Here is a 211,775-nt window from a genome sequence, read left to right as displayed (position 1 = left end):
AATCAAACGCACAAAGCGCAAAATCAAGAGAACAACAAGAGCAAACAAATCCGCCGCCAGCGGACAACCGCCCTCGTTGGTGTGCAGCTTATAAGGCCTATAATCAAAATCAGTCAACAGCGAAAATTCAAAATATGTCATTTTTTTTGCACCACCCGACACGCCCGTCGGGTCCGCCCGCTGCGGAATCGCAATCGCCGCCCGGACGGGCTTTTGGCAGTGCCCGCTCACCAACCGTGAAAATGGCGAAATATTTCTGAAATTACGGCACTTTGCCCTAATTCGGGCACAGTTGCGATGTCAACAATGGAGACCATGTCGTGCAAGGGGACAGCGGCATACCGCCTGACAGTAACGATTTTGCGCGAAATGTGCCCGTTTGCGGCCCGTGGTGATTGACTCACCGTGTGCGGCAGGGCAGATGAATAGCCGGGGAAGCGGCAAAGACGGAAAACAGAGGTGGGGCAATAAGATAAGCAATGCCGTCGCATACTGATCTCAGCAGGCAGATGGGTGAGGAAGAACCGCTTTTGGCCGACGGCCGGAAGGCGCCCGATCGCCGCGAGGTCTCCATTCGATGGCTGTCCGGCACATTCCTCACAGGCATTACCTCCAGCGCTCTGATGGGCATCGCGCTTTTCGCCGCGCTCGACGGCCGCGAGCAGCTTGCCATTCCGGGCGAGGCCTATGCCGCCACCGATATCGAGACACCGCTTGAAGGCGCCGAAAAGGGCAGCCGTCTCGTCAGCACCACCATCGCCGCGAAACCGTCGGACAAGACGATCGTCGAAATATCCACGATGATCAACGAGGGCGAGCGTAGCGTCATCCGCAGCCGGCCCTTCGCCCACGTCAAGATGGCGCTTGCGGCCAACCACGCCGCCAAGGGTGAATATCCGAAATTCGATCCGCTGAAGATCTTCTCGTCGGGCAAGGCCGAGACGGAGTCGACGACCGGCGTGATCTACGGTGCGGAGGTAGAATCGGAAATCCGCCTGAAGACGGTCGATTTCCCGGTCAGCCGCGCTCCTTATGATTATGCCGCATCGATGGGCGCGGACGAGGCCGAGGAGGACGTCAGGACCAACGGTTCGATCCTGACCGACGAGACCTTCCAGGTCGCTATGCTGCATTACGTCAATCCGCAGCGGTTTTCCGGCGCCAATTCGCCGTTTGATTTCAGCACCAATCTCAACGCCCGCATCGTCGCGGAGAACGTCTCCGTGGCCGCCGCGCTGACACCGGAGGACGGCGCCGTCGAGTTTATCGACGATGTCATCGCCATCCGCGAAGAAAAGACGATGGTCGAGGCGCTCACCGAAGCGGGCTATGCCAAGGGTGAGGCGAAATATGTGGCCGAAGTCCTCGCCAGCGAGGCCGGCTCCGCCGATCTTTCGGAAGGTGATGTGTTCCGCATCGGCCTGGAACAGCGCGGTCGCGATACCCGCATCGTGCGCGCCAGCATCTACGACGGCAACGACCATGTGGCGTCGGTCGCCGTCAACGATTTCGAGATCCTGGTCGCCGCAGCCGAGCCGCCGCAGTCGCCGGCCGTTCTGTCGGCCTTCGATGAGACGCCGGTCGCCGTTCTGGCGGGCCGCGATCTTCCGCGCGCCTATGACGGCATCTACAAGGCGGCGCTGTCCTACGGCATGAGCGGCGAGATGACGGAGAAGGTCATCCGGCTGCTGGCCAGCAATGTCGACTACCAGGCGCGGCTCAAGCCGAGCGATACGATGGAAGCCGTCTTTTCCGTCAACGAGGAGACCAACGAGGCCTCGGAAGAATCCGAGCTGCTCTATCTGGCGGCCACCTTCGGCAACAATTCCGTGTCGCTCTACCGGTTCCGCAATCCCGAGGACGGCTCGATCGACTACTACGATTCCGAGGGCCGCAGCGCCCGCCAGTTCCTCATCCGCAATCCGCTGCCCAACGGCCGCTTCCGGTCCGGTTTCGGCATGCGGCGCCACCCGATCCTCGGCTATCGGCGCATGCATACCGGTGTTGACTGGAGTGCGCCGCGCGGAACACCGATCATCGCCGCCGGCAACGGCGTCGTCGAAAAGGCCGGCTGGAACAAGGGCGGCTACGGCAAGCAGACGCTGATCCGTCACCCCAATGGGTATGTCAGCTCCTATTCGCACCAGACGAAGATCGCCAAGGGCATCGTTCCGGGCGCCCGGGTCAAGCAGGGTCAGGTCATCGGCTATGTCGGCTCGACCGGGCTTTCCACCGGTCCGCACCTTCACTACGAACTGATCGTTAACGGCCGCAAGGTCGACCCGATGCGCGTGCGCCTGCCGGACGGCAAATCGCTAAACGGCGACACGCTGACGGCGTTCCACGTCGAACGCGAGCGCATCGACCGGCTGGTTAACCGCGGCGAAGACCCGAAACGCCTGGCGGCGCTCAACTAGAGCAATTCCGAGTTGGAAAAAAAGCCCGGCAGAGCCGGGCTTTTCTATTATGCGGCTTCTGCTTTCTTGCCGCTTTTGCCTTTGTTCGATCCGGTAATCAGCAACCGGTCCGAGGCCGCCGCGATCGAGACGGTCTGGCCGTCCGTGATGTCGCCGGCCAGTATCTTCTCCGCCAGCGGATCCTGGACGAATTTCTGGATCACGCGCTTGAGCGGACGCGCGCCATAGGCCGGGTCGTAACCCTTGTCGGCCAGCCAGTCCCGGGCGTCCTCGCCGAGTTCGATGGTGATCTTGCGCTCGGCAACCAGATCCGACAGCCGGGCCATCTGGATATCGACGATCGCACCCATATCCTCACGCCGCAGCCTGTGAAACAGGATCGTCTCGTCCACCCGGTTGAGGAACTCGGGCCGGAAGGAGGCCTTGACCACGTCCATGACCTGGTCGCGCACCGCATCGACATCCTGGCCCTCGGCAAGGTTTGTCAGATACTCGGCGCCCAGGTTCGACGTCATGATCACCAGTGTGTTGCGGAAGTCGACCGTGCGGCCCTGCCCGTCGGTCAACCGGCCGTCATCGAGCACCTGCAGGAGCACGTTGAAGACATCCGGATGCGCCTTCTCGATCTCGTCGAAAAGGATGACCTGGTAGGGCCGGCGGCGCACCGCCTCGGTCAGCGCTCCGCCCTCGTCATAGCCGACATAGCCGGGCGGCGCGCCGATCAGGCGGGCGACGGAGTGTTTCTCCATGAACTCCGACATGTCCATGCGGACCATGGCGGTCTCGTCGTCGAAGAGGAAATTCGCCAGCGCCTTGGTCAGCTCCGTCTTGCCGACACCGGTCGGCCCGAGGAAGATGAACGAGCCGATGGGCCGGTTCGGATCCTGCAGACCGGCGCGCGCCCTGCGCACGGCCTTGGACACGGCCTGAACGGCCTCGCCCTGCCCGACGACACGCTTCGACAGCTCGTCCTCCATGCGCAGAAGTTTTTCCTTCTCGCCTTCCAGCATCTTGTCGACCGGAATGCCTGTCCAGCGCGAAACCACATGGGCAATGTGGTCGGGTGTGACCGTCTCCTCGACCATGGCCGAACCGTCGCCGCCGCTGCTCTCGGCTTCCTCGAGCTTGCGTTCAAGGTCGGGGATTTCGCCGTAGGCAAGTTCCCCGGCACGCTGGAATTCACCGTTGCGCTGGGCGATCGCCAGCGCATTGCGGGCATCGTCCAGCTGTTTCTTCAGCTCGGCCGCCAGACCGAGTTTCTGCTTCTCCGACTGCCACATTGCCGTCAGCGAATCGGCCTTTTCCTCGAGCGCGGCCAGATCGATCTCGAGCTTTTCGAGCCGGTCCTTGGAAGCCGTATCCGTTTCCTTCAGCAGCGCCTCGCGCTCGATCTTCAACTGGATGATCCGCCGGTCGAGCTCATCGAGCTCCTCGGGTTTCGAATCCACCTGCATGCGCAGCCGCGACGCCGATTCGTCGACGAGGTCGATGGCCTTGTCCGGCAGGAACCGGTCGGTGATGTAGCGGTTGGACAGCGTCGATGCCGACACCAGCGCCGAATCGGAGATCCGGACCTTGTGGTGCTGCTCGTATTTCTCCTTGATGCCGCGCAGGATGGAGATCGTGTCCTCCACCGTCGGCTCCTCGATGAATACCGGCTGGAACCGGCGCGCCAGAGCTGCGTCCTTTTCCACGTGCTTGCGGTATTCGTCGAGCGTGGTCGCGCCGACGCAGTGAAGCTCGCCGCGGGCCAGCGCCGGCTTCAGAAGGTTGGAGGCGTCCATCGCCCCGTCGGCCTTTCCGGCGCCCACCAGCGTGTGCATCTCGTCGATAAAGAGGATGATGTTGCCGGCCGCCGCCTGCACTTCGGAAAGCACCGACTTCAGGCGCTCCTCGAACTCGCCGCGGTATTTCGCGCCGGCGATCAGCGCGCCCATGTCGAGGGCGAGCAATTGCTTGTCCTTGAGCGATTCGGGAATGTCGCCATTGACGATGCGAAGCGCCAGGCCTTCGGCGATGGCCGTCTTGCCCACGCCCGGCTCGCCGATCAGCACCGGGTTGTTCTTGGTGCGCCGCGACAGGACCTGGATGGTGCGGCGGATCTCGTCGTCACGGCCGATCACCGGGTCGAGCTTGCCCTCGCGCGCCTCCTCGGTCAGGTCGCGCGCATATTTCTTGAGCGCGTCGTAGCCTTCCTCGGCACTTGCCGAATCGGCCGTCCGGCCTTTGCGGATCTCGTTGATCGCCTGGTTGAGTCCCTGGGCGGTGACCCCGGCCTTTTCCAGGATCTTGGCGGCCTCGGATGATTTCTCGATGACCAGCGCCAGCAGCAGCCGCTCGACGGTGACGAAACTGTCGCCGGCTTTCTTGGCAGCCTCTTCGGCCGTGGAAAAGACCTTGGCAAGCGGCTGAGCGAGATAAATCTGGCCGTTTCCGCCGCTGACCTTGGGCATTTTGGCAAGCGCCGCGTCAACCGCGATGCGCGCGTCGTCCGGACGCCCGCCGGCGCGTTCGATCAGCGATGCGGCCATGCCTTCCGGGTCGTCCAGAAGGACTTTCAGGACATGTTCCGGCGTGAATTGCTGGTGCCCTTCGCCCAGCGCATATGTCTGCGCGGACTGCAGGAATCCACGCACCCTCTCACTGTATTTTTCCATATTCATATGGCGTATCTCCTTGTCATGCTCCGCCCGTTTTCGGCACGGAGCGATGGATCCGGATTGGCCCCCTGAACGGCAGGCCATGGTCCAGTTTAATATGGGAATTGGGGCGGGGGGCGTTCAACCCCGGATTCTTTTTTTGATTCAGGCGCCAGGCGGCCATCTTGTCGCAGCCGCACGCGCAAAAGCAAACGCCCGGCAAGCCGGGCGCTGGATTTCATCAAAGTGAACGGGGCCTTTAGGCGTCGCGCGCTGCCGCGGCGACTTCCGGCGGATTTTCCTGGCTTTCGCTGGAGGCCGGTGCGGCCTCCGAGGCCTGCGGCGTTTCGTTCTCTGCGCCGCTGCCGTTGACCGCTTGCTCTTCACTCTGCCGCGGAGCCTCGTCCGCCTGGCGGTTCCGGCGCGGCCGGCCCGGTGCGCGCCGCCGCAGCGGAGAACGCCGCGTCGGCTGCTGCTGTGCATCTTCGCCTATGGCGACCTCAGCGGGCGTTCCGGAAATGACCGGCTGCGGCCCGGTGCCGTCGACGGCTACCTCGGCCGTATCCTTTTCCGCTGTCTCCGGTGCGGATTCCGTGCTTTCGCCCTGCGGCTGTTCGCGTTCCTGGCTGTCGCGCTCATCGCGCTGGTAGCGTTCCTGCATCTGCGCCTGGGCGGCTGCTATGATGCGATTGTAGTGCTCGGCGTGCTGCAGGTAATTCTCAGCCATCACCGTGTCGCCGGCGCCAAGCGCGTCACGCGCCATGGCGGCGTATTTGTCGGCAACATGTTGTGCGGTACCGCGGATCTTTACGTCAGGACCGGTGCTGTCGTAGGTGCGCGAGAGCGGATTGCCGTTTTTTCTTCCGTTATTGTTATTGCGACCGCGACCGCGTTTGTTCTGCTGTCCTGACCTCATACGTCACTCACCTGAAATTTTCCCATTATGGATTGCTCGTTCTGCACCGGCTGTTGAAATCACTATTCGGCTGTCATGCTGCAGGCCGCATAAAGATGTGCGCTTGCGCTCTTTCCGCTTCACATTCATACAAGGGCAGATTCAGTTGCCGATGGTCAATCAAATCACCGAAGCGAAACACGAACCAATCCTGATGGATCGAATCTTTGGTGATGACCATATGTTCAGCAATGACCGGAAATTAGCGTGCTTTGCTTACGATTCCAAGCCTTTTCTTTATCTAATGCAATTTGGCCGATCTGCAAGTGCGCACCGCTGTAAAAGCGCGGCCGCCTGATGACCGGCAAGTGACAACGCGGCGGCCCGTCGGCACTGCGCGGCCGGTCGGACGGATCGCTCCGCACAACCCATTACGACGGCAGTTTTCATCCCGGTTTCGCAAATATCAGCACCCTGTCGTTCCCCGCCAGGTCCTTGACCCCGTCGATACATGGGAAGCGATTTGCTTCGAAAATACCGGTGACGGCGGCGTGCTGGCTGAAGCCGGTTTCGACCGCCACACGTCCGCCCGGGGCCAGATGCACATCCGCGCCGACGGCAATCGCCCTGTACGCGTCCAGCCCGTCCGCGCCGCCGTCGAGCGCGATGACCGGATCGAAATCGCGCACTTCCGGCTCGAGGCCCGCTATGTCCCCCGAAGGAATATAGGGCGGGTTGGAAACGATGAGGTCGAACACGCCCTCGACCCCGGCGAACCACGCGGCCTCGCAAGTATCGAACCGTTCCGACAGACCGGCCCTGCGGGCATTGTCCCGCGCCGTGCCGAGGGCTTCGCGGGAGATATCCGTTCCGGTTCCCGTCGCCGATCCGACTTCCGCAAGCAGGGCAAGGCAGACCGCGCCGCTGCCCGTGCCGATGTCGAGCACCCGGCAGCGGCCCCTTTCGACGGCCAGCGCGCGCACGAAGGGCAGGACCGCGCTGACGAGCGTCTCGGTATCGGGGCGTGGCTCCAGCGTTTCCGGTGACAGTTCCAGATCGAGGCCGAAGAACGATCTGCTGCCGAGGATCCGGTGAACCGGTTCGCGCCTCAACCGTCGCGCCGCGGCGGATCGCACGCGCTCCGTCTGGGCCGGATTCAACGGCTCTCCGCGATCGAGCACAAGGTCGGTGAGGCTGATATTCAGCAGGCCGCACACAAGGGTGCGGGCGTCGTCATTCGGCTGCGGCAACCCGGCGGCCTCGAATTGGCACGACAGCTCTGCGACAAGCGCCTTCTTCGTTGCCGCCGTCGCTGCGGCGGCGTCAGGCATCAGGCGCCGCTCCGAGGGACGCCAGGAGATCGGCCTGGTGATCGGCGATCAGCGCATCCACCACCTCGTCGATCTCGCCCATCATCATGCGGTCGAGCTTATAGAGGGTCAGATTGATGCGGTGATCGGTGATCCGTCCTTGCGGGAAATTGTAGGTGCGGATGCGTTCGGACCGGTCGCCTGAGCCAACCTGGCTCTTGCGCTCCGCCGAGCGCTCGCTTTCGGCCTTCTGCCGCTCGAGATCAAAGAGCCGCGCCCGCAGGATCTGCATGGCGCGCGCCCGGTTCTGATGCTGAGACTTTTCCGCCTGCGTGACGACGATACCGGATGGGATGTGGGTTATGCGCACCGCCGAATCGGTCGTGTTCACGTGCTGCCCGCCCGCGCCGGAGGCGCGCATCGTGTCGATGCGGATATCCTCGTTGCGTATTTCGATATCGATGTCCTCGGCTTCCGGCAGAACGGCGACGGTGGCCGCGGATGTATGGATCCGCCCGCCCGACTCCGTCTCGGGAACACGCTGGACCCGGTGCACGCCCGATTCGAACTTGAGCCGCGCGAAGACACCGCGCCCGGTGATCGCCGCGACGATCTCCTTGTAACCGCCCACTTCGCCCTCGCTGGCGCTCATCACCTCGACCTTCCAGCCGCGCGATGCGGCATAGCGCTCATACATGCGGAAGAGATCGCCGGCGAACAACGCCGCCTCCGACCCCCCGGTTCCGGCACGGATCTCCAGGATGGCGCTTTTGTCATCGGCCGCGTCCTTCGGCAGCAGCATGACCTGCATGTCCTGCTCGAGTTTTTCGCGCTGCTCTTCGAGTTTGGGAAGTTCGAGTTCGGCCAGCGCCCGCATCTCGGGATCGGTCTCGTCATCCTCCAGAAGAGAATTCAGGTCGGCAATCTCGCTGACGGCCTTGCTGTGACTGCGGATCGTCGCAACGACAGGCTCCAGTTCGGCATATTCCGATGCGAGTTTCACATAGACATCAGCCTCGGGGCCCTGGGCCATGCGGGCCTCGATCTCGCCGAAGCGGTTTTCAAGCTCGCGCATTTTTTCAAGCGGTAGTTTTGCCATCAGCAGTCCCCGGCGCGATCAGAGCGGAATGCCGTTGGTATCGGCAAAGTCGGAAAGCAGTTCGCGTACCGTGTTTTCCGGATCAACCTCGTCAAGGGCGGGCAGCAGAACCTCCTCCAGCTTTCCGACGTCGAGCGACAGAAGCATGGATTTGACGGGGCCGACTGCCGCCGGTGCCATTGAGATGGACCGAAAGCCGAGGCCGATCAGCGCCATTGCGGTCAGTGTCCGCCCGGCCATCTCGCCGCACAGTGTCAGCGGGGTTCCGCGGGCGTCGGCGGCGACGACGATCTGCCGCAGCATGCGCAAAAAAGTGCGTCCCAGCGGGTCGAACCGGTTGCTCACGCGCGCGTTGCCCCGGTCCGAGGCCATGGTGAACTGGAAAAGGTCGTTCGAGCCGACCGATACGAAATCGGCCTCCCGCATCAGCTCATCGAGCTGCCACATGAGGCTCGGCACCTCCAGCATGGCGCCGAGCTCGACCTTGCGCGGAAGATCATAGCCGAAGCGGGAAAGGTGCCCGACTTCCTTGTTGACAAGCTCGCGGGCTGTCCGGAATTCGTTTATTTCGGTGACCATCGGGAACATCAGCTTGAGTTCGTGCCCCGCCGTTGCCCGCAACAGAGCCCGCAGCTGCAGGCGCAGGATGCCCGGGCGGTCAAGCGCCAGGCGCATGGCGCGCCACCCGAGGGCCGGGTTTTCCTCATGGGCGTTGCGGAAATAGGGTATGACCTTGTCGCCGCCGATATCCAGCGCACGGAACGTGACCGGCCTGCCGTCCGCCTGCCTGATGGCATTTCTGTAAAACTGTTCCTGTTCCTCGACCTTCGGCATTGTCGAGGCGATCATGAACTGCAGCTCGGTCCGGAACAGGCCGACGCCGCTGGCACCCGACTCTTCAAGCTGCGGAAGGTCCACGAGCAGGCCGGCATTCATGTGCAGCGTGATCGCGACGCCGTCGCTGGTGACCGGTTCGACCGCGCGCAGCGCCCTGAACTGCTCCTGGCGGCGGGCGCTGAAACGGACCTTTTCCGCATAGGCGCTTTCAAGATCCGCCATCGGCCGCAGATGTACCTTGCCGTCATCGCCGTCGATGATGATCGGATCCCCGTTCTCGGTCATAGAGACGATGCCTGAGGCCTGTCCGACAACCGGTATGCCCATGGCCCTTGCGACGATCACCACGTGGCTTGTCACCGATCCCTCTTCCAGGACCAGTCCCCTGATCTTCGATCGCTCGTAATCCAGCAGTTCCGCTGCGCCCATCGCCCGGGCGACGATGACCGCCGAATCGGGAAACTCGTCCTGGTGCGCCTTGACGTTGAAGCCGGTCAGCTGGCGCAGCAGCCGGTTGGCCAGATCGTCGAAGTCATGCAGCCGCTCCCGCAGGTACGGATCGGTCATGTGGATCATGCGGGCCCGCATGTCGCTCTGCACCTTCTCGACGGCCGCTTCCGCCGTCAGGCCGTTGCGGATCGCTTCCTCCAGCTTGCGGACCCAGCCGCGGTCATGGGCGAACATGCGATAGGCCTCAAGGACTGCGCGGTGTTCGCCTTCCATCGGAACGTCCCGGCGCGACAGCATGTCGTCAATGGAAATGCGCAGCGATCCGAGGGCGTCCTCGAGCCGTGCGAGCTCGCTGTCGATGTCCTCGTTGAGCAGTTCCGTTACCACGATGCGCGGTTCGTGCAGCACCGCATGGCCGAGGCCGATGCCGTCCGAATAGGCATCGCCTTCGATCGTCACCGGACGGCTGAGATCAAGCTCGAGCCCGGGCCGGGTGACCTTCTTCAGATCCCCCGTCGCAATCATTTCCGCGAGCACCATCGCCGTGGTCTCGAGCGCCTCCAGCTCGTCCTCGCTGTAATTGCGCATGGCCTTGTTCTGGATGACGAGAACCCCGAGCGTGCGCCCGGCGCGCAAAATCGGAACACCGAGGAAGGAATGATAGATTTCTTCGCCCGTCTCCGGCAGGTAGGTAAAGGCCGGATGGGCCTGTGCGTCGGACAGGTTCAAGGGGCGCGCCCCGGCGGCGATCGTGCCGACGAGACCCTGGCCCATCTTCAACTGCGCCAGGTGAACCGCACCGGGATTGAGGCCCTCGGTGGCGTAGAGCTCGAGCACGCCGTCGGCGCGCAGGACGTAGAACGAGCAGACCTCGGCGACCATGTTCTGCGCGATCTGGCGCACGATCCGGTCCAGGCGGTCCTGCGGCTCCAGCGGCTCCGCCATCAGTTCGCGTAAACGCTTCAGCATGACGCGTGGACCTGCCGAAGGGTCTCTCATCGCGCTTCGCTCCCAGTTTATTCCCTTCCGGACGGTGCCGGAATCACGGGTTGTATAATTTACGTTTTATCGAGGCCGTAGACCGAATGCAAAGTCCGCACGGCCAGTTCCCCATAGGGTCCGTCTATCAGGATCGAAATCTTGATTTCCGATGTGGTTATCGCCTTGATATTGATGCCTTTTTCAGCCAAAGCCTTGAACGCCGTCGCAGCCACGCCGGCGTGGCTGCGCATGCCGATGCCGATCACCGAGACCTTGACGAGGCCGGGCTCGCTCTGCACCGCGTCGAAGCCGATTTTTTCACGCGATTTCTCCAGCACGGCCAGTGACTTTTCCATGTCGCCGGACGGGATCGTAAAAGTCATGTCCGTCGAACTTCCGTCTTCTGAAATGTTCTGGACAATCATGTCGACATTGATATGTGCCTCAGCCAGCGGGCCGAATATCGCGGCCGATACACCCGGCCGGTCGGCCACGCGGCGAAGTGAGATCTGGGCCTCATCCTTGGTATAGGCAATGCCGGTTACGACTTCCTGTTCCACGATTTCATCCTCATCACAAATCAATGTACCCGGAGGGTTGTCAAAATCGCCCATGCCGGGAGCATCGGGCTCCGAGAAACTCGAGCGCACGAAGGTGCGGACCTTGTGGACCATGGCGAGTTCGACCGAGCGCACCTGCAGCACTTTCGCGCCGAGCGAGGCCATTTCCAGCATTTCCTCGAAGGCGATCTTCTTCAACCGGTGCGCCGCCGGTTCGATCCGCGGATCGGTCGTGTAGACGCCGTCGACATCGGTATAGATGTCGCATCGGTCGGCCTTCACGGCGGCCGCGATCGCCACCGCGCTGGTATCGGAACCGCCGCGGCCGAGCGTTGCGATCCTGTTGTCAGGGCCAATGCCCTGGAAACCGGATACGACAGCCACCTGTCCCTCGCCGAACCGGCGGATCAGGTCGCTCCCGTCGATCTCAAGTATGCGCGCCGCGCCATGGGCATTGTCGGTCTTGATGGGAATCTGCCAACCCTGCCAGGAGCGCGCATTCACGCCCATCGCCTGGAGCGTGATGGCCAACAGACCGGACGTGACCTGCTCGCCGGAAGCGACGACGGCATCGTATTCGCGCGCATCATGAAGGGCCGACGCAGCCCGTGTCCATTCGACGAGCTCGTTGGTCTTCCCGGCCATCGCCGAAACCACCACCGCAACCTCGTGCCCGGACTCGACCTCCCGTTTCACGTGACGCGCAACATTGCGGATGCGATCCAGGTCGGCCACGGAGGTGCCGCCGAATTTCATGACTATGCGGGCCATCGGTCAGACCGGTACTCCCAGAAAAGCAGTTAGTGCAAGATGCGCATAAATCAAACCGCCCGACGGAGCGAGCGGCAGCGTCGCTCTCATACCCAAAAAGCCCTGCGGCTGCAAGGAGCCAGCATCGCGCGGTGCGTCCAATCACCGCCCTTGACATTGCCGCCCGATCGTCCGACTTCATTCGGTATATACGCCGGGAGACTGCAATGAGTGACGCCGCGCAATCAACGATAGACCAGGCGGAAGTCGACCGATTTTCGGCGATGGCCTCCGAGTGGTGGGATCCGACGGGGAAATTCCGCCCGCTGCACAAGTTCAATCCGGTGCGCCTGGCCTATATCCGCGACCGGGTTTGCGCCCACTACAGCCGCGATCCGAAATCCGCCCGCCCGCTGGATGGGCTCCGGGTCCTCGATATCGGCTGCGGCGGCGGCCTTTTGTCAGAGCCGCTCGCCCGGCTGGGCGCGAGCGTGGTCGGCGCCGACGCGTCAGAGACCAATATCGAGATTGCCCGCATCCATGCGGCGCAAAGCGGCCTTGAGATCGATTACAGGGCGGTGACGGCCGAAGAACTCGCCGCTGATGGCGAGATGTTCGACATCGTCCTCAACATGGAAGTCGTCGAACATGTCGCCGATGTCGACTTTTTCCTGGCGTCGTGCGCCGGAATGGTCAAGCCGGGCGGACTGATGTTCGTCGCGACGATCAACCGGACGCTGAAGGCGCTGGCGCTGGCGATCGTCGGCGCCGAATACGTGCTTCGCTGGCTGCCGCGCGGCACGCACCAATATGAAAAGCTCGTGCGGCCCGAGGAAATCGAAAATCCGCTTGGCTCGTCCGGCATGAACGTCATCGACCGCACTGGCGTCTTCTACAGTCCCCTGTCGGACAGCTGGAATCTTTCGCGCGACATGGACGTCAACTACATGCTGCTGGCCGCGCGGCCGCGCGGCGACTGAAAACCCACGATCAGTTCTTTTCTTCCGGAAGGTCCGGAAGCGGCGCGACATTGACGCCTTCGTCGACGAGCGATTTGACCTCGTCCGGACTTGCCTGACCGATAATGCCACGCTCCTCGCTCTCCCCGTAGTGGATTTTCCGCGCCTCCTCCGGAAACCGCTCGCCCACATCCTCGGAATTTTCGCGAATGGCCTTCACGGCCTTGCGCAACTGGTCCATGGCCGCCTTCTGGCCGGTGTTCATTGCGAGCTGCATCGAGGCTTCCTTCTTGCGCGCTGTCGAAACCGAGGGCGCCATCAGGGCCTTGTCGACCTCTGCCGAGCCGCAATGGGGGCACGAGACCAGCCCGGCATCCCGCTGCGAATCGAAATCCGCGTTGCTGGCGAACCAGGCTTCGAACGTGTGCTGCTCGTCGCATATCAGGTCGAACTTAATCATGCGGTTGCTCGGGCGGTCTCCGGGACCTCTATTGTCTCAAGATCGAATGTCCGGTCGTTCTTGAGATTCGGGATTTTCGCGCGCGCTGCGACACTGGCGGCCGGGTCGATATCGGCGACAATGACGGCCGGTTCGTTGTGGTCCGCCTCTGCAATGATGCGGCCCCAGGGGTCAACAATCAGTGAATGGCCGTAGGTTTCCCGTCCGTCCTCATGTGTCCCGCCCTGTGCGGCGGAGATGAGGAACGCGCCATTCTCGATGGCCCGGGCCCGCTGCAGCACGTGCCAATGCGCCTCGCCGGTCTGGCGGGTAAATGCGGCCGGCGCCGTCAGCATATTGGCGCCCGCACGGGCCAGTTTCTGGAACAGATCGGGAAAGCGCACGTCGTAGCAAATGCCAAGGCCCGTCGTGATGAAGGGAAATGCGACCACGGTCGCATGCTTGCCGGGCTCATAGGTCGCGCTTTCGCGCCAGCTCTCGCCGTTGTCGAGATCGACGTCGAACATGTGGATCTTGTCGTACCGGGCGACGATTTTTCCATGGGGATCGAAAACAAGGGCACGGTTCGCGACCTTGTCACCGGCCACTGCGACGGCGGTGGAGCCGATATGCAGGTAGATGCGGTGCTTTTGGGCAAGTCCGGAGGCCGCGTGGACAACCGGGTCGTCGGCCTCGCTGCGCAGTATGGCCATGAGCGATTTGCGATCGCCGATCAGCGCGCCGGTCATTTCCGGCGTCTGGACATATTCGGCTCCCGACGATGCGGCTTCGGCCACGCGCTCGGCAAGGTCGGAAATGTTGCGCTGCGGATCCACACCTGAACGCATCTGTACCGCGGCTGCCCGAAATGTCCGTGTCGCCATTGCCGTTTCCTCAGGCCGCCGAATGCAGCAGGGCATCCAGCTTTCCACCCCGTTCCAGGGCATGCAGTTCGTCGCAGCCGCCGACATGCCGCGCGCCGATGAAGATCTGCGGGAAAGTCGCCCGGCCGCCGGCGCGCTGGATCATCTCCGCCCGCAAGTCGCTGGAGAATGTTGCATCGTGCTCCGCATAGGCGACGCCCTTGTTATCGAGAAGGCGTTTCGCCGCGGTGCAGAACCCGCAGAACTTGCGTGTGTAGATGGTCACATCGGCCATGAAGGTCTCCAGATTGTCCGTTCGGCTTACCAGTTGTCCCATATAGGGTTTACAGCGGGCCCGGGGCAACCCTGGCAAAGGTCAGCACATACACCGCGCCCGCTCCCGCCTGCAACAATGCGCGCGTTGCCGATTTGACCGTCGCGCCCGTGGTGTAGACGTCGTCCACCAGAAGCAGCGATTGTCCGGCAACCTGGGAGCGCCTCGCTTCCGGAACGGTGAAAGCGCCGCGCACATTGCCGGCGCGCGCCTTTGTCCCGAGACCCACCTGCTGGCGTGTGGCCCGTGTGCGAAGCAGTGCAGCGGGCAGATAGGTCAGGCCGGTGCGCCGCGAAAGTGCGCGGGCAAGCTCGGCCGACTGGTTGTAGCGCCGCCTCAGCAGGCGCCGGCGGTGAAGCGGCACGGGCAGGATGGCGTCGGCAGCACCGATCGCATCGCCGCCGGCCCGCGCCATCCACCGGGCCATCACGGCGGCAAGGTCGGATCGGTCGCTGTATTTCAGCCGGTGCACGATTGAACGCGCGACGTCATCGTAGATCACCGCCGATCGGGCCTTGGCAAAGGGCGGCGGGTCGGCGATGGCGTCGGCGCAAAGCACGCCCTCGCCCGCATCGTACGGGAAGGGCGTTCCGAGGACATCGCAAACCGGTTTCTCGATGGCCTTGAGCCGGGACCAGCAATCGCCGCAGAGCCCGCCGTGGGTTCCCGTTATTTCGCCGCAGCCCAGGCATACGGGCGGATAGACGATATCGCTGATCGTTCCCATCGCCTGCCGTATAGAGGCGGCGATTGACATCCGGGTGGATTTGAACGAACTGGAAGCCATATGAGTGACAATACTATGGATTCAGGCACGCACAATGGATGCTGAGGGGCTGTTCGACACCGCACTGGTTCGGCGCAACCGGCTCCGCGCCCTGACCGGTGCGCCCGACGGCAGCGATTTTCTCCTGAAACTGGTTAATCAGGAGTTGTCCGATCGCCTGGCCACAGTCGAACGCCGCTTCGAAACGGCCGTCGCTCTGCATGCCCATGACCCGCAGCTGGCGGCGCTTGTCGCTGCAACCGGCAAGGCCGACCGGGTGATACGGATCGAGCAGCACCGCGACATGCTGGGCGATGATGCGGCCGGCGGCATTGCCTGTGAACTCGAACTGTTTCCGATGGGCGAGGAAACAACGGGCCTCGTTGTCTCGCCCCTTTCGATGCACCTCGTGAACGATTTGCCCGGACTACTCGTGCAGATCCGTCAGGCGCTTCTACCGGACGGGCTCCTGCTCGCCGCCCTGCCGGGAACTGGCACGCTTGCCGAGCTGCGCGATTGCCTGCTTACCGCGGAGACCGAGCTGTCGGGCGGTGCCAGCCCGCGTGTCATCCCTTTCGCGGATGTCCGCGACTGCGGCGCATTGCTGCAAAGGGCGGGTTTTGCGCTGCCGGTCGCCGATGTGGAGACCTACACGGCCCGCTACGACACGATGTTCGCGCTGATGCGCGACCTGCGGCACATGGGCATGGCCAATCCGCTGCGCGCGCGCAGCCGAAAGCCGGCGACGCGCAGCCTGTTTTTGCGGGCGGCGCAGATTTATGCCGACCGCTACAGCGATCCCGACGGGCGCATCAGGGCCAGTTTCTGTGTGCTTTATCTTTCGGGCTGGAAGCCGCATGAAAGCCAGCAAAAGCCACTCTCACCCGGTTCCGCAAAGATACCGCTTGCAGCGGCACTGGGAACGCGCGAACGCAAGCTCTAGGTCGCGGTCGGCGCTCAGAGGTCGAAGCCGTCGGCGACGTTGTTGAACGAGTTTCCGACACCGTTTCCGATCGCCGTCGCGCCAAAAATGATCGACAGCGAAATAAGCGCCGCGATAAAAGCGTATTCAATGGCGGTGACGCCGCTCTCGCAGTCAAGGAACCGCTTTGCAAGTCCAGGCATATCGTGCTCCATCGAACTCGAATTTCTTTCCGAAATACTAATTCGGCATCCCTTGCAATTAACCTAACAAAGGCGGTTACCGCCGCTTGAAGGATTTCAGCGGCATTTTAAGCTGTTCGGTTAAGATCGCGGTTTGTTTGGTCAGGACCGGTGGAATTTGTTTACGATGTTCGCAGGAACAAACGTCTCAATCAGCAATCGCCGGATCTGCGGCCATCGGAATTGATGATGCAAACCGCGCCGGGCCGGGACTGCAGAACACTGCGGTGGACCGTGTATTCACGCTTCCTGCGGATGGTCGCGGTTGTCGTGTAATCAATGCCTTGGCCGTTGCCGATCAGCCGCCAATCGCCGTGCGGAACGTCAATCATGGGCGGAATGATGAGGGCAAGCGCCATGGCGGCCGAGCCGAACAGCAAAGCCAGGCGCAGGACGCTGAACCGTCCGGAGCGTTTCGTATCCGTTGTTCCCGAATAGACGGAAGACCAAAATTCATCACTGCTCATCATTGAGCCCCCACACGCATACCGTCCGTGCAAGTATCTGGTATTATATTGAATAATTGATTAACGGGTGCCGCAGCCCGCCACTTTTCCGGAGGCAGGGCGGGGCGGTGCTAGATCAGATCGATCAAAAACGGCACGAGGGGCTCGTCGGCGGGCGGCATCGGATAGTCGCGCAGTTTGCCCGGTCGGACCCATTTGAGCGCCTGCCCTTCCTGCGCCTGCGGAATGCCCCAGTAACGGCGGCAGACGAACAGCGGCATCAGCAGATGGAAATCCTCATAGCTGTGGCTGGCAAATGTCAGCGGCGCGAGGCAGGCAAGCTTGGTGGTGATCCCGAGCTCTTCCTGCAGCTCCCTGATCACGGTCTCCTCCGGCGTCTCCCCGTTCTCGACCTTGCCGCCGGGAAATTCCCAAAGACCTGCCATGGACTTGCCTTCCGGTCGGCGGGCGATAAGAACCCGGCCGTCGGCATCGACGAGCGCGCAGGCCGCGACCACGATGGTCTTGCCGTTATTCATGCGCCGCAAGCTCCGGTGCCTGCCGGTAGTCGTAGCGGTAGATGTCCTCGAAGCCGAAGCCCTCGTAGAGACTGACCGCCGCCTTGTTGTCCGCCTCGACCTGCAACCACGCATTTTCCGCGCCGCGCATCCGGGCCCAGCGCAGCGCGGTCGCGACGACCTCGCGGGCATGCCCGAGGCGCTGCCGGTCGGTCCGGGTGGCCAGTTCGAAAATCCCGGCCATGTCGTTGTCGTGGACGCAAAGCGCCGTCGCCACCGGGCCGGTGCCCGGTTCCTCGAGGACGAAGAATCCGGCTTCCGGCCGTATCGAACTGAGCACTTCGGTCAAGCCGGGCTTGAGGACCGGATCGCGCCCGTGCACCTGAATGGAGGCATCGACGTAGCGGCCAATCTCGCGGATCGGCAGGTGATCGAGCACGTCTTCGAGATCGAGCCGGTCGATCGCGGTCATCATCACCCTCGTCTCGTCGAAGCGGCGCCAGCCATGGGCATCGAAATAGGCGTCGAGTTGCGGCGGCGCCAGCGGCGACTGTCGAAACACCAGCGGCCGGCCGTAGGCGCGAAACCGCTGCGCCGCCCGTTCGACCCGCTTCTCGATATCCCGGTGATCGGACGGATCGAGCGGGTTGACGGAATTCAGCCGCTTCGAGGGGTGTCCGGCCGTCAGCCTGATTTGCCAACTGCCGTCATACTGGATCGATGCGGCCGGCCAGGCCCGGAAGCCGACGGCTTCCAATCTACGAACACTGGCTAGATGCTGCATCGAGATCGTCGCTCTCTGTTTCCTGCCCGACATCGCACAGGGTCAGCTGCGGTAGTCGCCATTGATGGCGACATAGTCCTTTGTCAGGTCGCAGGTCCAGACCGTCGCCTGGCCGTCGCCGACACCGACATCGACGGATATGTCGATCTTGTCCCGCTTCATGACCGCCGCAGCCGCCTCCTCGCTGTAGCCAGGATCGCGCTCGCCATCGACGGCAACCCGGATGTCGCCGAACCAGATCTTGAGCCGGTCCCGGTGCGCCTCCTGTCCCGCCTTGCCGACAGCCATGACGACGCGGCCCCAGTTGGCGTCCTCGCCGGCCACCGCGGTCTTGACCAGCGGCGAATTCGCGATCGACAGCGCAATTGTCTTGGCGGCGCCGTCGCTGGCGGCGCCCCTGACGGTGATTTCGACCATTTTGCGCGCGCCCTCGCCGTCGCGCACGATTTGCTGGGCAAGGTCTATTAGCAGTTCGAACAGCGCCGATCTGAATTCCGCGAGGCGCGGATCGCCGGGGTCGGAGACATGCGGCGCGCCTCGCGCGGCGGCATTGCCGGTAGCGAAGAGCATAAGCGTATCGGAAGTGGACGTATCGCTGTCGACGGTGATGGAATTGAAGGAGCCCGCGACGCCCTCGTCGAGGAGCGCCTGCAGCGCGCCGCTCGCGATATCAGCATCCGTGACGACGAAGGACAGCATCGTCGCCATATCGGGCGCGATCATCCCGGCGCCCTTGGCAATGCCGTTGATGCGCACCTCGACCCCGCCTATGGAGGCGGTTCGTGTCGCGAGCTTCGGATATGTGTCCGTCGTCATGATGGCACGCGCCGCGTCCGTCCAGCTGTCCGGATCGGCCGTACCGGCAAGCGCCGCGAGCTTGTCGGCAAACGCGCCGGCATCCATCGGCTCACCGATGACACCCGTGGAGGCGAGGAACACCTCGCCGGTGGCGCAGCCGACCGCGTCGGATGCCGTTTCGGCGGTGATGCGCGCCGCATCGACGCCCTTCTGACCGGTAAAGGCGTTGGCATTGCCGGAATTGACCACCAGTGCCCGCGCCGCGCCCCCGGGCAGGTTGGCGCGGCAGAAATCCACCGGCGCCGAGGCGCACAGTGACTGGGTGAAGACCCCGGCTACTGCCGCCGGCTTGTCGAAAACCATCAGCATCAGGTCCGTGCGGCCAGCGTATTTGATGCCCGCCGCGGCTGTTGCGATGCGCACGCCCTCCAGCGCCGGCAACTCGGCGATCTGTTCCGGGGCCAGTGGGGATACCTTTTCAGTCATGTCGCGTCAGATCCGGGCGATCTCAAACTCAGTTGTTTCCCTGCGGATTGACCGCATTGAGTAGATCCTGCAGGTCCTTGTCGGTGACCTCCACCTTCACGGCGTCGCGCGCCTCCTGCAGAAGCGCCAGATACTCTTCCTGCAACAGAACACGCCGGATCTGGTCGGCAACCTGCTCGAAACTCGGCGGCGGCGTGTCGCGCTTGTCCTCGACCTTGATGATGTGCCAGCCGAACTGCGTCTTGACGGGTTCCTTCGTATAGGCCCCGGTCTCGAGGGCAAAGGCTGCCTCCTCGAATTCCGGAACCATACGGCCCCGCGTGAAATAGCCGAGATCGCCGCCTTGCGGCCCGCTCGGACCGGTCGACTTCTCTTTGGCCAACTCGATGAAATCCTTGCCGCCGTCCAGCTCGACAATGACCGCCTTGGCCTGTTCCTCGCTGTCGACGAGAATATGGCGGGCTTTAACCTCCTGCTCCGGCGGCGTGGCCGCGACCTCCTTGTCGTAACGCTCCCGGACCGCTTCGTCCGTCAAGCCGTCGACGACCCGGGTCTTGAAAAACTCGTTGTGAAGGGCCCGGTCCCTGAGGAAGTCGAGACGCCTCTGGAAGGCCTCGTCCTTGCCGAGACCGGAATTTTCGGCCTGCTGGGCCATCAGCTTGATGTCGAGAAGCGCCGAAAGCGCCGCCGCGGTCCGTTGTTCAGCCGGAAGGCGCGAGAACTGCGGATCAAGGTCGGTTTCCGCGAAGGTCAGCTCCGACTGATACACCGGCTTGCCGCCGACGGTCGCGATCACCTTGTCTTCACCTTCCTGGGCCGCGGCGCCGGCGCTCAGGCAGACGGCAAGCGCCACCAAACCGGCACGCCATGGCTGTGTTCTTTGCATGATCAACAAACCTTTTCTGGTTATGCGGCCCGAGACCACAATATTCCTTCAATAGCCGATTTCCGACGCGTCACAAGCGGGAATCGGGCCGCCCACCTCAATCTGCCAAATCCGGCGCCCCCACAGCGGCGTTGACATCGATCACCCCCCCTCTTATCTGTCACGCAATCTCGCGTCCAGTTCAGTTTCGGGCGGATCAGCTTCAAAACCGCGTCATCGGGCCGCGCCTTGCCGGTTCGTCACGATTTGATGTCCGCCCGTACAGCAAGAAAGGACCATGTGAATGGTCAACTTCGGCGGCATCGCCAAAAAGCTGTTTGGTTCTTCGAATGAGCGCCTTATCCGCTCATACCGGCCGCGCGTCGATGCCATCAATGCCCTGGAGGCGGAGATGCAGGCGCTCAGCGACGAGGAACTGGCGGCCCGCACCGAGATCTTCCGCAAGGAACTGGCCGACGGAAAGTCGCTCGAGGACATCCTGGTGCCGGCCTTTGCCACCGTCCGGGAAGCGGCCCGGCGGGTGATCGGGCTGCGGCCGTTCGACGTGCAGCTCATCGGCGGCATGATCCTCCACGAGAACTCCATCGCCGAGATGAAAACCGGTGAGGGAAAGACGCTTGTCGCCACCCTGCCGGTATACCTGAACGCGCTGACCGGCAAGGGCGTCCACGTGGTGACGGTCAACGACTACCTGGCCACGCGCGACGCCGAGTGGATGGGCAAGGTCTACAGCTTCCTCGGCATGACGACGGCGACGATCGTCCACGGCATGGATGACGAGCAGCGCCGCGCCGCCTATGCCTGCGACGTGACCTACGCGACCAACAACGAGCTGGGTTTCGATTACCTGCGCGACAACATGAAATACGAGCGCGGCCAGATGGTCCAGCGCGGCCACAACTACGCCATTGTCGACGAGGTTGACTCCATCCTGATCGACGAGGCCCGCACGCCGCTGATCATATCCGGGCCGCTGGACGACCGCTCCGACCTCTACAACACCATTGACGCGTTTATACCGCTGCTCGAGGAACGCGATTTCGAGATCGACGAAAAGCAGCGCTCCGCGACTTTCACCGAGGAAGGCACCGAAAAGCTCGAAGGCATGCTCAAGGAGGCGGAGCTGCTCAAGGGCGAGTCGCTCTATGACGTGGAAAACGTGGCCATCGTCCACCACGTCAACAACGCCCTGAAGGCGCACAAGCTCTTTACCCGCGACAAGGACTACATCGTCCGCAACGGCGAGATCGTCATCATCGACGAGTTCACCGGCCGCATGATGCCCGGCCGCCGCTACTCGGAAGGCCAGCACCAGGCACTCGAGGCGAAGGAAAAGGTTGCGATCCAGCCGGAGAACCAGACGCTGGCCTCGATCACCTTCCAGAACTATTTCCGCATGTACGGCAAGCTTGCCGGCATGACCGGCACGGCATCGACCGAGGCCGAGGAGTTCGGCAACATCTACGGGCTGACCGTCGTCGAGGTGCCGACCAACCTGCCGATCAAGCGCGCCGACGAGGACGACGAGGTCTACCGGACGGCCGAGGAGAAATACACGGCAATCGTCGAGGAAATCCGCCAGGCGAGCGATCGCGGCCAGCCGGTTCTCGTCGGCACCACGTCGATCGAGAAGTCCGAATTCCTTGCCGACCTGCTGAAGAAAGCGGGCATCAAGGAGTTCCAGGTCCTCAACGCGCGCTATCACGAGCAGGAGGCGTTCATCATCGCCCAGGCCGGCGTTCCGGGCGCCATCACCATCGCCACGAACATGGCCGGACGCGGAACCGACATCCAGCTCGGCGGCAATGTCGACATGCGCATTTCCCAGGAACTCGCCGACGTCGAGGACGAGGCGCAACGCAGCTCGAAGGAAGAAAAGATCCGCCAGGAGGTCCAGGCGCTGAAGGACAAAGCGCTGGCCGCCGGCGGTCTTTATGTCCTGGCAACAGAACGGCACGAAAGCCGTCGCATCGACAACCAGTTGCGCGGCCGGTCGGGCCGGCAGGGCGATCCCGGCCGCTCCAAGTTCTACCTGTCGCTGCAGGACGACCTGATGCGCATCTTCGGCTCCGACCGCATGGACGGCATGCTGAAGAAGCTCGGGCTGCAGGAGGGCGAGGCGATCGTCCACCCCTGGATCAACAAGGCACTCGAGCGCGCTCAGAAGAAGGTCGAGGCACGCAACTTCGACATCCGCAAGAACCTGCTGAAGTTCGACGACGTGATGAACGACCAGCGCAAGGTCATTTTCGAACAGCGTCTCGAGTTGATGGATGCGGAGGACATCGGCGAGACGACCGCGGACATGCGTCACGAGGTCGTCGACGACCTTGTTGCCCGCAACATTCCCGAAAGGGCCTATGCCGAGCAGTGGAACCTGCAGGGCCTGAAAGAGGAAACACAGAAATTCCTCAATCTCGAGGTGCCCATCGACGAGTGGGCCTCTGAAGAGGGCATCGCCGAGGACGACATCCGCGAACGCCTCACGACCGAGGTCGAAAAGGCGGCCGCCGACCGGGCCGAGCGCTTCGGACCGGAGGTCATGACCTATGTCGAAAAATCCATCGTTCTGCAGACGCTCGACCACCTGTGGCGCGAACACCTGGTTAATCTGGATCATCTGCGTTCGGTGATCGGCTTCCGCGGCCTTGCCCAACGCGATCCCTTGCAGGAGTACAAGGCCGAGGCCTTCGAGCTGTTCCAGAGCCTGCTCGGCAATCTGCGCGAGACGGTAACGGCGCAGCTGATGCGCGTCGAACTGGTTCGCGAGGCGGCCGACGCGCCGGAGCTTGAGCCGCCGCAGGAGATGGAAGGCCATCACCTTGACCCGACCACCGGTGAGGACGAGTTCGTCGAACCGGAAGACGAACCGGGCGGCCTCGCCCTTGCGCCGGTCCAGCATCGCACGGTGCCGGCGGAGGAGCGCGATCCGAACGATCCGTCGACCTGGGGCAAGGTCGGCCGCAACGAAGCCTGCCCCTGCGGATCGGGCAAGAAATACAAGCACTGCCACGGCGCCTTCAGCTGATCGGACCAGGGCCGGTCCGCCGTCGCGTTCAGACAAATTTGAACGCGCGCAAAGCCGCGCCTGAGGCTGTCCTGCCGGCGTGATTCACGCGCTGACAGGCAAAATCCCAAAAAAATACCGAATCCAACCGTTTTTTAACGGCCCTTGCGCATAGTGGGCCGAGTTTCGAGTTTGGTTTGGTCAATTCCGTGCGTATTACGGCCGAAAACGCTGCCAATGACACGCTCGCGCCGCAATCCGGCGCGCGGCGCAGGGCCACGGGCTTCCTGCACCGGCTGCTCGGCCTGAAAGGCGGGCAGGACGGGCATGGCGAAACCCGTCGCATGTCGCTGATTGCCTTCGTCATCCGCGTGATCAGCGCCGGAATCGCCTTCCTGGCGCAGATCTTTCTGGCGCGCCTCATGGGTCAGTTCGAGTACGGCATCTTCGTTTTCGTCTGGGTGATGGCGATCATCGTCGGCAATTTCGCCTGTTTCGGCTTTCACACCGCCCTTATACGCTTCGTGCCGCAATACCGCGCGCACGGCGAAATCGCCAAGATCCGCGGCATAACGCTCACCGCAAGGCTGTTTGCGCTCACCAGCGCCAGCCTCGTGGCGCTGCTGGGGATTGCCGCGGTCTACGGGTTCGGCGACGCGCTTCCGCCCTACTATCTCACCCCGCTCGTGCTCGGCGCATTCATGCTGCCGATGATCGCTCTCGGCGACATCATGGACGGCACCGCCCGCGCCAACAGCTGGATCGTGCAGGCTCTCACGCCGACCTATCTGGCCCGTCCGGCCCTGATTCCGGTCGCGATGCTCGTCGCTGTCCTGCTGGGCTACGAGGCGAGCGCCAAAACGGCGCTGATCGCCGCGCTGATCGCCACATACGTTACCACGCTCGGTCAGTTGACGATCCTCGGATGGCGCCTGCGCAGGCGGTTCGAGGCCGGGCCGAAGGAAATCGAGTTCGGCTACTGGATCAAGATCGCGATGCCCATTTTCCTTGTTGAGGGGTTCTACTACCTCCTCACAAATGCGGACGTGGTCATGGTCGGCTTTTTCCTGCCTCCCGACCAGGTGGCGACCTATTACGCAGCCGCCAAGACCATGGCGCTGGTCCATTTCGTGTTTTTCGCGGTGAAGGCCGGCATGGCGCCGCGTTTTTCGGCGCTGGTCGCGGAAAAGAGCAGCGGCGAACTGGCGCGTGTCGCCGCCACGGCCGCCTACTGGACATTCTGGCCAACCATTGCGGTGGGCGGCATGGTGCTGGCGCTCGGGTCCTTCCTTCTGTCGCTGTTCGGGCCGGATTTCCAGGCCGGCTATCCGGTCATGTTCATTCTTTTTGCCGGTGTCGCGGCAAAGGCACTGATCGGCCCCGGAGAAGCGCTGCTCACCATGGCCGGTCAGCAGAAAATCTGCGCGCTGATCTATTTCGCCGTTCTGCTCGTCAACATTGCCGGCAACATCGTCTTGATTCCGGTCTTCGGCATCAACGGCGCGGCCGCCGCCACCATGGTGGCCATGTTCGCCGAAACGGCGCTCCTGTTCGCGGTTATCCGCAGCCGTCTCGACATCAATATGTCCGTTTTCAGCAGGCCCGCCGCCGCGGCCGAAAGGGAGACGCGCTGACATGTCCTCCAATCCATTCCTGCAGGGTGAACCCGGCGGCGCCGGCGGAACGGCGGTCACGAAGATCGCCGGACTCGAGATCGAGCGCCCGGCCGCCGAGACCTCGGTGGAAACGGGTCGCCCGTCGCGGCATCTTTGCGTTTATCCGGCACGGGCCGGATACGACCTTCGACGCGAACTGGATTACCTGACGCACCGGGCGCTCGAGCCGAATGTGTTCTTCTCGGCGCGGTTCATGGCGCCGGCCATGCCGCGGCTCGAGGACAAGCAGATCAGGCTGATGATCATGCGCGACGAGGACGAGCACCGCAGCCGCCTGCGTTTCCTGATGCCGTTCTCCGTCGAGCGCCCGGGCTTCTCGATCGGCGCTCCCATCATCCGTTCCTGGGCCAATGACTACGGACCGCTCGGCACACCCCTGCTCGACCAGGAAGCGGCGGCCGAGACGCTGGACGACCTGCTGGAGACACTGGCCGGCGGCGCGCTCGACCTGCCCGGCGTGCTGGTAATCCCGAACGCCCGTCTGGAAGGGCCTTTCGTGCAGCTTCTGCGGGCCGTCGCCGTCAGCCGCGGCCTGCCGATCGCCGAAACCGAGGTCTTTGAACGGGCCATGCTGCAGAGCAACCTTGACGGTCCAGCCTATCTCAAGCAGTCGCTCTCGACGAAACACCTGCGCGAGCGCCGCCGCCAGCGCCGGCTGCTTTGCGAGCGCGGCGAACTGACCTATGACGTGGCGCGCCAGCCGCGGCAGGTCCGCGAGCGGATGGAGGAGTTCCTTGCCCTCGAGGCCGGCGGCTGGAAGGGCCGCCGAAGGACGGCGATGGTGGTCGACCGCTACCGGGCAGCCTTCGCACGCGAGGCGATCACCGATCTGGCCGAGACGGACAATGTCCGCATTCACACCCTCAATATCGACGGCGAGGCAATCGCCTCGATGATTGTCTTTGTGATGAGCGGCACGGCCTATACCTGGAAGACCGCCTACAACGAGGAATTCAGCGCCTTCTCGCCGGGGCAGTTGCTCATGGACAATCTGACGGCGATCCACCTTGAGGATCCGAACATTGCGGTTACCGATTCCTGCGCTGCGCCGGACCACCCGGTCATGAACCGGCTTTGGCGGGAACGCTGCAGGATGGGCACGCTGATTGTCGGCCTCGAACCGTCGCGGGACCGGGACGTGCGGCAGGTGGAGACCCAGCTGCATCTCTACAGCGAGACGCGCAACATCGCCCGCAAGGTCCGCGACCGCATAAGGGGCATGGCAAAGGGCCGCTAGGGTGCTCAGCCGTAGCCGCGCGCTTCACGCACGGCCCTGTCGCGCAGCTCCCTGCGGATGACCTTCCCGGTCGTCGTCAGGGGCATTGAGTCCACGAACTCCACCTCACGCGGATATTCGTGCGCCGAAAGCCGCACCTTGACCCAGTCCTGGATTTCCCCGGCCAGCGCGTGGCTGGGGTCATGGTCCTGCTTGAGGACGATATAGGCCTTGACGATTTCGGTGCGCAGGGGATCGGGCTTGCCGACGGCCGCCGCCAGCGCCACCGCCGGATGGGCAGTCAGGCAGTCCTCGATCTCGCCTGGGCCGATGCGATAGCCGGCGGATGTGATGACGTCGTCGTCGCGGCCGAAGAACTCGATATAGCCGTCGGCATGTCGGATGCCCTGGTCGCCGGTCACCATCCAGTCGCCGATGAATTTCGCGCGTGTCGCCGCCTCGTTGTTCCAGTAGCGAAGGAACATCACCGGGTCCGGCCGGCGCACCGCGATCTGCCCCGGCGTACCGGGTGCGACCTCCGCACCGTTGCCGTCGATGACCGCCACCGTGTGGCCGGGCACCGCAAGGCCGATGGCGCCGGCCCGGGTAACGCCGATACGGCTGCACGAGGAGATCACCAGATTGCACTCGGTCTGCCCGTAGAATTCGTTGATGGTGATCCCGAGTTCCCGTTTCGCCCATTCATAGGTTTCCTTGCCGAGCGACTCGCCGCCTGATCCGATGGTGCGCAGCTTGAGGGCGTACCGCTCCGACGGCCGGTCGACGGTGCGCAGCATCTTGAGCGCGGTCGGCGGGATGAACGCGTTGCGCACCCCGGTCCCCTCCATGATGCGAAAGGCGGTTTCCGGATCGAATTTCTGCGCCGCCGACGAGACCACGGGCACACCGAAATAGAGCGCCGGCAGAAGGACGTTGAGAAGCCCGCCGGCCCAGGCCCAGTCCGCCGGCGTCCAGAAAAGGTCGTCCGGCTGCGGCAGGAATTCGTGCGGGAACTGGATGCCCGGCAGATGCCCGAGCAGCACCCGGTGGGCATGCAATGCGCCCTTGGGCGGACCGGTTGTGCCGGAGGTGAAGATCATCAGCGCCGGATCATCGACGCCCGTGTCGGCGGTGTCGTGCCGGCCGGCAAAGTCGCCGAGGAGTTTGCTGAAGTCCTCGCATCCCGGTGTCCCGTCGACGCTGACCACGCAGGACAGCTGATCGAGCTTGTCGGCGATCTCGGCCACCTTGGCGGCACCGGACGCGTTGCTGATCATGCATTTCGCGCCGGACGATCGCAGTCGGTAGTCAAGCGCGTCGACGCCGAAAAGCAGGGCAAGCGGCACGGCAATCGCGCCGAGCTTGTAGATGGCGATATGGGAAATCGCCGCCTCGAACCCTTGCGGCAGCAGGAGAGCGACCCGGTCCCCCGGCGCAATGCCGAGCGAAGAGAGCCCATTGGCCAGAGCATCCGCTTTCTGCCGCAGGGCGTCGTAGGTCAGTTCGTCCGGATCGCGGTCGGGCCGGTAATGCATCAGGCAGACACGATCCGGTTCCCGTTCCGCCCAGTCGTCGCAGACGGCTTTCGCGATGTTGAAGCGATCGGGAAGTTGCCATTCAAAATCCCGTATCAGGTCTTCATAGGTATCGCGCACCGGAAGCATGCCTGTCTCCTTGAACCGGCGCGCATGCGAAATGCCGCCGCCGCATCTGCTGCAATGCGGTGGTTTATAGGCTTTGCCGGATTCGATTGGAAGATGGCCGGCCGCGCCTTGCGGCTGGATTGGTGAGACTTGCTGTTGGTTGCTCCGCCCGAAAGTCATCCGTTACGCGATGCTTTGATGTTCCGGGCAGGATGCGTAAAATCATCCGAAGATGCTCATGGCCGAAAAGCCGGTCCTCTAACCTGCCGAATGGCGGAGCAACGATAAAATTATAGGGCCCCGGCACCTGCGAATCAATTGTTGCCGAGGTGTCACACAGCGTCCGCGGCCAGGATATCGACCATTTCCCGTAGCAGCGCCGGAACCGGACGGTCTGCGGCCCAGGACAGCCAATAGCCCGCATCCATCGTCACCGACGGTTCGGAAAGCAATGCGAGACGCCCCTCGCCAATCGCGGCTTGCGAAAGCGGAATGGATGCCAATATCGCCCCATGGCCCTCTATGGCGGCGGTCAGGGCGAGGTCGTAGGAGTCGAAACGCATGCCGGTGCGATAGGGCGGGGGCGAGCCTGTGGCCGCCGCCCAGGCCTGCCAGCCCGAACGGGGACCGCTCAGCGCAAGGGCCGGAAGCGCGCGCCAATCGCCGCCCTGCTTGAGGTGCTGCGGCGCAACAGCCGGCGCCAGCCGCTCCCGGTGCAAAAGTTGCGCCCGCCTTCCCGGCCAGGTGCCGTTTCCATAGCGCAGGTGAAAGTCCGCCGCGATATTATCGAAGTCATGCTGCCTGAATGCGGAGACGAAGGTCACGCGCAACTGCGGGCGATCCGCCAGCAGAGCCTTCAGACGCGGCAGGATCAGCAATTCGATATGCGACGGCATGGCACAGATCGTGATCTCGCTGATATCGGGCGAAAAGAGATCCGCGGTGCTGCGCGACAGCGCGGAAAGCGCCGCCTGAACATGCGGCAGGTAGGCCTCGCCGTCGAGCGTCAGCGCGACACCCCGCGGCTTGCGGACAAACAGTTCCTTTCCCAGCCGGTGTTCGAGATTGCGGATCCTCTGACTGATCGCCGCCTGCGTCAGGCCGAGTTCCCCGGCCGCGGCGGTGAAACTGCCGCAACGGCCGGCGGCCTCGAAAACGCGCAACCATTCCAGCGGCGGAAGGGTCCTTTCGGTGTGTGCATCTGCCAAAATGAAATCGATGCCTTGATCTAAATATCCATTTCTTGTGCTTATATCACGGGCAGCGATATGGTCCAGCAAGCGACCCGTTGCACACAGTCGGCACAGACCGGCCGGGAACGGGATCAAAAAATATTGGAGGGTGCAATGACTTCGATTGAGTCGGTGTCGGTATTGGACGGCGGCGCCGCTATTCAGCTTTCCCTCGCGGATGGCTCGAGCACGCGCTTTCACGCATTATGGCTGCGCGACAATGCACTGGACGGCGAAACCCGCTCCGCCGGAAACGGCCAGCGCCTTATCACGCTGACCGACATTCCGGAGGAAACCAGTATCGGGAGCGCGCGGTCCGATGGCCGGGTCCTGTCGGTCACCTTCCTGCCTGAGGAAAAGACCGTTGAATTCCCGGCCGAATGGCTTCGTGCCAATGCTTACGATCGACAATCGGACGAGCCGGCGGGTTGGCTGTCTCAGGCGATCGAGACCTGGGATCGCGAATCCCTTGCCACGATCCCGACAGGAGATTTCGCGGCAAATGCAACCGACGGATCGGCTCTTCGTGACTGGCTTTATGCAATCCGCAAATTCGGCTTCGCGCACCTGACCAACGGTCCGGTGGAAAGCGGTGCGCTGATTGAGGTCGTGCGGCCGTTCGGATTTGTGCGTGAAACCAATTACGGGCGCTGGTTCGAAGTCCGCACCGAGGTCAATCCGACAAACCTGGCCTATACCGGCCTCGGCCTCCAGGCCCATACGGACAATCCGTACCGCGACCCGGTTCCCACGCTCCAGGTTCTTTATTGCCTGGAGAATTCAGCCGAGGGCGGCGATTCCATTGTCGTTGACGGCTTCCGTGCAGCCCAGCGGCTGCGGGACGAGAACCCGGACGGTTTCTCGCTTCTGGCCAGGCATTGCGCGCGTTTCGAATATGCCGGCTCGGACGGCATCTGCCTGCGCTCGCGCCGACCGATGATAGAACTTGCGCCCGACGGAGAGCTCATCGCCATACGGTTCAACAACCGCTCGGCCGCGCCGATCACGGACGTGCCGTTCGAGAAGATGGCGGCCTATTATCATGCTTACAGGCACTTCGCCGCAATCATGGACGACCCGGCCATGGGGGTCTCCTTCAAGCTCGAGCCCGGTGAAAGCTTCATCGTCGACAACACGCGTGTGCTGCACGCCCGCACCGGCTATTCAGGGGCCGGCTCCCGTTGGCTTCAAGGCTGCTACGCCGACAAGGACGGGCTGCTTTCCACCCTTGCGGCGCTGGAGAACACTTTGATGGAGGCAGCACAATGAGCCGTCCCGACCCGACCAGTCTGTATTCCGGCAACATTGTCGAATTCATCGGCGAGATATTCGAGCGGCGCGGTGCCGATTCCTACCTGGGCGAACAGGTTACGATGTCGGAGCATATGCTCCAGGGCGCCAAGCTCGCGGAGGATGCGGGTGCTGATGATCACATGATCGCGGCGGCGCTTCTGCACGATATCGGACACTATACCAACGAGTTTCCCGAAGATGCCCTGGAGAAGGGAATCAACAACCATCACGATGAGGCGGGCGCCGCTGTCCTGGCGCCGTTCTTTCCGCAAGTCGTGACCGATTGCGTCAAGCACCATGTCGCCGCCAAGCGCTACCTTTGCGCCACCGATCCCTCCTATTTCGACCGCCTTTCACCGGCTTCGGTCCACACGCTCAATCTGCAGGGCGGTCCGATGAGCGCGGAAGAAGCGAGAGCCTTTGCGGACAATCCCAATCTCGACGCCATCATCCAGGTCCGGATCTGGGACGAGGAAGGAAAAGTGCCGGGAATGCAAACGCCGTCGTTTTCCCATTATGCGCCGGTTTTGCAGCGGGTGGTTGACGCGCATGTAAGGGCCACCGGCTGAGACCGATGTCTGTCGCGACCGGGTGCGGACATCCATGAGCCGCAAAACTGCACTCATCATACTCGATGGAGTCGGCTACGAGACCGCGGTGACTCAGTGCGGCTATCTGCAGGCATGCCATGAGGCAGGCCGTGCCAAACGCTGGAAGATGCGATCCTGCATTCCCACCATATCGCTGGTCATGTACGAGACGATCCACACGGGCCTTGCGCCCGTGGAGCACGGCATATTGTCAAACAACGCGCTGGGGCCGTCGCAAAAGCCCAACATATTCTCCGCCCTTCGATCGGCCGGGAAATCCGCAGCGGTTGTCGGGCATGCATATTTTCACACCCTCTATGGCGGCAGCGCGTTCGATCCCTTCCGGCACTGCGAGATCGACGATCCGGAGGCGCCGATAGCCCACGCGCGTTACTACTCCATGGAAGGATACGGAAAGCGCAACGCCTGCGCGCCGGCGGAGATCGACCTGTGCGCACAGGCTACGATGCTGTTGCGAAAGCACAATCCCGATTACCTGCTGCTCCACACCAGCAGCGCCGACACCATCGGCCACACATTCGGCGGCGCATCGCCCGAATACCGGCGGCAGGTCGCGGTGATCGACGACGCGCTTTCAAGGACCGTTCCGCAATGGCTTGAGGCCGGCTATGACGTATTTGTCGCGGCGGACCACGGCATGAACCCGGACGGCGCCCACGGCGGTGACGAGCCGTCCATGCGCGACACCGCATTCTACTATTTCGGAGAGGCGGAAGGTCCGGCGGCCGAAACCGTCCTTGACCAGCGTGCCATTGCACCAACGATACTGTCACGAATCGGCGTGGATATTCCCGGCTCCATGACGCAACTGCCAATTGTCAGCTGAATTCCGATTCCAATTGTTCGAGTGCCGGCAATCGGGCGTTGCAAATCGGCCACAGGTGCACAAATTCCCGGCCCATGCGCGCCGCCGGGCGGCGGCAGTATCGCGGCCGGCCAATTGCTGTGAACGCAAGGACAAGCCGCCCGTTCGCCGGACTTCACCTTCGACAAGACTTCCGGTCAACTTGATCGCCGCACCACTCTTCGAAGTAGAAGTTAACGTCGGTTTCCATCCTCGGTAATATTTGCCGGCATATCGTGAGTTGACAGCGTCCCGGCACTGCGGATGTATAGCGCTGAACAAGTATTAGCATGCTGAATTTCGGCGAAATATGAGGATTTTTCATATAGATGCTCCAATGCGTCCGGCTGCCTGACGCGACTGGCCGCACAACTGTTGCAACGAGGAGGTCCTCCCCAGGACTCGGGCCAATCTCCGCGTCCTGACCCGCCCCGGGCACGCCCGTGCCTGGGGCGTTTCTCTTCCCTCGCCGGACGGACGCCAATGATGCCTCATTTCAACCGAAAACGAGACGAGGATCCGGCACGCCGGACAGCGAGCCGGTATGCGCGAACCAGGGTTCGGACGGCCTGCATCCGCGTATTCGCGCTCATCGATAGGAAAAGATCAGGTGGTGCGGGTGGTCGGACTCGAACCGACACGTCCAAAGGACACCAGATTTTGAGTCTGGCGCGTCTACCAATTCCGCCACACCCGCACGAAAGGCCCTGCGCGGCGGCGCAGGGCAGCAGCCGGAATATACGGTGCGCAAGCAGTGCGTCAACCGGCATTTTGCGCACCTTCCGGCTTATTGCCGCTCTCCCGGTCGGCCGTTCCGCCGGCAACGGGTGCGACGGCCCGGCCATCATCCGGCGCGCGGCGTAGGCCGGGCGTTCGCGCTTAGTCGACGCCGGTAACGCCTGGTCAACAAGCTTCTGCTAGCGTTCACGCCCAGTTGTACAAAATCCGGTTTACGCCAATGTCGATTCTGCCTAAAAGCGAGCGCGCCAACAGGGACATCTTCATGCTCAGACGCCTCTACGACTGGACCATGTCGCTCGCCGCGACGCGCCATGCCAGGGCCGGTCTTGCCGGCGTCTCGTTTGTCGAAAGTTCGTTCTTTCCGATACCACCCGATGTGCTGCTGATCCCGATGGTGCTCGCCGACCGGGCCAACTGGTGGAAGAACGCCTTGATCTGCACCATCGCGTCCGTCGCCGGCGCCCTGCTCGGCTACGCGATCGGCGCGTTCCTGTTCGACGCCGTCGGCCGTCCGATCCTTGAGTTTTACGGCAAGGAAGCGTCCTTCTCCCGCATCAGCGAATGGTACAACACCTATGGCGGCTGGGGCGTCCTCTTTGCGGCGATAACGCCCTTTCCCTACAAGGTGCTGACGATCTTCTCCGGCGCCACCGGCCTCAACCTGGTCACCTTCGTCGTCGTCAGCATTATCGGCAGAAGCTTCCGCTTCTTCCTGGTCGCCTATCTGCTGTATCTTTTCGGCGAGCCGATCCGCACCTTCATCGAGAAGTACCTGGGTATTCTTTTCGCCATATTCATGGTGCTATTGATCGGCGGATTCTATGCGCTGAGATTCGTGTTCTAACGGGGTCATGATGACGACACAGGCTGTAAATCCGGGCACCGGCAAAGCGCTGCAGGCGCTGGTCCTCGCCGTCGCCATGGCTGCCGTCGTCGGGGCCGCGCTGGGATTTGAACATATCGGCGGCTATATCCCATGCGCGCTCTGCCTGGAGCAGCGCACGCCCTACTATATCGGCGTGCCCGTCATGGTCGCGGCGGCCGTCTCGGCGGCGCTGAAGGCACCGTCCCTCATCACCCGGACGCTGTTTGCAGCCGGCGGCGGCCTGATGCTCTACGGCGCCGGCCTCGGCGTCTATCATTCCGGCGTCGAATGGGGCTGGTGGCCGGGGCCGGCCGACTGCGCCGGGGCTGCCGGCCTGACGACGGACGCCGGCAACCTGCTGGCCGATCTCAACGCGATCAAGCCGCCGGCCTGCAACGAGACGGCATTGCGGGTGCTCGGCCTGTCCTTCGCGGGCTGGAACGTTATCGCAAGCGTCATCCTCGCGGCGGCCTGCCTGCGCGTCGCATTTGCCGGTCGGGCACGGTGATCAGACGGCCTTACGGCTCCAGTTCGACATCCCAGTAGAGATAGTCCATCCAGCTTTCGTGCAGGTAGTTCGGCGGGAACATGCGGCCGTTATTGTGCAGGTCGTGCACCGTCGGATGATACGGCTTTTGGGACGGATACATGCGCGCTTCCTTCGGCATCTTGCCGCCCTTCTTCAGGTTGCAGGACGAGCAGGCCGCGACGATGTTCTCCCATGTCGTCTCGCCGCCATAGCGCCGCGGAATGACGTGGTCGAAGGTCAGGTCCTTGTCGACGCCGCAATACTGGCACTTGAACCGGTCGCGCAGGAAGACGTTGAACCGCGTGAAGGCGGGGTGGCGGCTCGGCTTGACGTAGGTCTTGAGGCAGACAACGCTGGGCAGCGCCATCGACATGCTCGGAGACGATACGCGATGTTCGTATTCGGCGAGGATATTGACGCGATCGAGGAACACCGCCTTTATCGCGTCCTGCCAGGACCAGAGCGACAAAGGATAGTAGCTGAGCGGCCGGTAATCGGCATTCAGCACCAGCGCCGGAAGCGCGTCGGGTGAAACAGCTATCGTCAACTCACTCTCCTGAGTGATTCGCCAGATACAATGATATATTAGGCCGGTTGTTACAGGATTGTGAAGTAATCTCAGGAAATTGACGGGGTCAGGGAAAGCGCCGGTGGCCGATGCGCAACACCGGCTCAGCCCGTCGGCGTCACATCCCCGCGGCGCATTTCCGTTGCATAATAGGCCCATAACAGACGCGCCGCGACGCCGCGCCAGGGCTGCCAGCGCGCGGCGATATCACGCAGCTTTTTCTGGTCCGGACGGGTATCGATTCCAAGTGCGTGGGCGGCGGCCGCCTGCAGCGCCACGTCGCCGGCGGGAAAGATGTCTCCGTGGCCGGCACAGAACAAAAGATAGACCTCGGCGGTCCATGCGCCGATGCCTTTCAGGGCGGTCATCGCCGCAATCGATTCGTCCGCCGGCATCGCGCACAGCGCGCGCGGGTTGATCCGGCCGCTCATGACAGCCTCAGCCGCGCCTCTCAGCGTCTGCTCCTTGGCCCGCGACAATCCGATGCGGCGGCACTGCGCATCGCTGAGCGCCGCGATCTGATGCGGCGCGCATCCGCCGGCCTCGGCGGCAAGCCTGCTCCAGATCGCCGCCGCGGACGCCTTGGAGACCATCTGCGCCACGATGATCTCGGCAAGGCCCTGAAAACCCGGCGCCTGTCGGCGCAGCGGCACCGCGCCGGCCTTCCGCACCACCGGCACGAGCCGCGGATCAATCTGCACCAGGGCTTCGAGCCCGTCCGCGATGTCGTCCAGAGTGTCGATCGTTCTCACGCGCATTGTTCCTCGCCGCCGGCCCGTCCGCGCATTGCCTGCGATGCGCTTTCCTTCACGCCGGGATCGATCTATTACCACCAAACGGACGGTTTCGGGAGGCACGAGGGCCGGGATTCCGGGAGAGTGACAGGACACGGACAATGACGCAGAAGAACCGGGTCTTCCGATTTGCCCCGAGCCCCAACGGCCTGCTGCACCTCGGCCATGCCTATTCCGCCCTTCGCAACAGGGAAAGGGCACTGGAGTGCGGCGGTGAGATGCTGTTGCGCATGGAAGACATCGACACTGCCCGCTGCACGCCGCAATTCGAGCGGCAGATCGTCGAGGACCTCAATTGGCTTGGCATCAAGTGGCAGGGTCCCGTGCGCCGGCAGAGCGAGCATTTCGGGGACTATGGCGAGGCACTCGGCAAGCTGCGCGAGATGGCGCTCGTCTATCCGGCCTTTTTGACCCGCGCCCAGATCCGCGACCGTGTCGCCGAAGCCGAACGGCACGGCCCCGCCTGGCCGCGCGATCCGGACGGCGCCCCCCTCTACCCGGGAGGCGAGCGTGCCTTGTCCGGCAAAGAAGCCGCGGCGGGGATGGATTCGGGCAGGCCGTTTGCATGGCGCCTCGACATCGACAAGGCCTGCGCGCTGGCGGGGCCGGATATCACCTGGGCGGAAACGGGGCACGACCCGTCCGGGCAAACCGGAACGATCGCCGCCGATCCGCGCGCCTGGGGAGACGTCATCCTGGCGCGCAAGGACACGCCGACCAGCTACCACCTTTCGGTGGTCGTCGACGACGCGCTGCAGGGCATAACGGACATTGTCCGCGGCCATGACCTGTTTCATGCGACATCCGTCCACCGGCTTCTGCAGAACCTGCTCGCATTGCCGGAGCCCCGCTACCATCACCACGCGCTGCTGGTGGACGGCGACGGACGCAAGCTGTCGAAAAGCGATGGCGATACCGCGGTCGCGGCGCTGCGGCGCAGCGGCGCTACCGCAAAAGAGGTCATCCAGATGTGCGAAACCGGCGCCAGGATCTGACGCCGGTTACACCTGCACTCACGTATGTGACCTGTCCTAAGTCCTCAGGAACAGGTGCTTGAACAATGCCAGGATCAACAAGGATCCAAACGCGCCGACCAATGAGGCGCCGACGATGACTTCCATCCTGTTCAGCGGCATTCCTGCCAGTTCGGAAACGAACAGTCCGAGAGCCATACCGGTTCCCAGGATGATCATGTTGCCGAACACGCCGAAGCCGACGGGGCCCATTACGCCGTCCATGGCATGGCCCACAAAGAAGCAGATTACCACGCAGGCAATCAGCAGGCCGTATGTCATTTCCGGCGACAGGTATACAAACATGTCCTTGCTCCGTCATTTGCAGACGCAGAGTCCCCGAGCCGCCCTTCGTCGAAGGATTTGCTCCGCGTGACAATTCATTTGTCCGGCCAAGATCATACCCCAAAATCCACTGGTTTTGGCCGAATCCGAAAATCGCGGTTAATGCTCAGTAGACGAATTTTAGTGCATTTAAGACTATTTTTTGGTTAACGCCCCCGGGCGCCCGCTGCCGGCTATTCCCGCTCGGCAAGTATGGAGGCGTTCAGCTCCGCGCCCAGAATAAAGATCGCCGCGACAATGTAGAGAAAAATCAATGCGATCATGATCGACGCCAGCCCTGCATAAGTCGCCACATAGGTGGAAAAGCTCTGCAGGTAGGCGGAAAAAAGAAGCGCGCCGGCCATCCAGAAGATCATGGTAACCATAACGCCAGGTACGATGGAGCGGAACGTGCGATACCCGGCCGGCAGCCAGCGATGACACACCATCAGCCCGACAAACAGCACGACCACGGCCACGATGACCCGCCAGTTGTCGAGATGCGAAATCAGCTCATCCGACCATGGAAGCCACTTGCGCATGAACGCGGTCAGCAGCGGCGCCAGCACCAGGAGAAAGCTGATGGCCAGAAGGATCAGCGCGGCGATGATCACGAAACCGAGGCTTTGCGCCCGGTTAAAGAGAATCGAGCGCTTTTCGCTGACCCGGTAGGCGCGGTTGAGCGACACCCTTAGTGCCTCGACCCCGTTCGACGCGAAAAACGCCGCGGCGATGACGGAAACCGTCAGCACGCCGCCGCGATTGACCGTCAGCACTTCAAGGACCTGCTGCGAGATGGGTTCCGCGATGGATTTCGGCCACGTATCGAAGATGATGTGGACAGCCGTGTCGGCGAAGGCGTCGGCCCCCACATAGCTCGCAAGCGCCGTGGCGAAGATCAGGAAGGGAAACACGGCAAGCAGTGTCGACAGGGCCACATGGCTCGCCATCGCCCAGCCATCGTCCTGGTTGAAGTGAACGATGGCGCCGGAAACCACTTTCCAAAGCTGCCGTCCTGTCATCAATCGCCTCCGCTCGTCGCGACCGGTCCCCGCCCGTTATCCGCAACCCACGCACCATTAGCAAACGTGCCCTTGGTTAAGAACCGGTTTTCGACGCCCTTGACCAGCCCCCGCTTGTCAAACCGGATTGGTTAGGGATAGAGCGGTGCGACGCGACAGCAGTTTCCGGTCCCTGAACGGGGCACCGGCACCGGAGTGGTTCATGAAACAGCACAAGACGATCATTGTCACCGGTTGCTCCTCGGGCATCGGTGCCCACTGCGCACGCGCTCTTGAGCGCGACGGGTGGCGCGTATTCGCCACAGCCCGCAAGCCGCACGATCTTGAAGCGCTCGAGAAGGACGGGCTCGAGGCCCTGTACCTGGATTATCGCGAACCGGAGAGTATCGCGGCGCTGGCCGACACGGTCCTCGAGCGGACCGGCGGCACGCTCGACGCGCTCTTCAACAACGGCGCATACAGCCAGGCCGGCGCCGTCGAGGACCTCGGCACCGAAGCGCTGCGCGAACAGTTCGAGGCGAATTTCTTCGGCTGGCACGAACTGACGCGGCGCATCATTCCCGTCATGCGCGCGCAAGCTCACGGGCGCATCGTTCAGTGCTCGTCGATCCTCGGCCTCGTTCCCATGCGCTGGCGCGGCGCCTACAATGCGTCGAAATTCGCGCTTGAGGGCCTGTCCGTGACCATGCGCATGGAGCTTGCGGGCACCGGCATCCATGTCAGTCTGATCGAGCCCGGCCCGATCGAATCGAAAATCGCCGTCAATGCCCTGCACTACATTGAAAAGAACATCGACATCGAGGGCTCGGTGCACCGCGCTGACTATGAACGCGAACTGCAGCGCATGCGTCAGGGCGGCGTGAAATCGAAGCACAAGCTCGGCCCCGACGCGGTCTATGATGTGCTCAGGCACGCGCTTGAAAACGCGAAGCCGAAGCCGCATTACGTACTGACGCGCCCGGCGAAGATCGGCACGGCGCTCAAGCGGCTGCTTCCTGCCGACATGCTTTACCGGATACTGGAAAAGAGATAGGCCAAGATGTCGCATGGCCGGAAGGTGGCAGCGGCGGCCCCGTTGCAATAAACGCGGCCACAAACAACGAGCGGGCAGGGATATCGATGGCCCCTTTCCTCTACTATCTCATCATGGTGGTGATGGCCGCCGTGGTCTTCGTCCTGATCCGCGGGCTCTTCAACATGATGCGCGGCGGCTCCGGCAACCTGTCCAACAAGCTCATGCAGCTGCGTATCGCCCTGCAGCTCATTGCGGTTGTCCTGATTGTGGTTGTATTGTGGATCACGGGCGGCGGACGCTGACGCGAGGCAGGCTTTGGTCAGACTGAACAAGATCTATACGCGCACGGGAGACGACGGCACGACGGCGCTCGGTTCGGGCGAACGCCGCGCCAAGCATGACCTGCGCGTCGAGGCCTACGGGACCGTGGACGAGGCCAATGCAGCGATCGGCATGGCCCGCCTGCATACGGCCGGACACGCCGGCCTTGATGCCATCCTGGCGCGCATGCAGAACGACTTCTTCGACCTCGGCGCCGATCTGGCAACGCCCGACACCGGCAAGAAGGCCGAGCACCCGCCGCTGCGCGTGACCGAGAGCCAGGTCGAGCGTATCGAGGCCGAGATCGACAGCCTCAACGCGGACCTTGAGCCGTTGCGCTCCTTTGTCCTGCCCGGCGGGACTGCCGCCGCGGCCAATCTTCATCTGGCGCGAACCGTCGCGCGAAGGGCCGAACGTCTGATGGTCGCGCTGGCCGACACCGGCGAGGCGGTCAACCCGGCCGCGATGCGCTACATCAACCGGGTGTCGGACCTTCTGTTCGTGGCCGCGCGCTGCGCCAACGGGAACGGCTCGAAAGACGTCCTCTGGAAACCCGGTGAACACCGTTAGAGCAAGATGGGGCCGGCCCGTTGTTCATCCCGCTGCATGACCGAAACGATCTCGATCATATCGACCGTCAATATGTGACGCTGGCCATCATCGGCATCAACGTTCTGGTGTGGCTGGCGACGGCGATGAGCGGCGAGGGCGGAGCCCTGACGGAAGCCGCCGTGCTCGGGCTCGGGTTCATTCCGGCGGTCGCCTACGGAAGCGCCGAGCTCGCACCACACCTTTCGATCGTTCCGGAACCCGCGACTTACGTCACCTACGCATTCCTGCATGCCAATTTCATGCACCTGGCCACCAACATGCTGTTCCTGTGGGTCTTCGGCGACAATATCGAGGACGCGCTCGGTCACTTCCGCTTCCTGGTCTTCTATCTCGTCTGCGCCGCGGCCGGCGCGCTCTTGCACGGCCTGCTCGATCCCGGCTCGCAGGCGCCGCTGATCGGGGCGTCCGGCGCGGTGGCGGGCGTGGTGGCCGCCTATCTCGTGTTGCATCCGCGGGTGCGGGTCTGGGTCCTGGCGCTCGGCCGTATCCCGCTTCCCCTGCCCGCCTGGATCCCGCTGACCCTATGGGTGGTTTACCAGTTCGTCATGATCGTCATCGACGAGGAGGGCGGCGTGTCCTGGGCGGCCCATATCGGCGGCATCATTGCCGGTGCCGTCCTCGTCGTGGTGATGAAGCGGCGCGAGGTGCCGCTCTTCGACCGCCGTATCGTCTCGCCGCGCGCCGTGGTTCACAAGGGAACCTCCGTCCCCAACGTTCCCCGTCGCTGGGGGCGCTGAAGACCGCCATTGCGGGCGCGCCTGGGTCGAAATGACGCAACGGACTCACAATCACGATTGACGTAAACGGTGCCTTGCAGATATGTGACTGCCCGAGGCTCGAAATATCAAATGGTCCGGACAATTGTTGGCCAGAATTGAACATGCAGATGTCGCCTTCCAGCCATCATTCAGCACTCCGGATGTGCACATTCGTGCGCACGATTTGAGAAAGGTAAGCGAATGAAAATTCTGGTCCCCGTAAAAAGGGTCGTTGATTACAACGTCAAGATCCGCGTCAGACCGGACGGCTCGGGTGTTGAGCTGGCGAACGTCAAGATGTCCATGAACCCGTTTGACGAAATCTCGGTCGAGGAAGCGATCCGCCTGAAGGAGGCCGGCAAGGCCGAGGAGATCGTCGCCGTTTCCATCGGGCCGGCAAAGGCCGAGGAAACCATCCGCACGGCCCTGGCCATGGGCGCCGACCGCGGCATCCTGGTCCAGACGGACGATCTGGTCGAACCGCTCGCTGTCGCCAAGATCCTCAAGGCCGTGGTCGAGGAAGAAAACCCCGGACTTGTCATCGTCGGCAAGCAGGCGATCGACGACGACGCCAACCAGACCGGCCAGATGCTTTCGGCACTGCTCGGCTGGTCGCAGGGCACATTCGCATCGGACGTCGAGATCGGCGACGGTGTCGCAACGGTCACCCGCGAGGTCGACGGCGGCCTGCAGACCATCGAGATCAAGCTGCCGGCCGTGGTCACCACGGACCTGCGCCTCAACGAGCCGCGCTATGCGTCGCTGCCCAACATCATGAAGGCCAAGAAGAAGCCGCTCGACAAGAAGACCACGGCCGACTACGGCGTCGATACGAGCCCGCGCCTCAAGGTCCTGACCACCGAGGAACCCGAGGGCCGCAAGGCCGGCGTCAAGGTCGAGAGCGTCGCCGAACTCGTCGACAAGCTCAAGAATGAAGCCGGCGTGCTTTAAGGAAGGGAGATAAGATCATGACAATTCTTCTTCTTGCGGAACATGACAACGCGTCCCTTTCGGACCAGACCGCCAAGGCGCTTTCCGCCGCCGCGCAGATCGGCGGCGACATCCACGTCCTCGTCGCCGGCAAGGACGCCCAGGCCGCGGCCGATGCAGCCGCGAAGCTCGACGGCGTTTCCAAGGTCCTGCTGGCAGAATCGGACGATCTGGCGAACAACCTTGCCGAGCCCACCGCAGCGCTGATCGTTTCGCTCGCCGAAGGCTATGACACGCTCGTTGCCGCCGCGACGACGAACGGCAAGAACATCATGCCGCGAGTCGCCGCCCTGCTCGACGTGATGCAGGTCTCGGACATCACGGACGTCGTCAGCGCTGATACCTTCAAGCGCCCGATCTATGCCGGCAACGCCATCCAGACGGTGCAGGCGACGGACGCGAAAAAGGTCATCACCGTTCGTACCGCCGGTTTCAGCGCCGCCGGCAAAGGCGGTTCGGCATCGGTCGAGACGGTCTCGGCCGCGGGCGATCCGGGCCTTTCCAGCTTTGTCGAGAACAAGCTCTCGGAAAGCGACCGCCCCGAGCTCACCTCCGCCAAGATCATCATTTCCGGCGGCCGCGCGCTCGGCTCCGAGGAAAAGTTCAAGGAAGTCATCCTGCCGGTTGCCGACAAGCTCGGCGCAGCGGTCGGCGCATCGCGCGCAGCGGTCGATGCCGGTTACGCGCCGAACGACTGGCAGGTCGGCCAGACCGGCAAGGTTGTCGCCCCGGAGCTCTACATCGCCTGCGGCATTTCCGGTGCTATCCAGCACCTCGCTGGCATGAAGGACTCCAAGGTCATCGTCGCCATCAACAAGGACGACGAGGCGCCGATCTTCCAGGTCGCCGACTACGGCCTGGTCGCCGATCTCTTCGACGTCCTGCCGGAGTTGGAGAAGTCGCTTTAGCCCAAGGGCTTAGCCGTTCGCGGCAGCGCCCGTGCGGCGCTGTGTCCCGTCAACGGTAAATTGATTGCGCTATTTTTATGGCCGGGCTGGACGTCGTCAGCCCGGCCATTTAGTTTGTCCGCAAAACAGCCGCGCGGGCGTGGCTTTACCCCGAAAAGAACGGAACAATCATGGCCAACGCGATCAAATCAGTTGGGATAATCGGAGCAGGACAGATGGGGAACGGCATCGCGCATGTCTGCGCCGTCGCCGGTTATGACGTCCATCTGCACGATGTCTCCGAGGAACGTATCGAAGAAGCTCTGGCGACCATCAACGGCAACATGGCAAGGCAGGTCTCTTCCGGCTCCTTGAGCGAGGAGGACCGCAACAAGGCGCTGGCGCGCATCGCCGCCGCGCCGCGCATCGATGACCTTGCCTCGCTCGACCTGGTGATCGAGGCGGCGACCGAGGACGAGACCGTCAAGCGCAAGATCTACGCCAATCTTTGCCCGGTGCTGAACCCGGAAGCAATCCTCGCCACCAACACCTCGTCTCTGTCGATCACCCGCCTTGCATCGGCCACCGACAGGCCGGAGCGTTTCATCGGCATTCATTTCATGAACCCGGTTCCCGTCATGGGCCTGGTCGAGCTTGTCCGCGGCATCGCCACCGAGGACATGACATTCGAGGCTGCCAAGGACTTCGTCGGTTCGCTGGAAAAGACCGTAACCGTGGCGGAAGACTTTCCGGCCTTCATCGTCAACCGCATCCTGCTGCCGATGATCAACGAAGCGATCTACACGCTTTACGAGGGCGTCGGTACCGTCGAGGCGATCGACACGTCGATGCGCCTGGGCGCCAACCATCCGATCGGGCCGCTGCAGCTCGCCGACTTCATCGGCCTCGATACCTGCCTTGCCATCATGCAGGTGCTCTATGACGGCCTTGCCGATTCCAAGTACCGCCCCTGCCCGCTGCTGGTGAAATATGTTGAAGCCGGCTGGCTCGGCCGCAAGACCGGGCGCGGCTTCTACGATTACCGGGGCGACGAGCCCGTACCGACGCGATAGGAGGCGCCCCGTGTCCTATCAACCCGTTGCGATCATTGTCGGCGGCGGTAGCGGCATGGGTGCCGGCGGCGCCCGCAAGCTTGCCGAAGACGGCTTCCAGGTCGCCATCCTCTCCTCGTCCGGCAAGGGCATCGAACTCGCCGAGGCGCTCGGCGGGCTCGGCCGCAGCGGATCGAACAGGAGCAGCGACGACCTCCAGGCGATCGTCGATGCGGCGATGGAGAAGTGGGGACGCGTCGACGCGGTGGTCAACAGCGCCGGTCACGGCCCGAAGGGCCCGATCCTGGAACTCAGCGACGAGGACTGGCACGAGGGCATGGAATTCTACCTGCTCAACGCCGTGCGCATGGCCCGCATCGTCACGCCGATCATGCTGGCGCAGAAATCGGGCTCCATCGTCAACATCTCCACCTATGCGGCCTTCGAGCCGGAGGAGCTGTTCCCGACATCGGGTGTGTTCCGTTCCGGCCTCGCCGCCTTCACCAAGCTCTTCACCGACAAATATGCCGCCGACAATGTGCGCATGAACAACGTGCTGCCCGGCTTCATCGACAGCCTGCCGGAAAAAGAGGACCGGCGCACGCGCATCCCGATGGGTCGCTACGGAACGGTGGAAGAGGTTTCCGAACTGATCGCCTTCCTCGCCTCGCCGAAATCCAGCTACATCACCGGCCAGAACATCCGCATCGACGGCGGGATTACACGGTCGGTGTAGGCCTGAAGGCCGAAGACAGACCCTAAACAATCTGGCGCTTGGCAGCGGTGTCGGGATCACCCGTATTGGGCGTGCCCGTGGGCTCGATCAGGAGCAGGTGCGCTTCTTCACGCGCAATCGGCCGATGTTCGACGCCCCGGGGCACGATGAACATTTCACCGGCGCTCAGGGTGACGGTCCGGTCACGCAGTTCGATGTCGATCTGGCCTTTCAGCACGAGAAAAAAATCGTCGGTATCGGGATGCGCATGCCAGTTGAATTCACCCTCGACCTTGACCACCATCACATCGTGCCCGTTGAATTCCGCAACGGTTCGCGGCGACCAGTGTTCCTCGAAAAGCGCGAGCTTCTCGGCGAGATTGACGGAATCCTCCATCGCTGAACCCCCGGAATCGGTCAATTGCGTTTATGACGAGCCGCTCGCCCTGGCAGCGGATCCGCCGCTCTCCAGCGCCTTGCCGATATAGGTCTTCGCGTCGTCGCTCGACCAGTGCGCCGGGCCGTTCATATTGGCGATCAGGCAGCCTTGCGCGTCGACGAGCAGCGTCACCGGCAGGCCGAAGGCGAGACCCTGTCTTTTCAGTTCATTAAAGACGCCCATCGTGTTGTCGCGGTAGAAGCCGAGGCTTTCAACGCCGATCTCGTTGAGGAAGCTCTTCGGCTTGCTGTCGTCGCCGGTATCGATATTGATCGCCACGACCTCGAATTCGTCACTGCCCATCGCCGCCTGCAATTCGTCGAGCGCGGGCATTTCCTCGCGGCACGGCCCGCACCACGTGGCCCACAGGTTGATCAGCACGGTCTTGCCCGAAAGATCGGCCAGCGACATGGCCTCACCGTCCGGGCTGTTGAAGGCGAGCGACGTCAGAGTTCTCGGATCGCTCACCGATGCCATGGCAGCCACATGTCCGCGCGCGAAGGGCTGGATCGCCTCGGCAATGGCAACCGACGCCGCACAGGCGCCACCGTTTGCGGCAGCCGTCTGATTGCCCGGCGCCGCACCGGACATGTTGCCAGAACCGGTTCCGTTAACGTATACCGCAGCAAGGGCGCCCAGAATGATCAGGACGACGACGGCACCCGCGATCCTGACCGTTCCGCGGCTCGCATTCTTTTGTTCAGACATTCACGTCATCTCCGGAGTTGACTGAGACATGACCGGCAAATCCTCCAATCAGATGTGGGGCGGACGTTTCGCCTCCGGCCCCGACGCGATCATGGAAGAAATCAATGCTTCGATCGATTTCGACCGGAAACTCCACGCCCAGGATATCGCCGGGTCGCTCGCCCATGCCGATATGCTGGCGGACACCGGCATAATTAGCGCGGACGACCGTGACAAGATAGTGGAGGGGCTGAACACGATTTTGTCAGAAATCGAGGCCGGCGACTTCGAATTCTCGCGGCGTCTGGAAGACATCCACATGAATATCGAGGCGCGGCTCGGCGAGCTGATCGGCGCGGCCGCCGGCCGGCTGCACACGGCGCGCTCGCGCAACGACCAGGTGGCGCTCGATTTCCGCCTGTGGGTCTCGGCCCAGCTCGAGGCCACCGAAACGGCGCTGACAAAATTGATCAGCGTGCTGCTCGACCGGGCCGAGGAGCATGCCGGAACGGTGATGCCGGGCTTCACCCATCTGCAGACCGCGCAGCCCGTCACCTTCGGGCACCATTGCATGGCCTATGTGGAGATGTTCGGTCGCGACCGCTCGCGGGCGCGCGACGCCCTCGAGCGCCTCGATGAGTGCCCGCTCGGCGCGGCGGCCCTCGCCGGCACCGGTTTTGCCATCGATCGCCAGCAGACCGCCGAGGCGCTGGGATTCTCGACCCCCACGCGCAATTCCATCGACACCGTATCGGACCGCGATTTCGCCATCGAGTTCCTCGGGGTCGCGGCGATCTGCGCCACGCATCTGTCGCGGCTGGCCGAGGAGATCGTCGTCTGGTCGACGCCGCAATTCGGCTTCGTGCGCCTGTCGGACGCGTTCTCGACCGGCTCGTCGATCATGCCGCAGAAGAAGAACCCGGACGCCGCCGAGCTCGTCCGGGCCAAGACCGGCCGCATCAACGGCGCATTGATCGCACTGCTGACGGTGATGAAGGGCCTGCCGCTTGCCTATTCGAAGGACATGCAGGAGGACAAGGAGCAGGTCTTCGACGCCGCCGAGACCCTTGAGCTGGCATTGGCCGCGATGACCGGCATGGTCGCGGACATCGAGGTCTCCGAAGAGGCCATGAAATCCGCCGCCGGCTCCGGCTATTCGACCGCCACGGACCTTGCCGACTGGCTTGTGCGGGAGGCGGGGCTGCCCTTCCGCGAGGCCCACCACGTGACCGGCAAGGCCGTTGCTCTGGCCGAGGAAAAGGGCTGCGCGCTCTCTGATTTGCCGCTGGCCGAACTCCAGAAGATCAACGGCGCCATCACGGAGGACGTCTTCAGCGTCCTCAGCGTCGAGGCTTCCGTCGCCAGCCGCACAAGCTTCGGCGGAACGGCGCCCGACAACGTGCGCGCCCAGATCAACTGGTGGCGCGAGCGGCTTTGATTTGTGAGGCGACAATTGGACAAACAGGGTGCACATTCATGCTGAAACCCGCTAAAAGGGCTGCACCTGCAATACCGGATGAACGCGAGCCCGTCATGACCGCAAAGACCGCTGCAAAACTCGCAACCCTGGCTGCCTTGACCGCGCTGGCCGTTTCCGGCTGCGGCCGCAAGGGTGATCTGGAGATTCCGCGGTCCGAGCCCGTTGTCGAGAATCCCGACGGGACGGAGGAGCCGGAGCGCAAGGACCGCCGTTTCATTCTCGATCCGCTGATCCAGTAGGCCGCCCGTGAATCATTTCGAATACAGAGATGGCGTCCTGTTTGCCGAGGACGTCAGCATACCCGACATCGCGCGATCCGTCGGCACGCCGTTCTATTGCTATTCCACGGCGACGCTGACGCGTCACTACAACGTCTTCGCGAAAGCCTTTTCCGGCGTCGATTCGCTTATCTGCTACGCGATGAAGGCCAATTCCAACCAGGCCGTGCTGGCGACGCTGGCAAGGCTCGGCGCCGGCGCCGACGTGGTGTCGGAAGGCGAGCTGAGACGCGCCCTCGCCGCTGGCATTCCGGCCGACAAGATCGTCTTTTCCGGCGTCGGCAAGACCGTGCGCGAGATCGATTTCGCCCTTGATGCTGCGATCCTGTGCTTCAACATCGAATCGGAGGCCGAGCTCGACCTCGTGAATGCGAGAGCCGAGGCAAAGGGCGTGAGGGCGCCGGTTTCCTTCCGCATCAACCCGGATGTCGACGCCAAGACCCACGCCAAGATCTCGACCGGCAAGAAGGAAGACAAGTTCGGCATATCCTGGCAGCGCGCCGAGGACGTCTACGCGCGCGCCGCGGACCTGCCTGGGATCGAGGTCACCGGCATCGATATGCATATCGGCAGCCAGATCACCGACCTGCAGCCCTATGACGATGCCTTCAAGCTGCTGCACACGCTCGTCGCGCGGCTGCGCGAGGCGGGACACCGTATCGACCACGTCGACGTCGGTGGCGGCCTGGGCATTCCCTACCGTGACGACAACGACCCGCCGCCCGACCCGGAAGCCTACGCGGACGTGGTGCTCGAACACGTCAGGTCACTCAACTGCCAGGTGATCTTCGAACCGGGCCGGATGATCGCCGGCAATGCCGGTATCCTTGTCAGCGAAGTCGTCCACGTGAAGGACACCGGGTCGAAGACATTCCTGATCGTCGACGCGGCGATGAACGATCTGATCCGCCCGACCCTCTACGAGGCCTGGCATGATATCCGGCCGGTTGTCGTGCCCGCCGCCGACACGCCGCGCGTGACCGCGGATGTGGTCGGACCGGTGTGCGAAAGCGGCGATTTCCTGGCCAGAGACAGGGAGATGCCGGCGCTGCGCGCGGGCGACCTCATTGCCATCAGCACGGCCGGCGCCTATGGCGCGGTGCAGTCGTCCACCTACAATTCGCGGCTCCTCGTTCCGGAAGTCATGGTCAGCGATGAGCGCTATCACGTGGTGCGGCCGAGAGGCACCTACGAGGAACTGATCGCGCTGGATTCGGTTCCCGACTGGCTCAGATAACCGCAAAAATACCTGTTCGGACGCCCGTTTCCAGACAGGCTCACCCACTCACTTTTTGGTGCATCGTCTCGCCTTTGCCGCAAACAATGCTATCCTTCTGCTGGAAAACAGAGGGAATCGTCGCCGATGACGAATGCGAGGCAGCGGAACAGACTCAGCCTGAACACGCTCCTTCGTCGGATCAATATCCGCATAAGGGCAACACAGCTCATACTTTTTGCCGAGCGCCTCTGGCCGCGGCTGCTGCCCCTGGTTTGCGTTTTCGGATTGTTCGCGGCGCTCTCCTGGTTCGGCTATTTCCGCTTGGTTCCCGAATGGCTGCGGCTTGCCACGACCGTTCTCTTCGGCGCGGGCGCGCTTGCCGCCCTGTATCCGCTGACGGGCCTGCGCTGGCCGGGCCGGCAGTTGGCGCTCGATCGCCTGGAGAAGGACAACCGGATCGTTCACCAGGCGCTGGCGGTTCAGTCGGACAGGCTGGTTTCCGATGACAACGCGTTTGCCCGCTCGCTGTGGGAAGCGCACAAGCGCCGCATGGCAGAACGGATCGAGGCGATCCACCTGGCGGCGCCGCGCCCGGATACGCCGCGGGTCGACCCCCTGGGGCTGCGGGCCGTCGTCGCGCTCCTGTTCGTCGTCGGGTTTGCCTATTCCTATTCCAGCCAGTCAGGCCTTCTGAGTGACGCTTTCCATGGCCATCAGCCGGCTCAGACCGTCGCCGGGATCCGCGTCGACGCGTGGGTCACACCGCCGGACTACACCGGCAAGGCACCGATTTTCCTCACCGGCAGCACCAAGGGGCTTCCCGATACGATCGCCATACCGCAGGGCAGCGAAATGCTGGTCCGCATCGTCGGCGGCAACGGTTCGGAGAGCGTCGTCTATGAGGCAGGCGGCGAAGCGGTAACCATCCCGGTCGAGCAGGATGACGCACCCGGCACGGGACCCGCGAACGGCGCGCACACCGCGAGCGATTATCGCTTCGAAGCGCCCGGCGACGGTGTTCTGATGATAAAGCGGGGCACGCAACTGGCCGAGAGCTGGCGCTTTGAGCTCATCGCCGACACGCCGCCGCAAATCGCCTTTGACGGTGAGCCGGGACGCGCGGCCAACGGCGCACTGGAAATCGGCTTCAAGCTTGGCGACGACTACGGCGTGCAGCGGGCCTATGCCGAGATCGTGCCCGCCGAGCCGCAATCGCCGAATGCGCGTCCCCTCTATGATCCGCCGGACTATCCGCTGACCCTGCCGCGAAAGACGGCGCGCGAGCGCAAGGGCCGCGAGAGCCGCAATCTGACGGAACATCCCATGGCCGGCATGCCGGTGAAGATCACGCTGGTCGCCGAGGACTTTATCGGCCAGACCGGACGCAGCGAGACCCGTGAAATGGTCCTGCCCGGACGTTTCTTCCACAATCTGCTTGCCGGTTCCGTCGCCGAGCAGCGCCAGGTGCTGGCGCTCGACACCAACCGGATCGACCGGGTTTTCGATCTCAACGACGCCATCACGCTGGCGCCGGAAGAAACCATCGACAACACCACCCACTACCTGCTCATCAAGTCGGCACGCGCCCGCATCAAGCAGGCCTGGGACGACGATATGCTGCGCGATGCGGCCGACTACATGTGGGACATTGCGCTCGGCATCGAGGACGGCAACCTCTCCTTCGCCGAACGGCGCCTGCGTGACGCCCAGAGGGCGCTTTCCGAGGCGCTGCAGAACGGTGCGTCGGACGAGGAAATCCAGGCGCTGATGGATGAGCTGCGCGAAGCCATGCAGGAGTTCCTGCAGGCCCTCGCCCAGCAGATGCAGCAGAACCAGAGCGCCATGCAGCAGGTTCCGCCGGAAGCGCTGCAGAACATCCTGCGCCAGCAGGATCTCGAACGCATGCTCGACCAGATCGAGAATCTCGCCCAATCGGGCGCCCGCGACCAGGCCCAGCAGCTGCTTTCCGAATTGCAGCGCATGATGAACAACCTACAGATGGGGCAGCACCAGCAGGTCCAGGGCGACAATCCCATGCGTCAGCAGATGGACAAGCTCGGCGAGCTCATGCAGCGCCAGCAGGAACTGATGGAGCAGACCTTCGACCTGGAACAGGCGCTCAGGGACCGCCGCCAGCGCGAGTTCTTCCAGGACAACCAGCGCCAGCAGGACGGCCAGCAAAATCAGCAGGGCGACATGCAGCAAATGACCGAGGAGGAACTGCGCCAGGCGCTTCGCGACCTGCAGGAGATGCAGGAGGAGCTTCAGCAGCAGCTCGGCGAGTTGCAGGAGAAGCTCGAACAGTTCGGCCTCGGCGAAAATGAAGGTTTCGACGAGGCCGGCGAGGCCATGGGCGAGGCCGGCGAGGCACTCGGCGAGGCCGAGGGCGGCACGGCGGTCGACGAACAGGGCCGCGCGCTGCAGGCGCTTCGCCAGGGCGCCCAGCAGATGATGAACCAGATGCGCCAGTCGATGGGACAGAATCCGGGAACGCAACCGGGGTCCGCACGCCGCGATCCGCTCGGCACCGATCCGCTCGGCCGGCCGCGGGCCAACAGCGGTCCGGATTTCGGCGAAGATGTGAAGGTGCCCGAAGAAGCCGACATCCAGCGCGCGCGCCGCATTCTAGAAGCCATCAGGGAAAGGCTGGGAGACGCATTCCGGCCCGAGATGGAGCGCTTCTATCTCGAGCGGCTGCTGGACAGCCGCTAGGAAGGCTGGAAGTCTAAGCCGTCAGCGCGTCGGCCACTGCGCCGCGGATATCGGGCAGCGTGAATGGCTTGGAGACGACGTCAACGACAACGTCGGAAAGCGATTCGGCGCGCTCGCGCTGCTCGGCATAGCCCGTCATCAGCAGGATCTTCAGCTCCGGAAATTCCGCCGCCGCCAGATGCGCCAGCTCGATGCCGTCCATGACCGGCATGCGGATATCGGACAACAGGAGATCGTAGGATTTTTCCAGGCGAAGCTGGTCCAGGCCGTTGGCACCGTCTGCCGCCTCGTCCACCTCGTGCCCGTCCATCTTCAGCGCCCGGCTGACAAAGCGGCGAAGCGATTCCTCGTCCTCGGCAATAAGGATTTTTGCCATGTTTTCCCGTCCGACTCTGTTTGAACCCGGACCGCACGCCGGCCGCCCGGAGCTCCCCCTGTAATCATGCGCGGGTAGTTACCGCGCCCCGACCGCAGCAAATCACTCAATTCTTTTCGGGCGGTAAATGGCCGCGATTTCGCCGGTCATTTCGACCCGCGTGCACGGCTTTCGGCAAATCATGCTTAACAGAGTGTTGGCCCGGCCGTCCGACACGACCCTATTCGGCATCGCCCGTGACGACCCCCACGAAGGGCAGTTCGCGAAAGGCGTAGGCGACATCCATGCCGTATCCGACGACGAAATAGTCGGGGCACTCGAAGCCGACAAAATCCGCGTTCAGCGTTCCTTCGCGGCGGCTTCGCTTGTCCAGGAGCACGGCGATCGACACATCCTTGGCGCCGCGCTCGTACATGAGGTCGCGCGCGAAGCGCAGCGTGTTTCCCGATTCGAGGATATCGTCGATCAGCAGGATATCGCGTCCGGTGACCTCGCTGTCGATGTCCTTGATGATCTTGACGCCCTGGCTCTTCGTGCCCTTTCCGTAGCTTGAAAGCGTTATGAACTCGACTTCCGGCGCCAGTCCGACCGCATGCAGCGCGCGCAAGAGGTCGGCGGCGAAGATGAACGATCCCTTCAGGATCGAGATCACCAGCAGATCGGTTTTGGGTTCCGCGGCAATCTGTGCGGCGAGACCGAGATTGCGCTCGGCGATCTGTTCCGGCGAAAACAGGATGTCGATGTTTTTTCCGCGGACAACGGCCATGGCGGCTTCCAGACTTGTCGGGCCGCGCGAAAGCGATTCTTACTTGCTGCCGCGCGGGTTTTGCTTTCGCCGCCCGGTGTAGTCCATGAACCCGTAAAGGAAAAGCCAAACAGCGACGTTTTCACCGGATTCGGACTGAATTGTCGGAAATTCGGATCAGCGTGCGGTTCCCGCACCTGCCAGCGATACGGTTAACTGTTCGTAATCGCGTATCGCGCTTGGAACGCGGACCGTGAAGCGCGTGCTCTCGCCTGCCGCCAGTTGCTGTTTTCCCGCACGGGCATAGAGCGGGACCTGCCCCTCGGGTGCCCCGGCCGATTCGATGGCCAGAAGTGGAACGGTGCGAGCGTCCGACGACTCGTTGCTGATCACGCCGTGCAGCACGAAATAGGATTCATCCTGGACACGCAGCGGGTCGACCGAGATCCTGGACAGGGTCAGCCCGCGATCGGCTGATGCGCCGGCAAACAAGGCGTGGCCGCCCGCCAGCCAGAACCCGACGGCGCACAGCAAGGCCACCAGTGCCGCGAAACCCGCCACGGGACGCTGCTGAACCCGCCTTTTCCGGGGTTGTGTCTTGGAAAACAGGTTCATGTGCGGTGGCGCGCCGGTTGCCGCCCGGCCGAATGCCTCCGCCGGAACCTCCACCTGTGGCGCGGTCTGACGCTGCCGCGGAACGGCGGGTCTGACCGCATCGTCCACATGCTCGAATTCGGCGTCTATGATGTCCGTATCGGGCGGTCCGCCGGGAAAGGTCGCGCCACTGCGAAATGTTTTTTCGGTTCGGATGCGCGAAGACTGTTTCGAAAAATGATTTCGCGTACTATAGCCGAATCTGTGCTTGCCGCTGCCACTTTGCATAAGCTGTTGAATGTACCCCTGGTCCGGCTCTTGCGGGAATTCTTTAGCAGACGTAAACGCATTTGGTTAACAAACAGAAAACCCGGTCGGTCGGACGTGCGGCACAGGAATGAAATTAACAGCTCGTTAACCGTGTCGGCGGCCGGCGCCGGTTTTCGAATTGCACCGACGAGGCGCGCGTGATCGACTTTGACAACGTTGGACTGCGTTACGGCATGGGGCCGGAAGTGCTGCGCGATTTGACGTTCGAGGTGCCCAGGCGTTCCTTCCAGTTTCTGACCGGCCCGTCGGGCGCCGGGAAGACCACACTGCTGCGGCTGATGTTTATGTCGCTGCAGCCGACGCGCGGTTTCGTGCGCGTTTTCGGCCAGGACATCACCACCATCCCGCAGCAGGAACTGCCGAAGCTGCGCCGCCGCATCGGCATCGTCTTCCAGGATTTCAGGCTGCTCGATCACCTGACGACCTACGAGAACGTCGCCCTGCCGCTGCGGGTCCGCGGCAAGGAGGAGACGAGTTACCGGACCGACGTGATGGAACTCCTGAAATGGGTCGGCCTCGGGGACCGCATGAACGTCCTGCCGCCGATCCTGTCGGGCGGCGAGAAGCAGCGCGCGGCCATCGCGCGCGCGCTGATCGATCAACCGGAAATATTGCTGGCGGACGAGCCGACGGGTAATGTCGATGCGCCGCTGGCGCGGCGGCTGCTGCGGCTTTTCCTTGAGTTGAACAAGCTCGGAACGGCCGTCATCATTGCAACCCACGATCTGTCGCTGATGGATCAGATTGACGCGCGGCGCATGATTTTATCGGGCGGACGGCTTGAAATCTATGAATGACGTGACCGACGGCGAAAAGGGATTGAAGGAAAATCCGCGCGAGATCGTTCTGCGCCCCATGGCGCCGATCGTGCCGGCGACCAACATCGCCGGCAACTCGCTGATGTTCGTCATCTCCATCATGTCGTTCCTCGCCTGCCTCACCCTCGGCGCGGTGATCATGGTCCAGGACACGGCAAGCAGCTGGCAGAGCCAGATCTCGCGGGAGATTACCATCCAGATCAAGCCTGAACCCGGCATGGACGTGGATGCCGAACTCGTCAAGGCTCGCGACATCGCCCTGACCTTCTCCGGCACCACCGGCGCGACCATCGTCGACACGGACGCGACGGCACGCCTGCTGGAGCCGTGGCTCGGCGAGGGCCTTGATATGGAGGAGCTTCCGGTTCCGCGGCTTGTCATCATCACGATTGACGAGACCTCGCCTCCCGATTTCACCGGCATGCGCGCAGCGCTCAACGAATCGGTCAAGAACGCCTTCCTGGACGATCACCGGACCTGGGTCGGCCGGCTGGTGGCTATGGCGAACACCACGGTCATCATCGGCCTTTGCGTGCTGGCCCTGGTGTTCATCGCCACCGTCCTGACGGTCATCTTCGCCACCCGCGGCGCGCTCTCCGGCAACCATCACATCGTCGAAGTGCTGCATTTCGTCGGCGCGGAGGCAAGCTTTGTCGCGTCCAAGTTCCAGAAACACTTCTTCATGATCGCGCTGAAGGGCGCCCTTGCCGGCGGCCTTGCGGCGACGATCGCGTTTGCGATCGCGGGGCTGTGGGCCAATATCCGCATCGCCACCCCGGAAAGCGATCAGGCGATGGCTCTTTTCGGCGGATTTTCCATGAGTGCGGGCGGCTATATCGGTGCGCTCGCGATTGTCGTCATCACCGCAGTGCTCACCGCGCTGACGACGCGTATTACCGTGATCCGCACGATCATGGAGATCGATCTCATCCGCTCAGATCCGACCCGGTCGATCTGAGCGCTGCCTCCTGATCCACAATCCAATCAGCAAGATGCGCTCTGGCGCTTGCCACAAAGGCGCTGTATGGAGGGGTATGAACACCGATCCGACCGGCGAATCGGCTGTGGCCGAATCGCCGAAAAAGCACAGCGGGGGCGCGCGCTGGCTTGGACGGCTGGCAGGGATTTTCCTGCTCGTCCTGGCATTGGCGGTGGGGCTTTTTGCCGGCAGTTTCCTGCGTTTCTCACGCGATGTGATCGAACTGGTGCCGCCACGGAAACTGGCGGAAGCCGACGGCATCGTTGTCCTGACCGGCGGCCGCCAGCGCATCGAGCGCGCCCTCGACCTGCTTGACGGCGGAACCGCCGGGCGTCTCCTGATCTCGGGCGTCAATCCCGCCACCACCAGCCGCCAGATACAGACACTGACGGATTCGGAACCGGCCCTTTTCGAGTGCTGCGTGGATATCGGCCATGATGCGATCGACACCATCGGCAATGCCAACGAGGCGGCGCTGTGGGTGCGCGAGCACGGCTACAGCAACATCATCGTCGTCACCAGCAACTACCACATGCCGCGCAGCCTGATGGAACTGCGGCGGGTCGACCCCGATACGAACTTCATTCCTTATCCCGTTGTCACCACGGACCTGCGCAATCTGCAATGGCTGCAGAAGCCGGCGGCGCTGCGCATGCTTGCTGCCGAATATGTCAAGTATCTCGCCGCGCGTTACCGGTTGCGGCCGGGTTCCGGCGTCCGCAACGGGCTGCGCTCGAGCGCGGTGGAACAGATCGCCGAAAAACCGGCCGCCACCCAAGTCAGCCGCAGCGATTGACAGCCGGCCGGGGATGCTCACAGTAATCCCGACAAAGAATACCGGCCCGGATCCATCGATGCTTTACCTGCGTTCCGCCCTCTTCAACGCGGCCTTCTACATCAACCTCATCGTCCAGATGATCGTGTTCTCGTTGCCGTATTTCCTGATGCCGCGGAAGGCCGCCTGGGTCATTCCGAAATTCTGGGTGCGATCCAACCACTGGCTGCTCGCCAGGATCGCCGGCACGACGCACACCCTGGAAGGCCTCGAAAACATTCCCGGCGGCGGCTATATCATCGCGCCGAAGCACCAGTCCTTCTGGGATGCCTACGGTCTCCTGCCCTACCTGGACGATCCGTTCTATATCCTCAAGCGCGAGCTCACCTGGATTCCGCTGTTCGGGTGGTATGTCATCAAGATGCGGATGGTGCCGATCAACCGCGGCAGCCGTGAAAAGGTCATGCCGGCGGTGCTTGAGCGGACCAGGCGCCAGATGGCGGACGGTCGCCAGCTCATCATCTATCCCGAGGGAACCCGTCGTCCGGTGGGCGCCGAACCCGCCTACCGATTCGGCATCGCGCGCCTCTACTCGGAGCTTAACGTTCCCGTCATGCCGGTGGCGGTGGTTGCCGGCCTGTTCTGGCCGCGCCGCAAGTTCCTGCGCTATCCCGGCAATATCAGGGTCCGCTTCCTGCCGCCCATCCAGCCGGGATTGCCGCAGGAGGAGTTCATGGAAAAACTGATATCCGTTACCGAGGCGGCGGTCGACGAATTGCTTGTCGATGCGGTTCGGGAGAACCCGGATCTGCCGCTGCCGGATCAGGCGCGCAAACGCTACGAGGAACTGACGGCGAAGGAGACCGTCACAGCCGCGGCGGGCCAATGAGCCGCGCAACATCCTCCAGCCAGTGATCGCGGATTTTCATTTCCTTCAGGTGATCCACCGTGCTTGCGACATAGTCGACATTGTGCCCCGAGCGGCCCTCGGAAACGGCGACGCGCCGCGCCGCATCCTCCGCGGTCAGATGACCGGCGAACTGCTCGTGATGCTGATCGGCGACAAAGCAGACGGCGGTAATCCGCCGCCCGTCCGACAGGTGCACCGGCGAGGTGCGTTCCAGATAGACATTGGTGACCAGCTCACGCTCGCGCAGATAGCCCATCACCCGGTCCCGGTTGATGCCGTCGACCCGGAAGACCATGCCGGTGCATGATCCGCCACGGTCGAGACCGAGGACGAGGCCCGGCTTGTCGCGTGTTCCGCGATGCACCCAGGAATAGATGCACAGCGCCCTGCGATAGCCGAACAGGCGGCCTCTCGCCGCCTCGACGAAATCGAATCCCGGTCGCCACATCAGCGACCCATAGCCAAACACCCAAAAATCATCCATATCGTTGATCAATGTTCCGAATTCAAAGCGCGACGACGCGGGAGAGGCCCGGTGGCCGCACAATTGGAGAACCGAATGGCAAGGTCAAGTGGCAAAAAGCCGGTATATTCGTCCCGCAGGTTCCTGTGGCTGGCGATCTTCATCGTCGCCGCGATCGCTGCCTATACGGGATTGTGGTATTACCTCGCCGGTCAACTCGAGAGCCGCAGCCAGTTTCTGCTCAGCGATCTGCGCAACCAGAATGTCACCGCCGATTGCCGCGACATGGATGTACGCGGCTACCCGTTCCGCCTCGGCCTGTTCTGCTCGTCGGTTCATGCCCAGGACAACATCGCCGACACGATCGTAACCGCCGGAAGTTTCCGTTCCGCCGCGCAGGTCTACAAACCGAACCACATCGTCTCGGAACTGGACGGTCCGGTGACCGTCGAGGCCGCCATCGGGCTTCTCGCCGATCTCGACTGGGAAATCCTGCGATCGAGCACGGTGTTCAATCTGAGTGGGCTCGACCGCGCGTCGCTGGAAACGCGTGACCTCAGGGCGACCGTCACCCTGCCGGGCGAAACGGATCCCGTAGAGGTCTCGGCCGTTTCGTCCGAGGTGCATGCGCGCCAGAACAGCGCCGATCTCGACGCCGTGCTGCGCCTGAGCGATGCGAGCCTCGTCTACGGCGGCATGCTGGACGGCGCGACGTCCTTCGACCTGCAGGCCGACGTGACGCTCGGCGACCGTGCCTGGCTGCTGTCGGGCGGCGGTGCTTCGCAGCAGCCCTGGCGCAATCTCAGCGCTTCGCTGAACAACCTCAATGCCGATCTGGACAATGGCGCCGGACTGAGCATCGAGGGCCCGTTCTCGATCAATCAGGACGGTTATCTCAGCGGCAAATTCAATCTCGAGATCCGCAATATGCAGGCATGGCAGGACTTTGTCGGCCAGGTCTTTCCGCAGATGTCGGACGATATCGCCAACGCGGCGGGCATCGCCGCCAGCGTCAACGGCGGCGGGGCCAACCTTTCGCTGCCGATCAATGTCGACAACGGAACCGTCCGGATCGGCTTCATCCAGCTCGGCAGGATCCCGCCGCTCTAATACGGTCAGTTCTCGGGCTGGCCTTCCGAAACGGCGACATGGCGCCCGAAATCCGGAACGTCCACATCCTGGCCGGCCTCGATGATGGACTTGCGGATATGGCGCGTACGGCTGAACAGATCGAAGAGCTTGTCGCCGTCGCCCCAGCGTATGGCCCGCTGCAGCGAGGCGAGATCCTCCGAGAACCGCGCCAGCATCTCGAGGATCGCATCGCGGTTGTTGAGGCATACATCGCGCCACATGGTCGGATCGGATGCCGCCAGGCGCGTGAAGTCGCGGAAACCGGAGGCCGAATATTTGATGACCTGAGACTTTGTCACAGTCTCTAAATCATCGGCGGTGCCGACGATATTGTACGCGATGAGTTGCGGCAGATGCGAAACGATCGCCAGAACCCTGTCGTGGTGCTCCGGGTCCATGCGGTCGACCATCGACCCGCAGGCCTGCCAGAACCCGGACAGCGTTTCAACGGCTGCCTCGTCCGTGCCGGGCGGCGGCGTCAGGATGCACCAGCGTCCCTGGAACAGTTGTGCAAACCCGGCGTCGGGTCCGGAATGCTCGGTGCCGGCAATCGGGTGGCCGGGTATGAAATGGACATTGTCCGGCAAAACCGGAGCCATCTGTTCGATGACCGATTTCTTGGTCGAACCGACATCGGTGACGATGGCGCCCGGCTTCAGCTCGGCGGCCATGTCGCGCGCCACCTTCCCTGATGCCCCGACCGGCACGCTGACGATCACGAGATCGGCGTCGCGCACGGCTTCCGCCGATGACGTCGTATAGGTGTCGCCCAGCTCCAGCGCGTGGGCGCGCTCCAGCGTTTCCGACGTTCGCGTGGACACCGCGATGGTTCCGGCCAGTTGCTTTTCCCGGATAACGCGGGCAAGCGACGAGCCGATGAGGCCGATGCCGACCAGGGCGATCTTCTTGAATTGAACCGTGCTCATGCTTTACCCAAAAACTCCTTCAGCGCGGCAAGCACGCCCTCATTGGCTTCCTCGGTGCCCACCGACATGCGCAGCGCGTTGTCAAATCCGTAGGCCTTGACCCGGCGCAGGACGAAGCCGCGGCGCGTCAGGAAATCATCGGCTTCAGCGGCGGTTTTCGCAGCGCCGTCGAAATGGATCAGCAGGAAATTGCCGACCGCCGGCGTCACGGCAAGACCGAGTGCCTCGAATCCCTCGCTTAAACGCGGAAGCCAGACCTGGTTGTGCGCGACGGCGCGCTCGACATGCTCGCGGTCGCGAATGGCCGCCGCGCCCGCGACAATGGCGGCCGCATTGACGTTGAACGGCCCGCGGATGCGGTTGAGCGCATCGACGACCGCCGCCGGCCCGTAAAGCCAGCCGATGCGCAGCGCCGCCAGCCCGTATATCTTGGAAAATGTACGGGTCATGACGACATTCTCGTTGGCCGACACCAGCTCGATGCCCGATTCATAGTCGTTGCGCCGCACATATTCCGCATAGGCCGCATCAAGCACCAGCAGCACATCGCCGGGCAGGCCCGCATGCAGGCGGCGCACCTCGTCGACCGGAAGATAGGTGCCGGTCGGGTTGTTCGGATTGGCGATGAACACGATTTTCGTGCGTTCCGTGACGGCGGCGAGGATCGCGTCCACGTCGGCCGTGCAGTCGGTCTCCGGCACGGTGACCGGGGTCGCCCCGGCGCCGGAGATCTGGATCCTGTAGACCAGGAACCCGTGTTCCGTGATGATGCCTTCGTCGCCGGGCGACAGGTAAGCCTGGCACAGGAGGGTGAGCAGGTCGTCGGAACCGTTGCCGCACAGGATGTTCGCGGCATTGAGCCCGTGCACTTCGGCAATCGCGTCACGCAGATGATGCGCCGCGCCGTCCGGATAGATCTCGAGGTGGTCGCTGATGCCCGCAAGGGCCTCGACCGCCTTGCGGCTCGCGCCCAACGGCGATTCGTTGGCGGACAGCTTGTAGACCCGCTCGACGCCGGGCGCGGTTTCCCGGCCCGGCACATAGGCGGCGATATCCATGACGCCCTTTTTGGGCACCGGTTTTACTCTGGCACTGCTCATGTGTCCGTTTCCCTGCTACTACCGTCGGCGCATCGCGACCGGCGGCAGGTCATGACCTGCGGGGCATAGCCGTCCGGAGCGCGAATGTCGAGTGTTTAGGCACCTTCTCTGACCCGTGACGGCTGCTTTCGGGTCGCACACAGGCTCGTCTTTTGCCCCTGCCCCTTGTCGGACATGCCGACCGCGTGCTGCAATGGAGCGCCCGTGCCGGAAAGCAGCCGGCCGCAATCAATCTGGAGTCGCCCATGCTCGATCTGCTGATCACAAACGCCAACCTTCCCGACGGCCGCAGCGGGGTCGATATCGCCATTTCCGGCGATCGGTTCGACGCCGTGGCACCGAGCCTGGACGCGCAGGCACGAAGGACGATCGACGCGCGCGGAAGGCTCGTGACCCCGCCTTTCATCGATCCGCATTTCCACATGGACGCCACCCTGTCGCTCGGACAACCGAGGCTCAACCGGTCCGGAACGCTGCTTGAAGGCATTGCCCTTTGGGGCGAGTTGAAGCCGCTCCTGACCCACGAGGCAGTTGTCGAGCGTGCGCTGCGCTATTGCGATCTCGCCGTCGCGCGCGGGCTTTTGTCCATTCGCAGCCATGTCGATGTGTGCGACGACCGCCTTCTGGCCGTCGACGCGCTGCTCGAGGTTCGCGAGAAGATCAAACCGCATATCGATCTGCAGCTTGTGGCCTTTCCCCAAGACGGCCTGTTCCGTGCGCCGGGCGCCGAACGCAACCTGCTGCGGGCGCTCGACAAGGGTGTCGACATTGTCGGCGGCATTCCGCATTTCGAGCGCACGATGGCGGACGGCGCGGCTTCCGTGCGAAGGCTGTGCGAGATAGCCGCCGAACGCGGCCTTCGGGTCGACATGCATTGCGACGAGACCGACGATCCGGCCTCGCGTCATATCGAGACGCTGGCCGCCGAAACGGTCAGGCTCGGCCTTGAGGGGCGGGTCGCCGGCTCGCATCTGACCTCCATGCATTCCATGGACAATTACTACGTTTCCAAGCTGATTCCGCTGATCGCGGAGGCGCAGGTCCACGCGATACCCAATCCGCTGATCAACATCACCCTGCAGGGACGGCACGACACCTATCCGAAGCGGCGCGGCATGACCCGGGTGCCCGAGCTCATGGCCGCCGGCGTCAACGTCGCGCTCGGCCAGGATTGCTGCATGGATCCGTGGTACTCGCTCGGCAGCGCCGACATGCTGGAAGTCGCCCACATGGCGGTCCATGTCGGCCAGATGACGTCGATTGATGCCATGAAACAGGCCTTCGACGCCGTCACCGTGAATTCGGCGAGGGCTTTCGGACTGGACGACTACGGCATCGAAAAGGGCAGGCCGGCGAATTGTGTCGTTCTCGACGCGCGCGATCCGGTCGAGGCCATCAGGCTGAAGGCGACGCGTCTTGCGGTGATCCGCAGCGGGGCGGTCCTTGCCGAGACCGAACCGAATATCACGCGGCTTAATCTCGAAGGCCGGCCGGAAACGCTCAATCCGGCCGACTACGCGCCGGTCGAGGCCTCCGGCTGACAGGCAACGAAGGCGGGCAATGCAATGACACCGACCGAAGCCGCCAGTACGGCACCCCCGGCAGATGCCACGGCCCTTGCGGAAGCCGTGCGCCACGGTGAAACATCGGCGCTCGCCCTGATGCAGGCAAGCATTGCGCGGGCGAAATCCGACCCGTTCGGTGCGCTCCGCCATATCGACGAAGCGATGGGCCTGGAGGCTGCCGAAGCGTTCGACAAACGCCTGGCGGACAAGGACCAGCATGCCCTCAATGCCCCGTTTGCCGGCGTTCCCTTCCTTGCCAAGGACCTTGGCAATGTGGCAAGGGGGCTTCCGGCCCATGCCGGCGCGCCGGCCCTTGCGGCGCGGTTGCCGCTGCCCGAGGCGGACAGCCTCGTCTTCGAACGCTTTCGCCATTGCGGATTGCTCCCCTTCGGCGTGACCACCACGCCGGAATTCGGCCTGGCGCTGACAAGCGAGCCGCCGGGCGGCCCCATTGCCAGGAACCCGTGGAACCCGGACTATTCGCCGGGCGGCTCCTCCGGCGGCGCCGCCAGCGCCGTTGCGTCCGGCATCGTGGCAATCGCCCATGCCACCGATGCGGCCGGCTCGATCCGCGTTCCCGCGGCCTGCTGCGGCCTGGTCGGGCTGAAACCCTCGCGCGGGCTGGTCCCCAACGCCCCCGATTTCGACAATCACCTGATGGGTGTCACGGGCGAACTGGTGCTGGCGCGCTCGGTGCGCGACATCCGCGCGGCGCTGGTCGCGGTGTCGGGCCATACACAGGGCCCCTATGGCGAGGTGACGCTCTCGGGTGTGCCCGTGAAGGGCATGACGATCGGCCTTGTCGACACCGCGCCCGCCGGGCTTGGAGACGAGGAGGCCGAGGCGCTGCGCACGCTTGCGCCGCTCCTTGAGGCGCAAGGAAACACCATCATCGAAATCGATGTCGCCGCTCTCGATCGGCTGGCCGCCGAGGCAGCGGCATGCGACCGCGCCTGCCTTTCGGTTTCTCAGGCCGCGTGGCTCGATGCGCTACACATTCCCGACGAAGAGGTGAGCCCGGTCATCGCCGCCGCAGCCGCCGAGGGACGCGCCATGTCGGCCGCCCGCTTCTTTGCCAACGACACACAGATGGCACGGATCGCCCACGGCTGCTGGCGGCTCTTCGACGGGATCGACGCCATCGTCATGCCCATGCTGGCGGGCGGCCCGCCGAAAATCGGCGCAATGCCGCCGGACCGGACGGATCTCGACGCGGCGTGGCGGCAGATGGCGGAAATCGCGCCACGCGCGCCGCTTGCGAATGTCGCAGGCATTCCCGCAATCAGCCTGCCGCGCGGCCTGTCGCGCGCCGGCCTGCCGCTGTCGGTCCAGTTGATCGGACCGATCGGGGCTGATCTGCTGTTGCTCGACATCGCCCAGCACATCGAGGCCGAGGCGCCCTGGACCTATCCGGCGGAGCTCGCCACTGCCTGATCAGCCCCTCCGGCGCCGCATCAGGTAGATGAACGGCAGGGCGACGAAATACATCGTTATGCCGTAGACGCCCGATGGCAGGCTGAAGGGCGGCAGTCCGGTGGCGGCCTCGACGATCAGGCTACCGACGGTGATGCCCAATGTGCTGTTTTGAACGCCGGTCTCGATGGCGATGGCCACGCCGTCCGCGTGGTCGAGCCCCATGGCCTTTGCGATGCCGAGACCGAGCAACAGGAGCACGATGTTCAGAACAACGAGCAGCGGCCCGAGCAGGACGAGGTTGGTGATGAACAGGCTCCAGTTCGCGGCAAGCGCGCCGATGACGATGACCACGAAGAGAACGAGCGCGATGCGCGAGACCGCCGCCTCGATCCGGTCGGCCAGTCCTTCGGCGAAATGACGCAGCGCGACGCCGATCGCCACCGGCACGGCGGTGATCGCGAACATGGCGAGCGCCAGCGCCGTGACGTCGATATCCGGCGCCGCCTGGCCCATGAAATGGTTGGCCGCCCAGGCGACGAGCAATGGCACGGTGACCACCGACAACAGGCTGACGACGCCGGTCAGGGTCACCGAGAGGGCGACCGCCCCGCCGGCGAGTTTTGTGATGATGTTGGACGTCACGCCGCCCGGGCAGAACGACAGGATCATCACGCCGACGGCCAGTTCCGGCGGCAGGCGGAAAAGCTGCAGCAGCAGGAACGCGACGACCGGCAGCACGACGATCTGCGATACCGCGCCGGCGAAGAACGCCTTCGGCCGCGCCACGACCCTGGCGAAGTCCGCGACGGTCAGGCCAAGGCCGAGAGAAAACATGATGAAGGCCAGCGAAAGCGGCAGGAAAACGCTCAGTAGGATGCCCAAGATACCCCTCCGTTTTTTGCCCGATTATAGGCAGCAGGAATGGATTGGATAGGGCCCGGCGCGGTTGTGGATAATTGCACCCGGTACTGAAATATTTGGAATTGACCCGTCCGACGAGCGCCCCGCCCGGCGGCGTGGCAAAGAGATTTTGCGCGAACGCCGGACCGCCACGTTTTCGCCGGAAATAAGTTCCTTATCGAACGTGCGGCGAAGTCAGTGTTGCGTTCACAAAGACACAAGAAGCGGGGCCGCATTTCGGGCCGCGCGCAATCAGGGAACAGAATTCATGAAACCAACCGTGATTATGGTAGGCGCAGACAAGGGCGGCGTCGGCAAGACAACGACCTCCCGTGCGCTGTTGGACTATCTCGCCCGGAAAAACATGCCGGCCCGCGCCTTCGACACCGAGAACCCGCGCGGAACGCTCAAGCGGTTCTATCCCGACATTACCGAGATCATCGATCTGAATTCGGTCGCCGATCAGATGAAGATACTGGACACGCTCGATTCCGCGGCCGTGAAGGTCACCATCGTCGACCTGAAGGCCGGCAACCTGTCGTCTTCGCTCGACACGTTCGACCGCATCGGCGTCCTGGAGGCTGCCCGCCATGGCCAGTTCGATCTCGGGCTGATCCATGTTGTCGGGCCGTCCGTGGCCTCCCTCGACGAGATCAACGAGATCTCCGACTACATCAAAGGCATCAATTACGTCATTGCCCGGAATTTCATCAACGAAACCAACTTCTTCGAGTGGGACGAGAAAACCTTCAAGAAGTATTTCGCCGATCTGCCCGACGCGACGGAAATCGACATTCCGAAACTCAACGAGATGGCCTATGAGCAGGTCGATCTGGCCGGCGCGACATTCTCCGGTTTTGTCGAGAACAAGGACGCGCGCGGCAGCGACGCCAATTTCTCGTTCGTGCTGCGCGGCTATGTCCGCAAGTGGATTTCAGACCTGGACGGCGAGTTCAGCCATCTCAGCCTTCTGCAGAATCTCGGCCGTGCCAGCCGCGAAACCGCGGCCAAGCCCAAGGCCGAACCGCAGCGGGCGGCAAAGAAGTAAAACCTGTTAAGATACGGGGTTAGAGTGACCCCGTATCATTTGCACCCGGTTTTGAAGCACCGGGGCAAGCAGGAGTCCTGCCATCGGCGCCAATATTCACATCATCTGCTCCGACGAGGCCCGCAACGGCAAGACCATCTTTGCGCGGCTTTACGCGGAGCTGCTGCGCCTGGGAACGGACAGCCTGCCCCGGGTGATCGACACCGATTTTCCGCACGGAACCATCAAGGGTTATTTCCCCAAGGAAAGCGACATCATTGACCTGTCGAGCACGGACGGGCAGATGCGCCTGTTCGACAGCATTCTGGACCACCCGGAACGCGACTACGTGATCGACCTTGAGGCCCACCATCTCGAGCGGTTCTTCTCGATCTTCGAGGATATCGGCTACGACAAGGCCGCCACTGAGGCGGGCATGGGCGTCGCGGTCTTCTTCTTTCTCGACCGCACGCTCGCCTCGATCCAGGCGGCCGTCACCCTGCGCGGACGGCTGACCTCGAGCCAGTTCGTTCTTGTTCGCAACGATGCGATCGGCGCCTTTCGCGCCCCGGTCTACGGCGAGTACGAGCTTGTGAAGATCGGCATGGACCGGCAGATACGGCTTCCCGCCCTGTCCGCCGATGCGCTCGACTTCGTCGAGGATCCATCGTTCAACTTTACCGACTTCATCATGCAGCGGCGCCAGGGCCTGCCCGAGTGGCTGAGCGACGAGCTGTGGCGTTTCCTGGAGACGATCTACCAGCAGCAGCCGATCGGAACGGCGGAAAGCCTGTTTTCCGCCTGATCGGACCGCATGTCGCGGAACAAGGCCGGCCTCAGATGAACGGCAATTTACTGAGCGCCGCGGGAATAGCCCAACCGTCCTTGTGGACCACCACCTCTGCGCCCGGCTTTACCCGCGTCGAGACGAGCGCGAAGCCAATATTGCGCTTCAGCCGGTAGGACCACACGCAATTGGTCAGGTCGCCGACCTTCTCGCCGTCGACGAGAATGTCGTACCAGTGTGCCGGCAGCGCCGTCGGTTCGTCGTTTTCGAGGACTGCGCCGAGCTGGTGCCGCTTCGGCCCCTCCGCCTTTATGGCCCTCAGCGCCTTTATGCCGACGACGTCGTCCGCGACGTCCAGGTCGACGAAGGGCCCGAGGCGCACCTCGTAGGGATTGGTGGCATCGTCCGTATCACCGCCCCAGGACAACAGGCCGCTCTCGATGCGCTCGCAGGCGTTCGGATTGCCGGGGCCGATATCAAAGGGCTTGCCGGCCTCCTTGACGCGGTCCCAGAGCCCCGCGCCCTTTGATCCGTCCATGAGGTAGATCTCAAAACCACCCTGCTTCGACCAGCCGGAGCGGGCGACGGCAACCGGGATGCCGTCGATCTCGGTTTCGGAAAACCAGAAATACTTGAGATCGCGCACCCAGTCGCCGAACAGCGAGGCGACGACGTCCTCCGCCTTCGGCCCCTGCACGGCGAGTGGCGACACATCGGCTTCACTCACCGCGACATCAAGCCCGCGCTCGCTGGCGACGGCCCTTGCCCAGAACAAGATGTTGGAATCGGCGATGGACAGCCAGTAGCGGTCCTCGGCGAGCTTCAACAGGATCGGATCGTTGATCAGCGTTCCCGCGTGGTTGCACAGCGCCACGTATTTGCCCTGGCCTTCGACACATTTGCCGAGGTCGCGCGGCGACAGGATCTGCGCCAGCCGGCCGGCATCGGGGCCGTGCAGCTCGATCTGCCGCTCAACGGCGACGTCCCACATGGAAACGCCGTTGATCAGCCGCCAATACTCGCCCTCCGGATCGCCGTATCCCGTCGGCATCAGCATGTTGTTGTAGGTCGTGAAGCTCTGCACCCCTTCTGCAACGGTGGATTCGTAGAAGGGCGAGGGGCGCAGCCGCGCCGAAGGTGTGATTCCGAACATCGGGCGTTTCCTGTGGGTCGTTAGACGGCGATTAGACGTCGCAATCGGCCGCCGGTCAAACAAACGATTCGCCGGCAAAGGCAAAATTACCTTGTGCGCCGGCACCGCCGGCGCTGCCCGATTTCCCTTGATGTTCGTCCGGTTTATAGTATGGATATCGGCGATTCACGCGCTTCGCCGTCATTCGCGCGATCACGCGGTCCCGTAGCTCAGCAGGATAGAGCATCAGATTCCTAATCTGAGGGTCGCAGGTTCGAATCCTGCCGGGATCGCCAGAATCTCATGGGTCCATTCTTGTTACATGGCTTACATTTCATTCCGGTGACATGGTTTACACATGCTGCGGGGCGAAAGGGTTCGACGCGGCCCAACTGCATGTCGTCAATTCTGGCCGCGAAAGAACACCCGATTTGCAGTGGCCACTATGTCTCGTTCAATGAACCTGTTTTCAAATGTAACCTCTATTTCCTGCCCGGATGGTGTTCGATACATCACTGTACAACTGCGCGGACTCTTGACAGAAAACCAAACAGATTGCTTGTCGTCGAACTGAACTGGTTTCACTGCGGCATCGTAAATTCGAGCCAAATTGCCGTTGATCAGGCTTTCCAGGTTGTTGAAAGCAATATCTGACTCAAACCCCATTCCACTGCCAGTGTAGGTGACGGGGATGGTTACAAACTCTCCCTGCTTGATAACTCGTTCGACACTATTAACGGAGGCAATCTTTCCAATAACCTTTGTTTCGCTTGTGTTTTTGGGATCAGCAACACCTCCGGGTTCTTCTCCGATATAAGATAAAGACCCCGTGAGATCGCATTTGACGTGACCAAATAGAACGATGGGAAACTTCTCGTTGTTGTGAAATTCAATCTCATTTTTCATAAGCTCACCGTTGGCGATTGCTACTAAGACGCCTCGCGGTACGAATCGATCCGAGATTGAGAAAAAGGTCGTGACTATACTTAGGAGTGCAACCAGCAAAGCAAGTGACGTGCTGGAAAATGCAAAATACATTCTCCAGTTTTGCCACGAGTCGCATTCAACGCATTTTTGTTGATTTGGCTTCAAGCCTCCCCTGCAAGCCCAGCAAACAGGCTCGATTTCATCATCGTCCCGGCTACTCTGGATTGTCATAACACTACCTCGTCCTCACACATCTGCCAGCCTAAACCGAAGCACGCGTCGATTGCTGACTTTCTCTTCGCGAGCAGAGGGCCCAGAACTATCCCTGCCTTCTATGTACTTAAGCATTGGCCCGGATTGACTGCTTAGCGCCTTGTTTCGCTCACCATTTGTATCGCCGGGATTTATCATCCAATCCAATTCGAGCTGAACCGCATCTAACCAGAGTTCACGAAGTTGTTTTGTGATCTCAGGATCAAACAAGGACAGCAATCGACGCCAAGCGTTCGCCAAAGTCGGCAGGACTGACAGGTCGGCTTTCCGTCTCGCGTCTATGCGGCCAGTGCCAATTACACTCTCAACGACTTGCTGAATTCAGCGAGTGACGCCAATGCTGCGTTCGGTGCTTTAACGGCCTGAAGGAATGCTTTCGATGTGGCAAGAGTATCCCTGACTTTCTTGGGCTCGCCACTGGTCGCATAACATCGAGCAGCTGCTCTTAGTTGCCGTGAGACTTTTAGATGAGATTGGGATTCTGCGACTCCAACGCTACGCTTGGCTAAGTTGGCGCTTAGTGCCTTGATAAGACCGTCAGCCGCGACTTTTCTATCGGCCTCATAGACTTTTCCTGCAGAGACGCATTTGAAGACTCGAGTGTTTCGCAACGCGTTTACCCGTTCGATTTGATGGGCCAGAGCACTCTTGGGTATGCGTTCCCTGACGGTTTCAAGGAGGTCGGCAGCCCCGGTCAGGCGCTGTGCTCGGGACCCCTCGACCCCGAGGTAGGTCCCGGTCTCCACGCCAAAGAAATCGGCGGCCAGTTTGTCGCTGCTTTCGTCAGGCCGCAGCACCCGCATCTTTCTGACTTCTGAACGAAGTCGGCGACCATCTGGCGAATTGTAGATTGCCTGAACTTCATAAGTCCCGGGTTCATCGACGTACCAGTGCCGACGGCCGAACGACAGGTTGAGCTCCTGGTACACTGCCTCTCCGGGAGCAAGTACTCGCCGCGCCATCGGCATGCAGCTATCAGCGAAATGGCGGTAAACCTTCGGAAAACGGTCTCCGGGGCGGCGGATCAGTATTTCCAGAGCCCCGCCAGACGGACGCAGGCTTGGCGCAATTTCCACCGGCGCTGTGGAATCGTTGCGCACCCTGACATCGCCTTCGACCTGCTCCATGAATTCCACCGACTGCGGCAGCCACAGTTTAAAGGAGATATCGTGCGCGGCAGCCTCTCGCTCGAATGCCCGTTCCTCAAGGTGTCCGGCGAATCCGAAGCTGCGTCCCCCCATGATTACTTCAAGGGCGTCATTGTGGCGTAGGTGCGAAATTTCATGCCGGTCAAAGTCATACCGGAACTGTGTCCAAAACGGCCCAGACCCGTCCCAGTTATCCGGATAGGCATATCCGAATGGAAAGAGATCCGGATAATTCATCCAACTCAGGGAACCAGGTCTCGGCATCATCCCGTGGGTTTCGAAAATCCCTTTCTGGAACGAGTGGAGGAAATTGAAAGCATGACCCAACTCGTGAACTATGGTGAACAGATACTCTCTCTCGCGCTCTAGTTCAGGGGCGTTTGCTATCGACGGATGTTCCGCGAACACCGCCGCCCCTTGTCGCGGGAAATCGTCGCCGCTATCGAACATGATGCCGAGCACGCCGGGCTCAACATATTTGGTTGCGAGCAGCAGATAGAGCCTCCACTGCGCTACATCGGCATGCGCAGCAAAATTATCGACCATGGCTGCATGAAGTTCTTCATCGGTCCAGAGGGCATCCTCGCCAGCCGCTTCGACGGCGACATCCTCCCCTCCGAGAGTAACTGCAAGTTCAATCCCCGCCTGCCTATATGCGCCGTCAAGCGTAAGTGGTCGCGAAGGCAAGTCGGGCGGCGTATCGGGATGCTGGGAAGGATCGAACGCGCCTGGCAGCGGCACACCTTTTACTTGATCTATTTCCAACTCGACGCGGCGGAAAAAACTGGACGTTTTTGTGAGCGGAAACAGCAGTGTAACCACGGTCTGCCGCCCAAAATTGGTCAGTCGGTAAAACGTGTATGTTGCAACCAGTTCGCCGTCCTCCGGTATTCGAAGATCTATACGTGCGATGTCGTGTGTATCTTGCCGATGCACCTTCACGGGCCCACGCAGCAACTGGGTACCACCGTCCGGTTCTTCCAGAACCAGGCCCGTCGTTTGAAAGGAGTGGTGAAATTCGAATTCGCCTGCACCGTCGGCAAAATACAAATCGCCGCTGATGATACCCATCGAATCGTCAGAGCCGACATCTGCACGCAATATCAATCGAGAGTCTTCTCGGGTGCCCTCATACGAACCCGCGACTTGGGACCTACGAAGTTTCAGCATGATCGAACCTCCTCACGTTGGTGTCTGCGGCTGGATCTCACTTCCTGAAGGTAAGTCTCGCACACCGACGAGACTCCGCCGCCGCATGGCCCGCCGTCGGGCGTTGAACCGCCACAGGCACTATCCGAGCGCCGAGACGATGGACCCGAATGCCTTCAGCAGATTAGCCGCGTTGTTCAGATGCGCGATGGTCCTGCGCGCCTTTTTGTGTACGTCCGAAAGGTCCTTCGCAGCGGCGCGCAGCGTCGGTGTAATCGGCCGGTAGCGTTCGCCTTCCCTGTTCAAAATCTCCTGAGCGACAGCCCGGAGCTCATCCATTACGGCATCCATCATCCGTCCAATACGCGCACGCTCGCGATCCGAATTGGATCTGCGCGCCAGCTCCGCAAGCGCGGAATGCGTCGCCGCCAGCGCCTTGGAAGCCTCTTGAAGGGACAATTGTGACCCACCCCTTGGGCGCGCTTCGGCAAACGCCGTCGCCGCGCCGCTGACGCCTTCGGGAACGCGCCGCCTGATCTGTCTGTTGTTGTTTCGAATGGTCCGCGCCAGTTCGTTGGTGTTCATGTTATCCTCCACTCACTGTCCTTACTGCCTTGATCAGCTCCGCGAGTTCCGCGGACGCGGCTGCGAAATCGGCCACAAGAGCCGCAGCATCGGGCGACCCGTCGGCAAGGGCTTTGTGTGCTTTTCCGAGTTTGTTGAAGATGCCGCTCGATTTGCGGATGCTGATAGCCTGTTGCTGCATTACGACCACATCGTTGCGGGCAACCAGGTATTCTTTGTACAGCTGCAGGCGGTCGACCTTTTTGTCCCTGCGGATCGCATTCAGGAGGTTCTGTCTCTCGAATTCATAGCGATTGACTTCTTCCTGAATTACAAGCGCTATTGGATCGAGGCTTTTGGGCATGTTGGTAGCGATCACCTGCACTGTTGGATCGGTCGCCCGGATGACTGACTGGATTTCAGCAGCGTAGGCGTTGCCTAGCCCGAGACCCAAAAGACGCCCCGTCAGTTTGAATGCCGGTCCGACAATCGGCGCCGCGGTCGGAACCGCTGCCGCTCCGAGCGAAGCCGCCGCTGTTCCCAGATTCACCGACGCTGTTTCCAGATCGTCGATCACGCCCTTGTCGGCAGCCTTGACCAGTGCCTTGGCGTAAGCATCCAGGGCGGAAAGCACCGCGACTTGATCATCTGCCTTTAAGAGGTTGCTCTCCTCTTCGGCAGTCATAACCAAGCGGTAAGCCTTGCCGGTGACATAGGCTTTCGCCTCCCGCTCGGTGCTTTTACGCACAGCGACAAGCCTGTCGGCGTTGAGGGCGTTCTTCATCGCGCTTGACGATGAAGCGGCGGCATCGCCGAACGACTTGACCTTTTCGGTGGTCGGCAACGCGGCGCAGGCCGCGGCCGCGACACTCAACACCGTCACAACCAGTGTCTTGCGCAATAACTGCATTGTCCTCTCCCTGATACGGTCGTGGCTTTCATTCGGCGGCTGCCGATGCACCGTCGGATGGCCGGAGTTGAGCAACTTCTACGTGAATCAAGCGTGAAAAATGTGCCGGCCGGCCGAATTCAACCGCCGCGTACATTCACGAGCCATGACAGCACGGTGGTCTTCGCAAGTGGTCGGCCATTCCCGGACGGTGAACTGCGGATGCCACGCGCTGACGGATTTGCAGACTCCCGAAAAAAACCACAGGTATGATCTGTAAACCGGCGGCATCGGATCACAGGTACGAAATAGGCCGCAATCGGTAGATTCACCCTCCGCCACGCATGCAATTGGTTCCTGCCAAGCCACCTTTCAGCCGAATTCTGGGCATAGATTCGTCAAAGCGATTCGTTTGGGGTGGATTATGCGATCGGTAGCATCGAATTTCCTTCGCCCGCTAGCGCTTCTGGGCGGCTTTGCCGTGTGCCATCCGGCCCACAGTGCCGGCGCGGTTCCCCAGATGCCGGTAGCGACGGACAGTTATCGCTGCGACGGCGGCAAGACGCTGACCGCGGCTTATTTCGACGGCGCGGTGAAACCGCCGGCGAGGCAGGGTCAGCCGCCGACGCCGGGCGGATCCGTCGAACTGACCCTCGGTGACGGTCGGACCATAACGCTGCCGCAGACCCTTTCGGGAAGCGGCGTTCGCTATGCCAATAGGGATGAGTCCGTTGTCTTCTGGAGTGTCGGAAAGGGCGCGCTGCTCGTGGAATCCGGCGCGGCGACCTACGATCATTGCATGATGGAAAAGAAAGCGGCGGAATGAGCGCCCTTTGTGCCGGATGACCTTCCTACGACCTGCCACCCAAAAAAATGGCCCCTGCTAAGAGGGGCCTTCAAATCGCGCCTGGTAAAAGGTTAGGGGTAAGGCGCACAACCAAAATCCACCATGAAAATGCAGCAAAGTATCATCAAGGAGGTCTTTACCGGTCCCCATTGGACCCCAATGCGAGGTATAATGGGAATAGAATTCCGCTAGTGCTGCCATGCCGATATTTTAACGCTGGCCTCAGGCGCTCGCCGCCTCGACGGATTTGCCGGCATCGGCCGTTGTGTATTCGGGCAGTGTCTGCGGGCACGGATAGAGTTCGTCCATGGCGACCGAGCGGCCGTTGTCCTGCACGATGCGGACATGCATGCGACGCAGGAGCCGCGGCCGGCGCACGCCGCAGGAATGGGCGATCACCTCCACTTCGTGGATCATGTTGGTGCAATAGCCGGCGACACGCACGGCCTTGCTTTCCGGATTGAGGCCCCGCTGCAGCCGCTTGTTGTGGGTGGTGATGCCGGTCGGGCAGGTATTGCGGTTGCACTTGAGCGCCTGGATGCAGCCGAGCGAGAACATGAAGCCGCGGGCTGAGGTGACGAAATCCGCTCCGGCGGCGATCGCCCAGGCGACTTCCGAAGGCGTGATCAGCTTGCCCGACGCGATGACGCGGATGCGTTCGCGCAGCCCGTATTTGCAGAGGATGTCGACAACCAGCGGCAGCGCCTCCTTGACCGGCAGGCCGACATTGTCCATCAGCGGCATGGGCGCCGCGCCCGTGCCGCCGTCGCCGCTGTCGACCGTGATGAAGTCCGGCGCGCTCTCGATGCCGCGCTTGTGGATTTCCCGGCACATCGTCTCGAGCCAGCCGAAGGCGCCGACCACCGCCTTGAAACCGGTCGGCTTGCCGGTCGCGTCGCGGATGCGCCCGATCATGTCCAGCATCTCCGCCGCGTTGTCGATTTCCGGATGCCGGTTGGGCGAAATCGAGTCCTTGCCCGCCGGAATACCGCGGATGGCCGCGATTTCGGGTGTTACCTTGATCCCCGGCAGGATGCCGCCCTTGCCCGGCTTGGCGCCCTGGCTCATCTTCAACTCGAACATCTTGACTTCCGGGTGTGCCGCCACCTCCCGCAGCTTCTCGTCGCTGAGTTCGCCATTCTCGTTGCGGACGCCGTATTTCGCCGTTCCGATCTGGAAAACGATGTCGCAGCCGCCTTCCAGATGATGCGGCGACAGGCCGCCCTCGCCGGTGTTCAGCCAGCAGCCGGCCATGCGCGCACCGTTCGACAGCGCCCGCACCGCCGGCGTCGACAATGCGCCGTAGCTCATGCCCGAGATGTTGAACAGGGACGGGGCCTGGAAAGGCTCGCGGCAATAGGGCCCGATCTCCAGCGGCTGCACCTCGGACGCATCTTCCGACAGCGTCGGGAACGGGCAGTTGACGAAGATGGCCGTGCCTGGCGGCGTCAGGCTCTTGCTCGAGCCGAAGGCGACCGTGTTGTCCTTGTTCTTGGCGGCCCGGTCGACCCACTCGCGCTCCGCCCGGTTGAACGGCATTTCCTCGCGGTCCATGGCGAAGAAATACTGCCGGAAGAATTCGCCGAGCATCGAAAACAGGTATCGGAAGCGTCCGAGCACCGGAAAATTGCGGCGCACCGCGTCGCCCGTCTGGCTGACGTCGAGTATGAAAAGGACGACAACGACGAGGACCGCCAATCCGATGGCGAAGACGAACAGGGTCGACAGGAACTGCAGCGTTCCCATCACGAACAGGGTCGACAGGCTGTCCATGGCATGGCCCCTCTGGCTCAGAAATTAAGGCATGCACGGTGGCGGTAAGTCAGGATGTTTCGTCCCGCCCGGCACAGGGTCAAACCTTAATGCGGCAATTGGCCAATCAAGGGCAATACATATTCCGGTGAGAAAACCGTGATCGGCGCCGGCTCAGTCCGGCGCCGCCTCCAGCCGCCGGTAAAGGTCCATCATGATCGCGTCGCGGTTGACGTCGTAGGCCTCGCGCATCAGGTGGCGGCCCTCCGGGTGCTTCCAGTAGAGATCATCATCGAGCACCGGCGAGCGCACGAGCATGGTCGGCACCCATTCGGGATCGAACAGCCAGGCGATGTCGATCAGGTCCCACAACACCCAGCTGCGCTCCTCCGGATCGGTGATCGCAAACAATTCGTGCAGAGGATTGTGGGTGAAGAGATGGTGCAGGTAGGAGGCGATCGCACTCTTGCCGTGGACGAAACGATCCATCTCCGGAAGCGACATCTTAAGCTGGGCACCGACAAAATAACCGGGCAGATAGACGTGCGGCACGCCGCAATCGAAGATCAGGCTCGAGGCCAGTGGATCCTGAACCAGATTGAGCGATGGAGCGTTGCAGTGCGGCGAGTGGCTTGGATAGGCAGAGGTCCAGATGACAACGACATTGCGGATGATGTCCGGCGCCATCAGGAAAGCCGAAGCGATATTCGTGACCGCGCCCATGGCGCAGATGTAGAGCAGCTCGTCCGGCTTGGCCCGTGCACGTTCGATGATGAAATCTGCGGATGGCGAGGCGATCGGTTCGTCGAGCGATGTCAGATAGCCGGGCGATCCGCGGAACACCTTGCCTTCCGGCGAAACCCGGCATTCTTCATAGACCCTCAGGATTTCCTCATAGGAAAGCTCGGCACCCTCGTCGGGAGCGACGAACTTGATATCCTCGGCATCGCGGCCGGCGGCGATCACCCGTTCCGCCCAGCCGCGCAGGCTGCCGACCTTGTCGTCGCTTGCCGAACGCCCTTCCCGCAAATGGTTCACGCTCTCGATGATCGCATCGCGGTGGTGCTGGAAAGAAAACGGCACCGCAGTCACGCCTTCGAGATGCAGTCTGTCGGGCGACAGCAGCGCCCAGGCAATGGCGAACTGATCGTCGATTTCGTTCGCGGCATCGGTATCGATGATCACGCGGACCGGCTTGCCTGGGTGTTCCAGCCGTGCCTGCATCTCTTCGTCGCTGAGCTTGGGAAAACGTTCAAGGATATAATCGGGTGTCTTCATGGTCCCAGCCTTTCTGCCGGTTGGTCCGCCGGGTCACGGATTGTTCAGAGTTAATTTCCAAAGCCCTTGCCGAATGCCTCTTCCTTGATGAAGCGCTCCGAGATGATCAGCAAAATGATGCCCGGAAGCGACACGATCAGCGTGATCCCGGCCGCTGAGGCATCGAGTGTTCCGCCGGAGATCTTGGAAAACAGCAGTGTCGGCAAGGTGATGATCTTGCCCTGGCCCAGGAAGAAGGTGAGCAGGAAGATGTTGCTCGAGACCAGGAAGGTGAACAGCGCACCGGCCACGACGCCGGGCATCAGCATCGGCAGGGTCACCATGCGCAGGATCTGCCAGCGCGTCGCACCGAGGATCATCGCCTGTTCCTCGAATTCGCGCCCGAGCCCCTGATAGACCGCCGTCAGCATGCGTACCATGTAGGGGATGGTCGGAATCAGATGGGCGATGATGATGCCGAAATAGCTGCCGGCGAGCCCGAGATTGATGAAGATCATCAACAGCGCGATACCGATCGCCGCTTCCGGCACGATCAGCGGCAGCGACAGGAAGAACTCGAAGCTGCTTTTACCCCTGAAGCTCTCGCGCGCCAGCACCCGCGCTGCCGGCAGGCAGATCGCCAGGCAGATGACCGTCACCGCGAGGCCGATCACCATGGTGTTGAACGTCGCCTCATAGACCCGCGAATAGGGCGAAAGCACATAGTCCCAGGCAAGCGGGATCGGCGAGCGCTCGCGCTGTTCCATCCACCAGACCGTCGGCAGCAGATTGGGCCAGGCCCAGCGGAAGGCGAGGCTCTGGATGATCAGCGGAATGAAGGGGCCGACGATCAGCCCGGCAACCGCAATAAGATAAAAGCGCTGGAACGGCGACAGATGCGTGAAGGTGTTGGTGGCCTTGCGTGCCATGTCAGGCCCTCCCGCGCATGCGCTCATAGCGCCGGTAGACGGCCAGATACGCAAACAGGATGACGCCCGCAACAATGCCGATGGAAACCACCGTCGCCATGCCCTGGAGCTGGAAGGCGTAATTGGCGTCGTTGAAATAGCGCCAGGCAACAACCGGGAGCGTGTCGGGATATCCGCCGCCGAGAATGAAGGGCGCCTCGAACGCGCCGACGTTGAAGGCGAAGCAGATCAGGGTCGACGAGACGATCCCGGGCAGGATCTGCGGCAGCGTCACCGAAAAGAAGATCTGCCGCCGGGTCGCGCCGAGGATCGCCGCCGCTTCCTCCGTCTCGCGGCCGATGCCGAGCAGCACCGCGTAGATCGCCAGCGTCATGAACGGCACCTGTTTCCACACATAGACCGCCATGATGCCCCAGCCGTAGTGGGTCTTGAGGATCTGCGGGAAGTCGCCGGGATTGTCGATCATGCCGACGAGGGCCAGGAGGCGCGACAGGATGCCGCCGTTGCCGAGCATCAAGACGGCGAGCGCGATGCCCACCGTGTAAGGGATCATCAGCGGCAGCTTGTAGAGATATTTATAGAGTATCTTGCCGCGGAACGGCTTGATCAGCGCGAGGCTGAGCACGATCGCCATGATGAGGGCGATGATGGTCGATACGAAGCCGTAATAGAGCGTCAGGCCAAGCGACACCCAGAAGGCGGAGGATCCCCAAAGGGCGCCGAAATAGGAAAAGTCCGGGAAGGTGTTGATGCCGAACCAGGGCGCGAATCCGAGGCTCTGCAGCAGTGCCAGCACCAGGGCGCCGCCAAACAGCACGAAAAGAACGATGACGATGGGCGCGAGTTCGGCAATGCGCATCAAAAGCGCGTTGCGCTGCGCGGCCGATCGGCGCTCCGATCGAATTTCGAGGGCTGTGTCCTGGGTTGCCATGGGTCCGTACGGGTGCTTGTGAGCCGGGCCGCCAATAGCGGCGGCCAGTAAGGATCGCAGGGCGCCGCCGGCGAACCGGCGGCGCGGCGATGGGCTATTGCGCCATCTGCTTGACCATCGTGTCGACGATCTCCTCGATCGAAGACGAAGACCCGCGCTCGATATATTCGAGCCACGTGGCCTCGATCACGTCGACAAGGCTGGCATTGGTGTCCGGCGCGACATTGGCGTCGAGCTCGGCCTGGGTCACGCCATAGAGCGGCGGCGCGGCGTCCTTGACCTTCGCCGCATCATCGGCGGACAGCTTCCAGACATCGATGCCGACCGGCATACCGGCGTTCTGCAGCTTCGAGGCCTGCGAGTCGACGGATGCCATGTAGTTCGCCAGCAGAAGCGCACTCGCCGGATTCGGGCTGTTCGCCGGGATGGCGAGATAGTTCTTGTTGGCAATCATCACGCCCTTCGGGAAGATGAACGCTTCGGCCTTTTCAGGATAAGCACCCGTCTGCAGGCCGGTGTGCACGGCATACAGGCCGAACTTGCAGTTGAAGTAGACCTCGCCGTTCAGGAACATGCCGTCCAGCGCAGCGATATCTTCCGGATAGCGCGGCTTGCCGCCATCGGCGTCGAGCAACAGGGGTTCGATCGACTTCAGATATTCCATGCCCGGCTTGATCAGGCGGGCAAGCTCGGCCGCGCCGAGATCGTCGATCGACTGCTGGAACGGGACGCCGCCATTGCCGTCCGGGTTAAAGGAATACATGACGGACTGCACGAAGGTGTTGCCGACCCAGTGCGGCGGCTTCACATAGGTGAACTTGCCGGGGTTCTTTTCCAGATACGCCTTCATTTCCTCAAAGGTCGAGGGCGTATCGGCGGCATCGACATACTGCCGGTTCACCGCGCAGACATATTGCTGCCCGGACCACGGAATCTCCTGGCTGTCCGTCGTGACGCCGAAATCGCGCAGGTTGAGCAGCGAACGCGGATCGTCAGGATTCCAGTCGAAATTGGCCGAATTCGGCACGCTCTCGGCAAAGGAGCCGAACAGCGCTTCCTGCTGTTTCAGCGTGTAGAAATTCTCGCCGTTCACCCAAACCGCATCGACGCTGCCTTCGCCAACGCCTTTGCCTGAGTTCTTTTCGGCAAGCACCAGGTCGATCGCATCCTTGGTCGAGGTTATGCGAACCGGGTTGAGCGTGACGCCGAGTTCCTTCATGGCCGGCGCGGCGACGCTGTCGATCCACACATTGATGGTGTCGCTGCCGCCCCAGTAGTAGAAATTGACCTTGCCTTCTTCGGCGGCCCGCTTCGAGACGTCTTCCCAGCTCAGCTTGCCGCCCAGAAAGTCGGTGCGGAACTGTTCCGCAGCCTCGTCACCGTGTGCCAGTGCCGTCGTCAAAACCAGCGCGCCCGCCGTCATGAGACCCTTGCGCAACGCGGTCTTCGATAATCCAGTCATGCTACTCCTCCCAGTTTTGGCGGCGTTCCCGCCACCGGTTCGCCTAGTTGGCCCGTTTCGGAAACAGCCAGATCCGGTCGCCCGGAAGCTGCAGGAAGACCCTGCTTCCCGGATCCAGCTTTTCCGTCGAATGCTCGTCGACATTGAGTTGATGGTCGCCCACCTGCACGGTGTAGGAAACGGTCGCACCGAAAAAGTCCGACGTACGGATCTCGCCCTCGACCTGGTTGGCGGCGCCGTCCTGCGGCTGTTTCAACAGCCGGATCGCTTCGCTGCGCACCATCACGTCGACCTGCTCCCCGGCATCGAACTGCTGGGTGCCCGTCACGGCAAGGTCTGCAAAGCCGGCTTTGACCACGCCGTCGCCGATTGTGCCCTGAAAGATGTTGGATGCGCCCATGAATTTCGCAACGCTGATCTTGTCCGGCCGGTGATAGATGGCGTCAGGCGTATCGAACTGCTCCAGGCGTCCGTCGAAAAGCACCGCGACCCGGTCGGACAGCTCCATCGCCTCGACCTGGTCGTGGGTGACGAATATCGTCGTGATGTTGAACCGCTGCTGCAGATCGCGGATGAAGCGCCGCATCTCGCCGCGCAGGTTCGTGTCCAGATTGGCAAGCGGCTCATCCATCATCAGCACCGAGGGCTTGGTGATCAGCGTGCGGGCGATGGCGACCCGCTGCATTTGCCCGCCCGAGAGCTGCGCCGGGAACCGGTGGCGGAACTGGGTCAGTTGCACGATGTCGAGGATTTCCTCGAGACGCGCCTCAACTTCCTCGGCCGGGATATTGCGCACGCGCAGGCCGAAAGTGATGTTCTTTTCGACATTCATGTGCGGGAAAAGCGCGTAGCGCTGGAACACCATGCCGACGTTGCGGTCGCGCACAGGAACGTCCGAAACGTCCTTGCCGTCGAACAGGATCTCGCCGTCGGTCGGATTGTCGAGACCCGAAATCATGCGCAGTGTCGTGGTCTTGCCGCAGCCGGACGGGCCGAGCAGTGCGACAAGCTCGCCCGAGGCGATGTTCAGATCGATATGCTCGAGCGCGACGAAGGAGCCGAACTCCTTTCTGACGGCTCGAAGTTGAACCTGCGTCACCGGATCAGCGCCGCTTCGGGCGGCGATCGTCCATGCGCCGTTTCGGTTCGAATTCTGACTTCACCAGGTCCTCCCACCCAAAATTTGATATAACAAAATGAGTAATATCAATTTGCATTGATGTCAACAAATTCGTTCCATCCAAACCCGCCGTCACGACATCCCGAGCCGGGCGCCCGACAGCGATCCGATTCACCCTCGCAGCGGTTGCAAAACCCCCGCGAATCCAATCATTTGCCGCATTTGGTTTCCGTCCCTCGAAGGCTGCTCCACCAGCCGTTCAGGGGGCTCTGTACACGTGCTTCCGTGCCGTCAGCCGCTCGAGCGGTCGAAGACCCGCCCAGGCGGCAAATTCCGCAAGCACCGTATGATGGTGCCCCGGGACGAGGACGAAATGATGTTCGATCCCGTGCCCCATGACCGTCGAGATCACGTCGTCGAGCGAGGCCGCTTGCGCGTCGATTGAAAAGTCGCGCAGCCAGCCCCGGCAGCCGGTGAAGCCGGTCGGGGTGCGCCCGGCTACCCGGGCTTCCATTTCAAACAGTGTCGTCGCGTCGTCGGCAATACGAAAAGCGGTGACCGGCCCGTCCCTGAACACGAGCTCGCTGATGGTGCCGTAGCAGGCCCCGGCCTCGGTCCCGCGCCCGATCATCGGATGGTTGATCCAGGCGGCGCCGTTGTCGTCGGCCAGATAGAGCGGGCCGCCGCCGCCGTGCCACATCAGGAGATCGCCCTGTTCGAGGTCGGGCTCGGTCATGTCGAGAAGGTAGCCGACCTTGCCGGTCATGGATTTGGCGGCAAGCTGTGTGATGGCGCCGAGAAGATCGCCCTCGGATGCGACCGCCACGCCGTCGACCTCTTCAAGCCAGGTAAAGGCGGCACCCGGGTGGATTCCGGGATCCACCTGCAGCGCCGGCCAGTCGGAAACGGCCAGCGCCGCATAGTCCCCTTCATCGCAGATGTCGCGCAGCGCCAGCGCCGCCCGTGCGTTCAGCGTCAACTGCTCGTCGCTGACATCGCGAACCGTCGCCGCCGCCGTCATCTTCTCCACTTCCGCCACGGCGCGCGCCGCGTCGATCGCCGCCATGCGTCCCGTCAATTCGGTGATTTCGTGGGCGTCGACATCGATGCTGAATCGCCTTTTGAGGGTGTTGGCGGTGACCTCCATATTGTAGAAGGTCGGCGCCAGTCCGCCGATCATCGCCAGGCGACTGTGGGTGATGCTCTTGACCATGGCGAGTGCCCGCAGCGTTATTTTCAGCCGTTGCTGCAGTTCCGGGCTGCCCGGCGCGCCGAAATACCACTGGATCGGATTTGCCTTGAGGTCGCGCACCCCCTTGGCGATCGACATCGTCATGTTGAGCGACACGAAATTGTTCAGCTGTATGTCGCCCTCGAGGGTCGGTTCCGGCGTCGCCCAGGCGCCCATCGGCACGGGGACCGTCGCCAGTGTCTGCGCCACGTCCCCCATGGTGAAACCGCCGTGAATGAGCAGCAGGAAGTCGGCGCCCTCGGCGAGGCAGAAATCGGCGGCCCGGCGCGCTTCCGATCCGTTCATCGGCCGCTCGGGCGCGTTGACCATGCGCGCGCCCTCTGCCGCGCAAAGCTCTTCCAGAACCCGGCCGCAATTTTCGAAGACATTGTGCTCGTCCGGAAAATAGCTCGGCAGCGAAGCATGAATGACGCCGATCGTGACCGCTTCCTGCATCCTATCACTCCTGACTAGCGTGCCTGCCGCGAGGCCCCGGTGAGATTGAAACTGACCTTGCCGATGCGATAGACCTGCTCGTAGAACACGACGCCGCCGTCCTCGTCGAACGCGGTACAGGCCTGCACCAGAAGCGGGCGCCCCGGTTCGATGTGCAGGTATTTGGCGACATCCGCCGGCGCCCCGGCCGGGCTGATGTCCTCGCAGGCGGCGTTCCATTCAAGGCCGAAACGCTGCCGCAATATGCGCAGGATCGACTGTTCGTGACCGGTATTGGGGAAATCGTCCGCCGTCGCGTTCGAAAGCAGCCGTGCCGGAACCCAGGTCCGCACCAGCATCTGCGGTACGTCGTCGACGAGCCGCAGGCGCTCGATGCAGGTCAGCCGCTCGTCCTGCAGTTCGCCGATCAGTTCCTCGCCATGGGCGCCAGCCTCCAACGTCGAGATGCGGATCAACCGGGACGACGGTTCACGGCCGGCCCGCAGCATGGCATCGGTAAAGGACGAAAGGCACATGGACGAGGGCGGCGACAGCGAGATGACCGTGTAGCCGCTGCCCTGCCGGCGCTCCAGGAAACCTTCATTGACCAGCATGTCGAGCGAGCGGCGGATGGTGACCCGGCTGATGTCGAACGTCTTCGCCAGTTCGTCCTCGGTCGGCAGCCGCCCGCCGATCGGATAGCGCCCCGACACCAGGCGGCTCAGCAACGCGCCATAAGCGACTTTGTATTTCGGTTCCGCACGCGCTTCCAAGGATCAGGCCTCCCTCATTCGTTGCATACCAATTTGTATGACCGAATGCGGCATGTCAAACCACCCAGACGCTTTTGGTCTGTGAATAGAGGGCGATGGCGTCGGCGCCCATTTCGCGGCCGTAGCCGCTCTGCTTCATTCCGCCGAAAGGCGAGGCGGCGTCCGTCTCGCCCCAGCAATTGATCCAGATCGTGCCGGCTTTCAGCCGCTCGGCGAGCGTCCGCGCCCGGGTGACGTCCTGGGTCCACAGGCCCGCCGCCAGCCCGTATTCGGTATCGTTGGCGCGCCCGATCACCTCGGCCTCATCGTCGAAGGGCAGAACGCACAGCACCGGGCCGAAGATCTCTTCGCGGGCAACCCGCATGTCGTCGGTGACGCCGGTGAGGATCGTCGGCGCGACGAAATAGCCGGTGTCGCCGAGCCGGCCGCCGCCGGCAACGCATTCGGCGCCCTCCGAGACGCCGCTGTCGATATAGCCGGTGACGGTCCGCATCTGCCGCTCGCTGATGACCGGCCCGAGATCGTGGGCGGTCTCGGCCATGCCGGGCCCGACCGATACCTGTGATGCGAGCGCGACAAGCCCTTCCAGCACCTGCTCGAAGACGGGGCGCTGCACGTAGAGCCGCGCACCGGCCGTGCAGGACTGGCCGTTATTGCCGAACAGCGCCCAGAAGGCACCGGGCACCGCCTTTTCCAGATCGGCGTCGGCGAAGAGAATATTCGCGGCCTTGCCGCCGAGTTCGAGCGACACTTTCTTCAGGTTACCCATCGAGGCTTCGACGATGCGCCGCCCGGTCGCCGTGCTTCCGGTGAAGCCGATCTTGCCGACGCCCGGATGAGCGGCAAGGGCCGCGCCGGCCTCGGTCCCGATACCGGGAATGACGTTGAGGACGCCTTCGGGGAAGCCCGCCTCGAGCGCCAGGTCGGCAAGGTAGAGCGCACTGAGCGGCGTCTGCTCCGCCGGCTTCATGACGATCGCGTTGCCGGCGGCAAGCGCCGGTGCGATTTTCCAGACCGCCATCAGCAACGGATAGTTCCACGGCGCAATCAGGCCGCAGACGCCGACCGGCTCGATCCGCGTGTAGTTGAACCGGTCCGGCACCGACACGGGGATCGTCGCGCCCTCTATCTTGCTCGGCCAGCCGGCGAAGTAGCGCAGGTGCCGCGCCGAATAGGCGGCATCGACATCGCGCGCGACGGCGAAGGGTTTGCCATTGTCGAGGGCGTCGAGCTGACCGAAGATGCCGGCCCGTTCGTCGACAAGTTCGGCCAGCCGCCAGATGCATTGCGAGCGCTCATCCGGCGTCATCGCGGACCATGGTCCCTCATAGGCCGCGCGTGCGGCCGTAACGGCAAGGTCGACCTCCCGCGCACCGGCCCCGGCAACATTGCACAAAGGTGATCCGAAGGACGGATCGATGACCTCGATTGTGCCGTCCGTGTCGACCGTACCGCCGCCGATACGCAGCGACAGGGGGCCCTTCAGAAAGGCCTCGACTTCCGGCAGGAGGGGCATGAGGTCCGTCATAACGCCGCCTTCAACCGCTGGAGCCGTCGCCGGCCCTCGCCCATCAGCCACTCGGTCAGCCGCCTATGGCCGCCCTTGCCGAACTCGGTCACCGCGTCCGACCAGATGGCCCGCCCGCACATGAACCCGGCAGCATCGACACCCGCCTCGCGCGCCAGCTTCAGGGACTGTTCGAACCAGTCGAACGAAACGCCCGCGCTCAGATAAACGAGCGAGATCGGACCGGCTGCGTCCGCGGCCTCGCGGAACCGCTCGAGCGCCCAGCCGCGATCGAATTCACCGCTGCCGTATCCGTCCACGAATGCAAGATTGACCGGGATTTCGACCTTCAGTACGTCGACTCCGAAATCCGGATCGGCATAGACGGCGGTCGCCTCGCGCACGAGGTCCGGTTTCAGGCGGGCGAACGCCAGCGACGCGGAATCGGTCACCTCTTCGTCGTAGACGATCGGCTCGAACAGGAACTCGATGCCGTGATCGGCGCATTGCCGGCCGATATCGCGGACGAGCGCATGTTTCTTTTCGTTGGTTTCAGCCGAGCCGCGCGGCGCGTAGTAGAGGAAGAACTTCAGCCGTCGCACGCCAAGTTCCGCGTAGTCGGCAACGCTCAGGTTGTCGGGGAGAACGGTGATGCGCTCGCTTGTCACGATGCGGTAGACGTCCGCCTCGTAGGCGAGCAGCTTTTCGCAGGCCGGATCGTAGTGCGGCAGCAACCGGCGGCCATATTCCGCATCGACCAATAGGACGGAAGCCTCAGGGCTCAGGCATTCGACGACCGCCTTCTTGAAATCGAACAGGTCGGTGTCGCGCGCGTCCGGCCCGCGCGCCTCGGCGATGGCTGCTTGCAGGCCGCTGCCCTGGTCGACAGCGACGCCATACATGGGCGATTGCGGTGCCGGTTTTTGCTGACCCATGACGCGCCCCGCTTAGTCCCGTTTGATCGCCGGAAAATGCGGCGTGTCTGAAGGCGCGCACCAGAGCCGCAGCATCTCGGCGGTCGGCGTCAGCAGCGAGATCGAGAACCCGCCCATTTCCTGCGTCGTCACATAGGTGCCGACCATCGGCGCCACCGCTGATAGTCCGCGTGCCTTCAGCGCCGTTTCGGTCTCGCGGTATACGGTCAGCAGTTCCATGAGCGTTGTTCCGCCCATGCCGTTGACGATGACCGCGACCGCATCACCCGCCGGCACCGGCCTGTCGTCCAGCAGCGCCTCGACCATGGTTTCGACGAGGCCCGAGACCGGGCCGTATTTGGCCTTGCCGATCCCCGGCTCGCCATGAACGCCCATGCCGAGATAGATCTCGTCGTCGGGCAGCGAGAACATCGCCTTTCCGGTGAGCGGCGATATTCCGGGGCTCACCGCCGCCGCCAGCGTGCGCGTATTGTCCCGCACCGCCTCGCCCAGTTCGAAGAGCGGCCCCAGCGCCATGCCCTCTTCCGCTGCCGCCCCGAGGATCTTGTAGATGAACATGGTTCCGGGCGCGCCGCGCCGCTCTGTTTCCTCGCCCTTGGGGGCCGAGGAAATGTCGTCATACATGAACAGCGGCCTGACCGTGTGTCCGGCCTCTTCGGCCAGCATCGCCGCAGCGCCGCCATTGATCACGTCGCCGGAATGCTGCGAGATGAGCAGGATCGAGCCGGCGGCGCCGCAAACCTCCGCGATGCCGTCGAGGATCAGGTCCGCGGACGGTGCCGCGAAGACATCGCCGACGACATTGGCGTCGAGCAGCCCCTCGCCGACGAAACCCATGGCGATCGGCTCGTGGCCGGAACCGTTGCCGATGAGCAGTGTCACCTTGGCGTCGCTGTCCTTGGGCTGCCTGCGCACGACGATGCGGCTGTCGTTTTCGCCGCGCTTGACCTGCGGGTAGACGGCGACAAATCCGTCTATCATGTCGTCGACCATGCGCTCCTGGCTGTTGAAGAGTTTCTTCACCGCTGCTCCTCCTCGCCGGCCAGCACACCGAGGATCAGGCAGACCGAGGCCGCGCCCGGATCCACGTGCCCCCTGCCCGCGTCTTCGACATAGCGGGCGCGACCGCGCCGCGCCGCCAGGTCGCGGGTCGCTTCGCGGCCCGCAGTGGCGGCGGCAACAGCGGCGCCGATGCCCCGCCCGGCATCGAGCGCCGACACGGCCGGCTCCAGCGAGTCGACCATGCTCTTGTCTCCTTGAGCGACCTTCCCGAGCTCCTTGATGCGCTCGAGGCTGCGCCGCAGATGCGCGGCCAGCGACCGCTCGCTGCCCGAAAGATGAAGCTCGATCTCGTGCAGGATCAGGCCGAACAGCGTTCCCGACGCCCCGCCCGATGCGCGCATGAACGCCTTCGCCTGTAGCCCGTCCCCGGCCTTGGCGGCGGCCGTCAGGCCGCGCAGCATGGTGCTGCCGTGATCGCCGTCGCCGATCGCCGCGTCGAGATCGTTGAGGCGTTCCTGCTCGTCTGTGTACAGGGCCTCCAGTTTTTCGAAAAACCGCCGCGCCGTCATTGGAACGTCGCCTTCATGAACTGCAGCGCCTGCCGGGCCGCCTCGGTGGGATCCGGCTCCAGGGCACGCCAGATGTTCAGATCCGCACTGGTCGGATGGCCGGGCACCACGAACATTTCGGCGGTGACCCAGCCGTCATAGCCGATGTCGCGCAGCGCGCCGGCGGCGCCGGAAAAATCGAAGTGCCCGTTGCCGGGCGTTCCCCGGTCATTGTCGGAGACATGGAAGTGCACAAGCCGCTTGCCGGCCGCGCGAATGGAAGCCGGCGGGTCCTTGTCCTCGATATTGAGGTGGAACGTGTCGAGCAGCAGGCCGATCCGGGGCGAACCGACGGCATCGACATAGGCGATGCCCTCCTGCGCGGTGTTGATGAGGTCGGTCTCGAAACGGTTTATGACCTCGACGCCGAACACCACGCCCTCCTCGGACAACAGAGGGTCGATGCCGCCCAGCAGCGCCGCCGACCGTTCCGCCCGGCCCGCCTTGTCGCCGGGATCGAATACGCCCCAGGGCGCGGCGATAACGCCGGCAAGCTGTCTCGCACCGAGTGCCGCGGTGATCCTGACCGCATTTTTCAGCGCCGCCTGCGCCGCCTTGCGCATTTCGGGATCCGGGGATGTCGGGTCCTCATGCGCCCCGAGCCCCGTGGAGCAGGTGATTTCAAGCCCGCGGTCGCGGGCCGCCGCGTTCAGTGAGGCCGCCCGGTCGAGGGTAATTCCGAGCAATGAAATCTCGATGCCGTCGAACCCGAGCTCCGCGACTGTCGACATGATCGGCTCGATCTCGTCGGTCCAGCGGGTCATCCAGAGCCCGGAATGAATGCCGAATTTCATGTGCTCCACCCAATTTGTAAATACAGATTAGTACAATCAAATATCGCCGTCAACCGGCTTCCGCGGCCCTGAGCGCCTTGCGGTTGATCTTCCCGGAGGAAGTCATTTCGAAGCTGTCGACGAAGGCGATCTCGCGCGGTGCCTTGTAGGGCGCGAGCCGGTTGCGCACGTGCTCGGTCAGTTCCTTCTCGAGCCCAGGCTGTGCGGCATAGTCCCTGGCCAGCCGGATGAAGGCTTTGACGATCGCGCCGCGCTCCTTGTCGGGCTTGCCGATGACCGCCGCTTCCGCAACGGCGGGGTGGGCGATGAGGCACTCCTCGATTTCGGCCGGGCCGATGCGGAAACCGGACGATTTGATGAGATCGTCGGACCGGCCCTTGTACCAGAAATAGCCGTCGTCATCGCGCACCGCGAGATCGTGGGTGCGCATATAGGGGCCGAGGCGCAGCTCCGCTTCCTTGTCCGGATTGTTGAGATAGCCGAGATAACGCGTCGGTGCGTCGTCCGTTGTGACAATTTCGCCGATCTCGCCCGGCGCGACCGCCTGACCGTCCTGATCGACGAGGAGCACTTTGTGCCCGGGATAGGCGAGCCCCATCGATCCGGCCCGGCGCGGATAGATCCGGGCGCAGTTGCCGATCAGGTGATTGACCTCGGTCAGCCCGTAGAACTCGTTGCAGACGACGCGGAGGCTGTTTTCCGCCCATTCGAGGATCTCCGCCGCCAGCGCCTCACCGCCGGTGCAGATGACCCGCATCGAAAGATCGTGGTCCCTGTGCGGATCGGCGGTCTGCGCCAGCCGGCGGATCGCGCTCGGCGCAAGGAACGTGTGCGTCACCTTGTGGCGGGCCATGAAGGCGAAGGCCCAGTCGGCCTTGAAGCGTGCCTCGGAGGTGACCACCTGCCGTCCCGCTAGCCAGGCCGGGAACAGCATGTCGAGGAGGCCGCCGACCCAGGCCCAGTCCGACGGCGACCAGAACACTGCGTCTTCGTCGCGTAGCGACAGGTTGAAGAACAGGTTGATCGACGGGCGGTAGGCGGCAAGGACCCGGTGGCCGTGCAGGATGCCCTTGGGCATGCCGGTCGATCCGGAGGTGTACATCAGGAGCGCCGGGTCGTCGGCACCGGTGAGTTCCGGCTCGAAGTCCGCCGGCGGCGGCGACCGAAGGACGGATGAAAGATCCTCTTCCGGCCCGAGGCTGGAGGAGACGAGGACATGCTTGAGATGCGGAAACAGGTCCTGCGCCTGTCCGCGCAGCGGTGCCCAGCCGGCTTCGGTCGTCAACAGGACTTCCGCCCGGCAGTCGTTCAGCGCATGGGCCAGCGTGTCCGGCCCGTAGAGCTGCGACAGCGTCACCGCCACCGCGCCGATCTTGCAGATGGCCATATGGGCGATTGCGGTTTCCGGGCGCATGCCGCAATGCAGCCCGACATAATCGCCGCGCCCGCAGCCAAGCGCGCGCAGCCGCGCAGCGAGCGCTGTCGCGGCGGCGTCCACCTCGGCAAAGGTGTAGTGGCTCATCGCGCCGTCCGGTTCCTCGATGCTGATCGCCCGCCGGTCGCGGTCAGCGGGGCCGAGATATCGCCCGACCGTCATCGAATAGATGTTGCTGTCCGGCGCAATGGCGATCCGCAGCTTGCCATCGGCTTGCTCGAGCCCGATTTCGGCAAGCGCGTCCGCGGACCATTCAGTCAATGGTTTCAATGGTTTCTCCCCGAATTTCTATGGTTATGGCAGGACGGTATTCGCCGGTGGCGCGCAACACGGCAGCTGTGCCCTCCCGACCGGGATTGTCGATGCGGCACACCGCCAGATTGTCGGCGCCGTCAAACCGCGCCAGCGCGAAGCCGCCGCCGAGACCGTAGGTGCGGTGGATGACGCTCGCACGCCCGGTGAGGGTCTTCCATCCGTACGTGGCGGGAAGATTGTCCTTGGTCTGGCAAGTGCAAACCCGTTCCGGCGGAAAAGTCACCCGGTCGCAGCGCCGGCATTGCCGTGCAAGCGCCGTGCCCTCGGACAGCCCCTCCAGATAGGGGCCGAGCGCGCCCTCGCCGAGATGATAGTCGAGTACGAGCTGGTATTTCATTGAGGCGCCTCCGTGAAGACCGTCACGGCGCAGACCGTGGCGACGCCGCCATGGGTATCGGCGATCGCGACACGCGGCGGATCGCGCAATTGCAGTCCCGAATGATACGTCCCTTCGATCTGCCGTACGCAGGTCACCGCCTGGGCGATACCCGTCGCACCGACCGGCGCGCCCTGCCCCATGAGCCCGCCCGACAGGTTGACCGGCAGTCGGCCGGACTGGGTAAAGCCGCCGGAGCGGAACTCGTCCATGAAATCCTGCGAAAGGCCGAGCGCTTCGATGGCCTGGAGCTGCGCGCCGGAATAGGCATCGTAGACTTCGGCCAGATCGATCTCCGTCTCCGGCCGGGCGATGCCGGCCATTTCGTAAGCGCGTTTTGCGGCAATCTGCTTACCGGCGAAATATCCGGGGTCGGCACGGTCGCCGAGCCGAACCCGGTCGCTGCCGGCGCCGATACCGGCAATGCGCGCGCATTGCCTGCGGCTCTGGGGCGCAGCATCTGGATGGCTCAGGATGAGTGCCGCCGCGCCGTCGCTCAACGGCGAACAGTCGAGGCGGGTATACGGGTCCGAGATCATCGGCGATTCGGCGACGTCGTCCAGCGTGATTTCCAGCGGCAGGTGGGCCAGCGGATTGTCGCAGGCATAGGTCCGGTTCAGCACCGCGATCGCGGCGAAATCCTCGAATGTCGCGCCGCATCGCGCCATGAAGGCCTTCGCCGAAAGGGCATAGAGCGCCGTTGCCGACACACCGGACATGCCGTCGGTCCAGGCATCGAACGAATAGCCGTAGAGTTCGGAGACGGCCGTGCCGCTGAGGTAGGAGGCGGATGGCTCGAAGCCGACCACCGCGACCCGGCGCGCGACGCCCGAACGGATGAGCGCGACGCCCGCGTGAACCGCGACCTGGCCGGACGCACCGCCGCCCTCGGCGCGCTGGCAGGCAACCCCGGCCAGCCCGAAATCATCGGCCAGCACCGAAGCCGGGTTGAGCTGCATGGAGAAATAGTCGCTCTCGCTGGCGACCACCAGCGCATCGATATCGCCGCGGCCGATCTGCGCCGCGACCAGCGCTTCTTCAAAGGCTTCCGAGGCCCAGTCGCGGAACCCGCTGCCGTCCTTGCGGCGGTTGAATGCGGTCATGCCTGTTCCGGCGACCAAGACCATAGCTCACTCCCTGTCGGAGTGAGCAAACGCGAGACGGTTCAATTTGTCAATACAAATTACTTAAGATGACCTGTCAAATCCGGTGCAACCGTCCACCTTCAATAGGGCAACCCCACGTAATTCTCGGCCAGGGCCGTCGAAGCGGCGTTCGAGTGCACGAGCTGGTAGAACTCCGCCTGCTGGATACGCCGGTCGAACGGGCTCATGTCCGGGAAGCGGTGCATGACGCTGGTCATCCACCAGGAAAACCGCTCGGCGTTCCAGATACGGTGCAGCGCCTTTTGCGAATAGACATCCAGCCCGGCGTTGGAATTGTCCAGATAGTGCTCGCGCAGGCCCTCGAAGAGATAGTGCACGTCGCTCGCCGCCAGATTGAGCCCCTTGGCGCCGGTCGGCGGCACGATGTGGGCGGCGTCGCCGGCCAGGAACAGCCGGCCGAAACGCATCGGCTCGGAGACGACGGACCGAAGCGGCGCAATGGACATTTCAAGCGCCGGACCGGTGATCACCTTCTGCGCCGTTTCATCGGGCAGCCGCCGCCGCAATTCGTCCCAGAACATGTCGGCGGTCCAGTCCTCGACATTCTCGCTGACGGCGCATTGCACGTAATACCGGCTGCGGGTCTCGGAGCGCTGCGAGCAGAGGGCGAAGCCGCGGCTGTGATTGACGTAGATAAGCTCGTGGTGCACCGGCGGCACGTCGGACAGCAGGCCCAGCCAGCCGAAGGGATAGACCTTCTCGAACGTTTTCATCGGGCCGTCCGACAGCACCTTGCGGCTGATGCCGTGGAAGCCGTCGCACCCGGCGATGTAGTCGCAATCGATGCGCTGGCTCGTCCCGTCCTTGTCGAAGGTCACATAGGGCTTGCCGCCGTCGAAATCGTGCGGGTGAACGTTTTGCGCCTCGTATATGGTCTGCAGGCCCTCGGCCTGCCGCGCGTCCATCAGGTCATGGGTCATCTCAGTCTGGCCGTAGACATGGACACGCTTGCCGCCCGAGAGGTTGAACAGGTCGATCCGGTGCACCTCGTCGTCGAACACCATGTCGAAACCGTCATGCAGCAGGTTCTCGCGCTTCATGCGGTCGCCGACGCCGGCCTTCTCCATCAGCCAGGCGGTGCCTTCCTCAAGCACGCCGGCGCGGATGCGGCCCAGTATGTGCTCCCGGCTGACCCGGTCGAGAATGATGTTGTCGATTCCCGCCTTGTAGAGGAGTTGACCGAGCAGCAAGCCCGACGGTCCCGACCCGATGATGACGACCTGTGTGCGCATGGTTAGACCTCCCTGACCGGTTGTTTTCTGCCGTATCGGACGGCAACCGCCGCCAGCATGACGACCGCCAGCGCGAACATCAGCGTCGCCATTCCGACCGCATTGTCATTGCCGAAGATGACGAGGACGGAGACCAGCAATGCGCCGCCGAGCTGGCTGACGAAACCGAACAGCGAAGCGGCGAATCCGGCGCGCTCGTGGTGCGGATCGAGCACCAGGCTCGTGGCGTTTGAGTAGAAGACGAGATAGGCGCCGTTCGGAATCGCGAACAGGATCGGCAGCAGGAAGACGACCAGCAGATCGCCGACGGCCAGCGCCAGGTAAAGCCCGGACATGACCGCCATCACCGCGCTCGAGACGACGACGGCGCCGATGACTCCCATGGAGTTGATCAGCCGCCGGTTGATGAACTGGCCGCATATGATCCCGACACCGTGGATGGCGAAAAGGCCGGCAAAGGCCAGGCCGGTGATGCCGAACTCGGTTTCGTAGACCGCCGGCGCGCCCGTCAGGATGAGCAGCATGAACGCCATCGCCAGCGTCGACACGATGAGGAAGAAACACGACTGGGGATGCGAGAAAAGCGCCGCCATGTTCGACCGGATCCGCGCCGGGCGCAGGGCGTGCACGTTCGGTTCCGCCAGGGTCTCCCGGAAGAAGGCCAGCATCACGATGAGCACCGCGGTGAGGCATGCCAGTCCGACGAAGATGTACCGCCATCCCACGAGATCGATAATGACGGCGCCGAGCAGCGGCGCCAGCATCGGGCCGACTGCGAAGACGGCGGAAGCCATTGCCATGTTGCGCGCCAGCTCGCGGCCCGAAAACAGGTCCCGCAGGATCGCCCGGCAGATGACGATCGCCGAGGCGGCGCCGAGCCCCTGCAGCACGCGGGCAAGAAGAAGCAGTTCGATATTCGGCGCGAAGACCGCGAGGAACTGGCCGACAAGAAGGCCGGACAGACCGAAGGCGAGGGTGATCTTGCGGCCGTATCGGTCCGAGACCGACCCCCAGACGAGCTGTCCGCATCCGGCCGCGAAGATATAGGCCGTGACGGTCCATTGAACCTGCGCGAAACCGGTCGAAAATTGCGCCATCATTGCCGGAAAGGCCGGCAGGGTGATGTCGACGGAAAACGCTGAAATGGACATCAGCAGCCCGCAATAGACGACGATCAGGCGCTGGCTCATCATCGGCCGTCACCGCCGCTGCCGGCATCGCCGAAGGCCTCGATACCGTCGCACACACGGCGCGCATTGGTGAGCGCAGCGCCCGCCGCAACAGCCATCTGCGGCAACAGCATCCACTCGAGCGTCCAGGCGCTGCCGGAGCGCTCGTACTCGTGAACGAGGGCCGAATGCATACCCGAGACGAGCGTCGCATTGAAGGCGGCGAGCGTTACCAGCGCTTCGGCGGCGACCGGGTTGTTCTTGTGCGCCATGGCGGAAGAGCCGCCGCCGCCGGCCAGCACTACGGCGCCGACTTCGTTCTGCGCCAGCAGGGTCACGTCCCTGCCGATCTTTCCGAGAGCGCCGGTCAGCTGCGAGAGCCAGCCCGCGAGCTCCACCAATGCCTGCCGGTCCGTGTGCCAGCAGCCGTCGGAAGCAAGGCCGAGTTCGGCCGCCATGCGGTCCGCCACCGCCTGTTTTTTCTCGCCCAGGCTTTCGAGCGTGCCGACGGGGCCGCCGAGCTGCAGGCGCAGGACCCTTGCGCCGATGGGATCGATCTCCGCCCGCAGCGCCGTAAGCGGCCGGCGCCAGGCGGCGATCTTGTCCGCAACTCGCACCGGCAACGCCTGCTGCATGCGTGTATGCGCCATCAGCCGGTTCCCGCCGAACCGGTCGGCAAGACCGGCCAAGAGGCCGTCGAGCGCATCGAGACGTTCCGACAGGATGGAGATCACCTGCTGCAGCCGCAGGACCAGGGCGGTGTCGATCACATCCTGGCTGGTCGCTCCGAAATGAACATGGGCGGCATGTTCCGGATCCAGCGCGGCGCGCAACTGCCGTATCAGTTCCGGGACGCACACCCCGTCTTTCGTCGCCGCTTGCTTCAGCAGGCCGATGTCGGGGCTGAGCCCTTCGCAGGCCTTGCCGATCGCCTCGGCCGCGGCCTGCGGAATGACACCCTCACCGGCCTCCGCGGAAGAAAGCGCCGCTTCAAAGCGCAGCATGGCAGTGATTTCAGCGGAAACGGAAAACTGCGCCGCGATCTTGTCGTTGCCCAGAAGCCCGGAAAGCACGGGATGCTCAAAGACCGAGATGCTCATCGATGCTCCCCTTTCCTCGCAGTGAACGGCGCAACGTTCAGTGCGCCGTCGGATTGTCCTTCGGCAGCGTGTCGACGAACGCCCGGATAACGTCGGTCAGCGTCACCGGCTGCTCGATGCATGGCAGGTGGCCGGCATCCGGAATGACCTGGTAGCGCGCGTCCGGAATGAGCCTGGCCATCTCCCCGACGAGTTCGGGCGGCGTCGCGCCGTCCTGGTCGCCGACGATGCATATGCTGGGCACGGCAATGCGCTTGGCCTGCTCAGTGAAATCGGTGTCGCGGATGGCGGCGGCCGTTCCGGTGTAGCCGGCGACCGGCGTGCGGCACAGCATGTTGCGGTATCCGGCCAGCCCTTCCGGCTCTTCGGTGCGGTATCTGTGCGTGAACCAGCGTTCGAGGATGGCGTCCGAGATCGCCTCGATCCCGTCCTGCTCGATGGCCGCGATCCGCCCGTTCCAGAGTTCGTCCGTCCCGATCTTGTGGCCGGTGTCGCAAAGGATGAGCGCACACACTAGATCCGGGCGGCTGGCACAAAGGCCCTGCGCGATCAGTCCACCCACGGAGAGGCCGCAGATGATGGCATCCTTGACGTTGAGGAGATCGAGCAGTCCGGCGAGATCCGCGACATGATCGTCCATCCGGTAGGGCGCCGACCCGCTGTCGGACAGGCCGTGGCCGCGCTTGTCGTAGGTGACGATGGCGAAATCGCCGGCCAGCCGCACGATCACGTCGCGCCAGATCCTGAAGTCGGTTCCGAGCGAGTTGGAAAAGACGAGAACGGGCTTGCCCTCGGGCGCGCCGATCAGCTGGTAGTGCAGCGTGATGCCGTTGATATTCGCGAATTGCACCGGTATTTCCTCCGTTGAGGCATGAAAGCAGATTGAAATGGATAGGTAAAATCAAAAAACCCGGCATTTCCATACCGGGTTTGTTATGTTTTTGACAGACTTCCCCGCATTCAGGTGACTGCGCTCTTGACCATGAATTTGTCCTGACGCCACACCTCCGTCTCCAGGATTTCCCGCAGGTGCTCGACCGCGTCGTGCACGTCGACGAAGCGCACATAGAGCGGCGCGAAGCCGAACCGCAAGATATCCGGCGCCCTGAAATCGCCGACCACGCCGCGCGCGATGAGCGCCTGCATGATGGGGAAGGCATCCGGATGGGCGAAACACACCTGGCTGCCGCGGCGCGAAGCGTCACGCGGACTGGCAAGGGACAATCCGTACGTTCCGCAGCGCGCTTCGACCCGTTCGATGAACATTTCGCACAGCTTGACCGATTTCTCGCGCACCGCATCCATCGAGACCCGGCTCCAGATATCGAGCGCCGCATCGAGCGCCACCAGCGACAGGACAGGGGGTGTTCCGGTGAGGAACCGGTGGATCGTCGTCGCCGCCTCGAAGGTCGGCTTCATCTCGAACGGCGCCCGGTGGCCGAACCAGCCGGAAAGCGGCTGTGTCACATCGGCCTGCAGCCGCGGCGCCACATAGACGAATGCCGGCGCGCCGGGGCCGCCGTTGAGATATTTGTAGCCGCAGCCGATGGCAAAATCGGCATCGGCCGCGGCAAGGTCAACCGACAACGCGCCCGCCGAATGGGCAAGGTCCCACACCATGACGGCACCGGCCGCATGCGCCTTGCGGGTCACGTCCGCCATGTCGTGAACCTCTCCGGTGCGGTAATTCACATGCGTCAGCATGACCGCGGCGACATCCGCGTCGATCGCGGCATCGAGCTCATCGGCCGAATCGATCAGCCGCAGTTCATGCCCCTTGCCGGCAAAGGCGGCGAGCCCTTCGGCGATATAGAGATCGGTCGGGAAATTGCTGCGCTCCGAGACGATGACCCGGCGGTCCGGCCGCATCGAAACCGCTGCCGCCAGCACCTTGAACAGGTTGACCGACGTGGAGTCCGTCACCGCGACATCGTCCGCGCCGGCGCCGATCAGCGGCGCGATCTTCGCCCCGACGGTCTGCGGCAGACGGTACCAGTCCGCCGTGTTCCAGGAGGCGATGAGGTCCTGCGCCCACTCCGTTTCAAGACACCGCCGCACGCGGTCCGCGACACAGGTCTGCATCGGCCCCAGCGAATTGCCGTCCAGATAGATGAGGCCGTCGCGCAGCGTGAACTCTGCGCGCAGGGGCGCAAGCGGATCCTGCCGGTCAAGATTCAAGGCATCGTTGCGGTCCGTCACATTCGGTCTCCCGCTGAAGTTGAACAATATATTTTAAGTTTAAAATAAATCGGCCCCGGTTGGCAATCAAGAAATTGCCGATACGAAATAATTCCGCCTGTCAACATTGACGCGACACCATGCATCTGGTTTCTCAGCGGGGAAAGAAGATCGAAAAGCGCCCTATGACGGAACGATCATCATCTGCCCCGCGCCGTGTCAGCATATTCGGATCGACCGGGTCGATCGGCTGCAACACCCTCGCCGTCATCGAACACCTGGGCGGGCGCGACGCTTTCCGGATTTGCGCACTCAGCGGCAAGGGAAACACCGACCTGCTGGCCCGCCAGGCGATCGCCTTCGGGGCTGAAATCGCCGTCACCGCCGACGAAAACCGCTATACGGCCCTGAAGGCCGCCCTTGCCGGCAGTAGTGTCGAGGCCGCCGCCGGACCGGCGGCGCTGATTGAGGCCGCCGAGCGCGACGCCGACTGGTGCATGGCGGGCATCGTCGGCATGGCCGGGCTGGCGCCGACGCTCGCCGCGGCCCGCCGCGGTGCCGACATCGCGCTCGCCAACAAGGAGTGCCTGGTTTCGGCCGGCGAACTCTTCCACCGGGAAATCGAAACCGGCGGCGGCAGGCTGCTTCCGGTCGACAGCGAGCACAACGCGATCCACCAGGTATTCGAGCAGGATCAGCGCCACAGCATCGAACGCATCATCCTTACCGCTTCGGGCGGGCCGTTCCGCGCGCTGGATGCAGCGAAAATGGCCTCCGTCACGCCGGATATGGCCGCCGCGCATCCCAACTGGTCGATGGGCATCAAGATCTCCATCGACAGCGCCTCGATGTTCAACAAGGCGCTCGAGATGATCGAGGCGATGCATCTGTTCGCCATGCGTCCCGACCAGATCGAGGTGGTCATCCATCCGCAGTCGGTGATCCACTCCATGGTCGGCTACAGCGACGGTTCGGTGCTCGCCCAGCTCGGCGCGCCCGACATGCGCACGGCCATCGGCTACAGCCTGACCTATCCGCGAAGGCCGGCACTGCCGGTCGAGCGGCTGGATTTTGCCAGCCTTGCCCGGCTCGATTTCGAGGCGCCGGACGACGAGCGCTTCCCCTCCCTGCGGCTGGCCCGCCGGGCGATGGAATCGGGCGGCCTTTCCGGGGCCGTGCTCAACGGCGCCAAGGAAGTCGCGCTGGAGGCCTTTATCGACGGCCAGATCGGCTTCCTGGAAATGGCCGATATCGTCGGAACAGTCATGGAGCGGCTGGGCACCGGTGGCGGCGCCGTGTCGATCGAGGCGGTCTACGAGGCCGACCGCACGGCCCGCATCATTGCCCGTGAGCTGGTTGCCGGCCGCTCGGCCCGGTCCATCGCCACCTGAGCGGCGCATTCAGCCGGACAACTGGGCCACAGATGTTCACCGATTACTGATGCAATCGTGATTGGCGGCGCGGCGGGTTGCGACCGCATAATCGGCCGACCCGTGCGTCCGGGAATGAACAGGCACGCGAAAGGCTCTTTTATGGCATCGGCAATTGGTTATCGATCCCGCATCCTCCTCGTTGCCGCGTTTGCGGTGCTTTCCCTCTTATGGTCCGAGTTTTCGCAGGCGCAGGAAAAGGCGCCGCTGCCGGATTACGTGATCGAGAAATTCGGCACACCCCCGGCCATACCGGAAGGTCCGCTTTCGGAGGCGTTGCAGTCCGCCGTTCAGACGGCCTTTGTCGACAGCATGAAGCAGTCGACCTGGGGAAGGGACCAGGCCCTGGCCCTCGTCGGGATCGCCGAATCGAACGATCCCCGCATTGCCTGGATCATCAGCGATCTGATGCGCTTCGTCACGAACCGGGAATTGCAGGCGGCACTCGCCGTCTCCGCCTACAAACTGCTGGGCAAGGAGCCGCAGAACCAAAATCACTGGGGGGTTATCACCGATCACCTCATGGCGTGGGATATTCCCGCGCCCCCCGATTACCTGCGGTTCAAGCGGGCCATCTTTACCGGTCTCCTGCCCGGCTGGGACAGGATCTTCGTCGAGGGCGACATCGACTGGCGGCACGTCTCCTGGGGCGGCGTGCTGATCGACGATCGCGGCTACGACACGACGGACGAGGTGTGCAATTGCATTCCGGCGGCCGACAATCCGGAAGTGACCAGTGCGCAAGAGGCCACGTGGCTCGACGACGACGACATCGTGTTCGGCATTGAGGTGAACGGCGAATACCGGGCCTATCCGCGTCAAATCATGGAAGTCCGCGAGATGGTCAACGACACCCTGGGCGGCAGGGATCTCGGGATTCCCTATTGCACCCTGTGCGGCGCGGCGCAGGCCTATTTCACCGATGAACTGCCCGACGGGATCGAACGGCCCATCCTGCGCACGTCCGGACTGCTCATTCGCTCCAACAAGGTGATGTACGACATCAACACCTACTCGGTGTTCGATACGTTCAAGGGCAACGCGGTGACGGGACCCCTTGCGGAAAGGAACCTGCAGCTCAAGCAGGCCGGTGTCGTCACCACCGACTGGGGCACCTGGAAGAAGGCGCATCCCGAGACGACGGTGCTGGCCGAAAGACTGGCGCTCGGCCGCGACCCGGATTTCCGCAATACGCGCGATGCCGACGGCCCGATCTTTCCGGTCGGCGACGTCGATCCGCGCCTGCCGGTTCACGAGGACGTCATCGGCGTGATCACGGCGTCCGGCAAGCCCGTTGCGTTCCAGCGGAGCGCGGCGTTGGTGGCGTTGAAACAGGGTGATGAGATCGCCTACGAGAATGTCCGCCTGCAACTGGATGCCGGCGGAATCAGGGCCGTCGATGCCGACGGTTCCGATCTCGGCAGCCACGAGGCGTTCTGGTTCGCCTGGTCGCAGTTCCATCCCGGGACCGCGCTCTGGCCCGGGTGAAGGCATTGCATTTTGTTCGCACAAGCTTTTACGAGCGGATCGCGCGGCTGATTTCCGCGCCGGTGCGGGCCGCCTTGTATCTGGCCCTGACGGGTCTGTCCGAGGTCACCACGTCACGCTGAAGCCAATTGTGCGTTTCCAAGAGCTTCAACGACTGGGAAAGCGCCCGGTCGGTGATCGGGCGCAACCGGGACTTGATCTCGCCGAAATAGCGCGGCTCCCGGGCCGCGCTCAGAACGGGCAGTGTCCAGGCGCGCCGCAGGAGATCCTTTTCCGAAGGTTGTTCCGCCAGGGACTCAACCCTGTTTGCAATCCCGGCGATTCGCGTACCTTCGGCCGTCAAGCGGAATTCGGGCCGCAGCGGGTGGCCGTGCCCGGGGTTGCGCTCCATCAACTTCAATTCGATCAGGTGATAGAGGCTCTGCCTGAATGCCGTCCGCCCGACGCCGATTGCCGAGATGAGGACCGCCTGCCGCCCGGGTGTGCCGCGATCCATTTGCGCCAGGATACTCAGGGACCATGCCCTTGAGGTCAGCTTGACAAGCATCTCAATGTCCATAAAGTATAGTATATATATTTTGTGACAGGAGGATAGTCCGTGCCAATCGTTTCACTGGAAAACACCATCACGATCGCGATCTCCGTGCGGGATCGCCATCTCAGCGCAAAATGGTATGCCGAAAAGCTGGGATTCGAGCTTCTCTACCACGCCGACGAAGCAGGCTGGAGCGAGGTGAAGACCATGACCGACGGCGTGACCATTGGCCTGGGCGAGCAGACCGAACCGGTCCCGGGCAATGCGGTTCCGGTCTTCGGAGTTGCGGACATTGCTTCCGCGCGAAAGGCCCTCGAGGCCGCCGGTGTCCGGTTCGACGGTGAAACCGACACCGTCGAGGGCATGGTCAGCACGGCGACGTTCTACGATCCGGACGGCAATGCGCTGATGCTGGCTGAGGACCTCACCGGCTGAGTAAGATAATCTCGCGCCACAACTCGAACGGCCGGAAGCCGTGGATCGTCACGGCGCAACGGAAGCGCCAAGCGTTCGCTTCGTCAGGCGCTCCAAAAAGATGCTCCGCCGATGAGCAAAAGGTTAATCCCCGCGACCGCCAGCAAGCCATGGGCAAGAGCGGTAAACGTCGCTTGAGGTACGCGCCTGTGCAGGGCAAAGCCAAGCCCGACACCTGCGAACAAACAGGGCAACATCAGTGCGGATGCCACAACACTTTCGACGGTAAAGAGGCCCAGCGCAGAGTAGCCGGCCGCCTTGGCGAGGTTCAGCAGAAAGAAGAAAAACGCGTTCGTTCCGACAAAGGCCGACTTGTCGAGACCTGCCCTCAGCAAGGTACCCTTGATCGGCGGACCTCCGGCATGGGCCACGAAGCCTGCAAAGCCGGACACGGCGCTGGCGACAAGGATCGCAGGCCATGAAGCGCGCGGTTTCGTGTTCGGGCTTCTCGCCAAGGCGAAGCGCAGGACAAAGCCGAGCGCCATGGTGCCGATGGCAATGCGCAACACATCAGGATCAATCCTCGAGAACCCCATCATTCCCAGGCCGATCCCGAGGGCCGCTCCCGGCAACAGCGCGACGATCATGCGGACTTGCCATGCGCGCCGGTATCGCCAGACCGAGAGAACGTCGATGCCGATCAGGATGGGTAGCAGAAGCACAGCCGCTGCCTGCGGTGACATCGTCAGCGCCACGAGCGGCACGCCGAGGATTCCCAGCCCGCCCGCGAAACCGCTTTTTGAGATACCGGTGAGGACAACCGCGAGTGCGGTGACAAGGTAGGCTTCGAGCGTCATGTCCGTCCAATAGCGCCAATCTATAAATCAGAAAAACGATTTCTTACGATTGTTAAAATCTGATAATATGATTTTATGTCCCTGGATCTCAAACTTGTCGAGAGCTTTGTCACCGTGGCGGAAACGCTGAACTTTTCGGTCGCGGCAGAACGATCGAATACCGTTCAATCCGCCATAAGCGCCCATATCAGGCAGCTGGAAATCCAGGTTAACCGGCCACTGGTCGAGCGCGGACGCGGCAAACGCGTCGCGCTGACAAAGGAAGGCACGGCGTTTCTCGTGCAGGCGCGCCGTTTGCTTGCATTTGCCGATGAAATCGCCCTCAGCCCTGGCAGGGCCGTCGACACGCCGCCATTGCGCCTGGGCACAAGCGTGACATTCGCGCTCTCGGTCGTTCCGGGAGCTTTGGCGGCCTTTTCGAAGGAGGACGGGGCGGCGCCTGTCACCGTTCGAACCGCCCGCAGCCACCAACTGATGGAACTGCTGGACAACGACGAGATTGACGTCGCGATGGTGTACGATCAGGGCGTGCATGCCGCGCGCCGCTGGACAATCGAAACCGAGTTGTCCTGGGTTGCCACCGAAAATCTCGCGAAAACCATCGGGGGCGTGTTGCCCTTGGCGTTTCTTGAGGATGCGCGGGACCTTCGACGGCATGCCTTTGCCGCGCTCGATCAATCAGGCAAATTCAACACGTCGCTGACGACACACCACGACCCTATCGGGATGCGGGCCGTCGTGACCGCCGGGCTGGCGGTCACCGTTTTGCCCGGCATCGCTGTCGTCACGCCCTTGTTCGATGTCGGACGGCAATTCGGCTTGCCGCAACTGGCGACCTTGCCGATATCCATCTACGCCGCGCCGGGAAACGCTGAAGAACGGAAGAAGGCGCTATCCGATTGCCTCAGATCGGCGCTGGAGTCCCGTCGCTGAACGGCATAATCCCTGAAGAACCCAACCCTTGCAGCGCGCTGGACGAATGACCGATTTCGGCCGGTACCGCACGCGTTGCGGCATGAAATGGTCGAAACTTCCGCGGTGATCAACCTGTTCCGTTTTCCGCCTCGAAGCGCTTGCGCCATTGGTGGCTTTCGGCATCGGCAAGCTTGGCTGTTGGCGTTTCGACCGTTCGGGCAATCAGCGGGTCAAGACCGAGAGACGAGAGGACCTCGGCCAGGACCGTTTGAGGGTCATCTGACAATGCTTCGTATCGGATGCGGACAGGCTGCAGAGCCTCCCGCTCGAACCACCGTTCCCAGGCCTCGTCAAGTTCGGAAAGCGCAACCATGTGACGGGCAATCGCATCGGCGTCATAGCGCGCCTCCTGCGACGGCGCCGTCCGCTCAAGCTCCGTCCCGTCGGCCCAGCGGTGCCACAGGCCTGTCTGTTCGGCCCGCAGGCGCGAGATCGCCTGATCCAGGCGGTCGGGGCGGGAAAGGTGGAGAAAGAGCGTCGGACCGAATTCGGCCTCTATCCGGTCCACATCTCTCATGCGGCCCGGCAGCAGCACCTCCAATTGCTGCATGAAATGGTTGAAACTTCCGCGCTGCATCCGCAAACCGAAGACATCCGTATCGCCTCTGCCAAGCGCACAAGCTGCATCGAAGACCGCGCGAAGGGCATCCCGCCGCGATGTGAAATCGACCTCGTTCAGATCGTAGGCGGCCAGCCACCCGTCCAGCGACGGGTCATGAAAGTGCGATCCCGGCCTGCCGGCGACGTTTGTCGCGGCAAGCATTTTGCACAGCAGCGTACTGCCGCTGCGGGGCGCGGTGCAGATCATGTAGGACCGAAAGGCGCGGCTCGGCATAAATGGCTAGTCCCCTTTGTCCGGCACAGCTGTAGCAGCCATTTGCCCCGAATGCAGCGTCTGTAGCGCCTGCCCGCAGCCGCCACCGGCGAGATCTCGACGGTTGGATGTATTCGGACAACTGTCCGCGCTATCGCGGGTGCCGTTCATTTTGCGTTCATCGCGGGTCGATTATGGCTTTTCCGTCCGGCCCTGGGCCGGGATCGCGGGACCCATTTGCAACAGCCGGTTTCATTTCGCCGGAAAAAAGCCGCAAGGTGATGCAAGCGGTGTCGAATTATGTAATGTGCAAACGACTTTCCTGCGGTGGGGAAGCAATCGGAGGCTTTAGGATGAAGAAAATTATCGCGCTTTCAATCGTCGGACTGGGCATCGCCGCCTGTACGCCGACCCAGCAGGGAGCGACCATCGGCGCCGGCGCCGGTGCGGCGATCGGAGCCGTGGCGACGGGAACGGCGGAAGGCGCATTGGTCGGAGCCGCCATCGGCGGCGTTGCCGGCGCGCTGATCGGCCGTGTCGCCGAGAATTCCGACGATTGCTACTATCGCGACCGTTACGGGCGCCGCTATACCGCCAGGTGCCCCGACGGCTACTGATATCGAAAAGGCGCGCCAATAAGGCGCGCCTTTTGTCAATTCAGCGAACGGCGATCCGCTAGAACACGTCGGTCCCGAGCTGTCTTTCGACCGCGGCGAGCCCGCGGTTGAGTTCCGAAAAACTCTCTTCCCCCAGCATATCCTTCAATCCCGCCTCGAACGCGCGGGCTAGCTCCGCCAGCTTGCGGTAGTTGCGTTCGCCCTCGCGCGTCAGTTCCAGGTGCTCGATCCGCCGGTCGTTTTCGTCGGTGCTGCGCCTCAGCCACTTGCGCTCTTCCAGCGACTGGACGGCGCGGCTGACTTTGGTCTTGTGCATCGATGAATGGGCGCCGATCAGCGTCGCCGTCAGCGTGCCGTACTGGCCGAGCGTCGCAAGCGTGCGCCATTCGGGGCGCGTCAGCCCGGCGTGGTCCTTGTAGATCGTCGCGAAACGGCGGCTGACCAGTTCGGCGGCGCGGCTGAGCGTGTAGGGAAGGAAGGCCTCGAGCGCCAGAGGTGTCTTGTCGGTCTTGTCCACGAACGACTCCATTTGATAGTTACATTTTTGATTGTTACATATGAAACAAATTTAGAAAAGCAAATATGAGGGATAAGATGTCTGAGGCCTATATGCCGGGCTTCGGCAATGATTTCGAGACGGAATCGCTGCCGAACGCATTGCCCCAGGGGCAGAACAGCCCCCAGAAATGCAACTATGGACTTTACGCGGAGCAGCTCTCGGGTTCGCCCTTCACCGCCCCGCGCGGCACCAACGAGCGCTCCTGGCTCTACCGCATCCGGCCGAGCGTGCGGCACACCGCCCGCTTCTCGGTCCATGAACGCGACCACTGGAAAACAGGGCCGCATATCTGCGACGACGTCATGCCGATCGGTCAGCTGCGCTGGGATCCGCTGCCTATGGCGAGCGGCAGCGTAAACTTCATCGACGGCGTTCGCACCATGACCACCGCCGGAGACGTGCACACGCAGGTCGGCATGGCAAGCCATGCCTATGTGTGCAATGCGCCGATGGTCGACGACTATTTCTTCAACGCCGATGCCGAACTGCTCGTCGTTCCGCAGACCGGGACGCTCGAGGTCTTCACAGAGATGGGAAAGATCACCGTCGCGCCGACGGAAATCTGCATCATCCCGCGGGGCATGATCTTCAAGGCAAGCCCGGTGGACCGCGAAGCCCGCGGCTATATCTGCGAGAACTACGGCGCCAAGTTCACCTTGCCCGACCGCGGCCCGATCGGCGCCAACTGTCTCGCCAACCCGCGCGACTTCAAGACACCGGTGGCCGCGTGGGAGGACAAGGACACCGACTGCCGCGTCCACGTCAAATGGTGCGGCAATTTCTACGTCACCGAGATCGGCCACTCGCCGCTCGACGTCATCGCCTGGCACGGCAACTACGCGCCCTACAAATACGACCTGAAGACCTTCTCGCCGGTGGGCGCGATCCTCTTCGACCATCCCGACCCGTCGATCTTCACGGTGCTGACGGCCCCCAGCGGCGAGGAAGGCACCGCCAATATCGACTTCGTCATCTTTCCGCCGCGCTGGATGGTCGCGGAACACACCTTCCGCCCGCCCTGGTATCACCGCAACATCATGTCGGAATTCATGGGGCTGATCCACGGGCAGTACGACGCCAAGGAAGAGGGCTTCGTGCCCGGCGGCATGAGCCTGCACAACATGATGCTGCCGCACGGCCCGGATACGATGGGCTTTGAAAAGGCCTCCGAATCCGAACTGGCTCCGGTCAAGCTCGACGAAACGATGGCCTTCATGTTCGAGACACGTTTCCCGCAGCACGTGACCCAGTTCGCCATGCAGCTCGAAACGCTGCAGGACGACTATATCGATTGCTGGAAGGGCCTGAAGAAGCGCTTCGACGGCACCATTGAGGGAAACTGGGACTGATATGAAACTCGCCACACTCAAAGACGGCACCCGCGACGGGAAACTGGCGGTCGTGTCGAAGGATCTTGCGCAATGCACGGTCGTCAACCACATCGCGCCGACCCTTCAGGCGGCGCTTGACGACTGGGCCAATGTCGCGCCGCGCCTGGAGCGCGCCGCCGAGGCCCTGGAGACCGGCGCGCAGCCGGTGGAGCGCTTTCACGAGCACGATGCCCATTCGCCGCTGCCGCGTGCCTATCAGTGGGCGGACGGCTCGGCCTATGTCAATCACGTGGAACTCGTGCGCAAGGCGCGCAACGCCGAGATGCCGCCGAGTTTCTGGACCGACCCGCTGATGTATCAGGGCGGCTCCGACGCCTTCCTCGCACCCCGCGATCCGATCCTCATGGCCGACGAGGCCTGGGGCATCGACATGGAGGGCGAGGTCGCCGTCATTGTCGACGACGTGCCGATGGGCGCCGGCATCGACGAGGCACGCGACGCCATCCGGCTGATCATGCTGGTCAACGACGTGTCGCTGCGCGGCCTGATCCCGGCCGAACTCGGCAAGGGCTTCGGTTTCTTCCAGTCCAAGCCGTCCTCGGCCTTCTCGCCGGTCGCGGTCACGCCGGACGAGCTGGGCGACGCCTGGGACGGCGGCAGGGTGCATCTGCCGCTCAATGTCGACTACAACGGCGCCCCGTTCGGCCGTGCCAATGCCGGCATCGACATGACCTTCGATTTCCCGCAGCTCATCGCCCATGCGGCAAAGAGCAGGCCACTTTCGGCGGGCGCTATCATCGGCTCCGGCACGGTGTCCAACAAGATGGAGGACGGCAGTCCCGGCAGGCCCGTCGCCGAGGGCGGCGTCGGTTATTCCTGCATCGCCGAAATCCGCATGATCGAGACCATCAACGACGGCAAGCCGACGACCGCATTCATGAAATTCGGCGACACGGTCCGCATCGAGATGAAGGATGCCGAGGGGCGTTCCATCTTCGGCGCCATCGAGCAGACCGTCGAACAGTACAAGAGGAAAGCCTGACTATGGCCAAGGAATTCGCGTCCCGCGGGGACATGACCGACAAGACCATCACCTTTTCCGAGATCGGCCGCGATCTGTGGGCGTTCACGGCCGAGGGCGACCCCAACACCGGCGTCATCATCGGCGACGACAGCGTGATGATCGTCGACGCGCAGGCGACGCCGCGCCTCGCCAATATGGTAGTGGAGAAGATCCGCTCGGTCACCGACAAGCCGATCAAATATGTGGTGCTGTCGCATTATCACGCCGTGCGCGTCCTCGGCGCGTCGGCCTACGACGCCGAACAGATCATCGCCTCGGAAAAATGCCGCTCGATGGTTGCCGAGCGCGGTCAGGAGGACTGGGATTCGGAATTCGAGCGCTTCCCGCGCCTCTTCCAGGGCCACGAGAGCATTCCGGGCCTCACCTGGCCGACCATGACCTTCACGAAGAAGATGACCGTCTATCTCGGCAAGCGCCGCGTCGATCTCATGCATCTCGGCCGCGCCCACACCGCCGGCGACATCGTTGCCTGGGTGCCGGACGAGGGCGTCATGTTCACCGGCGACATCGTCGAATACCATTCCGCCTGCTATTGCGGCGACGGCCATTTCGGTGACTGGGGCGCAACGCTTGACGCCATACGGGCGTTCCAGCCGCGGGCCATCGCACCGGGGCGCGGCGACGCGCTTGTCGGCGACGAGATGGTGAACGCGGCGATCGAGAACACCCGCGATTTCGTCGCCAGCACCTACCGGCCCGCAGCGGCCGTTGCCGCCCGGGGCGGCTCGCTCAAGGAGGCCTGGGACGCGGTGCGCGCCGAATGCGATCCGAAATTTTCCGAATACGCGATCTACGAGCACTGCCTGCCATTCAACGTCGCGCGCGCCTATGACGAGGCGCTGGGCATGGACACGCCGCGCATCTGGACCGCCGAGCGCGACAAGGAAATGTGGGCCGCCCTTCAGGGCTGAACGACGCGTACCAGTAACGGGAGGTCAATTTGAGCAAGATTTTCGAAACGCCGCTCTATCCCTATCAAAGATCGGCCGACCAGGATGCGCCGGCGCCGGCACGCCACCCGGTGATCGTTATCGGCGCCGGCCCCATCGGCCTCGCCGCCGCCATCGACCTGGCGCAGCATGACATTCCGGTCATTGTTCTCGACGACAATGACAAGGTGAGCTGGGGATCGCGCGCCATCTGCTACGCCAAGCGGCCGCTGGAAATCCTCGACCGGCTCGGCTGCGGCGACGAATTCGTCGACAAGGGCGTTGTCTGGAACCTCGGCAAGGTCTTTTTCGACGAGCGCAAGATCTACGAATTCGACCTCCTGCCGGAGGAGGGCCACAAGCGGCCGGCCTTCGTCAACCTGCAGCAATACCACTTCGAGGAATATCTCATGCACCGGGTGGTGGCGCTGCAAGAGGAGGGCAAGAAGCTGGAAGTGCGCGGCATGAACCGCGTCGCCGGCATCGAGGAGCAAGGCGAAACGGTCCTCGTGACCATCGACACGCCCGAGGGTTCCTACAGGCTCGAATGCGACTGGCTGATCGCCTGCGACGGCGCCACCTCCCCGGCTCGCAAGATGCTCAACATGGATTTCATCGGCCGCGTTTTCGAGGACAATTTCCTCATCGCCGACGTGATCATGGAGGCGGATTTTCCGACCGAGCGCTGGTTCTGGTTCGATCCGCCCTTCAACCGCAACCAGTCGGCGCTCCTGCACAAGCAACCGGACCATGTCTGGCGCATCGATCTGCAGCTCGGCTGGAACATCGACAAGGACGAGGAGAAGAAGCCGGAAAACGTCATCCCGCGCCTCAAGGCAATGCTCGGCGAGGACGCCAAGTTCGAGCTCGAATGGGTTTCGATCTACACGTTCCAGTGCCGGCGCATGGAAAAGTTCCGCCACGGCCGCGTGCTGTTCGCCGGCGATTCCGCCCACCAGGTCTCGCCCTTCGGCGCCCGCGGCGCCAATTCCGGCCTGCAGGACACCGACAACCTGATCTGGAAGCTGAAGCTTGTCATTGACGGCGTCGCGCCCGAGGGCCTGCTCGACAGCTACGATTACGAGCGCATCCTGGGCGCCGACGAGAACATCATGAACTCGTCCCGCTCGACCGACTTCATCACCCCGAAATCGGACGTCAGCCGCACCTTCCGCAACGCGGTCCTGGACCTGGCGGAGCGCTTCGAGTTCGCCCGTCCGCTGGTCAATTCCGGCCGGCTCTCGATTCCGAGCGTCTATGACGGCTCGCCCCTCAACGGCGCCGACGATGACGACCTGCCGCCGCGCACCCGGCCGGGGGCGCCCATCGTCGACGCGCCGGTCGGCGACACGTGGCTGACCGACCTCATCGGCAACCGTTTCCAGCTTGTCGGCATCAACACGGAGGTGCCCGCAAGCCTTGACGTCGACGGCGTCAGGGTCGAGGGCATGCGCATCAGTTCGGCGGAAGACTCCGACGGTCACTTGCAGAAGCGCTATCTCGGCGCCGAGGACCAGGCCGTCTATCTCTTCCGGCCCGACCAGCATGTTGCCGCGCGCTGGATCGACTACAGCGAAAACGCGGTGCGCGCGGCGCTCGACACCGCCACCGGCCGGGCCTGAGGAGATCGCAAATGACCAAGCTCAACACGAAGACGAACATCAGCAGCCCGGATGATTTCTACGCCGACCTGATTGCCGCCCACGAGGGATTGAGCAAGGCGGAGAGCGACGCCTACAACGCCCGGCTGATACTGCTCCTCGCCAATCATATCGGCGAGCGCAAGATCCTTGCCGAGGCGCTGGAGGCGGCCAGGGCACACCCCTAGAGGCAGACAGACTGCGCAGGCAAAGGCCTTCACGGCACTGGATAGTTACAAACGCAACTATTATTGTGCGGGCAACCGAACATCGGAGACAAGACCATGAAGATCGAACAGATTCACCACGTCGCCTATCGCTGCAAGGACGCCAAGGAGACGGTCGACTGGTACACCAAGATGCTGAACATGGATTTTGTCCTGGCGATCGCCGAGGACAAGGTGCCGTCGACCCATGAGCCGGACCCCTACATGCACCTGTTTCTGGATGCCGGCAACGGCAATATCCTGGCCTTTTTCGAGCTGCCGACCAAGCCGGAGATGGGCCGCGACGAGAACACGCCGGTCTGGGTGCAGCACATCGCCTTCAAGGTGAAGGACCGCGACACGCTGCTGCAGTACAAGGACCACTTGGAGAAGAACGGCGTCGAGGTGCTCGGCGTGACCGACCACTCCATCTTCCATTCCATCTATTTCTTCGATCCGAACGGCCACCGGGTCGAGCTGGCCTGCCCGGACCCGGAAGAGGAAGCCATGCTCGAGCGGCTCGACGCGGTCAAATGGGACATGCTGGAAGAATGGTCGAAGACCAAGCGGGCGCCGAAACACGCGGACTGGCTGCATGCCAGGGAACTCGGTAAATAGGACGGGACCTGCAATTCCGGACCGCCTCGGCGGTCACGGTTCCCACGGGAGGAAACGCATGAAGCCCGTCCTTTACGACTACTGGCGCTCCTCGGCGAGCTATCGGGTGCGCATCGCGCTCAACCTGCTCGGCATTGCATACGAGGCGGTGTCCGTCGACCTGCTGAAGAAGGAGCAGCTCGGCGAGGCGCACCTGTCCCGCAACCCGCAAGGCCTCGTGCCGGCGCTGGAGATCGACGGGCAGATGCTGACCCAGTCCCTGGCGATCATCGAATATCTGAACGAGACGCGCTCGGGATCGCTGATGCCGGGCGGCGCGCTCGAGCGGGCCCGGGTGCACGCGCTCGCCTACATCATCGCCATGGAGATCCACCCGGTGTGCAACCTGTCCATCGTCGCCGACGTGATGGAGCGCACAGGCGGCGGCGACGCCGTGCGCAGCGACTGGATGCAGAAATACATCCGCAAGGGCCTCGTCGCCTTCGAGGCGCGGCTCGGCGATGGTCAAAGCGGCGAATTCTGCCACGGCGACACGCCGACCATGGCCGACATCTGCCTCGTTCCGCAGCTCTACAACGCCAACCGCTGGGGTGCCGAGACCGCCGATCTCGCGCGCATCAACGCGATCGCCGGAAACTGCGCGGCGCTGGAGCCCTTCGCCGCCGCCCATCCGGACCGGGTCGGCCCGTCGGGTTGATCAAGACATTCAGATAATTCGCCACATATCTCGCGGCTGGTCAAAACGCGATAATGGACCGTATGCCCTTGCCCGACCTCATGGCGTCAAACCCGTCGTTGACTTCCTCCAAAGTGATGCGTTCAGAAATCCAGTCGTCCAAATGCAGGCGGTCCTGGAGATAGAGTTCTATAAGGCGTGGCATGTCGGTCCGGAAGCTGCCGCCACCCATCATTGAGCCCTGCAGGCGGCGCTCGAAAAGCAGATCGAAGCCGTGCACTTCGATGTTCAAGCCGTAAGGGACCATGCCAACAATCGTCGCCGTTCCGCCCCGTGCCGTCATCCGAAACGCCTGTTCGGCGGTTTCCTTTAGGCCAAGGCATTCGATTGCATGATGAACACCGCCACCGGTCATTTCACGCACACGTTCTATTGGATCGCCATCCGCCGGGTTCAAGATATCGGTCGCGCCGAGCTTGGTTGCGAGTTGGAGTTTCGCGGCATTGGTGTCGATGGCTATGATACGCCCGGCACCGGCGATCCAGGCGCCGTTTACCGCCGCCATGCCCACGCCCCCGCAACCGATGATCGCGACTGTCTCTCCCGGCATGACACCTGCTGTTGTCGCAACGGCGCCAAACCCGGTTAGAACACCACATCCAATCAACGCCGCACGATCAAGCGGCATGTCATCACGGATTTTTACCAGCGCGTTCTCGTGCACCAGCATCTGTTCAGCAAAAGAAGACAGATTCATGAAGCTGTGGAGCTGATCGGATTTCTCCCACTCAAGCCGCTGCGCTTTACCGGGCGGGAGCTTCACCTCTGTATTCGAGCAAATCCCGGGCCTCCCGGACAGGCACATTTCGCAGGTTCCGCAAAACACCGCGAGGCAGGAAATGACATGGTCTCCCGGTTTGACATAGGTGACATCAGGGCCAACGGCCTCGACGATGCCGGCCGCTTCGTGGCCAAGGACAGCCGGCAACGGGTGGGGATACAGACCTTCGATAAAGTGCAGGTCCGAGTGGCAAAGGCCGGCGAAGGCGGTTTTAACGAGAACTTCGCGGGAAGCGGGTTTGCGGGTCGAGATTTCTTCCACGACCAGCGGAGTATTCGGCTCGTATAGGACGGCAGCTTTCATGAAATCGTCTCCCTGCTGCGTCAGAATTTTCCCTCAATACGAGTATTTTATCAGAATTGTGATTGCTCGTCTTTTCACAACAACTATACGGATACAAATGAATTTTACTTCCCTTGCAGCAAGCACGGGTGAATTTTCGGTTTGTACCGATGGCACTCGGTCGTATCTGTGATTAACAGGGCACAGCAGGAACCCATCGCCTCCGCCGATCGGCCAGTCAGGTTCGGCGGTCTTGACAAGTTAGGGCTTACGCTTCGCCGCGCCGGTCGCTGACCGGGTCCAGGACCAGAAGCAGGCGTGTTTTGCCGGTGCCTTCGATCGGCGGAGAGCGATGCACCAGGCGTGACGAGCCGCTTCCCGGCCAGCGCGTTCCGCGCATGAGAAACGGCGAACAGGCGGGAACGCTGCAGATCTCGGCCGGCGCCGCGTGCTCGGCCGCCATGCCGTATTGCGTGCCCGGTCCCCGATAGGTGCACACCAGCCTGGCGGTCACAGCGTCGATATGGAACTTCCGGCAGGCATCGCTCGACACCACGTCGAGCCGCAGCCGCAGATAGGGTGTTTCCATGAGATGGCTGAAAATTTCAGATAGCGCGGCGACGTCATCGATGAACCGATTGCGCTCGGGACAATCCGGCGTCCCGGCGCTGTCGCAGGCCTGCATCACCGCGTACCGGGCATTGTCGGGGCGCAAAATCACCCGCGCGGCCGGCAGTCGGGCCGGGTCGAGGCTTTCCATCCAGTCCTGAAAACTCGGCAGAGGCTGGCGCAACCATATCACGGCTTTGAGATCGGGCTCGCCGATGGCGTTCAACGCAGCAGCGTCGTGCGCAAATCCGACGCCGAAATCCACGTCGCGCAGGACATGCGAATGCACGGTCATGCCGCAGCCTCTCCCCGGTCCCATTTCAGAAACGGATCGGGCAGATTGCGAAGCGCCTCCGGTGAAGACGCGAGCGTCTCGGGAACAAGCGCGGCGTCAAGACGCTGTTTCAGGGCAGGCCAATCGATCCCGGCGCCGATGAAGACGATCTCCTGCCGCCGGTCGCCCCACGGCTCGACCCAACGTTCCTCCAGCGCGGTGCGTGCGCCCTCGTCGTCGGGCCAGTGCTCACGCGGCACCGACGCCCACCAGCTTCCCAGCGGTCGCACGCTCGACAGGGCACCCGCCAGTGAGAATTCGGCCACCCAGCCCGGACGTGTCGCGATCCAGAAATGCCCCTTTGCGCGGATCACGCCGGGCAAAGGGCCATTCAGCAGTTCGTAGATTGCCTCCGGCACAAAGGGGCGCCGTGCCCGGTAGACAAAGGAGGCAACGCCATACTCCTCCGTTTCCGGCACGTGATCGGCAAAACCGTAGAGTTCCTTCACCCAGGTCGGATGCGTGTGGGCCTTCTCGAAGTCGAACAGTCCCGTATCGAGCACGTCTGAGGCGGGCACGTCGCAATGGTTCGTCTCGATGATCCGGGCATCGGCATTGAGGCTGCGGATGACCTTGCGGGCGGCGTCAACCAGTTCCGGTTCGGCGTCCGCGACCTTGTTCAGGATCACCACATCCGCAAACTCGATCTGATCGGTCAAAAGGTGCACCAGCGTGCGATCGTCTTCCTCGCCCAGCGTTTCGCCGCGGTCGCTCAGAAAATCATGGCTGGAATAGTCCTTGAGCAGGTTCACAGCGTCGACGACCGTGACCATCGTATCCAGCCTGGCAACGTCGGACAGGCTCACGCCCCCTTCGTCGCGGAATTCGAATGTCGCGGCAACCGGCAGCGGCTCAGATATGCCGGTGGATTCGATCAGGAGGTAATCGAACCGCCCGTCATCGGCGAGCCGGCGGACTTCCGCAAGCAGGTCGTCGCGCAGGGTGCAGCAGATGCAGCCATTGGACATTTCGACAAGCGTCTCTTCCGTCCGCGACAACTCGGTATCGGCGCGCACCAGGTCGGCATCGATATTGACCTCCGACATGTCATTGACAATGACCGCGACACGGCGCCCCTCTCGGTTGTTGAGTACACGGTTCAGCAGTGTCGTCTTCCCGGCACCGAGAAATCCGGACAGCACGGTAACGGGGAGTTTTTCTTGCTGGTTCATGGCGGTTGTTCTCCTTGCCCACGTCTGCGCGCGGCGGGTTTGCTTGCTGTTTCGTTAACTGGTCGCGATCATCGCGGCGTGGAACCCGCCTCGACACGCTGGCTTTCGCTTGGAATAACGTGCTTGCCTGTCTGCTCTTGTGCGGGCGCACATTCCTCGCAAACCGGACGCGCCGGTTCCTCCCCGGGACAGGCGCAGGAAAGGTGATTGTCCGCTGCTTCGTTGGGGCACGCATGCGCGCTCAACTGCAAAGAACCGGCGGCTGGAACCTTGGTCTCCGGTTCATTCGTCAGCGCCGCCTCACGCCCGGCGCGGCCGGCGTTTTGTCTGTCCGATCGGCGCCACAGGTCCATAACACCCGCGGTGTGCCCTGCCCCAGTCTTCGCCATACGCTTCTCCGTGTTTGCGTTTGGTTATGTTATAACGTTAGGAACGTCAAGTATTCTGCTATCCACCCTATCTGCAGCCTGTCCGCCGTCGCTGATGCCCTGAAGCACAACGGCGGCAGCGCCGTGCGGAGCGATTTTATTGGGAAGTTATCGCCAGGGGGTCGCGTTGCCTTTCAGGCGCCGCGGCGAAGGCAACAGCGCCGCATGAACCTTCGCCTCCACCCGTCCGGATCGTTTCGATTCGTCGGTCAGGCGCCGTCGCAATTCGGCTGGGTGATCAGAACTTGAGGACCCAGAACTGAATATCCCCTGTCGGATTGTTGTTGCCATGCAATTTCCGGACTGACCGTCTGATAAATGGTGGCCAACGCTTTGTCTTGGCAAAGCAGAAGTGGGTTGGCAAATCCGTATACAGCGACTTCGGAGCGTTGTGGTTGTGTTTGAGCGCTTCGCCGGATTCCGGCGTATGAAAATAGATCGTTCTGCATCCGAGTTCTTTAACGAGTATTTTCAGTGCGACCAGCATTGTGGCGCGCGGCCAGTCGCGGGCGTATCGATCTTCGATCTCCCTGAGGTACTGACGGTAGATTTGCAGTGCATACGATTCCGGCTGGTATTTGGCCAGCCGTTGCACACGTTTCTTCGCAATGCGAAGCCAATCTGACTGTATCTCCTCTATCAATGCCGTTCGGCTTTTGGCATCGATATCCAAACGCGCCCAGGCCAAGGTCGGGTTCCCCTCAACCCTGATCGGATGTTCCTCAAACTCAAAGCGTTCACGCGCGTTGTCTTGTCGTAGTTTTCCCAGATAAGCGCTGTGATCCGATGAGAATGACAGCTGCATCACCACATTGACACCCGGGCGGCTTACCTGAGCAAACGGATCCGACTCTCCATCCCAAATATCGAAGCTGATCCTGAAGTCGTGCCAAGGGTTGTCATAGGAACTTTCGAGGACGGCGGCTTGGGATCTGCTCCAACCGCCCTCCGGCACGCCCGTGTCCGGCTCTGCAGCAGGCAGCAGGTCCTCGGCAGATATTTTGCCGTCGCCTTTTATGGAGATGCACTCTTTAATCAGCGGCCTTTGAAGCAGTTTTCCGTAGCGTGTCTTTCGAAGGTCGGAGATATTCCGGGAACCGTCGATCAACTGCAGCAGCAGCCAAGCGGCTTCCCGATCTCGAAAGTAAAAGAACTTGAGGTCCTTTGGCAGCCGCTCGATCAGCGAATATGCCTCTTCGCGCTTCAAGGACAGACCATCGCAGACCGGGCGCAGGCATCACGTTTTGTAAGTGAAGCAAGTGATACCGTTTCAGGTGTCCTGGAGAGCGCCAGCATGTTGATCAGCCCCGTGTCGCCTGTGATGTTCCAGCATCTCAGCAGTCTGTAAGGTAAATCCCCATGCCTGAAATTTCCAATCAGCTGCCAATACAGAAGTCAGCTCAGAGCTCAACGCAGACTTCCGGCAAGATGCCGAGGCCAGCCCGTATCGGCTCAGCAATACCGCTCCGGGCCGATCCATTGGACATCCGAATAGCGGTCGCCGTGGGCCCAGCCGACGGGCAGGACCGCCTCGATCCGTTCCAGATCTGCTTGTGAGAGCGCCAGTTCGGCACCCGAAACGCATTCCCGCAGATGATCCACCGACCGTGTCCCCGGAATCGGGATGACGTGGTCTCCCCGCGCCAGAAGCCAGGCGTTTGCAAGCCCCGCGGCCGACGCCCCCATCGCTGCGGCGAGGCGCCGGAACCCTTCGGTGAGCCTCAGGTTCACGGAAAGGTTCGGTTCCATGAAACGCGGGTTTCGGGCAAGGAAAGGCACATCCGCGATCCGCTCGGGCGTGATCGGACTGTCCGTCAGCAGCGAACGCCCGACGGGCGAGAAGGCGACAAACGCAACCCCGAGCTCTGCGCAGGCCTGCACCAGTCCAAGGTCGGGAAAACGGGTTGAAAGCGAATATTCGGATTGAACGGCGGCGATCGGATGAACCTTCATCGCGCGCCGCAAGGTCGAGGGCGCAATCTCGGAAAGCCCGATCGCCCGGGTCTTGCCTTTCTCGACAAGCAGGCCGAGGTTGGCGGCCGTTTCCTCGGGCGTGAAACGCGGATCGCGACGGTGGGCATAGAAAAGGTCCACGCAATCCACGCCCAGCCGCTGCAGCGACGCATCCAGCTCCGCTTCAAGGTGCTCCGCGGAATTGTCGAATGCGCGGTTTCCCTCCGCATCGCTGGTAATGGTTGCCTTGGTGGCGATCACGAATTCGTCGCGCGCGCCGGGATGGGCCTTCAGATAGGTCCCGATGGCGTTTTCCGACTTGCCCATGCCGTAGACATTCGCCGTGTCCAGATGGGTGACGCCGAGGTCGCGGCATGCGTCCAGGATCGCATGGCTCTCCGCCTCGTTCGTCGGCCCGTACATGTCGGAAAAGGACATGGCACCATAACCGATCGCCGCGACTTCCGGCCCATTGATACCCAATCTGCGCTTTATCATGCTCGCCCCGAATTCGTTTCTGCCGCGACCCGCAATGTGCGCAGCCGACGATACCAACGGCAGTCGTATCGTCTCGGCCGCTGTTGGTCAAAGACCCTGCTCCGGCTCCGTATCGATATTCTCCGCGTCGAATTCCTTGCTCATCACGTCCGCCTGGATCATGCCCGGCTGGGCCATGCCGATAACGCCGGATGGCACGACCTCGCCGGTTTCCGCCGGCGCTTCGCTGGTGATCCGCCGCGCCAGTGCGATCGCCGCGATGACAATGCCGAGCGCCGCCAGCGAGAGCTGCAGCCCGCGGCCATCGGCGAGGAAGATCATGTTCGGAACAACAAGGATGCCGAAGAACTGTCCGAGCTGCAGCAGGAACGCCATCGTTCCGCTGGCCGGAACGACCTGGCCGGGCTTGAGCTGGTCATTCGCATGGGCGGCGAGGATGGAATAGACCGGCAGCGTCGCAGCGCCGATCACCGCGAAGCCGATCACGATGCGTGACGGCGCCGTGTCGACCGCCATCCAAATGGCCGCCGCCGTGCACACGACCGCGAGGCCGATCACCACGTAGCGCCGGTCCGTGCGGTCGGAAATCCAGCCGACGGGATACTGCACCACCGCCGCCGCGACCATCGCCACGACCAGCGCGCCCGAGGCCTGCGCGTCGGTGAACCCGAGGCTGATCGCATAGAGCGGCAGGGCAATGAACCAGCCGGCAACGCCGGCGCCCATGCAGAAGATGCCGAGCACCGTCAGCGGCGAAACGCGATAGAGCTTGCGCACCGGCATGTTTTCCGGCGCGCTGTATTCCGGTGCCCGGTTGGCCGACAAGAGCAGCGGCACGATCGCCGTCGACATCAGGATCGAGGTCACCCCGAAAAGCATGCTGCCCGACGGATCGGGCACCGCCACCATCGCCGTTCCGAGCGCCGGGCCGGCCGTCTGGATGATGAAGTAGATCGACAGGACCTGGGCGCGGATCTGGTTGCTCGTCTTGGCGTTGAGCCAGCTCTCGGTGATGACGTAGAGGCCGGGGAAACAGGCGCCGGCGAGCAGGCGCATCGCCGCCCAGCTGACCGGGTCGCTGGTCAAGAGATGCACGATCGCCGCCACGGACACCATCGACGCGAGCGCCGAGAACACGCGGATATGGCCGACGCGCTCGATCAGCATCGGGGTCGCAATGGTGCCCAGCAGCGCGCCCAGCGGATAGCAGGCCTGCATGACCGAGATCGTGAAATCGGAAAAGCCGATCGTGGCGCCGCGGATCGTCAGCAGCGTCACCAGCAGGCCGTTGGCGATCATGAGCATGAGCATGCCCAGGAACAGGGCCCAGTTCTCTTTCAGGGCGCGCCACATAAGCGGCTCTCCAGTTGTCGGGTTGCCGATTTAGGGATCGGCCGGCCGGGTCGAAATATGACCCTCTGGAATCGCCATTATCACAAGGCGCGCCGCAACGCGACGGGAAAAATTGGGACGGTCGTATCGATTGGACGACCATCCGATCATGACGCAAGACGACTTTCAGCAGACAGCTATGATGCGATCGCCCGGCTATTGGGATGATTTTTTCGCTGCCCCGCTGATCACCGGCTTCCAGGCGTCGAAGCCGCTTCAGTCGGCAAGTTTGCGGGCCACGTAAAACCCGTAGCTCACGAAAGCCGCGTGGCGCTCGTAGAGATCGATTTCGGACTGCTCCGCCTCGACCAGCGACTTTGCCGCCGGCGCATGATCGTGTTTTTCAAGAAAAGCCCCGAAACGCTCCTGCAGCGGGCGATAGTAATTGTCCAGCCAGCAATATTCGGGCAGGGCGAAATAGCCCAGCGGCACGTAGCCGTGGGTCTCCAGCAGCGCCATTTTTGCCGATGCCGTGTCGACTTCCGGATAGGCGCCGGACCAGTGGTGATCCAGCTCGTCGGGCCGCTCGCTTGTCAGCCATGTCATTTCGGAAACCGCCAGGATTCCGCCAGGCTTGAGAAACCGCCGCCATTCCCGGATGCCGTTCTCGAAACCGACATTGTAAATCGCGCCCTCCGACCACATCGCGTCGAACGAGGAAGGTTCGAATGTCAGGGCGTCCATGGAAGCCGAAACGGCGGTGATCTTCTCGGAAACGCCCCCGGCCTTCGCGCGGCGTTCAAGCTCCTCCAGGAAAGCGGGGAAGAGGTCCACTGCGGTTATGTGCGCGTCAAGGGACTTCGCAAGGGTGATGGCCGACGCCCCCGTCCCGCAGCCGATATCGGCGATCTTGAGACTTTGCCGTCCGCCCAATCCGGACAGGGTGATCGCCAGCCGGGTTTCTGCCTCGCCGCCGGGCCCCAGCCTGCTGGCGTTGCTGTGCAGGTCTACCAGGAGTTCGACATCGTCCACGATTGAGCGCACCTATGATCAAAAATTCCGCCCGGCGACGTTAACACGGCCCTTCGCAATTGTCCGCCATGGACCTGAGGCGTTGCCCCGTCACCGAAAGAAAAACCCCGCCGCGGAAGCCGGGGCAGGGTTTTGATTTCGAACGGCTTCGCTGCGTTACTCGGCGGCATCCACATCGAGCACGCCGCGGCGGATCTGGTCTTCCTCGATCGATTCGAAGAGCGCCCGGAAGTTGCCTTCGCCGAAGCCCTCGTCGCCCTTGCGCTGGATGAACTCGAAGAAGATCGGGCCGATCACCGTCTTGGAGAATATCTGCAGGAGGATCTTGGTCATGCCGCCGTCGACGACGCCTTCGCCGTCGATCAGGATGCCGTGCCTGGCCATCCTCTCGAGCGGCTCGTCATGGCCGTTCACGCGCTCGTAGGACTTCTCGTAATAGGTCTGCGGCGGGCCGGGCATGAATTTCAGCCCGTTGTCGGCCAGTGCGTCCGTCGCCTCGTAGATGTTGTCCGTCCCGACGGCGATGTGCTGGATGCCCTCGCCCCGGTACTTCTTCAGGTATTCCTCGATCTGGCTCTTGTCGTCGGTCGATTCATTGAGCGGAATGCGGATCTTGCCACAGGGGCTGGTGATCGCCCGCGATACGAGGCCGGTGAGCTTGCCTTCGATGTCGAAGAAATGGATCTGCTTGAAGCCGAACATCTCGCGGTAGAAATCCCACCACTTGTCCATATTGCCGCGGAAGACATTGTGAGTCAGGTGGTCGAGATAGTAAAAGCCGACGCCGGTCGGTTGCGGATCGCGCACGCCGAGCCATTCGAATTCGGCGTCGTAGGGCGAACCCTTCTTGCCATAGGTGTCGATGAAATAGAGCAGCGAACCGCCGATGCCGACGATCGCCGGCGCGTCGAGCACCTTGTCGTCACCCTCATAGGGCGTCGCGCCCCTCGCGACGGCGTGGTCGAATGCGTGTTTCGCGTCCACGACGCGCCACGCCATCGACGGCGCGCAAGGTCCGTGCAGGTCGATGAAGCGGTCCGCGAAGGAGCCCTTTTCGGCGTTCAGGATGTAGTTGACGTCGCCCTGGCGCCACACGGTGATGTTCTTGCTCTTGTGGCGGGCGACAGGCGCATAGCCCATGCGCCTGAACAGCTCTTCAAGCTTTTCGGGTTCGGGATGGGCGAATTCGACGAATTCGAAACCATCTGTGCCTGCGGGATTCTCATTGCTGATTTTTGCCGGTGGGGCATCGTGCGGAAACGGACCCATGGGAGCACTCCTCGGTTGATTTGATTTTATGCCATTATTGCGCAATATTTTCGCACAGAGCTTGCAATCTAAGCTGAATTTGAAGAATATTTGCGCAAACTATGCATAAAATCGAGAATAGGTGCATGAACTATGCTTGATCAATTCGACCGCCGGATCCTCGAGGAACTGCAGAAGGACGCGCGGCTGACCAATGGCGACCTGTCGGAGCGCGTCAATCTCTCGCCGTCACAGTGCTCGCGCCGGCGCATCCGGCTTGAGGACGACGGCTATATCAGGGGTTATTTCGCCGGCCTCGACCGGACCCGGCTCGGCCTCGGTATCGTCAATATCATCACCGTCACGCTCGACACCCACAACCGCGACAATGCGCGGCGCTTTGCGGAACTGATCGATCGCCTGCCGGAGGTGCTTGAGGCGCACACGCTGACCGGCGAGATGGATTACATGCTCAAGGTGGTGACCGTCGACCTGAAGGCCCTGTCCGGGTTCGTCAACGACATCCTGCTGCCCCACAAATCGGTCCGGCACGTCAAATCGGCCATCGTGCTGGAAACCCTCAAGGACACCCACGCCCTGCCGCTGGATTGATTGAAGAACAAACCGGGCTCCGGAACTTCGCTGATCGTTGCGCGCGCTCTAGACAGTTACAAAATAAAACCGTTGCATGCGCCCGCGTCGAACGACGGAAATTCGACAAAAGGAAAAAGGAACAGGGATACATTGGGCGCAACGACGCCGCTGCCGATCCTGTGCTGCGGAACCGCGGCCGCGGATCAATCATATCGATATCGATATGCGTTTGGCGGTTTTTTTCATTTTACCTTCCCATTTCAAACTGCTTTCATGGCCACGTTGCGATGGACGATGCGGCAGGCAAAGGTGACCCGGTAAGTGAAAATGTCCGCGCCGATCAACGGGCCGAATGCCGGCAGCGAAGCCGCGGCGCCGGGCCGGGTCCGGTTCAATTCGAAATAGAGGTTGAAGGATACCGCTTCGGACAATGTCCGGCGGCACCGCCAGGATAAACAACGTTTCTCGGATCTCAGGGAGGATACTGATGAAGAAACGCACTTTGATGAAATCGCTCGCCGCAGCCGCGGTCATGGCCGCCGGTCTTGGCGCAGGCACCTTGCCGTCGCTTGCCCAGGAAGTCACGCTGCGCCTGCACCAGTTCCTGCCGCCGCAGGCCAATGTGCCGAAGAACGTGCTGATGCCGTGGGCGGAAGACGTCGAGAAGGCGTCGGACGGCCGCATAAAGGTCGAAGTCTTCAGCGCCATGGCGCTCGGCGGAACGCCACCCCAGCTCATCGACCAGGCCCGCGACGGTGTCGTCGACATTGTCTGGACGCTTCCCGGCTATACGCCCGGCCGCTTCCCGCGCGCCGAGGTGTTCGAGCTTCCCTTCATGATGACCAACGCCGAAGCCGCTTCCCGCGCCTACTGGGAACTGTTCGAATCGGACATGAAGGACAACGACTTCAAGGACCTCAAGATCCTCGGCACCTGGGTGCACGGGCCCGGCATGTTCCATGTCCAGGGCGACGGCATCGCCAAGCTCGAGGACATGCAGGGCAAGAAGCTGCGCGGACCGACACGCGTCATCAACGGCCTGCTTTCGGAAATGGGCGCGACCCCGGTCGGCATGCCGGTTCCGGCCATTCCCGAGGCGCTGTCGAAGGGCGTCATCGACGGCACGGTCATTCCGTGGGAAGTCACGCCGGCCCTGAAAATTCCGGAGCTCGTCAACACCCATACGGAATTCTCCGGTGACAAGGCGCTCTACACCGCCGTCTTCGTGCTTGCGATGAACAAGGCGAAATATGACAGCCTGCCGGACGATCTGAAGAAGATCCTCGACGACAATTCCGGCCTGGAATTCTCGGCTTTCGCCGGACGCACCATGCAGGAATTCGACGCGCCGGGCCGCGCCGCGGCAGAAAAGACGGACAACAAGATCATTGTCCTCGATGCCGCCGAAGTCGCCCGCTGGAAAGAGGCGTCGAAGCCGGTCATCGAGAACTGGATCGCCGAGATGGATGCCAAGGGCATTGACGGCCGCGATCTTTACCAGCGCGCCCAGGCGGCGATCGAGAAGAACACCAACTAGGATTGCCATTGACGGGGGCGCGTGAACGTCGCACGCCCCCGCCGACAATCGCCGCAAGAGCACGGCATACGGGATTTCAACAGCGCGACTTTCCATGACGCAACCGGCGCAATATGCTGCAGCCGGTACCGCAAATCTGCGGCAATCGGCATTCGGAACGCGCGCGCGTGCCGCCGCACGGTAAGGGGGCGTAAGGGATAAAAATGTCGGAGCGTATTGAACGCTGGGTCGAGGCACTGGCCCGCCTGACCGCCCTTGCGGGGGGCCTCGTCCTCACCGCGCTTGTCGTCATAACCGTCATATCGGTCACCGGCCGGGCGCTCGTCTTTGCCGGGCTTGCGCCGGTCCCCGGCGATTTCGAGCTCGTCGAGGCAGGCACGGCCTTCGCCGTCTTCGCCTTCCTGCCCTGGTGCCACCTGAAGCGCGGCAATGCCGTTGTCGAGGTGCTGACCATGCATTTTAGCGACACCGCCAACCGCTTTATCGAGGTTGTTTCCAATCTGATGATGCTGGTGCTTGCGCTGCTGATCTGCTGGCGCCACTGGCTCGGAACGCTCGACAAACAGAGCTACCAGGAAACCACCTTCATCCTGCAGTTCCCCATCTGGTGGGCCTATGCTGCCGGTCTCTTCGGAGCCGTTGTCTTTGTTATCGTGTCGGTCTGGTGTTTCTGGCGCAGCATCGTCGAATACCGGTCCGGCTCGAACGTGCCGATCAGCGGGGAACTGTCGTGAACAATCTCGAAATCGGCATCTGGTCGTTTCCCGTTCTCCTGATCCTGATCTTCCTGCGCATTCCCATCGGCCTCGCGATGCTGGCCGTCGGCGTGCTCGGCAGCTACATGATCAACGGTTCCTTCCTGATGATTTTCGGGCAGTTGAAGAACCAGACCTACGGCACCTTCTCCAGCTATTCGCTGTCGATCGTGCCCCTGTTCCTGCTGATGGGCCAGTTCGCCCGGCTCGGCGGCATGTCGACGGCGCTGTTCCACGCGGCCGAGACCTGGCTCGGACACCGGCGCGGCGGCGTTGCCATGGCCGCGGTCGGCGCCTGCGCCGGTTTCGGCTCCATCTGCGGATCGTCGCTCGCCACCGCAGCCACCATGGGCCAGGTCGCGCTGCCGGAACTCAAGCGCTACGGCTTTTCCGGCCCGCTCGCCACCGGAACGCTGGCGGCCGGCGGCACATTGGGCATCCTGATCCCGCCTTCCGTGGTGCTGGTCATCTACGCGATCCTCACCGAGCAGAACATCGCCAAGCTCTTCGTCGCAGCCGTTGTTCCGGGCGTACTCGCCGCCGTCGGCTACATGCTGGCCATATCGCTCTATGTGCGCATCCGCCCGAATTCCGCCGGCACGCGCGAGCGCGTGCCCTATGGGGAACGCTTCCGCGCATTGCTCTCGGTGTGGCCGGTGCTTGTCGTCTTCCTGCTGGTGGTGGGCGGCATCTACATGGGCATCTTCACCCCGACCGAGGCCGCCGCGGTCGGCGCCGCCGGCACCGGGCTGATCGCCCTCTTCAATCGCGGCCTGACCTGGTCGACGCTCAAATCGTCGATCCTCGACACCGCCAATTCGACGGGCATGATCTTCCTGATCATTCTCGGCGCCGCGATCTACAACGGCTTCCTTGCACTTTCGCAGCTGCCGCAGGAAGCGGCGCTTTACGTTACCGAGCAGGGCTTTTCGCCCTGGCTGGTGCTGTCGATCATCCTGCTCTTGTACCTGGTCTTCGGCTGCGTGATGGATTCCCTGTCGATGATCCTGCTGACAGTTCCGATCTTCTTTCCGATCGCCATCGGCCTCGACTTCGGCCTGCCGCCGGAGGAGTTCGCGCTGTGGTTCGGCATCCTCGTCCTGATTGTCGTCGAAGTCGGCCTGATCACGCCGCCGGTCGGCATGAATCTTTTCGTCATCAACTCGATGGCGCCGGACATTCCGCTCGGCCAGACCTATCGCGGCGTCTTCCCCTTCGTTGCGACCGATCTCATCCGCGTGGTCATCCTGGCGCTGTTCCCGTTCATCACGCTGGGGCTGGTGCGCTGGCTGTATTGAGGCGGCCCATACTCGATCGGTTAGGAATTCACCGGGGCTCCCTGATCCACCCGTCGGCGAACGCGATCCGGTCGCAGCCGCTAAAGCGCCGCACCCGCTCAAGCTCGGCCTCGAGCCGGCCGAAGCGGCCGCGCCCGAGCCGCACCTTCGGCTCCAGCCACAGCGCCGTGACATCCAGCACCCCGGCGTCGCGCCGGCACTTCATGTCGATGCGCCCGATCAGCCGGTCCCCTTCCAGTAGCGGGAAGACGTAGTAGCCGTATTTGCGCTTGTGCGCCGGCACGAAGACCTCGATCCGGTAGTTGAAGCCGAAGAGCCGCTCGGCGCGGTTGCGGTCGCGGATCATCGGATCGAACGGGCTAAGCACGCGGATGCGGCGCGGCGGCTCGCCGGCCGCTTCCGCCTGTTCGTCAAGGTCCGGACGGGCAAAGACTTTATGGGACCGGCCATCCGCCGTCTCGAGCATGACGGGAACAAGGTCCTTGCCGAGCCTGCGCGCGCACCAGGCCTTTGCCTCGGCCGGCGTGACGCCGTCCCAGAAGGCGGCCAGTTCGCCAGAGGTCGCGAAGCCGAGCCGGTCGAGGGCGCTGGCGCAGGCCCAGTCGACGGACTCGGCTTCGTCAGGCCGGTGTTGGCGGTGTTCTTCGGCAATCACCCGCTCGGCAAGATCGTAGACCTTCTGGAAGCCTTCGCGCCGGCAAACCGCGAGCCGTCCCGTGCGCCACAGATATTCCAGCGCCGTCTTCGACGGATGCCAGTCCCACCAGCCGCCAATCGATTTCTTCTCGCCGTCCCCCATCTCGCGCGACATGGCCGGGCCGTTTTCTCCGATATGGGCGAGCACGTCGTCGAACTTTTCCTCAAATCCGTCGCGGCGCCACTTTCGCCATTGCTCCTTGAGCTGCGCCTCGTGGCGCGCGAAACGCATGTTCCAGTGCGGGTAGAAGCGCGTCGGTATGACCGCCGCGTCATGGGTCCAGTGCTCGAACAGCGAGCGCTCCTCCTCCAGCAGCGATTTGAGCTGGGCCGGACGATAGCACTGGCGGCGCGAGAACAGGATCAGATCATGCGCCCGCGCCACCGTGTTGATGCTGTCCACCTGGACAAAGCCGAGCCGTTCGATCAGCGCCTGCAACTCCGCCAGCGCCAAGCGCTTCGACGGATCCTCTGCAAGGCCGTGGCGATCGAGGAACAGGCGCCGGGCGGCGGCGTTCGAAAGGCGCATTGGGGTGTTGGTCGTGATCGCTGGCATCGGGGCGGTTCCTGACTGAAACAAAACAGGAACAAACGATAGTACGAGTCGCACGCCAGGGGAAGTGCCCGGATGCCGTGTTGCATAAATTTATTGTCCCGCTAGGCTGCCCCGACATTTCCTGCAAATCACCTGGCGGGTCGGGAGAAATCAGCCTTGCACAATCTTCTGCTGCGCCAGAACCGCAATTACCGCCTGCTTTTCACGGGAAGCGCCCTGTCCAATCTTGGCGACGGCATTGCCGCGCTGGCCTTCCCGTGGCTTGCCACGATGATCAGCAGCAATCCGATCCACATCGCGATCGTCGCTTTCGCGACACGGCTGCCCTGGTTCCTGCTCGCCCTGCCGGCCGGCGTCATCACGGACCGGGCCGACCGGCAGCGCCTGATGGTTGGCGCTGACATCATCCGCCTGCTCCTCAGTCTCGGCGTGGTCGGCATCATCCTCGGTTCACCGGCCCTGCCCCTCGCGGAAGAAAGCGGCCTCAGGCTGCCGCTGATCCTTGCCCTCGCCAGCGTCGCGTTTTTCCTCGGCACGGCGGAAGTGTTTCGCGACAACACGGCGCAGACTGTCCTGCCGATGATCGTCGAACCGAAGGACCTGGAAAGCGCCAACGGCCAGATCTGGAGCATCGAGCAGGTCATGGGCTCCTTTGTCGGCCCGCCGGTCGCGGGCCTGTTGATTGCCCTGGCGGTCCCGGCCCCGTTCGGCTTCGACGCGGTCATGTTCGCCCTGTCGGCCTGGTGCCTGTGGCTCATCGCTTTCCCGCTGCGCAAGGAAATCCGCGCCCGCGCCGGTTTCCTCGCCGAATTCAAGGACGGGTTGCGCTGGATCGCCCGCCACGCGCTCATCTTGAGGCTCGCCGTCATGCTTGGCGTCCTCAATGCATTGCACACCATGACGCTCACCATCCTGGTCCTCTACGCGCAGGAAGTCCTGTTGACCTCGGCATTCGGCTACGGGCTGTTGCTGACCGCCGGCGCAGCCGGCGGCGTCCTCGGCGGTCTTGTCTGCCCGGCCATTGCGCGGCGGATCGGCAACGGCGCGAGCCTGTTCGTGGCGTTGAGCATCTTTCCGCTGCCCTATCTGGTGATCGCCGCAACCTCGTCCGCCTATCTTGTTGCCGTTGCGCTGTTTGTCGAAATGCTGGCGGCACTGCTTTGGAACGTCGTGACGGTTTCATACCGCCAACGCACCATACCCAATGCGCTGCTGGGCCGCGTCAACGGCATCTACCGCTTTCTCGGCTGGGGCATGATGCCCCTCGGTGCCCTCGCGGCGGGCCTGATCGTTTCCGGTGCCGAACCCGGAATCGGCCGCGAAGCGGCGCTGCGATTGCCGTTCCTGTGCGCGTCGCTGGGATGCGGGATTCTGCTCGCCTATGCCGCCTTCAGGCTGCGGTTTCCCCGGCAGGACGCGGACTGATCCCGCCTGAGGAGCCAGCCGGCCAAATCGCAAAAAACCCGTTTCTGTGAGTTTTCACACATACAGGCACAATTTCGCCATGCAGCATCAATTGCCGCTGAAGTCCTCTCAAGGTGAAATTATGAAGTTCCTGGCCGAAGAAGAAATCAACGTCGAAATTCTGCGCAACGCCTACACGGCATGGCACGAAACGGGAGGCGACACCGCGGTGTGGGCCGACGTGTTCGCCGACCGGGTCGACTGGGGATCGTCCGCCGAGGCCGTACCGGAACTGGTTTTCACCCGCCAGCGCGCACCGAAGCAGGAGGTCATCGATTACTACGAGGGCCTGGCAAACGACTGGTCGATGGAATTTTACCGGGTCAACGAATTCATCGCCCGCGGCAGTCGCGTGATTGCCTTCGGCGAATGCTCATTCACGCACCGGCGCACCGGCCGCAACGTCACCGGTCCGAAGATCGACCTGTGGCTGTTCGAGGACGGCAAGGCGACGGAATTCATGGAATACTGAGCCTTCAGTCCAGCCAAACGGGACTGCCTCGTACAGTATTCTCGATGCGGCATATGGCGATTGCAGGAGCAGACCTTGATGACGACTTTCAGTTCGGTAACAAGTCAAAGCAGCCTGACCGACGTCCTGAAGGCGTTTCCAAAAAACTCCGAAAAACTGATGCGTTTGGCCCATGACGTGATGGCCGAACCGGGAGCGCTTTCAAGAGGCGAACGTGAGGCCATCGCGGCCCTCGTTTCGGGGCTGAATGGCGTGGGATACTGCGCTTTCTATCACGCTATCTTTTCCGAAGTCTTTTCCGGACCGGACAGGGACACCGGCCAAAGGCTTGCGCCTTTGATGACCTATGCACGGCATCTGTGCCAGGGTACCGGCGACGAGGTTGACGCAGCATTTCAAGCCGCGCTCGATTCGGGCTGGAGCGAACAGGCCATATATGAAGTTGTCGAGGTGTGCGGCCTGTTCAATTACATCAACTGCATTGTACGCGCCGCAAAGCTGCCGGCCCCGCAAGCGCGACCGAAACATTTGCCGACCCCAGACGAACTGGCCGGTTCCTACACAACGTGGGCGGACATGGTCGGTCAGAAATAGCCCACCGGGGATCAGCGAATTTGCAGCGCGACACTAAAGAAGTGTCTCGACGCCGCGATCGTCGGCGTTATCAGGGTCTTGCGGTGCTCATCAGTGCGGGCGAGCAGGTACCCTTGGCCCGCAAGTTCGACCCCAATTCGACAGATTGGATGCGACGCAATTCCGAGCTACTTGCCGTCCTTTGTCGGGAATTTGAACCCGACATAGGTTCCCGAACTCAATCCCATCAACCCCAGCAGGGTTGCCGAGAATTCGGGCATGCTCAGTTTGTCCACAACGGAAGCGACGAACACCAATATCAGGGCCAGCGTCCATCCGACCATCTGGAACCTGGCCAGGGATAACTCACCACCCGAACTGACAATATCGCGAAAGAAATTTTGGCTGGCACGGACCGGCGCGTCGCTGGTAGTGGCTGCAAGGTAGTCTATCTTCTTGCTCAATTCCGTTTCTTTTTCTTCGCGTTTCATTTAAAGTCTGGCCGACTTTGCTGGATCATTTTTGACATCGTCCGACGCCAGCATTTGGTTCAACTTCGAGATTTCTTCTTGCAGCAATTGTCTCTGTTTGATCAGTTCGGAGCGATTGGCGGCCTCCGATGTCTGTTTCGAAACGGTGATCGCAGCGGCGAATACCCCCGTTGCACTGCTTATTCCGATAAGACCGAGGACACCTGGTGTGAGCAGGTCAATCCTGTCGGTAACCAGCCAAAGGTACAAAAAGGCGGCAAAAATTGGGAAAAACCATGCCGCCATTTGCGTCTTCCCAAGGCTGTAGGGCCGCTTGCCCAAATCCGGCAAGGGACCTGGATCACGCAGAAGATCAGTTTTGGCGGTAAGAATTACGAACAGTAGAAAGACACCCGCGAACAATATCGCGGCCACGGTTGTATGCACTATCGACGCGGCTCTGATTCCGATTTCCCCACTGCCATATTCCCGTCCGCTGGTCTCGAGCACCACCGCCATCTCTTTTTTCTGGGAATCGTAGAGCCTCGTGCGCGGCAGAACGGATAGCCACGAGGCAAAATTTTCCTGTTTTGCCGGATCCCGTTCCAGGTTGAATTTCAGCCTTTTCCCATCTGGAGAGACACGGGCATAGTTGCCGAAGAGCAGATGGCCGTCGAGCGACAGTATCAGTTTTTCAGCAATATGCTCCCGGCTGTTTTCTGCTTCCCAGGAAACGAGATCGCCTCCTACAACGTCGACCGTAACCTCGTCCCCGATCTGACATACTTTCTGATTCTCTATGCCCCTAATCGTTGTTGTGCGCACCTCGTCACCTGACAGCAAACATCTGAAATTGCCAAATTTCAGCTCCTGCGCTGACCCTGAAACACTGAATACCAGGCAAAGTGCAACGGCGATCATCAAACAGATCGGCATACGCCATATACTGGACATTTCAGAAATCCCTCCCAGTCGAAACTCAATATCGGGAGGCCGCGCCTCGGACCGCGCGGCCCCAATCGTACATGCGACTACTGCTCAGAAGCGCCGACATCGACCTCTAGAATGACCGGAACATGATCGGATGCTTTCGGGCTGTCCTCGCCAACGTCATCGAATCGTTCGACCTCGACCTCCTCCGCACGCCAGGGCAGACCGTTCAGAACACGGTCGGGTACCGGATTGCCCGAGTTGTCGTCGAGCACCCCGGACATCAGCATGTAGTCGAGTTGGCGGTAACGACCCTTTCTTGCCCAGTAGTGTGTCCATCGATCGGACTCAGGCAGACGCGCCATCGGATCGACCAGGCCGTTATGATCAAGCAGCGCCCCGAGCGCGGTGCTGGTGCCGTCCTCTTCCTGCGGATAGTCGTTCAAATCGCCAAGGACAATGATGTTGCCATCCAGCTCCGGCCCGTAGTCGGCTTCGATAATGTTTTGGACACCCTCTGCCTGTTCCAGCCTGCGGTTGCGTGTCGCATTTCGCCCGCCCATCATCGATTTGAAGTGGTTTCCGTAAAGGCTCAGTATTTCCCCGCCGATTTCGAAATCCACCCGCATGCAGTCTCGCGAGAAGAGCCACCACGAGTTGGCTGAATTTCTCTCGTGCCGTGAAGACCGCATGAATTTGACGGGCATGCGCGACAGGAAGGCAACGTCGATCGCCCGCGGATCGTTCCCGTCAACCAGTGTTTTGTAGCGGTAACGCCTTGACGAACTCCAGCCCAGAAATTCGGAGTTGAACTTCTCAAGCACCGGAAGACTTTCCACTTCCTGCAGGCAGATAATGTCAGCGTCCGCTGCCTTTATCGCCTGCGCCGTGATGCGTTTTGAGCGCGTACTCAGAATATCAAAACTGATTTCGTTGATTGTAAATCCGTGGCGTGGCGCAATTCCTTCATTGAACTTGTACCGCGCAAACAGGTTCTCGCAGTTAAAAGTCGCAATTCTGACCGTGGTCATGCTGTCCCTCCCTGTTGTTCCGCGCATAACGTTTGGATTCAGTCCAAACGCCGATCGAACCAATGCTGTCAGCAGCGATGTATTGTGTCCCGGGCGCTGCGATTGCTCTGTGGTCTAGCTCACACTACTGAAACAAATGCGTGTAGAGGCAGTTGAGATTCGCCAATCGCGGGAAAGTCCGCGTACGGAATGGGATTGTTGGCTGTAAATGGACCGGACGGTGTTCGGATTGTTTGGGAGGGATTTCAGACCTGGACTTCAGCCATTGATTCAAAGGCGGTGATTGCGGGTCTGCCGCAAGTGAACATTCATGATATCGAACGCCGTAACCTGTGTTTGGTCACGACCCCGCCTGACTCATGATCCTTGAAGAATCGTGAAGACGCCAGACTTCCTGCTCGTCGAAGCCCCTGATCTGACGCTTGCCGAGGCTGTCCAGTTCGAACTGCTCGCGCAGCACCACCGCCATGTCGTCCTGCACGCTGATCTGCATGGGCTCGGAGAACTCCTGCAGCCTGGATGCGAGATTCACCGCCGGGCCGAAAATGTCGTAAACGTATTTCTGGATGCCGACCACCGATCCGACTACCGCGCCGGTTGCAAGTCCGATCCGGCACCGCCACTGGTTCGGATGGCTGCTGTTGCGCCGCTCCAGGTAGCGGATGAAACGGATCGCCGCGTTGGCGGCGGCCTTGGCATGGTCCGGCGTCGGATCCGGCAGGCCCGCAACCGTGATATAGGCGTCGCCGATGGTCTTGATCCGCTCGCAGCCGAACTGTTCGCCGATGCGGTCGAAGGCGCTGTAGATGTCGTTGAGCTCGGTGACCGTGACGCTCGGATCGGCGGAGGCGACCATGTCGGTAAATCCGACAAAATCGAGCATCAGCACCGAGACCGGATCGTAGAGCTGCGGGGTGACGACACCGAAGGTCTTGAATTCCTCATAGACCGCGCGCGGCATGATGTTGAGAAGCAGTTTCTCGACCTGCTCCTTCTCGCGCTTGATTTCGCGGTTGTTGCGCTCGACCATCATCGAATAGGAATCGATCATCGATTCCAGCTCGCGGATGCGGGTGATGTTCTGACACACCAGAACGGCGATTTCCTGCTCGCCCTCGAGGGTCGGCGTGAAATCGACCGCGACCACCATCGTCCGGCGCTTTTTCTTGAACCGCGTCTCGGCCGTGTAGCGCCTGTTCTCCCGCAATCCGGTCCTGAGGGCGTCAATGTCGAGTTCCGTCAGGACGTCGTTGAGCTTCGCACCTTCCTCGGGCGCTCCGAACCACTCCTCGAACGTGTCGTTGTGGAAGTGGAACGAGAAGCTCTTGACGTCGAGAAGGGCAACGCCCACGCCGATGGCGCGCAAAAGCTGTTCATTGATGGCTTCGATGGACATAGACCTAATCCACGATCAGTTTTCGTCTGTTTTCGAATTCCTGCAGCACCGCACCGATATCCTCGGTATCGAAACCGTGATCTTCCAGCGTTTCACCCAGCACGACCTTCAGCTCGTCGAAATGGCTGTGCTCGATCGGCAGATGAGAATGCAGTTGCCGGAGCTGGTTGTCCGAATAGGACGCCGGACCGCCGAGCAGGGAGGCCATGAACTTGGTCTGGTGGTCGACCATCCGCGACATGTCGATATCGTCGAAAAACGGCCCGATATCGTCGCTGTCCAGCAGCGTGTCGTAAAACGCCAGGACAACCCGGCTAATCTTGGAGAAACCGCCGTATTTTTCAAAGAGTGTCTGCTCGCTCATCGATCCATGCCCCCTGTGGCATAATTGATCTGCTTTTTACTTGCATTTCAACCGTATCGGTACTTCCCGATCATCTTCGCCGAATATGGTGACTGCTGAAACCAAGTATAGGTTGCGGCGACGGCGGTACGCCCCGGCAGCGACCGTGCCGGGGCGCGGCGATCACGCTTTCTCGATGATGACCTCGGCATAATCGGAAGGCACGAACATGGATCCGTCCGCGGCCTCGTTGTAGCCGTCGATCAACGCCAGAAGATCGTCCGTCAGTGCCTTTTCGCCTTCCACGCCGACGGCGCCGAATGCCTTGTTCATCGGGCCGTAATAGGTGCGGAAGAAAGCGATGAACTGCTGCGGCGAAGCATATCGGAAGTTGAATTGCTTGATCGTCGTCGATATCGACCCGGCGGCGTGCTCGAATGTCTCGCCGATCCAGCGGCGGTCGCCCCACAGCGCCGGCGATTTGGTACCGGGCGGTGGCGGCACATGTTTGCCCATCGTCCGGAACATCGCGCCGATGAAGCCCTCCGAAGTCCAGTTTGCCATGGCGATCTTGCCGCCATTGCGGCAAACGCGGACCATCTCGGAGGCGGCAAGCTTCTGGTTGGGCGTGAACATCACGCCGAACGTCGATACAACACCGTCGAATTCGCCGTCTTTGAACGGCAGGTCCTCGGCGTCGGCGACGCGGAAATCCGCGGTCAGGCATTCCGCATTGGCACGCCGGCGCCCGCCCTCGAGCAGGGCGGCGACATAGTCGGTAGAGGTCACATCGCACCAGCGGCGGGCGAAGGCCAGTGTCGCGTTGCCGTTGCCGGCCGCGACGTCCAGAACCCTGGAACCCGCGGCAAGGTTTGCCGCCTCGGCAAGCTCCTCGCCTGTGATCTGCAGGGTGACGCCGATCTTCTTGTAGTCTCCGGAAGACCAGGCGGCGTTCTGCTTGCTTTTGATCGCCGTAAAGTCGGGCGAATTCGATACCGATGTCATGACGTTCATGTCCGTTCTCCTTTTCGGGGTTTCAATTCAGGCAGCGGAACGCTGCGGCCAGTAGCAGTTGGCAGCCGGCCGTTCGGCGCCCGCAACGTGTTCGAAGATCCTCGGGTTGACCCATTCGGGTTCGAAAACCGGCGCCATGTGGCCGAGCCCGGGAAGCATCGCCAGGCGGGCATGATCGACGGTCTCTGCGATACGCATGGCGACGTGCTGCGCGACGGCGGGTGAGTCCATGCCCATGAGCACCAGCGTCGGACAATGAATCCGCCGCAGGTCGTGAAGTTGCCAGCGCTCGGCCAGGCCGTGGGCGAAATCGCTCAGGATAACCGGCGCCATGGCGGCGAATTTCCGGCGGGTGTTTTCGCCGAAACGGTCGAACGAACCCGAACCGTTCCAGAAGTCTATGAAGGTGCGCATGCCGGCATCCGGCGTGTTATCGGCAACACCCCTGGCCACCGCCGCGCGAACCGTGGCGATGTCCCGGAACCTTGCCCGGTCCTCCGGATCGCCTGTTCTCAGGAAGTGGAATGTGGCGGGCTCGTAGATGGTCAGGCTCTTGACCAGTTCGGGCCGCGTCAGCGCGATCTTCAGGGCCACGCCGGCGCCGTGGGAATGGCCGACGAGGTGCACGGCGGTGCCGTAGCCCGCCATGTGGTCGATGATCGGTTCCGCGACCGGCGCGACGCCGGACGACGAGGCGCACCCCAGGCGGGCCGTGCCGCCATATCCCGGCAGGTTCGGCGCGCTGACATCGAAACGTCCCGCCAGTTGGTCGGCGAGGCTGTTCCACTGCTGACCGGTCGATGCCGAGGAGTGCAGGGCAACGACGGGGGCGTTTTCATGGGTGGCGGTAAAAACATGTGCGGTCATCGGACTGTTCCTGTCGCGTTTTCGTTTGACCGCTATTTGAGCCGCAAAAGTTTCGTTTGATTTTCAGATCAAGCGAGATTGTGTTTCATTTGTTGTCTCGGCGTCCGATTCCGGGAGTTGTTCGCATGGCAAAAAATTCAAGGGCTTACGGCGCCGGGAGCCGCGGACTTTGCCAAACGCTGAAACAATTGAAACATTAGGCCCGTGATCTGAAAATCGACTGAAACACTGGCCGGATAGGAAATTTGCCATGTCCAGGCACGCGACAACCGAAACTGACAGCGCTCTCGAGCAGAGTGCCGCCTTCGTGCGCTTTGATTCCGACGGTCGGCTGCAGGAAGCCAACGGCGAGTTTCTGACGCTGGCGGGCGTCGTGTCGGGTTCGTGCGGGCCGCATGAGGTGCTGAGCGAGTATCTCGAGCGGGTGGCGACGATCAATCAGAATGAAATCGGCGACAGCGCTGACGACAGGAGCCGGATTGTCGAAATGTGGAAAAGACCGGACGGCGTGCCGCTCGAAGCGCGCACCCGTGACGGCAAGTGGCGGCTGCTGTCGGCTTCGCCGGCCGGCGATGGCGGCACGCTCTTTCTCAGCATCGACTTCGGCGCCCGGCGGCGCGGTCAGAGGCTGGCCGAACTTCTGGCGGAGAACATCCCGCTTCCGATGTGGGTCAACCGCATCGATACGGGCGAGGTTCTCTACTCGAACCCCGCGTCGAACCGCCTCTACGAGGTCCCGCCGGACTCCCAGGAAAACCGCTCCATCGCCGAGTTCTTTCCCGACCGCGAGGACAGCATGGAAATGCTGCGGCGGCTGGAGCTCAAGGGCAGGATCGAAAACTACCCGGTCAGGACCAAGTCGGAATCAGGCAAGGAGATCCTGGTCCGCGGTTGCGCCAGCGTATTCGAACATGAGGGGCAGAAACTCGTCGTCAACGCGGTCCAGGACCTGACCGACCGCGCCGAGCTCGACGAGGACACGCTCAAGGCGCGCGATATGCTGCGCGACGCCATCGAGTCCCTTTCCGAAGGCTTCGCGCTTTACGACGAGGACGGCCGCCTCGTCATGTTCAACACGCGTTACCGGGAAATGAACCACGCCGTCGAGGACATCCTGGAGCCAGGCCTCGACTGGGAAATCCTGATGCGCGAGACGGCGCGGCGCGGGGTTTACGCCGAAGCTGTCGGGCATGAGGAAGAGTGGGTTTCCGCCCGCATCGAGAACGGCATCGAGTATATCCAGGACTATGAGCTCACGCACACCGACGGCACGCACTACGCGGTTTCCGTGCATCCGACGAAGCTCGGCGGTTTCGTCGTCACACGCACCGATATCACCGCCCGCAAGCACGCGGAGACCGCGGAGCGCGACGGCGATCTGCTGATCCGCCAGGTGCTCGAGGCAAGTCCGGCGCCGGTTGTCATGGCAAGGGTCGGCGACGGCGAGATCCTCTACCGCAATCCCGCCGCCATCGAACTGTTCGGAAAGCGTAAGGACGCGACGGAACACTACCGCAGCATCGACGACCGCGCCGACTATATCACCACGCTGCTCGCCGACGGCCGCGTCGACGACTACAAGATCACGCTGATCAACGGCGAGGGTAAGGAATTCCCGGCCACGGCCTATGGCCGGATCGCCGACTACAAGGGCGAGGAAGTCGTCGTCACGACGACCATCGACCTGACCGGTCAGAACGAGGCCGAAGCGCTGATCCGCAAGGTCCTCGAGGCCTGCCCGGTGCCCGTCCAGATGACTAATGCCGAGACCGGCAAGCTGCTGTTCAGGAGTCCGGAGACGACGGCGCTCTTCGGGCCGGTCGAGATGGCCAAGGAGTACTATGTCAATCCGCGGGACCGGGTCGAATATCTCGACATCCTGCGCGAGGCCGGCTCGATCTACGAACACAAGTTGAAACTGTTGAACGCGAAGGGCGAACCGTTCTGGGGGTCGATCTCTGCCCGTTTGATCGAATTCAAGGGCGAGCAGGTCGTTGTCTCCAACACCCGCGACCTGACCGACGAGCTGGCGCTCCAAGAGGAGCTGACGAGCCAGCGCGAATTGCTGTTCCAGAACGAGAAGATGTCGGCGCTCGGCGAGTTGCTGGCCGGTGTCGCGCATGAGTTGAACAACCCGCTGTCCATCGTGGTCGGCCATTCGCTGATGCTGCGCGAGGAGGCCCATGAGCCGGAGACCATCAAGCGCATCGAGAAGATCAGCAGCGCCGCCGAACGCTGCGCCAAGATCGTCAAGACTTTCCTGGCCATGGCACGCCAACAGCCGACGAAGATGGAAAACACCGATGTCAACGCGGTGATCACCACCGCCGTCGACGTCGCGGGTTACGGCAAGAAGGATGAAGGCCTGGAGATCGTCTGCGACCTTGCCGGGCGCGTTCCCGAGATCATTGCCGACGCCGATCAGATCACCCAGGTGATCATCAATCTCATCATCAATGCCGAACAGGCAATACTGGCCGCCGGCGAGGGCAACCGGATCACTGTCGCGACCGGCACCGGCAAGGCGGGCGATACGGTCGAGATCACGGTGACCGACAACGGCCCGGGCATCCCGAAGAACATCATCGCGCGCATTTTCGAGCCCTTCTTCACGACCAAGGATGTCGGCGACGGCACCGGCATAGGGCTCGCGTTCTGCCACCGCATCATCCATTCGCACGGCGGCCACATCTGGGCCGATCCCGACTATCGCGGCGGCAGCCGCTTCGTCATCTCGCTTCCGGCCGGCGGCAAGAACGCCGAGGATGAAACTGAATCAATCGAGGATGCGCGCAGCCGATCCGGCGTGCGGGCGCTTGTCGTTGACGACGAGGTCGAGGTCGCCGAACTGATCGCCGAGATCCTCAGGAAGGAAGGCTTCCAGGTCACGCTGGCGCATTCGGGCGACGATGCGGTCAAGCGCCTGAATGAACAGCGTTACGACCTGCTCTTGAGCGACCTCAACATGCCGTCGCTGGACGGTCGCGGCCTCTACGAGACGATCCGCGACAACCATCCGCACATTCTCGACAAAACGGCATTTATCACCGGCGATACGATGGGTGCGGCCTCCCAGCGGCTGTTGCAGGAATCACAGCGCCCGTATCTCGAGAAACCGGTGTCGCCGGCCGAGTTGCGCGAACTTGTTTATGGTATTTTGAACAACGAAAAAGAAGACGGATAAATGGAAAACAACCAGTACCACCTGCTGATCTGCGACGACGAACTCGAAGTCCGCGAAATGGTGCACGAATACCTGTGCAAGCGCGGCTTCCAGGTCTCGAAGGCCTCGAGCAGCGACGAACTGCGGGCGGTGATGGCCAGCGACCGGATCGACCTGATAATCCTCGACATAAACATGCCGCGCGAGGACGGGCTGACGACATTGCGGTCGCTGCGCATCGAGGACCAGACGCCCGTGGTGATGCTGACGGCCGCCGGCGAGGTGGTGGACCGGATCATCGGCCTGGAGATGGGCGCCGACGACTATCTCGGCAAGCCGGTCGATCTGCGCGAGCTGGAGGCGCGCGTCAAGGCAGTGCTGCGACGCAAGTCCGCAGACGGCGCCGGCAAGGAGGAAAAGCCCGGTACGGCACGTTTCGGCGACTATGTGCTCGACATCGAGGCGGCGAAAATGCGCGATGCCGACGGCGAAGAGATTCCGCTCACCGCCATGGAATTCAACCTTTTGAAGGCGTTCGCGGAAAACAAGGGCCGCGTTCTCAACCGCGACCAGATTCTCGAAAAGGCCCACGACCGCAGCTGGGACCCGTTCGACCGGTCCATCGACATCCGCATCTCGCGCCTGCGCCGCAAGATCGAGCGCAACCCCGAAAAACCGTCCGTCATCAAGACCGTCCGCGGCATCGGCTACGTCTACGACCCGGAAGGGTAAGCCGCCACGTCATCGCCAGACCGGGTTGCACCAGGCCCGCTTGCCGTCGCGGTCAACGATCGTCACCCGCAGCCAGGGCGAATCCGTGAACCGGATCAACGACACCTGCGTCCTGGTCATGGCGTCGCCATGCACGGCGACGGCCGCCGAACCCTGCCCCTGGACAATCACCGAGGAGACGGCGCTGCTTTCCACATCCACGGTCTTGTCGCTCCAGGAAATACCGACGAAGTCCGGACCCTGGCTCGAATAGTAGTGGCCGGCCTTGAGCGCTTCCAGAAGGCTCTCGGGGCGGTTTTCCTGCGCCTTGACCATGACCCAGCCGCCGAAATGGTCCGGTTCGGTGAAATGGGCATCGTCGGTTGCGCAAAGGTCGAGCCTGCGGCCCTCCGAAAGGAGCAGTTCGAGCGTATGAAAGCCGTCGGCCCGGTCGGCGCCGACTCCGCAGCCGTGATTGTAGACCTCAACCGCATGCGCCGCATCGATGGTCCGCGCATCCTCCATGGTCAGCGCCGACCATTGCGGATGGGCGATCGCCACATAGGCGCCAGCCTCGCGCGCCCTGCGGGCGATCTCGGCGCCGCTTTCCTGGTCCTCGACCGGCTTGAAATGCGGCGCGTTCGGCACTTCGAAATCCAGTGGCAGCCCGACGGCAAGGATGTGCCACAGCTCGCCGTTGGCCATGGCGCCCGAATGGAGTTCCGCGCCCAGGATAGTGGTGAACTGATTGTCACGGTAGGGTCTCGTGTCGGTAATCGGATAGCCGTAGGTTCCGACAAAATGGTCGGTCAGCGCCAGGAAATCATAGCCTTCCGTCTTGTATCGGCGGCACACCTCCTCGGCCTCGAGGGCACCGTCGGAACGGTTGCTGTGGGTGTGCAGGTTGCCCCGAAAGAACCGGCCGGGGGCTTGGAACATGCTGTCTGTCATGGACGCCTCGCATGGATTTTATCCTCCATGCCCGCGATTTGTGAAAAATACATGACAGTCAGTACGCCGGCTTTCGGCCTGCGACAAGCGGCGTGCCGAACCCGCAGCGCAACCGCCAATTCAGCAAGATTTGCGGATTGCCTTTGGGGCATGGTGACGCCGGAATGAATCGGGAGTGACCGGTGTCGACCGACTACGACAAGCGCATCATGCGCGTCTTGAAATATATTCATGACAATCCCGCCGGCGACCTGTCGCTGGACGCGCTTGCGGATGTGGCGGCCATGTCCAGGTTTCACTGGCACCGGGTGTTCCACGCCATGACCGGCGAGACCTGCGCCCAGGCCGTTCGCCGTCTTCGGCTCTACAGGGCCGCCTTGTGGCTCATCGGCAAGGACTGGCCGGTCGCCGCCATTGCGGCGAAAGTAGGCTATCCCAATGTGAACAGCTTCTCGCGCGCCTTCCAGGATCAATATGGCGTTTCTCCCCGATCGTTCCGCATGGAGGGCTTTCCGGCCCCTACCGTCAACGCACTTTCGAAAGGAGACAGCAAAATGTTCGATGTTGAAATCAGGAAAACCGAAATCCAGCGCCTCGCCGCACTGCACCATCAGGGCCCCTACGCGGGGATCGGCCCGTGCTTCCGGAAATTGTGGACCTTCGCACCGGAGCTTGGATCGAACATACGCGGCATTGCCGCCGTCCACTACGATGATCCGAATGTGGTTGCGGAAGCCGATCTGAAAAGTTGTGCGGGCTTCATCGTGTCAGACGACACAATGCTGCCGAAGGGCCTTGACGACGTGATCCTTGACGGCGGCGACTGCGCGGTCCTGACCTATAAGGGCCCCTATGGGGACATCCGGGTCGCCTACGATCATCTGTTCGGCCACTGGCTACCGGGCTCGGGCCGAGAGCCGGCGGACGCTCCCTGCTACGAGGTTTATCTCAACGATCCGGCCGACACCAAGCCTGAGGACCTTTTGACCGAGATCCGTCTGCCGCTTGCCGCCTGAGCGCGGTATTCAGGTCCCGATCGCCTCGATGTCGGCCAGCAGTCCAGGATCGACAGGAATGCCGTTGGCAATGAGTTCGGCACGCAGCGCCTGCCGCCGGCGGCCCGGCAGCCGGGCGCCCTCGGTCTCCGCGATCATTCCGGCCATGATCCCGAATCGCGCCCGCGCGTCCTTGCCGAAAAGACCCGGGTCCATGGCTATGAGCGTCTGCCCCGCGCCCGGCGGTCCGCCCTCGGCATTCAGGAACGAGGTCTGCTCATAGCTGTAATTGGCGCCGGTCAGACCGGCACACAGCAGTTCGACCATCAACGCCAGGACCGTCCCCTTGGCATCGCCCAGCGGCGCCATCGTTCCGGCGAGCGCCGCCGTCGCGTCGGTCGTCGGCGCGCCGTCGGCATCGAACGCCCATCCTTCGGGGATGGGATCGCCGCTCTGGTTGGCCGCCATGATCTTGCCGCGTGCCACACGCGACAGGGAAATATCGACGGTGATCGGATCGCCGTCGGCGAGCGGTGCCGAGAACGCGATCGGGTTCGTTCCGTAAAGGGCGCGCTTACCGCCCCAGGGCGCCATCGCCGCCGGCGTGTTGGCAAAGAGCATGGCAACAAGCCCGCGCTCGGCCAGCTTTTCCACGATGACGCCGGCAACGCCGCAATGGTGCGAGCGGGTGATTCCGGCCACGGCAATGCCCTGCACCGGACAGGTTTCCGCCAGCCAGTCGTCTGCAAGCGCAATGGCGGGATAGGCGAAACCGTTCGCGGCATCGACAAGCGCGGCGCCGGGCCTGTGCTGTTCGAGGCTCGGATCGGCGTGGCCGTCGACCTTGCCGGCGGCTGCCTGTGCCGCGTAGGTCGGAACCCGGCGCAGTCCGTGGCCCCTTTGCCCGGCAAGTTCCGCCGCAAGCAGCGCATCGGCGACGCGCGCGGCATTCCTCTGTGATGTGTTGCTCCGCTTCAGCGCGCCGCTGATCAGCGTGTGCACCGCATCGGTGCTGAGCCGTTCGCCCGTCTGCGCCATCAGGACCCCGCCCCTGCGAGATGGTTGAGGACGTTCTGCGCGGTCAACGCGCTGACGCGGATGTTCGATTCCTTGGTCACGCCTGCGATATGCGGCGTCAGGACGATGTTTTTCAGGCCGCTGAATTTCATCGCGGCCTCCGCGGTCAGCGGCTCGGTATCGAAGACGTCCAGCGCCGCGCCGCCGATCCGGCCGTGGGCCAGCGCCGAGGCCAGCGCCTCCTCGTCGATCACGCCGCCGCGCGCGGCATTGATGATGATCGCATCCGCTTTCATCTTGTTGAGCGCGTCCGCATCGATCATGTGCCGTGTCGCATCGTTGAGCGGCGTGTGCAGGCTGATGACGTCGGCCAGTTCCAGAAGACCGTCCAGCGACACGTTGCGGGCGATCTGCCAGCCCGGATCGTCGGCCATCAGGTGCGGATCGTGCGCCACGATGTCCATGCCGAGCACGCCGGCGCGCACCGCCACCTCGCGGGCGATCGCGCCGAATCCGACCAGTCCCAATGTGTGGCCCGCGAGCTCGCGGCCCATCAGATCCTGGCGCGGCCAGTCGCCGCGAAGCATTGCCTCGGTTGACTGATAGGCACCGCGCAAAAGCAGCATGGCGTTGGCGATGACATATTCGGCAACGCTCGCATTGTTAGCACCCGTCGCCGGATAGACGGCGACACCGCGTTCCTTGCAGGCATCCAGGTCGATATTGTCGAGGCCGACTCCCAGCCGCCCGACGCATTTGAGACCCGGCGCCGCGTCGAGCAGCCCGGCATTCACCTGCGTGCGGTTGCGCACGATGAGAGCGGCGGCATCCGCGGCGAGCGCAACGATCTCCTCCCGGCGGTCCGCAAGCCCCTGGTCGTAATGGGTTTCGTGACGCTGCGCCAGCGCAGCCACAGCCGCGTCATCCATGAATTCGGTGATAACGATTTTGGCCATCGGGTTTTCCAGCAAGTCGACACCGGCGCGGCGCGACTGTCTCACGGATCAGGCGCTTCGGTAAAGCTTGGTCATCACGAATTCGCGGTGGCCCAGCGCCTCGGCAGCCGTGTTGCGCCCGTTGGCCGTGCGCGCGATCATGTCGATCAGCGCATCGCCGGCCTGGTCGATGGTCATGTCGCGCCGCAGGACACCCGTCACGTCGACATCGATGTGCTCGCTCATCGTACGCAAGGTCCGCGGATTGCCGGAGATCTTGATAACCGGCACGATCGGGTTGCCGACGACATTGCCCTGCCCCGTCGGGAAGGTATGGATGACATAACCGGCGGCCGCCATCAGCGTCACGCATTCGGCAGCGGCGGACGATGTGTCCATGAAGTAGAGCCCGTTGCCCATCTGCGGCTTTTCCGCAGGCCCGAGCGCGTCGATATAGCGTGACGTGCGGCCGATCTTCTCGAGGTTTCCGAGCGCCTTTTCCTCGATCGTCGTCAGCCCGCCGAGGATATTGCCCTTGGTCGGCTGGCTGTCGGAAAGGTCCGACGTCTTGTGCGCCTCGATCACGTCGTCCTGGTACGCCTGCCAGATCCGCATGAACTTCTCGCCGGCCTCCGGATTGGCGGCACGCTCGGCGCAAAGATGCTCGGCGCCGGTGATTTCCGAGGTCTCGCCGAAGCAGCCGTAGATCCCTTCCGGCAACAGCTTGTCGTACATGTTGCCGACCGTCGGGCATGAGGACAGGCCCGTGGTGGTGTCGCTCTCGCCGCATTTGGTCGAGATCCACAATTCGGAGATGTCGCATGCCTCGCGCTGCAGCTCGGTCGCCCAGTGCACATAGTCCTTGGCAATGCGCGAGGCCGCCGCAACGGTTGCGATATCGCCGTTCTGCTCGATGGAAAGGCCGGTCACCGGCTTTCCGGTCTCGGCGATGCCGTCGACAACAACCTTCGTCCATTCCGGCTCGATGCCGATAACGACGACCGCCGCCACATTGGGATTGGCCCCGGTGCCGATCATCGTGCGGAAATGCAGGTCGAGATCCTCGCCGAACTGCAGCCGGCCGTAGGAATGCGGCAGCGCCATCGTACCCTTGATGTTGTTCGCAACCGCCTCGCAGGCCGCGTTCGAGATATCGTCGAGCGGCAGGATGACAACGTGATTGCGCACACCGACCCGGCCGTTTTCACGCCGGTACGCCATGATCGTTCGCGACATGTTCAGCCTCCTACCAGCGCTTGGTTTTCAGGTTGTGGGTGTGGACATGGCCGCCTTTCTTGACGGCCGCGACGACCTTGCCGATGTCTTCGCCATATTTGATGATCGTGTCGCCGACGGAAAAATCCTGGAGCGCCACCTTGTGGCCGATGGGAACGTCATCGTTGCATGTCAGTTCAAAATCCGAATCGTCCTCGGTCACGACACAGGTCATGTTCGTGCCGGCGGTCAGATTTTCCACAACGACAACACCGACATTGTCCTTGCGGTCGTGCACCAGCAGTTGCGGGATACTCACGCTTGCCTCCAAAATAGCCAGAAATCTCGGCGCTCTCGCGCCAAGTCTTATATATTATATAAGATACAACATGCTGGCGTTGTCAACCGGATCGGGCTAAACAAAGACACGCAAATCAAGGGGCCGCCATTGCAGGATACCGACACGAATATCGGCTTCAAGCCGCTCTACGCACAGGTCAAGGACCAGCTCATCCGCCGCCTTGTGGACGGCACATGGCAACCGGGCACGAACATCCCGAGCGAACAGGACCTCGCCCGCGAATTGAAAGTGAGCCAGGGCACTGTCCGCAAGGCGCTCGACGCGATGACGGCCGAGAGCCTGCTCGTGCGCCAGCAGGGCCGCGGCACCTTCGTCGCGGAGCCGGAGGACGCGCGCATCCTGTTCCAGTTTTTCCGGCTGACGTCGGACGACAAGCGCGATGAAGACAGCTTTCCCGATTCGCGCCTTTTGTGTTCGTCGCAGGAACCGGCCAGCCGCGAGGAAGCCGAGGCGCTGGCGATCGCTCCGAACGATCCGGTCTGGCGCATCGAGCGGGTGCGCCTGATGGCCGGCAGTTCGGTGATCGCCGAGACGATCACCATTCCCTCGGCCATCTACCCCGGATTTGGACAATTGTCGGAGATTCCGAACAACATCTACCGGCTGTACTCCACCCGCTGGGGGATCACCATCGCCAAGGCCGATGAGAAACTCAAGGCGATCCTGTGCGACGAGCGCGATTCGGCCGCGCTCGGCTGCGGGGTCGGCGAACCGCTGCTGCTGATCACCCGCATAGCCCGCGACCTCGAGGGCAAGGCGGTGGAGTTGCGCACATCGCGCTGCCTGACCGGCGCCATGCACTATACCGTCAGCCTGCCGTGACAATTTTCTAGAGCGTCACCGGCATTCCCGTTTTCGCGGATTCTTCCGCCGCCGCGCCGATCTCGACCGCCCGCGCGCCGTCATCCATCGAAACTTCCGGCAAACCGCCTTCACGGACGATCCGTGCGAATCTCTCGTGCTGGTAGAAGGTGGAACCATGGTGGTCGCCGGCGGACAGGATCGCCTCGTCCGTCACGATGTCCTCGCTGACGGGCGCCTTCGTGTCGCGCGGTGAGATCACCAGCCTGGCGTGGCGTTCGCGCCCGTCAGTGGAGAAACGGGCCGGTCCCGGAACATGGGCGTCGATGCGCGCCTTGTCTCCGGTCACGCTGACAGTTTCCTGCCAGTAGGCGCCCTCCGCGAACATGCACAGATCCAGCATTGCGCGCATGCCGTTTTCGAAATCGACGATCACGAATGCATTGTCGAGAATGTCAGCCTTGCGGCCGCCGAAGGTCTCGTCGCGGAAATTGACGTCCATGCCACCGGACGCATAGACCCGGACGGCCTCGGAGCCGGAGACGAGTCGCATCAGGTCGAAGAAGTGGCAGCATTTTTCGATCATCGTGCCGCCGGTCTGGTCCTGGAAGCGGTTCCAGTCACCGACCTTGCTCAGGAACGGAAACCGGTGTTCGCGAATGGCGATCATTCTCGGAACCCCGGCCGATCCCTTGCGCACTTCGTCGAGCAGCCGGGCGATCGGCGGCATGTAGCGGTATTCCATCGCCACCCAAACCGGTGCGCGCCGCCCGTTCGCGGTCGCCATGATTTCACGGCATTGCGGCCCGTCGAGGCCGAGCGGCTTTTCGACAAGCAGCGGAACATCCACCTTCAGGACATCGTCGAGGATCGGCCGATGCAAATGGTTGGGCGCGGCGACGACCAGCGCGTCGAAGCCGCCCGCCGCGAGCAGCGCGCCGTGATGATCGAACGCCGCGCAGCCGGGTCCGGCCAGTTCCGCCGCCCGCCGGCGCATCTCGCTGTTCGGATCGGCGACGGCGCTGACCTGCGTACCGTCGATGAGGGCGAGGTTCCTGATATGCTCCTGCCCCATCATGCCCGAGCCGATTATTGCGTAGCGTATAGTGCTCATCTGTTCGTTGCTCTCAAAGTCGGATGACGGGCAGATCGAGTGCCGAGGCCACATCAAGAAGTGTTTCGCCGTGGTCGCCATAGGCCAGCGCCATGTGGTGCTCGAGGCCTGCGTCCATGATATCCGGAAGGACTTCCTTAACCGGCCGGTCGAAACGAACGACACCCGATGTCCCGGTAAAGGCCATCGGCTGATCGAGCACCTCGCCGGCGGCGACAATCATCGCCTGGCCACCGCGTGCCTGGCTCAGTCGCATGAAAGTGACGCGCCCGGGTTTCAGCTTGAACTGGTAGAGCAGCGGCATCTTGCGGTTGGTGTGGATCGTCGCCTCCGGCCTTTTCGCGGGATCCGCCATCGACACCGGTGCCTGGCCGCAGTGCCAGACAACGCCGGTGTCGCCGATCGGGTCCATATCGACGAGATCCACCAGGAAAACAGGTGCGTCGGCCACCGTCTGAAGCAGCATTTGCGTGACCGCGCCGTAGACATCCGCCTCGCAGGCGCAGGGAACGCGCACCTCGCCCATCATCGAAACCGGCCCGCACACAGCGCCGCCATACTCGGTGAAGGTTTCGGGCCAGCAGCGGATCGCGAAGGCATCGTATTTGCCCCGGCCCCGGAGCACCTCGATCGCCGCCTTCAGGCGCAGCGACCGGTCGAGCTCCTGTTGATCGACATCGTCGAGACCCTCAAGGTCCGATTCCGCCGCTTCGCGAATACCGGCAAGTTCCGCATCCGGCACCTTTTTCGCGGCATCGAACAGGTCCTGCAGCGTCAGTTCGTCGACCTCGATGCCGAGATTGCGCAGCCGATCGGCATCGTAACGGCAGGTATCGAAACCATCCGGATGGGCACCAATGCGGCCGATGCGCTTGCCGCCGAGTCCGGCCGCGATCTGCCGCCCGGCCTCGCTGCCGCCACTGGGCGGGGTTTCGGGAAGGGGCTTCGTCTGCCGCGTGCCGTCAAACAGTGTTTCAAGTTCCGAGCCGATATGTTCGCTGTCCGGATTCGCATAAATCCAGGAGAACGCCCGCTGCGCGCGTCCGAGCGCATGGGATGCGAGATTGAGGCCGCAAAACGCGTTGAGCCGCAGGCGTCCGCCAAGCCGCGGTTCGGGCACCGCCCAGATGGCGATCGGCGTGTCGAAGACCCCGGCGATACGCATCGTTGCGACCGCGTCGGTGAAGGTGACCTGCAGGATCAGGACGGCATCCGGCGCGGCCGCCGCCATGCTGTCGATCGCCGCCTCCGTCTCGTTGCTGTCCATCAGCAGTTTGCGCGGGCCAATCAGTGACTTGCCCGTTGCGGCAAGAGCGTTCAACATGGCGGCGAGTTTCTCTTCGGCAAAGGCGACATCGAATGTCGGCCGACCGAGCGGCAGCACACCTATTGTCTGTACCTCTTTCATTTGCCGATTAAACTCCTAGTATATTCGGTATCGGAGCCGCTGTATGAAACGACGTCCCTCTGCCTTTGCCGCCCTTGTAGTTGTTCTGTTCTCATTTGTTGCGTCCAAGGCGGGTTCAACGGAGGCGGCTTGGGCAAGACTTGCCACCGGCGGCTACACGATCCTCTTGACCCACGCGCTGGCTCCGGGTGTCGGCGACCCGCCGTTTTTCGAGCTTGACGACTGCACCACGCAGCGCAACCTTTCCGACCGAGGGCGCCAGCAGGCGCGCAGGCGCGGCGTCCGCTTTGCCGCTCGCGCGGTGTCGATATCGCGGATCTATTCCAGCCAGTGGTGCCGCACGCTGGAAACCGCCGCCAACGCCTTTCGCGATGTCGAGGCCGAGCCCATTGAAGCGCTCGACCTGGTCGAGGACGACCCGGACCTGCTTGCGCGCAGGAACGACGAGGTCATCGAGATCATCCGCCAGTTTCGCGGACCCGGAAACCAGGTCATGGTCACCCATCCCGAAAATGTCGAGGCGCTGACGGGCATCGCACCGCGGCAGGGAGAAGCGGTCATTGTCGCGCCGGCGCGCAACAGCGGGTCCGAAGGACCGGCGCTGGATGTGGTCGCCCGCCTGCTGCTGGACTAGTTCCGGAGACCATCCCGTCATCGGGCGATATCCCCGTAGGCGTGCCGGAAACCGGCGTCATTCGGGGCGAACCGCGCGCCGCCCTCACCAAAGGCCGGATGCGCGTGCCACGGCGCCGCCTCGCTGTCCGTCAGGGCATTCAAATCTTTCATATAGTCGACTGACTCACCAGTGAGGCCGTCGCGTATAAGATCCCAGTCGGGAAACTCGGAAAACGCGTCGAGCCAGATCGCCCGCCCGGCAAGATAGCCGGATGCACCGGCCCGGTAGGCATGGCTCAGGATGTTTCGGAACTGCGGCTTGCCGGCGCCCGCCGACAGCATCACCCACGGCCGGCCGGCCAATCGTCCCATGTCGTCATAGACGGACTGCACCGCCTCCCAGCCATCATTGCCGACGCCGGGGACATCGCCAGCATTGACGGGGCTTTCCAGCTTGAAGACATCGACGCCGTAGTCCGGCTTGGCGAACTCCGCCACCGAGGCCAGGACGTCGTCGGCCTTCTTGCCCTGCATTTCGACATAGTCCTTCGTCTGGTGGGCATCGCTCGACAGCGGATAGACCAGCAGTTCGAACAGGAACGGGATGTCGAAACGGGCGCAGGCCTCGCCGATCCGCTTGACGAAATCCTGCTGATGCCCGTTGACGGACGCCGACGCGTCCGGCCGGTACCAGGCCAGCACCTTGACCGCGTCGCCCCCCATGCGCTTGATCTTGCCCACCGACCAGTCGTCGATGTCGGACGACAGCCGGCCGTCCGGAGTCTCCTGGAACAGGGAGTCCTCGAGGGTGACGATCAGCCCTTTGGTCGGGGACAGGTATTCAATGCCGCGCGGAACGGCGTAGTGGGGATCGAGCAGCATCGCCGAGGACTGGCCCTGCAGCGTCTCTATCAACAGTGCCTTGAAGCGCGCGACATCGTCATAGGGGGCTTCGTCGCCGCCGTAGTGCGCGGCGATCGGGTTCTTGATCGGCGGGCGCTGGTCGACCGCCGTCATCTTGAAGCGCCCGGCATCGTCCGCCATGCGCCGCAGGCCCCAGAGCTTTCCCGCCGTCAGTTGCATAAGCTGTTCTCCATGAGGAATGAGTTCACCTCTTCAGCGCCGGGCGTTCCCGAACGGCCGCCGAAACGGGTGCATTTCAGCGCCGCGGCGGCACCGGCATAACGCATGGCCTCCTCCTCGCCGGCGCCTTCGGCAAGTTTCAGGGTGAAGGCGCCGTGCCAGACATCGCCGGCCCCGAGCGTGTCGACCACGTCGACCGCGAAAGCCGGCATGTGCCGCAGCGCCCCGTCCTCGAGCCAGTGCACCCCGCCTTCGCCGACGGTCACGCAGACAAAGGCCCCGGTTTCGCCGGCCGCCCGTTTCAGTCCGTCTTCCAGGTCGTCGCTGCCGGCATAGTGGCTGAGCCCGGGCTGCGAGAAGGCAACGTGGCTCGCCAGCTTGAGCGCCGCGTCGGAATCGCCGAGCGGCGCTTCGCCGTCCATGACGCCGGGCACCCCGCGCTGGCGCGCGGTCCGCATCATGACGCAGGCGCCCTCGGGCCAGCGCGTGTCGGCGAGCGCCGCCTCAAAAGGCGGCAGCTCCAGTTGTTCCACCCAGGGATCGCCGGCATCGATACCGTTGTCGCGATAGCCGATGATGCAGCGCTCCCCGGTCTGATCGACCAGCACCGAGGCATAGGACGAGCGCCGGCCGGCAAACCGCTTGACCAGCGAATGGTCGACCCCTTCCTCGTCGAGGCCGGACAGGATCATGTCGCCGATCATGTCGTCCCCGAGCCGCGCCGACAGGACGGCCTTGCCGCCGAGCCGGGCAATCGCGACGGCCGCATTGGCCGCACATCCGCCGCCGACAATGGCGGCTTCCCGCGCCCGGTGCTTCTCCGTCCAGGACGGTGGTTCATCGAGGTGGAAAATAAAATCGATCACGGCTGAACCGGCTACGAGAACGGTTTTCATGGCGGCGAGGCTGGCCTCCTTTGGGCTGCAATCTATCAAGTCTTATATAAGATACAAGACTGGATTTTCCGTGAAATGCAGTTCCCAGTTCGGCACCGGCAACGGGCTCAGTCAACCGGCAATCCGCTCGGCACCTCATCCGGCCGGCCAAGTCTTCCCTTAACGCTCTCCGCGCCTGTCAGGGAATGGATGAATGCGATCAGCTGCCGCACCTCGTCGTCGCCGAGCGAAACCGGCTCGATGTCGACAACCGACCGCACACGCAACCGCTCGCGCCTGTCCGCAAGAGGTGCAAAATCCGCTTCCGCCAGATGCTCGGCCGCCGGCAGCGCCACCTCCTTGCGGCTCCAGCGGTCGAACGCCGTCTGCGGATCGAGGTGATGGCGAATGATGCCTTCCAGCGTCGCGTATGCGCCGTTGTGACCATAGGGCGCGGTCAGTGCGCTGTTGCGCAGCGACGGCGTGCGGAAGCGGTAGGCATCCTCCAGGCGGTCCGTTTCCACCATGCGCCCAACGTCGCGCTGCATCAGGTCGAACATCCGCGTGCGCCCCGGCCCGAACTGCGGAAGCGCCAGCGCGTGGAAATCCTGATCGGTCAGCAGCGCGCCGCCGTGACAGGCCGCGCAGCCGCCGCGGCCGTAAAAAACGTCCATCCCCGCCTGAGCATCGCTGCTCAACGCAGCGCGGTCGCCGGCAAGGTACCGGTCGAAGGGGCTGTCATAGGAGCGCCATTCCGAATTGACGAAATCGCCGATAGCATTGCCGATATGCACGATCGTGATATCCGCCGGGCTTTCGATATCGTCGAAAGCGTCCGCAAACAACGGTCCGTAGGCGGGAACCGCACTGACCCGCCGGGCAATCAGCCGCCAGGCGTGATCGATCCGGTCGTTGCGCGCGCCGGCGATGGCGTTTTCTTCCGAATGGCCGGCCATTTCCGTCTCGGACGTCATCGGAAACAGCGACTGGGCCGCCGCGAGGCTGCTCAGCCCTTGCGGCAGGTATTCCTCGGCCGGCGAATTGAAACCGTTTCCGTAAAGGTTGTCGATGCTCAACCGGCCGTCGTGGAACAGGTGGCGGATGTCCTTGTGGCCGATGTTGAACAGGGCCGGCGCATTGCGCGGGACCCTGCGGTCGATCCTGTCGCGGCCGGTGCCCGTTGTCCTTTTCTCTCCGATGCCGTCGCCGCCCTCGCCGACCCCCAGCGCCAGCCCGTCGGCGCCGGCCAGGGTGTGATGGTGGCAGGTGCCGCAAGAGATATTGCGGTTGCCGGACAGGACCGGATCGTAGAACAGCAGACGCCCGAGCGCCGCCCGCTTCTCGTCGAAGGGCAGGAAGTCCGCTTCCGACAGCATCGGCGGCAGCTTTGCGCCCTCCACGTCGCCGGCCACGGCAACCGGTGGAATAAACAGGACAAAGAGAGCGCCGACGGCGGCAGAGAGCTTGCCCGTGCCCCGGCGCTTGCTATGCTTCGTATTCAACACGGCGGCCCCGCCGGGGCTGGTTGCAAGGGAGATTGAGGGCATATGGGCAAATCGGTCAGTTTCATCGCGGCGCTGGTTTTCGCGGGTGCTGTTTCCGCAGCGCCGGCGCATGCGGACATAGAGTCTGCCCGCGACCTGATGGAGGAAAGCCGCTTCGAGGAGGCGATGAAGGAACTGCTTCCGGCCGCCCGGTCGGGAAACGCCGACGCTGAGGAACTGATTGGCATCATGTACGCCATGGGCCTTGGCGTTCCGCGCGACGACGTGCGCGCCTTCGAATGGTATCTGCGCTCGGCGATGAAGGGGCACCCCGGCGCGCAGTCGGGCGTCGGCTGGTATTACGAGATCGGACGCGGCATGCCGCAGCCCGACCTGGTGCGCGCCTACATGTGGTACGTGCTCTCGGCGATCGGCGGCGACCCGGATGCGGCGATCAGCCTCGAGGAAGTGGTCAAGAAAATGACGCCCGATCAGATTGAGCACGCGCAGATCCTCATCAATGATTACAAACCCTGGATGTACCCCTTCCGCTGAAGGTTATCATCCGGTCCGTACGCAAAAGGCCGCACGGTGTGTGCGGCCTTTGTGTTCGTCCGTCAGGTTCGGGCAGTGCCCGAAACCGTTCGGGTCCGCCTATTTGATGTCCATATCGGCATTGCCGTCGATTTTCGCCTCGGCACCCGAGGCGGCCTCGGTCAGCGCGACGAATGCGGCCTCGCCGTTGTCGATATTGGCCTTGAACCATTCATAGACCGGCGCCGCGGCCTCCTTGAAGGCAGCCTTTTCCTCAGGCGACGGCACATAGAGGTCTCCGCCTTCTGCGACAAAATCGGAATAGGCCTGGATGGACTTGCGCTTGGGCGAGGCGAAGGTTGCCTGCTGCAATGCTGCAAATCCGTCGACCACGACGCGGCGCATATCTTCAGGCATCGACATGAAGGTGTCGTTGCTCATCCACCACAACGCGCCCATATAGGCGTGGCCGTCGAGGGTCACGTATTTCAGGCCGGCATCCGGGAACTTCATGCCCATGATGTCGGTAATGCCGTTCTTCGAACCTTCCACGACCCCGGTCTGGAAGGACGTGAACAGCTCCGGCCACGGGATCGGCGTCGGCGACGCGCCGAGCGCCTTCACCAGTTCCTGCGGCAGGTCGGCGACCACCGTGCGAATCTTCAGGCCTTCCATGTCGCCCGGTGACTGCACCCGCCGCTTGGTGTTGGCGAAGTTGCGCCAGCCGCCGGTGTTGCCGATGGTCATCAGGCGGATCGTTCCACCCGAATCGTCAAGCGCCAGATCGCGCAGTGCGCGCGTGAAGCTGCCTTCGCTCAGCACCTCTTCGGCGATCCGGTCGTCACGCAGCAGATAGGGCAGATCGAGCACCTGCACGTAAGGGAAGATGCCCGACGCACCGCCGGAGGTGGAGATATAGATATCGATGGTGCCGTCGGAGATGCCCTGCAGGCACTCCGCGCCGTTGGAGCAAAGCTGCGTCCCGATGAACAGCTCGACTTCGATGGCGCCGTTGGATGCCTTTTCGACATAGTCCTTGAAAACGATCAGACCGTCATAGTCTTCGTCGTTTTCGTTCGAGTTGGCGGTCGCGCGCAGCTTGAAATCGGCGGCTCCGGCGGTTGTGATCGCTCCGTCCATTACGGTGGACATGGCGGTCATCGACAGGCCGAGCGCCAATGCGCCCAAGAATTTTGCAGTCCCTTTCGCGATCATTTGGATCCTCCCGAAGTCAATCGCAGGCAGTCCTATATAAGTAAGTCTTATATAAGATATAAGATTAAAGACTGACCGTCGCTTGTCAAGCGCACAGGCTCTGCTGCACGCCCTGCGGCCCATATTCGTGGTTTCCCGTTCCCTGTTTCCCGGCCCCGTTACTTGATGAAGCCGAAGAACTCCGGCACCGCCATGGATATCGGCGGGAAGTAGGTGATGAGGAAAATCACCAGGATCTCGACCGCCAGGAACGGCAGGATCGTCTTGGCGATCGTCTCCACCTTCACCCCCGAGACGCTCGACGCCACGAACAACACCAGCCCCATGGGCGGCGTGGCCAGACCGACGGTCAGGTTAACGCTCATGATGATGGCGAAATGCACGGAATGCACACCGAGGTCCGTGAAGATCGGCGCCAGGATGGGGCCGAGGATGATGATCGCCGGGCCGGCATCCAGGAACATGCCGACGATGAACAGCAGCACGTTGATGAGGAACAGCAGCAGATACGGGTTTTCCGTCAGGCTCAGGATGAACCCGGCAAGGATTTCCGGCGCGTGACTGAGGCTGACCACGGTCTTGAACGCCATCGCCGCACCGACCAGCAGCAGCACGACCGACGTCGTCAGCGACGCCTTGATCAGCACCCGCGGCAGATCGGCCCAGACCATCGTCCGCAGGATGAACATGGAGACGATGAAGGCGTAGACGGCGGCAACCGCGGCAGCCTCGGTCGGCGTGAAGACACCGGCCAGAATGCCGCCGAGAATGATTACCGGCGTCATCAGCGGGAAGAACGCCCGGTTGAAGGCAAGCCCGCGTTCGCGGTAACTGGCGCGCGGCGCCGCTGCCGGGAAATCATTGGATTTCGCCAGATAGGCGGTCATCAGCATCAGGCCGACGCCGACCAGGACACCGGGGACGATGCCGGCGAGGAAGAGAGCCGCCACGGATTCGCCCATGACATAGGCGTAGATGATCATGATGCCGGACGGCGGAATGATCGGACCGATCACCGAAGACGCGGCGGTTATGGCTGCTGCAAACCTGCGGGTATAGCCGTTTTTCTCCATCGCCGGGATCAGCATCGAGCCCAGCGCCGACGTGTCGGCCACCGCGGAGCCGGACAGGCCCGCAAACAGCATCGAAGACAGGATATTCACATGCGCGAGCCCGCCGCGCAGGTGCCCCATCAGCGACTGGCTGAACTCGACGATGCGCAGCGTGATGCCGCCACGGTTCATCAGCTCGCCGGCCAGCATGAAGAACGGAATGGCCATCAGCGGAAACGAGTTCATGCCGTTGTAGACGTTCTTGTAGAGCAGCGCGAAGTCGCGCGGCTGATCGGCCAGCCAAAGCAGGATTCCCGGCGCAGCGAGCAGGGCGAAGAACACCGGCAGGCCGACCATCAGGAAGACGAGGAACAGCGGAAGGAAGAAAAACAGCATCGGGCCTACTCCGCTGTGATGACCAGGTGATCCTGGTCCGCCGGCACTTCACGGGTGGGATCGATGATCCCGGCGAGTGTTTTGAGGCAAAGCTCGATATTCACGATCGTCAGCAAGATGACGCCCACGAACACGGACATGTACATCCAGGCCTGCTTGACGCGGACGATTCCCCATCCCATGGAACTCAGATCGAGCTTGAGCGTTTGCGAAGCGAACAGCCATCCGGAATTGACGTGGTTGTAGCCGAGCTGAATAGCGACAACGAGCACCATCAGGCTGATCAGCAGCAGGATCAGCGCCAGGATGCTGCCGACACGTTTCGGCAGCATGTCATGGACAAGATCGATCGAAACGAAGCCGCCCCAACGATAGGCGCTGGGCGCGATCAGTGCCGTCATCCACAGCATCAGGAAGCGCGCCGCCTCCTCGGACCACGACAATGCGTCGTTCAGCACGTAGCGGAAGACGACCTGCAAAACGATGATCAGCACCATCAGCCCCATCGCCACCCAGGCGATATTGCGTCCGATGCGCAGCAGCATCGTGTTGATCCATGCCAGCGGTCTTATGATGGCGATAATCGCGGCCATGATCCTCCCCCGCAAATACGTCCGCGGGCCGCGCAGATGTCGCATCCTCCCAAACGGGACATCGCCGCCGCAGAGTCTTATATAATATATATTAATGGGCCTTACTCTGACGCGCCTGTCAAGCTGCAGGCCGGCGCGATCACCCGCGGCGCTGCACCGCGGACAAACTTAAGCATCTGCAATTGTTGCGTTTTACCGGCCTACTCGCGGGAAAAAATATAGTCCGTTTCCTGCAGCAAGCGCGTCCCCGGCCGCAACACCGCGCTCGGAAATTGCGGATGATTGGGGGAATCGGGCCACACCTGGCTCTCCATGCAGAAGCCGCCGCAGGATCCGTAACGGCGCCCGTCCAGCCCCGGCACGGGAACGTTGAGCTTCAGTCCCGTATAGAATTGCAGGCCGGGTTCGCCCGTCCACACTTCCATGGCGATGCCGGAGCACAGGCTGCGGACCAGCGCCACGGCACGCTTCGGTCCGCGTGCATCCGAGAGGCAGAAATTGTGGTCGTAGCCGAACGGCGTCTCGCGCCCGCCCAACCGGATCGGCCGCATCTCGGTGAAGTCGAATTCCGTACCGGCAACAGCGCAGATCTCGCCGGTCGGGATCAGTTCGCCGTCGACCGGCAGGTAGTGATCCGCCGCGATCATCGCCTCGTGGTCGAGAATGGTGTCGCCACCATCGAGATTGAAATAGCTGTGGTGGGCGAGATTGCACAGGGTCGGCCGGTCGGTTTCGGCCTCGAGCACCACCGACAGCACACCGCCCGGTTTCAGGCGATAGGTGCATGAAATGCCGCAATTGCCGGGATAGCCCATATGGCCGTCGGGATCGGCGATCTCGAAACGGCAGAAATCCGCGCCATGTTCTGCGATCGACCAGACCCGCCTGCCGATGCCGCGCGTACCGCCATGCAGGTGGTTGGCGCCCTTTTCATTGCGGTCGAGCTGATGGCCGGTGCCGTCGATCGTGAAGCGGCCATGCGCGATGCGGTTTGCGTAGCGGCCCGCTGTCACGCCGAAATAGGGCGAATGGACCGGATAATGTTCGAATTCCTCGAAGCCGAGCACCAGCGGCGCATCGTGCCCGTCCATGCGCAGGTCCCGAATGCCGGCGCCCCAGCTCATCAGGTCGACCGTCAGCCCGCCGCCGGTGATCTTTAGGCTGTGAACCGGCTCCCCGTCATGCGTCCTGCCGAAAAGCACCGGTTCAGCCGCCATCGCCCGCCCCTATCGCGACAATTCGCGGGTGGCCGCTTCCAGCCCCGCCAGCGTCAGCGGGTACATGTGCTCGGAAAAGATCTCCCGGATCAGCCCGATGGAATGAGTGTACCCCCAGTGCTTCTCGAGCGTCGGATTGATCCACACGACCTTGTTGAAATGGTCGAGCACGCGGCGAAGCCAGACTTCGCCGGCCTCCTCGTTCCAGTGTTCCACCGCGCCGCCCGGATATACGATCTCGTAGGGGCTCATCGAGGCATCGCCGACGAAGATGACCCGATAATCCGAACCGTAGGTGCGCAACACCTCGTAGGTCGGCAGCACCTCGCTGTGGCGGCGGCGGTTGTCCTTCCACACACCCTCGTAGAGGCAGTTGTGGAAATAGTAGTATTCCATGTGCTTGAACTCGGAGCGCACCGCCGAGAACAGCTCCTCGACGACCCGCACGTGGCCGTCCATCGAGCCGCCGACATCGAAGAACATCAAGAGCTTTATGGCGTTGTGCCGTTCCGGCCGGGTCTGGACGTCCAGATAGCCGTGCTCAGCGGTCGAGCGGATCGTGCCGTTGAGGTCGAATTCTTCCTGGGCGCCGGCCCGGATCCAGCGCCGCAGGCGCTTCAGCGCCACCTTGATGTTGCGGGTGCCGAGCTCCACCGAATCGTCGAAATTGCGGAACTCACGCTTGTCCCAAACCTTGACCGCGCTCCTGTTGCGGCTGCTGTCCTGGCCGATGCGGATGCCTTCCGGATTGTAGCCGTAGGCGCCGAAGGGCGAGGTGCCGGCGGTGCCGATCCACTTGCTGCCGCCCTGGTGCCGCCCCTTTTGCTCCTCCAGGCGTTTCTTCAGCGTTTCCATCAGCTTGTCGAAACCGCCGAGGCTTTCGATCAGCGCTTTTTCCTCTTCGCTCAGATGCTTCTCGGCGAGCTTGCGCAGCCACTCCTCCGGCAGTTCGACCGCTTCCGGGCCGGCTTCGCCGGAAACCGCCTCAACGCCGCGGAAGACCTGCGAGAAGATCCGGTCGAAGCGGTCGATATAGCGCTCGTCCTTGATCATCGCCGAGCGCGCCAAATAGTAGAAACCCTCGACGTCGTACGGCACGAGGCGCGCGTCCATGCCTTCCAGAAGCGTCAGGTATTCACGCAGCGACACCGGGACCTTCGCGGCCTTCAATTCCAGGAAGAAGGGTATGAACATGCGCGTTTCCCTTTCTTGCTGCTACTTCCGATCCGCCCCGATCAGGGACATGTCATACGGCGTCGACTGGTAGAGCGCGTTGATCCAGTTCCCGAACAAAAGGTGCGCGTGGCTGCGCCAGCGGTTCTGCGGCTCGCTTTCAGGGTCGTCATCCGGGAAATAGTTATGCGGAATATGGATCGGCTTTCCCTGCGACACATCGCGCTGATACTCCTCGGCAAGCGAGAAGGAATCATATTCGATATGATTGAAGATGTAGAGGCGGTTGCAGAAGGCCTCATGCACCAGGCACACGCCCGTTTCATCGGATTTCATCAGCACTTCCAGCCCCGATTCCGGGTCGATGTCGCTGTCGCGGACCTCCGTCCAGCGTGACACCGGGATCTGGAAATCGTCGGAAAAGCCGTTGAGATAGGGCGAAGCCGGATTGAGGTTGTGGTGCCGGTAGACGCCGAAGGCCTTCTCGTTCAGGGAATACTTCGGCACCCCGTGGAAATGGTGGATCGCCGCCATCGCCCCCCAGCACACATTCATGCTGGAATGCACATTGTGCACGGTCCAGTCCAGAATGCGGGTCATCTCGTCCCAGTAGGCGACCTCCTCGAATTCGAGCAGCTCGATCGGCGCACCGGTGATGATGAAGCCGTCGAACTTGCGGTGCTTGACCTCGTCCCACGTGTGATAGAACGCCAGCAGGTGATCCTCCGGCGTGTTCTTGGCCTTGTGTCGGCCGATGCGCACGAGGGTGAGTTCCACCTGCAGCGGCGTCGCGCCGAGCAGCCGCGCCATCTGCACCTCGGTGCGGATCTTGTTGGGCATCAGGTTCAAGAGCCCGATCTGCAGCGGCCGGATGTCCTGCCGGATCGCGGCGGTCTCGGTCATGACCGTCACGCCTTCGTTTTCAAGCGTTTTTCGCGCAGGCAGCTGGTCTGGAATCTTGATGGGCATGGAACTGTCGATCTGATGGCATGGATTTCATGGAAAACGAAGTACGTTTTTATCAGGCGCCGTCGCGCCGTGCCATGAATGCCAGGCGTTCGAACAGGTGGACATCCTGTTCATTCTTCAGCAATGCACCATGCAATCGGGGAAGTGCATTCTTGGCGCTGCCGCGCAGGTCGGCGGGCGCGACATCGTCGGAAACAAGAAGCCGGATCCAGTCCAGCGCCTCGGACGTCGACGGCTTCTTCTTCAGGCCCGGCACGTCGCGGATCTCGTAGAACTGGGTCAGCGCCGCGCTCACCAGTTCCTGCTTGATGCCGGGATAATGCACATCGACGATTTTCTGCAGCGTCGTCGCATCGGGGAACTTGATGTAGTGGAAGAAGCAGCGGCGCAGGAAGGCGTCCGGCAGCTCCTTCTCGTTGTTGGAGGTGATGATGACGACCGGCCTCTGCACCGCCTGCACCGTTTCCCCGGTCTCGTAAACGAAGAACTCCATCTTATCGAGTTCCTGCAACAGGTCGTTCGGAAACTCGATATCGGCCTTGTCGATCTCGTCGATCAGGAGAACCACTTTCTCCTGCGAGGCAAAGGCGTCCCAGAGCTTGCCGCGCTTGATGTAGTTGCGCACGTCATTGACCCGGTCGTCGCCGAGCTGGCTGTCACGCAGCCGCGAAACGGCGTCATACTCGTAAAGGCCCTGCTGCGCCTTGGTCGTCGACTTGATGTGCCACTCGATCAGTTCGAGACCGAGCGCCGAGGCAACCTGCTTTGCGAGCTCCGTCTTGCCCGTCCCCGGTTCGCCCTTTACCAGGAGCGGCCGTTCCAGGGTGATCGCCGCGTTGACCGCGACCTTCAGGTCCATTTCCGCGATATAGGCGCTTGTGCCTTCAAACTGCATGTTTTTCACTCTCGCATCTTTTTCGCCGGGACATTAGGCGGGTTTTGTTCAAATGGGAACAGTTTTGCGCTCCGGCGCAACGAAACACCCTCATGAAGCGTCTTTTTCAAGGTCTTCGCGCAGCATTTCCAGTTCCAGCCATTCTTCCTCCATGGCCGCGATCCTGGCGCGCAGTTCCGACAGTTCGTCCGCCAGGCTGTTGAAACCGTCCGGATCGCGCGCAAACAGGCCGGGATCCGCCATCCGGCCTTCCAGTTCCGCCGCCCTTGCCTCGGCGTCGCGCAGTTTCCCCGGCAGCGTCTCCAGCGCGAATTTCTGCTTGTAGGAGAGCTTGCCCCTGGCCGGCGCCGGCTTTGCATCCTTCGCCACCGCCGCTTTCTCACGTTTGCGCCTTCCGGGAAACGCCGGGCCCGACTGTCCCTTTTGCGCGATCATGTCGCTGTAGCCGCCCGCATATAAAAGCCAGCGCCCGTCGGGTGCATCGGCATTCGCCGGCGCGATGGTCGAGGTGACCGTGCGGTCCAGGAAATCGCGGTCGTGGCTGACGAGTATGACCGTTCCGGGAAATCCCGAAACGATCTCCTGCAGCAGATCGAGCGTTTCCATGTCGAGATCGTTCGTCGGCTCGTCGAGGATGATCATATTGGCGGGTCGTGCAAGATTGCGGGCAAGGATCAGCCGCGCCCGTTCGCCGCCCGACAGCTCGCGGATGGGCGTGCGCGCCTGTTCGGGCTGGAACAGGAAATCCTTCATGTAGCCGGTCACGTGGCGCTGCCGGCCGTCGACGACGAGCGAGCTGCCGCGCCCGTCGGTCAGGAAATGCTCCAGCGTCTCGTCCGGATCGAGCGCCGCCCGCCGCTGGTCAAGCGTTGTGATTTCGAGATTGGCGCCCAGCCGCACCGTCCCCGCATCCGGTGCGAGTTCGCCCGTCAGCAGCTTCAGAAGCGTCGTCTTGCCGACGCCGTTGGGCCCGACCAGGCCGATCCGGTCGCCGCGTTGGACGCGGATCGAGAAATCCGCGACGATCTTCCGCTCGCCGAAGGACTTGCCGACGGACCGTGCCTCGATCACCAGCTTGCCGGAATCGCGCGCCGCGGCTGCCGACGCTGCGATGGTGCCTTCCGGCCCGCGATGGCCGCGGAACCGGGCGCGCATTTCCTTGAGTTCGGAGAGCCGCCGCACATTGCGCTTGCGCCGCGCCGTGACGCCGTAGCGCAGCCAGTGTTCCTCGCGAACGATCGCCCGGCCGAGCTTGTGCTGCTCGCGCTCTTCTTCGTCGAGGACGCCGTCGCGCCAGGTCTCGAATGCCGCAAAGCCCTGTTCAAGACGCCGGGTGACGCCGCGGTCGAGCCACACGGTGGCGCGCGACGTGTTTTCAAGGAAGCGCCGGTCGTGGGATATGATCACCAGCGCGCTCCGGCTGCGGGCGAGCTCTTCCTCCAGCCATTCGATTGCCGGCAGATCGAGGTGGTTGGTCGGCTCGTCGAGCAGCAGGACGTCCGGTTGCGGCGCCAGCGCCCGGACAAGCGCCGCGCGGCGCGCCTCGCCGCCCGAAAGGCGTTCGGGATCGGCGTCGCCGGCGAGCCCCAGATGCTCCAGGAGATAGCTGACCCGGTGCGGATCGTCGCCGGGACCGAGACCGGCCTCGGCATAGGCGCGAACCGTCAGGAAGCTGCCGAAATCGGGATCCTGCTCGAGATAGCGCACGGTCGTCGCCGGATGGGTGAACACGGTCCCCGACTGCGGCTCGACAATGCCCGCGGCGATTTTCATGAGCGTCGACTTGCCCGATCCGTTGCGTCCCACCAGGCAGATACGGTCCCCCGCCTGTATCTGCAGGTCGGCGCCGGTGAGCAAGGACGTTCCGCCGAAGGTCAGGTGGATATCGTCGAGCTTGAGGATCGGCGGCGCCATCGTTTACTCGCCCGACAAATCGAAGGGCCGCGCCAAAAGCAGCGCGGTTCCCGAACCGAGCGTCACGGTGACGGGCCCCTCGGCGACATTGGAGATCGTCCGCGACGAGCCGAAATCGAGATCGTGGTCCTCAAGCCCGTAGCGCGCACCGGCGATGCTGAGCGCCGACACGTCGCTGAAATTGAGGATGGAGAACATCGATGCCGCCGGCAGGTCGATCGTGCACGATCCGGTGCCCAGCGCCCAGCCTTCTTCAAGCCCGGAGGTCAGCAGCACGTCGATGTCGCGCGCTTTCAGCGCGCAGGCGAGCGCCATGTGAAAAAAGGCGTGGTCGCTGCGCTCGCCGCCGAGTGCACCGGCCAGGACGATCCGCTGCGCGCCAAGCGCCAGCGCCTCCTCGACGGCAATCTCGCCGTCGGTCAGGTTCTTGGCCGCCGGATAGGGCTTGCGCGGCGTGCGCGACCACCGTTGCTGCAGGTCGGGCGGCGAGGAATCGAAATCGCCGACCCACACTTCGGGCTTCAATTTCAGGTCATGGGCGTGGAACATCCCGCCGTCCGCGGCGATCACCCGCGCGTCCGCGATCTGCTCCCGCAGCCGCGCCGTTTTTTCCAGATTCCCGCCGAGCAGGATCAAAAATGTGGTCTTTTGGTCCATCGATCGAAGCACATAGCAGCTTTTTGCCCACTTGCCAGCGCCGAACGGCCGCACTAAGACGGTTGTTGCTCTAACGGGGTGCCAGCGTGGCGACGCTGGCTGAGAGGCTTTGCCAACCCGAAGAACCTGATCCGGCTCGTACCGGCGGAGGGATTAGACGCATGTCAAAGCGCCTTTTTCCCGAAGAAACCAGATGAAGGAGGCGCTCATGCCTGCCAGGACAACCCTTTTTTCCGCTGCCTTCGCAGCATTTGCCAGCATTGCTTCAGCGACCGGCGCCGTTGCCGACGACCGCGAACTGACGGTCTACACCTATGACAGCTTCGTTGCCGAATGGGGCCCCGGCCCGGTCGTCAAGGAGGCATTCGAGGCACAGTGCGACTGCACCCTCAACTGGGTCGGCATCGCCGATGGCGTCGCCCTGTTGAACCGGCTCAAGCTCGAAGGCGAAACGACGAAGGCCGATATCGTGCTCGGCCTCGACACCAACCTGGTCACCGAGGCGAAGAAAACCGGCCTGTTCGAGCCGAGCGGCATCGATCAATCGAATGTCGACGTACCCGGCAACTGGAGCGACGATGTTTTCGTTCCCTATGACTACGGCTATTTCGCCGTCGTCTACGATACGGACGCCCTGGACAACTCGCCGGCGAGCCTGAAGGCGCTCGTCGAGGGCGATCCGAACCAGAAGATCGCCATCCAGGATCCGCGCACCTCGACGCCCGGCCTCGGCCTGCTTCTGTGGGTCAAGGCCGTCTATGGCGACGCCGCACCGCAGGCCTGGGAGAAACTGAAGCAGCGGGTCCTGACCGTGACGCCGGGCTGGTCGGAGGCCTATGGCCTATTCACCGCCGGCGAGGTGCCGATGGTTCTGTCCTATACCACCTCTCCGGCCTATCACATGATCGCCGAAGACACCGACCGCTACCGGGCCGCGGCGTTCGAGGAGGGCCACTACATGCAGATCGAAGTGGCTGGGCTGGTGAAGTCCTCGACGAACAAGGAGCTTGCCCGCCAGTTCCTCGAATTCATGACCGGACCGGATTTCCAGAATGCGATCCCGACGACCAACTGGATGTTCCCCGCCGGCAAGATGTCGGAACCGCTGCCGGCCGCGTTTGGAGAGCTCGTCCATCCGGACAAGACGCTGTTGTTCAGCGCCGACGAAGTATCAAAAAACCGCAAGGCCTGGGTCGATGAGTGGCTGGCGGTCATGAGCGATTGATGATCGAACGGCGCCGGATCAAGGCCAACATTGGTGCAGGGCTCTTTGTGCTCTGTGCCATGGCGGCGGTGATCGGCGCCGCCGTCGTCGCGCTCCTGACGACCGCCGTGGGCGCTGCCGATGACGGCAGTCCGCTGTTCACCAGCTATATCTGGAAAGTCACGCGCTTTACGCTGCTGCAGGCGTTCCTGTCGACGCTGCTTTCCGTTGCCTTCGCAATCCCGCTCGCAAGGGCGCTGGCACGCCGGCAGGCGTTCATCGGCCGCAGTTGGCTTATTCGCCTGCTTGCCGTTCCGATCGGCCTGCCGCCCATCGTTGCCGCGCTCGGTCTGATCGAGATCTGGGGCCGCCAGGGGATTTTCAACTCGGTGCTTCTCGCCGCCGGCCTCGAACAGCCGGTCTCCATCTACGGCCTGACCGGCATCCTGCTCGCCCATGTCTTCTTCAACCTGCCGCTTTCGGCCCGTCTCCTTCTTGCGCAGCTCGAGCGGGTTCCGCCCGAGCAGTGGCGCAACGCCGCGCAGATCGGCCTCGACCCCTGGACCGTGTTCCGGCTGATCGAATGGCCGTTCATCCGCAGCCACCTGGCCCCGGTCTGCGGCCTCGTATTCATGCTGTGCGTCACCAGTTTCACGCTGGTGCTTCTGCTCGGCGGCGGCCCAGGCGCCACCACCATCGAGGTGGCGATCTACCAGGCGCTGCGCTTCGACTTCGATCCGCAGCGCGCCGTCATTCTGGCGCTTCTGCAATTGGGTTTGACGTCGCTCCTTCTCATCCTGCTGACATGGCTCGGCGGCGCGCCCGAGGAGGGCGCCACCATCGGGCACCGGGTCCGGCGCCATCCCGGGAAAAGCCCAGCCGCGGTCGCCGCGGATTTCGGGCTGATCGGTATTGCCGCGCTGTTTTTGGTCTCGCCGCTCGTTTCCATTGCCGTTGCCGGCCTGCTCGCCGACTTCGGCCGCCTGCTTGGAGAGCCGATCGTCTGGCGGGCGGTGACTACCAGCCTGCTGATCGCCGTTGTTGCCGCGCTCCTGTCCGTATCGATGGCAATGACCCTGGTGCGCGCCCGCCACGCTGCCCTGCCGCTTGCGCCGCGGCACGGCTGGGCACGGGGCTTTCGCGCCGCCGCAGCGGCAGCGTCCAGCCTCGTGCTGCTGGTGCCGCCCATTGTTCTTGGCGCCGGCTGGTTCGTGCTGTTGCGCGGCCACGTCGATGTCTTTGCCATTGCCCCGCTGATCGTCGTGGCCGTCAACGCGTTGATGGCGCTCCCCTTCGTCATCCGCGTTCTCGAACCCGCCCATACCACCCATATGGCCCGCACGGCACGGCTTACGGCGTCGCTTGGCATTTCCGGGCTGAACCGCCTCGTCCTTGTCGACTGGCCGGGTCTTCGCCGCGCCTTCCTGCTGGCGACCGCTTTCGCCATGGCGTTGTCGCTCGGCGATCTCGGCGCGATTGCGCTGTTCGGCAGCCAGGACGTCGTCACGCTGCCCTATCTGCTGCTGCAGCGCATGGGCAGCTACAGGACGAACGATGCCGCCGGTCTGGCGCTTCTTCTGGGGCTTGTTTGCCTTGTGCTGATGGTCATTGCCGACAGGGGCCGGGTTTCATCGGGGGCGCAATTGTGATCGGCAAGACGGTGGATCTGAACGCGGTCACCCTGAGCCGCGACGATTTCGAATTCAGCTTCGACACACACGTCGCCGCCGGAACCATCGCCGCGGTGATCGGCCCGTCCGGTGCCGGCAAGTCGACGCTGCTCGATCTTATAGCCGGCTTTGAAACGCCCCGTGAGGGGCGGCTTTTTATCGGCGAAACCGATGTTACAAACGACGATCCGTCCGACCGGCCGGTGACCATGGTGTTCCAGGAGAACAACCTTTTTTCGCACCTCGACGTCGCCACCAATATCTGTCTGGGGATACGGCCGCGCATAACCGCGGACCCGGCTGATCGGGCGCGTGTCGCCGAAGCGCTCGAGCGCGTCGGACTTGCCGGATTCGAAAGCCGCATGCCGGGCAGCCTTTCCGGCGGCGAACGCCAGCGCGTCGCCATAGCACGGGCGCTCGTGCGCCGCAGGCCGGTCTTGCTGCTTGACGAGCCATTTGCAGCGCTAGGGCCTCGATTACGCCGCGATATGCTGCTATTGGTCCGTGAATTGCAGGTCGAGACAGGAATGACCGTTTTGATCGTTACTCACCAGCCCGACGAGGCTGCGGCGATTGCAGACAGCATTGTTTTCCTGGACAAGGGCAGGATTGTCGCCACCGGCCCGTCCGAAGGTTTTTTTAGGCGCGGCGACATTGAAGGTCTTGCCGATTACCTCGGTCAGGGTGAAAAATAGGCCGCATCCGCCGAATCGCACTGTTCAACTGGGACAGGCGACGACAATCACTTGAGCCCGCTCCTATCAACGCGAACCGACAAGGCGCCGATTCCATCACACATTCGCCCGAAACAGACGGATACCGCGGCATGACGCCAGGGCCACGCACGCCGCGCAAGTCGGCGGCGAGAGCCTTGTGCGCCGCGATCCTTTGCCTCGGGCTGGTCGGTTGCCAGACGCTGCTCAACGAGACCTATTCGCCGAATGTGGGTCCGTCGGACAATCCGCAGACCGTCGGGCGGCTCGAGAAGAACGACCCGCGCGCCCGTCTCGGCGCCCAGGAACATCCGCGCATCGTCGCCAGCTATGGCGGCGAATACAGCGATCCGAAGGTCGAGCGCCTGCTGGCGCGGATCGTGGGCGCCCTCACGCTGGTGTCGGAAAACCCCAAGCAAACCTACCGCATCACCATCCTCAACTCACCGGCCGTCAATGCGTTCGCGCTGCCGGGCGGCTATCTCTATGTGACGCGTGGACTGCTTGCCCTGGCCAACGATTCCTCCGAGGTCGCCGCGGTCATCGCCCACGAGATGGCCCATGTTACCGCCAATCACGGCCTGCAGCGCAAGCGCGCCGAGGAGGCCGAGGTCCTGGCGAGCCGCGTTGCCGCCGAGGTCCTCTCCAACGAGATAGACGGGCAGCAGGTGATCGCGCGCAGCAAGCTGCGCCTGGCGGCCTTCTCGCGCCAACAGGAGCTGGAGGCCGATGTGATCGGCGTGCGCATGCTGGGCCAGGCCGGTTTCGATCCCTACGCCGCCGCCCGCTTCCTGCGCTCGATGGAGGCCTACAGCCGCTTCCGCGCCGGCGACGCCGGTGCCGACCAGAGCCTCGATTTTCTCTCCAGCCATCCGGACGCGCCGAAGCGGCTGCAGCTGGCCGAGCGTCATGCCCGTGCCTTCGGTCCACCCGGCACCGGCATCCGCGACCGCGACATGTATCTGAAGGGCATCAACGGACTGCTTTATGGCGACAGCCCCAACGAGGGCTATGTGCGCGGACTGACGTTCCTGCATCCCAATCTCGGCATCCGCTTCAGCGTCCCGAAAGGGTTCCAGATCGACAACACCGCTCAGGCGGTTCTGGCAACCGGTCCGGGCGACATTGCGATCCGCTTCGACGGGGTGACCGACAATCGGCGCAAGTCCCTGACCAATTACATCGCCAGCGGCTGGGTCAGCGGTCTCCAGCCGGCAACGATCCGCTCGCTAAGGGTCAACGGACTTGATGCGGCGACAGCACGGGCTTCCGCCGAGAAATGGGATTTCGACGTAACGGTCATCCGCGTGAAGAACCGGATTTACAGGCTTCTGACAGCGGCACCGAAAGGCAGTCCGGCCCTGGAGCCCACCGCGCAAAGTGTCCGCAATTCGTTCCGCAAGATGTCATCGTCGGAGGTCGCCTCCCTGAAACCGCTCAGGGTTCGCCTTCACACGGTCAGGGCCGGCGAAACCGTGGCCGGCCTGGCCGGCCGCATGCGCGGCACCAATCGCCGTCTCGAGCTTTTCCAGCTGCTCAACGCGCTGTCGCCCGGTGCCAGCCTTTCTGCGGGACAGGAAATCAAGATCGTCACCGATCGCTGATGCGTGTTGCGCTCACAGCGCGATCGTGACGTCCCAGGGCAGATCGCAACGGTCGCGATGGTAGGGCAGCCGCGCCCTCGCCCTGGCGACGCGATCCAATTCGAGCCGCGCGGAAATCAACCCCTCACCGCCGCCGGCGCGCGCCAGGTCCTTTCCGTCCGGGGCAACGATGCAGCTGCGCCCCAGATATTCGAGACCGCGCTCCGTACCGGCGTGGTTCGCATAGCAGACGAACTGGCCGTTCTCGAAGGCGCGCGTCGGGATCACCCGGTCGGCGACCACGCCCCACTCGGCGGCGAGCGCCGTCGGCACCAGCACCAGATCGGCCGCGCCAACGCGCCGGAACGCTTCCGGGAATTCGGCGTCGTAGCAGATCAGCAGCGCTACGGTGAAGGCGCCGATCATGAAGGTGGAGCAGCCGGCGCCGCGATCGAAATGGTCGCTTTCGAATCCCGGCGGCAGGAGCAGCTTGCGGTGCGTGCCGATGACGGTTCCGTCCTTCGCGATGCAGGCAGCCGAATTGTAGATCCGGTCCGATTCCTTTTCCGCATAGCCGAAGGCAATCGCGGTCCGGCAGTCCCGGGCAAGCCGGCCGATCCGGCGCAATGCCGGCCCGTCCTGGCTTTCAGCCCAACCGGCGATCGCGTCTCCGACATTGTACCCACACACGAATAGCTCAGGCAGCACCAGCAGGTCGACCGACCGGTCGATTAGGCCCGCGACGGTCTCTTCCAGCCACGCCAGGCGCTCGTCCGGACCGTGCAGGTCGGCGGGACTCTGGGCGACGGCGACATTCAGAGCGTCCTGCATTCTAACCGTCGCTCAGAAGGATCGTGCGGGGATATTCGGTGATGTAGTCGCTGCCGCCATCGGTCACGACGACCGAGTCGCCGATCCGCCCGGCGGTCACGCCGTCGACCGAGATCCCGCCGTCGACGGCGAATGTCATGCCCGGCTGCAGCACCGTTTTGTCGCCGGCCTTCAGTTCCGGCGCCTCAAGATAGGCAACGCCGATGGATCGCCCGGTGCGGTACCCGGTCTCGTAGCCGCGATCGCGGTAGACAGCATTGGCCGCCGCCGCCACGTCCTCCGCGATCGCGCCCGGACGGATCGCCGCGATCGCGGCCTGCTGCGCGGCGATCGCCACCTCCTGGACGCGGGCCGCCTCGTCGGTCACGCCGCCGATATGAAACATGCGGTCGAAACCGAGCTTGTACTGTTTGAACTGCGCCATATTGCAGAAGCAGAAATAGACCGGGTCGAATTTCGCATAGGCCCTGACACTTGCGCGCCGGTGAACCATGGAGGTGTCCGAGCCGCTCTGCAGGATCTGCAGATTGTGGATCATCGGCGAGACGAAACGGTCCCAGCCCCGGTCGGTCAGGAATTCGGCGGCGGCGCGAGAGCCCGCGTCGATGACCGCAATGGCCGATTCATATTCATGCGCCCCTTCCGCCAGGGAGGCATGGGCGGCCGCCATCATCGCGCCCGCGATCGCACCCGCCTGCCGCATGATTTCAATCTCGAAATCGGACTTAATCATCCGCATTTCGCCGAGGACGGGCGAGATGTCGCGCAACGCGGCGTCGGCATAAGCCTCGTCAAGATAGTTGCGCACGATTGCCGGGATGTGGTCGCGCTCGATCCACAATTGCCCCGGATCGTCCCCGACGGCCTCGCCGAGAGCGCGGCTCCAGCTGCGCTGCCCGGCGTCCTCCCATACCCGGATGTCCTCGACCCAGGTCATTTCGCCGACCATTTCGGATTCCATCAGCGGCGTGATGACGACCGGTGCGCTGTCGGCATCGACCACCAGTATGGTCGGCCGTCCGAATTCGATGCCGAGATAGCCCCAGAAACCGGCGAGATAGGCGATGGAACTCTCGTCCGTGAATATCGCCTTGCGAATACCGTGCGCGCGCATCCTCGCCTGCAGGTTCTCGGTTCTCATGCGGGCCTGGTCCAGCATCACCGTCACTCCGTTTTCGGCGCAGCTTTCGTTCTATCCTCACGCCAACGCTTAGCTATGTACAGCTAAGCTGTCAATCTGTATAATTATGCGATTAGAAGACTAGTGGCGATCTATTTGTGTACAGCAATGGGGCATTGAATGGAGATCTTCGACGACGGACAACACCCCCGCGCCAAGCTGGGTTTCGTGCTCCTGGCGACCGAACAGACCATCGAGGAGAACATGTTCCGCCTGGGCCCCGACGGCGTCGGACTGCATTTCACGCGCGCCGCCATTCCCGACAGCATCACGATCGAGAGCCTGTCGGCCCAGGCTGGCGACCTGGCCGGGGCCGCGTCCACGTTGTTGCCCGACGGGAGCCTCGACGTCATCGCCTATGCCTGCACCTCCGGCAGCCTCGTCATAGGCGAGGACCGGGTTTTTGAACAGCTGAAGAAGGGCGCGCCGGCAGCGGAACCGACGTCGCTGATCACCTCGGTGATGAGGGCGCTGCGCCATGTCGGTGCGCGCAAGATCGCCGTCGCAACGCCCTATCTCGACGAAATCAACCGCCGCGAGTGCGACTACCTGGCAAATCGCGGTTTTGAGGTCACCGCGATCGCGGGCCTCAATCTTGAAAAGGACAGCGACATGATCCGCGTCCGGCCGGATTACATCGCGGAATTTGCCGCCGGCCTCGACACGCCCGATACGGACGCGCTGTTCATCAGTTGCGGCGCATTGCGCAGCCTCGATATTGTCGACGCCCTGGAGCGGCGAATCGGCAAACCGGTGATCTGTTCGAACCAGGCGCTGATGTGGGACATGCTGCGGCTGGCCGGTATCGATGACAAAATCGGGGGATACGGTGGTCTATTGGCCAACTGATCGGGGAACGCCGGAGGAAAGGCCGGTATAAGCATGGATATGCCGGAACACGACGAAAGACGCCAGGGCGCGGCCGACCTGCAGGACATCATCCTGGAACGCATCTGCTTTCTGCAGTACCAGCCGGGCGACCAGCTGCGCGAGGCCGGCCTTGCAGCCGAGTTCGGCGTCAGCCGCACGCCGGTTCGGGACGCCCTGAGCCGCATCAGCCACCTCGGGCTGATTGAATCGCGCAACGGCGTCGGCACGGTGGTGGTCAAGCTTTCGGACCGGCAGATCGCCCAGGTCTACGAGATGCGCCTGCAGCTCGCCCCGCTTATCGGCGCGGTTAGCCCGGCCGATGTCCTGGATTCGCATATCGAACGCGCCGAAATCATGCTCGAAGAGGCGAAGCAGCTGGTCGGCGATTTCGACGAAAGGCAATATGTCGTCATCAATCACCGGCTCAACCAGCTGATCACCGATTTGATCGGCAATGCCGTCCTGCGGTCCTTCTGGCGCCAGACCTACTACCAGGCCGCAAGCACCTGGTACAAGGTCGCCGAGAAAGTCGGTCCCGAGGTCGCGCATGCGCTTGTCGAAGAGCTCGCGGATCTTGTCACCGCGCTCCGCCGGCGCGACCTGACCGCCGTCGGGCACATCCAGCGCATCCACATCGGCTATGGATATGCCAGGATAAAAACGTACCTGTTCAACTGAAACGGCCCCCGCCGCAGAGCGGCAGGGGCCTGATTGCTGAATTGACCGCTTATCGCGGTGCCGGTCAGAGGTTGGTGATGGCCGGCGCGTCTTTTTCGAGCGCGACCTTCAGTTTCTCCAGCGCCCTGTTTTCGATCTGGCGCACCCGTTCCTTGGAGATGCCGAGGCTGGTACCAAGCGCTTCCAGCGTCGCGCCGTTCTCGCTCAGCCGCCGCTCCTGGATGATCTTCATCTCGCGCGGATTGAGCTTGTCGAGCGCCGACCTGATCCACTCGGAGCGGCGTTCCTGGTCGATGATGATGCCGACCTGCTCGTCTGGCAGCGGATCGTCGCTCTTAAGGAATTCGATCCGGTCTGAACCCGGTGCCTCCGAATCGGAGACCGGCGCATTGAGCGACGTGTCGGAACCCGAGAGCCGCGCGTCCATGACGGCGACATCCTTGACATTGACGCCCACCGCCAGCGCGATTTCCTGGTGAATGGCGCTTTCACCCATGTTCTCGTTGCTGCGCCACAATTTCGCGCGCAGCCGCCGCAGGTTGAAGAACAGTGCCTTCTGCGCCGAACTCGTGCCGCCGCGCACAATAGACCAGTTGCGCAAGATGTAGTCCTGGATCGAGGCGCGGATCCACCATGTGGCGTAGGTCGAGAAACGCACGTCGCGATCCGGCTCGAACCGCGCGGCCGCCTCCAGAAGGCCGACATGGCCTTCCTGGATGAGGTCGTTCATCGGCAGGCCGAAATTGCGGAATTTCGCTGCCATGGAGATGACAAGCCGCATATGGGCCGTCGCGATCTTGTGCAGGGCCTCCTGATCCTTCTTCTCTTTCCAAAGGACCGCAAGCTCATGCTCTTCTTCGCGGTCGAGATAAGGCGCCGCCATGGCAGCCTTGATCATGTCATTTCCAGCACGAACTCCGCTCATATCGCACTCCTGATTGAATGTTTTCGAAAAACGCTCAACTCGTCTCTTCCGATGGGCCGGAGATATGCGGACCCGCTACGCCCCAATACTACGGGCAAACGCTCTATCCCTACGTAACAATCGTGTGTGCGGATCACCGCAATTACAAGGAAACGCTGTGTTCACGATTTGGAACCAATCGTTTCCGAATCAGAAAAACCTGAGTAAAATACGCAAAAAACCCGGTCATTGACCGGGTCTTCGCATCAATTTGCCGGATTCAGCGTCGCACAGACGCCGCGTTCACTTTCCGGTGAACCCCGGCCGACCGGTCGATCAGGCGGCTGCTTCCTGGGTTTCACCGTCATTGGCGCCGTCGTCGCTGGCCGCCTTGCCGCGCTTCGGACCCTTGTTGAGATTGGTCTCGATCAGCCGCACCGCTTCGGTTTCCGAAAGCTTGTTGACCGCCGCGATCTCGCGCGCCATCCGGTCGAGAGCCGCCTCGTAAAGCTGACGCTCGGAATAGGACTGCTCCGGCTGGTTGTCCGCGCGATAAAGGTCGCGCACGACCTCGGCGATGGAGATGAGGTCGCCGGAGTTGATTTTCGCATCATATTCCTGCGCCCTGCGGGACCACATGGTGCGCTTGATCCGCGCCCGTCCCTGCACAACTTTGAGCGAACGGTCGACAAAGTCCGTCTCGGCGAGCTTGCGCATGCCGATCGAGGACGCCTTGGCAACCGGAACCTTGAGCCGCATCTTGTCTTTTTCGAAATCGATAACAAAAAGCTCCAGCTTGTGGCCGGCGACTTCCTGCTCTTCAATAGCCACGATCTGGCCGACACCATGGGCCGGATAGACAATATACTCGTTGGTCTTGAAACCCTGACGCTGAGAAGACTTTTTCTGCTGGGTTGTCATACGTTTTTTATACTCCCTATTACAGTCCCGGAGACCGCCGGGTTGGGTACTGTTGGACTGACGTCAAGGTCGGACCTTTAACTGCGGTCCGTCCGCCTCGAATGATCGGGGCCGATGGCACATCCGGACAATCAACATCCGTCCATAACTGACAGCCGGACAATCAAGCTGCTGCCAAAAGAACGTCGGTTCGCGGGGATGTTTTTCTTCCGTGATTGTGGCAATCCCGACAGGCTCATAGAACCTGCCTATGGTCAGTTCTATATAAGTACCACAAATTACAGCGCGAATCAATGTTTTGCCGCACTTGCACAATAGCGCTGCAAGCACCAATCACAATATTGGTTAATTCATGAACATTTTCAAGGTGACCCCGCCGGACCGGCCGAAACCGGGCACGAAAGGGACATGAATCCGCTCAGTCGCCCTCGCCGGGCTCGGCCGAGAAATACTTCTCGAATTTGCCTTCCATGCCGTCATATTTCTCGGCATCGGCGGGCGCATCCTTCTTGATCGTGATGTTCGGCCATTTCTCCGCGAACTCGGTGTTGATTTCGAGCCACTTCTCAAGACCCGGTTCGGTGTCCGGCTTGATCGCCTCGACCGGGCATTCCGGCTCGCAAACCCCGCAATCGATGCACTCGTCCGGATGAATGACGAGCATGTTCTCGCCTTCGTAGAAACAGTCGACCGGACAGACCTCCACACAGTCCGTGTATTTGCATTTGATGCAGTTGTCGTTGACGATATATGTCATGGACGGCTCCGGGTGGGTCTTCGTCTGTTGTTGGTCCGACGTTCAGGTAGCGGCTTTGTTTTGCCTTGGCAAGACTGCCGCTTATACAGCACGGTGTCGCATGGCACCGCGCCTTTCTTCCAGAAACGACGTTCTAATTTTTCTGCCGCCCGTGAGCAAATCACTGTCGTCAAAGCGGCGGAGCGCGGACGATCTTGCGTCTGTTACAAATTGTCGCACCCGGCGCGCGACAGTCGCTAGTCGCCGGCAGATTTCCACTTGTCCAGCTGCCGCCGTTCCCGTTTGGTCGGCCGGCCGCTGCCGGCTTCCCGGTAGGGAGGCAGAGCCGCCAGCCCCCTCTCACGGGCCGCCGGCGGCGGGCTTTGGTCCTCGTAAAGCAGCCGCGCCTCGGCATAGGGCCTGCGCCGCGTGCCGGGTTGCAGGACCTTCAGCACCAGAACCTTGCGGTCAAGCGCTATGGTCAGCACGTCGTCGGGCACGACCATCCGGCTCGGTTGATCGATTTTATCGCCATTGATGCGCACACGGCCCGCCTGTGCCAGCTTTGCGGCAAGGGAGCGCGATTTGACGATCCGCGCGAAAAACAGCCACTTGTCGATGCGTTGCCGGCTCTCGGTCATCGCGATCACTTGTTGAGCTGCTCCTTCAATGCAGCCAGTTTCGCGAACGGTGAATCCGGATCGACGGGCTTGTCGCGGCGCGGCGGACGCGACGAAAAGCCGCCGTTCTTGCCGGATTTGTTCGGCTTTCCCTTGAAACCGGCCTTGCCCTTGTACCCGCCGCGTTCGCCGTCGCGCTGATGGCCGCGGTTCTTTCCGCGCCCGGCGCCCTGCTTGTGCTGCTGTTGTCGGCCGCGTCCGCGATTGCCGTCGGTACGGCCGGCCGGGCGCCACAGGAGAACCGGTTTCGGGGGTTCGGCAGCCTCTTCGTCCTTCTTTTCGGAATCGGACGGCGCCTCATTGCTTTCGGCGGCATCGGCAGATCCGGCGGTGCTGGTGGATTCGGCGGCTTCAACAGCGTCGGCGGTTTCAGTGGTTCCGGCTGCTTCGGCACCGCCCGCAGCCTCGGCAGCACCGGCGGCATCGGCAGCGCCGGCGGCATCGGCAGCGCCGGTGGCATCGGCAGCAGATTCCGCCACTGCCTTGTCGTCCGCTTCGGCGGGCTTGTCGTCCTGTTTGGCCTCGGCAGGCTCACTCGCGTCGGCCTTTGGCTCTTCGACCTTTACCGGTTCGCTCTCGCCGGATTTCTCCGGTTCGGCGTCCGGCGCCTTCGGCGCATCCTCGCCGGCCTTGCCGGCACTTTCGGCAACCTTCGCATCAAGCTCGGCGCAATGGGCGGCGACCTCCTCGGCGCTGGCCTCGTCGGCCCGGTAACCGAGGCCCTTGAGGATTTCCTCGATGTCGTCGGGTGTGGCACCGAGAATCGACAGCATGGCCGGTGTCGTCACGAAACGGCGCCCGTCATAGGCCCCGTCAGGACGCGGCCCCGTGTCCGGCTTCCACTGCAGCAGCGGCCGGATGATGTCGGCGAGCCTTTCCAATATGTCGATACGCACGGCGCGCTTGCCGAGGAAGCGGAAACCGGCGAGCCGGTAGAACTCCCGCTCGAAGGACGGGTCGGTGACGATGGAGGTGCGGCCCGCCGCGAGCGCGCCGGTGATCTCGCCGTATCCGGGCTTTTCGAAGCCGTCATTGCGCAGCGACCAGAGCAGCGTGATCAGCTCGGCCGGCGCCGGCTTCAAGAGCGCCGGCATGAAGACATGATAGGCGCCGAAGCGCACCCCGTAGCGGCGAAGCGAGCCGCGCGCATCCTGATCCAGGGCTTTCACGTCGGCGGAAACGTCGCGGCGGAAAAGGATGCCGAAAGCTTCGACCAGGCGGAAGGCGAGCCCCTTGGCCAGGCCTTCGAGGTCCTCGGCCGCGGCGAGATCCTCCAGCGGTTTGAGGATCGAGCTGATCTGGAACCCGACAAAGCGTTCGACGCGGGCGGTTACGACATCGCGCGCCTGCTGCGACAGTTGCTCGTCGGCAAGCAGCACGATACGCGGCTTCAGCGCCTCGTCGCTTTCCGTCAGGCGTGCGACCGGATCGCCCATCCAGCGCACGAAGCCGTCGGACCCGAGCGCGAAATCGCCGTTGCCCGATGCGTGCAGACGTGCGGCGCGCGCCTCGAATTCCAGCGACAGCGATTTCTGCGCTGCCGCCAGCACGGCCTTCGCGTCCGGCCCCTCGGCGCTCGCGTCGGGCGTGAAACGGAACCCGTTCAATTGCCCCACGTGATGCCCCTCGACAAAGACATCGCCGTCAACACCAATTTCAGCTTCAAGCATCGCGTTCTCTCTCAACCGCTTCATGAGCACTGATGTCCTGCGGTCAACGAAGCGTTTCGTCAACCTTTCATGCAACGCATCCGACAGTCGATCCTCGATTTCGCGCGTCTTTTCTTGCCAGTGTGACGGATTCGCCAGCCATCCCGGCCTGTGCGACGCATAAGTCCACGTTCTTATTTGCGATATTCGTGCCGAAAGTGTGTCGATTTCGCCATCGGTCCGGTCGGCCCTGCGCACCTGCTCGGCGACATAGTCCTCGCGCACGGAACCGTGCCGAACGATGTCGCTGTAGATTGTGGCGATCAGGTCGGCATGCTGGGCCGGCGTGATCTTGCGGTAATCGGGCAGCGCGCACACATCCCAGAGCCGTTCGACGGCCAGCGGACCGGTCGCCAGCCCGGCGATGTCGGCATCGCGTGCAAGGTGATCGAGCGCCTGCCGGTCAACCGCCGGCAGCGCCCGGCTGAGGCCGGCGAGTGTCGGCGCTTCATCGAGGCTGGCGCACAGCGACCGCACGGAGCTGAAATCGAGCTGCTTGCTGCGCCATTGCAGCACCTTCAGCGGCTCGAACTCGTGCCCCTCGACGCGCTCCACCAGTTCGTCGGTGAAGGGGTCGACGCGGCCGGTTACGCCGAATGTCCCGTCATGCATGTGCCGGCCCGCCCGGCCGGCGATCTGGCCTACCTCCGCCGCATTGAGGCTGCGGAACTGGTAGCCGTCGAATTTGCGGTCCTGCGCAAAGGCGACGTGGTCGACGTCGAGGTTGAGCCCCATACCGATGGCGTCGGTCGCAACCAGGTATTCCACATCGCCCTGCTGGTAGAGCGCCACCTGGGCATTGCGGGTGCGTGGACTCAGCGCCCCGAGGACCACGGCCGCACCGCCGCGCTGGCGGCGGATCAGCTCGGCGATCGCATAGACCTCGTCAGCCGAAAACGCCACGATGGCCGAACGCCGGGGAAGCCTCGTGATCTTCTTGGCGCCCGCATAGGCGAGGTGCGACAGCCGCGGCCGGGAGACGACGGTCAGTCCCGGCAGCAGTTTCTCCAGGATGCCCCTGACGGTGGCGGCGCCCAGCAACAGGGTCTCCTCGCGGCCGCGCAGGTTGAGGATGCGGTCGGTGAACACGTGGCCGCGCTCGAGATCGCCGGCCAGCTGAACCTCGTCGATGGCGACGAATTCGGCATCCGTCTCCTTCGGCATCGCCTCGACCGTGCACACCGTGTAGCGCGCGTCCTTCGGGCCGATTTTCTCTTCGCCGGTGACGAGCGCGACATTGGCCGAACCGGCCTTGACGCAGATCCGTTCATAGACCTCGCGCGCAAGCAACCGCAGCGGCAGGCCGATTACCCCGCTCCTGTGCGCCACCATGCGTTCGATCGCATAGTGGGTCTTGCCGGTATTTGTCGGCCCGAGCACCGCCGTCACGCCGCGGCCACTGAAGACAAAGGGCTGGTTGGATTGGGAGGGGTTCTGCTGCATCTATTGGGAAACATCTGTGAACTGAACGGTGCTGCCTTAGCACATCAAATGGGTCGGAACACTGCAATTTTCATGGCCGATTTTAAGATTTGGAACAGGGACGGAACGAATCGGCGACGAATCGCTGACTCAAGCCGATTCAGGTTTTGTTCACGGCAAAATATTCCGTTCCGCGGCCCGCAAGCCACAATATGCTGAATCCCGTCGTCCCGGTCCGCTGCCCGCGGCACGCAATAACCGGTCGGCCCGTTAACGAATTCCCGGCCGCCTGGGCCAGAGCGCGGGCGTTATGGTTAACCGATTGTAAACACGGATATATTCTTAACAATCGCTTAATCGGCGCGTCGCGAAAAATCGCCGGGTCCGTTAGGAATACGACCAAAAGCGGAACGAATCGGCGACGAATCGCTGACCTGCAAAGGTTCCGGATCTGTTCTCACAAGATATGGGGGCTGATTTGCACGCGCGCCACTAGTTAGCCGGTGAACTGGATACGGTTTGAAAGCATGGAGAGGCTCAGCGTGTTAACGTTTCGGGCAAATCGCCTGTCATCGGTCCGTTGCCCCGTTCCCGGAACGGCCAGGCGCCCGCGAATCACAAAACAAAAACGGCGCCCGCCGGGCGCCGTTTCGCAACATCGGTTGAACCCGGATCAGACGAAATACTGCCCGCCATTGGCGGAGATGGTCGAGCCGGTTATGAAACCGGCATCGTCCGATGCCAGGAAGACGACGCAGCGCGCGATCTCCTCCGGCTCGCCCAGGCGTCCCACTGGGATCAGCGGCAGGATGCGCTCGTTGAGCACCTTTTCGGGAACGGCGCGGACCATCTCGGTTCCGATATAACCCGGGCAGATGGCGTTGACGGTGATGCCCTTTGCCGCGCCTTCCTGCGCCAGCGACTTGGTAAAGCCGATGTCACCGGCCTTGGCGGCGGAATAGTTGGCCTGGCCCATCTGGCCCTTCTGGCCGTTGATCGAGGAAATGTTGATCACCCGGCCGAAACCGCGGTCGCGCATGCCCGGCCAGACCGGGTGGGTCATGTTGAACAGGCCCGTCAGGTTGGTGTTGATCACGTCGTTCCAGTTTTCCGGTGTCATCTTGTGGAACATCGTGTCCCTGGTGATGCCGGCATTGTTGACCAGGACCTCAACCGGCCCGAGGTCGGCCTCGACCTTGGCGATACCGTCGACACAGGACTGATAATCCGAAACGTCCCACTTGTAGACGGGGATACCGGTTTCCTCCTTGAAGGCGTTGGCCTTCTCGTCGTTGCCGGCATAGTTGGCGGCGACGGAATATCCGGCATCCTTCAGGCCGACCGATATGGCGGCTCCGATACCGCGGGTCCCGCCGGTTACGATTGCGACTTTACTCATGACATCTCCCCAGTGCTAAGGAACAAAGGCGGCCCGCCGGCCGCCCTGCTGATTTCGTTCAAGGCCGCTCGACGCACATGGCAACGCCCATGCCGCCGCCGATGCACAACGTGGCGAGGCCCTTCTTGACGTCGCGGCGCTGCATTTCGAAGAGCAGCGTGTTGAGGACGCGCGCGCCGGAAGCGCCGATCGGATGGCCGATGGCGATGGCGCCGCCGTTGACATTGACGATCTCGGAATTCCAGCCGAGGTCCTTGTTGACCGCGCAGGCCTGCGCCGCGAAAGCCTCGTTGGCCTCGACGAGTTCCAGGTCGGAAACCGACCAGCCGGCTTTCTCCAGCGCCTTCTTCGATGCCGGTATGGGGCCTGTGCCCATCACCTGCGGATCGACGCCGGCGGTCGCCCAGGAGACAATCTTCGCCATCGGGGTGATGCCGCGCTTGCTGGCTTCCTCCTCGCTCATCAGCACGACCGCCGCAGCGCCGTCGTTGATGCCCGAGGCGTTGGCCGCGGTGACCGTGCCTTCCTTGGAGAAGGCCGGGCGAAGCTTCGCCATCTGGTCGATCGAGGCGCCGTGGCGGATATACTCGTCCTGATCGACGACGATGTCGCCTTTGCGCGTCTTCACCGTGAAGGGAACGATCTCGTCCTTGAACCGGCCGGCCTTCTGGGCGGCTTCGGCCTTGTTCTGCGAGGCCACGGCGAATTCGTCCTGCTCTTCCCGGGTGAGCTGCCAGCGCTGGGCGATGTTCTCGGCCGTGTTGCCCATGTGGTAGCCGTAGAAGGCGTCGGTCAGGCCGTCCTTGATCATCGTGTCGATCATTTTCAGATCGCCCATCTTCTGGCCTGCGCGCAGGTTCGCGCAATGCGGCGCCATCGACATGGATTCCTGTCCGCCCGCAACGATGATCGACGCGTCGCCCGTGGCGATCTGCTGCATGCCGACCGCGACCGCGCGCAGCCCCGAGCCGCACAGCTGGTTGAGGCCCCAGGCCGTCGCCTCCTGCGGAACGCCCGCAGACATGGCTGCCTGGCGAGCCGGATTCTGCCCTTCGCCGGCCTGAAGGATCTGGCCCATGATCACCTCGTCGACATCGGCTGGATCGACCCCGGCGCGTTCGAGAGCGCCGGAGATTGCCGTTGCGCCGAGTTCGTGTGCCGGGACGGTTGCAAAGGCCCCGTTGAACGAGCCGACGGCCGTGCGGGCCGCGCTGGCTATAACGATTGCTGGATTTGTCATAGGTCTTCCCTGAAGGTTGGATGTGATCCGGGATCGTGTCATCAATGAAATTGAAGCAGGTTGCCGCGGAAGTCAAACGCACCTGCAGCATAAGCGCAATTCCTTGTCCTGCGCGGCTCAGCCGGCTTTGGGCCGCCGCGCTCGCCGCATTGCACAAAGCACTTGAAATAATGCTATACTTTTGCCTGCACTCATGATCATCTTGTTGCGCGTACCGGAATTTACAGGCTTTTCTTGACGTCGGCTCCGGGACAAAAAATACAGTTCTTCCCGTCAGGGATCCTCAGCCGGGGGTTCCGAAAGGGGCGTCAACGCGGCATATGCCGGCAGGGAGGTAGCATGCATGGCCAAGGCTGATGGGCAAATCGTCATCAAGAAATACGCCAATCGTCGGCTCTACAACACGGGCACCAGCACCTATGTGACGCTCGATGACCTGGCGGTCATGGTCAAGAACGGCGACGATTTTGTCGTCCTCGACGCCAAGTCCGGCGATGACATCACGCATTCGGTTCTGACGCAGATCATTTTCGAGCAGGAATCGAAGACCGGCAACACGCTGCTGCCGGTGTCGTTTCTGCGCCAGCTGATTTCCTACTACGGCGATCAGATGCAGATGCTCCTGCCTTCCTATCTGGAACACTCGATGAGCGCCTTCACCGCCCAGCAGGATCAGATGCGCGAGCAGATCACCAAGGCATTCGGTGAAACGCCGATGGCCCGCAACATGCAGATGCCGATGCAGATGATGGAAGAGCAGGTGCGCCGCAACACCGAGCTCTTTCAGCAGGCGATGAAGATGTTCTCGCCCTTCGCGGCAACGGATGCCAAGCCCGCCGAGGACGAAAAGCCGAAGGCCGAGAGCAAGGACCTGAAGGAACTGAAGGACCAGCTTCGGGCGTTGCAGGACAAGCTCGACTCCATGGACGGCTAAGGCCGGGATCTATGAACCGCTGATTCCGGTTCGGCTGGTGCGCGACGCGCCCTGCGGCGCGAGCACCGGCACGAAGACGCGGCGCGACGCCCGTTCGGCCACCGGCAGCCCCTGATAGAGGCGCTTCTGCGCCTCGACGATCACCAGCCCGCTGAAGAAGGGCCAATAGCGCCTGCCGAGCCGCTCGGTCGTGCGCGCCATGCTCTGGATCGCCTTGTGCCGCGACGGCGGAAAGAAAAGCGCCTCGGCAAATGCGCCCGGGGTGAAACTGGCCTCGCGCAGCAGTTCGGTGATCTGGTTGCGGGAATAGGGCGTTCCCGAACCGAAGGGCGTATGCTCCAGCCGCGCCCACACGCCTCGCCGGTTCGGCACCGCGATCACCAGCCGCCCGCCCGGCGCCAGCACCCGCCAGGCTTCCTTCAGTGTTTCGCGCGGGTTCTCCGCATATTCCAGCGAATGGATCATCAGGATGCGGTCGATCGAGGCGTCCGGCAGCGGCAGTTCCTCGTCGAAGACCAGCGCCGTGGCGGAGGCTTCCAGGGTCGGCCAGTTGATGGCGCCCTGGCCGGCGGGCATGAAAGCGAATGTGCGCTCGGCATCGCCCCGGAACCGGTCGAGATAGGGCGCGGCGTACCCGAGACCCATGAGGCGCTCGCCGGGCAGTTCGGCCCACAGCGACGAAAGCGCCATTCCAATGGCCTCCTGCGCAAGCTTTCCGAGCCGCGTATGGTAAAACTGCCGTAAATCGACGATATCGGTGTGCATGGGGCAAACCTAGTGCGTCGGGCGCGCGATTTGAAGCGTTGTATGGCTGTTATCGCGCTTCGTTCGAATTGGCGTTAACAGGCCGGCAGGCTTTGTTTATACAACGGCTGAAGCAAGAGACCGGGAGGAAAGATTGGCTGAGATCAAGATCGAGCAGTTTCCGTGCCGCCAGGACAATTTCGGCGTACTCGTCCATGATGCGAAGACCGGCGTGACGGCATCGATCGACGCGCCGGAGGAAGCGCCCATCGTCGAGGCACTGGAACGCATGGGCTGGGGATTGAATCACATATTCATCACCCACCATCACCTCGATCACGTCGAGGCCGTTCCGGCTTTGAAGGAGCGCTACGGCGCAAATGTCTTCGGGCCGGCCTCCGAGGCCGCAAAGATACCCGGGATCGACGAGACCGTGTCCGACGGTGACCGCTTCCAATTCGGCAGCCTCGCGGTCGATGTGATCGAAACGCCCGGCCACACGCTCGGCCATGTCTGCTACTACATGCCGGAGGCAGGGGTGCTTTTCGCCGCCGACACGCTGTTTGCGCTCGGCTGCGGCCGTATCTTCGAAGGCACGCCCGAACAGATGCACACCGCGCTGCAGCGCCTCGCCGCCCTGCCGGACGAGACGATCGTCTATTGCGGCCACGAATACACGGCTGCGAACGCGGCCTTCGCCGTTACGGTCGACCCGAAGAACGCGGCGCTGGCAAGCCGGGCCGAGGAGATTGCCCGGCTGCGCAACGCCGGCATGGCGACGCTGCCGACAACGATCGGTCTCGAAAAGGCGACCAACCCGTTCCTGCGCCCGTCCGATCCGGATATCCGGGCACAACTCGCCATGACGGACGCCTCCGACGCCGACGTGTTTGCCGAAATCCGCCGCCGCAAGGACAGTTTCTGAATGAGCTGATCATTCCCTGCAGCGAAGGCCCGGCAAAGGCCAATCAGGACGCATGGACCGGTTTCTTGACCCGCAACATACGGATCAGATCGTCTGGCAGCATGGCGGGCGCAAAGGCATAGCCTTGCAGAATACTGCAACCCAAATCGCGCAGGATGCTTGCGTGCTCCATCGTTTCGACGCCCTCCGCGACCACTTCGATGTTGAAGGAACGGCCGATATCGATGATTGAAGCGACCAGATTCTGCTGCGCGCTCGAACTGACGATCGGAGCAACGAATTGCCTGTCGATCTTCAGCCGGCGCGGTTTCAACTGCAGCAGACTAACGATCGAAGCATGACCGGTTCCGAAATCATCGACCTCGATGTCGATGCCCAGTTCCTTGATCTGATCGATGTTCGATTTCACAACGTCATTGCAATCGTCGAGAAAAATGGATTCCACCAGCTCGAACGACACGGTTCCCGGTTCGAATTCGATGCCCTTGATTTCCTCTATTAGTCCCTCGTCATGCAAGCGCTTTGACGACACGTTGACCGAGACCTTCGGCAGCGTCATGCCGGCGACCTTCCACATATTGAACAGCCGGGTCGATTGCAGCAGTACAGATCTGTCGATCTGAGAAATGACATGCAGTTCCTCGGCGATTTTCATGAAATAATCCGGCGCCAGAACACCTTCGGTTGGGTGGTGCCAGCGCACCAGAGCCTCCACGCCGACCAGATCGAGAGACTGCGCGTCGAACTGCGGCTGGAAATAGGCAACGAACTCGTTGCGCTCGATACCGTACAGGATTTCATCTGCTATGCGTTTGTTTCGGATTGTCTCTATCTGCAGTAACGGCGTGAAGACTTCATAGCGGTTGCGGCCGAGATTTTTGGCCCGGTATAAGGCGATGTCGGCGTTGATCAGGAGCTGGTGCGGGGTAAAGAGATTTTCTTCGTTGCGCGCGACACCAACGCTGACCCCGACCCGGCACTGGTGCCCGTCATGGGAAATAGGGCGCTTCATCTCGTCGATTATCCGCTCGGCCAGTTCTATCGGGTATTCCTTGTTTTCAGCCGTGCGACAGAAGATGACAAATTCGTCTCCGCCGATCCGGGCGACGAAATCGGATTCCGTAATGTTCGATGTCAGAACCTTCGAGGCATGGACGAGGACTGCGTCTCCGGCGCTGTGCCCGTGCGTGTCGTTGATTTGTTTGAAGCGGTCGAGATCGATATGCAACATCGCCGAATTGGAGGAATACGCGCCGCCGACCCTGCTTAATTCGTTGTCCAGGTAACGCCGGTTCGGAAGGTTGGTCAGCGGATCATGCAGGGAATTGTACTCGATATGAGCCTTGGCCGCCTCCAGTTCGGCATTGCGGGCGTCCGACAGTTTCTTGGCCCTGCGAAGGTCCTCGTTTAGGGCGACGTCAGCGGTCACGTCCCAGTTGACGCCGACAATCCGGGACGAACCGTCGGACTCTTCATAGACCGCGCCGATGGCGCGGATATTGCGGATGTCGCCGCCGGGATGCCTGACGCGGAAATTGGAGTAATATCGTCCCTTGACGTCGATTGCCTTTCGGAACTCCTGCTCTGCCTTGGCCACATCATCGGGATGCAGGGCGTCGCGCCAGTGCTTATATGTGCGTTCCCCGTCATCGTTCGGATAACCATAAAGCTCGTTCATCCTGGCATCCCAGACGAGTTTGCCGGTTACAAGATCAAGTTCCCAAACACCGACCTTGGAGGCATCGAGCGCCAGTTCCAATCGCCGTGAAAGGCGCATCAGCTGGGCTTTACGTCTGCGCGCCTCGGAGGCATGGCGCTGTCGTTCCTCTATCAGCCTGCCGGTGACCAGGATTGGAACCAGAATAAGGATGCCCGCAATCAGAATTGCCAGACGCATCCACCAGATTTCCGCGGCTGGCGCGGCCCACCCGCCTTTTGGCGCGGCCATCAGCATCCAAGAACCCCAGGGCAAGGAAATTTCGACGTTGACCGGATCGGACATTCTGACGTCGGGACCGTAAAACTGTTGGCCGTCCGGACCGAGTCCATCCTTGCCGAAAAGGGCGATGTCAATCGGCAGATTCACGTCCAGAAGTCCGCTGTCGCGGTAGAGCCTCTCAACATCCACGACGGCGGACACGATGCCCCAGAATGTCCTTGTGCCGTCCGGGCCATCGACGAAAACGGGCAAACGCCCGATAAACCCCTGACCGCCCTGCACCAGATTTACAGGTCCGGCAAGGATCAATTCATTGAGATCCCGTGCTTTCAGGGCAGCGTCGCGCTGCGCCTGATTGCGTCGATAGTCGAGACCGATCGCCCTTTCATTCCCCTCCAGGGGATACATGAGCGATATGATGAGATTTGGGGCGCCGGCAATATTGCGCAGCTGGGAGCGGTTTTTCAGAAGTGACCCGACGAGTTCGGCAAATCGATCCTGCGTCATGTCAGGCTCGGTTGCGATGGTCGAAACCAGACCGCGCACCAGTTGGATGTTGCCGTTGATATTTCCCTCGAGCCTTGTCCGTATGAGGTTCGCCTCGCTCATCACTTCGGTGCGCCGGTGACGCTCAATCGCACGCTGATTGAGCATATCGGCGAAGTATCCGCATATCACGATGACCACCAAAGCAATCGCCGTGGAAATACGTGTCGGCTTCAGAATGGAAGCGATGGCACGTTGCCGGGTTGCTGGAGGGACACGCATAACAATACTCGGAACTCAGTAATCGGTCACAACACTGAGAACATCATTAAGCGAATTTACTTAAGATAATGCGACCGACCGGATGGCAGTTGGCCGTCGATGCCGACATATTCACCGAAATCCGCCGCCGCAAGGACGGTTTCTAGGCCGGTTGCAGCACGCTCAGCGTGATCAGAACCTGGGCGAAGTAATAGCTGACCCAAACGAAGCGCGCCCGCAGATGCGGCGCGTCTTCCGGCGGCAGCAGGAATTTCTGCGCCGCAAGCACCGTGTCCGACGCCATGAAAAGCAGCGCGCCCGCGACGACGCCCCAGCCGGGCATCAGCAGCGCCGAAAGCCCCATGGCGACGATAACCGCGATATAGGCGGCGACGGCGGGTCCGAGCTGTCCGGCTGCCGGTATCAGCCGCCGCGCCGCGGCCATGGCGAACAGCACCACCGCCGCACCGATGACGATGCGCAGCGGCTGTTGCACGACGGTTTCGTTGGAACCGAGGCCGAGGAAAAGGACGATATAGAGAACGTGTCCGATGAGAAACGCGGCGAGCCCGGCCAGGAACGCCCGTTCGTCGTCCTGGGCAAGGAAGGCATCGCCCGCCGCGCAAAACAGCAGTGCCGCCGTCAGCAGCCACGGGCCCGAGACGACGACCGACAGCACCGCGAGCAGGGCCACCGCCAGTGTCTTGGCGCCGGTCCGTCGGGCCGATGGCGGCTTTTCGACCATGAAGAAGTAGAGAAACGCGGCCACCGCTGAAAAAATGAGACTGCCGAGTTGCGGCGAATCGATCGCGTATTCGAAGATCGGCATCTACGCTTCCGTTCGGCTTCGCGGCGCGCGCGCAAAGAGCAGGTCCTTGGCCGCCAGCGCCGCACCGCCGGTGATCAGGAGACAGGCGGCGGCGATGCGCCAGTCCAGCCGTCCGGCACCGGCGGCGATCAGGATCAGCGTCGATAAAAGCGGCGCCGCATAGCTTGCCGCACCGAGAACCTGGATGTTGCCGCGCTTGACGCCGTGGTCCCAGGCATAAAAGGCCGCGCCGACCGGCAGGAGCCCGAGGCCCGCCACCGCCAGCCATTGCGCTGCGCCGACCGGCCACACGGTCTCCTCCAGGAAAAGGTGGCAAACCAGTGAAAGCACCGCGGTCATTGCGCAGAAGCCCGTGACCACATCGGTGGGCACGGAACCGAAGCGGCGCGACAGCAGTGAATAGCCCGACCAGGTAAAGGCGCAGAGCAGGGCCGCGCCGTAACCGAAGGCAAACCGGTCGTCGAAGGAAAGCCCGTTGCGCGACACGATCAGGATGGTCCCGACAAGACCGGCAAGCGCCCCGGCAATGTGCTGCCAGCCGAGCCGCTCGCCGGGCAGCATCGCCGATCCGACCACGATGAACAGCGGCCACAGGTAGGCGATCAGACCGGCCTCGACCGCCGGCGCGTTGCGCAGGGCCGTGAAATAGAGGAAATGATAGCCGAACAGGCCGCCGACGCCGAGCAGCCACACCGGCAGCGGCTGGCGCAGGGCGCGGAGGCCGGACGGCCGAGCGGCAAGCACGGCAACGCCGATGGCCGTCCCGATCGAAAAGCACATGGCGGCAAGCTGGAAGGGCGGCACATTGCCCGATGAAGCGGTCAGCAACGCCAGCAGCGACCACATGATGACGGCGCTAAATCCGATCAGCGTTGCCTGCATGAAATCCGTCTTTCGCGTCTTGATGCACAGGGCCCGCCCCGGGGCGCCGGATTATCTAACGTATTCGCCGCGCACGCGCCAGCTTTGACTTGACGCACGCTCCGGCGGAGACTATAGAACCGCGACTTTCCAATGACAGGCAAGGACACTGCGGCCGGGGCACGGCACCGGTGACGCATTTCCGAGGCCCAATAAACACGAAGGTGAAACCCATGTCCCGCAGTTGCGAATTGACAGGCAAGGCTGTCCAGTCGGGCAACAATGTGAGCCACGCGAACAACAAGACGCGCCGCAAGTTCCTGCCGAACCTGCACCCCGTAACGCTGATCTCCGACGTGCTCGGCCAGCGTTTCCGCCTGCGCGTTTCTGCGGCGGCCCTGCGCACGGTGGAGCACCGCGGCGGCCTCGACGCGTTCCTGCTCAAGGCCGACGAGAAGGAACTTTCGATGCGCGCGCGCCTGCTGAAGCGCCAGGTCGCCAAGAAGGTTGCCGAGACGGCCGCCTGAGCGGCGGTCGATTTTGTGAATTAATTGCGGGCCGCCCTATCGGCCCGTATTCTTGTGGCCGGCCGGCCTCCGGTTCGGACCTCGCTGGTGGCATCACCCAGGATAAAAAAATGCTCGTTCAACACGCACGCTCTGTTTTTGACGCCGTTTCCCGCGTCTACCCCTACATGCTCGCCATGACCGCCGTGGTAATCGCGTCGAACTATCTTGTCCAGTTTCCGGTCATGTACACTCTCGGGCCGTTCATACTGGAAGACCTCCTGACCTGGGGCGCCTTTACCTATCCGATCGCGTTTCTGGTCACGGACCTGTCGAACCGGCATTTCGGTCCGGCCAGGGCGCGCCTTGTGGTCACGGCCGGGTTCATCCTCGCCGTCGGTATCTCGGTCTATGTCGCGACGCCGCGCATCGCCATCGCCTCGGGCACCGCGTTCCTCGTCGCGCAGCTGATGGATGTGTCGATTTTCGATCGCCTCCGCCACTCTCACTGGTGGCATGCGCCGCTGGCCTCCTCCGTGCTCGGCTCGATCCTCGATACGGTCCTGTTCTTCTCGCTCGCCTTCTCGGCCAGATTCGTGATGCTCGGCGCCAATGACGGCTTCGCCATCGAGGCGGCGCCGCTGGTCGGCTTCTTTGCCATGGAAGTGCCGCGCTGGATGTCCTGGGCGCTTGGCGACCTCACCGTCAAGCTGCTGGTCTCGCTGGTCATGCTGGCGCCGTACCGGGTGTTGCTGGCTATCTTCCGGCCGCAGAAGTCTGCCGAAGAGATTTTCAGTTAGTCGGCTGCTTCGGCAGCGCGAACCCGAGAACGGTATTGCGCTGCAACAGGGAGTGGTTGTCGGTACGCGTCGATGGCGGCTAATGATTGCTGTTGCATCAACTGCGATAGCAGCTACCTTCTCAGCGTCGCGCGGGCTGAATGAAGGTTGATGGCATGCTCTGTAAAATCGGCGATGTCGAGGTTTGGAGAATCCTCGAAATAAACGCCCCGTTCATGATGCCTGAAGAGCTTTTTCCGACGGCAGGGCCGGATGTCACAAAGATCATCGAGACACACGTAAAGGGCGGCATTTGTTTGCAGTCTGGACGGCTGATCCTGCCGGTCCAGGGATTTCTCCTGAAAACCCCCTCACACAATATCCTGGTGGATAGTTGCGTGGGCAACGACAAAACCATCCCCGCCATGGCCGATTGGAACAAACGCTCAGATACGCGGTTCATGGCGGCGCTGACGGCCGCCGGGATGAGCACCGAAGACATTGACTATGTCCTGTGCACGCACCTGCACCCGGATCATGTCGGATGGAATACACGTCTCGAAGACGGGCGTTGGGTGCCGACATTCCCGAATGCCCGCTATCTGATGCCTGCGGCGGACGAGGAGGTTCAGCGTTCGCGCAACGCAGACCTCTACGTCGAAAGCGTTTTACCTGTGATTGAAGCGGGGCAAGTCGAACTGGTCGAGGCAGGACACATGTTGGGTGATCATGTGACGTTGCTGCCGACACCGGGACACACGCAAGGCCATGTTTCTGTCAAAGTGAAAAGCGGCGAATATGAAGCCCTGATCACCGGCGACACGATGCATTCTACCGTGCAGTGTTGGTATCCGGATTGGCACTTCATATACGATGCCGATGCAGAGATGGCCGTTGCTTCACGCAAGCGATTGCTGGAAGAGGCTTCCGAGACGGGCTGCGTTGTGCTGGGAAGCCATTTCGCGCTGCCCTCATTGGGGCACGTAAGTTCCGACAAGGGATCATTTCGCTGGGAAGATTAGGTTTGGCGCTCAACCTGATTTCGCGCTGCACCGGTCAATAGTGGCGCGGATCCGCGCGGCCGGCTCAGCCCAATCGGAAACACGCGCGTCGGTCACTCGACCAGCGCGAACTCAAGGATGAGGTTGCGCTGCAGAAGCGAATGGTTGTCGTCAGACGCCAGCAGGATGCGCGTGCCGCCGTCTGCGGACTCGTAGATGTCGAGGCTTTCCATATTGTCGATCTGTTCGCCGAAATCGGCCTCGATCAGCACCGGCCCATCGACGGTCCTGCCGGGTGCGATGTCTTCGGCGGCGATGCGCCGGATGCGCATGCCGACTCCTTCGGCGATCGAGAAGCGCCGCTCCAGAAGCAGCAGGTCGCCATTGGGCAGGAAATCCCCGTCCGTGACATCGAAGGGCGGGTATCGGCGGACGAAGAATACACCCTTGCTCGGTCCGGTGACGATCGCTGCGAAGATGTCGCCCTTCTTGTTGAGGCTCTTTTCGCTGACCGTGACCAGCGCGCCGTCGAGCGGTGAGCCCCGCGGGGCAATCGACAACGCCTCCATGCCGCGATTGTTCCGAAATTCATAAGCCGGGATCGGCTGGGCGATATCGGCGACCGGGCGCGCCTGCGGCAATTCGTCGAGGCGGTGGCGCTCGATCCTGTGGCGCCGCTCGAAACTGACGAACACATCGTCCCCTTCCACCGCCAGCCCCTCGGCATCCACCAGCCAGCGGGCGTCGACCACCTGGCCGGCCTTGTCGCGCATCGCAGCGACACGTAGGTCGGCAATCCCGGACAGTCGCCCCGCATCGTCGCGCTCGAGGCGGCCGGTAATCCAGTGGCCGGTATCAAGAACGCCAATGAATCGGGTCCGGTCCTCCAGAAGCCGAAGTGCCGAAAGGCCACCGAAAACGCGATCCGGGGAGGACAGCTCGATGCCCCCGAGATATTCGAGATCGCCGAACCGTGTCCGGTCCGAACGCACCTTGAAATTCGGGATCTGCATCGCCTCGACCGCAACGTCCTGCAAGCCGCCGTCACGGGCGACGGCGGAAGCCGGAACGACCGACACGAGCGCGGCAAGAACCAATGCAGTCCGTTTAATCATGTAATAATACCTAGCCGGCCCTGCGCATCATCGCAGCGCCGGATTCCTCCTCGAACAGCGATGCCAGCTGTTCCGTCATCGCCCCGGCCAGTTCCTCGGCATCGACGATGGTCACCGCGCGGCGATAGTAGCGCGTCACATCGTGGCCGATGCCGATCGCCAGGAGCTCGATCGGCGATTTCGTCTCGATCTCCTCGATCACGGCCCGCAGGTGCCGTTCGAGATAATTGCCGGGATTGACCGACAGGGTCGAATCGTCGACCGGCGCGCCATCGGAGATCATCATCAGGATGCGGCGCTGTTCGGGACGGCCCAGCAGCCTGTTGTGCGCCCAGATCAGCGCCTCGCCGTCAATGTTTTCCTTGAGCAGTCCCTCACGCATCATCAGGCCGAGATTGCGCCGGGCGCGCCGCCAGGGCGCATCGGCGGATTTGTAGACGATGTGGCGCAGGTCGTTGAGCCGTCCCGGATTGGCCGGCTTGCCGTCACCGAGCCATTTCTCGCGCGCCTGGCCGCCTTTCCAGGCTTTCGTCGTGAAACCGAGGATCTCCACCTTGACGCCGCAACGCTCCAGCGTGCGCGCAAGGATATCGGCGCAGGTGGCGGCGACGGTGATCGGCCGGCCGCGCATCGACCCCGAATTGTCGATCAGCAGCGTCACGACCGTGTCCCGGAAATTCGTGTCGCGCTCCATCTTGAAGGACAGCGGCTGCATCGGATCGATAACGAGACGCACCAGACGCGCCGAATCGAGATAGCCTTCCTCAAGATCGAATTCCCAGGCCCGGTTCTGCTGCGCCATCAGCCGGCGCTGCAGGCGGTTGGCGAGTCGCCCGACGACGCCCTGCAGATGCGAAAGCTGCTTGTCGAGGAAGGCGCGCAGCCGGTCGAGCTCGGCCTCCTCGCACAAATCCTCGGCGGCCACCGTCTCGTCGTACTGGTCGGTGAAGACGCCGTAGTCGACCTTCTGGCCGAGATCGTCGAACGGCATGTTGGGCCGGCGCGTCTCGCCGGGTGTCTCGGCGTCGTCATTGTCGTCGTCGAGCATGTCCTCGTCGGATATCTCGGCGCCGTCCATCTCGCCGTCTTCCATCTGCTCGTCGGCGGACTCGTTCTCCTCGGCAGGGGCGGCTTCGGAACCCGCCTCGTCTTCCGAGGCCTGATCGTTCTCCTCGTCGGATCGCGGCTGGTCCTCGTCCTCCGAATTGTCCTGCTGGTCCTGTTGGTCCGGATCCTCGCCAAATTCCTCGGCGACATCCATGTGCGCAAGCATGTCGCGCACCAGCCGGGCGAATTTCTGCTGGTCCTCCAGCACCTCGCCCAAATGGGTCATGTCCTCGCCGGCCTTTTCCTCGATGAAGTCGCGCCACAGATCCAGCACCGGACCCGCGGAATCGGGCGGCGCCTGGCCGGTCAGCTTCTCGCGCACCATCAGCGAAAGCGCATCGTGCAGCGGCGCCTGGGCGCGATCGGTGATGTTGCGGTAACCCGCCTTGGCGCACCGGTCCGAGAGCACCGCCGTCAGGTTCTCGGCGACACCGGCCATGCGATTGGAGCCAATCGCCTCGACCCGCGCCTGCTCGACGGCATCGAAGATCGCCCGCGCGTCCTCGCCCTGCGGCGCCATGGCGGTGTGGATCGCGTTGTCGTGGCAGGCCTTGCGCAGGGCCATGGAGTCGCCGAAGCCGCGGGTGATGTCGATATCACCGCGCGTCGGCCGTTTCGGAAGGTCCGGTATGCGCACCCGTTCGCCGGCGACACCCGCGCGGTCATTGGCAAAGACGACGTCCAGCTCGTGATCGTTGGCGATCGATCGCACGCAACCGGTCAGGGCGCGCTTGAACGGCTCGGAATCGACCGGCGGACGGGAGGTCGCCCTCGAATTGTCACCGCGTCCCGACATCGGATCTTACGAATCCAGGACGATGTTCGCTGCGCTGTCCTTGAGCTCCTCGCCGAAGGCGCGCTGATACTGTTCGGCCACGAGTGCCCGCTCCAGCTCATCGCACTTGTTCAGGAAGGTGAGCTGGAATGCGAAGGCCAGATCGCCGAAGATATCGGCATTCTCGGCCCAGGTGATGACCGTGCGCGGGCTCATGACCGTCGACAGGTCGCCATTGATGAACGCGGCGCGCGTCATGTCGGCCACCCGCACCATCTTGGAAACCCTGTCACGGCCTTCCTCGGTGTCGAAGCTCTTGACCTTGGCGAGCACGATGTTGACCTCGTTGTCGTGCGGCAGGTAGTTGAGCGTCGTGACGATGGACCAGCGATCCATCTGCGCCTGGTTGATCTGCTGGGTGCCGTGGTAGAGGCCGGTCGTGTCGCCGAGGCCGACGGTGTTGGCCGTCGCGAACAGGCGGAAAGCCGGATGCGGGCGGATGACGCGGCTCTGGTCGAGCAGCGTCAGGCGTCCCGACGATTCCAGGACTCGCTGGATCACGAACATGACGTCCGGCCGGCCGGCATCGTATTCGTCGAAGACGAGCGCAACATTGTGCTGGTACGCCCAGGGCAGGATTCCGTCGCGAAACTCGGTGACCTGCTGGCCTTCCTTGAGCACGATGGCGTCCTTGCCGACCAGATCGATGCGGCTGACATGGCTGTCGAGATTGACGCGCACGCACGGCCAGTTGAGCCGCGCGGCGACCTGCTCGATATGGGTCGATTTGCCGGTGCCGTGATAGCCGGAGACCATCACCCGCCGGTTGTGCGCGAACCCGGCGAGGATCGCCAGCGTCGTGTCGCGGTCGAAGAGGTAGTCCGGATCGAGATCCGGCACGTAGGCATCGGCCTGCGAATAGGCGGGTACCGTCAGATCGGTATCGATATCGAACGCTTCCCGCACCTGGACGGTCGTGTCCGGCAGATCGGAAATATCGAGGTCAATCTTGTTCATCATGTCTCCAACACGGCCTTTCCGTTCGGCCGTTTTACGCCCTTCGGCGTCTGGTTTGTCCGTGAGCTGTTTATCCGCAGGCATGATCCGGAGCAAGGAAAGCTTGTTTATGATCCGTTGACCGCGGCGAATTCGGCTGCTGACACGGCGAGCCGATGCGAGGTGTAACCCCATAGATGGCCGACGTCAACGCGGGCTGGTGTTCGAATCCGGGCATCGGCCGCTCTAGCAGAAACCGGACTGTTTGAGCAATTGATAGGCCTGAATCACCTCGCGAAACCGGTCTTCGGATCCCCTGTCGCCCCCGTTTGCGTCGGGATGATGCTGCTTCACCAGCTCCTTGTAGCGGGTCTTGATGTCGTTTGATGTCGCGTTTGCGGCAAGTCCCATAGTGTCGAAGGCCTTTGCCTCGAGCGTCTTGAGCTTGCGCTTGCGCGGCTGCGGCCGGCCTGACTGGCGTTCCTCGAACAGCCGGAACGGGTCGCGCATGTTGGCGTAGGAAGCGGCGCTGCCGGAGCGCGCCTGCGATTGCTGCGGATTGGGCCGTGCCGTCGATGACCGGTTGACGCCGACGGTCCATGTCGGCCGGTGGCCGGTCAGCGCTTCCTTCTGGTAGCGGGCGATCTCGCTGTCGGAAAGCCCCGAGAAATAATTGTAGCCCTTGTTGTACTCGCGCACGTGCTCGGCGCAGAACATGAAATATTTTCCCTCGGCGTCACGTCCGACGGGCGCGCGGAATTCGCCCTTCTTCTCGCAGCCGTCCCACTGGCAGACGGGCGTCTCCTCCTTCGCCTTGGCGCCGGCCTTGCCCTTGCCCTTGCGCTTGGACGAGCGAATACTGTCAAAATATTTCGAATCCAGTTTCATGTGCTCAATTATGATGTGTGCCGGCAACACGAACAAGAATTGACTTGTCGCAAATTGCCCTATTATCGGGATCGGACCGAGTCGCCCGGGATCGCTTTCGACCCGCCTCTGTCCGGGGCGCAGTAGCATAGCAGGAAAGAGCTGTCATGACAGGACAAAACGGTGCAATTGAGTTACGCATGACAAAAAAACTTCGTGATGCATTTGAGCCGCAGCGGCTCGAGGTCATCAACGAAAGCCACCTGCACGCCGGCCACCAGGAAAGCTTCGACGGCACCGGCGAAACCCATTTCAGGATCCGTATCGTCTCATCCAGATTCGCCGGCATGCCACGTATAGCAAGGCACCGCGCCATCAACGAATTGCTCGGCGAGGAACTGCGCGAGGGCGTCCACGCCCTTGCGATCGAGCCGGCCGCGCCCGACGAGAAAGTCCGCTGGTAGCGCTCAGCCCCCGCTTTCGGACGCAAGCGGCCGGATGCGCAGCTTGGTGATTCGGTTCTTGACGCGTTTCAGCACGATGAACCGCATGCCGTGATAGGTGAACGCCTGGCGCTCCTCAGGGATAATCTGCGATTCGTGGATCACCAGGCCGGCGACCGTCGTCGCCTCCTCGTCCGGCAGGTCCCAGTCGAGCGCCCGGTTGAGATCGCGGATCGGCACGCTGCCATCGACCACCACCGATCCGTCGGCCTCCTGGTTGACGCCGCGGATATCCAGATCGTGCTCGTCCGCGATGTCGCCGACGATCTCCTCGAGAATGTCCTCGAGCGTCACCAGCCCCTCGACCTCGCCATATTCGTCGACGACGACGGCGAAATGCGCCTTGTGCCGCAGGAACGCGTTGAGCTGGTCCTTCAGATTGGTGGTGTCGGGTACGAACCACGGCTTCTGCGCCGTCTTGACGATGTCGACCGTCTGCCGGTCGCCGCCGGCGCCGGCCAGCGCCCGCAACACATCCTTCGCATGGATGACGCCGATGATGTTTTCGGTCTCGTCGCGCCATACCGGCATGCGTGTATAGGGACTCTCGAGGATCTGGCGCACCGCGGTCTCCGGATCCTCGTCGGCGTTGATCATGCGCATCGCGGTGCGGTGGACCATGATGTCGGACACTTCCAGTTCGCCGAGGTCGAGCACGCCGCCGAGCCGGTCGCGGTCGGCCTTGATCACCGAGCCCTCGCGGTGCAGCAGCGCGACGGCGCCGCGCAGCTCCTCCTGTGCGGAAAGCATGGAGGTCTCTGTCGACAGCGTCACCCCGAGCAGGCTGAGCAGCCGGCGTACGATGGCGTTGACCGCAATCGAGAGCGGGCCGGCGACGGCGACGAACACGCGCACCGCCGGAGCCACCGTCATTGCGAAGCGGTCGGTCGACGAAATCGCCCAGCTCTTCGGCAGAACCTCCGAGAAGATGACCAGCAGCACGGTCATGGCGATGGTCGCATAGGCGACACCAGCCTCACCGAACAGGCTGAGGAAAAGGCTCGTGGCAAGCGCCGAGGCCAGGATGTTGACAAGGTTGTTACCGATCAGAAGCGCGCCGATCAGCCGGTCGCGGCGCTCGATCAGCCGCGCCACGATGCCGGCCCTCTTCTGCCCGTTCGCCTCGAGCTGGTGCATGCGCGCGCGCGACGCCGCGGTCAGCGCCGTCTCGGACCCGGAAAAGAAGCCGGACAAGACGATCAGGGCGAGAATGACGAGGATTGTCAGCCAGTATTCGGCGATCATTGTGGGTGTTTTTCCTTCAAGAAACCGAGAACCTCGGAAGGCGGCACGTCATCGGCGATGAACGACTGCCCGATCCCCCGCGTCAGGACGAATGTCAGTTTCCCCCGCTTGACCTTTTTGTCCTGCGCAATGTGATGCATCAATATATCGGGTGCCGGCAGCGCACCGTCAATGTCGCCAAGGCCGGTCGGCAGGCCGACGGCCCTGAAATGCGCGGCCACCCGCCGAGCATCATCCGGGCTCGCCAGGTTCATGCGCGCCGAGAACTCATGCGCGAGCACGACGCCGATCGCGACCGCCTCACCGTGCACCAGGCGGCGCCCGTCATAGCCGACCGCCGCTTCGAGCGCGTGGCCGAACGTGTGGCCGAGATTGAGCAGCGCGCGCCGGCCGCTCTCCTGCTCGTCGGCGGCAACGACATCGGCCTTGGCCTGGCAGCTCGTCGCGATGGCGTTGATGCGCGCCGCGCCGCCGGCGAACACCTGTTGCCAGTTGCCCTCCAGCCAGGCGAAGAATTCGGGTCGGTCGATAAGGCCGTATTTGGCGACTTCCGCGTAGCCGGCCCGGAACTCGCGGTCGGACAGCGTGTCGAGCACCTCCGTGTCGGCCAGCACCAGGGCCGGCTGATGGAAGGCGCCGATCAGGTTCTTGCCGTGGCCGGTATTGATGCCCGTCTTGCCGCCGACGGACGAATCCACCTGCGCCAGAAGCGACGTGGGGATCTGCACGAACCGCATGCCGCGGCGCACGACGCTGGCCACGAAACCCGCGAGATCGCCGATCACGCCGCCGCCGAGCGCCACGACCGCATCGCCGCGCTCGAGCTTTGCCTCGAGGACGCCGTGGGACGCTTCGATCAGATGCTCGAAGCTCTTGGTCTTCTCGCCGGCCGGCAGCACGATATCGGTGCTGGCGATTCCGGCGGCGCCGAGGCTTTCCTTCAGCGCCGGCAGATAAAGCGCGGCGACGGTTTCATCGGTGATGATTGCGACATTTACGTCCGCCAGCCGCGCCGCGATCTGCGCGCCCGCATCGGCGATCAGCCCGGGTCCGATCAGGATGTCGTAGGATCGCGGCCCCAGTTCGACCCGCACGCAGGCCTGTTCCGGTTCCGCAGCGGCATTGTTCATCCGATTTAATCCTTCGCGTCTTTCACAATGGCTTCCAACACTTCACCGACAATCGTCTCCTTGGCGACATCCCTCGACTGCACGATAAGGTCGGCCTCCGCATAGGTCGGATAGCGCTCGTCGAGCAGCGCCGCCAGCGTTGCCTTCGGGTCCGCCGTCTTCAGCAACGGCCGGTGACCGCGCCGCCGAACCCGTTCCCAAAGCACCTCGAGATCGGCCTTCAGCCACACGGAAAGGCCGCGCCGCTTGATATTGGCGCGCACCCGCTCCTGCATGAACGCGCCGCCGCCGGTCGAAAGGACCATCGGTCCGTCGCGCAGCAGCCGTCGGATGACCCGCGCCTCGAGCGCGCGGAATTCCTCCTCGCCGTAACTGGCGAACAGATCGGCGATCGACATACGCGAAACCCGCTCGATCTCCTGATCCGAATCGGTGAAGGGAATCTGCATCGCCTGCGCCGTGAGCTTGCCGATCACCGATTTGCCGGCCCCCATGAGCCCGACGAAAACGACGGTGCGTTTGCCGAGGCTGGCGCGCGCTTCATCCGCCCTTTTGCGTGCAGGATCCGCTTGCCGGGTGTTCATGCGGCCGCTTCCATCTTCATGCAACCGGTATCAACAAATGTTTTCGCCCCGTCAAGCAGCACCCGTTAAGCCTCTTATCAACATGGTCTTAATCCAGCCTTGCAACGGTCCTGTGCCTCGCCCATAAAGGGCTGACGAATTCGAACCATTGGAATGATGCATGCCGTCCCTGATCCGGTTTATTGTGTTCTGCGCGGTGATAGCCGGTCTGGTGTACGGCGCCATGTTCGCCCTGACCATTTATGTCGATCCGAAGCCGCGGGAAATCACCATCCGCGTGCCGACGGAAAAGGTCAATCCGAACTGATTCCTTTGGTTACCGACCAAACGGCGGAACGCCATGGCTGATCTGAGCCTCGCGCATCTGGAGGCCTTCCTCGAAATGATGAGCGCCGAACGGGGCGCCGCCTCCAACACGCTGACTTCCTACCGCAACGATCTGGAGGACGCACATGCGTTTTTGCAGGGCGCCGGTGCCAGCCTTGCCAGCGCCGACAGCGAGGCGCTGCGCAAGTACCTCCAGGACGTTGCCGGCCGGGGCTTCGCCGCAAGTTCGCAGGCCAGGCGGCTTTCGGCATTGCGCCAGTTCTATCGGTTCCTGTACAGCGAGGGCATGCGCGGCGACGACCCGACCGGCGTTCTCGATTCTCCGAAAAAGCCGCTCTCCCTGCCCAAATCGCTCACCCTGGAGAGCGTCGGCAGGCTGATCGGCCGTGCCAGAAGCGAAGCCGACGAAACCGGCAACGAAGACGACGAACGGATCGGCCGGCTGCGCCTGCTGGCGCTGATCGAGCTGCTCTATGCCACCGGCATGCGCGTTTCCGAGCTGGTCAGCCTGCCTGCCTCGGTTGCGACCCAGGACGACAAGCGCTTCCTGATCGTCCGGGGCAAGGGAAACAAGGAGCGCCTCGTGCCACTGTCATCGACCGCACGCGATGCATTGTCGCGCTATGCGTTGATGCGCGACCGGCAGCCCGGCGCCGAAGATTCGCCGTTTCTGTTTCCGGCGCGCGGGGCGAGCGGACACCTGTCCCGGCAGGTCTTTGCAAGGGAGCTCAAGGGGCTCGCTGCCCGTTGCGGAATATCCGCAAAGGCCCTGTCGCCGCACGTGCTGCGCCATGCCTTTGCCAGCCACCTGCTGCAGAACGGGGCCGATCTGCGCGTCGTCCAGGAACTTCTGGGGCACTCCGACATTTCGACGACGCAGATTTACACGCATATCCTCGAAGAACGGCTGCATCGGCTTGTCAGCGACAAGCACCCACTTGCAATTGCCGCCAAAAACAGCACATAGAGCGCCGATCTGGCGTTTTTGCTTGCTTTGCGAAGCAATGGCTCTTAGCCAGTGAACCTACGCGCCCAATAAACAGCCCGAGATCGAAAAATAGATGCTCAACTATCTCGACTTCGAAAAACCGCTCTCTGACATCGAAGGCAAAATCCACGAGCTGAAAAAACTGGCCGGCGAGGACGAGATCATCGACACCGCCGCCGAAATCGAGAAACTGGAGGCCCGCGCGCGGGACACCCTTGCCGATCTCTATTCGAAGCTGACCCCGTGGCAGAAGACGCAGGTCGCGCGCCATCCGGCGCGGCCGCATTTCCGCGACTATGCCGATGCGCTGTTCGACGAGTTCACGCCGCTTGCCGGCGACCGCAAGTTCTCCAACGACGAAGCCATCCAGGCCGGCCTTGGCCGTTTCCGCGGCGAGGCGGTCGCGATTATCGGCCAGGAGAAGGGCAACGATACCAAGTCGCGCATCCGCCACAATTTCGGCAGCGCCAGGCCGGAAGGCTACCGCAAGGCGGTGCGCATCCTGGAAATGGCGGACCGTTTCAAACTGCCGGTCATCACCCTGATCGACACCTCGGGCGCCTATCCCGGGGTCGGCGCCGAGGAGCGCGGCCAGGCCGAGGCCATCGCCCGTTCGACCGAGATGTGCCTCAATGTCCGGGTTCCGATCATTTCCGTGATCATCGGCGAGGGCGGCTCCGGCGGGGCCATCGCCATTGCCACCGGCAACCGCATCTACATGCTGGAACACGCGATCTACAGCGTCATTTCGCCCGAAGGCGCGGCATCGATCCTGTGGCGCGACGCGACGCGGGCCAAGGATGCGGCCGCCAATATGAAAATCACCGCCCAGGACCTGAAGCAGCTCGGTGTCATTGACGATATCGTCGAAGAACCGGTCGGCGGCGCCCATCGCGATCCCGCGGCGGTCATCGCGGCCACCGGGGACGCAATCGCCGGCGGGCTTTCGGAACTCAGCATGCTGGACGGCGACATGCTGCGCCGGAACCGCAGGCAGAAATTCCTCGACATGGGCCGCGACCTCTAGCGGCAACAACGGCGTTTACAAATTTGTGAAGTCGCGCACATTCGTCAATGTGGTAAAGATTCCGGAAACATATCGGTCATATTTTGGGCGACTTAGGGTGTTTGTGTTTGCCGCGGACTGCGGCCTATGACCGGTATGCGGTCCGTCGGTGGACTTGAACAGACGGTTTCGAATGCGCCGCGCGGATGGGAAAGGGGCACTGTGGGTCTGATCAGCTGGAAATCGGCAATCGCGGTATCGGCTCTGTCGCTGGCGCTGACCGGCTGCCAGGACGTCCTTGAATCCGTCGACAACAAGGCCGAATACGAGCTTCCCAGGAAACTGGTCAACAAGATGAAGGCGCAGGATCAGCGCGTGCGCGCGCCGATCATGATGCGCATCTTCAAGGAAGAGGGCGTGCTGGAGGTCTGGAAGTCCAAGGCGTCGGGCCGCTATGCGCTGGTCAAGGAATACGAGATCTGCAAATGGTCCGGCGAGCTGGGGCCGAAGTTCAAGGAGGGCGACCGCCAGGCGCCTGAGGGCTTCTATCACATCGGGGCCCACCAGATGAATCCCAGATCCAGCTACTACCTCTCCTTCAACATGGGCTATCCCAACGCCTATGACCGTGCCCATGACCGCACCGGCGCCCACCTCATGGTCCACGGCGCCTGCTCGTCGGCTGGCTGCTATTCCATGACCGACGAGTTGATGATCGAAATCTACGCCTTTGCCCGGGAAGCACACCGTGGCGGCCAGAAGGCCTTCCAGGTGCAGGCTTATCCGTTCCGCATGACGGCGGAAAACATGGCGCGGCATCGCGACAACCGGCACTACGAATACTGGAAGATGATCAAGGTCGGCTATGACCATTTCGAACTGACGAAGCAGCCGCCCAAGATCGATGTTTGCGAAGGCAGGTATGTCTTCAACCAGGTGCCCGACGAAGAGGGCGACAAGTTCCATGCCGAGGAGGCCTGCCCGCCGTCGCAGGCGCCGCAGTCCCTGCAGCTCGCCTATGCGGCGCATCAAAAGCAGTTCGACAAGGACTTCGCCGAGGCGGTCAATGAGCTGGAAAAGCAGAAAATGACTCCGGCCATCGCCACGCTGCTGGGCAAAAAGGCGCCGAAGAACCAGAGCGACATCGAAAAGCCGGCAGCGCTTCCGCAGCCGGCGACCGCGCCGGCTGCGACGAGGGTGCTGCCGCAGCCGCCGGCGTCCCAGGCCGACAGCGTTGCATCCGCTCCGGTCCCGGCTCCGGCCGATTCCGCAGGTTCCAAGAAATCCCGTGTCAAAAGGTCCTGGTGGCGGGTCTGGTAGCAGAAATGGCCGAGCCGGAAATCGCCGCGCGTTACGATCTGCGCGGCCTCAAATGCCCGCTTCCAGTCCTGAAAACCCGCAAGCGCATGGCGTCGCTCGATCCGGGCGCCCTCGTCTGGGTGGAAACCAGCGATCCGCTGGCTGTTGTCGACATCCCGCATTTCTGCAGCGAGTACGGCCACCGACTGCTCGAAACCCGGACCGTCGAAGGCGGCCACCAATTCCTGATCGAGAAGGGTTCTTAAGGTTTGTAACCGGGAATGGATAGCGGGCTGTCCTGCAGCGCCTGCCGGTCCGGCGTGTCGATTTGCGGCCGCCCTGCGAACGCGTCGAACAGTTTGGAAACATAGGATTCGTCGAGATCGCGTGTGATCAGGACCAGCCGGGTTCTGCGGTCATCGTCCGGCCAGCCTTGAAGCCGCGCCGGCGGATGGAATATCGACTGCACGCCGTGGATGACAACAGGCCGGTCCGGATCGTCCGCCAGCGCGACAATGCCCTTCATGCGCAGCAGCCGCTCGCCCTGGCTGGAGCGCAGGAGATCGATGAACATCTCGAGCGCCTCCGGATCGATCGGCTTTTCATGCATCAGCGTGAACGCCCGGATCCGCGCGTCGTGCCGGTTCACATCGTGCGCGTGGTGGTGATGGGAATGGTAGGCCTCGTCCCGCAGCCAGAGGGCGACGTCGGCGGTCTTCGTGGCCGGATCGTAGAGCCCGCAATCGAACAGCTTGGCGACGATTTCATCCTCGTCGTGCGACGAGATCTGCGGCGCGCCGGGGTTGAGCCGCATCAGCCGCGCTGTGAACAGGGCGAATTCCTTGGACGCCGGATCGATCAGGTCGGTCTTTGTAAGAACAATCCTGTCGGCCACCGCAACCTGTTTGACCGCCTCCTCGTGGTGGTCGAGCGTGCTCTCGCCATTGACCGCGTCGACGGCGGTGATCACGCCGTCAAGCCGGTAGTTCTGCATCAGCACGGGATGCGCCATGACCGCGTGCAGAACCGGCGCGGGATCGGCGAGCCCGGTGGTTTCGATCACCACGCGCGCCAGCGATTTGATGCGTCCCGTCTGCAACCGGTCGACGAGATCCGCCAGTGTGTCGACCAGCTCGCCGCGAACCGTGCAGCAAAGACAGCCGTCGGACAGTTCGATGACCCCGTCGCTTGATTGTTCGACCAGCAGGTGATCGATACCGACATCCCCGAACTCGTTGATGATCACGGCGGTATCGCGCAGCGCCGAATCCTTCAGCAGCCGGTTAAGCAGCGTCGTCTTGCCGGATCCCAGAAATCCGGTCAGCACCGATACGGGAATGGGACTTATTGCACGCATTTCAAGTCAGAGGCTTGGACGCTTCCTCGGCACCGGGACATTGGAAGCCGGCTTGGCGCCAACGGTGGCCACCGGACCTTCGCCGTCGCCGACGCCGACCGGCCTGGGTTTGGGGACCGGGATCCGGCCGGATGCCAGTGACGCCGGGATCTTTCCGCTCAAACGCACGCGGACCGCACGCGCCTGCCGGCCGAGCGGCGAGATATAGGCCGACTGTATGGTCATGCCCTCGACGCCACGTCCATCATTTCTGGCCCTGCGGGCTTCCTGGGAACAGACGAGCGGCCGCATGTTGACCGTTTGCAGCCGGTTCTGGCCATAGGGCCGCATGGTGTAGAGCGATGGCTTTGCAAGGCCGGGCGTGGTCAGTCCCTTGTGCAGCAGCCGCGCCGATTCGACCGCGCGTTCCTCCTGGTCTTTGGCGCCGAGGACGACCGCCACCACGCTCCGGCCCCTGCGCGTCGCCGAGGAAACCTGGTTGAACCCGGAGGCGCAGATAAAGCCGGTCTTCATGCCGTTGGCGCCGGTAAAGCGCCCGATCAGGATATTGTAGTTTGTGTAGGTCCTCTTGCCGGTTGTGATGGCCTCGAGCGAGAAATAGTGGCTGAATTGCGGGAATTCCCGCTTCAGCGCGACACCGAGGATAGCCATGTCGCGGGCGGTGGTGCGCTGCCCCTTGCCCGGCAGGCCGTTCGCGTTGATGAAGCGCGTGTCGGACATCCCGAGGCGGGCGGCCTCCTCGTTCATCATGGCGACGAAGAAATCATGGCTTCCGGCGATCGTCTCGGCGATCGCCACGGACACATCATTGGCCGACTTGACCATGATGATCTTGAGCGCGTGGTCGAGTGTCAGCTGCGACCCCGGCTTGAAATACATCTTGCTCGGCGGCGCCTTGGCGGCGTTGTTGCTGATTGTAACCGGCGAATTCACGGTGATCGCGCCCGACTTGACCTGCCGGAAGACCACATAGGCTGTCATCAGCTTGGTCAGCGAGGCCGGATACCAGCGCTGGAAGGCGTCCTTGTGCTCGAGTACCTTTCCGGTTTCGACATCGACGACCATGGTCGGGCCGGCTTTTGAATGGGTCGTGGACAGAACCACGCAGAGGAGAATTGCAAATATCGTCGCAGGCACACTCGTCACACGGCGCATGGCAGAATTCGAGCTCCAGAGGAGAAACGGGACACAAATTGTATGTACCCGAAAGCTGCCTTATATGCCATACATCTGACAAGTCCATCAGTAAGAATGAGGGTATACTTAATGCCGATACTGAACCGCGCTGCCGAACTGCAGGCTGAAGTCGCCGAATGGCGCCGACATCTCCACTCCCGGCCGGAACTGCTTTTCGACGTCCACGAGACGGCGGCCTTCGTCGAGGAAAAGCTTAAAACCTTCGGTTGCGACGAGGTGGTGACCGGCATCGGGCGCACGGGTGTGGTCGCGCTCATCAAGGGCCGCGACCGCGGATCCGGAAGGGTCATCGGACTGCGCGCCGACATGGACGCCCTGCCGATCAAGGAGACCACGGGCAAGCCCTGGTCGTCGACGGTCGACGGCAAGATGCACGCCTGCGGCCATGACGGTCACACCGCCATGCTTCTGGGCGCCGCCAAGTATCTGTCCGAAACCCGCAATTTCGACGGCACGGTCGCGGTTATCTTCCAGCCGGCCGAAGAGGGCGGCGGCGGCGGCGACGAGATGGTCAAGGACGGCATGATGGAACGCTTCGAGATCGACGAGGTGTTCGGCATGCACAACATGCCCGGCCTGCCGGCCGGCGAGTTCGCGACCCGGACCGGCGCGATCATGGCGGCAACGGACGAGTTCACCATCACCGTGCGCGGACGCGGCGGCCACGCCGCAATGCCTTACCAGACCGTCGACCCGATCACCATCGCAGCCCAGGTGGTCTCCGGCCTGCAGCTCATCGCGTCGCGCAATGCCAATCCGCTGGAATCGATTGTCGTCTCGGTCACCAAGTTCAACGCCGGCAGCGCCTATAACGTCATCCCGGAGGAAGCCGAGCTCGCCGGCACGGTCCGCACGCTGAATGCCGACCTGCGGGCGATGGCCGAACAGAGGATCGATCAGATCGTCCACAACATCGCCGACGCCCACAATGCCGAGGCGACGGTGAAGTACAAGCGCGGCTATCCCGTCACCTACAACCATGCCGATCAGACGGATTTTTCGGTCGGGGTGGCCGGCGAGATCGCCGGATCGGAAAAGGTCAATGCGACGGCAACGCCGACCATGGGCGGCGAGGATTTCTCCTTCATGCTGGAGGCAAGGCCGGGATCGTTCATTTTCATCGGCAATGGCGATACCGCCGCGCTTCATCATCCGGACTTCGACTTCAACGACGAGATCATCCCCTACGGGATCTCCTACTGGGTGAAGCTGGCCGAAACGGCACTCACGAAAAACTGATCATATCGGGCCGGGCCGGCCGTTCCCCCGGCCCGCAAAGGCCGGCGGTCGGCCTCACAGGCCGATCGACACGTCGCGCCCCGCGGACTTGATCGACACGGAGAACCCGGCGATCAGGTCGATGAAGGCGATCACGGTCAGGATGAAGAAGACATTGTTCGCCGCTTCCCGGACCAGCAGGAACTCGACCACAAACGCCACGAAGACGACTGCCGACAACACGTGGTTGGCGACGGACCATCCGCCGCTTCGCGTCGCCTTGAGGATTTCCACAAAAAGCAGAACCAACGCGACGACGATGATCAGGTCCGAATTCTGCATGACCCAGCGCGTGCCCGAGATCATGTTGACGCTCAGCACCTGCGCGGAAAGCCAGGCCGTGCCGGCCGCGTCGAACGGTCCGAAAACCATCGCGTTGTAGATGATCAGCGGAATGATCATCAAGGGTATCGCCGCTATCATGGATTCGCCCCGCCCCCGGTTCGAAAGATCTGCAAGGATCTGTGGTCAATCAGCTCTATCACAGATCTTAAACCCGCGTGCAGCTGTCGTGAACGAATAGGTAAAACATGGTTACCGGCAAAATCATGGCGGCGGCCGGCGGCAAAAAAACAGGGCCGGCTTGCAAGCCGGCCCCATGCATTCGATCTAGTCGCCGAATTCAGGCGTTGTCTTTGTTGGTCAGCACCTGGCGACCGCGGTACATGCCGGTCTTGAGATCGATGTGGTGCGGACGGCGCAGTTCGCCGGAATTCTTGTCCTCGACATAGGTGGGTGCCTTGAGCGCATCGGTTGCGCGGCGCATGCCGCGCTTCGAGCGGGTCACCTTACTCTTGGGTACAGCCATTTTTCTTCTCCACTCGCGGGCAATACGCGCCCATCGGCCGGAACGGGGCCGAAACGGACACGTGTCAATCTCGGAAATTGCGCGGGCTTATACATGGCTATCGGTCGTTTGACCAGCACCCGGGCACATTTTTTTGGCCGAATCCGCCCGTTTTCAGACCTCGTCCTCTTCGACGATCCAGCTTTCGGCCCTGCCGGCCGCTTCCCATTCCTTCCACGCCGGCAGCGACTTGATGTGGTCCATATAGGAAAGCGCCGCCGGATCCTCGCTCAGGCGATAGATGTCGAAACGGTTCACGACCGGCGCGAACATGGCATCGGCCGCCGTGAGCTGGCCGAACAGGAACGGTCCCCCGTGGCGCTCGAGGCATTCGCGCCAGATGTCCTCGATCCGCCGCACATCCCGCTTCGCCGCCTCGGAAACATCGAGCGGCGCCGGTTCGCGCCGCATGTTCATCGGGCACTCGGATTGCAGCGCGGAAAATCCGCTCAGCATCTCGCAGCTGATGGCCCGCGCATGGGCGCGGTTGTCGTGCTCGTGGGGCCACACATGCTTGGTGTAGAACAGGTCGTTGAGATACTCCATGATGGCCAGCGATTCCCACACCCGCAGGTGACCGTGTTCCAGCACCGGCACCTTGTTGGTCGGCGAGAATTCCGCAAACGCGGGATTTCCCGCTGCCATGTCGAACGGGACCAGCTTTTCGGTGAACTCGATCTCCAGCGCCCGCAGCGCGAACCAGGGGCGGAACGACCAGGACGAATAGTTCTTGTTGCCGATGTAAAGGACCAGTTCGCTCATCGCCGTTTCTCCTTCGTGGTGGGGTTCGCCGTGCCGTTGGCCTTACGCCGAATTTAGCGGCCGGCGCCGCCGAATTCCAACCAATAGGATCGATTCAATCATAAAGGCATTTGATATATGCGCCCGACTGCTGCGATCGTCGCTCGACAAGGGCCGCCAGGCGCACCATGCCGCGCGACGGCTTGCGCGGGTGACGCAGATACGGGTTGGGGAGCGTGACCGCCAGGTAGGCGGCCTGCCTGCGGGTCAGCCGCGCGGCGGAGACGTTGTAGTAATATTGCGCCGCCGCCTCGATCCCATAGACGCCGGGCGCCCATTCGGCGACGTTGAGATAGATCTCCATCAGGCGGCGCTTTGACCAGATGGCGTCGGCCGCAATCGCCAGCGGCACCTCCAGCACCTTGCGCACATAGGACCGGCTGGACCACAGGAAGAGGTTCTTGACCGTCTGCATGGGGATTGTGCTGGCGCCGCGCGGCCGCTCACCTTCGAGCGCCTCATCGATCACCAGGTTGATCGCACTCCAGTCGACACCGTGGTGAAAACAGAATTTCCCGTCCTCCGACATGAGCACCGACTGCACGAGCGCCGGCGCAATCGCGTCAAATTCGACCCATTGCCGCTGGTAGCCGCGCAACAGAACAAGATCGCGCAGCATGACCGTCGAGACCGGATGCACGAAGGGGGGCTTGTACAAGAGCATCAGAGCCAGGGGCGCCAGCACAATCACCAGCAGCGCACGGATGGCCAGACGCCTCCAATACGGGGAGCGGGCACCCTTTCTGCGTTTACGTTTTTTCTTAGCCAAGAAACCCCCGCTGCGTGTTCGCCCAAATCTCAATAAAGCAGGCTTGCCGCGATTTGAACCGCTAGAGCGAGTTGTAATCAGATTGAAGCATTTGATGGCGGAAAATCGGTCCACTCGGCTAGGCGCGTCGCGCAGCGCGATGTGGGGCATCGGGCAAGCGGCGCAACAACGCCGATGGATCGATTTTCCCCACCCTTGAAAAGAAAGAGATTTTTGAACCGAAGGGTGAACGGGCCGGGCGATTTTGGGCCCCTGGCGTCGTTGGCTCGCGCTTGTGGTGGGTGGGCACCACGGCGCGCAATCCGCCTAGCCAGAAACCAAAATCGCCGCGGTCAAATAATTCAATCTGATCACAACTCGCTCTAGTTTCACAGGGGCGTATCGGTTGCCGTCTTGTCCGCATCGTGCGATGACGGCGCCATGACGGTCGAAACATCGGAATTCACACAGCGGCTTGCGGAACGCGCCGCCGAGGTCGAGGCGGCGCTCGAGACGATCCTCGACCGGCGCCCCCTGGACGGCGAGATTGCGCGGCCGGCCCATCTGCTGGCCGCCATGCGCCACGGCGTGCTCAACGGCGGCAAGCGCCTGCGTCCGTTCCTGGTGCTGGAGACGGCGGCGCTGACCGGTGCCGACACCGGCGCGGCCCTGCGGGTCGCCGCGGCCCTGGAATGCGTGCACTGCTACTCGCTCATCCACGACGACCTTCCGGCGATGGACAATGACGACCTGCGCCGCGGCATGCCGACCGTCCATGTCGCCTTCGACGACGCCACCGCGATCCTGGCCGGCGACACGCTTTTGACCCTGGCGTTCGAAATCATCGCCGCGCCGCAGACGCGGACCGATGACGGCCGCAAGGCCGCGCTGGTGTTTTCGCTGGCCCGCGCCGCGGGCATCGGCGGCATGGCCGGCGGCCAGGCGCTCGATCTTGCCGCCGAGAGAACACCGCCCGACGAGGCCGGCATCATCACCCTGCAGGCCATGAAGACCGGTGCGCTGATCCGATTCGCGTGCGAGGCCGGGGCGATCCTCGGCAGCGCCTCCGGCAAGGAGCGCGAGAGCCTTGTCCGGTTTGGCGAGGCGATCGGGCTGGCCTTCCAGCTGGCCGACGATCTGCTCGATGTCACGTCGGACAGCGCGCATATGGGAAAGGCGACCGGCAAGGACGCCGAGCAGGGCAAGGCAACGCTGGTGGGCCTGCACGGGCAGCAATGGGCAAGGCGGCAGCTCGCCGGCCTTGTCGACGAGGCGACGGGGCTGCTCGAGGGTTTCGGCGACCGTGGGAAGACATTGTGTGCCGCCGCGCGCTTCATTGCCGAGCGCGACCGCTGATCGGCCGGAAACCGGCTTAACGCCCGGTAAATTTTTAGGCTTAAGGGCACGTTAACGGTTCCCTGAAAAAATGCCCGCGCAATCATGACGATATGCCTGCATCCACCTGCGCGCATTACGGGTTTCGTCGCCGCCGCGCATAGCCTGCCGATGCTAAGGATGCGGATATATGCCGGATATTACCGTACGGCGGCTGCATACTTAATCGATTGACGGGTACGTGCATGGGCGAGTTGGGTGACAATCCGAAAGGGCGGAAGGGGATATCGATATTCCTGCGCGTCTGCTATGTCACGACCATCCTGCTCATCGGCGGCATCTGCATACTCTTCTACAGCGAGCAACAGGCGCAGAACCGGGCCATCAGCCACTACGGGTTGATGGTCAAGTGCATCGGTGAACTTGACGACGCGCTGGCGCAACTGGCCGGACGGGCCGCGCAGGTCGAGATGCTGCCGGACGACGCCGGTGTCGAATCGGTCAAAAAGGGCCTGATCTACCGGCAAAACGCCGTGAAGACGGAGTTCGAGCGTTTCCGCGAACTCTGGCTGTCGCCCGAGACGCCCGAAGCGCTGCGCCAGAGCGTTTACGCCGCCGACCGCTACATGCGTGCGGACGACCCGTTCAAGCAGTACCGGCAGATCACGGACACGGCGGATGTCGAAAGCGCCGAAACGGTCGACGATCTGCGCTGGGCCGGCAAGGTCCTTTTTTCGATCTATGACAGCTTCCTCAACCAGACCGGCGCGAAAATCACGCAGACCATCCTTGAATCGCTCAAGGAGACGACCATCACGCAGGGCCGTCGCGTGCAGACCTTTTTGCTGACCACGATCGCCGTTCTGCTGGCGCTTGGCCTTTTCGTGTTCGTTCCGTTCGATCTGCTTTTGTGGCGCACCATCGGCCGGCTTGACCTTGCCATTGCCCAGGCCCGGCAGCAGACCCGCAAGGCGAAGGCGGCGGAAAAAACCAAGTCTGAATTTCTTGCCAACATGAGCCACGAAATCCGCACGCCCATGAACGGCGTGCTGGGCATGGCGGAACTGCTGGCGCGCACGGATCTTTCCAACAAGCAGCGCACCTTCACCGACATCATCGTCAAGTCCGGCCAGGCGCTGCTCACCATCATCAACGACATTCTGGACTTCTCCAAGATCGACGCCCGGCAGATGCAGCTCAGTCCGGCACCCTTCAGCCTGCGCGAGGCGATCGAGGACATCGCCACCCTGCTGGCGGGCAGCGTCGCGGAAAAGGACCTCGAGATGGTGATGCGGTACGACCCGGACCTGCCCGACGCCTTTGTCGGCGATGTCGGGCGCATTCGCCAGGTCCTCACCAACATCATCGGCAACGCGGTCAAATTCACCGATCGCGGCCAGATCATGGTGAACATCCAGGGCACGGCCTCGGACAACACCGCCGACATCCGCATAACGGTTCAGGACACCGGGCCGGGCATCCCGGCCGACAAGCTCGGAATCATCTTCGACAAGTTCAGCCAAGTGGACGCGTCCTCGACGCGCAAGTTCGAGGGAACCGGCCTCGGGCTCGCCATCGCAGCCGGCCTCGTCGAACTGATGGGCGGGCGCATCGGCGTTGAAAGCACCGTCGGCAAAGGCTCCAAGTTCTGGCTGGAGCTGAAGCTGCCGGTCAGCCGCACCGTCGAGCACGCGATACCGGAGGCTCCGATCGACATCAACGGCGCGCGGATCATTCTCATCGATGCCAACAAGATGAGCCAGGACGTCGCCCGCGAGCAACTGCGCAGCTGGTCGTTCGACTGCGCGGCTGTCGAATCGATACCTCTCGCCATCGGACTTGCCTGCAAATCCGCGGAACTCGGCCTGCCTGCGGATCTCATCATACTGGACACACCGATGCCGGAGGACGCGGCAAGGCAGCTGCGCTCGGCGCTGGCCTCAACGCCGTTGACCGCCGGCATCCCGATCCTTCTCATGACATCGGTTGATCACGTCGGCACCAACGATTTGTGCGAACGTCTCGACATCACCGGAAACCTGACCAAACCCGTGCGGGCCTCTTTGCTGCTCGAGACGATCACGGCAATATTGACGAAAAACGCGGGCGGACCGTGCCAATCATCGGGCAATGGCGCAACGGCCGGCGGCGAGACCAACGCAACCCGTCAACCGGCTCCGCCGGCGGCTGAATTCGCAGCAGCCGAGCCGGTCGCATCGCCGGACGGACGGCAGTCCATCGACATCCTCGTTGCCGAGGACAACGAGGTCAATCAGATGGTGTTCGATCACATGCTGGGGGAAACCGGCTATTCCTTCCGCATCGCAAATGACGGGCAGGAAGCCGTCGAGCTGTGGAGCAAGCTCGCGCCGCGCCTGATCCTGATGGATGTTTCCATGCCGCGCATGAACGGCTACCAGGCAACCGCCCATATCCGCAAGCACGAAGCCAGGATGGATACGCACACGCCCATCATCGGCGTGACCGCCCACGCGCTCAAGGACGACCGGTCCCGCTGCCTCGAGGCCGGCATGGACGATTACATGCCGAAGCCGATTTCACCGGAGAAGCTGGCCCAGAAGATCGAGGCATGGCTCGCTGAAGCCGGCGATCGGCAGGACACGCGCGATACGGCCTGAATGCCGCAGCGTCACGCCGCGTCCGGGTCCTCGGCCTGCGTGCCCCCGAAGCGGTTGCGGATATAGTCGCCCACCATAGCCTCGAATTCCCCGGCGATATTGTCGCCGCGCAGGGTGCGGACCTTCTTGCCGTCGACGAAGACCGGCGCCGCCGGGCTTTCGCCCGTGCCGGGCAGCGAGATGCCGATATCGGCATGCTTGGACTCGCCCGGACCGTTGACGATGCAGCCCATGACCGCGACATTGAGGGTTTCGACACCCGGATATTTGTCCCGCCACACGGGCATGTTGCGGCGCAGATCGTCCTCGATCCGGCGCGCCAGTTCCTGGAACACGGTGGATGTGGTGCGTCCGCAACCCGGACAGGCTGCGACCACCGGCACGAACTGGCGGAACCCCATGACCTGCAGCAGTTCCTGCGCCACCTGCACCTCACGCGTGCGGTCGCCGCCGGGTTCCGGCGTCAGCGAAATGCGGATCGTATCGCCGATCCCCTGCTGCATGACGATTGAGAGCGCCGCCGCCGATGCGACGATGCCCTTGCTGCCCATGCCGGCCTCCGTCAGCCCCAGATGCAGCGCATGATCTGACCGGCGCGCCAGTTCCGTGTAGACGGCGATCAGGTCCTGCACCTGGCTGACCTTGGCCGACAGGATGATGCGGTCGCGGGCAAGCCCGATCTCCTCGGCGAGTTCAGCCGACAAAAGGGCCGACTGCACAATGGCTTCGCGCGTCACTTCCTGGGCGCTCATCGGCCCGCCTTTTTCATGGTTTTCGTCCATCAGCCGGGTCAGCAGCATCTGGTCGAGCGAACCCCAGTTTACGCCGATGCGCACTGGTTTGTCGTAGCGGATCGCGGTCTCGACGATCTGCGCGAACTGCTTGTCCTTCTTGTCCTTGAAGCCGACATTGCCGGGATTGATGCGGTATTTCGCCAGCGCCTCGGCGCAGGCCGGATGATCGGCAAGTAGCTTGTGGCCGAT

204 protein-coding genes, 2 tRNA genes and 1 riboswitch (1 of these 207 running past the window's edge) are annotated in these 211,775 nt (G+C 62.6%); of the genes, 80 read left to right on the top strand and 126 right to left on the bottom strand.

The annotated features are described in order from the left end of the window. Window positions 1–479: 479 nt before the first annotated feature. The gene (locus E4M07_RS11590; RefSeq protein WP_136658443.1) at window positions 480–2,417 is read left to right on the top strand and encodes a M23 family metallopeptidase; all 1,938 of its coding nucleotides are present in this window, start codon (window positions 480–482) and stop codon (window positions 2,415–2,417) included. A 47-nt stretch (window positions 2,418–2,464) separates the two neighbouring features. Here E4M07_RS11590 and clpB read toward each other — a convergent pair whose 3' ends face one another. The 6 genes from clpB to E4M07_RS11560 form a co-directional block, all read right to left on the bottom strand. After that, window positions 2,465–5,080: an ATP-dependent chaperone ClpB gene (clpB, locus tag E4M07_RS11585; protein ID WP_136658442.1), complete on the bottom strand. Its 2,616-nt coding sequence runs from the start codon at window positions 5,078–5,080 to the stop codon at window positions 2,465–2,467. A 235-nt stretch (window positions 5,081–5,315) separates the two neighbouring features. Further along, complete coding sequence (locus E4M07_RS11580) at window positions 5,316–5,972, bottom strand: DUF4167 domain-containing protein (protein WP_136658441.1); 657 nt, start codon at window positions 5,970–5,972, stop codon at window positions 5,316–5,318. A 425-nt stretch (window positions 5,973–6,397) separates the two neighbouring features. Further along, entirely contained in the window at window positions 6,398–7,282 is an 885-nt protein-coding gene (prmC, locus tag E4M07_RS11575; RefSeq protein ID WP_136658440.1) for a peptide chain release factor N(5)-glutamine methyltransferase, read from the bottom strand. Beyond that, the gene (gene prfA / locus E4M07_RS11570) at window positions 7,275–8,360 is read right to left on the bottom strand and encodes a peptide chain release factor 1 (RefSeq protein ID WP_136658439.1); all 1,086 of its coding nucleotides are present in this window, start codon (window positions 8,358–8,360) and stop codon (window positions 7,275–7,277) included. The genes prmC and prfA overlap by 8 nt, the downstream gene beginning before the upstream one ends. Before the next feature lie 18 nt (window positions 8,361–8,378). Next, window positions 8,379–10,646 carry a phosphoenolpyruvate--protein phosphotransferase gene (gene ptsP / locus E4M07_RS11565; RefSeq protein ID WP_136658438.1) on the bottom strand — a complete coding sequence of 756 codons (2,268 nt, stop codon included), beginning with the start codon at window positions 10,644–10,646 and terminating at the stop codon, window positions 8,379–8,381. Between the two features lie 59 nt (window positions 10,647–10,705). After that, a complete protein-coding gene (locus E4M07_RS11560; RefSeq protein ID WP_136658437.1) occupies window positions 10,706–11,959 on the bottom strand; it encodes an aspartate kinase in 1,254 nt (417 codons plus the stop codon). A gap of 206 nt (window positions 11,960–12,165) precedes the next feature. On the opposite strand from E4M07_RS11560, the gene ubiG reads away from it, so the two are divergent. Next, window positions 12,166–12,918: a bifunctional 2-polyprenyl-6-hydroxyphenol methylase/3-demethylubiquinol 3-O-methyltransferase UbiG gene (gene ubiG, locus E4M07_RS11555; protein WP_136658436.1), complete on the top strand. Its 753-nt coding sequence runs from the start codon at window positions 12,166–12,168 to the stop codon at window positions 12,916–12,918. Between the two features lie 10 nt (window positions 12,919–12,928). On the opposite strand, the gene E4M07_RS11550 is transcribed toward ubiG, so the two are convergent. From E4M07_RS11550 to E4M07_RS11535, 4 genes are read right to left on the bottom strand one after another with little or no spacing between them, the layout of a single operon-like run. Continuing rightward, a complete protein-coding gene (locus E4M07_RS11550; RefSeq protein ID WP_136658435.1) occupies window positions 12,929–13,357 on the bottom strand; it encodes a DUF1178 family protein in 429 nt (142 codons plus the stop codon). Continuing rightward, window positions 13,354–14,220: a carbon-nitrogen hydrolase family protein gene (locus E4M07_RS11545; protein ID WP_136658434.1), complete on the bottom strand. Its 867-nt coding sequence runs from the start codon at window positions 14,218–14,220 to the stop codon at window positions 13,354–13,356. Before E4M07_RS11545 ends, E4M07_RS11550 begins: the two co-directional genes overlap by 4 nt. Window positions 14,221–14,230: 10 nt before the next feature. Continuing rightward, window positions 14,231–14,494, bottom strand: a complete 264-nt coding sequence (gene grxC, locus E4M07_RS11540) for a glutaredoxin 3 (protein ID WP_136658433.1) — start codon at window positions 14,492–14,494, stop codon at window positions 14,231–14,233. Window positions 14,495–14,543: 49 nt separating this feature from the next. Continuing rightward, a complete protein-coding gene (locus E4M07_RS11535; RefSeq protein ID WP_246660418.1) occupies window positions 14,544–15,260 on the bottom strand; it encodes a ComF family protein in 717 nt (238 codons plus the stop codon). A 94-nt stretch (window positions 15,261–15,354) separates the two neighbouring features. Between E4M07_RS11535 and E4M07_RS11530 the strand changes: the two genes are divergently transcribed. Continuing rightward, a complete protein-coding gene (locus E4M07_RS11530; RefSeq protein ID WP_136658519.1) occupies window positions 15,355–16,242 on the top strand; it encodes an SAM-dependent methyltransferase in 888 nt (295 codons plus the stop codon). 14 nt (window positions 16,243–16,256) lie between these two features. Here the strand turns inward: E4M07_RS11530 and E4M07_RS11525 are convergent, their stop codons facing one another. The 6 genes from E4M07_RS11525 to E4M07_RS11500 form a co-directional block, all read right to left on the bottom strand. Continuing rightward, window positions 16,257–16,424: a Flp family type IVb pilin gene (locus E4M07_RS11525; RefSeq protein WP_136658431.1), complete on the bottom strand. Its 168-nt coding sequence runs from the start codon at window positions 16,422–16,424 to the stop codon at window positions 16,257–16,259. A 191-nt stretch (window positions 16,425–16,615) separates the two neighbouring features. Further along, the gene (locus tag E4M07_RS11520) at window positions 16,616–16,930 is read right to left on the bottom strand and encodes a hypothetical protein (RefSeq protein ID WP_246660417.1); all 315 of its coding nucleotides are present in this window, start codon (window positions 16,928–16,930) and stop codon (window positions 16,616–16,618) included. Window positions 16,931–17,040: 110 nt separating this feature from the next. Beyond that, entirely contained in the window at window positions 17,041–17,448 is a 408-nt protein-coding gene (gene mutT / locus E4M07_RS11515) for an 8-oxo-dGTP diphosphatase MutT (protein ID WP_136658430.1), read from the bottom strand. Further along, the gene (locus E4M07_RS11510) at window positions 17,441–18,211 is read right to left on the bottom strand and encodes a GNAT family N-acetyltransferase (RefSeq protein WP_136658429.1); all 771 of its coding nucleotides are present in this window, start codon (window positions 18,209–18,211) and stop codon (window positions 17,441–17,443) included. Before E4M07_RS11510 ends, mutT begins: the two co-directional genes overlap by 8 nt. Window positions 18,212–18,253: 42 nt before the next feature. Beyond that, entirely contained in the window at window positions 18,254–19,495 is a 1,242-nt protein-coding gene (argJ, locus tag E4M07_RS11505) for a bifunctional glutamate N-acetyltransferase/amino-acid acetyltransferase ArgJ (protein ID WP_136658428.1), read from the bottom strand. A gap of 28 nt (window positions 19,496–19,523) precedes the next feature. Further along, the gene (locus tag E4M07_RS11500; protein WP_136658427.1) at window positions 19,524–20,381 is read right to left on the bottom strand and encodes a peptidylprolyl isomerase; all 858 of its coding nucleotides are present in this window, start codon (window positions 20,379–20,381) and stop codon (window positions 19,524–19,526) included. A gap of 283 nt (window positions 20,382–20,664) precedes the next feature. Here E4M07_RS11500 and secA point away from each other — a divergent pair, with 283 nt between their 5' ends. The 3 genes from secA (at window position 20,665) to E4M07_RS11485 (ending at window position 26,301) form a co-directional block, all read left to right on the top strand. Continuing rightward, a complete protein-coding gene (gene secA, locus E4M07_RS11495) occupies window positions 20,665–23,409 on the top strand; it encodes a preprotein translocase subunit SecA (RefSeq protein WP_136658426.1) in 2,745 nt (914 codons plus the stop codon). A 188-nt stretch (window positions 23,410–23,597) separates the two neighbouring features. Further along, entirely contained in the window at window positions 23,598–25,022 is a 1,425-nt protein-coding gene (locus E4M07_RS11490; protein ID WP_246660416.1) for a polysaccharide biosynthesis C-terminal domain-containing protein, read from the top strand. Window position 25,023: 1 nt separating this feature from the next. Continuing rightward, window positions 25,024–26,301, top strand: a complete 1,278-nt coding sequence (locus E4M07_RS11485) for a GNAT family N-acetyltransferase (protein WP_136658425.1) — start codon at window positions 25,024–25,026, stop codon at window positions 26,299–26,301. A gap of 5 nt (window positions 26,302–26,306) precedes the next feature. On the opposite strand, the gene E4M07_RS11480 is transcribed toward E4M07_RS11485, so the two are convergent. Then, the gene (locus E4M07_RS11480) at window positions 26,307–27,944 is read right to left on the bottom strand and encodes an acyl-CoA synthetase (RefSeq protein ID WP_136658424.1); all 1,638 of its coding nucleotides are present in this window, start codon (window positions 27,942–27,944) and stop codon (window positions 26,307–26,309) included. Between the two features lie 311 nt (window positions 27,945–28,255). Further along, the gene (locus tag E4M07_RS29850) at window positions 28,256–29,131 is read right to left on the bottom strand and encodes a LysR family transcriptional regulator (protein WP_169054172.1); all 876 of its coding nucleotides are present in this window, start codon (window positions 29,129–29,131) and stop codon (window positions 28,256–28,258) included. A gap of 138 nt (window positions 29,132–29,269) precedes the next feature. Here E4M07_RS29850 and E4M07_RS11470 point away from each other — a divergent pair, with 138 nt between their 5' ends. Genes E4M07_RS11470 through E4M07_RS11460 form a run of 3 tightly spaced genes read left to right on the top strand, consistent with a single transcriptional unit; the run spans window position 29,270 to window position 31,885 of the window. After that, a complete protein-coding gene (locus tag E4M07_RS11470) occupies window positions 29,270–30,424 on the top strand; it encodes a gamma-butyrobetaine dioxygenase (protein ID WP_136658422.1) in 1,155 nt (384 codons plus the stop codon). After that, complete coding sequence (locus tag E4M07_RS11465; protein ID WP_136658421.1) at window positions 30,421–31,017, top strand: HD domain-containing protein; 597 nt, start codon at window positions 30,421–30,423, stop codon at window positions 31,015–31,017. Before E4M07_RS11470 ends, E4M07_RS11465 begins: the two co-directional genes overlap by 4 nt. 34 nt (window positions 31,018–31,051) lie before the next feature. After that, entirely contained in the window at window positions 31,052–31,885 is an 834-nt protein-coding gene (locus E4M07_RS11460; RefSeq protein WP_136658420.1) for an alkaline phosphatase family protein, read from the top strand. Between the two features lie 629 nt (window positions 31,886–32,514). Here E4M07_RS11460 and E4M07_RS11455 read toward each other — a convergent pair. Then, window positions 32,515–32,600 (bottom strand) — tRNA-Leu (locus tag E4M07_RS11455). Between the two features lie 306 nt (window positions 32,601–32,906). Between E4M07_RS11455 and E4M07_RS11450 the strand changes: the two genes are divergently transcribed. Together E4M07_RS11450 and E4M07_RS11445 are read left to right on the top strand one after the other, a co-directional pair. Then, window positions 32,907–33,488 (top strand): YqaA family protein, encoded by a 582-nt coding sequence (locus tag E4M07_RS11450; RefSeq protein ID WP_136658516.1) that lies wholly within the window; start codon window positions 32,907–32,909, stop codon window positions 33,486–33,488. A 10-nt stretch (window positions 33,489–33,498) separates the two neighbouring features. Beyond that, on the top strand, window positions 33,499–34,017 hold the full coding sequence (locus E4M07_RS11445) for a disulfide bond formation protein B (protein WP_136658419.1): 519 nt from the start codon (window positions 33,499–33,501) through the stop codon (window positions 34,015–34,017). Between the two features lie 10 nt (window positions 34,018–34,027). On the opposite strand, the gene E4M07_RS11440 is transcribed toward E4M07_RS11445, so the two are convergent. Together E4M07_RS11440 and E4M07_RS11435 are read right to left on the bottom strand one after the other, a co-directional pair. Then, window positions 34,028–34,585 (bottom strand): HNH endonuclease, encoded by a 558-nt coding sequence (locus E4M07_RS11440; protein ID WP_136658418.1) that lies wholly within the window; start codon window positions 34,583–34,585, stop codon window positions 34,028–34,030. A 125-nt stretch (window positions 34,586–34,710) separates the two neighbouring features. Next, complete coding sequence (locus E4M07_RS11435; RefSeq protein ID WP_169054171.1) at window positions 34,711–35,364, bottom strand: DNA-3-methyladenine glycosylase 2 family protein; 654 nt, start codon at window positions 35,362–35,364, stop codon at window positions 34,711–34,713. Between the two features lie 137 nt (window positions 35,365–35,501). Here E4M07_RS11435 and gluQRS point away from each other — a divergent pair, with 137 nt between their 5' ends. Further along, window positions 35,502–36,395 (top strand): tRNA glutamyl-Q(34) synthetase GluQRS, encoded by an 894-nt coding sequence (gene gluQRS, locus E4M07_RS11430; protein ID WP_136658416.1) that lies wholly within the window; start codon window positions 35,502–35,504, stop codon window positions 36,393–36,395. 36 nt (window positions 36,396–36,431) lie between these two features. On the opposite strand, the gene E4M07_RS11425 is transcribed toward gluQRS, so the two are convergent. Next, a complete protein-coding gene (locus tag E4M07_RS11425; RefSeq protein WP_136658415.1) occupies window positions 36,432–36,719 on the bottom strand; it encodes a hypothetical protein in 288 nt (95 codons plus the stop codon). 212 nt (window positions 36,720–36,931) lie between these two features. Continuing rightward, entirely contained in the window at window positions 36,932–37,759 is an 828-nt protein-coding gene (locus E4M07_RS11420) for a YihY/virulence factor BrkB family protein (protein WP_136658414.1), read from the bottom strand. 202 nt (window positions 37,760–37,961) lie between these two features. Here E4M07_RS11420 and E4M07_RS11415 point away from each other — a divergent pair, with 202 nt between their 5' ends. From E4M07_RS11415 to E4M07_RS11380, 8 genes are all read left to right on the top strand, one after another. Next, window positions 37,962–38,792, top strand: coding sequence for an SDR family oxidoreductase (locus tag E4M07_RS11415; protein ID WP_136658413.1), 831 nt, complete (start codon window positions 37,962–37,964; stop codon window positions 38,790–38,792). Window positions 38,793–38,878: 86 nt separating this feature from the next. Then, entirely contained in the window at window positions 38,879–39,076 is a 198-nt protein-coding gene (locus tag E4M07_RS11410) for a twin transmembrane helix small protein (RefSeq protein WP_136658412.1), read from the top strand. Window positions 39,077–39,089: 13 nt separating this feature from the next. Then, entirely contained in the window at window positions 39,090–39,665 is a 576-nt protein-coding gene (locus E4M07_RS11405; protein WP_136658411.1) for a cob(I)yrinic acid a,c-diamide adenosyltransferase, read from the top strand. 20 nt (window positions 39,666–39,685) lie between these two features. Next, on the top strand, window positions 39,686–40,444 hold the full coding sequence (locus E4M07_RS11400) for a rhomboid family intramembrane serine protease (protein ID WP_136658410.1): 759 nt from the start codon (window positions 39,686–39,688) through the stop codon (window positions 40,442–40,444). 222 nt (window positions 40,445–40,666) lie between these two features. After that, window positions 40,667–41,416, top strand: coding sequence for an electron transfer flavoprotein subunit beta/FixA family protein (locus tag E4M07_RS11395; RefSeq protein WP_136658409.1), 750 nt, complete (start codon window positions 40,667–40,669; stop codon window positions 41,414–41,416). A gap of 17 nt (window positions 41,417–41,433) precedes the next feature. Next, window positions 41,434–42,363 carry an electron transfer flavoprotein subunit alpha/FixB family protein gene (locus tag E4M07_RS11390; protein WP_136658408.1) on the top strand — a complete coding sequence of 310 codons (930 nt, stop codon included), beginning with the start codon at window positions 41,434–41,436 and terminating at the stop codon, window positions 42,361–42,363. Between the two features lie 170 nt (window positions 42,364–42,533). Continuing rightward, the gene (locus E4M07_RS11385; protein ID WP_136658407.1) at window positions 42,534–43,415 is read left to right on the top strand and encodes a 3-hydroxybutyryl-CoA dehydrogenase; all 882 of its coding nucleotides are present in this window, start codon (window positions 42,534–42,536) and stop codon (window positions 43,413–43,415) included. A gap of 10 nt (window positions 43,416–43,425) precedes the next feature. Next, window positions 43,426–44,130 (top strand): SDR family oxidoreductase, encoded by a 705-nt coding sequence (locus E4M07_RS11380; RefSeq protein ID WP_136658406.1) that lies wholly within the window; start codon window positions 43,426–43,428, stop codon window positions 44,128–44,130. A gap of 22 nt (window positions 44,131–44,152) precedes the next feature. On the opposite strand, the gene E4M07_RS11375 is transcribed toward E4M07_RS11380, so the two are convergent. Together E4M07_RS11375 and E4M07_RS11370 are read right to left on the bottom strand one after the other, a co-directional pair. Continuing rightward, on the bottom strand, window positions 44,153–44,506 hold the full coding sequence (locus E4M07_RS11375; protein WP_136658405.1) for a cupin domain-containing protein: 354 nt from the start codon (window positions 44,504–44,506) through the stop codon (window positions 44,153–44,155). A gap of 30 nt (window positions 44,507–44,536) precedes the next feature. Continuing rightward, on the bottom strand, window positions 44,537–45,256 hold the full coding sequence (locus tag E4M07_RS11370; protein ID WP_136658404.1) for a TlpA disulfide reductase family protein: 720 nt from the start codon (window positions 45,254–45,256) through the stop codon (window positions 44,537–44,539). 28 nt (window positions 45,257–45,284) lie between these two features. Between E4M07_RS11370 and argH the strand changes: the two genes are divergently transcribed. The 4 genes from argH to E4M07_RS11350 all read left to right on the top strand — a co-directional run bounded on the left by argH (window position 45,285) and on the right by E4M07_RS11350 (window position 50,924). Next, on the top strand, window positions 45,285–46,673 hold the full coding sequence (argH, locus tag E4M07_RS11365) for an argininosuccinate lyase (RefSeq protein ID WP_136658403.1): 1,389 nt from the start codon (window positions 45,285–45,287) through the stop codon (window positions 46,671–46,673). A gap of 95 nt (window positions 46,674–46,768) precedes the next feature. Beyond that, window positions 46,769–46,954, top strand: coding sequence for a lipoprotein (locus E4M07_RS11360; protein WP_136658402.1), 186 nt, complete (start codon window positions 46,769–46,771; stop codon window positions 46,952–46,954). Window positions 46,955–46,961: 7 nt separating this feature from the next. Next, complete coding sequence (gene lysA / locus E4M07_RS11355; protein WP_136658401.1) at window positions 46,962–48,230, top strand: diaminopimelate decarboxylase; 1,269 nt, start codon at window positions 46,962–46,964, stop codon at window positions 48,228–48,230. 126 nt (window positions 48,231–48,356) lie between these two features. After that, complete coding sequence (locus E4M07_RS11350) at window positions 48,357–50,924, top strand: TIGR02302 family protein (RefSeq protein ID WP_136658400.1); 2,568 nt, start codon at window positions 48,357–48,359, stop codon at window positions 50,922–50,924. A 13-nt stretch (window positions 50,925–50,937) separates the two neighbouring features. Here E4M07_RS11350 and E4M07_RS11345 read toward each other — a convergent pair whose 3' ends face one another. From E4M07_RS11345 to E4M07_RS11335, 3 genes are all read right to left on the bottom strand, one after another. Next, window positions 50,938–51,300: a response regulator gene (locus tag E4M07_RS11345; protein WP_136658399.1), complete on the bottom strand. Its 363-nt coding sequence runs from the start codon at window positions 51,298–51,300 to the stop codon at window positions 50,938–50,940. A gap of 220 nt (window positions 51,301–51,520) precedes the next feature. Continuing rightward, complete coding sequence (gene hpt, locus E4M07_RS11340; RefSeq protein ID WP_136658398.1) at window positions 51,521–52,066, bottom strand: hypoxanthine phosphoribosyltransferase; 546 nt, start codon at window positions 52,064–52,066, stop codon at window positions 51,521–51,523. A gap of 156 nt (window positions 52,067–52,222) precedes the next feature. Continuing rightward, a complete protein-coding gene (locus E4M07_RS11335; RefSeq protein ID WP_136658397.1) occupies window positions 52,223–52,768 on the bottom strand; it encodes a hypothetical protein in 546 nt (181 codons plus the stop codon). 338 nt (window positions 52,769–53,106) lie between these two features. Here E4M07_RS11335 and ftsE point away from each other — a divergent pair, with 338 nt between their 5' ends. The 4 genes from ftsE to E4M07_RS11315 all read left to right on the top strand — a co-directional run bounded on the left by ftsE (window position 53,107) and on the right by E4M07_RS11315 (window position 56,430). Then, complete coding sequence (ftsE, locus tag E4M07_RS11330; protein ID WP_136658396.1) at window positions 53,107–53,766, top strand: cell division ATP-binding protein FtsE; 660 nt, start codon at window positions 53,107–53,109, stop codon at window positions 53,764–53,766. Beyond that, window positions 53,759–54,745 (top strand): ABC transporter permease, encoded by a 987-nt coding sequence (locus E4M07_RS11325; protein ID WP_169054186.1) that lies wholly within the window; start codon window positions 53,759–53,761, stop codon window positions 54,743–54,745. Before ftsE ends, E4M07_RS11325 begins: the two co-directional genes overlap by 8 nt. A gap of 76 nt (window positions 54,746–54,821) precedes the next feature. Continuing rightward, window positions 54,822–55,562: a YdcF family protein gene (locus E4M07_RS11320; RefSeq protein ID WP_169054170.1), complete on the top strand. Its 741-nt coding sequence runs from the start codon at window positions 54,822–54,824 to the stop codon at window positions 55,560–55,562. A 58-nt stretch (window positions 55,563–55,620) separates the two neighbouring features. Continuing rightward, entirely contained in the window at window positions 55,621–56,430 is an 810-nt protein-coding gene (locus tag E4M07_RS11315) for a 1-acyl-sn-glycerol-3-phosphate acyltransferase (protein WP_136658394.1), read from the top strand. On the opposite strand, the gene E4M07_RS11310 is transcribed toward E4M07_RS11315, so the two are convergent. Next, entirely contained in the window at window positions 56,408–56,935 is a 528-nt protein-coding gene (locus E4M07_RS11310; protein WP_136658393.1) for a gamma-glutamylcyclotransferase, read from the bottom strand. The genes E4M07_RS11315 and E4M07_RS11310 overlap by 23 nt on opposite strands. 75 nt (window positions 56,936–57,010) lie before the next feature. Between E4M07_RS11310 and E4M07_RS11305 the strand changes: the two genes are divergently transcribed. Continuing rightward, on the top strand, window positions 57,011–58,024 hold the full coding sequence (locus E4M07_RS11305) for a DUF2125 domain-containing protein (RefSeq protein WP_136658392.1): 1,014 nt from the start codon (window positions 57,011–57,013) through the stop codon (window positions 58,022–58,024). 5 nt (window positions 58,025–58,029) lie between these two features. Here E4M07_RS11305 and E4M07_RS11300 read toward each other — a convergent pair whose 3' ends face one another. Next, on the bottom strand, window positions 58,030–58,971 hold the full coding sequence (locus E4M07_RS11300; protein WP_136658391.1) for a prephenate/arogenate dehydrogenase family protein: 942 nt from the start codon (window positions 58,969–58,971) through the stop codon (window positions 58,030–58,032). Next, on the bottom strand, window positions 58,968–60,071 hold the full coding sequence (hisC, locus tag E4M07_RS11295; RefSeq protein WP_136658390.1) for a histidinol-phosphate transaminase: 1,104 nt from the start codon (window positions 60,069–60,071) through the stop codon (window positions 58,968–58,970). Before hisC ends, E4M07_RS11300 begins: the two co-directional genes overlap by 4 nt. A gap of 245 nt (window positions 60,072–60,316) precedes the next feature. On the opposite strand from hisC, the gene E4M07_RS11290 reads away from it, so the two are divergent. Both E4M07_RS11290 and E4M07_RS11285 read left to right on the top strand, forming a co-directional pair. Continuing rightward, entirely contained in the window at window positions 60,317–61,612 is a 1,296-nt protein-coding gene (locus E4M07_RS11290) for an amidohydrolase family protein (protein WP_136658389.1), read from the top strand. A 24-nt stretch (window positions 61,613–61,636) separates the two neighbouring features. Next, window positions 61,637–63,070, top strand: a complete 1,434-nt coding sequence (locus E4M07_RS11285) for an amidase (RefSeq protein ID WP_136658388.1) — start codon at window positions 61,637–61,639, stop codon at window positions 63,068–63,070. Here E4M07_RS11285 and E4M07_RS11280 read toward each other — a convergent pair whose 3' ends face one another. Beyond that, complete coding sequence (locus E4M07_RS11280; RefSeq protein WP_136658387.1) at window positions 63,071–63,934, bottom strand: bile acid:sodium symporter family protein; 864 nt, start codon at window positions 63,932–63,934, stop codon at window positions 63,071–63,073. 286 nt (window positions 63,935–64,220) lie between these two features. On the opposite strand from E4M07_RS11280, the gene E4M07_RS11275 reads away from it, so the two are divergent. After that, window positions 64,221–65,000 (top strand): hypothetical protein, encoded by a 780-nt coding sequence (locus E4M07_RS11275; protein ID WP_136658386.1) that lies wholly within the window; start codon window positions 64,221–64,223, stop codon window positions 64,998–65,000. A gap of 193 nt (window positions 65,001–65,193) precedes the next feature. After that, entirely contained in the window at window positions 65,194–65,784 is a 591-nt protein-coding gene (locus E4M07_RS11270; RefSeq protein WP_136658385.1) for a hypothetical protein, read from the top strand. Window positions 65,785–65,815: 31 nt separating this feature from the next. Here the strand turns inward: E4M07_RS11270 and E4M07_RS11265 are convergent, their stop codons facing one another. After that, window positions 65,816–66,919: a glycine cleavage T C-terminal barrel domain-containing protein gene (locus E4M07_RS11265; protein WP_136658384.1), complete on the bottom strand. Its 1,104-nt coding sequence runs from the start codon at window positions 66,917–66,919 to the stop codon at window positions 65,816–65,818. Window positions 66,920–66,974: 55 nt separating this feature from the next. After that, window positions 66,975–67,145 carry a hypothetical protein gene (locus E4M07_RS29075; RefSeq protein ID WP_169054169.1) on the bottom strand — a complete coding sequence of 57 codons (171 nt, stop codon included), beginning with the start codon at window positions 67,143–67,145 and terminating at the stop codon, window positions 66,975–66,977. Between E4M07_RS29075 and E4M07_RS11260 the strand changes: the two genes are divergently transcribed. Continuing rightward, a tRNA-Arg gene (locus E4M07_RS11260) sits at window positions 67,118–67,194 on the top strand. The genes E4M07_RS29075 and E4M07_RS11260 overlap by 28 nt on opposite strands. Before the next feature lie 106 nt (window positions 67,195–67,300). Here E4M07_RS11260 and E4M07_RS11255 read toward each other — a convergent pair. The 4 genes from E4M07_RS11255 to E4M07_RS11240 form a co-directional block, all read right to left on the bottom strand. Further along, window positions 67,301–68,056, bottom strand: a complete 756-nt coding sequence (locus E4M07_RS11255; RefSeq protein ID WP_136658383.1) for a hypothetical protein — start codon at window positions 68,054–68,056, stop codon at window positions 67,301–67,303. Window positions 68,057–68,394: 338 nt separating this feature from the next. After that, window positions 68,395–70,416, bottom strand: a complete 2,022-nt coding sequence (locus tag E4M07_RS11250; protein WP_136658382.1) for a hypothetical protein — start codon at window positions 70,414–70,416, stop codon at window positions 68,395–68,397. 120 nt (window positions 70,417–70,536) lie between these two features. After that, window positions 70,537–70,980: a hypothetical protein gene (locus E4M07_RS11245; RefSeq protein ID WP_136658381.1), complete on the bottom strand. Its 444-nt coding sequence runs from the start codon at window positions 70,978–70,980 to the stop codon at window positions 70,537–70,539. Between the two features lies 1 nt (window position 70,981). Then, on the bottom strand, window positions 70,982–71,869 hold the full coding sequence (locus E4M07_RS11240) for a hypothetical protein (protein WP_136658380.1): 888 nt from the start codon (window positions 71,867–71,869) through the stop codon (window positions 70,982–70,984). 403 nt (window positions 71,870–72,272) lie between these two features. Between E4M07_RS11240 and E4M07_RS11235 the strand changes: the two genes are divergently transcribed. Next, window positions 72,273–72,674, top strand: coding sequence for an MliC family protein (locus tag E4M07_RS11235; protein ID WP_136658379.1), 402 nt, complete (start codon window positions 72,273–72,275; stop codon window positions 72,672–72,674). Window positions 72,675–72,917: 243 nt separating this feature from the next. On the opposite strand, the gene E4M07_RS11230 is transcribed toward E4M07_RS11235, so the two are convergent. From E4M07_RS11230 to kynU, 21 genes are all read right to left on the bottom strand, one after another. Then, window positions 72,918–74,468, bottom strand: a complete 1,551-nt coding sequence (locus E4M07_RS11230) for an FMN-binding glutamate synthase family protein (protein ID WP_206057223.1) — start codon at window positions 74,466–74,468, stop codon at window positions 72,918–72,920. 153 nt (window positions 74,469–74,621) lie between these two features. Then, window positions 74,622–75,725 (bottom strand): nucleoside hydrolase, encoded by a 1,104-nt coding sequence (locus E4M07_RS11225; RefSeq protein WP_136658378.1) that lies wholly within the window; start codon window positions 75,723–75,725, stop codon window positions 74,622–74,624. A gap of 50 nt (window positions 75,726–75,775) precedes the next feature. After that, the gene (locus tag E4M07_RS11220; RefSeq protein WP_136658377.1) at window positions 75,776–76,633 is read right to left on the bottom strand and encodes an ABC transporter permease; all 858 of its coding nucleotides are present in this window, start codon (window positions 76,631–76,633) and stop codon (window positions 75,776–75,778) included. 1 nt (window position 76,634) lies between these two features. Next, window positions 76,635–77,564 carry a sugar ABC transporter permease gene (locus tag E4M07_RS11215; RefSeq protein ID WP_206057222.1) on the bottom strand — a complete coding sequence of 310 codons (930 nt, stop codon included), beginning with the start codon at window positions 77,562–77,564 and terminating at the stop codon, window positions 76,635–76,637. Between the two features lie 94 nt (window positions 77,565–77,658). Next, window positions 77,659–79,026: an ABC transporter substrate-binding protein gene (locus E4M07_RS11210; RefSeq protein WP_136658376.1), complete on the bottom strand. Its 1,368-nt coding sequence runs from the start codon at window positions 79,024–79,026 to the stop codon at window positions 77,659–77,661. Window positions 79,027–79,069: 43 nt separating this feature from the next. Then, window positions 79,070–80,125 carry an ABC transporter ATP-binding protein gene (locus E4M07_RS11205; protein WP_136658375.1) on the bottom strand — a complete coding sequence of 352 codons (1,056 nt, stop codon included), beginning with the start codon at window positions 80,123–80,125 and terminating at the stop codon, window positions 79,070–79,072. A 280-nt stretch (window positions 80,126–80,405) separates the two neighbouring features. Continuing rightward, window positions 80,406–81,833, bottom strand: a complete 1,428-nt coding sequence (locus E4M07_RS11200) for a hypothetical protein (protein ID WP_136658374.1) — start codon at window positions 81,831–81,833, stop codon at window positions 80,406–80,408. A 14-nt stretch (window positions 81,834–81,847) separates the two neighbouring features. Then, a complete protein-coding gene (locus E4M07_RS11195) occupies window positions 81,848–82,585 on the bottom strand; it encodes a GntR family transcriptional regulator (RefSeq protein ID WP_136658373.1) in 738 nt (245 codons plus the stop codon). 55 nt (window positions 82,586–82,640) lie between these two features. Continuing rightward, on the bottom strand, window positions 82,641–84,113 hold the full coding sequence (locus E4M07_RS11190; RefSeq protein WP_136658372.1) for an aldehyde dehydrogenase family protein: 1,473 nt from the start codon (window positions 84,111–84,113) through the stop codon (window positions 82,641–82,643). Continuing rightward, entirely contained in the window at window positions 84,110–85,027 is a 918-nt protein-coding gene (locus tag E4M07_RS11185; protein WP_136658371.1) for a tagatose 1,6-diphosphate aldolase, read from the bottom strand. The genes E4M07_RS11190 and E4M07_RS11185 overlap by 4 nt, the downstream gene beginning before the upstream one ends. Window positions 85,028–85,039: 12 nt before the next feature. After that, window positions 85,040–86,050 (bottom strand): dihydroxyacetone kinase subunit DhaK, encoded by a 1,011-nt coding sequence (locus E4M07_RS11180; RefSeq protein WP_136658370.1) that lies wholly within the window; start codon window positions 86,048–86,050, stop codon window positions 85,040–85,042. After that, entirely contained in the window at window positions 86,047–86,598 is a 552-nt protein-coding gene (locus E4M07_RS11175; protein WP_136658369.1) for a DAK2 domain-containing protein, read from the bottom strand. The genes E4M07_RS11180 and E4M07_RS11175 overlap by 4 nt, the downstream gene beginning before the upstream one ends. Then, window positions 86,595–87,431, bottom strand: coding sequence for a sugar phosphate isomerase/epimerase family protein (locus E4M07_RS11170; RefSeq protein WP_136658368.1), 837 nt, complete (start codon window positions 87,429–87,431; stop codon window positions 86,595–86,597). Before E4M07_RS11170 ends, E4M07_RS11175 begins: the two co-directional genes overlap by 4 nt. Window positions 87,432–87,480: 49 nt before the next feature. Further along, window positions 87,481–89,136 (bottom strand): AMP-binding protein, encoded by a 1,656-nt coding sequence (locus tag E4M07_RS11165; RefSeq protein WP_136658367.1) that lies wholly within the window; start codon window positions 89,134–89,136, stop codon window positions 87,481–87,483. Further along, window positions 89,120–89,518: a zinc ribbon domain-containing protein gene (locus E4M07_RS11160; RefSeq protein ID WP_136658366.1), complete on the bottom strand. Its 399-nt coding sequence runs from the start codon at window positions 89,516–89,518 to the stop codon at window positions 89,120–89,122. The genes E4M07_RS11165 and E4M07_RS11160 overlap by 17 nt, the downstream gene beginning before the upstream one ends. Beyond that, entirely contained in the window at window positions 89,515–90,684 is a 1,170-nt protein-coding gene (locus E4M07_RS11155) for a thiolase family protein (RefSeq protein ID WP_136658365.1), read from the bottom strand. The genes E4M07_RS11160 and E4M07_RS11155 overlap by 4 nt, the downstream gene beginning before the upstream one ends. A gap of 98 nt (window positions 90,685–90,782) precedes the next feature. Further along, a complete protein-coding gene (pobA, locus tag E4M07_RS11150; RefSeq protein WP_136658364.1) occupies window positions 90,783–91,955 on the bottom strand; it encodes a 4-hydroxybenzoate 3-monooxygenase in 1,173 nt (390 codons plus the stop codon). A gap of 2 nt (window positions 91,956–91,957) precedes the next feature. Further along, complete coding sequence (locus E4M07_RS11145) at window positions 91,958–93,148, bottom strand: MFS transporter (protein WP_136658363.1); 1,191 nt, start codon at window positions 93,146–93,148, stop codon at window positions 91,958–91,960. Continuing rightward, window positions 93,145–94,224, bottom strand: coding sequence for a 3-carboxy-cis,cis-muconate cycloisomerase (locus E4M07_RS11140; RefSeq protein ID WP_136658362.1), 1,080 nt, complete (start codon window positions 94,222–94,224; stop codon window positions 93,145–93,147). Before E4M07_RS11140 ends, E4M07_RS11145 begins: the two co-directional genes overlap by 4 nt. A 37-nt stretch (window positions 94,225–94,261) precedes the next feature. Beyond that, entirely contained in the window at window positions 94,262–95,074 is an 813-nt protein-coding gene (gene pcaD / locus E4M07_RS11135) for a 3-oxoadipate enol-lactonase (RefSeq protein WP_136658361.1), read from the bottom strand. Between the two features lie 110 nt (window positions 95,075–95,184). Then, the gene (gene kynU, locus E4M07_RS11130; RefSeq protein WP_136658360.1) at window positions 95,185–96,423 is read right to left on the bottom strand and encodes a kynureninase; all 1,239 of its coding nucleotides are present in this window, start codon (window positions 96,421–96,423) and stop codon (window positions 95,185–95,187) included. A gap of 164 nt (window positions 96,424–96,587) precedes the next feature. Between kynU and dxr the strand changes: the two genes are divergently transcribed. After that, complete coding sequence (gene dxr / locus E4M07_RS11125; RefSeq protein WP_136658359.1) at window positions 96,588–97,793, top strand: 1-deoxy-D-xylulose-5-phosphate reductoisomerase; 1,206 nt, start codon at window positions 96,588–96,590, stop codon at window positions 97,791–97,793. A 141-nt stretch (window positions 97,794–97,934) separates the two neighbouring features. After that, window positions 97,935–99,320: a DUF3179 domain-containing (seleno)protein gene (locus E4M07_RS11120; protein ID WP_206057221.1), complete on the top strand. Its 1,386-nt coding sequence runs from the start codon at window positions 97,935–97,937 to the stop codon at window positions 99,318–99,320. A 28-nt stretch (window positions 99,321–99,348) separates the two neighbouring features. Here E4M07_RS11120 and E4M07_RS11115 read toward each other — a convergent pair whose 3' ends face one another. Further along, window positions 99,349–99,867, bottom strand: a complete 519-nt coding sequence (locus E4M07_RS11115; RefSeq protein ID WP_206057220.1) for a winged helix-turn-helix transcriptional regulator — start codon at window positions 99,865–99,867, stop codon at window positions 99,349–99,351. 51 nt (window positions 99,868–99,918) lie between these two features. Between E4M07_RS11115 and E4M07_RS11110 the strand changes: the two genes are divergently transcribed. Beyond that, complete coding sequence (locus E4M07_RS11110) at window positions 99,919–100,290, top strand: VOC family protein (RefSeq protein ID WP_136658356.1); 372 nt, start codon at window positions 99,919–99,921, stop codon at window positions 100,288–100,290. Between the two features lie 83 nt (window positions 100,291–100,373). Here the strand turns inward: E4M07_RS11110 and E4M07_RS11105 are convergent, their stop codons facing one another. Continuing rightward, on the bottom strand, window positions 100,374–101,126 hold the full coding sequence (locus E4M07_RS11105; protein ID WP_136658355.1) for a sulfite exporter TauE/SafE family protein: 753 nt from the start codon (window positions 101,124–101,126) through the stop codon (window positions 100,374–100,376). Window positions 101,127–101,201: 75 nt separating this feature from the next. Between E4M07_RS11105 and E4M07_RS11100 the strand changes: the two genes are divergently transcribed. Further along, on the top strand, window positions 101,202–102,059 hold the full coding sequence (locus tag E4M07_RS11100; RefSeq protein WP_136658354.1) for a LysR family transcriptional regulator: 858 nt from the start codon (window positions 101,202–101,204) through the stop codon (window positions 102,057–102,059). Between the two features lie 109 nt (window positions 102,060–102,168). Here E4M07_RS11100 and E4M07_RS11095 read toward each other — a convergent pair whose 3' ends face one another. Then, the gene (locus E4M07_RS11095; protein ID WP_136658353.1) at window positions 102,169–102,936 is read right to left on the bottom strand and encodes a Stf0 family sulfotransferase; all 768 of its coding nucleotides are present in this window, start codon (window positions 102,934–102,936) and stop codon (window positions 102,169–102,171) included. Between the two features lie 332 nt (window positions 102,937–103,268). Between E4M07_RS11095 and E4M07_RS11090 the strand changes: the two genes are divergently transcribed. After that, on the top strand, window positions 103,269–103,532 hold the full coding sequence (locus E4M07_RS11090) for a glycine zipper domain-containing protein (RefSeq protein ID WP_136658352.1): 264 nt from the start codon (window positions 103,269–103,271) through the stop codon (window positions 103,530–103,532). Window positions 103,533–103,590: 58 nt separating this feature from the next. Here the strand turns inward: E4M07_RS11090 and E4M07_RS11085 are convergent, their stop codons facing one another. Further along, entirely contained in the window at window positions 103,591–104,049 is a 459-nt protein-coding gene (locus tag E4M07_RS11085) for a MarR family winged helix-turn-helix transcriptional regulator (protein WP_246660415.1), read from the bottom strand. 77 nt (window positions 104,050–104,126) lie between these two features. On the opposite strand from E4M07_RS11085, the gene hmgA reads away from it, so the two are divergent. The 7 genes from hmgA (at window position 104,127) to maiA (ending at window position 110,596) form a co-directional block, all read left to right on the top strand. After that, a complete protein-coding gene (hmgA, locus tag E4M07_RS11080) occupies window positions 104,127–105,440 on the top strand; it encodes a homogentisate 1,2-dioxygenase (RefSeq protein ID WP_206057219.1) in 1,314 nt (437 codons plus the stop codon). Window position 105,441: 1 nt separating this feature from the next. After that, the gene (locus E4M07_RS11075; protein WP_136658349.1) at window positions 105,442–106,464 is read left to right on the top strand and encodes a fumarylacetoacetate hydrolase family protein; all 1,023 of its coding nucleotides are present in this window, start codon (window positions 105,442–105,444) and stop codon (window positions 106,462–106,464) included. Between the two features lie 2 nt (window positions 106,465–106,466). Next, window positions 106,467–107,417, top strand: a complete 951-nt coding sequence (locus E4M07_RS11070; protein WP_136658348.1) for an MBL fold metallo-hydrolase — start codon at window positions 106,467–106,469, stop codon at window positions 107,415–107,417. A 29-nt stretch (window positions 107,418–107,446) separates the two neighbouring features. Then, window positions 107,447–109,057 carry an FAD-dependent oxidoreductase gene (locus tag E4M07_RS11065; protein WP_136658347.1) on the top strand — a complete coding sequence of 537 codons (1,611 nt, stop codon included), beginning with the start codon at window positions 107,447–107,449 and terminating at the stop codon, window positions 109,055–109,057. 11 nt (window positions 109,058–109,068) lie between these two features. Next, window positions 109,069–109,263, top strand: a complete 195-nt coding sequence (locus tag E4M07_RS11060; RefSeq protein ID WP_136658346.1) for a DUF2783 domain-containing protein — start codon at window positions 109,069–109,071, stop codon at window positions 109,261–109,263. Window positions 109,264–109,359: 96 nt separating this feature from the next. Continuing rightward, window positions 109,360–109,899 carry a VOC family protein gene (locus E4M07_RS11055; RefSeq protein WP_136658345.1) on the top strand — a complete coding sequence of 180 codons (540 nt, stop codon included), beginning with the start codon at window positions 109,360–109,362 and terminating at the stop codon, window positions 109,897–109,899. Between the two features lie 58 nt (window positions 109,900–109,957). After that, window positions 109,958–110,596 carry a maleylacetoacetate isomerase gene (maiA, locus tag E4M07_RS11050; RefSeq protein WP_136658344.1) on the top strand — a complete coding sequence of 213 codons (639 nt, stop codon included), beginning with the start codon at window positions 109,958–109,960 and terminating at the stop codon, window positions 110,594–110,596. A gap of 40 nt (window positions 110,597–110,636) precedes the next feature. Here the strand turns inward: maiA and E4M07_RS11045 are convergent, their stop codons facing one another. The 8 genes from E4M07_RS11045 to hppD form a co-directional block, all read right to left on the bottom strand. Continuing rightward, window positions 110,637–111,719: a Zn-dependent alcohol dehydrogenase gene (locus tag E4M07_RS11045; RefSeq protein ID WP_136658343.1), complete on the bottom strand. Its 1,083-nt coding sequence runs from the start codon at window positions 111,717–111,719 to the stop codon at window positions 110,637–110,639. 247 nt (window positions 111,720–111,966) lie between these two features. Then, window positions 111,967–112,602 carry a DUF1826 domain-containing protein gene (locus E4M07_RS11040; RefSeq protein ID WP_136658342.1) on the bottom strand — a complete coding sequence of 212 codons (636 nt, stop codon included), beginning with the start codon at window positions 112,600–112,602 and terminating at the stop codon, window positions 111,967–111,969. Further along, window positions 112,599–113,813 carry a GTP-binding protein gene (locus tag E4M07_RS11035; protein WP_136658341.1) on the bottom strand — a complete coding sequence of 405 codons (1,215 nt, stop codon included), beginning with the start codon at window positions 113,811–113,813 and terminating at the stop codon, window positions 112,599–112,601. Before E4M07_RS11035 ends, E4M07_RS11040 begins: the two co-directional genes overlap by 4 nt. A 666-nt stretch (window positions 113,814–114,479) precedes the next feature. Next, window positions 114,480–115,448, bottom strand: a complete 969-nt coding sequence (locus E4M07_RS11030; protein WP_136658340.1) for a hypothetical protein — start codon at window positions 115,446–115,448, stop codon at window positions 114,480–114,482. Window positions 115,449–115,693: 245 nt separating this feature from the next. Then, window positions 115,694–116,692 (bottom strand): aldo/keto reductase, encoded by a 999-nt coding sequence (locus E4M07_RS11025; RefSeq protein ID WP_136658339.1) that lies wholly within the window; start codon window positions 116,690–116,692, stop codon window positions 115,694–115,696. 87 nt (window positions 116,693–116,779) lie between these two features. Further along, window positions 116,780–118,045 (bottom strand): MFS transporter, encoded by a 1,266-nt coding sequence (locus E4M07_RS11020; protein ID WP_136658338.1) that lies wholly within the window; start codon window positions 118,043–118,045, stop codon window positions 116,780–116,782. A 255-nt stretch (window positions 118,046–118,300) separates the two neighbouring features. Continuing rightward, entirely contained in the window at window positions 118,301–119,056 is a 756-nt protein-coding gene (locus E4M07_RS11015; RefSeq protein ID WP_136658337.1) for a class I SAM-dependent methyltransferase, read from the bottom strand. A 156-nt stretch (window positions 119,057–119,212) separates the two neighbouring features. Further along, entirely contained in the window at window positions 119,213–120,325 is a 1,113-nt protein-coding gene (gene hppD / locus E4M07_RS11010) for a 4-hydroxyphenylpyruvate dioxygenase (protein WP_136658336.1), read from the bottom strand. A gap of 132 nt (window positions 120,326–120,457) precedes the next feature. Between hppD and E4M07_RS11005 the strand changes: the two genes are divergently transcribed. Then, window positions 120,458–120,916: an Lrp/AsnC family transcriptional regulator gene (locus E4M07_RS11005; RefSeq protein ID WP_136658335.1), complete on the top strand. Its 459-nt coding sequence runs from the start codon at window positions 120,458–120,460 to the stop codon at window positions 120,914–120,916. Window positions 120,917–121,158: 242 nt separating this feature from the next. Here the strand turns inward: E4M07_RS11005 and E4M07_RS29070 are convergent, their stop codons facing one another. Then, a complete protein-coding gene (locus tag E4M07_RS29070; RefSeq protein WP_169054167.1) occupies window positions 121,159–121,329 on the bottom strand; it encodes a hypothetical protein in 171 nt (56 codons plus the stop codon). 56 nt (window positions 121,330–121,385) lie between these two features. On the opposite strand from E4M07_RS29070, the gene E4M07_RS11000 reads away from it, so the two are divergent. The 3 genes from E4M07_RS11000 (at window position 121,386) to E4M07_RS10990 (ending at window position 124,488) form a co-directional block, all read left to right on the top strand. After that, the gene (locus E4M07_RS11000; RefSeq protein ID WP_136658334.1) at window positions 121,386–122,435 is read left to right on the top strand and encodes a TRAP transporter substrate-binding protein; all 1,050 of its coding nucleotides are present in this window, start codon (window positions 121,386–121,388) and stop codon (window positions 122,433–122,435) included. Window positions 122,436–122,638: 203 nt separating this feature from the next. After that, window positions 122,639–123,169 (top strand): TRAP transporter small permease, encoded by a 531-nt coding sequence (locus E4M07_RS10995; RefSeq protein WP_136658333.1) that lies wholly within the window; start codon window positions 122,639–122,641, stop codon window positions 123,167–123,169. Then, entirely contained in the window at window positions 123,166–124,488 is a 1,323-nt protein-coding gene (locus E4M07_RS10990; RefSeq protein WP_136658332.1) for a TRAP transporter large permease, read from the top strand. The genes E4M07_RS10995 and E4M07_RS10990 overlap by 4 nt, the downstream gene beginning before the upstream one ends. Window positions 124,489–124,516: 28 nt before the next feature. Here E4M07_RS10990 and E4M07_RS10985 read toward each other — a convergent pair whose 3' ends face one another. After that, on the bottom strand, window positions 124,517–125,740 hold the full coding sequence (locus tag E4M07_RS10985; protein WP_246660414.1) for a crosslink repair DNA glycosylase YcaQ family protein: 1,224 nt from the start codon (window positions 125,738–125,740) through the stop codon (window positions 124,517–124,519). 156 nt (window positions 125,741–125,896) lie between these two features. Between E4M07_RS10985 and E4M07_RS10980 the strand changes: the two genes are divergently transcribed. The 3 genes from E4M07_RS10980 to E4M07_RS10970 all read left to right on the top strand — a co-directional run bounded on the left by E4M07_RS10980 (window position 125,897) and on the right by E4M07_RS10970 (window position 128,270). Further along, window positions 125,897–127,165, top strand: coding sequence for an MFS transporter (locus E4M07_RS10980; RefSeq protein ID WP_136658331.1), 1,269 nt, complete (start codon window positions 125,897–125,899; stop codon window positions 127,163–127,165). A 121-nt stretch (window positions 127,166–127,286) separates the two neighbouring features. Continuing rightward, window positions 127,287–127,676, top strand: coding sequence for a nuclear transport factor 2 family protein (locus E4M07_RS10975; protein ID WP_169054166.1), 390 nt, complete (start codon window positions 127,287–127,289; stop codon window positions 127,674–127,676). Window positions 127,677–127,736: 60 nt separating this feature from the next. Beyond that, window positions 127,737–128,270 (top strand): hypothetical protein, encoded by a 534-nt coding sequence (locus tag E4M07_RS10970; RefSeq protein WP_136658329.1) that lies wholly within the window; start codon window positions 127,737–127,739, stop codon window positions 128,268–128,270. A 167-nt stretch (window positions 128,271–128,437) separates the two neighbouring features. Here the strand turns inward: E4M07_RS10970 and E4M07_RS10965 are convergent, their stop codons facing one another. The 7 genes from E4M07_RS10965 to E4M07_RS10935 form a co-directional block, all read right to left on the bottom strand. Next, window positions 128,438–128,740 carry a hypothetical protein gene (locus E4M07_RS10965; RefSeq protein WP_136658328.1) on the bottom strand — a complete coding sequence of 101 codons (303 nt, stop codon included), beginning with the start codon at window positions 128,738–128,740 and terminating at the stop codon, window positions 128,438–128,440. Continuing rightward, entirely contained in the window at window positions 128,741–129,673 is a 933-nt protein-coding gene (locus E4M07_RS10960; RefSeq protein WP_136658327.1) for a hypothetical protein, read from the bottom strand. Between the two features lie 77 nt (window positions 129,674–129,750). Then, the gene (locus E4M07_RS10955) at window positions 129,751–130,680 is read right to left on the bottom strand and encodes an endonuclease/exonuclease/phosphatase family protein (protein ID WP_169054165.1); all 930 of its coding nucleotides are present in this window, start codon (window positions 130,678–130,680) and stop codon (window positions 129,751–129,753) included. 340 nt (window positions 130,681–131,020) lie between these two features. Next, window positions 131,021–132,076, bottom strand: coding sequence for an adenylate/guanylate cyclase domain-containing protein (locus E4M07_RS10950; protein ID WP_136658325.1), 1,056 nt, complete (start codon window positions 132,074–132,076; stop codon window positions 131,021–131,023). A gap of 4 nt (window positions 132,077–132,080) precedes the next feature. Further along, window positions 132,081–132,440 carry a group 1 truncated hemoglobin gene (locus E4M07_RS10945; RefSeq protein ID WP_136658324.1) on the bottom strand — a complete coding sequence of 120 codons (360 nt, stop codon included), beginning with the start codon at window positions 132,438–132,440 and terminating at the stop codon, window positions 132,081–132,083. 162 nt (window positions 132,441–132,602) lie between these two features. Next, window positions 132,603–133,424 (bottom strand): class I SAM-dependent methyltransferase, encoded by an 822-nt coding sequence (locus E4M07_RS10940; protein WP_206057231.1) that lies wholly within the window; start codon window positions 133,422–133,424, stop codon window positions 132,603–132,605. A gap of 36 nt (window positions 133,425–133,460) precedes the next feature. Then, window positions 133,461–134,300 carry an alpha/beta hydrolase gene (locus E4M07_RS10935; RefSeq protein ID WP_136658322.1) on the bottom strand — a complete coding sequence of 280 codons (840 nt, stop codon included), beginning with the start codon at window positions 134,298–134,300 and terminating at the stop codon, window positions 133,461–133,463. Between the two features lie 250 nt (window positions 134,301–134,550). Between E4M07_RS10935 and E4M07_RS10930 the strand changes: the two genes are divergently transcribed. After that, on the top strand, window positions 134,551–137,484 hold the full coding sequence (locus E4M07_RS10930) for a PAS-domain containing protein (RefSeq protein WP_136658321.1): 2,934 nt from the start codon (window positions 134,551–134,553) through the stop codon (window positions 137,482–137,484). Further along, window positions 137,485–138,195, top strand: coding sequence for a response regulator (locus tag E4M07_RS10925; RefSeq protein ID WP_136658320.1), 711 nt, complete (start codon window positions 137,485–137,487; stop codon window positions 138,193–138,195). A gap of 9 nt (window positions 138,196–138,204) precedes the next feature. On the opposite strand, the gene E4M07_RS10920 is transcribed toward E4M07_RS10925, so the two are convergent. Next, window positions 138,205–139,125: a CehA/McbA family metallohydrolase gene (locus tag E4M07_RS10920; RefSeq protein ID WP_136658319.1), complete on the bottom strand. Its 921-nt coding sequence runs from the start codon at window positions 139,123–139,125 to the stop codon at window positions 138,205–138,207. A gap of 182 nt (window positions 139,126–139,307) precedes the next feature. Between E4M07_RS10920 and E4M07_RS10915 the strand changes: the two genes are divergently transcribed. Beyond that, a complete protein-coding gene (locus E4M07_RS10915) occupies window positions 139,308–140,141 on the top strand; it encodes an AraC family transcriptional regulator (RefSeq protein ID WP_136658318.1) in 834 nt (277 codons plus the stop codon). Window positions 140,142–140,150: 9 nt separating this feature from the next. On the opposite strand, the gene E4M07_RS10910 is transcribed toward E4M07_RS10915, so the two are convergent. Genes E4M07_RS10910 through E4M07_RS10895 form a run of 4 tightly spaced genes read right to left on the bottom strand, consistent with a single transcriptional unit; the run spans window position 140,151 to window position 143,606 of the window. Continuing rightward, complete coding sequence (locus E4M07_RS10910) at window positions 140,151–141,158, bottom strand: Ldh family oxidoreductase (protein WP_136658317.1); 1,008 nt, start codon at window positions 141,156–141,158, stop codon at window positions 140,151–140,153. After that, window positions 141,158–142,093: a hydroxyacid dehydrogenase gene (locus tag E4M07_RS10905; RefSeq protein WP_136658316.1), complete on the bottom strand. Its 936-nt coding sequence runs from the start codon at window positions 142,091–142,093 to the stop codon at window positions 141,158–141,160. Before E4M07_RS10905 ends, E4M07_RS10910 begins: the two co-directional genes overlap by 1 nt. Before the next feature lie 48 nt (window positions 142,094–142,141). After that, complete coding sequence (locus tag E4M07_RS10900; protein WP_136658315.1) at window positions 142,142–143,308, bottom strand: UxaA family hydrolase; 1,167 nt, start codon at window positions 143,306–143,308, stop codon at window positions 142,142–142,144. A gap of 10 nt (window positions 143,309–143,318) precedes the next feature. Then, window positions 143,319–143,606 carry a UxaA family hydrolase gene (locus E4M07_RS10895; RefSeq protein ID WP_136658314.1) on the bottom strand — a complete coding sequence of 96 codons (288 nt, stop codon included), beginning with the start codon at window positions 143,604–143,606 and terminating at the stop codon, window positions 143,319–143,321. Window positions 143,607–143,735: 129 nt separating this feature from the next. Between E4M07_RS10895 and E4M07_RS10890 the strand changes: the two genes are divergently transcribed. Then, the gene (locus tag E4M07_RS10890; protein ID WP_246660413.1) at window positions 143,736–144,470 is read left to right on the top strand and encodes a GntR family transcriptional regulator; all 735 of its coding nucleotides are present in this window, start codon (window positions 143,736–143,738) and stop codon (window positions 144,468–144,470) included. A gap of 7 nt (window positions 144,471–144,477) precedes the next feature. On the opposite strand, the gene E4M07_RS10885 is transcribed toward E4M07_RS10890, so the two are convergent. Together E4M07_RS10885 and E4M07_RS10880 are read right to left on the bottom strand one after the other, a co-directional pair. Continuing rightward, window positions 144,478–145,563, bottom strand: coding sequence for a Gfo/Idh/MocA family oxidoreductase (locus E4M07_RS10885; protein WP_136658313.1), 1,086 nt, complete (start codon window positions 145,561–145,563; stop codon window positions 144,478–144,480). A gap of 13 nt (window positions 145,564–145,576) precedes the next feature. Then, the gene (locus E4M07_RS10880; RefSeq protein WP_136658312.1) at window positions 145,577–146,971 is read right to left on the bottom strand and encodes a hypothetical protein; all 1,395 of its coding nucleotides are present in this window, start codon (window positions 146,969–146,971) and stop codon (window positions 145,577–145,579) included. A gap of 43 nt (window positions 146,972–147,014) precedes the next feature. Here E4M07_RS10880 and E4M07_RS10875 point away from each other — a divergent pair, with 43 nt between their 5' ends. Continuing rightward, window positions 147,015–147,605 carry a histidine phosphatase family protein gene (locus tag E4M07_RS10875; RefSeq protein WP_136658311.1) on the top strand — a complete coding sequence of 197 codons (591 nt, stop codon included), beginning with the start codon at window positions 147,015–147,017 and terminating at the stop codon, window positions 147,603–147,605. A gap of 17 nt (window positions 147,606–147,622) precedes the next feature. Here E4M07_RS10875 and E4M07_RS10870 read toward each other — a convergent pair whose 3' ends face one another. From E4M07_RS10870 to E4M07_RS10860, 3 genes are all read right to left on the bottom strand, one after another. Further along, window positions 147,623–148,669, bottom strand: coding sequence for a tagatose 1,6-diphosphate aldolase (locus tag E4M07_RS10870; RefSeq protein WP_136658310.1), 1,047 nt, complete (start codon window positions 148,667–148,669; stop codon window positions 147,623–147,625). Next, on the bottom strand, window positions 148,660–149,565 hold the full coding sequence (locus tag E4M07_RS10865) for a PfkB family carbohydrate kinase (RefSeq protein ID WP_136658309.1): 906 nt from the start codon (window positions 149,563–149,565) through the stop codon (window positions 148,660–148,662). The genes E4M07_RS10870 and E4M07_RS10865 overlap by 10 nt, the downstream gene beginning before the upstream one ends. Window positions 149,566–149,672: 107 nt before the next feature. Further along, window positions 149,673–151,046, bottom strand: a complete 1,374-nt coding sequence (locus tag E4M07_RS10860; RefSeq protein WP_246660412.1) for a cytochrome c peroxidase — start codon at window positions 151,044–151,046, stop codon at window positions 149,673–149,675. Between the two features lie 45 nt (window positions 151,047–151,091). Between E4M07_RS10860 and E4M07_RS10855 the strand changes: the two genes are divergently transcribed. Next, the gene (locus E4M07_RS10855) at window positions 151,092–151,583 is read left to right on the top strand and encodes a tetratricopeptide repeat protein (protein WP_136658308.1); all 492 of its coding nucleotides are present in this window, start codon (window positions 151,092–151,094) and stop codon (window positions 151,581–151,583) included. A 99-nt stretch (window positions 151,584–151,682) separates the two neighbouring features. Here the strand turns inward: E4M07_RS10855 and dctP are convergent, their stop codons facing one another. The 9 genes from dctP to E4M07_RS10810 all read right to left on the bottom strand — a co-directional run bounded on the left by dctP (window position 151,683) and on the right by E4M07_RS10810 (window position 161,643). Further along, entirely contained in the window at window positions 151,683–152,723 is a 1,041-nt protein-coding gene (dctP, locus tag E4M07_RS10850) for a TRAP transporter substrate-binding protein DctP (protein ID WP_136658509.1), read from the bottom strand. Window positions 152,724–152,935: 212 nt separating this feature from the next. Next, the gene (locus E4M07_RS10845) at window positions 152,936–154,225 is read right to left on the bottom strand and encodes a TRAP transporter large permease (protein WP_136658307.1); all 1,290 of its coding nucleotides are present in this window, start codon (window positions 154,223–154,225) and stop codon (window positions 152,936–152,938) included. Between the two features lie 5 nt (window positions 154,226–154,230). After that, on the bottom strand, window positions 154,231–154,818 hold the full coding sequence (locus E4M07_RS10840; protein WP_169054164.1) for a TRAP transporter small permease subunit: 588 nt from the start codon (window positions 154,816–154,818) through the stop codon (window positions 154,231–154,233). Between the two features lie 200 nt (window positions 154,819–155,018). Next, window positions 155,019–156,035, bottom strand: coding sequence for an aldose epimerase family protein (locus E4M07_RS10835; protein ID WP_136658306.1), 1,017 nt, complete (start codon window positions 156,033–156,035; stop codon window positions 155,019–155,021). A 9-nt stretch (window positions 156,036–156,044) separates the two neighbouring features. After that, the gene (locus tag E4M07_RS10830) at window positions 156,045–157,229 is read right to left on the bottom strand and encodes a VWA domain-containing protein (RefSeq protein WP_136658305.1); all 1,185 of its coding nucleotides are present in this window, start codon (window positions 157,227–157,229) and stop codon (window positions 156,045–156,047) included. A gap of 21 nt (window positions 157,230–157,250) precedes the next feature. After that, window positions 157,251–158,177, bottom strand: coding sequence for a homoserine O-succinyltransferase (gene metA / locus E4M07_RS10825; RefSeq protein ID WP_136658304.1), 927 nt, complete (start codon window positions 158,175–158,177; stop codon window positions 157,251–157,253). 52 nt (window positions 158,178–158,229) lie between these two features. Continuing rightward, window positions 158,230–159,072 (bottom strand): MoxR family ATPase, encoded by an 843-nt coding sequence (locus E4M07_RS10820; protein WP_136658303.1) that lies wholly within the window; start codon window positions 159,070–159,072, stop codon window positions 158,230–158,232. 90 nt (window positions 159,073–159,162) lie between these two features. Next, entirely contained in the window at window positions 159,163–160,986 is a 1,824-nt protein-coding gene (locus E4M07_RS10815) for an ABC-F family ATP-binding cassette domain-containing protein (protein ID WP_136658302.1), read from the bottom strand. Window positions 160,987–160,989: 3 nt separating this feature from the next. After that, window positions 160,990–161,643: a thiamine diphosphokinase gene (locus tag E4M07_RS10810; protein ID WP_136658301.1), complete on the bottom strand. Its 654-nt coding sequence runs from the start codon at window positions 161,641–161,643 to the stop codon at window positions 160,990–160,992. Between the two features lie 64 nt (window positions 161,644–161,707). Continuing rightward, window positions 161,708–161,813, top strand: a riboswitch (TPP riboswitch). Window positions 161,814–161,851: 38 nt separating this feature from the next. Between E4M07_RS10810 and thiB the strand changes: the two genes are divergently transcribed. The 4 genes from thiB (at window position 161,852) to E4M07_RS10790 (ending at window position 166,834) form a co-directional block, all read left to right on the top strand. After that, entirely contained in the window at window positions 161,852–162,868 is a 1,017-nt protein-coding gene (thiB, locus tag E4M07_RS10805) for a thiamine ABC transporter substrate binding subunit (RefSeq protein ID WP_136658300.1), read from the top strand. Further along, window positions 162,868–164,496, top strand: coding sequence for a thiamine/thiamine pyrophosphate ABC transporter permease (thiP, locus tag E4M07_RS10800; RefSeq protein WP_136658299.1), 1,629 nt, complete (start codon window positions 162,868–162,870; stop codon window positions 164,494–164,496). Before thiB ends, thiP begins: the two co-directional genes overlap by 1 nt. Further along, window positions 164,493–165,212, top strand: a complete 720-nt coding sequence (gene thiQ / locus E4M07_RS10795) for a thiamine ABC transporter ATP-binding protein (RefSeq protein WP_348640518.1) — start codon at window positions 164,493–164,495, stop codon at window positions 165,210–165,212. The genes thiP and thiQ overlap by 4 nt, the downstream gene beginning before the upstream one ends. Before the next feature lie 131 nt (window positions 165,213–165,343). After that, window positions 165,344–166,834, top strand: a complete 1,491-nt coding sequence (locus tag E4M07_RS10790) for a M48 family metalloprotease (RefSeq protein ID WP_136658298.1) — start codon at window positions 165,344–165,346, stop codon at window positions 166,832–166,834. A gap of 12 nt (window positions 166,835–166,846) precedes the next feature. On the opposite strand, the gene E4M07_RS10785 is transcribed toward E4M07_RS10790, so the two are convergent. Together E4M07_RS10785 and E4M07_RS10780 are read right to left on the bottom strand one after the other, a co-directional pair. After that, window positions 166,847–167,644 carry a carbon-nitrogen hydrolase family protein gene (locus E4M07_RS10785; RefSeq protein WP_136658297.1) on the bottom strand — a complete coding sequence of 266 codons (798 nt, stop codon included), beginning with the start codon at window positions 167,642–167,644 and terminating at the stop codon, window positions 166,847–166,849. Between the two features lies 1 nt (window position 167,645). Beyond that, on the bottom strand, window positions 167,646–168,803 hold the full coding sequence (locus E4M07_RS10780; protein ID WP_136658296.1) for a M24 family metallopeptidase: 1,158 nt from the start codon (window positions 168,801–168,803) through the stop codon (window positions 167,646–167,648). A 141-nt stretch (window positions 168,804–168,944) separates the two neighbouring features. On the opposite strand from E4M07_RS10780, the gene E4M07_RS10775 reads away from it, so the two are divergent. Next, entirely contained in the window at window positions 168,945–169,673 is a 729-nt protein-coding gene (locus tag E4M07_RS10775) for an arylmalonate decarboxylase (protein WP_136658295.1), read from the top strand. 33 nt (window positions 169,674–169,706) lie between these two features. Beyond that, on the top strand, window positions 169,707–170,372 hold the full coding sequence (locus E4M07_RS10770) for a GntR family transcriptional regulator (protein WP_136658294.1): 666 nt from the start codon (window positions 169,707–169,709) through the stop codon (window positions 170,370–170,372). Window positions 170,373–170,436: 64 nt separating this feature from the next. On the opposite strand, the gene E4M07_RS10765 is transcribed toward E4M07_RS10770, so the two are convergent. From E4M07_RS10765 to E4M07_RS10735, 7 genes are all read right to left on the bottom strand, one after another. Then, window positions 170,437–171,297 carry an RNA polymerase factor sigma-32 gene (locus E4M07_RS10765; protein WP_246660411.1) on the bottom strand — a complete coding sequence of 287 codons (861 nt, stop codon included), beginning with the start codon at window positions 171,295–171,297 and terminating at the stop codon, window positions 170,437–170,439. A 315-nt stretch (window positions 171,298–171,612) separates the two neighbouring features. After that, complete coding sequence (locus tag E4M07_RS10760; protein ID WP_136658293.1) at window positions 171,613–172,197, bottom strand: CarD family transcriptional regulator; 585 nt, start codon at window positions 172,195–172,197, stop codon at window positions 171,613–171,615. A 418-nt stretch (window positions 172,198–172,615) separates the two neighbouring features. After that, window positions 172,616–172,954, bottom strand: a complete 339-nt coding sequence (gene fdxA / locus E4M07_RS10755; RefSeq protein ID WP_136658292.1) for a ferredoxin FdxA — start codon at window positions 172,952–172,954, stop codon at window positions 172,616–172,618. Window positions 172,955–173,190: 236 nt separating this feature from the next. Further along, complete coding sequence (locus E4M07_RS10750) at window positions 173,191–173,574, bottom strand: RNA-binding S4 domain-containing protein (RefSeq protein WP_136658505.1); 384 nt, start codon at window positions 173,572–173,574, stop codon at window positions 173,191–173,193. Between the two features lie 5 nt (window positions 173,575–173,579). Next, a complete protein-coding gene (locus E4M07_RS10745) occupies window positions 173,580–176,765 on the bottom strand; it encodes a helicase-related protein (RefSeq protein ID WP_136658291.1) in 3,186 nt (1,061 codons plus the stop codon). Window positions 176,766–177,417: 652 nt separating this feature from the next. Then, window positions 177,418–178,143, bottom strand: coding sequence for a beta-ketoacyl-ACP reductase (locus E4M07_RS10740; RefSeq protein WP_136658290.1), 726 nt, complete (start codon window positions 178,141–178,143; stop codon window positions 177,418–177,420). Between the two features lie 58 nt (window positions 178,144–178,201). Continuing rightward, on the bottom strand, window positions 178,202–179,383 hold the full coding sequence (locus E4M07_RS10735; protein WP_136658289.1) for an acetyl-CoA C-acetyltransferase: 1,182 nt from the start codon (window positions 179,381–179,383) through the stop codon (window positions 178,202–178,204). 343 nt (window positions 179,384–179,726) lie between these two features. On the opposite strand from E4M07_RS10735, the gene phaR reads away from it, so the two are divergent. Continuing rightward, on the top strand, window positions 179,727–180,317 hold the full coding sequence (gene phaR / locus E4M07_RS10730) for a polyhydroxyalkanoate synthesis repressor PhaR (protein WP_136658288.1): 591 nt from the start codon (window positions 179,727–179,729) through the stop codon (window positions 180,315–180,317). A 9-nt stretch (window positions 180,318–180,326) separates the two neighbouring features. Here phaR and E4M07_RS10725 read toward each other — a convergent pair whose 3' ends face one another. Then, a complete protein-coding gene (locus tag E4M07_RS10725; protein WP_136658287.1) occupies window positions 180,327–181,082 on the bottom strand; it encodes a class I SAM-dependent methyltransferase in 756 nt (251 codons plus the stop codon). A gap of 133 nt (window positions 181,083–181,215) precedes the next feature. On the opposite strand from E4M07_RS10725, the gene gloB reads away from it, so the two are divergent. Beyond that, a complete protein-coding gene (gene gloB / locus E4M07_RS10720) occupies window positions 181,216–181,986 on the top strand; it encodes a hydroxyacylglutathione hydrolase (RefSeq protein WP_136658286.1) in 771 nt (256 codons plus the stop codon). Window positions 181,987–182,029: 43 nt separating this feature from the next. On the opposite strand, the gene E4M07_RS10715 is transcribed toward gloB, so the two are convergent. From E4M07_RS10715 to E4M07_RS10705, 3 genes are all read right to left on the bottom strand, one after another. Next, window positions 182,030–184,579, bottom strand: coding sequence for an EAL domain-containing protein (locus tag E4M07_RS10715; protein WP_246660410.1), 2,550 nt, complete (start codon window positions 184,577–184,579; stop codon window positions 182,030–182,032). 256 nt (window positions 184,580–184,835) lie between these two features. Continuing rightward, window positions 184,836–185,501, bottom strand: coding sequence for a lysoplasmalogenase (locus tag E4M07_RS10710; RefSeq protein WP_136658285.1), 666 nt, complete (start codon window positions 185,499–185,501; stop codon window positions 184,836–184,838). Further along, entirely contained in the window at window positions 185,502–186,383 is an 882-nt protein-coding gene (locus E4M07_RS10705) for an EamA family transporter (RefSeq protein ID WP_136658284.1), read from the bottom strand. 212 nt (window positions 186,384–186,595) lie between these two features. Here E4M07_RS10705 and rpmB point away from each other — a divergent pair, with 212 nt between their 5' ends. The 3 genes from rpmB to E4M07_RS10690 all read left to right on the top strand — a co-directional run bounded on the left by rpmB (window position 186,596) and on the right by E4M07_RS10690 (window position 188,669). Continuing rightward, a complete protein-coding gene (gene rpmB / locus E4M07_RS10700) occupies window positions 186,596–186,889 on the top strand; it encodes a 50S ribosomal protein L28 (protein ID WP_136658283.1) in 294 nt (97 codons plus the stop codon). 110 nt (window positions 186,890–186,999) lie between these two features. After that, window positions 187,000–187,668 carry a queuosine precursor transporter gene (locus E4M07_RS10695; RefSeq protein WP_136658282.1) on the top strand — a complete coding sequence of 223 codons (669 nt, stop codon included), beginning with the start codon at window positions 187,000–187,002 and terminating at the stop codon, window positions 187,666–187,668. Between the two features lie 140 nt (window positions 187,669–187,808). Continuing rightward, on the top strand, window positions 187,809–188,669 hold the full coding sequence (locus E4M07_RS10690) for an MBL fold metallo-hydrolase (protein WP_206057216.1): 861 nt from the start codon (window positions 187,809–187,811) through the stop codon (window positions 188,667–188,669). 92 nt (window positions 188,670–188,761) lie between these two features. Here E4M07_RS10690 and E4M07_RS10685 read toward each other — a convergent pair whose 3' ends face one another. The 4 genes from E4M07_RS10685 to E4M07_RS10670 form a co-directional block, all read right to left on the bottom strand. After that, the gene (locus E4M07_RS10685) at window positions 188,762–189,763 is read right to left on the bottom strand and encodes an esterase-like activity of phytase family protein (RefSeq protein WP_136658281.1); all 1,002 of its coding nucleotides are present in this window, start codon (window positions 189,761–189,763) and stop codon (window positions 188,762–188,764) included. Between the two features lie 10 nt (window positions 189,764–189,773). Continuing rightward, entirely contained in the window at window positions 189,774–191,666 is a 1,893-nt protein-coding gene (cobT, locus tag E4M07_RS10680) for a cobaltochelatase subunit CobT (protein ID WP_136658280.1), read from the bottom strand. A gap of 6 nt (window positions 191,667–191,672) precedes the next feature. Next, on the bottom strand, window positions 191,673–192,662 hold the full coding sequence (gene cobS, locus E4M07_RS10675; RefSeq protein WP_136658279.1) for a cobaltochelatase subunit CobS: 990 nt from the start codon (window positions 192,660–192,662) through the stop codon (window positions 191,673–191,675). A 225-nt stretch (window positions 192,663–192,887) separates the two neighbouring features. Continuing rightward, entirely contained in the window at window positions 192,888–193,538 is a 651-nt protein-coding gene (locus E4M07_RS10670; RefSeq protein WP_136658502.1) for a J domain-containing protein, read from the bottom strand. Window positions 193,539–193,708: 170 nt separating this feature from the next. Between E4M07_RS10670 and E4M07_RS10665 the strand changes: the two genes are divergently transcribed. Beyond that, on the top strand, window positions 193,709–193,972 hold the full coding sequence (locus tag E4M07_RS10665) for a BolA family protein (protein ID WP_246660409.1): 264 nt from the start codon (window positions 193,709–193,711) through the stop codon (window positions 193,970–193,972). Window positions 193,973–193,975: 3 nt separating this feature from the next. Here E4M07_RS10665 and E4M07_RS10660 read toward each other — a convergent pair whose 3' ends face one another. Genes E4M07_RS10660 through E4M07_RS10650 form a run of 3 tightly spaced genes read right to left on the bottom strand, consistent with a single transcriptional unit; the run spans window position 193,976 to window position 196,970 of the window. Next, window positions 193,976–195,256 (bottom strand): HlyC/CorC family transporter, encoded by a 1,281-nt coding sequence (locus E4M07_RS10660; RefSeq protein ID WP_136658277.1) that lies wholly within the window; start codon window positions 195,254–195,256, stop codon window positions 193,976–193,978. Beyond that, window positions 195,253–196,386, bottom strand: a complete 1,134-nt coding sequence (aroB, locus tag E4M07_RS10655) for a 3-dehydroquinate synthase (protein ID WP_136658276.1) — start codon at window positions 196,384–196,386, stop codon at window positions 195,253–195,255. Before aroB ends, E4M07_RS10660 begins: the two co-directional genes overlap by 4 nt. A 5-nt stretch (window positions 196,387–196,391) precedes the next feature. Next, window positions 196,392–196,970, bottom strand: a complete 579-nt coding sequence (locus E4M07_RS10650; protein WP_136658275.1) for a shikimate kinase — start codon at window positions 196,968–196,970, stop codon at window positions 196,392–196,394. A gap of 160 nt (window positions 196,971–197,130) precedes the next feature. On the opposite strand from E4M07_RS10650, the gene E4M07_RS10645 reads away from it, so the two are divergent. From E4M07_RS10645 to E4M07_RS10625, 5 genes are all read left to right on the top strand, one after another. Then, on the top strand, window positions 197,131–197,277 hold the full coding sequence (locus tag E4M07_RS10645) for a histidine kinase (protein WP_136658274.1): 147 nt from the start codon (window positions 197,131–197,133) through the stop codon (window positions 197,275–197,277). 33 nt (window positions 197,278–197,310) lie between these two features. Next, window positions 197,311–198,264, top strand: coding sequence for a site-specific tyrosine recombinase XerD (locus tag E4M07_RS10640; RefSeq protein WP_136658273.1), 954 nt, complete (start codon window positions 197,311–197,313; stop codon window positions 198,262–198,264). A gap of 94 nt (window positions 198,265–198,358) precedes the next feature. After that, window positions 198,359–199,312: an acetyl-CoA carboxylase carboxyltransferase subunit alpha gene (locus tag E4M07_RS10635; protein WP_136658272.1), complete on the top strand. Its 954-nt coding sequence runs from the start codon at window positions 198,359–198,361 to the stop codon at window positions 199,310–199,312. Between the two features lie 126 nt (window positions 199,313–199,438). Further along, on the top strand, window positions 199,439–200,611 hold the full coding sequence (locus E4M07_RS10630) for a murein L,D-transpeptidase family protein (protein ID WP_206057215.1): 1,173 nt from the start codon (window positions 199,439–199,441) through the stop codon (window positions 200,609–200,611). Window positions 200,612–200,616: 5 nt separating this feature from the next. Further along, window positions 200,617–200,856: a sulfurtransferase TusA family protein gene (locus E4M07_RS10625; RefSeq protein ID WP_136658271.1), complete on the top strand. Its 240-nt coding sequence runs from the start codon at window positions 200,617–200,619 to the stop codon at window positions 200,854–200,856. On the opposite strand, the gene E4M07_RS10620 is transcribed toward E4M07_RS10625, so the two are convergent. Both E4M07_RS10620 and E4M07_RS10615 read right to left on the bottom strand, forming a co-directional pair. Beyond that, window positions 200,853–201,947 carry a GTP-binding protein gene (locus tag E4M07_RS10620; protein ID WP_136658270.1) on the bottom strand — a complete coding sequence of 365 codons (1,095 nt, stop codon included), beginning with the start codon at window positions 201,945–201,947 and terminating at the stop codon, window positions 200,853–200,855. The two genes, E4M07_RS10625 and E4M07_RS10620, sit on opposite strands and share 4 nt — an antisense overlap. 6 nt (window positions 201,948–201,953) lie before the next feature. After that, complete coding sequence (locus tag E4M07_RS10615; RefSeq protein WP_246660408.1) at window positions 201,954–203,051, bottom strand: D-alanyl-D-alanine carboxypeptidase family protein; 1,098 nt, start codon at window positions 203,049–203,051, stop codon at window positions 201,954–201,956. A gap of 162 nt (window positions 203,052–203,213) precedes the next feature. Between E4M07_RS10615 and E4M07_RS10610 the strand changes: the two genes are divergently transcribed. Next, entirely contained in the window at window positions 203,214–204,383 is a 1,170-nt protein-coding gene (locus E4M07_RS10610) for a M20 aminoacylase family protein (protein WP_136658268.1), read from the top strand. Window positions 204,384–204,437: 54 nt separating this feature from the next. Here E4M07_RS10610 and E4M07_RS10605 read toward each other — a convergent pair whose 3' ends face one another. The 4 genes from E4M07_RS10605 to mtgA form a co-directional block, all read right to left on the bottom strand. Next, the gene (locus E4M07_RS10605) at window positions 204,438–204,845 is read right to left on the bottom strand and encodes a hypothetical protein (RefSeq protein WP_136658267.1); all 408 of its coding nucleotides are present in this window, start codon (window positions 204,843–204,845) and stop codon (window positions 204,438–204,440) included. A 199-nt stretch (window positions 204,846–205,044) separates the two neighbouring features. Then, window positions 205,045–205,230, bottom strand: coding sequence for a 50S ribosomal protein L32 (gene rpmF, locus E4M07_RS10600; RefSeq protein ID WP_136658266.1), 186 nt, complete (start codon window positions 205,228–205,230; stop codon window positions 205,045–205,047). Window positions 205,231–205,383: 153 nt separating this feature from the next. After that, complete coding sequence (locus E4M07_RS10595; protein WP_136658265.1) at window positions 205,384–206,031, bottom strand: glutathione S-transferase family protein; 648 nt, start codon at window positions 206,029–206,031, stop codon at window positions 205,384–205,386. Window positions 206,032–206,125: 94 nt separating this feature from the next. Next, complete coding sequence (gene mtgA, locus E4M07_RS10590; protein WP_246660407.1) at window positions 206,126–206,839, bottom strand: monofunctional biosynthetic peptidoglycan transglycosylase; 714 nt, start codon at window positions 206,837–206,839, stop codon at window positions 206,126–206,128. A gap of 420 nt (window positions 206,840–207,259) precedes the next feature. Here mtgA and E4M07_RS10585 point away from each other — a divergent pair, with 420 nt between their 5' ends. Beyond that, complete coding sequence (locus tag E4M07_RS10585; RefSeq protein WP_136658263.1) at window positions 207,260–208,174, top strand: polyprenyl synthetase family protein; 915 nt, start codon at window positions 207,260–207,262, stop codon at window positions 208,172–208,174. A 224-nt stretch (window positions 208,175–208,398) separates the two neighbouring features. Beyond that, window positions 208,399–210,792: a response regulator gene (locus E4M07_RS10580; RefSeq protein WP_136658262.1), complete on the top strand. Its 2,394-nt coding sequence runs from the start codon at window positions 208,399–208,401 to the stop codon at window positions 210,790–210,792. Window positions 210,793–210,803: 11 nt separating this feature from the next. Here E4M07_RS10580 and ispG read toward each other — a convergent pair whose 3' ends face one another. Next, on the bottom strand, window positions 210,804–211,775 hold the 3' portion of the coding sequence (ispG, locus tag E4M07_RS10575; protein ID WP_136658261.1) for a flavodoxin-dependent (E)-4-hydroxy-3-methylbut-2-enyl-diphosphate synthase. The gene runs 288 nt beyond the window's last position; the window shows 972 of its 1,260 coding nt (coding positions 289–1,260); its start codon lies off the right edge, out of view; it ends in the stop codon at window positions 210,804–210,806.

It is taken from the genome of Nitratireductor sp. XY-223, from assembly GCF_004959855.1.
Taxonomy (GTDB): domain Bacteria; phylum Pseudomonadota; class Alphaproteobacteria; order Rhizobiales; family Rhizobiaceae; genus Hoeflea_A.
This window is presented reverse-complemented; position numbering and strand designations above follow the sequence as displayed.

Coding starts and splice junctions, on each gene's coding strand:
- prmC (WP_136658440.1), bottom strand. CDS start 7,282: ATGCCTGACGCCGCCGCAGCGACGGCGGCAACGAAGAAGGCGCTTGTC.
- E4M07_RS10605 (WP_136658267.1), bottom strand. CDS start 204,845: ATGATAGCGGCGATACCCTTGATGATCATTCCGCTGATCATCTACAAC.
- E4M07_RS10995 (WP_136658333.1), top strand. CDS start 122,639: ATGTCGGAGCGTATTGAACGCTGGGTCGAGGCACTGGCCCGCCTGACC.
- E4M07_RS10855 (WP_136658308.1), top strand. CDS start 151,092: ATGGGCAAATCGGTCAGTTTCATCGCGGCGCTGGTTTTCGCGGGTGCT.
- E4M07_RS11040 (WP_136658342.1), bottom strand. CDS start 112,602: ATGACCGTGCATTCGCATGTCCTGCGCGACGTGGATTTCGGCGTCGGA.
- E4M07_RS10580 (WP_136658262.1), top strand. CDS start 208,399: ATGGGCGAGTTGGGTGACAATCCGAAAGGGCGGAAGGGGATATCGATA.
- E4M07_RS11235 (WP_136658379.1), top strand. CDS start 72,273: ATGCGATCGGTAGCATCGAATTTCCTTCGCCCGCTAGCGCTTCTGGGC.
- E4M07_RS10635 (WP_136658272.1), top strand. CDS start 198,359: ATGCTCAACTATCTCGACTTCGAAAAACCGCTCTCTGACATCGAAGGC.
- E4M07_RS11535 (WP_246660418.1), bottom strand. CDS start 15,260: ATGGGAACGATCAGCGATATCGTCTATCCGCCCGTATGCCTGGGCTGC.
- E4M07_RS11300 (WP_136658391.1), bottom strand. CDS start 58,971: ATGAGCACGGTTCAATTCAAGAAGATCGCCCTGGTCGGCATCGGCCTC.
- E4M07_RS11055 (WP_136658345.1), top strand. CDS start 109,360: ATGAAGATCGAACAGATTCACCACGTCGCCTATCGCTGCAAGGACGCC.
- E4M07_RS10765 (WP_246660411.1), bottom strand. CDS start 171,297: ATGAGCGGAGTTCGTGCTGGAAATGACATGATCAAGGCTGCCATGGCG.
- E4M07_RS10875 (WP_136658311.1), top strand. CDS start 147,015: ATGAAACGACGTCCCTCTGCCTTTGCCGCCCTTGTAGTTGTTCTGTTC.
- E4M07_RS10785 (WP_136658297.1), bottom strand. CDS start 167,644: ATGCAGGACGCTCTGAATGTCGCCGTCGCCCAGAGTCCCGCCGACCTG.
- hisC (WP_136658390.1), bottom strand. CDS start 60,071: ATGAGCAGTGCCAGAGTAAAACCGGTGCCCAAAAAGGGCGTCATGGAT.
- E4M07_RS11175 (WP_136658369.1), bottom strand. CDS start 86,598: ATGACGGCGCGGCGGTTTTTCGAAAAACTGGAGGCCCTGTACACAGAC.
- E4M07_RS11035 (WP_136658341.1), bottom strand. CDS start 113,813: ATGAACCAGCAAGAAAAACTCCCCGTTACCGTGCTGTCCGGATTTCTC.
- E4M07_RS11220 (WP_136658377.1), bottom strand. CDS start 76,633: ATGGCACGCAAGGCCACCAACACCTTCACGCATCTGTCGCCGTTCCAG.
- E4M07_RS10760 (WP_136658293.1), bottom strand. CDS start 172,197: ATGACAACCCAGCAGAAAAAGTCTTCTCAGCGTCAGGGTTTCAAGACC.
- thiB (WP_136658300.1), top strand. CDS start 161,852: ATGCCTGCCAGGACAACCCTTTTTTCCGCTGCCTTCGCAGCATTTGCC.
- hppD (WP_136658336.1), bottom strand. CDS start 120,325: ATGGGTCCGTTTCCGCACGATGCCCCACCGGCAAAAATCAGCAATGAG.
- E4M07_RS11190 (WP_136658372.1), bottom strand. CDS start 84,113: ATGACGGACCTCATGCCCCTCCTGCCGGAAGTCGAGGCCTTTCTGAAG.
- E4M07_RS11550 (WP_136658435.1), bottom strand. CDS start 13,357: ATGATTAAGTTCGACCTGATATGCGACGAGCAGCACACGTTCGAAGCC.
- E4M07_RS11285 (WP_136658388.1), top strand. CDS start 61,637: ATGACACCGACCGAAGCCGCCAGTACGGCACCCCCGGCAGATGCCACG.
- E4M07_RS10640 (WP_136658273.1), top strand. CDS start 197,311: ATGGCTGATCTGAGCCTCGCGCATCTGGAGGCCTTCCTCGAAATGATG.
- gluQRS (WP_136658416.1), top strand. CDS start 35,502: ATGACGCAGAAGAACCGGGTCTTCCGATTTGCCCCGAGCCCCAACGGC.
- E4M07_RS11160 (WP_136658366.1), bottom strand. CDS start 89,518: ATGAAATACCAGCTCGTACTCGACTATCATCTCGGCGAGGGCGCGCTC.
- E4M07_RS10715 (WP_246660410.1), bottom strand. CDS start 184,579: ATGCTCAATCAGCGTGCGATTGAGCGTCACCGGCGCACCGAAGTGATG.
- hpt (WP_136658398.1), bottom strand. CDS start 52,066: ATGGCCGTTGTCCGCGGAAAAAACATCGACATCCTGTTTTCGCCGGAA.
- phaR (WP_136658288.1), top strand. CDS start 179,727: ATGGCCAAGGCTGATGGGCAAATCGTCATCAAGAAATACGCCAATCGT.
- E4M07_RS11580 (WP_136658441.1), bottom strand. CDS start 5,972: ATGAGGTCAGGACAGCAGAACAAACGCGGTCGCGGTCGCAATAACAAT.
- E4M07_RS10595 (WP_136658265.1), bottom strand. CDS start 206,031: ATGAGCGAACTGGTCCTTTACATCGGCAACAAGAACTATTCGTCCTGG.
- pobA (WP_136658364.1), bottom strand. CDS start 91,955: ATGCGCACACAGGTCGTCATCATCGGGTCGGGACCGTCGGGCTTGCTG.
- E4M07_RS11370 (WP_136658404.1), bottom strand. CDS start 45,256: ATGTCTGAACAAAAGAATGCGAGCCGCGGAACGGTCAGGATCGCGGGT.
- E4M07_RS10940 (WP_206057231.1), bottom strand. CDS start 133,424: ATGACATCGGTATCGAATTCGCCCGACTTTACGGCGATCAAAAGCAAG.
- E4M07_RS11155 (WP_136658365.1), bottom strand. CDS start 90,684: ATGGTCTTGGTCGCCGGAACAGGCATGACCGCATTCAACCGCCGCAAG.
- prfA (WP_136658439.1), bottom strand. CDS start 8,360: ATGGCAAAACTACCGCTTGAAAAAATGCGCGAGCTTGAAAACCGCTTC.
- E4M07_RS11145 (WP_136658363.1), bottom strand. CDS start 93,148: ATGATGAGCCAGCGCCTGATCGTCGTCTATTGCGGGCTGCTGATGTCC.
- E4M07_RS10885 (WP_136658313.1), bottom strand. CDS start 145,563: ATGAGCACTATACGCTACGCAATAATCGGCTCGGGCATGATGGGGCAG.
- E4M07_RS11470 (WP_136658422.1), top strand. CDS start 29,270: ATGACTTCGATTGAGTCGGTGTCGGTATTGGACGGCGGCGCCGCTATT.
- dxr (WP_136658359.1), top strand. CDS start 96,588: ATGACGGAACGATCATCATCTGCCCCGCGCCGTGTCAGCATATTCGGA.
- E4M07_RS10840 (WP_169054164.1), bottom strand. CDS start 154,818: ATGGCCGCGATTATCGCCATCATAAGACCGCTGGCATGGATCAACACG.
- E4M07_RS10920 (WP_136658319.1), bottom strand. CDS start 139,125: ATGACAGACAGCATGTTCCAAGCCCCCGGCCGGTTCTTTCGGGGCAAC.
- E4M07_RS11310 (WP_136658393.1), bottom strand. CDS start 56,935: ATGGATGATTTTTGGGTGTTTGGCTATGGGTCGCTGATGTGGCGACCG.
- E4M07_RS11275 (WP_136658386.1), top strand. CDS start 64,221: ATGAAACCAACCGTGATTATGGTAGGCGCAGACAAGGGCGGCGTCGGC.
- E4M07_RS11000 (WP_136658334.1), top strand. CDS start 121,386: ATGAAGAAACGCACTTTGATGAAATCGCTCGCCGCAGCCGCGGTCATG.
- E4M07_RS10695 (WP_136658282.1), top strand. CDS start 187,000: ATGCTCGTTCAACACGCACGCTCTGTTTTTGACGCCGTTTCCCGCGTC.
- E4M07_RS11545 (WP_136658434.1), bottom strand. CDS start 14,220: ATGGCGACACGGACATTTCGGGCAGCCGCGGTACAGATGCGTTCAGGT.
- grxC (WP_136658433.1), bottom strand. CDS start 14,494: ATGGCCGATGTGACCATCTACACACGCAAGTTCTGCGGGTTCTGCACC.
- E4M07_RS10815 (WP_136658302.1), bottom strand. CDS start 160,986: ATGGCGCCGCCGATCCTCAAGCTCGACGATATCCACCTGACCTTCGGC.
- E4M07_RS10790 (WP_136658298.1), top strand. CDS start 165,344: ATGACGCCAGGGCCACGCACGCCGCGCAAGTCGGCGGCGAGAGCCTTG.
- E4M07_RS10705 (WP_136658284.1), bottom strand. CDS start 186,383: ATGCAGGCAACGCTGATCGGATTTAGCGCCGTCATCATGTGGTCGCTG.
- cobT (WP_136658280.1), bottom strand. CDS start 191,666: ATGTCGGGACGCGGTGACAATTCGAGGGCGACCTCCCGTCCGCCGGTC.
- E4M07_RS11520 (WP_246660417.1), bottom strand. CDS start 16,930: ATGAGCAGTGATGAATTTTGGTCTTCCGTCTATTCGGGAACAACGGAT.
- E4M07_RS10745 (WP_136658291.1), bottom strand. CDS start 176,765: ATGCAGCAGAACCCCTCCCAATCCAACCAGCCCTTTGTCTTCAGTGGC.
- cobS (WP_136658279.1), bottom strand. CDS start 192,662: ATGAACAAGATTGACCTCGATATTTCCGATCTGCCGGACACGACCGTC.
- E4M07_RS11005 (WP_136658335.1), top strand. CDS start 120,458: ATGCTTGATCAATTCGACCGCCGGATCCTCGAGGAACTGCAGAAGGAC.
- E4M07_RS10935 (WP_136658322.1), bottom strand. CDS start 134,300: ATGACCGCACATGTTTTTACCGCCACCCATGAAAACGCCCCCGTCGTT.
- E4M07_RS11200 (WP_136658374.1), bottom strand. CDS start 81,833: ATGCAGGAAGCGGTCACGATCGGCGTCATTCATGCTTCGCTGCCGAGC.
- E4M07_RS10735 (WP_136658289.1), bottom strand. CDS start 179,383: ATGACAAATCCAGCAATCGTTATAGCCAGCGCGGCCCGCACGGCCGTC.
- E4M07_RS10955 (WP_169054165.1), bottom strand. CDS start 130,680: ATGACCACGGTCAGAATTGCGACTTTTAACTGCGAGAACCTGTTTGCG.
- E4M07_RS10650 (WP_136658275.1), bottom strand. CDS start 196,970: ATGAACACCCGGCAAGCGGATCCTGCACGCAAAAGGGCGGATGAAGCG.
- E4M07_RS10725 (WP_136658287.1), bottom strand. CDS start 181,082: ATGCACACCGATATCGTCGATTTACGGCAGTTTTACCATACGCGGCTC.
- E4M07_RS11230 (WP_206057223.1), bottom strand. CDS start 74,468: ATGGACAGCCTGTCGACCCTGTTCGTGATGGGAACGCTGCAGTTCCTG.
- aroB (WP_136658276.1), bottom strand. CDS start 196,386: ATGAACAATGCCGCTGCGGAACCGGAACAGGCCTGCGTGCGGGTCGAA.
- E4M07_RS10665 (WP_246660409.1), top strand. CDS start 193,709: ATGACAAAAAAACTTCGTGATGCATTTGAGCCGCAGCGGCTCGAGGTC.
- ptsP (WP_136658438.1), bottom strand. CDS start 10,646: ATGAGAGACCCTTCGGCAGGTCCACGCGTCATGCTGAAGCGTTTACGC.
- E4M07_RS11460 (WP_136658420.1), top strand. CDS start 31,052: ATGAGCCGCAAAACTGCACTCATCATACTCGATGGAGTCGGCTACGAG.
- E4M07_RS10620 (WP_136658270.1), bottom strand. CDS start 201,947: ATGCGTGCAATAAGTCCCATTCCCGTATCGGTGCTGACCGGATTTCTG.
- E4M07_RS10870 (WP_136658310.1), bottom strand. CDS start 148,669: ATGCAACTGACGGCGGGAAAGCTCTGGGGCCTGCGGCGCATGGCGGAC.
- E4M07_RS11315 (WP_136658394.1), top strand. CDS start 55,621: ATGCTTTACCTGCGTTCCGCCCTCTTCAACGCGGCCTTCTACATCAAC.
- E4M07_RS11390 (WP_136658408.1), top strand. CDS start 41,434: ATGACAATTCTTCTTCTTGCGGAACATGACAACGCGTCCCTTTCGGAC.
- E4M07_RS11115 (WP_206057220.1), bottom strand. CDS start 99,867: ATGCTTGTCAAGCTGACCTCAAGGGCATGGTCCCTGAGTATCCTGGCG.
- E4M07_RS10625 (WP_136658271.1), top strand. CDS start 200,617: ATGGCCGAGCCGGAAATCGCCGCGCGTTACGATCTGCGCGGCCTCAAA.
- E4M07_RS10750 (WP_136658505.1), bottom strand. CDS start 173,574: ATGACCGAGAGCCGGCAACGCATCGACAAGTGGCTGTTTTTCGCGCGG.
- E4M07_RS10930 (WP_136658321.1), top strand. CDS start 134,551: ATGTCCAGGCACGCGACAACCGAAACTGACAGCGCTCTCGAGCAGAGT.
- E4M07_RS11070 (WP_136658348.1), top strand. CDS start 106,467: ATGGCCAAGGAATTCGCGTCCCGCGGGGACATGACCGACAAGACCATC.
- secA (WP_136658426.1), top strand. CDS start 20,665: ATGGTCAACTTCGGCGGCATCGCCAAAAAGCTGTTTGGTTCTTCGAAT.
- E4M07_RS10865 (WP_136658309.1), bottom strand. CDS start 149,565: ATGAAAACCGTTCTCGTAGCCGGTTCAGCCGTGATCGATTTTATTTTC.
- E4M07_RS11140 (WP_136658362.1), bottom strand. CDS start 94,224: ATGAGCATCTCGGTCTTTGAGCATCCCGTGCTTTCCGGGCTTCTGGGC.
- E4M07_RS11510 (WP_136658429.1), bottom strand. CDS start 18,211: ATGCAGCATCTAGCCAGTGTTCGTAGATTGGAAGCCGTCGGCTTCCGG.
- E4M07_RS10880 (WP_136658312.1), bottom strand. CDS start 146,971: ATGAAAGAGGTACAGACAATAGGTGTGCTGCCGCTCGGTCGGCCGACA.
- E4M07_RS11305 (WP_136658392.1), top strand. CDS start 57,011: ATGGCAAGGTCAAGTGGCAAAAAGCCGGTATATTCGTCCCGCAGGTTC.
- E4M07_RS11250 (WP_136658382.1), bottom strand. CDS start 70,416: ATGCTGAAACTTCGTAGGTCCCAAGTCGCGGGTTCGTATGAGGGCACC.
- E4M07_RS10835 (WP_136658306.1), bottom strand. CDS start 156,035: ATGGCGGCTGAACCGGTGCTTTTCGGCAGGACGCATGACGGGGAGCCG.
- E4M07_RS11225 (WP_136658378.1), bottom strand. CDS start 75,725: ATGAAGACACCCGATTATATCCTTGAACGTTTTCCCAAGCTCAGCGAC.
- E4M07_RS11425 (WP_136658415.1), bottom strand. CDS start 36,719: ATGTTTGTATACCTGTCGCCGGAAATGACATACGGCCTGCTGATTGCC.
- E4M07_RS11345 (WP_136658399.1), bottom strand. CDS start 51,300: ATGGCAAAAATCCTTATTGCCGAGGACGAGGAATCGCTTCGCCGCTTT.
- E4M07_RS10985 (WP_246660414.1), bottom strand. CDS start 125,740: ATGCCAGCGATCACGACCAACACCCCAATGCGCCTTTCGAACGCCGCC.
- argH (WP_136658403.1), top strand. CDS start 45,285: ATGACCGGCAAATCCTCCAATCAGATGTGGGGCGGACGTTTCGCCTCC.
- E4M07_RS10975 (WP_169054166.1), top strand. CDS start 127,287: ATGAAGTTCCTGGCCGAAGAAGAAATCAACGTCGAAATTCTGCGCAAC.
- E4M07_RS11480 (WP_136658424.1), bottom strand. CDS start 27,944: ATGCTTCCGGTGCGCGATACCTATGAAGACCTGATACGGGATTTTGAA.
- E4M07_RS11500 (WP_136658427.1), bottom strand. CDS start 20,381: ATGCAAAGAACACAGCCATGGCGTGCCGGTTTGGTGGCGCTTGCCGTC.
- E4M07_RS11410 (WP_136658412.1), top strand. CDS start 38,879: ATGGCCCCTTTCCTCTACTATCTCATCATGGTGGTGATGGCCGCCGTG.
- ubiG (WP_136658436.1), top strand. CDS start 12,166: ATGAGTGACGCCGCGCAATCAACGATAGACCAGGCGGAAGTCGACCGA.
- E4M07_RS11075 (WP_136658349.1), top strand. CDS start 105,442: ATGAAACTCGCCACACTCAAAGACGGCACCCGCGACGGGAAACTGGCG.
- E4M07_RS11465 (WP_136658421.1), top strand. CDS start 30,421: ATGAGCCGTCCCGACCCGACCAGTCTGTATTCCGGCAACATTGTCGAA.
- E4M07_RS11415 (WP_136658413.1), top strand. CDS start 37,962: ATGAAACAGCACAAGACGATCATTGTCACCGGTTGCTCCTCGGGCATC.
- fdxA (WP_136658292.1), bottom strand. CDS start 172,954: ATGACATATATCGTCAACGACAACTGCATCAAATGCAAATACACGGAC.
- E4M07_RS11170 (WP_136658368.1), bottom strand. CDS start 87,431: ATGAAATTCGGCATTCATTCCGGGCTCTGGATGACCCGCTGGACCGAC.
- E4M07_RS11105 (WP_136658355.1), bottom strand. CDS start 101,126: ATGACGCTCGAAGCCTACCTTGTCACCGCACTCGCGGTTGTCCTCACC.
- E4M07_RS11435 (WP_169054171.1), bottom strand. CDS start 35,364: ATGCGCGTGAGAACGATCGACACTCTGGACGACATCGCGGACGGGCTC.
- E4M07_RS10770 (WP_136658294.1), top strand. CDS start 169,707: ATGGATATGCCGGAACACGACGAAAGACGCCAGGGCGCGGCCGACCTG.
- E4M07_RS10645 (WP_136658274.1), top strand. CDS start 197,131: ATGCCGTCCCTGATCCGGTTTATTGTGTTCTGCGCGGTGATAGCCGGT.
- E4M07_RS10830 (WP_136658305.1), bottom strand. CDS start 157,229: ATGTTCATACCCTTCTTCCTGGAATTGAAGGCCGCGAAGGTCCCGGTG.
- E4M07_RS10960 (WP_136658327.1), bottom strand. CDS start 129,673: ATGTCCAGTATATGGCGTATGCCGATCTGTTTGATGATCGCCGTTGCA.
- E4M07_RS11560 (WP_136658437.1), bottom strand. CDS start 11,959: ATGGCCCGCATAGTCATGAAATTCGGCGGCACCTCCGTGGCCGACCTG.
- E4M07_RS10950 (WP_136658325.1), bottom strand. CDS start 132,076: ATGTCCATCGAAGCCATCAATGAACAGCTTTTGCGCGCCATCGGCGTG.
- E4M07_RS10900 (WP_136658315.1), bottom strand. CDS start 143,308: ATGTCGCGAACGATCATGGCGTACCGGCGTGAAAACGGCCGGGTCGGT.
- clpB (WP_136658442.1), bottom strand. CDS start 5,080: ATGAATATGGAAAAATACAGTGAGAGGGTGCGTGGATTCCTGCAGTCC.
- E4M07_RS11445 (WP_136658419.1), top strand. CDS start 33,499: ATGACGACACAGGCTGTAAATCCGGGCACCGGCAAAGCGCTGCAGGCG.
- E4M07_RS10585 (WP_136658263.1), top strand. CDS start 207,260: ATGACGGTCGAAACATCGGAATTCACACAGCGGCTTGCGGAACGCGCC.
- E4M07_RS11320 (WP_169054170.1), top strand. CDS start 54,822: ATGAACACCGATCCGACCGGCGAATCGGCTGTGGCCGAATCGCCGAAA.
- E4M07_RS11525 (WP_136658431.1), bottom strand. CDS start 16,424: ATGCCTGGACTTGCAAAGCGGTTCCTTGACTGCGAGAGCGGCGTCACC.
- E4M07_RS10775 (WP_136658295.1), top strand. CDS start 168,945: ATGGAGATCTTCGACGACGGACAACACCCCCGCGCCAAGCTGGGTTTC.
- E4M07_RS10845 (WP_136658307.1), bottom strand. CDS start 154,225: ATGCTGTTTTTCTTCCTTCCGCTGTTCCTCGTCTTCCTGATGGTCGGC.
- maiA (WP_136658344.1), top strand. CDS start 109,958: ATGAAGCCCGTCCTTTACGACTACTGGCGCTCCTCGGCGAGCTATCGG.
- E4M07_RS10630 (WP_206057215.1), top strand. CDS start 199,439: ATGACCGGTATGCGGTCCGTCGGTGGACTTGAACAGACGGTTTCGAAT.
- E4M07_RS11025 (WP_136658339.1), bottom strand. CDS start 116,692: ATGATAAAGCGCAGATTGGGTATCAATGGGCCGGAAGTCGCGGCGATC.
- E4M07_RS10820 (WP_136658303.1), bottom strand. CDS start 159,072: ATGCAGTTTGAAGGCACAAGCGCCTATATCGCGGAAATGGACCTGAAG.
- E4M07_RS11090 (WP_136658352.1), top strand. CDS start 103,269: ATGAAGAAAATTATCGCGCTTTCAATCGTCGGACTGGGCATCGCCGCC.
- E4M07_RS11100 (WP_136658354.1), top strand. CDS start 101,202: ATGTCCCTGGATCTCAAACTTGTCGAGAGCTTTGTCACCGTGGCGGAA.
- E4M07_RS11240 (WP_136658380.1), bottom strand. CDS start 71,869: ATGCAGTTATTGCGCAAGACACTGGTTGTGACGGTGTTGAGTGTCGCG.
- rpmF (WP_136658266.1), bottom strand. CDS start 205,230: ATGGCTGTACCCAAGAGTAAGGTGACCCGCTCGAAGCGCGGCATGCGC.
- E4M07_RS11485 (WP_136658425.1), top strand. CDS start 25,024: ATGTCCTCCAATCCATTCCTGCAGGGTGAACCCGGCGGCGCCGGCGGA.
- E4M07_RS10905 (WP_136658316.1), bottom strand. CDS start 142,093: ATGGCCAAAATCGTTATCACCGAATTCATGGATGACGCGGCTGTGGCT.
- E4M07_RS11210 (WP_136658376.1), bottom strand. CDS start 79,026: ATGACTGGATTATCGAAGACCGCGTTGCGCAAGGGTCTCATGACGGCG.
- E4M07_RS11450 (WP_136658516.1), top strand. CDS start 32,907: ATGCTCAGACGCCTCTACGACTGGACCATGTCGCTCGCCGCGACGCGC.
- E4M07_RS11375 (WP_136658405.1), bottom strand. CDS start 44,506: ATGGAGGATTCCGTCAATCTCGCCGAGAAGCTCGCGCTTTTCGAGGAA.
- E4M07_RS11020 (WP_136658338.1), bottom strand. CDS start 118,045: ATGTGGCGCGCCCTGAAAGAGAACTGGGCCCTGTTCCTGGGCATGCTC.
- E4M07_RS11360 (WP_136658402.1), top strand. CDS start 46,769: ATGACCGCAAAGACCGCTGCAAAACTCGCAACCCTGGCTGCCTTGACC.
- E4M07_RS10965 (WP_136658328.1), bottom strand. CDS start 128,740: ATGAAACGCGAAGAAAAAGAAACGGAATTGAGCAAGAAGATAGACTAC.
- E4M07_RS11385 (WP_136658407.1), top strand. CDS start 42,534: ATGGCCAACGCGATCAAATCAGTTGGGATAATCGGAGCAGGACAGATG.
- E4M07_RS11060 (WP_136658346.1), top strand. CDS start 109,069: ATGACCAAGCTCAACACGAAGACGAACATCAGCAGCCCGGATGATTTC.
- E4M07_RS10690 (WP_206057216.1), top strand. CDS start 187,809: ATGAAGGTTGATGGCATGCTCTGTAAAATCGGCGATGTCGAGGTTTGG.
- E4M07_RS11095 (WP_136658353.1), bottom strand. CDS start 102,936: ATGCCGAGCCGCGCCTTTCGGTCCTACATGATCTGCACCGCGCCCCGC.
- E4M07_RS11120 (WP_206057221.1), top strand. CDS start 97,935: ATGGCATCGGCAATTGGTTATCGATCCCGCATCCTCCTCGTTGCCGCG.
- E4M07_RS11325 (WP_169054186.1), top strand. CDS start 53,759: ATGAATGACGTGACCGACGGCGAAAAGGGATTGAAGGAAAATCCGCGC.
- E4M07_RS11265 (WP_136658384.1), bottom strand. CDS start 66,919: ATGTTCGGAATCACACCTTCGGCGCGGCTGCGCCCCTCGCCCTTCTAC.
- E4M07_RS10780 (WP_136658296.1), bottom strand. CDS start 168,803: ATGCTGGACCAGGCCCGCATGAGAACCGAGAACCTGCAGGCGAGGATG.
- E4M07_RS10945 (WP_136658324.1), bottom strand. CDS start 132,440: ATGAGCGAGCAGACACTCTTTGAAAAATACGGCGGTTTCTCCAAGATT.
- E4M07_RS10710 (WP_136658285.1), bottom strand. CDS start 185,501: ATGCCGATCTTCGAATACGCGATCGATTCGCCGCAACTCGGCAGTCTC.
- E4M07_RS10910 (WP_136658317.1), bottom strand. CDS start 141,158: ATGGCGCAGACGGGCGAACGGCTCAGCACCGATGCGGTGCACACGCTG.
- argJ (WP_136658428.1), bottom strand. CDS start 19,495: ATGACTGAAAAGGTATCCCCACTGGCCCCGGAACAGATCGCCGAGTTG.
- E4M07_RS11530 (WP_136658519.1), top strand. CDS start 15,355: ATGGATGCTGAGGGGCTGTTCGACACCGCACTGGTTCGGCGCAACCGG.
- E4M07_RS11245 (WP_136658381.1), bottom strand. CDS start 70,980: ATGAACACCAACGAACTGGCGCGGACCATTCGAAACAACAACAGACAG.
- E4M07_RS11290 (WP_136658389.1), top strand. CDS start 60,317: ATGCTCGATCTGCTGATCACAAACGCCAACCTTCCCGACGGCCGCAGC.
- E4M07_RS11395 (WP_136658409.1), top strand. CDS start 40,667: ATGAAAATTCTGGTCCCCGTAAAAAGGGTCGTTGATTACAACGTCAAG.
- E4M07_RS11420 (WP_136658414.1), bottom strand. CDS start 37,759: ATGACAGGACGGCAGCTTTGGAAAGTGGTTTCCGGCGCCATCGTTCAC.
- E4M07_RS10610 (WP_136658268.1), top strand. CDS start 203,214: ATGCCGATACTGAACCGCGCTGCCGAACTGCAGGCTGAAGTCGCCGAA.
- E4M07_RS10925 (WP_136658320.1), top strand. CDS start 137,485: ATGGAAAACAACCAGTACCACCTGCTGATCTGCGACGACGAACTCGAA.
- E4M07_RS10740 (WP_136658290.1), bottom strand. CDS start 178,143: ATGAGTAAAGTCGCAATCGTAACCGGCGGGACCCGCGGTATCGGAGCC.
- E4M07_RS11350 (WP_136658400.1), top strand. CDS start 48,357: ATGACGAATGCGAGGCAGCGGAACAGACTCAGCCTGAACACGCTCCTT.
- E4M07_RS11255 (WP_136658383.1), bottom strand. CDS start 68,056: ATGACAATCCAGAGTAGCCGGGACGATGATGAAATCGAGCCTGTTTGC.
- metA (WP_136658304.1), bottom strand. CDS start 158,177: ATGCCCATCAAGATTCCAGACCAGCTGCCTGCGCGAAAAACGCTTGAA.
- hmgA (WP_206057219.1), top strand. CDS start 104,127: ATGTCTGAGGCCTATATGCCGGGCTTCGGCAATGATTTCGAGACGGAA.
- E4M07_RS10685 (WP_136658281.1), bottom strand. CDS start 189,763: ATGATTAAACGGACTGCATTGGTTCTTGCCGCGCTCGTGTCGGTCGTT.
- thiP (WP_136658299.1), top strand. CDS start 162,868: ATGATCGAACGGCGCCGGATCAAGGCCAACATTGGTGCAGGGCTCTTT.
- rpmB (WP_136658283.1), top strand. CDS start 186,596: ATGTCCCGCAGTTGCGAATTGACAGGCAAGGCTGTCCAGTCGGGCAAC.
- E4M07_RS10810 (WP_136658301.1), bottom strand. CDS start 161,643: ATGGACCAAAAGACCACATTTTTGATCCTGCTCGGCGGGAATCTGGAA.
- E4M07_RS10660 (WP_136658277.1), bottom strand. CDS start 195,256: ATGATCGCCGAATACTGGCTGACAATCCTCGTCATTCTCGCCCTGATC.
- E4M07_RS11185 (WP_136658371.1), bottom strand. CDS start 85,027: ATGGGTCAGCAAAAACCGGCACCGCAATCGCCCATGTATGGCGTCGCT.
- dctP (WP_136658509.1), bottom strand. CDS start 152,723: ATGACCGCCATGTCCACCGTAATGGACGGAGCGATCACAACCGCCGGA.
- mutT (WP_136658430.1), bottom strand. CDS start 17,448: ATGAATAACGGCAAGACCATCGTGGTCGCGGCCTGCGCGCTCGTCGAT.
- E4M07_RS11590 (WP_136658443.1), top strand. CDS start 480: ATGCCGTCGCATACTGATCTCAGCAGGCAGATGGGTGAGGAAGAACCG.
- E4M07_RS11215 (WP_206057222.1), bottom strand. CDS start 77,564: ATGGCAACCCAGGACACAGCCCTCGAAATTCGATCGGAGCGCCGATCG.
- E4M07_RS29075 (WP_169054169.1), bottom strand. CDS start 67,145: ATGCTCTATCCTGCTGAGCTACGGGACCGCGTGATCGCGCGAATGACG.
- E4M07_RS11045 (WP_136658343.1), bottom strand. CDS start 111,719: ATGAAAGCTGCCGTCCTATACGAGCCGAATACTCCGCTGGTCGTGGAA.